Here is a 217,464-nt window from a genome sequence, read left to right on the forward strand (position 1 = left end):
GCTTCGCCGCCGGAGCCCTCGCGCTCGCAGGCACGGTCCTTGCCGGCCTCCCGGCCTCGAGCCAGCAGAGGCCGGGCTACGACCAGAACCGGTCGTTCTCCCAGAATGAACTCGTCAATTCCGGCCATTCCTTCTTCGGCAATGTCTCGCGCGGGCTTGCGCTGACGATCGAGGAAGCGGTTCGCCGCTGGGGCGAGCCCAATGGATATGTCCTCGGGCAGGAGGCCGCGGGCGCCTTCGTCGGCGGTCTTCGCTACGGAGAGGGGACGCTGTTCACCCGCAATGCCGGAGACCGCAAGGTGTTCTGGCAGGGACCCTCGGTAGGCTTCGATTTCGGCGGCGAAGGCGCCCGCACGATGATGCTGATCTACAACCTGCCTTCGGTCGATTCGCTGTACCAGCGCTTCGTCGGCGTCGATGGCTCCGTCTACTTCATCGGTGGCTTCGGCTTCACCGCGATGGCTGCCGAGAACATGATGGTGGTGCCGATCCGCACCGGCGTCGGCTGGCGGCTCGGCGTCAATCTCGGCTACCTCAAATTCACGCCGCAGGCGACCTGGAACCCCTTCTGAGCGCTTGAAACCGGCCAAGGGCAGGGACATCTGCGTGTCTCTGGCCATGGCGTGGGTGGCGTGGCAAGCTTAGCGCGGTATCGACCCCGGATGCGGAGCCGCCTGTCTTGATCGAAGCCGTCATGCTCGTGATGCTCGGCTTCCTGTGCGCGACGCTGCTGGCGTTGGCGGCAGTGCCCGCCCTCGCGCGCCGGGCCGAGCGGCTGGCTCGCAAGCGCGCCGAAGCCGCGTTCCCCCTGTCATTGGCCGAGATCGCCGCCGACCGCGATCATTTGCGCGCCGAACTCGCGCTGCGCGCACGGACCCTCGAACAGGAGGCCGAGCGCGGTTTCGCGGCGAAGGCCGCCGCGATGCAGGAACTCGGCCGCCGCGACATGACGATCGCGCAGCGCGAGCGCGACCTGAGCGCCCGCGACGCGCGCATTGCCGATCTCGACAGCGAACTTGCCACGACGAAGGCCGAACTGGGTACGACGCGCGCGACCCTTGCTGGCGAATTGGCCGCTCATGCCGAAACCTCCGCGACGCTGGACAAGCGTGTCGCGGATCTCGCGGCGCTGGAGCAGAACCTCGGCGAGACGCGTTCGGCGCTGACCGGTACGGGCGCGGATCTTTCTGCCCGCAACACCGAGCTTGCGGAAGAGCGAGCGACGCTTGGCCGCGTGCAGGCCCTGCTCGCCGAGCGCGAGGCAGAGCTGGCGAGCCAGCGCGCCGACAACGACGCGCTTCGCGTCGGGCATGTCGAGGCCCGCACGAAGATCATGGTGCTCGACGGCAAGAGCGAGGATCTCGGCATCCGACTCGGCGCGGCCGAGGCCAGCCTGGCGCAGGCTCGTGCCTCGCTGAAGGCCATGGCCACCGACCGCGACAGCGAGCGGCTGCGGGCCGACGCGCTCGACGCTCGCGCCGCTCAGGCCGAAGCGGGGCTTGCCGCAGCGGCCGCGGCCAGCGTAGAGGCGGCTGCGGAAGCGACGGCGCTCAGGCTGCAGCGCGAGCAGGATGCCGAGGCGCATGGCGTCGCGGTCCTGGCGCGCGAGGCAGCCGAGGCTTCTCTGGCCACGGCGCAGGCGCGTCTGCTGTCGGCGAGTGGCAAACGGGACGAGGAGATCGTGACGATGCGCGAAGACCTGCGCGAGCGCGAACAGCGCCTCGAGACGCTCCGTGCCGAGATCCAGACCCTGCAGGGCGCGCTGGCCCAGGCGCGCGCCGACAGGCTGCGGCTGAAGCGCGAACTCGCCCAGGCCGGGAAGGCCGCGTCCACGCAGAACGATCCCGGCAATGCGGCGCTGCGCCAGGAGATCGTGGAGATCGCCGAGCGCCTGATGCGCCTGCCGCCGAACCAGGAAGCGGCGGAGTAGGGGCGGGGGCGCTCTGGTTGAAGTGGGCGACCTGCGTGGGTGAGACCTGACGCTGATCAAGCCCTTCGCCGGCAAGCGCCAAGACCTATTCGGGGTAGGTCTCGACGCCTTCTTGCGTCGTCTTGTTGAACAGGATGAACAGCAAGGGATTACCGGGCTCGGACATTGCGTCGCTGCGCTGCCCCGATATCTCTCCAGCCACGCCGGCTGTGTACTCCGCCACCACTTCGCCGAAACTGTTACGCTGGATGGCCACCTTTTGCCCGGGTACGACCTTGTCGTTGAGTTTGACCAGATGCTCGACGATCCCCCCAGCGGTGGCCACTATCGGAAACCCGCTATTGCCGACAAAGACAGCCATCCCCGTGGCAGTGCGGCCCATCGGTCCTTCAACGATGCCATGATGCTTGAGGACGTTCACCGTGCCTTCCACGAACAGCGCGATCATCTCGTGATCCAGGACGCGCGCGGCGCCGATCTCGGGTGCAATCGCCGGGATTCCGGCGTCGACGAACGCATTGTGCAGGACGGTCGGATAAGCGGATTTCGGCATATTGAGGATCTGGCCGACGGGGTAGAGATCCAGCATCGCCTTGACCTCGGGTCTGTCGATCTCGCCGATGTTGAAGGCGGTGACCTTGAACCCGGTCGTTCCCGTATGGAAATCGATCGCCGCGTCAGCGTTGGGCCGCAGCAGCCGGTTGAAAAGCAGCCCGGCATGGCGGTTTGGCGCGGTCGGCCCGTTCTCGTTGCCGGGCCATTCCCGGTTCATGTCGATGAGATCACTGCCTCTGCCCTGGTTCGGCCACCGGCGTTGCATGCTCTCCAGCGCTGGACGGGATATGTCGGTGACCGCCATCACAGTGCCGGACATTTTCGCCGGATCGAGCTGGTTCATCACGGTCTGCACCGTATGGATGGAACTCATCTCGTCGCCGTGCACACCGCTCGTCAGAATGACGCGCTTGCCCGGTTTTGCCCCCCTGGCGACCGTTACGGACACATACCAAAACTGCCCGGTGGGCGCCTGCACGCCCTGGAAATACAAGCGATGCGTGTGCCCGGCCTCCAGTTCGTTCACATCGAGTGAACCGACGACCTTCTTTCCGTTGATGACATCGCCCGTATAGACGGTGCCCCGCCCTGCGCCGGCTGGCCCACTTGAGGGCGCCGTGGCCGTTTGTGCCTGCGCTGCTCCCGCTACCAGCGCGGTTGCGGCACCGGCTGCGGCTGCCGATGCGAGCATGAAGTTGCGACGATCCAGATCGTCACCGTTTTCATTTGCCATAGCCAGTGTTCCTTGCATGAAGCGCACGCAGATTGAGGCCATCGCGTCGGATCCGATCAAACCTGTTCCGACCAGTGCAGTATTTTACAGGATGTCTCATCGAGTACAGCCCAGCAGAAGAGAAATGGACACTCCGTCCAAAATTGGGATGTTGTGCATATTTGAGTCATTCAGGGCCGAACCCGGTGTTGGATGCTGGGCATTCACCGCGACGACACTGTTGCTTGCAGACCGCTCCAGACGACCTCTTGGACAATAGGTGGGGGGCGGAAGCAGAACCTCATTGCCGGCCCCTCCTACGCGCCGACGGGTTTCCCCTTTTCGCGCCATGCTCTAGGAAGGCCGATGCGCATGGATTGCGCTCCCGCCTTCCCAGATGGTGCGTTCAGCCCGTGACCAACCCGACCTTCGATATCCTCTGCATCGGCGAGCCGCTGGGCGAGTTCAATGCCACCCGTGGCGAAGCCGGCGCCTTCCAGTTCGGCCATGGCGGCGACACGTCGAATTGCGCCATCGCCGCTGCCCGCCAGGGTGCCAGGACAGCCTATGTCGGTGCGCTCGGTGACGACATGGCTGGGCGCTCGATCCGCGAGCTCTGGACGCGCGAGGGCGTCGACGACAGCCATGTGACCACGCATCCAAGCGCCGCGACCGGGCTTTATTTCGTCGATCACGGCCCCAGCGGCCATGTCTTCTCCTATCTGCGGGCGGGCTCGGCCGCGAGCCTGATGAGCCCGCGCGACCTGCCCCGCGAGGCGATCGCCTCGGCGCGCATCGTGCAGGCCTCGGGCATCAGCCAGGCGATCTCGGCCAGCGCGGCCGACGCCGTCTTCGAGGCCTTTGCCATCGCTCGCGAGGCGGGGGCGATGACCGCCTACGACACCAATCTGCGGCTCAAGCTGTGGCCGCTGACCCGGGCGCGCGCGATCATCCATGCCGCCTGCGAAATGGCCGACATCGTACTGCCGGGCTATGACGACGCGACCCAGCTCACGGGCCTGACCGACGCCGACGCCATCGCGGATTTCTACCTGCGTCTCGGCGCCAGGATCGTGGCGTTGACGCTCGGCCATGAGGGGTCGCTGGTGGCGACGCCGGAGCGGCGCGAACGGCTGGTGCCGATCAAGGTCGATGCCATCGACGCGACCGGCGCAGGCGATTGCTATGACGGCGCGTTCCTGTCGGAATACCTGCGGACCGGCGATGCCTTTGCCGCCGGCGCCTACGCGAACGTCGCCGCCGCGCTCTCGACGCAAGGGTTCAGCGCCGTGGCGCCCCTGCCACGCCGCGCCGAGGTCGAGGCCCGGCTGGTCCTGGAAGCACAGAAGGCAAATTGATGAGCGTCAAGATCCTGACCGAGGCGGGCAAGCTGCTCGCCCGCTACGATGTTGTCATCAGCGATGTCTGGGGCGTGGTGCATGACGGGGTGTGGGCGCTGGAGCCCGCCTGCGCGGCGCTGACGCGCTATCGTGAGGCGGGCGGCGCCGTGGTGCTGCTGTCGAACGCGCCGGGGCCATCCGAACAGGTCGCGCGCGTGATCGAGAAGAAGCGCGTTCCGCATTCGGCCTGGGACGCGCTTGTGACGTCGGGCGACGTCACCAAGGCGCTGATCGCCGAGAGCCATCATCGCAAGGTCTTCCACATTGGCTGGAAGGAAGACCGGTCGGTCTTCGACGGCACCGATATCGAGCTGGTCGGCGAGGATGAGGCCGATCTCGTGGTTGCCACCGAACTCAACGACTATCGCACCGAGACGCCGGAGCAGTATCGCCCGCTGCTGGAGCGCTTCGCGGCGCGGGGCGTGCCCTTCATCTGCGGCAATCCCGATCTGGTGGTGCATGTGGGCGAGGATCTTCTGCCCTGCGCCGGTGCGCTTGCCACGATCTACGAGCAGCTCGGCGGAGCGGTTGCCTGGGCCGGGAAACCCTATCGTCCAGCCTATGATCTCGCTCTCGAGGCGGCACGCAAGGCCCGTGGCGGCCATCCGGTCGACCCTGCCCGGGTTCTGGTGATCGGCGACGCCGTGCGCACCGATCTCGCCGGGGCGCGGCTGATGGGCTTCGACAGCCTGTTCATCGCCGGCGGCATCCATCGTGACGAGACGATGCGTGATGGCGAACTCGATCGCGCGGGGCTGGATGCCGTGCTGGCGGGGCTGCCGATCCTGCCCGTCGCGGCGATGGGAGCGCTGGTGTAACGGAGCGCAGCCTCTAAAATCCGCTCCAATTGCCGGGCGCTATCGTTACATTTCCAGTCTACTCTTCCTGCAAGGCCACGAATCATGGGCCGGCGGGGAGCGACGATCGTGAAAATTGTGAAGCCGTTGGTGCGGACCGCGTCGTCCGCGCTTTCGCCTGGGCGCAGGCTGCCTCTTGCCCTGCTGGCGGGTGTCCTGGCGGGGCCCGTCATGACGCCGGCGCGTGCCGATGCGCCGGATCGGGCGACAATCGATCGTCTCATTCCGCAACTGGAGCAGCAGGTCGAGGCCGGGATGAAGGCCTTTTCCGTGCCCGGCGTCGCGCTCGGTATCGTGTTCGACGACAAGCTGGTCTTCGCGAAGGGTTTTGGCACGCGGCGTACGGGAGACAGCGCGACCGTCACGCCGGAGACGATCTTCCAGATCGGCTCGACGACGAAGGCGTTCTTCGCGACGACGCTGGCCCAGGCGGTCGATGGTGGCCTGCTGAAATGGTCTGATCCGGTGATCGATCATAGGCCGGATTTCCAGATGGCCGACCCCTGGATCACGCGGGATGTCCGCGTGCTGGATCTGGCGGCGCAACGCAGCGGGCTGACGCCTTACGTCAATGATGGCCTGACCTTCCTCGGATACGACAAGCAGACGATGATCAAATCGATGCGGGTCGCGCCACAGATCGGACTGTACCGCTCCGATTTCCGCTACCTCAACATCCCGCATATTGTCGGCGGCGAGATCGTCGCGGCGGTCCGTGGCGAGGCGAGCTGGTTCGACGCCGCCCGCAAGAGCCTGCTCGAACCGCTCGGCATGACGCGGACCTCTGCGACACCCGAGGCGATCCTGGCTTCGGACAACCACGCGACCGGCCATCGCCTCGACGCCCGTCCGGTGCCGATCCCGTTCCATGCCTCGTTCCCCTATGCGATGGGGCCCGCCGGCGCGATGAACTCCAACGTCCCCGACATGGCGCAGTGGCTGCGCTTGCAGCTGGGGCGCGGGGAGATCGACGGCAAGGTTCTGGTGTCGGAGGAAAACCTCGACGCTACCTGGACCCCGCGCGTCTCGATGGGCGAGCGCCTCGGCTATGCCCTGGGCTGGGTCGTGACGTCGACGCCGCGCGGGCGGGCGATCTGGCATAATGGCGGCACGTCGGGCTTCGGCGCCCATGCCGGTTTCCTGCCCGATGCGCGGACCGGGATCGTGATCCTCACCAATATCGACAGCCCGGCGATGGCCGATTCCGTCGCGCACTGGTTCTACGACCGCGTGCTCGGCAACCCGGCCGTCGACAATGTCGGGCTCGCGGCGGCTGCGGCGACCAGCCAGAGGGAGCGCCAGCGCGCCCAGGCCGCCGAGTTCATCACAGGTCCCATGCCGGCCATCGCCGGGTCCTATGCCGGCCAGTACCACTCGCCGATCATGGGGACGGCGAGCGTCTCGCTGGCGGACGGCGTGCTGCAGGTCGTGCTCGAGAAGACCGATGCCCGCTTCCTGCTCGACGCCAATCGCGACGACTCCAGCCTGTTCTCCGCAAGGCTTGCCGCCGACGGCGCCTTTGCGCCGATCGTCGAGATCAACGGCCCGGTCCCTTTCTCGACCATCCGCTTCGAGCGCGAGGCAACGGGCGCCGTCTCCGGTTTCCGATTTATCGACCCGACGCTGCCTCACGCCTTCGCCCGCCAGGCGGCGCCATGATGAGCGACCATCCAGGCACAACAGGAGCCCATGCGATGACACTTCGGACTGGAGCGGCGATGGCGCTGGCCGTCGGCATCACGCTCGCTACCGGCTTGGCTGCGTCTGCGGGAGCCATGCCGGCGGGTGCCGTCATGGCTCCGCTCGACAGGGCCGGCGACGCGCCCCTGCATCAGGCGCGCTCGATCTTCCAGAAGATGTTCGACACGCTGGCCGACGACACCTATGTGCACGACGATCACTACGACTGGCAGGCCTATCGCGATACGACGTCCCGCAAGGAGAGGGTCAAGGACTTCTATCGCATGCAGACGGAGATGCAGCGGGATGCGATGCGTGGCCAGATCCAGGCGCAGAAGAAGATGATCAAGGCGCAGCGCGGCTGGTAGGATCGCGGGCCGCCGTCACGCGGCGCCCGATATCCTGCCAGAGGCCCTCATAGGGCCTGAAGACGAAGCGGACGATCGACCGCCCGGGCGGGACCTACACTGCCCGGAACAGCACATTGGCCCGCAGCAGGTCTGCCGGTTTTCCGTCGATCTCGACCTGCCACCAATGGTGCCAGACGTCGTTGAGCACGACATAGCCGCCCTGCGGCGCGTCGACCGCGAGCCTGACCTCGGTCGTGCCGTAGCGCTCGATGCGGACCTCGCCGGGCTGGCTCGGGCCGATCGGCAACTCCGGCGGATCGCGGTCGAGCAGCACCGTCTGGCGCGGGTCGAAGCCCTGCGGCCATTGACCGCTCGACAGGATGGCGTCGAAATCAACCTTGCGCGCCTGGGGCACGAGCAGCACGCGGGGAAGGGCGCGCGGGTTCTCGTAGACATACGCATCCCTGGTCCGGGCGATCTGGACGAGGTCGCCGGGCGCGAGGGTCTTGTCGATCTGCTCCGCGGGCACGCCGGTGGCGATGAAGCGCAGGCCGAGCATGTCGGCGAGCAGCGAGCGATAGCCCGGCATGAGCGGCGAGAATTTGCGCTGGTCGGGCAGGGCGACATGGTCCTCGGCGCCGGTCGCCTTGCTGTAGAGGCCCAGGCGCAGCGGGTTGTAGCCGAGCGTGTTGTCGAGTTCGTGGACAAGGCTGGCATTGGGCCAGTGGAAGTCGATGCCGGCAAGCTCGATGCGGTCGCGACGGTCCGGTGCGGCAGTGCGAGCCGTCTCGCGCTTGAGCAGGGCGATGGTCTCGTTGCGGCTGTCGGGGCGCAGGACGTCATAGGTCGAGGCTGGCAAGGCCGTGGATTCGCTGGGGCCATTATTGACCGAGAGGTCGACGGTCAGCGTCAGCGCGAGCACGACCGCGGCGGCAAGGCCCGAGCCGCGCAGGCTCAGGCCGCGCGCCGCCACGAGCGCGCCGATCGTCAGCGTGGTGCAAAGCAAAGTCGTGACCAGCGGGACGATCGCGACGGGCAGCCTGCCGACAGTCCAAGCGAGCCAGAGCGCCAACGCCAGCGCGCCGGTGAAGATCGCGACCTCGAGCGCCCATTGCCAGCGGCGGGCGCGCGGCGCGGCATCGGTCATGACGAGATGGGTGAGGTAGCCGCCGAGCAGCGCCAGCAGCGCGCCCAGAATGAAGAGCGCATCGGCCGGCCTGCGATAGAAGTCGATGCCGGGCAGTTTGAACAGGAGGCTGAAGCCCGGGGTATAACGCCCGAGCGCAAACACCATCACGAGCAGCGCCGCCACGCTGACCGCTACGATCTCGCGCCGCAGCAGCGCGCCGCGCACGATCCCGACCGTGATGATCAGCCCCATCGGCAGCAGGCCGAGATAGAGCTGGCTCATATTGCGGGCGAGAAAGAGATCTACGGGGCCGAAGCGCGCCTCCCAGGCCGGGCTCGGCGCGCCCCAGAAGTTGTCCAGCGGGCCCGCGGCGCCATACAGGTTCGCAAACAGGCCGGTGAGCAGTGCAGCGGGGTGCAGCGAGCCCTTGCCGGCGCCGATCAGGTCGATTGCGGGGCGGTTGGATTCCTCGGCGAGCATCGCGGTCAGCAGGATCGGCACCGTCGCGACCAGAAGGCCGCCGATGACGCCAGCCAGCAAAGGCAGCACGCTGGAGCGCAGCGCGCGCCAGGGTCGGTTCGCCATGGCGATGGCCGCTGCAACGAGGCCCGTCAGGACATAGACGCCCAGAAGCGCGACCTGGTCGCGACCCAGCACCATGAAGCCGGCCATGACGCCGGCGGCGAAGCCGTAGAGCAGCGAGCCGCGCTCCAGCGCACGCGCGATCAGGACCAGCGTGATGACGAAATAGCCCAGGCTGAGCACCTGGCCGACATGCTGGATGCGCCATGCTGCGGCGGCGCCAAAGGCGAAGGCCAGGGCTGCGACGACGGCGCCTGCCGGGTGCCAGTCGCGGTCGCGGAACAGCAGGACGATCGCAAGCGCGCCGGCCAAAAGCGTGCCGAGCACCGCGCCGTCGCTCCAACGGAAATCAGGCGAGGGGTTGAGCGTCGCAATCAGGGCGAAGGACGGCGAGAAGATCAGCGATTGCGGATCGGCCACCTGCGGCGAGCCGGAGAAGACATAAGGCGTCCAGAAGGGAGATAGACCCTTGTGCAGGCTGGCGGCGAGGAACTGGAGCTGTGGGTAGAAATGCGCCTTGGCATCCCAGGGGATCGTCACCGCGCCCGAGAGCCAAGGCCAGGACAGGCCGAACCAGCACAGGAATACGATGCAGAACACGCTGGCCAGCGGCCAGCGTGGGGTCGATATCCCGGATTGCTGCGACGGGGGATGCGACATCAGGCTGCCGTGCCCGAGGTCATCATGCCGGTCAATCCTTCAGCGGGTTTCAATCCTTGGGCGCGGCGCGCGCCATCAGCGCATCCATGTCGATGACATGGCCGGCGCGGTCGCGCTTGGAGGTGAGGTAGCGGACATTGTGGACATTGGGGCGGCCGAGGACGCGCTGGGTCGCCGCGACCTCGAGTCCGGCAGCCTCGATGGCGCCGACCTTGAGCGGGTTGTTGGTCAGAGCCGTAACGCGGCTCACGCCAAGCTGCTTCAGCATCGTCGCCGCGAAATCGAAATGGCGCTGGTCGAGATCGAAGCCCAGGACCTCGTCGGCGTCATAGGTGTCCCAGCCCTGGCTCTGGAGCTTGTAGGCGCGCATCTTGTTGGAGATGCCGTTTCCGCGGCCCTCCTGGTCGAGATAGAGCAGGATGCCGCCGTCATTCTCGGCCATCCACTGCACGGTCTCGCGCAATTGGTCGCCGCAGTCGCATTTCAGCGAGCCGAACAGGTCACCGGTCAGGCAGGCGGAATGCAGCCGCACAGGCACGGCCGAGGTCAGGTCCGGCGAGCCGACGATGATGGCGACCTGGTCGCGAAGGCCCTCGCCGCCGCGGAACACCACGAACTCGGTTTCAGGCGCGCCTTCAAGCGGCACCGGCGCACGCCCGACGATGGTCAGCGAGGCGGCCTGGGCGGCGCGATAGGCATTGATAGCCGCAATCGAGACCTCGATCAGCGGCTCGCCGGCGACAATCTCTGCCGTGACGGGAACGAGGACGGCTGCGGGCAGGACAAGCGCCAGGCGCGCGAGTTCCAGCGCCGCGTTGTCGAGCGCGGCGGCGGGAGCGATCGGCGCATCCATCTTGCCGTCCGTCTTGAGCGCAAGCGTCTCGACCCGGCCCATGTCGAGCGTCGGCATCGCAAAGATGCCGGTCTCGGTGCGGGCCCTGGCTCCGAGACGACGCAGACGCGGCGCGGTCAGCACGAGATGGGCGAGGCCCTTTGCAAGCTCGTCCAGACGCTGCACCAGCGCGGTTTCGGCGAGTTCTGCTGCCAGCGCCAGCGCGAGGGCGTCGCCGTCGCGCAGGAGCACCGGGCGGCCGGCCCTGAATTCGGAGATCGCGCGATCGACCGCAACCAAGTCAGTTTCCTGAGGTCGTCCGAACAGCGTACGCGACTTGAGCATGAGATGTCCGTCAGATTGTGCCGGCTAGAGTGGCAGAAGGAGTGTAACGTCTACGCCCGCGGTGCCCAGATGGATCACGCCGCTTGCTGCTGCCGTCAAACGTCCCGACAGCCCGGGAGTTCCTGAGCTCGCCCCACCATCCGCAATTTGCCGGGATCGTATAGGGTCGGAGCCTTGAACGCGAGATGAATGCAGTCACATCAGGTATTCGCGAGAGGAGGGTGCGCTTATGGTCGATGATGACGCCGCTGCGACAGCTCTCGATCCACCGGCACGATATAGTGCGGCCGCCCGACATTTCCATTGGCTGACCGCAGGAGCGGTTCTCGTGATGGTGCCCCTCGGTCTTGCCATGACCTATCGCGGCAACACGCTGGACATCTGGGACGACGTCACCGACGCGCTATACAGCACGCACAAGCTGATCGGATTCCTGCTGCTGTGGCTCGTCGCAGGCCGGTTGATCTACCGCCTATTGCACGGCGCCCCGCCAGATGAACCCAGCCTGCCGCGCTGGCAGCGGGTGGCGTCGCATCTCGTGCACTGGCTGCTCTACGGGCTCCTGCTGGTCGTGCCGATGCTCGGCTGGATCGGCGTCTCGCTCTATCCATCGCTGTCGGTGTTCAAGCTGTTCGACCTGCCGGCCCTGACATCGCCCAACGAGGACATGGCGAATGCCGTGCTGCGCGTCCACCGCAACCTTGCCATCGTCACCGCGGTATTGGCGACGGGCCATGTCGCGATGGCGCTGTATCATCACTTCATCCGCCGGGACGGGGTGTTGCGGCGGATGCTGTCCAGATAGCGCCTGCCCGCCAAGCGGTTTTCTCGTGAGGACCAGGCGGGAACGGTGTCCCCGCGCTCAGACCGGCCGGGCCCAGAGGTCGTTGTGGCCGACGAAGCCCGTGGCCGCGCTTGCCCGCGCTGCAAGCCAATCCTGCACGGTCGTGCCGTCGACATGGCCAGTCTCGCTGACTGCGTTCGCAATCCCCTGGAGCAGGGCCTGCGCGAGATCGTGACGCTCGGCGCCGATCTGCCAGGCGCTGTCGGCGGTCGAGACGGCAAAGCCGCTCTTCCGGAAGGCCTCGGCCATCAGTTCGATCGCGTCCGCCCCTGCTGCGGGGCCAAACCCCTTGTCGGTCTTCTGGTGATGGGCGAAAGCCGCCAGCATCCGGGGATCGGCCTCGTGAGGCGGATGCCATTTCTCGCGGCCGTCATAGGTCAGCACGGTGTAGAGCGGCAGGCGCTGGCTCGCCAGCGCGGCCACGAAGCGCTCGATCCAGCGCTTCGAGGTGAGGTCGAACAGCGCGGCTGCGGTAACGAGATCGGGCTGCCAGCCAAGCACCCATTCCAGGTCCTTGTTCAGGTCCGCCTGGCGGAAATCGATGGTGATCGCCTTCCCGTCCTTGGCGATGACGAGTTCCTCGCCCTGCTCGCGAGCCTCGTCGGCCCAGACACGCAGCGTCTCGCGCGCCGTGTCGAGCAGGCGCTGGTCGAAATCCACCAGGGTCCAGTGCTGCCGGCCGGGCAAGGCGGCAAAGCTGCCGCGCAGGTTTGAGCCGGCGCCGCAGCCGAGGTCGATGATGGTCAGCGAGGCTTTCGCCGCGAAATACGATCCGACTGCCGCCAGCACCTGGGGATTGCGGGCCGCGTGGTCGGCCGGCTCGCGCAGGGCCAGCCAATCGGGGGAAAAACCGCCCATCATACTACCTTCCGGCATAGTTCAGACACGATCGCTGCAGTCTCGCGCCAGCGCGGCAGCGTGTCGGCGGCAGTCCAGGCCGCATCCGCCATGCGCCGGCGGGCAGCGCGATCATCAATCAGCTTAGCCAGCGCCTTGGCAAGCGAAGAGGTGTCTCCGGGCGGCACTTTGAGCGCGGCCGCGTCGGGCGCGGTCTCTGCCGCGGCGCCGCCCGTGGTGCAGATGATCGGCAGCCCACGGGCGAGCGCCTCGGTCAGGACCATGCCGTAACCCTCGAACAGAGAGGGCATCACGAACAGGTCGGCGGCGTCATAGGCCTGCGCCAGCCCGCGTTCGTCGACCGCTCCGGCCAGGGTGATGCGGTCCTGCACACCGGTGGCCGTAATCTGCGCACGGAGCGCGCGCGTCGTCTCGGGAGAACGGTCCTGCGCTCCGATGATCGTCAGGTGCCAGTCGCTCCGCCGCAGGCCGGCCAACGCGGCGACGAGCACATCGTATCCCTTGCGCGGTACGAGCGAGCCAACGGCGAGCAGGCTCGTCAGGGCGTCATCGCGACCTCCCTTGGCCCGTGAGGCAGCGTCGACGCCGGGGACCGCGACCGTGACCTTGTTTTCGGGAACGGCGAAGTCCGCGACCAGCAGGCGCGCGGTCGTCGGGCTCGTCACCACGACCGCGCTGGCGTGGTGCAGGGCCGCGGTCTCGCTAGCCTCGAGGATGGCGGCCCGGTCGGGCGCGGTTCCGGTCTCGCAGGCGAGGGGGTGGTGGACCAGCGCGACGACGCGTCCCGCCAACTGCTCAGCGAGATCCTGCGGAAAGGCCCCATAAGCGAGCCCGTCGATCAACAGGACGTCGGCATTGGCCTGCGCGAGCAGCAGCTCTCGCGTCCGGGCGAGTTCGGCCTTGCCGGGGTTTGGAAAGCCCCCGGGCAGGGCGAGGTGGCGCGCTGTCACGCCTGCTTTGCGCCATTCCGCCAGCAGCCGGCGGTCATATCCGTAGCCGCCGGTGGGCAGGTCGATGTCGCCTGGGATGGCGAAGACGATCCCGCTCACGCGAGCGAGCCCTCATAGCTGGCGCGGGCAAGGTCCGTCTCGTGCAGGGTCACCCTGATCCTGGCCAGCCCCGCGCCATCCTCGCCGAGCGCTCCGGCTCTCGCGGCGGCGGCCATCGCGTCGAAGATGTGCTTGCAGAGGAATTCCGTGGTGGTGAGCACCCCGGTAAACTGCGGCAGGGTGTCGAGGTTCTGGTAGTTCAGCGGCTTCAGCGTGCTGTTCAGGACCGAAAGCGCCGCCCCGATATCGACCACGACATTCTGCCGCGTCAGGCTATCGCGGAAGAAGGCGACGTCGACCACGAAGGTGGCGCCGTGCATGTTCTGCGCCGGTCCGAAGAAGGGATCGGGCAGTGAATGGCCGATCATGATGCGGTCGCGGACTTCGACGGAATACATGCGGGGCTCCTGCTGGGGGACGGCGAAGGGGGATGCGCTCAGGCTTCGGCGAGAGCGCGCAGTCTTAAGGTCATGGCTGCGACCCATAGCCAATCACGGCGGTCAGGCCAGCCGCACCGGGCGCAAACAGGTTCGGCAGCCGGGCAGGCGCGTCGGCGAATGGAATGTCCTGCGTGATCAGCGCGTCGAGGCGGTCGTCGGCCAGCAGCGCCATGGCCGCGCGACTGCGGCGCGCGAAGTCGAAGCGCGGGCGGCGCGACGGCGCGATCTGGCCAACCTGCGAGGATATCAGTTGCAGGCGCCTGGCATGGAACGCGCCCCCCAGCGGGGCGTGGACCGTGCCCTCGCCATACCAGCTCAACTCAACGATCCGGGCCTCGAAGCCCGCCACATCGATCGCTGTCGCCAGCCCCTCGCCGCAGGCGCTGGCATGGAAGACGAGGTCGGCGTCGCGCGGCGCATCGGAGGGCAGGGCGAAGGCGAATCCGAGGGCCTTAGCGAGAATTGCCCGGCTGGCGTCGATATCGACGAGCGTCACCTCTGCACCCGGCAGCCTTGCCGCCAGCCACGCGACGAGCAGGCCCAGCACGCCGCCGCCGACGACCACGATCCTGTCGGCGGGGCCGGAGCCTGCGTCCCAATGGGCGTTCAGCGCGGTTTCCATATTGGCCGCCAGCACGGCGCGCCGCGCCGGTATTGCGTCCGGGACTATCGTCAGGCGATCGGCCGGCGCGACAAACCAGTCCTGATGCGGATGCAGGCAGAACACGCTCTTTCCGAGCATTTCGGCAGGGCCCGCCTCGACGCGGCCGACGGCGCAGTAGCCGTATTTGACCGGGAACGGGAAGGCGCCCTCCTGGAAGGGCGCGCACATGCGCTCATGCTCGGAGGCCGGAACGCGGCCGTCGAAGACGAGGCGCTCGGTGCCGCGGCTGATCGCGCTCCAGAGCGTGCGGACCAGGCAGTCTCGTGGCCCGAGCGCGGGCAGGGCGACCTCGTTCAGGGCGCATTCACCCTGGCGGACATACCAGAGCGCCTTCGCCTGCATGCTTGCGTTGGCAACTGTTGCCGGCTTTAGCTCCTGCGCCATCGCACGCCGATCCCCGTTCCTGAGCGAGCTTCTCGCAGATCTCATGACCGAGACCGCCATGAACCAGCGCCCCGCTCCGACCACGTTCCAGCCGGCGGCGCAAGAGCCCGGCTTGCCGACGGGCCTGACGCCGGCCAGCCTGCAATCGATCGGGATGCTGCGGGCGCGCCGCCTGCTGGTGCTGCTTTTGAACCTGACGACATTGGCGGGGCTGCTCTACGGGGTTTCGCTGGTGCTGGGGGCCGGCGGCTGGACTGTCGCCGATATCGTGATCTTCGTCGCGCTCGTATTCGGTGCGCCCTGGAGCGTACTCGGCTTCTGGAACGCGGTGATCGGCTTGTGGTTGCTGCATGGCGTCGATGACGGGCTCGAGCATGTCGCGCCGTTCGCCGGCGAGGGCGAGTTGCAAACCCCGCTGACGATCCGCAGCGCGATCCTGATGACCCTGCGCAATGAGGATCCGGACCGTGCCTTCGCGCGGCTGCGCGTCGTCAAGCACAGCCTCGACGCCACCGGCGAGGGGGCCTGGTTCGACTATTTCGTCTTGTCGGACAGCAATGACCCTGCCGTCGCCGCGGCAGAGGAGCGGCTGGCCGCGGACTGGTCGCGGGAACTCGGCGACGCGTCGCGCGTCATCTACCGCCGGCGCACCGACAATGCCGGTTTCAAGGCCGGCAACGTCCGCGATTTCTGCGAGCGTTGGGGCGACCGTTACGATGTGATGCTGCCGCTCGACGCCGACAGCGTGATGTCAGGCGAGGCGATCGTGAAACTGACCCGAATGATGCAGGCGCATCCCAAGCTCGGTATCCTGCAGAGCCTCGTCGTCGGCATGCCCTCGCGCTCGGCCTTCGCGCGCATATTCCAGTTCGGGATGCGCCATGGGATGCGCCCCTACACGATGGGTTCGGCCTGGTGGATCGGCGATTGCGGGCCGTTCTGGGGCCATAACGCCTGCGTCCGGATCGCGCCGTTTCGCGACAGCTGCCATCTGCCCGTGCTGCCGGGAGCGGGGCCCCTCGCCGGCGCTGTGATGAGCCATGACCAGGTCGAGGCGACGCTGATGCGCCGCGCCGGCTACGAGGTGCGGGTGCTCCCGGTCGAGACCGGTAGCTGGGAGGAGAACCCGCCGACCATGCTCGATTTCGCCAAGCGCGACCTGCGCTGGTGCATGGGGAACCTGCAATATCTCAAGCTGCTCGACCTGCCGGGGTTCGCGCCGATGAGCCGCTTCCAGTTGGTCTGGGCCGTGCTGATGTTTCTGGGCCTGCCGGCCTGGACGCTGATGATCGCGCTGTTGCCGCTCAAGGTCGTCGAAGATGCCGGCATCGCCGGATACCCGTCCGGGCTGGCCGCGACGCTCTACGTCCTGTTCCTTTGCATGTATCTTTCGCCCAAGCTCGCGGGGTTCGCCGATATCCTGCTGACGAAGGGCGGAACCGCACGCTATGGCGGCCGTGCGCGCTTTCTGGTGTCCTCGCTGATCGAGGTCGTCTTCGCCTTCCTGCAGGGCGCCGTCTCGACCTTCCGGACGACGCTGTTCATGGTCGGGCTGGCCTTCGGCAAGGCCAATATCGGCTGGAACGGCCAGTCGCGCGACGCATACGCCCTGTCCTTCGCCACGGCATTTTCTGGGTTGTGGCCGCATCTGCTGTTCGGCGTTTATCTTTTCACGGCGCTGGCGGTGCTCTCGCCGACCGTGCTGCTCTGGTCGCTCCCGCTGACGGCGGGGTACGTGCTGGCGATCCCGTTTGCGATGCTGACGGCTCTGCCGGGTCTGGGTGCATGGTTCGCGCGACGCGGCCTCTGCGGCATTCCGGAGGACTTCGATCCACCGGCCGAACTCGTCGCGATCGGGGTCGGGGTCGAGGCGCCCGGGCTGCTCTGATGAGACTGGCCAGCTATCCCAGGGGTACGGCCAAGGCGATCTCGCGCAGCCTGCGTGTCTACCATGGAGAACCTGCCCGCAAGGTCGCGATGGATGCGCTTTACGGCCAGTTCCTCGGGCCCGGCGATCTGGCTTTCGATATCGGCGCGCATGTCGGCGACCGTGTCTCATCGTTTCGCAGGCTCGGCGCGCGCGTCGTCGCGCTCGAGCCGCAGCCGGGGCCGGCGCGCGCGCTGCGCCTGATCCATGGTCGCGACCCCCAGGTGACGCTCGTCGCGGCAGCCTGTGGCGCGCATGAGGGCTCGCTCGGCTTCAGGATCAACAGCGCCAACCCCACGGTCTCGACCGCGTCGGACGCGTTCATCGGCGCAGCCGACGGGGCGGGTGGCTGGGAAGGCCAGGTCTGGGACCACGAGATCACCGTGCCCTGCACCACGCTCGATGCCCTGATCGCGCGCCACGGCGTCCCGGCCCTGGTCAAGATCGATGTCGAGGGTTTCGAGGCTCATGTGCTGGCCGGGCTGACCCGGACCGTGCCCGTGATCTCCTTCGAGTTCACCACGATCCAGCGCGACGTCGCCGAAGCCTGCCTGGCCTTGCTTGAAACGCTCGGGCCCTATCGCTTCAATGTCGCCCTCGGGGAAAGCCAGGCGCTGGAGCTGTCGCAGCCGGCGAGCGCCGAGGCGATGGGCGGTTTCCTGCGTGAATTGCCCCATTCCGCCAATTCCGGCGATGTCTATGCAATGCTGACGGAACGAGACCGATGATCACATTCGCCTCCCGCCTCCGCGCCTTGGTGATCCCGCTGGGCCTGGCCTGTTCGAGCATGCACGCCTTGGCAGCGGGCGATGTCGCCGTCGAGGTGAAGAACGAGTCCGAGCCGGTGCTCTGCGCCGAGAAGGACAATGTCACGATCAAGGCGATTTCGCCCGAGGTGCGACGCTTCCAGATTCAGGCGGCGCATCCGGCCTATGCGGCCGGTCTCGTGCGCGACAACTGGGACGCCGACTGGACGGCCTGCGACATGAAGGGCGATCCGTCCTTCGTGCCGCCTTCGCCGCCGCGCCGCGTCACCTTCTATGAGAGCATCGAGTACTGGCTTGTCGGCTACACCTTCCCGACATTCTGGCGCCCGGCCGATGCGACCTTCAGGGTCGGCGACCGCGTCGAGAAGGGCCTGCATCTCGTGCAGTTGTGGAAGCTTGGCAAGGACAAGTCCTACGAGGTGCTCGTGGTCTATCCGCAGGACGGTTACTGGCGGGCGCGGCCGATGCCGCCGCAGCAGCTCGGGTATTCCGCCTACGGGTCGTCCTTCCTGTTCGGGCCGATAGAGACCGAGGGGCGTCCGGTGGTGAACATCAAGGAGATCGAGTTCGATCCGAAGACGCTCTCGTTCAGGCTGAATTTCAAGGACGGCTCGGCGGGCACTCTCAAGCTCGACAGTGTCGACGAGAACCGGATGGTGCTCGACGCCGTGCTCGACAAGCCGGTGACGGGCGGCAAGGCCTTTCTGGCGCTGCGCTCGATGTATGTCACCGAGTTCAACAACGACGTCGCCCGCATCGCCGTGCGCGAGCCCGGCGCCAAGGGCTGGCGCGAGGAGGCGCTGATGCCGTTCACCGGCGCGAAGGCGACCGACATCTGGATGGGGCGCACCACGCATTCGCGCCACAACACCTCCTCGCCGGACATGGTCTTTCACAAGTTCTCGGCCGATCCCAACCCGCCGGCACCCGCCCAGAAGTAGAATGCTTTCGACATTGCGAGCGTAGCGAAGCAATCCAGATTCGCAGGCGCCTCCCGGGAATGCTCGGCTGTGCTCGCAATGAACGCCTGGAAACGGAACGCAATCCGCCCCTGACGCGTTGGCCGATGACGCCCCGCACGCTTCGCGCTAGCGTGCCTGTCCCGATCCAAGCCTAGAGGCCGACATGCCGCGCTTTGCCGCCAATCTCTCGATGATGTTCACCGAGTGGGAGTTTCTCGACCGCTTCAAGGCGGCGGGCGATGCCGGCTTCACGGCTGTGGAGTTCCTGTTCCCCTATGAGCACCCTGCCGAAAAGGTCGGCCTCGCTTTGGCCGGGGCCGAGCTGGAACAGGCGCTTTTCAACCTGCCGCCGGGCGATTTCGCCAATGGCGAGCGTGGCATCGCCTCGCTCGCAGGCCGCGAGGCGGAATTCCGCGCCGGCCTCGATACGGCGCTTCCCTATATCCACGAGACGGGCGTCAAGCGCATCCACATGATGGCAGGGCTCGCCGACCCCAAGGATCCGGCCGCCCAGGCGCGTTATCGCGATGCGATCGCCTTCGCGGCCGACCGGCTGGCCGAGCATGAGGTCGACCTGCTGCTGGAGCCGATCAACGGCAAGGACATGCCCGGCTATTTCCTCAACGATTTCGACCAGGCCGCGGCCTTCGTCACCGGCTCCGGCCGCGACAATGTGCGCTTGCAGTTCGACATGTATCACTGCGAGTTGATCCATGGCGACGTCTCGGCGCGGCTCAGGAAGCAGTTGCCCCTGATCGGCCATGTGCAGGTCGCCCGCGCCAACGGTCGCCACGAGCCCGATGCTTCGGGGCCGGACTATCCCAGCCTGTTCGCAGAGCTCGACGCCCTTGGCTATGACGGTTTCGTCGGCTGCGAATATCGTCCCCAAGCCGGCACGCTGGAAGGCCTGGGGTGGTTCTCGGAGTATCGCAAGCCGAGTGACTGGAAGCCCGATTTGCGGGACCCTGTCTGATGGTCGATTTCGCCTATCCGGTTCTGGTCGCCGATATCGGCGGCACGAACTGCCGTCTTTCGCTGGTGGCGGAGGCGGGCGCCCCGCATCGGCCTTTGGCAAAGATCAGCACCGGCCTGCATCCGACACCCGAGGCGGCTTTGGAAGAGGTGCTCAAGACGCTCACGCAGCGGCCGCGCTCGGCGATCCTGGCGGTCGCGGGGCCGCTGGAAGGGCGCAGCGCCCAGCTCACCAACGCCAACTGGCGTTTCGACGGGCCCGAGATCGCCCGCGCGCTCAATCTGGAGCAGGGCCTTCTGGTCAATGATTTCGAGGCTCTCTCCGGCTCGCTTGCTGTGTTGCAGGCCGCCGACCTGCATACCCTCGTTCCCGGCCAGCCGGAATCCGAGGGCTTGCGCCTCGTGCTCGGCCCCGGCACCGGCTTCGGCGCGGCAGCGCTCGTTCTGAACGGCGGGCACGGCGTGCTGGTGCCGACGGAAGCCGGCCACATCGGCATCGGCCCGGAAGACCCGACCGAGCACAAGATCTGGCCCGCACTCGCGGAGGGCCTGCCGCGCGTGACCGTCGAAAGCCTGCTCAGCGGCGATGGCCTGGTGCGGTTCCACCGCGCGATTGCCAGCGAGACCGGCATGCTGGAGGCCGATATCAGCGCCGCCGACGTGACGACGCTGGCACTCGATGGCGACCCGGCCGCCCTGATGGCGGTGGTCTGCTTCTGGAGGCTGCTGGCGCGCGTCGCAGGCGATCTCGCGCTCGCCTTCAAGGCGACTGGCGGGGTGTACATCGCAGGCGGCATCGTGCCGCGCCTCCTGCCGCTGGCGGATCTGCGGACGATCCAAGCCGTGTTTGCAGGCAAGCCGCCGATGGAGGATCTGGCGGCGCGCTTTGCCCTGCATGTCGTCACAGCCCATGATGCGGCGGAGCAGGGGCTTGCTGCGATCGCTGCGTCGCCCGCCCGCTTCGGGCTGGACGACCCCGCCCGGCTGTGGTTTGCCTGAGGCCCATTCGCGTCCTGTTTCGGAGACAGGAAAGCCGTCATCCTTCGAGACGCAGCCTGAAGGTTGCGCCTCAGGGTGAGGGCTGAGTGGCGTTTGCTCTTGTCGAAGGCGTCAGCTCAGCTTGCCCCAGCTCTACGGAATCCAGGCCCTGCGCGCGCTTGCGGCCTTCATGGTCGCGGTGCATCACGCGCAGCATGATGCCGTGGTTGTGGCGCAACGCGCGGGCTCCGTGTTCCCGCCGTCCACGCTGCTGCCCTGGATGGCGGGCGTCGACATCTTCTTCGTCGTCTCCGGCTTCATCATGGTCCATGCCTCGGCCGGGCTGTTCGGCAAGCCGGATGGTGCAAAGCTGTTCGTGGCGCGGCGGCTGGCGCGGATCGTGCCGCTCTACTGGGCGGCGACGACGCTGTTCCTGCTGGTCGGGCTCGCGGTCCCCGCCGCGCTGAATTCCGGCTCGCCTGACCTCGTCCAGATCGTCGGCTCCTACCTGTTCTGGCCTGTCGTCTCGACGCAAGGGCTGGCGCAGCCGGTCTATTCGCTGGGCTGGACGCTGAACTACGAGATGCTGTTCTACGCTCTGTTCGGCGCGGGGCTGCTGCTGCCGGCACGTTTTACGCTGCCCGTGGTGACGCTTGCGCTGTTCGCCCTCGTGGCCGTCGAAGCCCTGAGCGGACCGCTGGCGCTGCCCTTCGGCTTCTGGGGGCAGCCGATCATCCTCGAATTCGCGGCCGGCATGGGCATCGCCGTGCTGCGCCGGCGGGGCCTGCGGCTGGCCCTGCCGCTGCGCGCGGTCGTCGCACTACTGGGCGTGACCGTCCTGATGATCGCTGCGCGCTCGCCTGAAAGCGCGGGCGCCTGGTCGAGCTTCGCCTGGCATGGCGGCGCTGCCGCGTTGCTCGTGCTGGCTGCGGCCTGTGGCGAGCGGCGTACCGCGCCATCGATTCCGGTCCGTACACTGGCGCTGGTCGGTGACGCCTCCTATGCGCTCTACCTGATCCACCCCTTCGTGATCCGGGGCTTGCGCGAACTGGCCGTTCGGCTGGGCATGGGGGCTCCGCTCGCCTTCATCCTGTTGGCTCTGATCGGCTCCGTCGCGACGGCGCTGATCGTTCATCGCTGGTTCGAGAAACCAGCGACAGGGTGGCTGCGTCACATGTTCAGCCCGGACACCACGCCGTCATCCCGAGGCAAGCCGCAGACCTGAGCCAGGCTGGCGTCACTTCAGCCGCATGTCCTTGAGCGACCGCCCGACCACCCCGCCATCCCGGCGACGTTGCAGCCGCCTGAGCTTGATGGCCTCGACATCCTCTGGGCCAGGATAGCGGCCGCGCTCCAGCAGTTCGAGGGTGTATTCCTCATAGGTCAGGCCGAGTGCCTCCGCGGCTTCTTCCCGGCGCAAGGCAATGTCGGGGGGCTTGCGCCAGGCGCGGCGGAAGGCTGCGCGCCATTCGTAGTAGCGACCGATCTCGCCCGAGCCCCATTCCGGCTGATGCGGCGGTGGATCGTCGAGCGGTGGGCCGCCATTGTCGCCGAAGCTGGGCGGTGTCTTGCTGGTCTGACGTCTTGCTCTGCTCACGAAAGTCCCGTCCAAATCATCGCGGCGGCGGGCTGGATGGCACTCGCCTGCGCGTCAGTCTCGCCTTGCATGGCCGGCTTGCCCTAGCAAGAAGCGTGACAGCGGGGTCGCGCCAGTCTATCCCCCGGTCTTCCCCCGAAACGGATACCTCATGGCCCCCTTGCTCCATCTGCGCGACGTCGCGCTCACCTTTGGCGGACAGCCCCTGCTCGAGGCGGCCGAGATCGCCGTTTCCGCCGGCGAGCGCGTCTGCCTCGTCGGGCGCAACGGCTCTGGCAAGTCCACGCTGCTCAAGATCGCGGCCGGGCTGGTCGAGGCCGACAAGGCCGACCGCTTCGTGCAGCCGGGCTGCACCGTGCGCTATCTCCCGCAGGAACCGGATTTCTCCGGCTACAAGACTTCGCTGGCCTATGTCGAGGCGGGGCTTGGACCGGGCGACGACGCCTATCGCGCGCAGTACCTGATCGACGAGCTCGGCCTGACCGGCGAGGAGGACCCCGCCACCATGTCCGGCGGCGAGGCGCGCCGCTGCGCGCTGGCCCGCGTGCTGGCGCCCGAGCCCGATATCCTGCTGCTCGACGAGCCGACCAACCATCTCGACCTTCCCGTCATCGAGTGGCTGGAGCAGGAGCTGAAGTCGCTGCGCTCGGCCATGGTCCTGATCAGCCATGACAGGCGCTTCCTCACATCGCTGTCGCGCGCCACGATCTGGCTCGATCGCGGCCTGACCCGGCGCATGGACAAGGGCTTTGGCGAGTTCGAGGCCTGGCGCGACGAGGTTCTGGCGCAGGAAGAGATCGACCGTCACAAGCTCGACCGCAAGATCGCCCGCGAGGAAGACTGGCTGCGCTACGGCGTCAGCGCGCGGCGTACCCGCAACCAGCGCCGCCTGGGCGAGTTGCATGGCCTGCGCGAGCAGCGCCGCACCGCGCGCTTTTCCGTCGGAAACGTCAGCCTGCAGGCCAGCGAGGCCCAGACCTCCGGCAAGCTGGTGATCGAGGCTGTCGATGTCGCAAAGGCTTTTGGCGACAATCAGGTGGTCAAGTCGCTCTCGCTGCGCGTCGCGCGCGGCGACCGGATCGGCATTGTCGGCCCCAACGGCGCGGGCAAGACCACGCTGATCAACCTCCTGACCGGCGCGCTCGTGCCCGACTCAGGGAAGGTCAAGCTCGGCGTCTCGCTGGAGATGGTGACGCTCGACCAGCGTCGCGAGAGCCTGGATCCCGCGACGCCGCTCGGCGATGCGCTGACCGGCGGCGGCTCCGACCAGGTCATGGTCGGCGACACGCCGCGCCATGTCATTGCCTATATGAAGGACTTCCTGTTCCAGCCGTTGCAGCGGCGCACCCCGGTCGGCGCGCTGTCGGGCGGCGAGCGCGGCCGGCTGATGCTGGCTCGCGCGCTGGCAAAGCCCTCCAACCTGCTGGTGCTCGACGAGCCGACCAACGATCTCGACCTCGAGACTCTCGATCTCCTGCAGGAACTGCTGGCCGACTACCAGGGCACCGTGCTGCTGGTCAGCCATGATCGCGACTTCATCGACCGCGTCGTCTCGGCGACGCTGATCTCGGATGGCGATGGCGTCTGGACCGAGTTTGCAGGCGGCTACACCGACATGATCGCCCAGCGCGGACGCGGCGTCGGCGCCAAGCAGCGCGTCGTCGGAAAGGCGACCGCGAGCGAGCCCGCCTATGCAGCAGTGCCCGCAGCTCCGCTGGTCAACAAGCGAAAGCTCTCCTTCAACGAGAAGCACGCACTGGAGACGTTGCCCAAGCGCATCGACGTGCTGCAGGCGGAAGTCGCCAAGCTGAACGTCGCGCTCTCGGGCGATCTCTACAGCCGCGATCCAAAGCTCTTTGCCAAGGCAACCGCCCGTCTGGAAGAGGTGACGCGCGAGATCGGCCAGCTCGAAGAACGCTGGCTGGCACTCGAGATGCTCCAGGAAGAACTCGGGGCCTAAGCGCCCCGGCGCGCCCGTCGCAAAGTCGCATTGATTGCGGGCGGCAAAACCCCGCACTCTCCCGGGCGTCATCATCCGGGGAACTCATCATGCGGCTCAAGGGCAAGACGGCGCTGATCACCGGCGCGGCGCAAGGCTTCGGCTTCGGCATCGCCGAGACCTTCGTGCGGGAGGGCGCGCGCGTCGCCGTGCTCGACATCAATGGCGACAAGGCGAAGGAGGCGGCCAGGGCGATCGGTCGCAAGGCCTTTGCCGTCGCCTGCGACGTCGGCAAGGCCAGGAGCGTCGACAAGGCTGTCGAGCGCGTCATCGCGAAGTTCGGACGGCTCGATATCGTCGTCAACAATGCCGGCATCAGCCATCGCAACCAGCCGATGCTCGACGTCTCCGAGGATGAATTCGACCGCGTCTTCGCGGTGAATGTGAAGTCGATCTACCTGATGGCTCGGGCCACCATCCCCCATTTCCGCGAGCATGGCGGTGGTGTCGTGCTCAATATCGGCTCGACGGCCGGCATCAGGCCGCGCCCGGGCCTGACCTGGTACAATGCGTCGAAGGGGGCGGTGAACCTGCTCTCGAAATCGATGGCGGTGGAACTGGCGCCCGACCGCATCCGCGTCAATGCGATTGCGCCGGTGGCCGGCGAGACGCCGCTGCTGGCGACCTTCATGGGCGAGGATACGCCGGAGAAGCGCGCGCAGTTCAAGGCTAGCATTCCGTGGGGCCGGCTCTCGACCCCGCAGGACATGGCGAATGCGGCGCTGTTTCTATGCTCCGACGAGGCGGAGATGGTCACGGGCGCCGTGCTGACGGTGGATGGCGGGCGCTGCATTTGAGGCGCCGCGCTGACAACCCTCATTGCGAGCGCAGCGAAGCAATCCAGGGGGGACGTCGAGCTCTGCCTTTCCTGGATTGCTTCGTCGCTGCGCTCCTCGCAATGACGGAGCGGCTCAGCCTCCGCGCGTGAGCACGATTTCCTGGCGCAACATCACCGTGCCGTCGGGCTCGAAGCCGCGCTGCTCGACGCTTATGGTCGGAGCCGTAGCGTCGCCGCTGATCCTGAAGAGATGCCAGGTCGCCATCTCGCCATGTCCGAGCGGGCCGATCGAGGCCGAGGGCACGCCGACGATCGGCACGTCGCGGCCCTGCCCGGGCCGCCAGGCCAGCGAGAAGCTGTGGTTGTGGCCGTGGAGCACGAGATCCGCGCCGGTGCGGGCGAGCATCGCCTCGAAGGCCTCGGCATCGACCAGTTCGCGCGAGCGCCGGGCGCCGCCGGCATAAGGGGGGTGATGGATCAACACGACGCGGATCAGGCCAGCGGCCTTCGCACGCGCCAGCAGCACCTCGGTCTTCGCGATCTGCTCGCGACCGATACGACCAGTGGCCATCAGCGGAAGTGTCGGAATGCCGCTGTTGACGCCGATCAGGGCGACAGGGCCGCGCTGGCGATACCAGGGGTAGCCGGCGGCGCCGCCGTCGCTGGCGCACCAGGGACCTAGATGGCTGGCGAGCGGCTTGAGCGAGGAGCGCGAATAGGCGTCGTGATTGCCCGGTACGAAGGAGACCGTGTCGCGCGAGCCGAGCGTATCGAGAAAGGCGACGGCGGTCTTGAACTCGTCGGGCAGGCCGATATGGGCGACATCGCCGGTACAGGTGATATGATCGGGCGCCTGGGCGTGGATGTCCGCCACGATCAGGGCCAGGATCGCCATGTCATGGGCGTGCCGGCGCTTGCGACGCCAGTTGACGTAGCCGGTGGCGCGCTTGCCCAGAAGCTGATGAAGCGAAAAGCCCGCGAGCGGGCCCAGATGCGGGTCTGACAGATGCGCGAGCTTGAACACCACTCAGCGCTTGCCCCGCATGCCTGCCGCCGTCAAGCGCGCAGGCGCGGTCGGCGCATCAGTTGGCGGTTCCCGTCAACTCGGAAACGATACGCGAATCGGTCAGGGTGAGGGCGGGCTTCCAGACGTAAGCCGGCTTGGCCTTGAAGCGAGCGATGATGAAAGAGAGCAGCATGACAAAATTCCCCAGACGGTAGGGCTGTCTTCTCTGCCTGATTTGCGGCGCGTTTGTGACGTAACGGAACTGGAAACGGAGCTCTGATATGCGTTATTTGCATAGACAATTAAGACTCTCTTCGGAGATTGCCTGTCCCGGAGACGGGGCGCCCGGCCTTTGACGACAGAGCCGCGCCCCAGGCGGATGCAGCGCGCCCTGTTCTGGGGCGCGCATCTCTATTTCCGCCTGACGCGGGCGATGACGCTCGGCGTGCGCGCAGCGGTGCTCGACGGCGAGGGCCGGGTCTTTCTGGTGCGCCATACCTACACACCGGGCTGGCATCTGCCGGGCGGCGGCGTGGAAGTCGGCGAGAGCCTGGAGGAGGCGCTGGCGAAGGAGCTGCGCGAAGAGGCTTCGATCCGGATGACCGGTTCGCCCCGGCTGCATGGAATTTTCTTCAACCGGCCGCTGTCGCCGCGTGACCATGTCGCGATCTACGCGGTGCGCGAATTCGTGCTCGAGGGCGTCAAGCAGCCTGACCGCGAGATCGCAGAAGCTGGATTCTTCCCGCTCGACGCGCTGCCCGACGGCACCACGGCCGGCACGCGGCGTCGGCTCGAGGAGATCGCCCGGGGCTTGCAGCCGCCGAGCGACTGGTGAACGACGATGCGATAGACGGCCGCTTTGCGCTCTGCTACAGGCGGCCCTCATGACGAACGGGCACCGCCTTTCCAACCTGCGACGACCGGCGCGCTGAATGCGCTTTCCGGCATGCCGCCGCATGGGCGGTCATGTCCTCGCTATCCCGGTTCCAAGGCCAAAAGCCGTCCGCAGGTTACGCCCGCCATGACTTCGCTGCCCCTGACAATCCGCCACGAACTCCCCGTCGATTCCGCCGCCATCGAGCGCCTGCATGAGCGCGCCTTCGGGCCCGGTCGTTTTGCCCGCACCGCTTTTCGCCTGCGCGAAGGCGTGCCGCCCGATCCGGAATTGAGCTTTGCCGCGCATGTCGGCACCTTCCTCGTCGGCTCGATCAAGGTCACGCCGGTCACGGCCGGAAGTCAAAAGGCGCTGATGCTGGGGCCGTTGACGGTCGATCCCGCCTTTGAGGGGCGCGGTATCGGTGCCGCCCTGATGAACCGCTCGATCGAGGCCGCGCGTGCCAACGGACACGACCTGATCATGCTGGTGGGGGACGCGCCCTATTACGCCCGCTTTGGTTTCAGGGTCATCCCGCCGGGCCAACTCGTGCTGCCGGGCCCGGCCAATCCGGAGCGCTTCCTGGCGCTGGAGTTGGTCGAGGGCGTGCTGGCGCAGCGCAGCGGGCCGGTAATGCCCTTTCGCCAAACGCGGTAACCGTCATTGCGAGCGCAAGCGAAGCAATCCAGCCGCGGCAGCGCGCTACGTCCCTCTGGATTGCTTCGTCGCTGCGCTCCTCGCAATGACGGAGATCACGCCTGAGTGTCCGGACGCCGCTGGAACCTGCGCCCGCTCTCGCCCAGCCAGCCCGCGACCAGCGCGCCGAAGAGCAGGGCCAGCCCGATCAGCCCGATGAACAATGGCGAAATCTGCACGCCGCGCACGATGCCGGAATCGCTGATGCGCAGGCCGATCCAGTCCGAGCCCGCAAACTGGCTGCCGGAACGCACGGGCACGATGCGCGGCACCGTGACGCCCGCGCCGCTGTCCTGGCCGATGCGCCGCGAGGAGCCGCCGGTGGCCTGCGCCAGCGCCTGAAGCTGGCCGGGGTCGCTGACCACCTCCATCAGCTCGCGCGGGTTCTCTGGGCCGACGCTGGCGAAGGCGGTGAGGTTGTCGGCGGAGATCCGGTGCAGGCCGAATTCGCTGCTCGGGATGCGCGCGGTGAACAGGCCGGGACGACCGGGCTCCAGCGGCACGGAACGCGACTGGCCGTCGGGGCCGGTGATCGTGAGCGGGGAGGGCGTGTCGCCCAGCGTCTGGCGCTCGACCTCGATGACGCCGTTGCGGGAAGACGCCCGCAGCGCCTCCTCCTCGAGATCGGGCTCTTTCATCAGCCAGTGACCGAGCCGGCGCAGCAGGTCGAGATGGGGCCCGCCATCACGGAAGCCGCGGGCCCAGAGCCAGGCATGATCGGAGAGGAGGAGCGCGACGCGGCCCTTTTGCTCGCGCGCAAGCATCAGCAGCGGCCGCTCGCCCGGGCCGGTCATCACCGGCGAGCCGGTGCGGGCGCGGGCGCCGACCATGCGCAGCCATTCGCCCCAGCGCGGCGGCTCGACCTCGGAGCCCGGCAGGTCGCGGGTAACGGGGTGGCGCCGGCCGGGGTCGCTGACGCGGGCGCGATAGGCCTCGTCCACCACCGTGCCGTCCGGGAGCGCGGGCAGGATCTGGTTGAGCGGCGTGCGGGCGAGCGATTGCGCGCCGGCATATTCCGGCCCGGCCGCGATGAGCAGCGCGCCGCCGTCGCGGACATAGCGCACGATGTTGTCGAAATAGGCGAGCGGCAGGATCGACTGGTTAGCGTAGCGGTCGAAGATGATCAGGTCGAATTCCTTGATCTTGACCTGGAACAGCTCGCGCGTCGGGAAGGCGATCAGCGAGAGTTCGTTGATCGGCGTGCCGTCCTGCTTCTCCGGCGGACGCAAGATGGTGAAATGCACGAGGTCGATATTGGCGTCGGCCTTGAGCAGGTTGCGCCAGGTGCGCTCGCCCGGATGCGGCTCGCCCGAGACCAAGAGCACGCGCAGCTTGTCCCTGACGCCCTCGATGGTGATGACGGCGCGGTTGTTGGCGAGCGTCAGTTCGTTGTCGAGCGGCGCGGCCTCGATCTCGATGACGTTGGGCCCACCCCGGTCGATCCGGACCGGCACCTGCACGATCTGCCCGGCTGTGACCTCGCGGCGCGCGACGATCTCGCCATCGCGGCGGATGACGAGGCCGGCGCGGCCCGGGCCGCCCTTTTCGAGCACGCGCAGGCGGATTGTCTGGTCCTTGCCGACGATGCCGAAACGTGGCGAATCGACCAGCACGATGCGCCGGTCGATCTCGCGCTCGCGGCCGGTGGCCAGCACGTGCAGCGGCGCGCGCAGGCCGAGAGCCTCGGCATTGGGCGGCGCGTCATGGGCCAGCCCGTCGGTGATGACGATCGCGCCCGCGACGCGCTCGGAGGGCACGTCGGCGAGGCTTGCGGCAAGCGCCTCGAACAGGCGGGTGCCGTCACCGGAGCCCTGGGCATCGCGGACCTCGACGATCCGGGATTCGACGTTGGTCAGCCCACGCAACTGGCGTTCGACCTCGGCCTGGGCTGCGTCTGTCTGCGCCGTGCGGTCGGCGAGCCGGTTCGAGGCCGAGCGATCGACCACGACGGAGACCACGTCCTTGACCGGCTCGCGATCCTCGAAAACGAGCGAGGGATCGGCGAGCGCGACTGTGAGGACCGCCAGCGCGAGCGCGCGCAGGATGGCGCTCTTGCCAGCCAGCACGATCGCCGCGCCGGCAGCGAGCGCGGCAAGCACCGCCAGCCCGATCAGGACAGGCAGCGGCACCAGCGGGGCGAAGGAGAGGCTCCACATCAGCGTCGTATCCGGTTCATTGAGCTGCCGCTCGGCCGCCTGGCCCCGGGTTGGCCTCCACCGTCATGCTCGCCTCTGTGGCGAGTATCCGCGCCTCGCCCACCGCCTTCGGCGAATGAAGACGTGGATGGCCGGGACAAGCCCGACCATGACGGGTAGGGCGCGTCGATGCATATGAACCGCAGCCTCACTGCCCCAGCCTTTCGAGCAGCGCCGGGACGTGGACCTGGTCGGCCTTGTAGTTGCCGGTAAGGGCATACATCACGAGATTCACCCCGGCGCGCAGGGCCATCTCGCGCTGGCGCGGATCGGCGCCCGAGAGTGGCACCAGGCCCTGTCCGCGCCGGTCCACGGCCCAGGCCGATGCGAAATCATTGGAGGTGATGATGATCGGCGAGACGTTGTCGCCGGCGCGCGCCGGACGGCGGCCATCCTCTCCGGCCGGCGGCAGGATCTCGACCCAGGTCGTGCCGGTGTCATAGCGGCCGACGAGGCTGTCCAGGATGTAGAAGGTCTTTGTCAGGACGTGGTCGCGCGGCAGCGGCTCGAGCTCGGGAATGTCGAGCGTCTGCAGCATGCGGCGCAGCTGGTCGCCCTCAGGCGTGGTGCCGCCGCCGGGCCGGGCGCTCATGGCGTCGCGGGTGTCGAAGATCACGAGCCCGCCGCCCTTCATATAGGCCTCAAGCTTGCGCAGGGTTTCGGCCGCAGGGATTGGGCGGCCGGCCACGATCGGCCAGTACAGCACCGGGAAGAAGGCGAGTTCGTCCTTGTCCGCGTTGATGCCGACGGCATCGCCCGGCTCCAGCGCTGTGCGGGCGCCAAGCACGATGTTAAGGCCGGCAAGGCCGGCCTTCGACATGTCGTCGACGGCCTTGTCGCCGGTGACGACATAGGCAAGGCGCGTGACGGCGCCGTTGGCGAGGAGTTCGCGGGGGATCGGCGGGCGCTGGTCTGCGGGCGCGGCGGGCAGAGGCTGCGCGCGGGCATGATCGGGAGCGCCAGCCAGGCCAAACGCCAGCGCGATCAGGATCGCGGCCGGTATGGCGCGGCGGCTGCGACGGGCAAGATTGAGCCTGCCACCGAGCCAGAGCGTCGCCAGCGTGTCGGCGACCAGCAGCAGCAGCGCGAGCACGAGCAGCAGCGGTCGGACATCCTGCGCGACCGGCTTGTCGACGGGCAGGATCGGGGCCCCCAGTGAAGCGAGGTCCAGGGCCGCCAGCGTATCGGTCGGGTTCAGGGCATTGACCGCGAGCGAGCCGTCGGCCGGGCCGTAGATGCCGGGCGGATGCGCAAGCGTGGCGCGCGCCGTGAAGTTGCGGGCAACCGGCTGGGCGGTGGCGGGGGGAGAGCGGAAGGCGCCCTGGCCGTCGAGCACGCGGGTCGGCGACAGGGTTTCCACGCGCGCATCCTCTCCCTGGGCCTCCGCGGGCCCCGTTCCGGCAAGGCCCACGACCTTGCGCAGCATCTCGACGAACAGGCCAGACAGCGGCAGGTTCGACCAGGTGGTGTCGGCGGTGACATGCACCATCGCGATGACGCCGTCGCCACGACGCTCGCCGGTGACGACGGGCGTGCCGTCCTCCAGCGCCGCCCAGGTCTTCTTGGCGAGGTCGGCCTCAGGCTCGGCCAGGATCTGGCGGGAGACGCGGACATCGTCGGTGATCGCAGTCCCGAAGAACGGGCTTTCACGGGTGAAGGGCGCGAGCTTGCGCGGCGTCTCCCAGGACAGGCCGCCGCCGAGCGTGCGGCCGCCGCGACGCAAGCGTACGGGTGTGAGGTCGTCGGAGGCGGCGGCAAGGCGCGCGCCGGCGAAGCGCAGCAGCACGCCGCCGCGCGCGATGAAGGCGTCGATCTTGGCGGCGGTGTCTTGATCGAGCGCGCCGATATCGGCCAGCACCAGCACGGAGAGGTTTTGCGCCAGCAACTCGCCGACGGGATCCGTCGAGCCCGGGCGGGGCTCGCGGACCTCGGCAAAGGGCTGCAGGGCGCGCGAGACGTAATAGGTCGGCGAGAGCAGCGGCTGGGCGGTGTCGATCGTGGCCCCCGAGACGATGCCGACGCGGCGGCGCTTGGCGCGGTCGTCGAGCAGGGCGACGGCCCCGGCGCTGCGCTCGCCGACGATCTCGAGCCGCGAGACGGCATTGCGGACCTCGATCGGCAGTGTCAGCCGGGCCGAGCTCTGGAGGTTGGAGCCCTCGAAGATGAAGGGCGCGTCGCCGAGCGGGAGGCCCTTGAGATCGAGCGCGCGGACCTGACCGGTTGCGGCGGCAGCGGCGCTCGGGCGAAGAACCTTCACGGTCAGCGCGCCGGCGAGGTTTTCGGGGTTGGCCAAAGCGAGCTGGTCGACCGGGCCGGCATGGATCGAGAGGCGACGGGCATCGGCCACCTGCTTCAACCGGGCCAGGAAGGCGGTGTCGTCGCCGACCGCGAGACCGTCGGCGATCCAGACGATCTCGGCGTCAGGAGACTTGGCGAGGAAAGCCTCGATGCGCGCCAAATGCGCGGCACGGTCGGGCGCGTGGGGTTGCAGGCTGAAGGCGCGCAGGCGTTCGAGCGCAGCACGCGGCTCCGAGAGCGCGATCTCGACCGGGCTCTCGGCGAGGCCGACAAGCGCGACCGGGCGGCCTTCGCGGGTGGCGGCGGCGACGCGCGATTCGGCGACCGCGAGGCGTTCGGGCCAGTCGGTGGCAGCACCGAAACCATTGTCGATCAGAAGCAGCATCGGACCCCGGATCGGCCCGGCCTCGCGTTGCGGGTTCCAGACCGGGCCTGCGACCGCCAGGATCGCCAGCGCCGCGACCGCCATGCGCATGGCCAGCAGCCACCAGGGCGTATGGGCCGGCATCTCGCGCTTGGCGACAAGGTCGGCCATGATCTTCAGCGGCGGGAAATCGATGCGGCGCGGCCGGGGCGGCGTCACCCGCAGGATCAGCCACAGCGCCGGCAGCAGTGCGAGCGCAGCAAGTGCAAGCGGCGCGGAAAAGGCGAAGGGCAGGGCGCTCAGCATGGCTTTGCGGCCTTCCACGAACCCATCGAACACGTCAGCCCGGGTGAGCGAAGGGAGACCCGGAATCCATTCCCGAACCTCTTCGGATCAGCGCTCCGGAATGGATTCCGGGTCTGCAATTCGCTCCGCCCGGGATGACGCGCGATTGTCGGGACACGCACCATCACCGGCCACCCCCGCCGCTGCGCGATGCCGCGATCAGGCTTGCAACGCGCAGGACGCCTTCGCTGGCCGGGCGGTCCGTGCGGTGCAGGGTCAGGGTCCAGCCGGCCTTGCGGCAGGCCTCCTTGATCGCATCGCGATGCGCCTCAAGCCGCTGGCGGTATTCCTCGCCCCAGGCGCCGGCATCGCCGACGCGCAGCGTGAGGCCGTCCTCGAGATCGAACAGTTCCGCCTGCCCGGTGAAGGGAAAGGTCTCCTCGATCGGGTCTGCGACGAGCAGCACATGGCCGCGCGCGCCGCTCGATGACATCGTGGCGATGCGCCTGGCCAGCGCGGAGGCGGGCGTCAGGCCATCGGTAATGATGATCGCCTCGGCAAGGCGGGGAAGGGCGGCGTCGGGCGGCAGGTCGGCAGTCTCGCCCTTGCTGTCGACCAGGATCGCCTGCGCCAGCGTCTCGACGATGCGGCGCGAGGCCAGCGCCCTAGTCAGGCCGAGATGGCCGACACGCTCGCCGCCCTCGACCAGCGTCTCGGCCAGTGCGAACCCTGCGACCAGGGCGCGGTCTACCTTCGAGGCCAGCGCCAGCGAGGAGGCAAAGCCCATCGAGGCCGAGCGGTCGATCCAGAGCCAGATCGCGTGCGAGGCCTCCCATTCGCGTTCTCGCACGAAGAGATGGCCGTCGCGGGCCGAGCGGCGCCAGTCGATGCGCGAGGCGGATTCGCCGGTCACGAGCGGCCGGTACTGCCAGAATGTCTCGCCGGGGCCGGCGCGCCTGCGTCCATGGATGCCGTGCACGCTGGCCGACACGCGCCGCGCCTCGAGGATCAGCCGCGGCAGGCGCGCGGCGAGATCGAGCGAGGCTGTGAGGACCGGCCGGGCCGGCTGGCGTTCAGTCGGGCCGAGAACGCGCGTGCGCAGCATTGCGATGACGTTCTCCCTTATCCGAGGCGCTCGACGAGCTTGCCGATGACGCCCTCGACGGTCTCGCCATCGGCGCGCGCGGCGAAGGTCAGCGCGATGCGGTGCTTGAGGACAGGGATCGCGAGAGCGGCGACGTCGTCGACAGAGGGCGCGAGGCGCCCCTCGACCAGAGCGCGGGCGCGGCAGGCGAGCGTCAGCGACTGGCTGGCGCGCGGGCCGGGGCCCCATGACAGTTTGTCGGTGATCGCCGGATCGCCGTCGCCGGGACGCGCGGAGCGGACGAGATCGAGGATGGCGTCGACCACCGCTTCGCCGACGGGCAGGCGGCGGACCAGCCGCTGCGTCGACATCAGCGTTTCGGCCGTCATCGCCTGCACCGGCTTGTGCTCGGCCGAGCCCGTGGTCTCCATCAGGATGCGACGCTCTGCCTCGCGGTCGGGATAGCCGACGTCGATCTCGAGCAGGAAGCGGTCGAGCTGGGCCTCGGGCAGCGGATAGGTGCCCTCCTGCTCGATCGGGTTCTGGGTTGCCAGCACATGGAAGGGGGCCGGCAGGTCATAGCGCTCGCCGGCGATGGTGACGTGATGCTCCTGCATCGCCTGGAGCAGCGCCGACTGCGTGCGCGGCGAAGCGCGGTTGATTTCGTCGGCCATCAGCAACTGGGCGAAGACCGGACCCTTGATGAAGCGGAAATGGCGCTTGCCGTCGGCGCTCTCGTCGAGCACCTCGGAACCGAGGATGTCGGAGGGCATGAGGTCAGGCGTGAACTGGACGCGCCGGGCGCTGAGGCCGAGCACGGTGCCCATGGCCTCGACCAGCTTGGTCTTGGCGAGGCCGGGCACGCCGACCAGAAGGCCGTGGCCGCCGGCCAGAAGGGTGATCAGCGAGAGGTCAACGACCTTCTGCTGGCCGAAGATGACCAGGCCGATCTCGTTGCGTGCCGCCCCGATCGCGGCCAGCGCCGCTTCGGCGGCCTCGACGATGCCGGTGTCGAGATTGATCGGCTGCTCCGCCGCCCGGACTTGCGCCATGCTGTCGATCTCCTCCAACCTCTACCGAAGAACCGGCCCGATCGAGAGCCCGCTCAATTCAAGAACTGCTCGACCCACGAAAACCGCGCTTCGCGCGTTTCGCAGCATTGTCCGAACCCGCACCGGTCTCAGCGGTTGAATGTGGACGGGCCATCTTGCCGGCTCAAGCACCGAATGAACCGGTGCACATAAACTCCGCTTCACGATTATGTGGAGTTCAAGGCAAAGGACGCGATGCAACCAATATGCCGCAGTCGATGCAGACGGGACTTTCGATGAACCAGAGCGGAAATGCGATGGAGCGCCTCATGGCGGCGCTGGGCGAGACCAAGGGGCGCGGGCTGCCGCCCGTGGAGCGCTGGAACCCGCCTTTCTGCGGCGATCTCGACATGCGTATCGCGGCCGACGGCACCTGGTTCTATCTCGGTACGCCGATAGGCCGGCCCAAGATGGTCAAGCTGTTCTCCTCGGTGCTGCGTAAGGACGGCGACGCGTATTTCCTCGTCACGCCCGTCGAGAAGGTGGGCATCAAGGTCGAGGATGCGCCGTTCCAGGCGGTCGAAATGGCGGTGGACGGGCAGGGCGACACGCGCTCGCTCGCCTTCCGCACGCAGGTCGACGACATCGTGAGCGCCGGCAGCGAGCACGCGATTCGCTTCGAGCGGGCCCCCAAGGATGGGCTCAAGCCCTATGTCCATGTCCGCGCCGGGCTCTGGGCCCGCGTGACGCGTGCCGTCACCTACGACCTCCTGGCACTCGGCGAGGTCCGAGCGGTCGACGGCGTCGCGATGTTCGGGGTCGCGGCGGGGGGCGTGTTCCATCCGGCCGTGCCGGCAAGCGAGATCGGGGACGGTGCAGCGGCATGAGGACGGACCGGGCCCTGCGGCTGACCATCGACGATTTCACGAGGCTTGCAAGCGAGCGCCTCCGTCGCGAGCCGCCCGAGGCCGGCGACATCATCAGCCGGCCGCGCGGCGACCACGAGCTGCAGCCGCAACCCATGGCCGCGCCCGACGAGCATGCAGCCGTGCAGGCCGCGGTGCTGATCCCGGTCGTGTCGCGAGGCTCGGGGCCGACAGTGCTGCTGACGCAGAGGGCCGCTGCCTTGCGCAACCATTCGGCGCAGATCGCCTTTCCGGGCGGGCGCGTCGATGCGGTCGACGGATCGCCGGTGGTCACGGCCCTGCGCGAAACCGAGGAAGAGATCGGGCTGGCTCGCGAGCATGTTCGCGTGCTGGGCTATCTCGACGCCTATCTGACGGGCACCGGCTACCGGGTCACGCCCGTGGTCGGGCTCGTCGAGCCGCCCTTTGCGCTGACGATCAACCCCCATGAGGTCGACGAGGCCTTCGAGACACCGCTCTCGTTCCTGCTCGACCCCGCCAACCACCGGCGGGAAGGGCGCGAGTGGAAGGGGATGTATCGCACCTACTATGCGATGCCGTTCGGAGATCGCTATATCTGGGGCGCGACCGCCGGCATGATCCGCAATCTCTACGAGCGGCTGGTCGACTGAGAGTACGATGGTGCCGGAGGGACAGGTGGTCCCGAGGCGGCATTGCGTTACGGCTTTAGCGAGAACGGATATGCGTCGATGCTTCGGACATTGATCGAGGAGTTCCTGCTCTTCGTCCTGCCCTTCTGTCTGTTTGCCACGTATCTGATTGCACGGCGCCGTAATCCGTTCGACGTCGAGCATTGGAGCCCGCATCTGTTCAGGCTGTCGGTCGCGGGGCTTCTGATCGCGCTCGGCTTCTTTCTGGTCGCGGGCTGGCTGGCGCCACGCCATACCGGCGCCTATGAGCCGCCGCATATGGAAGACGGGAAGCTGGTGCCGGGCCGCTTCAAATGAACGCGCCGACCAAGGCGCGCGTCGCAGCCTTCCTGGAGCGCGCCGAGATTGCGGCGATCATGGCGGCGCTGAACCGCGACGGCATGCAGACCCGCATCATCGGCGGTGCGGTGCGCGATCTTTTGCTTGGCGTAGCGGTCGGCGACGTCGACCTCGCGACGACGGCTTCGCCGCAGGAAACCATCCGGCTGGGCCAGGCGGCGGGCTACAAGGCCGTTCCCACCGGCATCGCCCATGGCACCGTGACGCTGGTGCGCGACCGCATCGGCTTCGAGGTCACGACCTTGCGGCGCGATGTCGCGACCGACGGCCGCCACGCCATCGTCGCCTTCTGCACGGATTTCCGAGAGGATGCGCTGAGGCGCGACTTCACCATCAATGCGCTCGGTCTCGATTCTGCGGGGAAGGTGCATGATTACTGCGATGGCCTGACCGACCTCGCGGCGCGGCGCATCCGCTTCATCGGCGAGCCCGGGGCGCGCATCCACGAGGATTTCCTGCGCATCCTGCGCTTCTTCCGCTTCCATGCCCGCTACGGTCGCGGCGGTCTCGACCCGGCGGGGCTTGCTGCCTGCCTCGCCGGGCGGGCGGGGCTGGAGGGGCTATCGCGCGAGCGGGTGCGGGCCGAACTCCTGAAACTGCTGGCCGCGCCACTTGCTGCCGATACTCTCGAGGCGATGGCAGGAGCCGGCCTGCTGATGCCCGTGCTGGGCTGTGTCCCGCAACTCGCGCGGTTCCGTGCCATCGCGCAGGGCGGGGGAGGCGAGCGGGTCTGTCCCTCGTTCCGGCTCGCGGCGCTGGCCGTCAGTGTTCGCGAGGACGCGTGGAGGCTGCGCGAGCGGCTGCGCCTCTCCAATGACGAGGCCGACCGGATCGAGCGGCTCGCACTCGCCCTGGAGGGCGTTTCGGGGCGTGCGGCGCTGCCGGACATCGCAGCGCTGAGGACTTGGGGGCACCGTGTCGGCGCGGACGCCGTCGCCGGTGCGATGGTGTTGGCCAGCGCCTCGGCGGAGACGGCGGGGCAGCTTGCCGTCCAGGCACTGATCGCTGCGCTCGGTCGCACGCCGCGCTTCCTGCTCAGCGGCCGCGACGTGATGGCGCTCGGCGTGCCGAGCGGCCCGCGGATCGGGCGCGTGCTGGACGGCGCGCGGCGGAGCTGGATCGAGGCTGATTGCCCGGCCGACCGCGCCGAGCAATCCAGGCTCCTCGAGAGGGCGCTCGCGGCCTCACAAGCGTGATAGCGGTCGCCGCGGAGGCCGAGGCGGTCAGCGCCTGGCTGTGACGACGCTCGTCACGGCCATCTCACCGTTGGCGGCATTGAGGACAGAATCGAATCGACGTTGCCGCCGGTCTTGAGGCCGAAGATCGTGCCGCGGTCGTAGAGCAGGTTGAACTCGACATAGCGGCCGCGCCGGACCTGTTGTTCGTGGCGCTCGGCCTCGGTCCAGGGCTTCGACATGTTAGCGCGCAGGATCGGGGGATAGGCCTTGAGGAACGCCTCGCCGACAGCCTGGGTGAAGGCGAAATCGGCCTCCGGCTGACCCGACCAGACGTAGTCGTAGAAGATGCCGCCGATGCCGCGCGGCTCGTTGCGGTGCTTCAGGTGGAAGTACTCGTCACACCAGTTCTTGAAGCGCGGGTAGTCGGCCACCGGCGCAAAGCGCTCGCAGGGCTCCTGCATGGCTGCGTGGAAGGCGATCGCGTCGGGATCGTCCTGCGAGCGGCGCGCATCGAGCACGGGGGTGAGGTCCGCGCCGCCACCGAACCACGGCTTGGTGGTGACGACGAAGCGCGTGTTCATGTGCACGGTCGGCGCGTGCGGGTTCCAGGGATGGGCGATCAGCGAGATTCCCGTGGCATGGAATCGCGGATCCTCGGCCGCGCCCGGGATCTGGCCGGCGAAATCGGGATGGAAGGTGCCGTGCACGGTCGAGACATGCACGCCGACCTTCTCGAAGACCCGCCCCGACATCAGCGCCATGGTGCCGCCGCCGCCATCCGCGCCATCATGGTTGCGACGCCGCCAGGCCTTGCGGACGAAGCGGCCCGGAGCGTCGCTTTCGGGCGGAAAGGGGCCCGTGGCCTCGTCCTCGATTGCCTCGAACTCCGCGCAGATCCGGTCGCGCAGTTCCGTGAACCAGGCGGCGGCACGTGGCTTCATGGCTTCGGCCAGGCTGATCGATTCGGCCAGCGTCTCAGCTTCATACTCGGTCATGTCTTTGTCTCCGCCGGGGGCGCATCCGAATTCTCGAGCCGCGCGAACCCGTCAACCTGTCGCAGTGCCTCGCCCAATACCATCGCAGCTGCAACCGCGACATTGAGCGAGCGCAAACCCGTTCGCATCGGAATGCAGACGCTCGCATCGGCAGCGGCATAGACCTCCGGCAGCACGCCAGCGGATTCCCGCCCGACCATGACGATGTCGCCGGGCTGGAAGCGGAACGCGACATGAGGCGTCGCACCGTCGGTCTCGGCCAGGATCAGGCGGCGCCCGGCGGTACGGCGCCAGCCATCGAAAACGGCGAAGGAATCATGGCGCGTCAGCACGGCGCGCTCGAGATAATCCATGCCGGAGCGGCGGAAATGGCGATCCGAGACATCGAAAGCCGCGGGCTCGACGATGTCCACGGCCACGCCGAGGCAGGCCGCCATCCGGATCATCGTGCCGGCGTTCTGGGGAATGTCGGGCTGGTAGAGAGCAAGGCGCAGCATGGCTGCTGTCATGAGATGGCGGCATGCTATGCGTCAAGAAGGCTGGCCGTGTGTCGCGGCGCATCCCATATCCAAGGGCGTTGAAGACGATTTGAGAAACGAGCCCCCGTTCGGAGGGCCCGTGAGGCGGCCTCCCGGAGGGCGGGAGGCGCCGACGTCAAGGCTGCCTCCCGACGCCCAGATTTCGACGCCATGCCGGTCCAGGAGAGCGGCCATCATGTTCGCACCCCTGTTCCGCTATCTCGAAAGCCGCATCGACGTCTTCGCGCCGTTCGACGAGCGCATCACGCCGCCGCGCGGCGTCTGGCCCTTCATGTGGCACCACATCAAGGGCGTGAAGGGCTGGATGGCCCTGATCATGCTCACCGGGCTCGGCTTCAGTGGCATCGAGGCGGCGATGTATCTGATGGTCGGCTGGTTCGTCGACCTCCTCAGCCATCAGTCGCCGGAGACAATCTTTCGCGATCATGGCTGGCTGCTGGCCGGAGCGGCGTTCCTGCTCGTGGTGGTGCGGCCGCTGATCTATTTCGCCAACCACGCCATCGTCGACCAGGTGGTGGTGCCGCAGATCACCAACCAGATCCGCTGGCGCAACCACGTCTATACGCTCGGCCACGCGCTCTCCTATTTCCAGAACGACTTTGCCGGCCGCCTCTCGGCACGCGTGATCCAGGCCGGGCAGTCGATCCGCGGCGCGACGATCGAGATCATCGACGACCTCTGGTACGCGCTGATCTTCGTCTCGGTGGCGCTGGGCTTCTTCAGCACCACGAGCATCTGGCTCGTGCTGCCGGTCCTCGCCTGGCTTGCCGCCTATATCGGGCTGCTGACTTATTTCGTGCCGCGCGCGAAGCTCCGTTCGGAAGCGAACTCGCTCGGACGCTCCTCGACGACGGGGCGCATCGTCGATTCCTACACCAATATCCTGACCGTGAAGCTGTTCGCGCGCTCCGATGCAGAGCGCTCAGCCGTGCGCGACTCGCTGACGCGCTGGAACGCGTCGTTCCTTCACCTGTCGCGGCTGATCACAGGGGTCAGCGTCATCCTGCAGGCCATGAACAGCCTGCTCGTCGTGGTGACGGCCTGGCTGTGCCTGTGGCTGTGGAGCGGCGGCGTCATGACGCCCGGCGCGGTCGCGGCCTCGATCGGGCTCGTGCTGCGGCTGGTGCAGATGTCGACCTGGCTGATCCACCTGGTACGCGGGGTGTTCGAGAACATCGGCTCCGTCCAGGAGAGCATGGAGACAATCGCCAAGCCCCATGACCTGACGGATGCAATCGATGCAACGCCCCTCCTGGTCGAAAGGGGCGGCATCCGCTTCGAGAAGCTGCGCTTCAACTACGGCAAGGGAACAGGCCTCTTCGACGGGCTCGATCTCGACATCAGGCCGGGCGAGAAGATCGGCCTCGTGGGCCCCTCGGGCGCGGGGAAGTCGACGCTGGTGAACCTGCTGCTGCGGCTCTATCCGCTGGAGAGTGGGCGCATCCTGATCGACGGCCAGGACATCGCTCATGTCACGCAGGACAGCCTGCGCGCGCAGATCGGCATGGTGACGCAGGACAATTCGCTGCTGCACCGCTCGATCGGCGACAACATCGCCTATGGCCGCGTCGGCGCGACCGAGAGCCAGATCCTGGCGGCGGCTCGGCAGGCCTCGGCGGATGAGTTCGTGCTGGGGCTCTCGGACCAGGACGGCCGCAGCGGCTTCGAATCGCGCGTCGGCGAGCGCGGCGTGAAGCTGTCGGGTGGCCAGCGCCAGCGCATCGCGATTGCGCGCGTCCTGTTGAAAGATGCGCCGATCCTGATTCTCGACGAGGCGACCTCTGCGCTCGATTCTGAGGTCGAGGCGACGATCCAGGAACAGCTGACCTCCCTGATGGAGGGCAAGACCGTGATCGCGATCGCGCATCGGCTGTCGACGATCGCCGCGCTCGACCGGCTGATCGTGCTCGATCAGGGCCGGATCGTCGATTCCGGCAGCCATGCGGAGCTGATCGCGCGCGGTGGGCTCTATGCGCGGCTCTGGTCGCGCCAGTCGGGCGGGTTCCTCGCGGCGGCCGATCCGGAAAACGTTCTGCCCTGAACCGGGCTGGCGTCGTTCTCGCCATGCGTGCGGCGCGGCGCAGCAACAGTAGACTTCATCAAAACTGCGTGCCAAAGAGCCGCCAGTGACGTGCCGCCGCATTGCGGCTGCACAGAGGCGCCCGTAAGACGGGCGCTGGACTAGAATTCGTAGCCTTCCAAGGCTTGCTGAAGCGCAGAGGTTTAGATCGTGGCCCACGCGACCGAGACGACACCGACTGAAACCACCCGCCGCGACTTTCTCATGCTGGCTACCGGGGCCGCTGGCGTCGTTGGCCTCGGCGCGGTCGTCGTGCCGCTCGTGAGCCAGCTCGCGCCCGACGCACAGACCGTCGCCGCCGGCGCCCCGATCGACGTCGATCTGGCGCCGATCGCCGAAGGACAGGCCATCAAGCTGTTCTGGCGCGGCAAGCTCATCTTCGTGCGCCATCGCACCAAGAAGGAAATCGACGAGGCGCTCGCGGTCGATATCGCGACGCTGCGCGACCCGCAGACGGACCCGCAGCGCACCAAGGCAGGGCACGAGCCTTTCCTGGTCGTCTATGGTAACTGTACCCATCTGGGCTGCGTCCCGCTCGGCAATGCTCCCGGCGAGCCGAAGGGTGATTTCGATGGCTGGTTCTGCCCCTGCCACGGCTCGCACTACGATTCGTCCGGCCGCATCCGCAAGGGCCCCGCACCGCTCAACCTGCCGGTGCCTCCCTATGCTTTCACCGCTGACACCAAGATCAAGATCGGCTGAACCGTGACCGATTTCGCGTATCTCAGCTCGACTTTCTCCCGCGACGGCCAGACAGCCCTGAGGCATTCTTCATGAGTGGTCACAGTTCTTACGTTCCGAAGACCGGTATCGAGCGCTGGCTCGATGCGCGCCTGCCCATCGTCCGGCTCGCCCATGACTCGGCGGTGTCCTATCCGGTGCCGCGCAACCTGAACTATTTCTGGACCTTCGGCGCGATCCTGATGTTCATGCTGGTCGCGCAGATCGTGACCGGCGTCATCCTGGCGATGCACTACACGCCGCAGTCGCTGCTGGCCTTCAATTCGGTCGAGCACATCATGCGCGACGTGAACTATGGCTGGCTGCTGCGCTACCTGCATGCCAACGGCGCCTCGATGTTCTTCGTGGCCGTCTATATCCACATCTTCCGCGGCCTCTATTACGGCTCGTACAAGGCGCCTCGCGAGGTCCTCTGGATCCTCGGCGTGGTCATCTTCCTGCTGATGATGGCAACCGCGTTCATGGGCTATGTGCTGCCCTGGGGCCAGATGTCGTTCTGGGGCGCCACGGTCATCACGAACCTGTTCTCGGCCCTGCCGGTGATCGGCGAGACCATCGTGACCTTCCTGTGGGGTGGCTACTCGGTCGACAACCCGACCCTGAACCGCTTCTTCTCGCTGCACTTCCTGCTGCCCTTCATGATCTTCGGCGTCGTCGTGCTGCATATCTGGGCCCTTCACCATGTCGGTCAGAACAACCCGACCGGCGTCGAGGTGAAGAACGTCCAGAAGGATACCGTGCCGTTCACGCCCTATGCGACGATCAAGGACATCTTCGGTATGGTGTGCTTCATCTTCGTGTTCTGCTACTTCGTCTTCTATCAGCCCAACTTCATGGGCCATGCGGACAACTACATCCCCGCGAACCCGGCTGCCACGCCCTCGCACATCGTCCCCGAGTGGTACTTCCTGCCCTTCTACGCGATCCTGCGCGCCATTCCCGACAAGCTCGGCGGCGTCATGGCCATGGGCGCGGCCATCGTCGTCCTGGCGTTCCTGCCCTGGATCGACACCTCGAAGGTCAAGTCGATGAGCTATCGTCCGATCGCTCGCCAGCTGTTCTGGGCCTTCCTCGTGGTCTGCGTCGGCCTGGGCTATCTCGGCGCCATGCCTGCAGAAGGCGGCTACGTCGTCGCGTCGCAGATCTTCACGGTGCTGTATTTCGGCTTCTTCGCCGCGCTGTTTGTCGTCGGCCTCTTCGAAAAGCCGAAGCAGTTGCCGACCTCGATCGCCGACTCGGTGCTCGCGTCCTCCAAGGGCAGCTCGACCGTGGCTGCCGCAGCGAACGTCAGGGGCTGACTGACAATGAATTCGATGTCGTTCCGCCTCGCCCTCACCGGGCTCACTACCGGCCTTGCCTTCTCGCTTGCCGCCGCGACCTCCGCGTCGGCCGCCGAGGGCAGCGTCAAGCCGCCGCAGATGCAGTGGTCGTTCTCGGGTCCGGTCGGCAAGTTCGACCGCGCCCAGCTCCAGCGCGGCTTCAAGGTCTACAAGGAAGTCTGCGCCTCCTGCCACGCAGCCAGCTTCGTCGCCTTCCGCAACCTGGCGGAGCCGGGCGGGCCTGAGTTCACCAAGGGCCAGGTCAATGGCCTCGCCGCGACCTACCAGGTCAAGGACGGGCCCAACGATCAGGGCGAGATGTTCGATCGCCCGGGCCGTGCCGCCGATCGCTTTCCGGCGCCGTTCCCCAATGAGCAGGCCGCGCGCGCGGCCAATGGCGGGGCCTATCCCCCGGACCTGTCGATGCTGGCCAAGGCCCGCACTTATGTGCGCGGTTTCCCGACCTTCATCTTCGACATCTTCACCCAGTACCAGGAGCAGGGGCCGGATTACATCCACGCGCTCCTGACCGGCTACCAGGACAAGCCCCCGGAAGGCGTCACCCTGATGCCGGGCCAGTACTACAACACCTATATGCCCGGGCACCTGATCGCGATGCCCAAGCCCATCTCCGACGGCCAGGTCGAATATCCCAAGGGCGCTGACGGCAAGTCGCCGGTTCCCGAGACCGTCGACCAGTATGCCCGCGACGTGTCCGCCTTCATGGTCTGGATGGCCGAGCCGCATCTCGAGGCGCGCAAGCGCACCGGCCTGCAGGTGATGATCTTCCTGCTGATCTTGGGCTCGCTGCTGTACTACACCAAGAAGAAGGTCTGGGCCCGCATGCCCGACGGTTCGGCGACGCACTGAACGCTCTGGAATTCTGGCAAAAGGGCCCCGGTAACGGGGCCCTTTTCGTTTGGCGACGGCAGGCCGGCGATCACCCCCCGTTGTTGTGACCGTCACAAAACCATGGTCTTACGTCGGCTGAACAAAAGGAATCCCGCATGAGCGAAGCCGTACTTGGAATCATCGGCGGTTCCGGCATCTACGACCTGCCGGGCCTGACGGAGCTGCGCGAGGAGCGCATCTCGAGCCCCTGGGGCGAGCCCTCGGACGCCTTGCGCATCGGCCGCATGGGCAAGACCAAGATCGTCTTCCTGCCCCGCCATGGCCGCGGCCATGCGATCCCGCCCTCCGAGATCAACTACCGCGCCAACATCGACGTGATGAAGCGGGCAGGGGTCACAGACCTCGTCTCGCTCTCGGCTTGCGGCTCCTACAAGTCCGAGCTCTATCCCGGTCTGTTCGTGCTGGTGGACCAGTTCGTCGACCGCACCACGCGCCGTGACAGCTCGTTCTTCGGCACCGGCTGCGTCGCCCATGTCTCCTTCGCGCATCCCGTCGGCCCGGCCCTCCAGGCTCGCCTGGCCGAGGCGGCGACGGCGGAAGACCTCGCCTTCGTGCGTGGCGGCACGCTGGTGACGATGGAGGGGCCGCAATTCTCCACCTACGCGGAATCGCTGACCTATAAGTCGCTCGGCTACGACCTGATCGGCATGACGGCGATGCCGGAGGCCAAGCTTGCCCGGGAGGCGGAGATCACCTACGCGACCGTCGCGATGGTGACCGATTTCGACTGCTGGCATCCCGAGCACTCGGTCGTCGACGTGGCGGCTGTGGTGGCGGTGCTGCATGGCAACGCCGACAAGGCGCGCCGGCTCGTCGCGCGCTTGGCGGCGGATTTCCCGGCTGAGCGCCAGCCCTGCCCGGTGGGCTCGCAGAACGCCCTGGACAACGCCATCATCACCGCGCCGGACTATCGCGACCCCGCGCTTCTGGCCAAGCTCGACGCGGTGGCGGGGCGTGTGCTGAAGGCGGCGTGATGTGGCTAGGCTCTTGACGAAGCCCGAGCGAGGCCCGACCAAGGCTTCGCCGTTGTCCCCGTCCCAGATGGCCCTCATGAACCTTGCCGACACGATCCGTGCGATCCCGGACTATCCCAAGCCGGGCATCATCTTCCGTGACATCACCACGCTGCTCGGCGATGCGCGCGCCTTCCGCCGCGCCGTCGATGAACTGGTGCAGCCCTTTGCCGGGCTGAAGATTGCCAAGATCGCCGGCATCGAGGCGCGCGGCTTCATCCTGGGCGGCGCTGTCGCGCACCAGCTCTCGGCCGGCTTCATCCCGGTGCGCAAGAAGGGCAAGCTGCCGCATGAGACGGTCAGCATGTCCTATGCGCTGGAGTACGGCTCCGACGAGATCGAGGTCCACAGGGACGCCGTGACACGTGGCGAGCGCGTGCTGCTGGTCGACGACCTCGTCGCCACTGGCGGGACGGCCGAGGCTGCCGTCAACCTGCTCGCCGGGCTCGGCGCAGAGGTGGTGGCCGCCTGCTTCATCGTGGACCTGCCCGACCTCGGCGGCGCCGAGAAAGTCAGGCGGCTTGGCATACCGGTGCGCACGCTGGTGTCCTTCGCAGGGCATTGAGATGGCCGACGAACCGTCGTCGAAACGTGGCGTAACCCCGGGCGACCACAGGGATACCCGGTATCCATGCCGGAGCCTCGCCGGCCAGCGCTCCGGAATGACCGCAAGCATTGTGTTCGAGAGCGAGCCGTTGAAAATAGGACGCTCATGATCGGCCGGGTTCTCAGGATGCGGGCTGGGTCAGCATTGTTGCTTGCAAGGCGCGTGTCGCGATGAAGATCAACGGCCAGCCCTGCCGGACGATCTGGCTCGCGCAGGATGGCTGGCGCGTCAGCGTCATAGACCAGACCAAGCTGCCCTTCCGGTTCGAGACCGTGACGCTCGGATCCGTCGAGCAGGCCGCCGATGCCATCCGCACGATGATCGTGCGCGGGGCGCCGCTGATCGGCGCAACGGCAGCCTATGGCGTGGCGCTGGCGATGCGCGTCGATGCATCGGATGCCGGGCTTGCGGCGGCCATACTTCTGCTCGGCGCGACGCGGCCGACCGCCGTCAACCTGCATTGGGCGCTGGAGCGGATGCACCGGCGCCTCGACGCAACGGCGCCCGAGGCGCGCATCGAGGCGGCCTATGCCGAGGCGGCCGTCCTGTGCGACGAGGACGTGGCGCTGTGCCGGGCGATCGGCGAGCACGGCCTGCCTGTCATCCGCGAACTCGCCGGGCGCAAGCCTGAGGGCGAGCCCGTCAATATCCTGACCCATTGCAATGCCGGCTGGCTGGCCACAGTCGACTGGGGTACGGCGCTGGCGCCGATCTACCTGGCGCATGACGCCGGCATCCCGGTTCATGTCTTCGTCGACGAGACCAGGCCGCGCAACCAGGGCGCGGCGCTGACTGCCTTTGAGCTCGGCGCCCATGGCGTGCCCCATACCGTGATCACCGACAATGCCGGCGGTCACCTGATGCAGCGCGGGCAGGTCGACATGGTGATCGTCGGCACCGACCGGACCACGGCCAATGGCGATGTCGCCAACAAGATCGGCACCTATCTGAAGGCGCTGGCTGCTCACGACAGCGGCGTCCCGTTCTATGTCGCGCTGCCGTCCCCGACGATCGACTGGACCATGACCGACGGGATGGCCATTCCTATCGAGGAGCGCTCCGGGCGCGAGGTCACGCATCTGATGGGGCTGGCCGAGGATGGCGGGGTCCAGACATTCCGCGTGGTCGCGCCCGGCAGCGCCGCCGCGAACCCGGCCTTCGACGTCACGCCGGCGCGCCTGGTGACCGGCCTGATCACAGAGCGCGGCATCGCGCCTGCGAGCGCCGAGGGGCTTGCCGACCTTTTTCCTGACCTTGCCTATGGAGCCACAACATGACCGAGGCCAAGCTTCGCACCGAGATCGTCTCGGTCGCGCAGGCGATCGACCGGGCAGGGTTCTGCCCCTCGAAATCCGGCAATGTCTCGGCCCGCTTCGGCGAAGGCATGCTGATTACGCCCTCGGGCCTGCCTTACGCCCAGACGACGCCCGACGATCTGATCCATCTCTCACTTGACGGAACAGTCCTCAGCGGCGCTCGCAAGCCTTCCTCGGAATGGCCCTTCCATGTCGCGATCTACCGGGCGCGGCCCGACGCACAGGCGATCGTGCACACGCATTCGCCGCGCGCCACCGCGCTGTCCTCGACACGGCGTGGCATCCCGGCCTTCCACTACATGATCGCGCTCTGCGGCGGGGCCGATGTACGCTGCGCCGACTACGCCACCTTCGGCTCGCCCGAGCTTGCGGAGAACGCCGTGCGGGCGCTGGAGGGCCGCAAGGCCGTGCTGCTGGCCAACCACGGCGTCATCGCCCTTGGCGGCTCGCTCGCGGGGGCGCACCAGATCGTGGCGGAAGTCGAGAATCTCGCCGGACAATATCTCGACATCCTCGCTGCGGGGCTCGAGCCGGTCATCCTGGATGAGGCAGAGATGGCGCGCGTCAGCGCCAAGTTTACCGGCTACGGCAAGGTCGGTTGACTTAGGGATTTCTCATACAGGTTGTTAAGGCCTTTATCCGAATGTTGAAGCATGAAGCTATCGCGCTATCTGCTCGACTCGCTCGACATGCTTGGGATCGGCGCCTGCGAATATGACGCGGGCATGAAGGCTGTTGGCTGGAACAGGACGTTCCTGCTGTTCTTTCCGGAAGACGAGGGGCTGATCTATGTCGGCGAGCCCTATCGCGACAACCTTGCCCGCTTCTACTGCGGGCGATTGTCGTCGGAGGAGATGCCCGAGATCGAGCGTTATATTGCGGAAGGCGTCGCCCGCCACGTCAACCAGACCCAGCCCTTCGAATTCAGGCATAACAGCCGGCATCTGCGTGCCTCCTCGCTGCGGGCCCCCGATGGCGGGCGCGTGCGGATGTGGCAGTGCCTCGAGGACAGGAGCCTGGCCGACAGGCCGCCGGCCTTCGCCCTGCCGATCATCGATGCGCTGCCGTTCATCCCGGACGGGGCGACGATCCTCGACGCATCGGACCGGATCATCGCCGCCAATGCAGCCTTCAGCCAGCTCTACGACCTCCCCCACGGCCATGCGGTCGTCGGCCGCACGCTCGACGACATCATCGCCTGGTGCTGGCGCGACGGCTCTCCTGCAGGCGCCTGGCGGGCGGCGATCCGCAACGGCCTGCGCTATGACGGCGCTCCCTTCGAGATCGAGCTGCCGGGCCAGCGTTGGCTCAGGGTGATCGCTCGCCACAGCGCCGACGGGGTCGGCTTCTTCACGCATGCCGACATCACTTCTGCCAAGCGCCAGCAGATGGAACTGCTCGACGCCCAGGAGGCCTTGCGCCAGGCCAACGCGGCTCTGGCGGAACTGGCCGAGACGGATGTGCTGACTGGCCTGGCCAACCGCCGCCGCTTCGTGGCGGGTCTGGCCAAGGCGGTGGCACAAGCGGCGCCGGTCGCGCTGATGATGATCGATGTCGACCACTTCAAGACGATCAACGACCGCTTTGGCCATCTCGCGGGGGATGCCTGCCTCAAGTTGATCGCAGAGGTCGTGGCCCGGCAGATCCCGGTGGCCTCTTCGCTGGCCGCACGGATCGGTGGCGAGGAGTTCGGCGTCCTGCTCGGTGGCATGACGCAGGACGCGGCCCATGAGATCGCGCTCGCCATCCGCCACGCGCTGACGCAGGTGGCATGGCAGGCGCTGCACCCGGCGCTCACCGGCGTGACTGTGTCGATCGGCCTCTGTGCCGGAGAGGGGCCGCTCGACGGCACGCGCCTGCATGGCTGCGCGGACGAAGCGCTCTATGCCGCCAAGCGCAATGGACGTGACCGTGTCGAGATCGTGGACCTGTCGCCGATGCCGCTGCAGATCGCCGGCTGATCAGGGGCTGCGCTCGACGAAGGCGCAGCCGTCGAAGCTGAAGACCTCCTCGCCGCGCTGGTTCACGCCCGTGTTGTGGTGAAAGAACAGGCCCCATTGCGGACGCGAGGCGCTGGCGCGCTTGTCGGTCAGCGTCGAGTGATAGGTGATGCGGTCTCCGGCAAGTACCGGTTTTGACCAACGCAGGTTTTTGAAGCCGGGCGAGGAGCCGATGCGCGGGGGCTGGGCGACGCCGGCTGCGCGTGAGGCCGCTTCCTGCCGGCGCCGGCTCTGGACCATCGACGCCATCCAGACCGAGCCGGTATGCCAGCCGGACGCCGCCAGCGCCCCGAAGGCGCTCGCCCTGGCGGCCGCCTCATCCATGTGGAAGGGCTGCGGATCGAAGGAGCGGGCGAAGGCGACGATCTCGGCGGGTGTGAATACGAAGCTGCCGAGCTTCTGGCTCCTGCCGATCTCGAGTTCCTCGAAATAGCGTACGGGCTCGGGCTCGCCGGCTGGCGGCTCCAGAGGGCTGAGTACGGCTGGCGGTACGTAGCGCGGCGGATGGCTGAGCCAGTCGCCCATGGGTTGGGCTGCGCCGCTGTCGCGCCGGCCAAACATGATCCAGTTGGTCTGCTCCAGCACAGGCTCGTCGCGCTGGTTGAGTAGCGCGAAGCGGAAGCGCACCAGCCCCATCTCGGGGCGCGAGCGCGAGGCCTTGGTCTCCAGAACAGTGCGGCTGGCGCTCAAGCTGTCGCCAGGCAGCACAGGGCGAAGCCATTTGATCTCGTCGATCCCCGGCGCACCCATGCCGGTGGAACCGAGCAGGAAATCGCCTGCGATCAGCCGCATCAACAGGCCGCAGCTGTGCCAGCCCGACGCGATCAGCGTGCCAACGAAGGTCGCCTTGGCGGCCTCCGGGTCAGTGTGGAAGTCTTGCGCGTCGTAGCGCGAGGCATAGGCGATGATGTCGTCCTGGCTGACCGCGATGCGGCCTGCCAGGCTGGTTTCGCCGGGGACGAAATCCTCGAAGACCATCATCGCAAGCGCTCAGTTGGCGAAGCGGAAATGGAGCACGTCGCCATCGGCGACGACGTATTCCTTGCCTTCCAGCCGGAACTTGCCGGCCTCGCGCGCGCCGGCCTCGCCCTTGTTGGCGATGTAGTCGGGATAGGCGATCGTCTCGGCGCGGATATAGCCCTTCTCGAAGTCGCTATGGATCACGCCGGCGGCTGCGGGACCCTTGGTACCCTTCTCGATGGTCCAGGCGCGGGCTTCCTTGGGGCCGACCGTGAAATAGGTGACGAGGTCGAGCAGGGTGTAGCCGACGCGGATGACGCGGTTGAGGCCGGGCTCCTCGAGGCCGACGGCCTCCAGATAGTCCTTCTGGTCGGCGGCCGGCAGCACGGCGATCTCGCTCTCGATCTTGGCCGAGACGACGACGGCGACCGCGCCTTCTTCTGCCGCACGAGCCTTAACCGCCTCCGAAAAGGCATTGCCCTTGTCGGCGCTGGCTTCCTCGACATTGCAGACATAGAGCACGGGCTTGGACGAGAGCAGGCCCAGCGTCTCGAAGCTGCGACGCTCATCGGCCGCGACCTGGACGAGGCGGGCGGGTTTTCCCTCGCGCAGCAGCACGAGGCAGCGGTTCATCAGGTCGGCCAGTTCCTTGGCTTCCTTGTCGCCGGTCTTGGCCTTCTTCTCGAGCGGCAGCACGCGCTTCTCGAGGCTGTCGAGATCGGCCAGCATCAGCTCGGTCTCGATGATCTCGATGTCGTTGATCGGGGCGACCTTGCCCTCGACATGGGTGACGTCGCCATCCTCGAAGCAGCGCACGACATGGGCGATGGCGTCGCATTCGCGGATATTGGCCAGGAACTGGTTGCCGAGGCCCTCGCCCTTGGAGGCGCCGCGCACGAGGCCGGCGATGTCGACGAAGGTCAGGCGCGTCGGGATGATCTCCTTGGAGCCGGCGATGGCAGCGAGCTGCTCGAGACGGTCGTCAGGCACGGCGACGTCGCCGACATTCGGCTCGATCGTGCAGAACGGGTAGTTGGCGGCCTGAGCGGCAGCCGTCTGCGTCAGCGCGTTGAACAGGGTCGACTTGCCGACGTTCGGCAGGCCAACAATTCCACATTTGAAGCCCATGAGATCGATCCGTTGCGATGCCGCCGGAGGCGTGGCGTCGACAGGTTGAACAGTTGCCGTCTTATTGACGGTGCGAGGCCAGAAACACAAGACAGGCGGCCGAATGCCCGCCCTGCGACTTCACGGGAACGTGCGTGGCGCAGGCGCGAGGGCGGGCGCACCACTGCGTCCAAGACCCCTCAACCGAGCATGGATCCGACCGATGCGTTCACTCTCCGCCGCTGTCCTCGTCATAGGTCTCGCCGTGCCGGGGCTCGCTTTGGCGCAGTCGCCGCAGACGCGCATCCGGGGCCAGGTCGAGGCCGTCGATGGCAACAGCCTGACCGTGAAGACGATTGAGGGTCGGGAGGCGAAGGTTGCGCTGGCCGCGGGCTATTCGGTCGGCGGCGTCGTCAAGGCGACGGCAGCCGACATCAAGAAGGGCGGCTTCGTCGGCGTCGGCGCGCGGCCACAGGCCGATGGCACGCTCATGGCGGTGCAGGTCTTCATCTTCCCCGAGGCGATGCGCGGCACGGGCGAGGGGCATCGCCCCTGGGCGGTGCTGCCGGATTCGACCATGACCAATGCGACGGTCGCCGAGACCGTCTCGCGCGTCGACGGCGCCAACATCGTCCTGACCTATCCCGGTGGCGAGCAGAAGGTCACGATCACACCCGAGGCCAACATCATCATGGCGGCGCCTGCGCAGGCCGCCGAACTCGTTCCGGGCGCGCAGGTCGCGCTGAGCGCTGTGAAGCAGGCCGATGGCAGCCTGAGCGCAAGCCGCATAACGATCGCCAAGCCGGGGGCGGAGCTGCCGCTGTAGGGTGGTGGCGTGAAATTGGATGCGCAGCAAACCCACGATCAGGCGATTTCTAGGAAACCGCGCCGTCATTGCGAGAAGCGCAGCGACGAAGCAATCCAGGTTGACGTAGAGCGCTACGAGGCTGGATTGCTTCGCTGCGCTCGCAATGACGGGGAGGCTGGCTGCGAGATCGACCGGGCTGTTAGTCCGCCGCCTTCTCGCCCAGCCGCTTCACGGCGGCGTGGCCGCGCGCGTCCATGAACAGATGCACCTTGTTCTGGAAGCCGGCGTCGTCATGGGCGGCGAGCAGGGCGGCGTTGTCGGCGCAGGCCGTGCAGAGATCCTCGACCCAGGGGAATTCGGCCTTGCCGAAATCGCTCAGCACATAGGCGTGGACGAGTTCCTTCAGGCCGGGATGGCCGATGCCCAGGCGCACGCGGCGGTATTCGTTGCCGATCGCAGCGGTTGTCGAGCGCAGGCCGTTATGGCCGGCGTTGCCTCCGCCGAGCTTCATGCGCAGCTTGGCCGGGGCGAGGTCGAGCTCGTCATGGAAGACAATCACGTCCTCGGGTGCGATCTTGAAGAAGCGCGCGGCCTCGCCGATCGAGCGGCCGGATTCGTTCATGTAGGTCTGGGGCTTGAGCAGGATGACCTTCTCGGAGCCGATGGTGGCCTCGCAGGATTGCGCCTGGAAGCGCGAACGCCAGGGCGAGGCGCGATGGGCGCGGGCGATCGCATCGAGCGCCATGAACCCGATATTGTGGCGGTTTTGGGCATAGCGCGAGCCCGGATTGCCGAGGCCGGCAAAGATCAGCATGGCAGGTCGCTCCCGGCCTATAAAAAGACGGCCGGGAAACCCGGCCGTCCATGTCTTAGGATCGCGGATGAAACCGGATCAGGCCTTCGGCTTGGCTTCCGCCGCGGGAGCCGCAGCAACAGCCTCGACAACCGGCTCGGCCTCTTCGGCCATCGGCGGAACGATGGTGACGATGGTGGCGTCGGCGCCGACGGTCAGCTTGGCGCCCTTGGGCAGCTTGATCGCGCTGGCTTCGAGCGAGCCGCCGATCTCAAGACCGGCAACCGAGACCTCGAAGAACTCCGGGATGAACTCGGGCTCGACGGTGATCTCGAGCGCATGCTCGACGATCTGGACAGCGCCGCCGTTCTTGACGCCGGGGGAGGCGTCCTGGCCGACAACGTGCACCGGGATCTCGACCGTGACGGTCTGGCCGGCTGCAACGCGCAGGAAATCGACGTGGATCGGGAAATCCTTGACCGGATCGAGCTGATAGTCGCGCGGAATGACGCGCGTCTTCTTGCCGTCGACGCTGATTTCAAACAGCGTGGTCAGGAAATGGCCGCCATAGATCAGGAGGCGGGTCTTGTTGGAGTCCAGCGCGATGGCTTCGGGAGCAGCGCCCCCGCCATAGATCACGGCAGGTGTAAGGCCTTGACGACGAACTGCACGGGCGGCCCCCTTGCCGACCTGTGCGCGCGCCGAAGCCTCGATTTGCTTCACGGCGGTCATGGTTTTAGTCCTTGCTTCAAATGACAAGGCCGCCAGTCGGCGGCCTCCTTGGTTCGCGCCCGTGCCTCCAAGGGTGTCAGTCGGGCGCTGGCAGGCTCATAGGCCAAATTGCCTGCCATCTCAAGTCCGCATGCGCAGGACGCGCGATCAGGCCGCGCTGGCAGTGAGCGTGTCGGGACGCCTGATCGGCACGGCGCGCCGGTGCCCGAAGCGCCTGAGCAGTTCCGCCACCGCGTCGGCCGCGACGGCACGGGAATAGAGGTAGCCCTGGCCGAAGCGGCAGTTCATTGCCCGCAGGCGCTCCGCCTGGCCCATGGTCTCGATCCCCTCTGCGACAAGGTTGATGTCGAGACGGCCGGCGATTGCGACCAGCGCCTCGACGATGACGCTGCTCCTCGCCCCGCTCTCGATCCCATCGACGAAAGCACGGTCGATCTTGATGATATCGACCGGGAAATCCAGCAAATGCGTGAGCGAGGCGTAGCCTGTGCCGAAGTCATCGAGCGCGACCCGGATGCCGCGCTCGCGCAGGGAACCCATGGTGCGGGCGATGCCGTCCTTGCGCCCGCCCATGAAGACCTGCTCGGTGATCTCGACAATGATGTGCTCTGGGCCGATCTGCACGCGATCGAGCATCCTGGTGATGCGCTGGACGAGGTCGCCCTTCTGGAAGTCCGCCGCGGTCACGTTCAGGGCGATATAGGGCACCTCGATGCCCGACTGTCGCCAGGTCGTCATGTCGGCGGCGATCGTGTGGAGCATCTGGCTGGTCGTGCGGTAGGCCACCTTGGGGTCGCGCAGAGCCTCATGGAATTCGCCGGCGGTGACGATGGCTCCGTTGTCCAGTCGCATCCGCGCCAGGGCCTCGAGGCCGACGATCTGGCCGGTGTCGATGCGGATGATCGGCTGGTAATGGGGCACGATGCGCCCCTCCGTGAGGGCGTCGTCGACCCTGCGGACAGTCTGGATGCGGCGCGTCATCGAGGTGCGCAGCCCGCCCTTGAACCGGACATAGCCCCCGCGCCGGGTTTCCTTCGCGTGGTACAGGGCGAAGTCGGCGTTCTGGCGCAGGGCTACGCTGTCGGTGCCGTCCTCGCCAGCGACGACTCCACCGATCGTCACGCTTGGGATGATGGTGTGGCCGTCATGGTCGAAGGGCGGCTGCATGATCGCGAGGATCGCGTTGGCGACGGCGCGCAACTGCGCCGAGCGCCCGCAGCCGGGAACGAGCATGGCGAACTCGTCGCCGCCGATGCGGCAAGCCAGCCCGTTGCCCGCGATCTGGGCGAGGCGCGTGCCGACCGTCGCGATCAGGGCGTCGCCGACGGCGTGGCCCATGCTGTCGTTGATCGACTTGAGACAATCGATGTCGATCAGCATCAGGCCGAACTCCGGCTCTGATGCTGCCGTCATGCGGGCGAGGGCATCGTTGAAATTGACACGGTTGGGCAGGCCCGTGAGCGTGTCGTAGTAGGCGAGCCGGTAGTTGCGCGCCTGAACCTCCTCGTGCTCGATCGCGATCGTGCAGAGATGAAGGCAGGTCGCGACGATCTGGCGCTCGAGTTCATCGGGCTCGCGGGTCTCGCCGTAATAGAAGGCGAAGCTGCCGACGACACGGCCGTCGCGCGCCTTGATCGGGCTCGACCAGCAGGCGAGCAGGCCGAGCGGCACGGCCAGGGCCGCGTAGTCCTGCCAAAGCGGGTCGTTAGCGATGTCGGTGACCACGACCTCCTGCCCGAGATGGATCGCCGTGCCGCAGGAGCCCACGCTGGGCCCCACGGGAACGCCGACGAGGGCAGCCGAATAATGCGCAGGCAAGGACGGCGCCGCGAGCGGTTGCAGCCGGCGCTCGTCGTCGACCGTCAGGACGGAGCAGATCGCGCCCGGCGCGATCATCTCGACGCGCAGGCAGAGCGAGCGCATGATCGCCGATAGCGGCTCTCCGCGCGCAACCGCCTCTAGCGTCTGGTTCTGGAGGGATTGCAGGCGTTCGGACGAACCCGGGACTGGCATTGCGACGCTCACCTCGACGGAGCGGCGCTTCTATCAGTGTCCCGTGAAATCGGGGTTTCGCAACTGCGTAAAATTGTTCGCAGCGTGCCGGCGCGCTCAGGCGGGGGCGAGGCCCAGCCGCTCGTCGCGGCGGCGCAGCAGATGCATCAGCGGCAGCGCGAGCAGGACCATCCAGGCCTTGCCGACGATCTGGCCGACGAGGAAATCCAGGCTTCCGAAGGCGAGCTGCAGGAACACGATGCTGTCCACGACGAGGCCGAGCACGCTCGAGGCCGCGACCGCCAGGACGAAGTGCCGGCGCTGCAAAGGCGTATAGACCGCGAAATCGGCAAGCTCGGAGAGGAGGAACGCCGCGGTCGAGGCGAGAATGATGGCCGGCGGCGCCAGGAAGGCCGAGATCGCAGCGCCGACGAAAATCGCCAGCAGGCCGACCTTCGGGCCAAGGCGGCGCTGCACGATGTCGCGCAGCACAAGCCCGAGCCCGACCATCAGCACGCCGCTGGGGGCGGAGATGCCCGGCGCGACCGGCACGAGGCAGGGGCCGTTGGGCACGCAGACGGTGCCGACATTGCCGATCAGCCAGTTCGCGGCTGGGATCGTCAGGGCGAAGAGGGCAAGCGCGATGAGCCCTTCAGTGCGGCGTTTCTGGTCGAGGCTCACGAGATGTGTCCACTGTCGTCGGGAGAGATCAGATAGGCGGCGTATCCATTGGCTCGCAACTCGCAGGCCGGGCAATGGCCGCAGCCATAACCCCACGCTTGACGCGTCGTGCGGTCGCCGAGATAGCAGCTATGGCTGTCCTCGACCACCAGATCGAGCAAGGGCTGGCCGCCGAGCGCTGCAGCCAGCGCGAAAGTCTGCGCCTTGTCGCGCCACATCAGCGGGGTGTGCAGCACGAGCCGCCGCTCGAGGCCCAGGCCCAGCGCCACCTGCATCGCCTTGATGGTGTCGTCGCGGCAGTCGGGATAGCCGGAGTAGTCGGTCTCGCAGACGCCGAGCACGATGTGCTTGCAGTCGCGGCGATAGGCGAGTGCTGCGGCAAAGGACAGGAAGATCAGGTTGCGGCCGGGCACGAATGTCGTGGGCAGCCCGCTCTCGGCGAAGGCGATCTCGGTGTCGCGGGTCAACGCCGTGTCGGAGATGGCGCCGAGCGTCTTCAGGTCGAGCAGGTGATCGGCGCCGAGGCGCTGGGCATAGCTCGGTGACAGGGCAGGGAGCTTGTCGCGGATCGTCAGGCGGCAGTCGAGTTCGACGCGGTGGCGCTGGCCATAGTCGAAGCCGACAGTCTCGACAGTGTCGAACCGCTCCAGCGCCCAGGCGAGGGCGACGGTTGAATCCTGGCCGCCGGAAAAGAGGACGAGGGCGCGGCTGTCACTCATGGTCGCCTCGCCGCCATCATTGCGAGCGTCGCGAAGCAATCCAGGAGGACGTAGCGTCCTGCGATGCTGGATCGCTTCGTTGCGTCTGCGATGACGGTTGAGTGCCGCATCGCAGCCGTCAGTCGAACAGGCTGGAGACGCTCGATTCGCTGGCCGTGCGCTCGATGGCCTCGCCCATCAGGTTGGCGATCGAGATGACACGGATGTTGCGCGCCACCTTCACTGCCTCGGTCGGCAGGATCGAGTCGGTGATCACCAGTTCCTTGAGCTTGGAATTGGCGACGCGCGCCACGGCCCCGCCGGAGAGCACGCCATGGGTGATGTAGGCGTAAACCTCGCGCGCGCCCTGGGCGAGCAGCGCCTCGGCCGCGTTGCACAGCGTACCGCCGGAATCGACGATGTCGTCGAGCAGGATGCAGGAACGGCCCTCGACCGAGCCGATGATGTTCATGACCTCGGACTGGCCGGGCTGGTCACGACGCTTGTCGACGATGGCAAGCGGCGCATCGATGCGCTTGGCGAGCGCACGGGCGCGCACCACGCCGCCGACGTCGGGCGAAACGACCATGGCGTTCTTGTAGTCCAGCCGTTCCTTGATATCGCGCGCCATCAGCGGCGCGCCGAACAGGTTGTCGGTGGGGATGTCGAAGAAGCCCTGGATCTGGCCGGCATGCAGGTCGAGCGTCAGAACGCGGTCGACGCCGGCATGGGTGATCAGGTTGGAGACCAGCTTGGCCGAGATCGGAGTACGGCCGGAGGCGCGACGATCCTGACGGGCATAGCCGAAATAGGGGATCACCGCCGTGATGCGCCGGGCCGAGGACCGGCGCAGAGCATCGGTGATGATCAGCAGTTCCATCAGGTGGTCATTGGTCGGAAACGAGGTCGACTGGATGATGAAGACATCCTGTCCGCGCACATTCTCCTGGATCTCGACGAAGACCTCCATGTCGGCGAAACGCCGGACCGAGGCCTTTGCGAGGGGAATTCCGAGATGGGCGCAGATCGCTTCCGCGAGGGGCCGGTTGGAATTTCCGGCGACGACTTTGATCGAAGAACGCATGCCGGGGACGCACCGTTTCAGCTGGGCAGGGCGGGCGCAGCACGACGCTGGCTCATTGGAGCGGCTCTTAACAGTGCGATGACAACGAGTCGACTGCTGCACTGCAAAAAGCAGCACTCAAGTGCCAGGTTTTATCGAGCGAGCCACGTGACCTAGGGGGAGTTTGGGCTCTTTCCAGCCCGAACGCCCCAGGTCGCCCCCCGGGACGCCGCCGACTCAGAGTCGCTTGGCCGCTGCCGTCGTAGCTGCGGCCTTGGCCTCCGCCTTCTTGTCCTTCGGATTTAGGTTCTCGACCGCCGGGGCTGTTACCAGGAAACCGGCAATGGCATCCATCGACTCGGAGGCGGCCTTGGCAACGATCGTCTGGTCGAGACCGCTCCAGGGGTCGCCGCCGCCGCCACGCCTGCCCAGGCTTTCGCCCTGGACACGCTGAGCGCGCTTCTTGGTGGCGTCGTAGACGTCCCAGACGAAGGCGAGCGCCGTCTGGCCGTCCTCTGTCGGCTGCGCCGTGAGGTAGCCGCGGACCCTGAAGCGGGCCGGCTTGTCGCCGGGGACGATTTCCATGCTGCGCTCGGCCGCGGCCTCGCCCAGCAGGCTTGCGAACTGCGTCGTCACCGAATCAGGCGCGCCGGTGATGCTCTGCACGGAGACCGGCACGCCGGGCGCGTCGACGCGCTGGCGGGAGGCCGTGGCGGTGGTTTCCTGGCAACCTGCGAGCGCAAGAGCCATTATCGGCCCCAGAATGAGGCCGTTCGAACGGTTGATCATGACGCGGCCCGCCTTGTTTTTTGGTACGGGTTAGACTGGTTGGTGTTCCCTGCGGAAGCCGTTCTAATCTTAACGGATGGCAAGGTCCAGATCGGGCAGATTGAGGGCCTCGGCGCGACTCTCGCCCACGAGATAGGTCCGCCCCAGGCACATCGCGGTTTCGCTTGCCGAATCCATCAGGATCATATGCGCGAACATCACCATGCCGGGCGCGAGCGGCCAGTCATTGGCCTCGTAGAACATCGGCCAGTCCATCCATGACGGCGTGAATTTCGCCCCGAGCGAGTAGCCGCAGGCGTTGAGCCGATGCTGGGACAATCCGTGTTCGTCGAAGATCCGGGCATGGGCGGCGAAAACGTCGCCGGCGCTGCGGCCGGGCCTGAGTTCGGCTTCGCAGGCGAGCAACGTGGCCTTTGCGGCGGCGTGGTAGCGCAGATGCAGGGGCCGGGGCTCGCCAACCACGACCGTGCGCATGATGGCGGCATGGTAGTGGCGCTCGACGCCGGCGAATTCGAGGGTGAGCTGGTCCTGAGCGTCGAGCCTGCGCCGGCCCGACTTGTAGCGGCAGAGCAGTGCGTCCCGCCCGGAGCCGATGATGAACTCGTTGGCGGGATAGTCGCCACCCCCGGCGAAGATCGCGTTGTGCTGCGCCGCGAGTATCTCGCCCTCGTCGGCGCCAGCGGAGATCGCGGCGAGCCCGGCGGCGTCGGCGGCGTCCGAAAGCGCGGCGGCGCGCCGGACATAGACGATCTCCTCGGCCGATTTCACGGCGCGCAGACGCGTGACGATGGTCGAGGTGTCGACGAGGTCGCTCACCCCGGCGAAGGCGGCCTCGAGCTTGCGGCCATTGGCGGCGACGAGGCCGTAGGATTCGAATTCGACGCCGATACGCTTGCCGCGCAGCCCAAGATCGCCCGCCAGAGCGAGCAGGTCGAGCGCCGGGTTGGCATCGCGGCCATCCTTCCAGATCCTGATGTCGGCGAGGGTCGAGGTATGCTGCGCCTGCCGGTAATCGGCGGAGCGGGTCTGCAGGGCCATGGTCCCGTCGGACTTCACCACGAGGCACTGGAAGAAGCAGAAGCCGAAGGTGTCGTAGCCGGTGAGCCAGAACATCGATTCCTGCTGGAACAGGAAGAGGCCATCGAGGCCTTCGCGCTGCATCGCCGCCAGGAGGGCGTCGCGGCGGCGGTCAAATTCGGCGGGTGTGAAATGCAAGGCCATCTCGCTCGGCTCCCGGACTGAGGTTCCAGGCATTACGTCATCGTGAGCGCGGCGACGCAAATCAGTGAAACAGAGCGCGATGTCGCGCGATTGCTTCGCTGCGCTCGCATTGGCGGGGAAGCGGGACTATGCGTCCTGCGATTGCGTGCGCGGCGCTCCTCCCCCATATCAGGCGCGCCGCATGCCGCCGCTCATTGGAGAACCCCCATGGTCGCAACCAGCAACCGCTTCCTCGACGACATCGCGCGTCTGGCCACCGATGCCGCCGGTGCGGCCCAAGGCGTGCGCCGCGAGGTCGAGACTGTCGTGAAGACGCAGATCGAGCGCCTGCTGCGCGACATGGACGTCGTCACCCGCGAGGAATTCGAGGCCGTGCGCGAGATGGCGCTGCTGGCCCGCGAGGAAAACGACAAGCTGGCGGCGCGCCTGGCAGTGCTCGAGGCGGCGCAGGCCAAGGGCTGATCGACAACGACCCTCATCATCGAGGCAGAGGTGGTCCCGGGCGTAGCGAAGCACAGGCTCCGGACGGATGCCGAAACGCTTGCCTGAGAGGCCGGGAACAGATCCCGGACCTCCATTCTGTCGCCGCATGACCGCGCGCTCAGGCGGGCGACGCAGCGAGCAGAATTTATGTCCACAGCCATGTGCTGTGGACAGAGCCCTGCGGGGATTGAGCACGGGCCCCGAATCCGGGGAGGCTCCAGTTGTGTTGGGAGCGTCACAGCGCCTGCGCTATCGTCGGAGAGAGAGTTGATTCGTCTATCGGATTCCGTTTCGGCGGGAAGGTGACGGAGATGGAGCGTGAGTATCGCGCGCCAAAAGGGTCTGGTTGCGTCCCGTCTGCTTTTTCTGTCGCCGTGTTCCCGTTCTCGAATGCACCGGACCCGTCTGCCGACGGACCCGGCGCAGGATACCTAGGGCATGATGGACCTCGATCTGGACGCCGAACTCGATCGGCCGTGCAATCCTCTCGACCTCGTCGAACGCCTGGCCGTGCACAATGACTGGAGCTTCGATCGTGACAGCGATGACGAGCTCTCCGTCGCCGTAACCGGCGGCTGGTCGGACTATCATGTCGCGATAACCTGGCTGGCCGAGGTCGAGGCGTTGCATATCGCCTGCGCCTTCGACCTGAAGGTGCCGGACCGGCGCCGTCCCGAGGTGCTGCAACTCGTCAGCCTCGTCAACGAACAGCTCTGGCTCGGGCACTTCGACCTGTGGAGCAGCGAGAATGTGGTGATGTACCGCCATGCCTTGCTGCTGTCGGGCGGGGCGGAGCCGACCGACGAGCAGGCCGCGGCTTTGATCAAGGCGGCGATCGACGCCTGCGAGCGCTATTATCAGGCCTTCCAGTTCGTTGTCTGGGCCGGCAAGAGTGCCAAGGAAGGGCTCGAAGGCGCGATGCTGGAGACCGTCGGCGAGGCCTGAGCGGCCACGCGCGTCAGGTCGGGCTTGACCCGACCATCTCCGGCAAGTGACTTATCGGGCCAGAGATTCCCGGGGCATGCCCGGGAGTGAGACCTTGCGAGAAACCGCCATGTCCAATCCCCTGCCGAAAACGCTCGTCCTCATCGGCGCGGGCAAGATGGGTGGCGCGATGCTCGAGGGCTGGCTGCGGATCGGCATGAATCCGGGCGGGATTTCGCTGATCGATCCGAACCCGTCCGACGAGATGGTTGCTCTCGCGTCCGAAAAGGGCATGGCGCTCAACCCGTCCGCCGACGCAATCGCGCCCACCGAGGTGCTCGTGCTGGCGACCAAGCCGCAGATGCTCGATACCGCCGCGCCGTCGGTGCAGGCGTTCATCCATCCCAAGACGCTGGTCATCTCTATCCTCGCCGGCAAGACGCTGGGCGATCTGTCGGCGCGTCTGCCCAACGCCAATGCCGTGATCCGCGCGATGCCGAACCTGCCGGCCTCCGTGCAGCGCGGCGCGACCGGCGCGGCCGCCGGACCCGGCGTCAGTTCGGCGCAGCGGGCGATGGCCGACGCCTTGCTCCGGAGCATCGGCGTGGTCGAGTGGCTGGAGAGCGAGACGCTGATCGATGCCGTGACGGCCTTGTCCGGCTCGGGCCCGGCCTATGTCTTCCATCTCGTCGAGTGCATGGCTGCCGCCGGCGTGGCCGCAGGCCTGCCGGCCGATATCGCCGAGCGGCTGGCTCGGGCCACTGTAGAGGGAGCAGGTGAGCTGCTGCACCAGTCGTCGCTTTCACCTGCGACCTTGCGCCAGAATGTCACTTCTCCGGCCGGCACCACCGCCGCCGCGCTGGCCGTGCTGATGGCCGATGACGGGCTGAAGCCGCTGATGAACCAGGCCGTGGCTGCCGCCAAACGTCGCGCCGAGGAGCTTTCGGGCTGAAGGGCCTTTCGCAGGTCACGATCGGCCCCTAGATTCTCCTCATCGCGTCGCAAGAGGAGAATTCCAATGGCCCGCAAGCCCGTTTCCCCGATCGCCGAAACTGCCGCCGCGCCGGCCGTCGACCCGCGCAAGCGCGCGGTGGACGCCTTGATGCAGCTGGCGGCGAGCCGGCCCTGGAGCGAAATCGAACTCGGTGACATCGCCACCGAAGCCGGGTTGTCGCTGACCACGCTGCGCGGGCTGTTTCCGTCCAAGCTCGCCATGCTCGGCGGGCTGACGCGCATCGTCGACGAGGCTGTGCTGGAAGGCACATCCGACGACCTCGCCGGCGAGCCCGTCCGCGAGCGGTTGTTCGACCTGGTCATGCGCCGGCTCGATGCGCTGGCTCCCTACAAGACGGCCCTGCGTCGGATCATGCCGGCGCTGCGGCGCGACCCGCTGACGCTGGCGACGCTCAACCGTGGCGCAGTCAATTCCTGGCGCTACATGCTGGCTTCGGCCGGGATTCCCACGGAGGATTCGCTGGGCTCGCTGCGAGTCCAGGGAGCCGTGCTGCTGATGGCACGTGTCGGCGATGTCTGGCTCGACGACGACGAGCCAGAGATGTCGCGCACCATGGCGCGGCTCGATCGCGAATTGAAGAATGCCGGGCGCGTCATGGCGCGCATCGAGGACGTGCATCGCCTGACGGCGCCGCTGCGCGGCCTGGCGCGGGCGCTGTGCTCGGGCCGGCGGCCGCATGTGCGCCGGCGCGAGCGGGCCGAGGACCGCGGGCCCGAGCCCGAGGACTACGTACCGGCGATCTGACGGCCGCGCATGGCATTGTCGAAAAAACGCGGCTTCCTGCACGGTCGCAAATCCCGTCATATCGTGGCGCGCATGCACGGCGTGCGCGCCATCGTGACAGGGATCGGGAATAGTCTTGAGCGCATCGTCTGAGCCAACCGCCGCAATCGTCTTCGACGATTTCCTCAAGGTCGACATCCGCGTCGGCACGATCGTCGAGGCCGAGCCCTATCCGGAAGCCCGCAAGCCGGCCTTCAAGCTGGTGATCGATTTCGGCGGCACGATCGGGCGCAAGAAATCCTCGGCTCAGATCACGAAGCACTACACCTGCGAGGCGCTGGTAGGGCGGCAGGTGATGGCGGTGGTCAATTTCCCGCCGCGCCAGATCGGCAAGTTCATGTCCGAGGTGCTGACGCTTGGCGTGCCCGATGCCGATGGTGAGGTCGTGCTGCTGGCGCCTAGCCTCGCCGTTCCCGATGGCGGGCGGCTGTTCTGAACCAGCACAGCTCGCGTTTGCCTGCGAGCGCCGGCGCGCTCAGGCCCTGAGTGCCGCAGGGTTGACCACGTTTATGGGCTGCCCGGCGGCATAGGCCGTGATCTGGTCGAAGATATCCGTGAACTGGAGCTCGTATTCCTCCTTGGTGACGTAGCCGATATGCGGCGTGCAGACCGCATTGGGCAGCGTCAGCAAGGGGTAATGGGGATCACGCAGCGGCTCGTTATCGTAGACATCGACGGCAACGCGGCCGGGTCGTCCCCGGCTCGCCGCCTCGAACAGCGCACCGGGTTCGATCAGCCCGGCGCGGCTGGTGTTCACCAGCAAGGCGCTCGGCTTCATCAACGCGAGGTCGGCGAGCGTCACGATCCCGCGCGTAGCCTCGACAAGGCGCATGTGCAGCGTCAGCACGTCGCTGCGGGCGAAGAAATCGGCTTTGCTGCTGGCAACCTCCAGCCCGTCGGCAACGGCCTGCTCCAAGGAGGCCGGGCGAGCCCAGACAAGGATCTTCATCCCGAAGGCCTGGCCATAGCCAGCGACCGCCTTGCCGATGCGGCCATAGCCGAAAATGCCGAGGGTCTTGCCGCGAAGCGTGGTCCCGACACCGATCTGCCAGCGCCCCTGCTTCAGCGCCGCGACCTGCTGCGGGATCTGGCGGGCCGCTGCGAGGATCAGCGCCCATGTCAGTTCCGCCGTCGCATAGGACGGCGTGCCGGGATGCTGGTTCGACGAGACGATAACGCCATGCTCCGTGCAGGCATCGATGTCGATATGGGGGTAGACGCTGCGCTGGCTGATCAGGCGCAGGGCGGGCAGCCGCTCCAGCAGCGAGCGTGTGATCTTGGTCCGTTCGCGGATCAGAACCAGGACCTCGACATCGCGCAGGCGATCGGCCAGGACCTGCTCGTCCTGGACATGGTCCGTCCAGATCCTGGGCTCGTAGCGGGCGATCTCGGCGAAGCAATCGAGCGTGCGCAGCGTGTCGAAATAATCGTCGAGGATCGCCAGCTTCATGGCGTGACATCCCCTCTGATATCAGCGTCGCCATCGAGACGGGCGCGCCCCGCCGGGGTCAGAACCACGTTGGTCGTTCCGCCCTGATGCTGGCGCGCGACGAGGCCGCGGTCGATCGCGTCCTCCCAGACCGTCAGCCGGGGGCAGGATGTGCGCCATGTCTCCATGACATCCGCGTAGGACCGCGGCTCCCTGTCGAGCCACGCAAGGAAGTCGGTGATCAACGAGGCAAGCGTGTCTGACATGCGGACGCCCTCTCATTGCGCGGAAAGGTTGCCAGTTTTCGCCGAAGCCGTCCAATGCCGGGTCTCGCGAGTCCGGCCGGGGCACCCTTGAACGCTAGCTGCGGTGATCGGTCCGGCGCAGTGCAATCTGGACCTCACGCAGGAACTGCGCCAGCGACACGCCAAACAGGCTGACGGACAGGATGAAGAGGACCGCGACGCCACGCTCATGGGCCGATCCTACGAACGCAAACATGAACGCAAGGATCACCAGCATTATCGTCGAGACGCCGCTACAGATGGCATAGCGGATGCTGCTGTTGATCAGGCGGGCGCGTTTTTCCAGACGCGGAAGGTCGGCCTTGAGATCGAGGGCGAGGGTACCGTTGGCGTTGAGCCATCGCGAACGGTCGAGAATGCGTTCGAGCCGATTGATCAGCACCGAGATCAGGCCGACGATCGCGCCGAGCAGAAATGCGGGTGCCGTCGCCTGGGTGATCACCACCGACAGCTGGTTCACGGATGGCAAGTCGTGTAGCATGGCGCCTCCGTTACAGCGTGCGTGCAGGCGATCGCCAGATCAGACCGGCAGCCGCACCGTAGCTCTCAAACCGCCGAGCGGCGAGTCACCCAGAATGATGTCCCCGCCATGCGCGCGGGCGATGTCGCGAGCAATGGCGAGGCCAAGCCCTGTGCCGCCAGAATCGACATTGCGGGCCTCGTCGAGCCGGAAGAACGGGCGGAACACGTCCTCGCGCTGCTCGGGAGCGATGCCGGGGCCGTCATCGTCGACCATCACGATCAGATAGCGCGCATCATGCGTGGCACGGATCGAGATGCGGTCGCCGTACCGGGCAGCGTTCGAGACGAGGTTCGTCATCAGACGGCGGAAGGCATCGGGTCGGATCACCACGAGCGGGTCGCCGACGACTTCGAGCCCGGTCTGATGGCCCTGGCGCTCGGCGTCGAATTTAAGCTCCTCGAGAAGCGCCCGGATATCGGTCTCGACCGCAGCCTCGCCGGCATCGCCGCGGGCGAAGGCGAGATAGTCCTCGAGCATGCGGCTCATCTCGTCGACGTCCTTTTCAAGCGCGTCGATTTCCGAGGAGCGTTCCACCAGTGCCAGCGAGAGCTTGAAGCGGGTCAGGATGGTGCGCAGGTCGTGGCTGACGCCGTTGAGCATCGTGGTGCGCTCGCCGATGGCACGCTCGACTCGGCGCTTCATCTCGATGAAGGCGTTGCCGGCGCGACGGACCTCGCGGGCACCGCGCGGCCGGAAATCGGCGTCGCGTCCCTTGCCGAAAGCTTCGGCTGCGTCGGCCAGGCGCAGGATCGGGCGGATCTGGTTGCGCAGGAACAGCACGGCGATGGTGAGCAGGATCAGGGAGGTGCCGATCATCCAGAGCAGGAAGATGTGGCTGTTGGAGGCATAGGCCGCGTTGCGCCGGGTCAGGATGCGCATCACGTCCTTGCCGAGCTTGATCCGGATCTCGATCAGGCTGGAGCGGCCGACAGTGTCGAGCCAGAACGGCCGCGCGACCTGCTGGCTGAGCTCGGTAGAAAGCGCGCTGTCGAGCAGCGAGAAGAAGGGGCGGGGGCCTGGCGCCGGCAGGTCGGAATCGGGGATGATGTCGACATCCATGCTGAGCCGCTCGCCGGCGATGCGCGAGAGCACGCTGGCGTCGGCATCCTGGGGATAGCTCTCATAGACGTCGATCAGCGTGGCGATGTCGGCCGACACCGCCGAGGACAGGCGCTGCGTCACCGTCTGCCAGTGTCGCTCCATGAACACATAGGCGATGACCGACTGCAGCAGCACGACCGGCACGATCACGATCAGCAAGGCGCGCGGATAGAGCCCCTTGGGCATGTAGCGGGCGATGCCATGCAGCGGGCGGCCGATGAATTTGAGGGCGAACTTCAGCCAGCTGCCCAGCGCGACCTGCCAGCGGCGCAGCGCGGCTCCGGCCTGCCTGAGACCGGAGCCTGTGGCGCGCACCATCCGCCGGCGGCGCTGCGCTGGCTGGACGGGCGTCACGCGCGATCCGTCACGAGGCGGTAGCCGACACCGCGCACGGTCTGGAGGTAGAGCGGGTCGGCCGGATCGCGCTCGACCTTGCGGCGCAGGCGGTTCATCTGGACATCGACGGTGCGGTCATTGGCGGCCGTGCCCTGCGCCGCCAGCTCCTCGCGGGGCACGACCTCGCTCTGGCGCTCGGCGAGCGCCGTGAGGATCTCGCGTTCGCGCTCGGTCAGGCGGATGGTGTCCTCGCCCTTGCGCAACTCGCCGCGCGCCAACCCGTAGATGAAGGGTCCGAAGCGCACGAAATCCGGCCTGGTGCCGGATTGTGCGGTGTCGACCACCACCGTGCGCTTCAGGATATTGCCCAGGCGCAGCAGCAGTTCGCGCGGCTCGAAGGGTTTTGCAAGGTAGTCGTCGACGCCGAGTTCGAGCCCGTTGATGCGGTCCTTGCTGTCGGCGCGCGCGGTCAGCATCAGGATCGGGATCGCGGAGCCGACGCGGAAGCGCTTGGCAAAATCAAAGCCGTTCTCGCCGGGCATCATGATGTCGAGCACGATCGCATCGAAGACGAGCTGGCCCAGCCGGGTATCGGCCTCGGCCGCATTGGCGGCCGTGGTGACGCGATATCCGTTGTCTCCGAGGAAGCGCCCGAGCAGATCGCGCAGGCGACGGTCGTCGTCGACGACAAGGATATGGGGAGCCTCGTCGGGCAGGGGCTTGCGCAGCGGGCGTGCGGTCATGTCGTCTTCCGCTCTGTCGCGTCCCGGGGCGTCCCGGCGCGGTTTGGTGTGCGCCGTCCTAGCATAACCGCGATCGATGCGGGGGTCAGGCCGGGTCTTTCGCGGCAGTGCCGAGAACGCCCTGTACCTTGTGGCGTTCGGAGGGATCGATCAACCCCGCGAGATACCGCGCAATCGTATCGGCATGCTCCGCACCGACCTCCGACAGCGCGGCATTGATGCGCCTGGCCTGCAGGGCATCGAGCCGCAGCGACAGGGTCTGGCCGGTCTCGGTGGCGTGGAGATGGCGCTGGCGCTTGTCCTGACGGCCGGTGCGCTGCTCGATATAGCCGGTCTCGACGAGCTCCTTCAGCACGCGGTTCAGGCTCTGCTTGGTGATCTGCAGGATGTCCAGGAGTTCGGCGATGGTCAGCCCCGGGCGACGCTGGACGAAATGCAGGACCCTGTGATGCGCGCGGCCGAAGCCATAGTCGCTGAGGATGCGGTCGGGGTCGCCGACGAAGTCGCGATAGGCGAAGAAGAACAGCTCAATGAGGTCATAGGGCGTGCGCGGCGACGGCTGGTCCGCGTGCTGGCCAGGCTCGCTTGCTATGCTCGATGCCGTCGATTTCTGCGCCACGTCGGTCAACCCGAAAATTTATGTCAGTGTTATTGACATATCTCAGACGTAAGATTACCGGTCAAGGGCGCTGGACGACGGAATATGTCGCAACCAGCAGCCGCCACGCATCATTCATTCGGGCCTTGAAGGACGCCGGGCGATATGCCGATGTCGGGCGAAACAAGATGCAGGAAGAGGAACAGTTCCATGTCAGTCATTCCCTTCGACCAGCGCGACGGCGTCATCTGGTTCGACGGCAAGCTCGTGCCCTGGAAGGACGCCAAGGTGCACGTACTGACCCATGGGCTGCATTACGGCTCCTGCGTGTTCGAGGGCGAGCGCTGCTATGACGGCGTCATCTACAAGGGCACCGAGCACTCCCAGCGCTTCCACAAGTCGGCCGAGATCATGGATTTCACGATCCCGTATTCGGTCGCCGAACTCGATGCCGCCAAGGCGCTTTGCCTCAAGGAGAACGGCCTCAAGGACGCCTATATCCGCCCGGTCGCATGGCGCGGCTCGGAGATGATGGCAGTTTCGGGCATCAACAACACGATTCATACCGCGATTGCGGTCTGGGAATGGCCGAGCATGTTCGACATGGCGCAGAAGCTCAAGGGCGTGCGCCTGGATGTCGCTCAGTATCGCCGGCCCGACCCGGCGTGCGCGCCGGTCCATGCGAAGGCTGCGGGCCTCTACATGATCTGCTCGCTGTCCAAGCATAAGGCCGAGCGCGCCGGCTATGCCGACGCCATGATGCTCGACTGGGAAGGCAATGTCGCCGAATGCACCGGCGCCAACATCTTCTTCATCAAGGACGGCGTGATCCACACCCCGCAGGCCGACCGCTTCCTGAACGGCATCACCCGCCAGTCGGTGATCGAGCAGTGCAAGAAGCGCGGCTTCGAGGTGATCGAGCGGCGCATCCGCCCCGAGGAACTCGAGAGCTTCAACGAGTGCTTCATCACCGGCTCGGCTGCCGAGGTGACGCTGGTGTCCGAGATCGGGCCCTACAGCTTCATCACCGGCAACATGGGCAAGGTGATCATGGAAGACTATTCCAACGCCGTGCGCGGCAAGGCTGCGTAGGCGCTCGACACCAGACCATCAACAGCATGCCCGCCCTCGTGGCGGGCATGTTCATTTGGGGCAGGGAGGCGAGGTCTCCGGGCCTTACTTCACCGACTTCACATCGCTGCGGAACAGCGTAATCCAGTCGTCGGGCATGATCCCGCGGCACTCGCCCATCTCAGAGAATTCGGTCAGCACGAAGCCTGAGCCTGTCCAGGCATAGCTCCCGTTCGCGCCGCAGTCGCCGATCCCACGCGCCTTTGCGAAATAGCTCAGCCGGCCGTCCTGCGGGCTGAACTCGGCGTTGACCAGCATGTTGTCGCTGCCGCCGTCGAGTTGCGGAAAGACGGCCTTGCGCGCGGTGGCGACTTCGCCGCCGGAAACCAGCCAGAACCCCGACGTCAGATTATAGGCCCCCGCCGAACAGAGCAGGCCCACCAGCCGCAGCGCTCCGCCGAGCGGCCAGACCCTGTCACCTTCGGCGAAGCCCTCCGGGCGGTCGTCGCAGGCGTCAGGCTCCGTCCGCTTCAGCTGCTGGCGCAGAGAGGCGGCGAGCGTCTGGGCGGTCTTTTCGGGACTGGCTGGGGCCGTAGGTACCTTCGCCGTGATCGCGGGGAGGGTAGGCGCAGCCGGGACGCTGGTACCCCCGCCCTTGCGGATCAGGGCGGAGGTGGTGTTGAGCCGCCCCTGCTGCTCATCCATCCAGAGCAAGGCCGCCACGGAACCGCTGAGCGAAACCTCGAACCTGCGATCGGCGATCGTGACGACGACCTTGCTCGCCTTGCGCGCCAGACCTATCAGCGCCTCGGCTTCGGCGGTGGAGAGCTCGATGCGGGCCGTCTCCTCGTCGGCGCCGCTCGCCGCCCAGCGCTTGCCGGAATTGGGAAATGCCACGCCGTCGACCGTCATTGCGACGCTGAGCGGTGCCTTCAGCTTTTCGGCACGAATCTTGACCTCGGCCGCCAGGGCGCCCTCCGGCCCGGCGGGACGCGTCAGCCTGAGCATGGCGGTCTGCTCTGCCATCTCCGCCGGCAGCGACATCGCGGTGCAGGCCCTGAGGTTGTCACAGCCGACGACCCAGTCACGGAAGGTCTTGCTGGCCGGGGCGGCTTGCGCGGTGGCTGCGCCAGACACGAGCGCTGCGAGCGCGAGGATTGGTGCGGCGGTGGCCATCTTCATCGCCTCACTCCCAGCGCTGGGCTGCAGCGTCGTCCGTATCCTTCGCCTCGACCCAGCCGCCGGTGGTGCCGTCTACCAGATGCTCGCGCTTCCAGAACGGTGCGCGGGTCTTGAGGAAATCCATCATGAAATCGGCGGCCTCGAAAGCCGGCTGGCGATGCGAGGATGTGGCAATGACCAGCACGATCTGCTCGCCCGGCTTCACCAGCCCGTAGCGATGGATCGCGGTCAGCCCAAGTAGCGGCCAGCGGGTTACCGCCTGTTGGGCCACGCGGAAGATCTCCGCCTCGGCCATTCCGGGATAATGTTCGAGTTCGAGCGCGGCGAGCCTGCCGCCCTCGTCGCGGCACAGCCCCGAGAAGCTGACGACCGCCCCGATATCGCTGCGGCCCTCGGTCAATGCGTGGATTTCGGCGTCGAGGTCGAAGTCCTCGCGCTGGATGCGGACGGTCGGCGTCATGGGCGGCCTCAGCCGCCGGTCATCGGCGGGAAAAAGGCGATCTCGCCGGCGCCGGCAATGCTCGCATGGGGCTTCACATGCATATGGTCGATGGCGGCACGCACGACGTCCTCGTTCTCGAAAGCCGCCTCGTAGCCTTCATCGCGCGTCTTCAGCCAGCGTACGAGATCGGCGATCGTCTCGACGGTCTGAGGCAGGGAAACGGTCTCCTCGGCCAGGCCGATGCGTTCGCGGACCCAGGCGAAGTAGACCAGTTTCAGCGTGCGGCTGCGGGTGAGGGCGTCGCTCATGATCCGCGCTCATCCTCCTCGACAAGATGCTGGATGCCGGCATTGAAATAATCCCAGCCGGTATAGATTGTCAGAGCTGCGGCGATCCACAGCATCACGATACCGATCTGGGTGTTGTAGGGCAGCACCGTGTCGCCGGCCGGCCCCGCGATCAGGAAGCCCAGCGCAAGCAATTGCGCGGTGGTCTTCCATTTCGCGACCCGGCTGACCGGGACGCTGACCTTGAGCTCCGCCAGGAATTCGCGAAGGCCCGAAACCAGGATCTCGCGGCACAGGATCACGATCGCGGCCCAGATCGCCCAGCCCTTGATCGTCTCCGTGTGGACCAGCATCAGCAGCAAGGCGCAGACGAGCAGCTTGTCCGCGATGGGGTCGAGCATGCGGCCGATGGCCGATTGCTGGCTCCAGGCGCGGGCGAGCCAGCCGTCGAGGTAATCCGTGACGGCGGCGACCACATAGATCGCGAGCGCGATCCAGCGAACCCAGTCGTCGCGGGGCCAGAACAGCAGGCCGACCAGCGCCGGGATCGCGACGATCCGGCCGTAGGTGAGGAGGTTCGGCAGCGACCAGGGGCCGCGTCGCCGGATGGCGTCTGGGAGTATCGTCACGGAAAGCACCAAAGCAGCCGGTATATGACAGCGTCAACACGCAATGCTGCGAGGCGGCAAATACTCTCACGCATCATGGAAATGATCATGCACCGCCTTGGCTGTTGCGGCGTTGACGCCAGGGGTCCGCATGAGGTCGTCGAGCTTGGCCCTTTTTATGGCTTTGACCGTGCCGAAATGCAGCAGCAGCGCTCTTTTCCGTGAGGGGCCGATGCCGGGAATCTCGTCGAGCGGGTTGGTCATCGTGTCGCGCTTGCGCTTGGCGCGGTGGGTGCCGATAGCGAAGCGATGCGCCTCGTCGCGCAGGCGCTGTATGAAATAGAGCGCGGGATCGCGCGGCGGCAGCTTGAAGGGCTCGCGGCCGACCATGTGGAAGGTTTCGCGCATGGCGTTGCGGTCCTCGCCCTTCGCGATCGCGACCAGCGGGACATCGCCGCCGCCGAGTTCGGCCATGATTTTGCGCGCGGCCTCGAACTGGCCCTTGCCACCGTCGACGATGACGAGGTCGGGCCGCGAGGGGAAGCCGGCCTCGTCGGGCTTCTCGGCGCCGGCCTCGGCCTCCTTCGCCAGCCGCGCGAAGCGGCGCTGCAGGACCTCGCGCATCATGCCGAAATCGTCGCCGGCAATGGTGTCGGTCGAGATGTTGAAGGTGCGATAATGGCTTTTCATGAAGCCGTCCTTGCCGGCGACGATCATGCCGCCGACCGCATTCGTGCCCATGATGTGGGAGTTGTCGTAGACCTCGACGCGGCGTGGCGCCTTCTCCAGCGCGAAGGCCGCGCCCAGCGCCGCCAGCAGCGATTGCTGGCCGGCATTGTCCGCGAGCTTTCGCGAAAGCGCCTCGCGAGCGTTCTTGCGGGCGTGCTCGACGAGATCGGCGCGCTCGCCACGCTTGGGATGGGCGACCTCGACCTTGCGGCCGGCACGCGCCGAGAGCGCTTGAGCGATCAGTTCGATCTCCTCAAGCGGATGGGAGAGCAAGACGAGGCGCGGCGGCGGCTTGTCGTCGTAGAACTGCGCCACCACCGAGGCCAGCACCTCTGCCGGCGTGAGGCTCTTGTCGGCGCGCGGAAACAGGGCGCGGTTGCCCCAGTTCTGGTGGTTGCGGAAGAAGAAGATCTCGACGCAGAACTGGCCGGCCTGCTCGTCGATTGCGAAGACATCGGCCTCCTCGACGCCCTGCGTATTGATATCCTGCCCCGCCTGCACGGCCGACAGCGCCGCCAGCCGGTCGCGATAGCGCGCCGCCTTCTCGAATTCGAGTTCGGCCGAGGCCTCCTGCATCCGGGCCGACAGGGTCTGCTTTACTGCGGAGGAACGCCCCGAGAGGAAGTCGCGGGCCTGGTCGGCGAGGCCCTGATAGTCGGGTATCGAGATCTCACCGGTGCAGGGGCCGGCGCAGCGCTTGATCTGGAAGAGCAGGCAGGGCCGGGTGCGGTTCTCGTAGAAGGAATCCGTACAGGAGCGCAGCAGGAAGGCCTTTTGCAGCGCGTCGATGGTCCGGGTCACGGCCCAGACCGATGCGAAGGGGCCGTAGTAGTCGCCCTTGCGCTGGCGCGAGCCGCGATGCTTGGCGATCTGGGGCGCCTCATGGTCGCCGCTGAGCAGGATGTAGGGAAAGCTCTTGTCGTCGCGCAGCAGCACGTTGTAACGCGGCCGCAACTGCTTGATCAGGTTGGACTCGAGCAGCAGCGCCTCAGTCTCGGTGCCGGTGGTGACGAACTCCATGTTCGCCGTCTCGGCGACCATCCGCGCGACCGCGTTGGTGTGGGCCATGCCGCGGGCATAGGCCGTGACCCGGTTCTTCAGGCTCTTGGCCTTGCCGACATAGAGCACCTCGCCGGCACGGTCGAACATCCGGTATACGCCGGGCTTGTTGGGCAGGTGCTTGGCGAAGCCGGCGATTACATCGATGCCGTGCTTCAGGGCGCCCGGCGCGGTTTCGCCGAGGTCGAGCACCGGCGTCGGGAGGGGGAGTGTATCCTCCTCCTCTTCGATCTCGGGCTCAGGCAGGTCCGGCTGACCCGCGGTCTCTTCGTGTCCGGTATCTGGGCGTTCGCGACTCATGGCACGCATGTAGGATGCGCGAAGCGTTTCGTCATGTCAGGAGCGCACCCCGACACCATCGAAAATAGGCCTGCAGCGTCGCGCCGATCGGCATAGCCTGCTCGCAACCCGCCTGGTGAATTCTCCGGCCGCATCGAATCAAGGAATGAACACCATGCCCGAAGCGACCAATCTCAAGATCGTCCTCGCATCGCGCCCCACGGGACGACCGTCTCCCGACAATTTCCGCATCGAGCGGGCCGCGGTGCCCACACCGGGGGAGGGGGAGGTTCTGCTGAAGATCCTCTATCTCTCGCTCGACCCCTATATGCGCGGGCGGATGAGCGCCGCGAAATCCTATTCCGCCCCGGTCGAGGTCGGGCAGGTGATGGAGGGCGGCACGGTTGCCGAGGTCCTCGAGAGCCGCCATGCCGACTTCAAGCCCAGCGATATCGTGCTCTCGTTCTCAGGCTGGCAGTCCCACGCGCTGGCCAATGGCAAGCAACTGCGGAAACTCGATCCAGACGCCGCACCGGTGACCACGGCGCTGGGCGTGCTCGGCATGCCGGGCTTCACCGCCTATTCCGGACTGCTGACGATCGGCCAGCCCAAGCCCGGGGAGACGGTCGTGGTCGCGGCGGCGAGCGGGCCCGTCGGCTCCGCTGTCGGGCAGATCGCACGCATCAAGGGTGCGCGGGCTGTCGGCATCGCCGGCGGGCCCGAGAAATGCGCCTTCGTGAAGGATAAATTTGGCTTCGACGCCGTGATCGACCATCGCGCACCGGATATGGCCGAGCAACTTGCGGCGGCCTGCCCGAACGGGATCGACGTCTATTTCGAGAATGTCGGCGGCAAGGTCTGGGATGCCGTGTTCCCGCTGCTCAATACGTTTGCCCGCATTCCGGTCTGCGGCCTGGTCGCGCAGTACAACAGCGAGGGTGGCTTCGAGGGACCCGATCGCTTCCCGGTGGTGATGCGGCAGGTCCTGTCCAAGAGCCTTCTGATCCGCGGCTTCATCCAGCGCGAATTCGTGGACCAGCGACCGGCCTTCGAGCAGGAGATGCCAGGCTGGATCGCGACAGGCGCACTGAAATACAAGGAAGACATCGTCGAGGGGCTGGAACAGGCGCCGGAGGCCTTCATCGGCCTGCTCGACGGCAAGAATTTCGGCAAGCTGGTCATCAAGATCTGAGCGTGACTGGCCGGTTCACGGCCTTTTTGCTTGACCGGGCTGCCCTGGATTGACCAAGTCCACGCGATCTCAATCCTCCCACGCCGTCATCCCGGGCGCCCGAAGGGAGACCCGCGGCGCCGTTTTGCGGCTTCCGGGGTGACGGCATGGATAAGCGCGTGCCCTAGCCGACCCCACCGACATCGGACAGCCCACCATGCCCAGCTTTGCCATCGCCTTCCCGATGATCGACCCGGTCGCACTTCAGATCGGGCCACTTTCGGTCAAATGGTATGGCCTCGCCTATGTCGTGGGCCTGCTCGGCGGCTGGTGGCTCGCCCGCCGGCTCGTCGCCAGCGACGCGCTCTGGGGCAACCGCGCGCGGCCCAAGCCGGCCGAACTCGACGACATGCTGCTGTTCATCGCGCTCGGCATCGTTCTCGGCGGGCGGCTGGGCTTCGTGCTGTTTTACGACCTCGCCCGCTATCTCCAGCGGCCGCAGGATATCTTTGCGATCTGGCAGGGCGGCATGTCCTTTCATGGCGGGCTGACGGGCGCTGCGCTGGGGCTGTGGCTCTTCGCCAGGCGGCGCGGCTATCCGGCGCTCGCGCTGTTCGACCTGAACGCGGTCGTCGCGCCGATCGGCCTCTGCCTCGGGCGGATCGCCAATTTCATCAATGCCGAGCTCTGGGGCCGGCCCGCAACCGATGTGCCGTGGGCGATGGTGTTTCCCAATGCCGGCCCGCTGCCGCGCCATCCGAGCCAGCTCTACGAGGCCTTCGCCGAAGGGCTGCTGCTCTTCGTCCTGATGCTGATCGTGGTGCGGCTGGGCGGGCTCAAGCGGCCCGGCCTCGTCGCCGGTATCTTCGGCATGGGCTATGCCATCGCGCGCACCGCCTGCGAGTTCTTCCGCGAGCCCGACGCGCAACTCGGCTTCCTGTTCGGACGCAATGTCGATGCGCTCAGCGGCGGCATCACCATGGGCATGCTGCTCTCGCTGCCGGTGTTCCTGCTCGGGCTGGTGCTGGTGCTGCGCGCCAGGCGGACGCCCGCGTGAGCGCGCTCAAGGCCGAACTCGTTCACCTGATCCGCGAGGAGGGCCCGCTCTCGATCTCGCGCTATATGGCGCTCTGCCTGGGGCATCCCCGGCATGGCTACTACATGACGCGCGATCCCTTCGGCGTGGCGGGTGACTTCACCACCGCGCCCGAGATCAGCCAGATGTTCGGCGAACTGGTCGGGCTCTGGGCCGCGAGCGTCTGGCAGGGGATGGGCTCGCCGCCATCGATCCGGCTGGTGGAACTCGGCCCCGGCCGTGGCACGCTGATGGCCGATATGCTGCGCGTCGCGAAGGGCTTGCCGGCGTTTCGCGAGGCGCTTTCGGTCCATCTGGTCGAGACCAGCCCGGTGCTGCGTGCGGCGCAGGCGGCGACGTTGTCTGCCGCAACCCAGCCGGTCTGGCACGATTCGATCGCGACCGCGCTCGACGGCCCCGTCATCGTCATCGCGAATGAATTCCTCGACGCCCTGCCGCTCGACCAGTTCGTGATGACCGGGGATGGCTGGCGCGAGCGCATGGTCGGGCTCGGTGCTTCGAGCGATCTCGGTTTCGGGCTCTCCGGCATCGATGCCGGGCTCACGCTCGCCGCTCCGGTCGGAGCCGTCTTGGAGCAGCCGACGATCGCGCTCGACATCGTTGCAGACCTCTCGCGGCATATCGCGCAGGCTGGTGGAGCGGCGCTGTTCGTCGACTATGGCTCAAGCCAGTCGGGGTTTGGCGACACGCTGCAGGCGATGCAGCGCCACGCCTTCGTCGACGCGTTGGCCGAGCCGGGCGATGCCGATCTCACCGTCCATGTCGATTTCCAGCGCATGGGCGAAGCAGCCCGGCGCGCCGGGGCGGCAACCCATGGTCCCGCCACGCAGGCCGATTTCCTGCTGGCACTGGGGCTGGCGCAGCGGGCGCAGGCACTGTCGCGCAACGCGACGCCGCTACAGGCCAGCGAGATCGCCGGGGCTTTCGACCGCCTGACCGATCGCGCGGCGATGGGCATGGGCGAATTGTTCAAGGTTCTGGCGTTATCCCAGCCCGATCTGCCGCTGCTGCCCGGATTTGACCTTCATCGGCTGCCAGAGCTGCGCTGACACCAGGATACGGACCAGACGATGTTCATCACAGCCCCCGAGCTCGCCGGCGAAACCGGCATCCGCCACGCCTTCTTCACGCGCGAGGGCGGGGTGTCCAAGTGCATCTACACCTCGCTCAATGGCGGGCCGGGCTCAGCCGACGACCCGGCTGCGATCGTCGAGAACCGGGCACGGATGGCTGCACATATGCAGGTGGCCGCCGAGAACCTGATCAGCGTCCATCAGGTGCATTCGCCCGATGTCGAGGTGGTCACGGGTCCCTGGCCTGGCCCGAAGCCGAAGGTCGATGCGATGGTCAGCGTCGCGCATGGCGTCGCACTCGGCGTCTCCAGCGCCGATTGCGGGCCGATCCTGTTCGCCGATTCCGAGGCGGGCGTGATCGGCGCGGCGCATTCCGGCTGGAAGGGCGCCTTTGGCGGCGTCGTTGGCTCGACCGTGACCGCCATGGAAAAGCTTGGCGCGCGGCGCGAGCGCATCATCGCCGTGCTGGGCCCCACCATTTCGGCCAAGGCCTACGAGGTCGGTCCAGAATTCGTCGAGCGCTTCAAGGCCGAGAACCAGACCTATGCGCGGTTCTTCACGGCCTCGGAGCGGCCGGCCCACGCGATGTTCGATCTGCCGGCCTTCATCGCGCTGCGCGCGCAGGAGGCGGGCATCGGCCGGTTCGTCGACATGGCGCTGTGCACCTATGGCGACGAGCAGCGATTCTTCAGCTTCCGCCGCACGACCCATCGCAACGAGCCCGATTACGGCCGGCTGATCTCGGCGATCGCCCTGGCCTGATCGCGGGCGGGGCTGGCCTAGTCCGCCTTTGCGGTTGCCCTCCCCGGCGCGGAGAGTCATCGTCGCCTCGCCAAACACCTTGGCTGAGGGGGCTATCATGGAACAGATCCTGATGAATCTCATTGCCGGCGCCATCGGCGGCAATGCGGCGGGCAAGGCGACGCCCACCTTCGATCTCGGCACCATCGGCAACACCATCTCCGGTCTGGTCGGCGGCGGCGTTTTGGGACAGTTGATCCCACTGCTGCTGCCCGCCATCAGCGCAGCCGCCCAGGGCGGCAATCTCAGCGTGGGCGGCATCCTGACGAACCTGATCGGTGGCGGCGCCGGCGGTGCGATCCTCACGGCCATCATCGGCGCGGTGAAGAACAAGGCTGCCTGACACCTGGCACATCATCGCTGCGGCATTCCGAGACGGGACCCTTCGAGGTCCTGTCTTCGGCGCGCCGCGGCATCGCCCGTTCCGTTGCAACCGAGACCCCTGATCCGCCATGGCCCGCTCGATCGACTACTACTTCACGCTGCTCTCTCCCTGGACCTATCTCGGCCACGCCGCCTTCGTGGATCTCGCGCGGCGCCACGGCTGCAGCATCGTCTATCGCCCGACGCCGCTGCGCATGGTCTTCGACGAGACCGGCGGATTGCCGCTGCCGAAGCGGCATCCGGTGCGCCAGCGCTACCGCATTCTCGAACTCCAGCGCTGGCGCGCGAAACGCGACCTGCCGCTGGTGATTTATCCCAAGCATTTCCCTTTCGATGTCTCACTGGCCGACAGGGTCGTGATCGCGATTGCCCAGGCTGGTGGCGACCCGTCCGGCTTCGTCGGGCAGGTTCTGGCGGGCGTCTGGGCGCGCGACGAGGATCTGTCGAATCCCGAGCTGATTGCGGGGATCGCCGACTCTGCCGGCTTCAATGGGGCGGCGCTCATCGAAGCAGCCAATAGCGAGGCCGTGCTGCAGCTCTACGCGGCGACGATCAATACGGCGGTTGCGGCCGGTGTGTTCGGCGCGCCGAGCTATGTGCTCGCCGGCGAGGTGTTCTGGGGGCAGGACAGGCTCGATCTGCTCGCCGACGCGCTGGCCAGCGGGCGTGGTCCCTATCGCGACGACGCGACGGTGTAGTTTTCCGGCATTGCCACTGCCGTCATTGCGAGCGCAGCGAAGCAATCCAGATTCGCAGAGCGCCAAGACCCCCTGGATTGCTTCGCAGCGCTCGCAATGACGGGGAAATGATCAGCCCACGATGTCGGGCGTGCGCCAGCCGAGATGCTGCCCGGCATCGACCGCGATCATCTGCCCGGTGACCGAGCGTGCCCGGGCGAGATAGAGCACCGCCTCCGCGATCTCGGCGGCATCGACCTTGCGTTCGAGCAGCGTTCCGGCGACCTCGACGGCCATCATCGCTTCGCCGTCATGGGGGTTCGGGAATGTCGGGCCGGGGCCGACCGCATTGACGCGGATGCGCGGCGCCAGCGCCTGCGCCATGGTCTGAGTCGCTGTCAGCAGGGCGGCCTTTGTCAGGGTGTAGGAGTAGTATTGCGGCGTCAGCTTCCAGACACGCTGGTCGATGATGTTCACGATGGCGCCGTCGATGCTCGGGGGCAGGCGGTTGGCCATCGCGCCGGCGAGTACGGACGGCGCGCGCAGGTTGATCGAGAACTGCCGGTTCCAGGTCGCGACGTCGATCGACCGGATATCGTCGAGCAGGAAGCTCGAGGCGTTGTTGACCAGCAACGTGACCGGGCCGAGCGCGGCCTCCGCCACCGGCACGATCGTCTCGACGTCGGCGGGATCGGCGAGATCGGCCGGCACCACGCAGGCGCGGGCGCCTTGTGCGACCAGCGTGGCGGCGAGGGCATCTGCCTCCTCGCGCCCGCTGCCGCAATGGATCGCGACGCTGTATCCGGCGCCGGCGAGACGCTCGACGATAGCGCGGCCGATCCGCTTCGAGCCACCGGTAACCAGCGCGACCTCAGCCATTCCTGCCGTCCGGGGATTTTGCAGATGAGCGCCGCTGCAGCCGGCGTTCCCAGTGCTTGGCTACGCGCAGATAGCGATAGAAGGCGTAGTTCATCGCCGTCATGAAGCCATAGACGCCGCGCAGCGCGTGCCGGCGCCCGATATAGGCCTTGATGAAATTGGCCGGAAACTCCGCAACGAGCCGGAAGACGGAGAGCGTCGCGCCGCGTGCGTCGAGATCGTCGGCCTGCGCGTCGCTGTAGCCGTTGAGCTTATCCATCTGCTCGCCGAGCGAGCGCACGGAATAGTGATGCACCGTCCCGTTCAGGCGGCTGACCCTGGCATCGGGCGCCAGATCGACCCGGTCATGAACCGGCGAGGGCGAATAGCGGCCCTTGGATTTCCGATAGAGGCGCACGGGCGCCAGGGCATAGGCGAAGCGATGCGGCGCGCCTTCGCCGGGGAAAATCTCGGCAATCCGCAGCTTGTAGGCATCCGCGGGCGGCGCGCCCTTGGCGAAGAGGTCCGCGATTTCCGCAACGAGATCGGGCGGCAACACCTCGTCGGCGTCAAGGTTGAGGAGCCAATCATGGCGGCATTGCTCCTCGGCGAAGCGCTTCTGCGGGCCATAACCCGGCCAGTCATTGATTATGACGCGCGCGCCGAGCGCGGCTGCGATCTCCTGCGTGCCGTCGGTCGAGCCGGAATCGACCAATATGATGTCATCGCTCAGGGAGCGGATCGCCTCGATCGTCCGTGCGATGCGATCAGCCTCGTCGCGCGCGATGATGAATATCGAGAGAGGCGGCACGTGCTTGTTTTTCCGTCATTTGCTGCGGTCTATCGCCTTAAGCACGCGGCGAGCAGCCTCGCAAGCGGACGGAGACGGCCTGCCACAATCATGGCGGAACCTTGCGCAATCTGCGGCGTTTTGCGTGCGGGAGGAGTGAGGATGAGTTCACTCTATTAGTATTCAATTTACCATACAGCGTCCTTTAACAATGATTAATCTGGCTTTACACTTTAGCCTTAGTCATCCCAATTCGTGCCGCATTTCTGCCTTGGTCTGACAGGGAGATGTGCTTCCGACGCAACAGACAAAGGCCGTCCGTGGTCTTATACCTACATCATCGAAATCACCCGCCGAGCCCAAGCCCGGCACTAGCGACGACTAAGGAGTACATCATGAAGAACTATCTGCTTTCGGGCGTCGCGGCTCTCGGCCTGATCGTTGCCGGCGCTGCCTCTGCTGCTGACCTGCCGTCCCGCAAGGGCCCGGTGATGGCGCCGGTTTATGCTCCCGTGTTCACCTGGACCGGCTTCTACGTCGGCGCCAACGCCGGCTACGGCTGGGGCAACGTGAACGCTGGCACGACCTTCGCTAACCGCACCGTCACCATCGGTGACACCGACGGTTTCGTTGGCGGTGGCCAGGTTGGCTACAACTACCAGATGGGCCAGTTCGTCCTCGGCCTCGAGGCTGACATCCAGGGCGCCGACCTGAAGACCGGCACCAACGTGTTCGGCGACAGCGTCAGCACCGACTTCTACGGCACGGTCCGCGCTCGCGCCGGCCTCGCCTTCGACCGTATCCTGCCTTACGTCACTGCTGGTTGGGCTTACGGCAACGTGAAGACCACGATCGGCGGCGTCGGCTCGACCGACAAGACCCACACCGGTGGCTACGCTCTCGGCGCTGGTCTTGAGTACGCCTTCACGAACAACCTGGTTGGCGGCGTCGAGTACATGTACGTCGACCTCGGCGAGAAGAACGTGTTCAACTCGGGCGTCAAGGTTGGCCACGACTTCTCGGTCGTCCGCGCTCGCCTGAGCTACAAGTTCTGATCCAGTCTCTCTGAGACGATCAGGGAACCCGGTGGCTTCGGTCACCGGGTTTCTTTTTGTCTGCGTGCCGCATGCGGCGTGGACCCGGTATAAGAAAAGCCGCCAATCCGTCCCGCATGAGCGGGGGGACTGGCGGCTTTCTGATTCTCAGCCGTGCCGGCGGGCTGTGTCAGCCCTTGAAGCGGGTCGCCTCGAAGGCGGGGACAGCCTCGGCGAAGGCATCGAGCCAGGCGACGAGCTGCGGATACTCGGCGCGCCACTTGCCCTCGAAGCGCAGGTCGAGATAGCCGAGCGCGCAGGCAAGCGCGATTTCGCCGATACCGGGCTGGCTCGTCGGATCCGCCGGCGGCAGGGCGTCGAGCGCGGTCAGGGTGCGCGCGACCTTGCCAGCCTGATTGGCGACCCAGGCTTCGTTGCGCATGCCTTCGGGCCGGAAACGGGTCTCGTAGACCTGCAGCAGCGCGGCATCGGCCAGTCCATCGGCCAGCGCCTGCAGGCGCAACTGCGCGAAACGGGCCTCGCCGTTCGGGAAGATTCGTCCGCCGCCGGCAAGATGGTCGAGATATTCCGCGATGACGCGCGAATCGAACAGGGTCGTGCCGTCGTCGAGGACGAGCGTCGGGATCTTGCCGAGCGGGTTCTGCTGACGCAGCGGCTCGGCCGGGTCGGTCGTGTCGGCGGCGACGATCTCGATCTGGTCCATTAGCCCAAGCACGATGGCCGCGATCTTGACCTTGCGGCCAAACGGGGAGGCAGGGGAGGAGCGCAAGGTTAGCATCGGCGGACCTTATCTGATGGCAAGGGGCAAGTTGGTGACGGGCGTTCAGCCGTCGGGGCGGATGGACTCACAGAGGTAGCGCGGGCTTGGCCCCTGCGCGAGGCGCTCTGTCAGGGCCGGCAGCAGAATCTGCGCCTCCTCGGCCAGCTTCCAGGGCGGGTTGACGATCAGCATGCCGGTGGCACTCAGGCCACCGGCCGCCTCGGGACGATCGACATCGATCTCCAGCCGCAGCAGCCGGCCGATTCCCGCTGCCGTGATCCCGCTCATGAGATTGGCGACCGCGAGCCGGTCCTTGACCGGATACCAGAGCGCATAGATGCCGCTCGGCCATTTGCGATGGGCCGCGATGAACTCGGTCTCCAGCGTGGCGAACTCGTCCTTCTCCTCGAAGGGCGGGTCGATCAGCACGAGCCCGCGGCGTTCCTTCGGCGGGACATTGCCGCGCAGCGCGTTCCAGCCATCGATCGGCAGCGCCTTGCAGCGCGAATCGCGGCCGAGCACGGCGGCAAGCTTCTTGTGCGTGTGCTCGTGGAGTTCGGCCGCGATCAGGCGGTCGTCTGCGCGCATGGCGTGGCGGCAGAGCCAGGGCGAGCCGGGATAGGCGTCGGCGCCGAACAGCGCGCGAGCGCCGGAAAGGGCATCCCGCCAGGGTTTCAGCAGCGCCTCGACGGGAGCGGCCAGCGCCGAGCGGTCTATGCGCGCGACGCCGTCCTTCCATTCATAGGTGCGCAGGGCCTCGTCGGAGCCGAGGTCATAGCGGCCGGAGCCGGCATGCGTGTCGACGACGCGATAGGGAGCATCCTTGGCGCCGAGATGCAGCAGGATGCGGGTGAGCATGACGTGCTTCAGGACGTCGGCGAAATTTCCGGCGTGGAAGCCGTGACGGTAATTCATCGGGCGGTCTTACGCGGCTTTTTCGCCGCTGTCAGGACTGCTGGGGATGAGGGCCGTGGAACGTTGGCCATGGCCCGGTGTCAGCGCGGTGCGCTGACCGTGATATCGCGCGTGCGGCAGCCGGAGCGATCGACCTGCTGGCAGGTCTTGAAATTGCGGAGGTCCTTCGTGAAGCAGATCCGGACTTCCTGCAGGACGCCGCGCTTGCAGGCCACGGACATCATGTCGGTGCGCAGGCCGGGATTGGCATCGACGAAGGCGCGTTCGAGGTCGATGGCCGTCCAGCTCTGCTCGCGCTCGGCCTTGGCAAGTTGCGGCGGGATCGTGACCTTGTCGCGCGCACGCCGCACATCGGCGAAGTAGTCCGACGGGCTCGAGCCCGAGCAGGTGCCGTGCTTGCGCCATTCGTAGCGGGCGAGGCTCTCGGTCGGGAACAGGCCCTCGGCCTTCTCGAGCGCGATGCGCGAGGGCGTCCGGCCGGCGGGGCCGCAATCGCTGGGGTAGCCACGCTCAAACTGCGGCCAGAGGCCATGGACCACGAAGCGCAGATTGGCGCCTTCGCCGCACTGCTCGCGGTTGCGCCCACGCCCGCCATCGAGCTCGCAGAAGCCCGGCGACCAGGACAGCGCAAGGACGTAGAAATCGAAATCACCGGGCGCGTCTCCGCCGCGGTTGCTGCGCCACTGGGCCTGGGCATCGCCGGCGAAAACGCTGGCGAGAGCGAGCATCGCAAGCCCTGCACGCAAGAACCTCACAGCGAGATGGCTCGCGCGCTCAGGGGCGGGCCATCTTGCAGTCGGGCGCATAGGAGCGATGGCGGTCGAGCCCGCTGACGCACCAGTTGACGTTCCAGGTGTAGCCGAAGAGGCCGAGATTCTCGCGGACCGAATAGTCGACGCGACGCAGCGAGCCGTCGTTCAGCGCGACGCGACCGGTGCAGAAGCGGCGCGGAATCAGGTCGTCGCCCATCGGGCGGAAGCCGATCGGCTGGATACGGTCGAAGGCGACCGCCTGGAGTGGGCCCCAGAACTTGGCCTCGCGCGAGTTGAACCAGCTGGTGATCTCGCCGAGGACGGCCGGATCCTCGCAAGCGGGCAGGTTGCCGTACATCGGGACGATGCGGTTTTCGGCAATGTCGGGCGGTGCAACGTAGCGGCGGCTCGAGGCGTCGGCCGAAACGGCGGCGCTCGCGAAGGCGAGGGAGATCAGGGCGGTTCGCAGCAAAGCGCGGCGCATGGGAGCTAGCCTCGTGCAGGGACAGGCGACGGAATCTTGCGGCACGATGGCTGTCGCGCGCGTGAGGGTCAAGCGTTCGCCGCTGCGTTCGGTAAACCGGCGGCGGCCTGTGGTATTTCGATCCTCACGGGCGGGCCGCCTATCGACGCTCTTGTCTTGCTGCCGCGATCTGCTTTGACTGTCGCCATTACGCGATATGCGACGCCCGGCCGGAGGTTGAGAATGACTGTGTCACATGATGATCCGGCTGCCCGGATCACCGATCCCGACGAGATGCGGGCCCATTTCGGCGCTGTCAGCCCGATCGTCGATCGCAAGGTGCTCAACCGGCTCGACCAGTTCTGCCGCGACTTCATCGCGCTGTCGCCATTCCTGGTGCTGGCGACGGCGGATTCCGAGGGGCGTGCAGACGCCAGCCCGCGCGGCGACGGCCCCGGTTTCGTACGCGTGCTCGACGACACGACGCTGGTCATCCCCGACCGTCGCGGCAACAACCGGATCGACAGCTTTCGGAATGTCCTGTCGGCCCCGGGCGTCGGCCTCGTCTTCATGGTGCCGGGCATCAACGAGACGCTCCGCGTCAATGGCAAGGCGCGGGCGACCCGCGATCCCGATTTGCTCGCGCCCTCCACGGTGCAGGAGCGGCCGCCGTTGACGGGCCTCGTTGTCGAAGTCGAGGAAGCCTATTTCCACTGCGGCAAGGCGCTGATGCGCTCAAAGCTGTGGGACCCCGCCGCGCAGGTCGAACGCAGCCGCTTTCCGACACTGGGCCGCATCGTCGCCGAGCAGACCAGGGCGATCGGCGTTGCCGAAGCTGAGGCCAATCTCGAGGAGGCCTATCGGCTGCGCTTGTATTGAAGCGGCTGATGCAGGCGGCCTGAACCGGGCGAAGCGAAGGCCTCGTCCCGGAAACGTGTCCCGAGCACAAGCCCGGCCTACGGCGGATTCCGGAACCGTTTCGCGAATTGGCGTGTCCGGGACCTGGCGCCGGTCTTGTCTAAATCGTTCTAGCCGAACGACTCTTCCAGCATGATCGCGAAATCCGCTGCTGTCGCCTGTCGCGGGTTGGTCGCGCTGGAGTGGTCCTTCACGGCGGCCTCCGCAATGGCGGGGATCACCGCGTGAGGCAGGCCCATATGGGAAAGCGTCGCTGGCAGGCCGAGGCGCGAGACGAGCCCGGCGATCCAGACCGAGAGGTCCGTATCGGGGGCGAGCCCGAGCACGCGCCGGATCTCCGCATATTTGGCCTTCGCCTCAGGCTCGTTGAAGCGGAGTACCGCCGGCAGCAGCACGGCGTTCAGTGTGCCGTGATGCAGCGAGACCTCCTTGAGGCCGCCGAGCGGATGCGACAGCGAATGCACGGCGCCGAGCCCCTTCTGGAAGGTCATGCCGCCCTGCAGCGCGGCCATCATCATTTCCTTGCGGGCCTCACGATCCGAGCCATCCTTGACCGCGCGCTCGATGAAGGCGACGGCGCGCTTGAGCCCGTCGAGCGCGATCGCCTCGGCCGGCGGGTTTTCGCGCGGGCTGAGATAGGTCTCGATGCAGTGGGTGACGGCGTCCATGCCGGTGGCGGCGGTGAGCCAGGCCGGCAGGCCCATGGTCAGCTCGGGGTCGCAGATCGCGATGCGCGGGATCAGGTGCGGCGAGATGAAGCCGAGCTTGCGGCCGTCCTTCAACGTGATCAGCGCAGCACGGCCGACCTCGCTGCCGGTGCCCGATGTGGTCGGGACGGCGATGACGGGCGCGACCGCCGATGTCACGCGCGGAATGCCGCCGAGGATCGCGGCATAGGTTTCGAGCGGGCCCGGATGGGTCGCCAGCAGCGCGACGCCCTTGGCGAGGTCTATCGGCGAGCCGCCGCCGATTGCGACGAGGCCGTCGCAGCCATACTGGCGGTAGAGGACGAGGGCGGCCTCGACGGCGTCCTCCGTGGGGTTGGTTGGGGTCGCGTCGAAGACGGGGGCTGCCTGCAGCGTCGCCGACTGGTTCTGGACGGTCGCGACTAGCCCGGCGGCGACGATGCCCTTGTCGGCGATGATCAGCGGCTTCTTCACACCGAGCCCTGCAAGATCGGCCTCGATGCCGGCGATCTCGCCGAAACCGAACTTGATGGTGGTCAGGTAGGTGATCAAAGCCATGTCGGGTTCTCGCAGCAGACGGGAGCGAAGCTTGGCGCAGACAGCTAGGGCAGATCAAGCGCCGCTGCGACCGGCTCGCTCTTGCGCTCGAGCACCAGCAGGGCAAAACCCGCAGCAACGATCAGCCCGGCGCCCAGCAGCATCGCCGGCGTCGGCCAGTCGCCGAAAACGAGCCAGCCGAACAGCAGCGCCCACAGGATCAGCGTGTACTGGTAGGGCACCACGACCGAGGCCTCGGCGAGCTTGAGCGAACGCGTCACGCACAGATGAGCGATCATCGCGACGATGCCGAGCAGGCCGAGCAGGGCGGTGTCGAGCAGGCTCGGCATGACCCAGCCGAGCGGCAGGAGCGCCACGCCCATCAGCATGGTGAAAAGCGTCTGCCAGGCGACCAGGGTGACATCGGGGGTGCCGCGCAACTTGCGGCCGGCGATCATCAGGGCCGCGAACAGAAGGCTGCCGAGCAAGGCGATCAGGCTCGGCGTCGAGAGGCTTGCCCCGCTCGGCGCCATCGTGATGGCGACGCCCAGAAAGCCGACCAGCGCGGCCATCCAGCGCCCGAGGCTGACACGCTCGCCAAGCACGAGTGCAGCCAGGACGACGACCCAGACGGAGCCCGCCATCCAGATCGTCATGGTGTCGGCTAGCGGGAGATAGGACACAGCCCAATAAAACGTGGTGGCCTCGCAGGCGCTCAGGGCAGCGCGCAGGACCTGGAGGCCTGGGCGTTCGGGCCGCAGCGTACGGGACAGGCCCTGCTTGACGACGAATGGCGCCAGCACGGCCAAGGCCGCCGCGCTGCGGATGAGCAGCAACTGCCCCACCGTATAGGTCGCCATCAGCCATTTGCCGAGCACGTCGTTGACCGAGAACAGCAGGATGCCGAGCAGCATCATGCCGATGCCGGCTAGGGTGGTGTTGCGTGAGGGCATGGGTTCTTGGACAGACGAGGGCGGCAGGAGGCCTGCTTTGCCGCAGCGCTGCCCACGACACAAGCGCGTGCCAGGCAGAGCTGCCTGCGCCTTGTGCAGGTTCTCAATATTTCGGCGTTGACTTAATTAAGTGGATGGCAAATTATAGGCCCATGGATCAGTTCACTGCCCTTGCCGAGCCGACACGCCGCAGCATCATCGAGATGCTGGGGCAGGGCTCCTTGTCGGCCGGCGAGATCAGGGCGCATTTCGATGTCAGCGCGCCGGCGATATCGCAGCACCTCAAGGTTCTGCGCGAGGCCGGGCTGGTCCAGGTCGAGGTCCGTGGCCAGCACCGGATCTATCGACTCGACCCCGCCGGGCTCGATGCATTCGATGCCTGGGTCCGCAAGGTCCGCGGCTTCTGGGGCACGCATCTCGATCGTCTCGAACATGAGCTGGCGAAACCCGAGTCCAGTGAGGGAGAAGGCTGATGTCGGACTATGGCGTGGTTCTGGAGAGCGGGGCGGTGCGTTTCGAGCGCCTGCTGCCTGGCCCCATCGAGCGGGTCTGGGCTTATCTGACCGAAAGCGACAAGCGCGCGACCTGGTTTGCCGGCGGCGATTTCGAGCTGCGGGAGGGCGGGGCGGCGAAGCTGTTGTTCAAGCACTCCATGATCACCGACGAGGCGCCGCCCGAGCGCTACCGCGAGATGAACGATACCGGCATCTGGAGCACGGAGCGGATCCTCCGCTGCGAGCCGCCGCATGCGCTGGCGATCAGTTGGGGCAGCCCGGACGAACCGGATTCCGAGGTCACCTTCGAGCTTGCCGAGCAGGGCGACAAGGTCAGGCTGGTGCTGACGCATCGCCAGATCGCAAGCGCGGCCTCCATGCGCAGCTTCTCCGGCGGCTGGCATATCCATCTCGGCATTCTCGACGACATTCTTGCCAGCCGGCCCAAGCGCGGCTTCTGGTCTGCCTTCGAGGCAGTCGAGGCAGAGTATGCCGAGCGGCAAAAGGGAGCGGCGGTTTAGGCCGGCACGCAACGTGATCGCCATGGGGCCCGGTGCAAGCGCCGGGCCCGATTTTGAGGTGTCCTGCTTCGACCCGTTGCGGACATGTCCATCGCAAGCGCCGAACCGATCTTCCAGCTTTTGCCCTGGCCAATGGTCTGCAGGCTATCTCCACTCGATGCGACCGGTCGCTATTGGGCCAACCTGTAGCGGGCGGCGGCTTGTCCATCGAACATCGACTGCATGAGCGTGCCTGCCGATGCGACGTGGTCGACCAGAATAGGCGCGTCGTGGAGCGAAGGCGCGGTTATCCGTTCCCCCTGATCCAGGCCGGACAAGGCGGCGTCGACGCAATCCTCGGCTGACATGACGATGTTTGCAGGCAAGGCTTCCAACGCGCTGCCGCCGCCGGCGACCTCCCATCCTTCCGAGGTCACGGCGCCAGGGAGAACCAGCTGGACGCGCACGGACGTCCCCTCGACCTCGTTTTGAAGGCTCTGCGTGAACAGGGAGACATAGGCCTTGGTGGAGCCGTAGACGGGAATGTTCGGATAAGGTGCGAACCCCGCACCGGATCCGATGTTGATGAGCGCCCCGCCACCCTTGGCCTTGAACGCGACGAGTGCCGCCTTGGACAGCAGTGTCAGCGCCGTCACGTTCAGGGCAATCATCGTGGAAATGACCGCGTCGGGCGTCTCCGTCAGCGGCCTCATCGTCGAAAACCCGGCATTGTTCACCAGGACCGAAATCGACGGATCGTCCTGAATCCCGGAGACCACCGACGCGACGCCGGAGGGTTGGGAGAGGTCGGCGACCAGGACTTCGGCCTTGATCTGGAAACGCTGCTGCAGATCGTCCGCGATCTGGCGCAACCGGTCTTCGCGCCGGGCGACGAGCACGAGATCATGGCCGCGTGCGGCAAGCCGCTCGGCATAGACCTTGCCGATGCCGGACGATGCACCGGTGACGATGGCGGTGCCGGGCTTGCCAGGATGGGATTGAGGCAAAACGATCTCCTACGGGATAATCAGGGGGGGCGACGGATGTCCCGCATACGGTATAATCGATATACTAGGTGTCAATTACGCACCGCTCATACACTAGGTATCGTTGAGGAGACCGGATGGCTTACACAGAGCAGCAAGTAATCGAAACATTGCCCGCAGTTCGTACGGTTCTCGAACAGGTCGCGCATAAATGGTCGATCTTAATCCTCACCTTCCTGTGTGAGGAGCCGAGACGCTTCAACGCTCTGAAGCGCCGGCTGGACGGCATTACCCAAAAGGCGCTGACCGAATCCCTGCGCCGCCTGGAGCGGAACGGATTGGTGCATCGTCGCGTCACGGTGACCTCGCCGATTGCCGTTGTGTATTCGATCACGCCTTTGGGCCGCACCCTGCAGGACCCGTTTCTGGCGTTGTATAACTGGGCGGTCGACCATCAGGCGGACCTGTCGAGCGCTCAGCAACATTTCGATCTGGAAGGCCGGTAAGGTTCGACCGCCCGCTGGTGGCGGAAAACCAGACGCTCCCAACTTATCCCCGCCACCCACGGCCGGCCTCATAGTCGCCTCGCTCCGCCCGACCAAGGGGGCTGTCGCGAGGCGTCGTGCGGCCGGGCGGGGTTGCGGTGTTCATGGTGGCGGCCGTCGCGGGCTTGTCGCCATGGAGGCGCCGTCCGCCGGCCGCGCCGAACAGGCAGGCACGGGTCCATAGCCGGACTCTGAACCGACGGACGGGCCCCCAGAGAACCGCGTGCGGGACGGTCGAGGCGGCCCTTGGCGCTGCTCGACTTCGTATCGACATCGACATCGGCTCGCAGCCGTCGACTGCGACGCCCCGGCCGTCCCGCGCATCCCCTGCGGAACACCCTCGCGGCGCAAGCCGGCGGGGTTTTCCGCGCGCGGCATTGCGTCCTCCAAGCCCTCATCCTGAGGAGCGCCGCAGGCGCGTCTTGAAGGATGGTTCAGGAGGTCCGGGAGCCCAGGCGAGCATCCTTCGAGACGCCGGGTTCCGCGGCTCCTCAGGATGAGGGCTCGCGGGTAGGCTGGGGAGCGGGTTTCAGAGGCTCGCCGCAGCGCGCGCGGCCTGGTCGTACTGGCCCGAGAGCGAGCGCATGGTGGCTGCGATCTCGGAGAGGCGTGCCGGCTCCATGCCTGTGGCGAGGACCGACTTCACCAGCAGTTGCTCGCGGATCTGGGCGTAGCGCTGGCAGGCTTCCTCGCCGGCCGGCGTCACCGCTACGGTCTTCTCCTTGCCCTTGCGGCCGCCTTTCAGCAGTTTCAGGCGCTCCAGCTTCTTCAGCGAGTAATTCACGACATGAGTGTCCTCGATGTTGAGGACGAGGCAGATGTCGGCGAGGCGCTTGGGTTTTGCGCGGTGGTTGACGTTGTGCAGCACCAGCACGTCGAGCGGCGACAGGTCGGGAACACCCGCCGCCGCCATGCAGCGCACCATCCAGCGATGGAAGGCGTGGACGGTCATGCTGAGGGCGAACTCGAATTCGGAGGCTGCCGGCATCGCGCCGGAAGCGAGATGGCCGGAGGATACGATCGGTCCGAGGGGGTCAATCGAGATTGAGGGCGGTGACACGACATTTGTCCGAGGCGCGGGGAACCCTCTCCCGCAGGGAGAGGGTGGGGTGAGGAGTAGGCCGCTGGGCGTCACGGTCGGGCGTGACCGACCATAGCTGCCACCGGCTGCTTCCTTCACTGGGGTCTCGGGCGGCCTGCGCTTTTGCGCGGCCCGAGACAGGCGAGGCCGTCCTGTGTCACATCTTCTTGTAGGCGTCGACGATTGCCTGGCCGTCAGCGCCGGCCTTCTTCAGCCAGTCGGCCGTCAGGGTCTCGCCGGCCTTCTTGAACCCGGCCGAGAGCGCGGGCGAGGGGTCCTGCACCTTCATACCCTTGGCCTTGAGCTGGTCGAGATACCAGCCGGCCTTGTCCTGCCATGCCTTCCAGCCACGTGTTTCGGCGATCGCGGCCGCCTTCAGCAAGGCTTCCTGAGTCGGCTTGTCGAGCGCATCGAAGGCGGCCTTGTTCACGAAGGTCGCGTCCTTGGGGATCCAGGCCTTGACGTCATAGAAATGCGTCAGCGATTCCCAGACCTTACTGTCATAGCCGGTGCCGCCCGACGACATGAAGGAGTTGACCACGCCGGTGGCGAGCGCCTGCGGCAGTTCGGCGGCCTGGATGGTCACAGACTGCATGCCGAGCAGTTCGCCAAGCCGCGCCGTGCCGACATTGTAGGAGCGCCATTTCAGCCCCTTCATGTCCTCGATGACGTTGATGTCCTTCTTGGCATAGACGCCCTGGGGCGCCCACGGGATCATGAACAGCAGCTTGAGGCCCTGTGCGTCGAGCTTCTTCTCCACGGCAGGCTTGGACGCCTTGTAGAGGTTCATCGCCTCGGGAAAACTCGCCGCGAGGAAGGGCACGACGTCGATGCCGAAGACCGGGTCCTCATTCTCGTGGATCGAGAGCAGCACCTCGCCCATTTGCGCCTGGCCGGTCTGGACGGCGCGCTTGATCTCGGGAGCCTTGAACAGCGAGGCGTTGGCATGGACCGTGATGGTCAGCTTGCCACCCGTTGCGGCCTCGACATCCCGAGCGAAGGCCACGAGGTTTTCGCTGTGCGGGTTATCGGCGGGATAGGCGGCCGGCAGGTTCCACTTGACCTGCGCGACGGCGGCGGGGGCAGCCAGCGCCAGGGTGCCAGTGGCGACGCCGATTGCGAGCAGGCCCTTGAGGAAGACGTTGCGGTTCATGAAGTATCTCCGTTCCCTTGTTATTGATGAGGCATCATTTCGGAAAGGCGAGTTCGGGTAAATACATGACGATCTGCGGGAATATCGTGATGATCGCGACCGCAGCCACCAGCAGGAAGAAGAATGGCAGCGCTGCCAGCGCAACCGTGTTGGAATCCTTGCCCGACATGGTCTGGAGCACGAAGAGGTTGAAGCCGACCGGCGGCGAGACCTCCGCCATCTCGACGATCAGCACGAGGAAGATGCCGAACCAGACGAGGTCGAAGCCGGCCGTCTTGATCATCGGGATCACGATGGCCGTCGTCAGCACGATCATCGAGATGCCGTCGAGCGCGGTGCCGAGCACGATGTACATCACCGTCAGGGCGGCGATCAGCGCATAGGGCGAGAGGTGCAGGCTATCGACCCATTCGGCGAGTGCCAGCGGGATGCCGGTATAGGCCATCGAGGTCGACATGAAGGAGGCGCCGGCCAGGATCAGCATAATCATGCAGGTGATCCGGGTGGTGCCCATCACGCTCTGCCAGAACGCGTCCTTGGTCAGCCCGCCCGACCACCAGGCGATGCCGAAGGAGCCCAGAACGCCCCAGGCCGCGCATTCGGTCGCGGTCGCCCAGCCCAGCAGCAGCGACAGGAAGACCAGCGCGATCAGGAGCATGCATGGGATCAACTGCGCCGATTCCCGCAGCTTCTGGCGGAACGGCATCGACGGCTCGGGCGGCGGCGACTTGTCGGGGTTAAGCAGGTGCCAGACCACGATGTATCCGGAGTACAGTGCCATCACGAGCACTCCCGGCAGGAAGCCGGCGAGGAAGACCTGGATGATCGAGACATTTGCCGCCACCGCGTAGACCACCATGGTGATCGAGGGCGGGATCAGGATGCCGAGCGTGCCGGCGCCTGCGAGCGAACCCAGCGCGACCTTCTCGTCATAGCCGCGCCTCTTGAGTTCGGGCAGCGCGATCTTTGCGACGGTGGCGCAGGTCGCGGCCGACGAGCCCGAGACCGAGCCGAAGATGCCGCAAGCGAGCACGTTCACATGCATCAGCCGGCCGGGCAGCCAGTTGAGCCAGGGGGCCAGGCCCCGGAACATCTCTTCCGAGAGCTTTGTCCGGTAGAGGATCTCGCCCATCCAGATGAAAAGCGGCAACGCGGCCAGTGTCCAGGAGGCGCTGTTGCCCCAGATCGTGGTGGCGAGCACGGCCCCGGCGGGGATGCCGCCGCCGACGAACTGCATGGCGACCCAGCCGCAGGCCATCAGCGAGATCGCGATCCAGACGCCGCCGGCCAGGAAGACGACCAGCAGGAGCAGGAGCAGGGCGGAAATCTCGATCATCGGCATGGCGTCAGACTCCGCTCGCCATGGCGCGCTCGACGATTTCCTCGTCGGACTGGGCAGGGGGCTTCTCGTAGCGGGGCGGCTGGCCGCGCAGCACGACATGGATGAACTCGTCGACGAAGGCGATGAACAGGATCACCAGCCCGCCGGAGTAGCCGAGTTGCGGGATCCACATCGGCATCGCCACGACGCCGCCCGCGACATCGTTGAAGGCATGGGATTGCCAGGTCATGACGACGGCGTGCCAGGCGAAAAAGCCGACGAAGCCGACACCCAGCACCAGAGAGAACAGCTCGAAGAACCAGCGCGTGCGCCCCTTGAACCGGTCGATAAGCAGCCCAACCCGGATCATGTCGCCGGATTTGAAGGTGTGGGCGAGGCCGAGAAAGGCCATAGCCGCCATGCACCAGGAGGTGAAATCATCGCCGGCGGGAATGTTGAAGCCAACCTCGCGGCCGATCGACAGGGCCATCATCAGCACGAAGATCAGGACGAGGAAGCAGCCGGCCGCATAGCCGGCCCAGAGGTAGAGGCCATCCAATGCGCGACGGATCATGCGCGCACTCCGCAACGAACGGGCAAAGCAGCGGCAGCGGTCCGGCAAGACCCTGTACGCCAGGCGCGAGCGTTCGGCTCAGGGGCGGGGAAGTCGTTGCGGCATGAAGATTTCGGCCGCAAGCTAGCGTTTGCCAGCAAAGCTTGCATCGTCACATCCTCCCCTTCGGCAGGTCTGGCCCCTCAGCCATGTCCCTGCATATTACCCATCGTAATCGCCGTCGATATCTTGTCAACAAGTCATCGACGAATTATCGATGAAGTATGTTTGAGGCGGCTCCGACGCTCGGGGCAGGGAGGGTTACGCTATGACCGATCGTCGCTGGGACTTCTGGATCGATCGCGGCGGCACCTTCACCGATGTGATCGGTCGCGAACCCACAGGCAAACTTCACGCCAGGAAGCTGCTTTCGGAGAATCCGGGCGCCTATAGCGATGCCGCCGTCCAGGGCATCCGCGATCATCTCGGCCTGAAGGCGGGGGAGCCTATTCCCGAGAACCTCGTCGGCGAGGTCCGCATGGGCACGACGGTCGCCACCAACGCGCTGCTCGAGCGCAAGGGCGACCGCACCCTGCTGGTCACCACCAAGGGCTTTCGAGATGCGCTGCGCATCGGCTACCAGGCGCGGCCTGACATCTTTGCCAAGGAAATCATCAAGCCCGAGCAACTGTACGACGATGTCGTCGAGGTCGCCGAGCGCGTGCTGGCCGATGGCTCGATCGAGCAGGCGCCAGATCCCGCCGCGATCCGGGCCGATCTGCAGGCGCAGTACGATGCCGGCTTCCGCGCTGTCGCGATCGTCTTCATGCACGCCTATCGCTACCCCGCCCATGAGCAGGGCGCGGCAAAAATCGCCCGCGAGATCGGCTTTCCGCAGGTCTCGGTCAGCCATGAGGTTTCGCCCCTGATCAAGCTGGTCGGGCGCGGCGACACCGCCGTTGTCGACGCCTATCTCTCGCCGATCCTGGGCCGCTATGTCGCGCAGGTCTCGGAAGAACTCGACATCGCCCGTACCGGCGCGCGGCTGATGTTCATGATGTCTTCGGGCGGGCTGACCGCTGCCGAGCTCTTCCAGGGCAAGGACGCGATCCTGTCGGGCCCGGCAGGCGGCGTCGTCGGGCTCGCCGAGACCGGGCGCTCGGCCGGCTTCGACAAGGTCATTGGCTTCGACATGGGCGGCACCTCCACCGACGTCGCCCATTTCGACGGCGAGTATGAGCGTGCCTTCGAGACCGAGGTCGCCGGGGTGCGGATGCGCGCCCCGATGATGCTGATCCATACGGTCGCGGCCGGCGGTGGCTCGATCCTGCACTATGACGGCGCGCGCTTCCGCGTCGGCCCGGATTCGGCCGGCGCCAATCCCGGCCCGGCGGCCTATCGCCGTGGCGGGCCGCTGGCCGTGACCGACGCCAACGTCATGGTCGGCAAGCTGATCCCTGACTATTTTCCCCCGATCTTCGGCGAACGCCAGGACCAACCGCTCGATGTCGAGACGGTGCGCGCGAAGTTCGCCGCTTTGGCCGCCGAGGTCGGTGATGGCCGCAGCGCGGAGGAGGTCGCGGACGGCTTCATCCAGATCGCGGTCGCCAACATGGCCGAGGCAATCAAGAAGATCTCGGTCCAGCGCGGCTACGACATCACCCGCTATGCGCTGAACTCGTTTGGCGGCGCGGGCGGTCAGCATGCCTGCCTTGTAGCCGACGCGCTCGGGATCAAGACCGTGCTGCTGCACCCGTTCTCAGGACTGCTCTCGGCCTATGGCATGGGGCTCGCCGAAATCCGCTCGACCCGCACCGCCGCCCATGAAGTGCCGCTCGACGCGCAGGCGCCGGACGCCATCGCAAGCGTGGCCGACAGGCTCAGCCGCGAGACCCGCGCCGAGTTGACCGGGCAGGGCGTGCCCGACGATGTCATCGCGATCCATGTCCGCGCCCATATCCGCTATGCCGGCACCGACACCGCGATTGCGGTCGCGGCCGGCACGCGCGCGCAGATGCAGGAGACTTTCCAGGCCGCCCACAAGGCGCGCTTCGGCTTCATCGACGAGACCAAGGCGCTGGTGATCGAGGCGGTCGAGGTCGAGGCCGTCGGTGGCGGCGCCAAATTCGAGGAAGCCTCGGCGGCCGAACAGGCCGGCGAGCCCGAGGTCGCCGAGCGTACGAAACTGTTCTCGCGCGGGCAGTGGCACGATGCGGCAATCGTGCGGCGCGAGGCGATGGCGCCCGGCCAGAGCGTGGCGGGCCCCGCCATCATCATCGAGCCCAACCAGACGGTCGTGGTCGAGCATGGCTGGAGCGCAAAGCTCACCGCCAAGGATCACCTCGTTCTGGTGCGCGCCAAGGCGTTGGTGCAGGCCTCCGCAATCGGCACGAAGGCCGATCCGGTGATGCTCGAGATCTTCAACAACCTGTTCATGTCGATCGCCGAGCAGATGGGCGTGACGCTGCAGAACACGGCCTATTCCGTGAACATCAAGGAGCGCTTGGACTTCTCCTGCGCGGTCTTCGACACCACCGCCTCGCTCGTCGCCAATGCCCCGCACATGCCGGTGCATCTGGGCTCGATGGACAAGTCGGTCGAGACGGTCATCAAGAACAACCCGGTGATCAAGCCCGGCGACGTCTACTGCCTCAACGCGCCTTATAATGGCGGCACGCATCTGCCCGACATCACCGTCTGCACGCCTGTTTTCGACGACGCCGACGAGGAGATCCTGTTCTGGGTCGCCAGCCGCGGCCACCATGCCGATGTCGGCGGCACGGCGCCGGGCTCGATGTCGCCGCTGGCGACGAATATCGAGGAAGAAGGCGTCTACATCGACAACTTCAAGATCGTCGACCGGGGCCGCTTCTGCGAGCAGGAACTGGTCGGGATCCTGACCGGGGCGCGCTATCCCGTCCGCAACGTCGTCCAGAACGTCAACGACCTGAAGGCCCAGATCGCGGCCAATGAGAAGGGCGTGGCGGAGCTGCGCAAGATGATCCGCTCCTTCGGGCTCGATGTCGTGCAGGCCTATATGGGTCATGTCCAGGACAACGCGGCCGAGAGCGTGGCGCGGCTCTTGACCAAGCTGCACGATGCCGAGTTCACCTATCCGATGGACCAGGGCTGCGCGATCAAGGTCAAGATCACCATCGACCGCGAGAAGCGCGAGGCGACGGTCGACTTCACCGGAACCTCGCCGCAGCGCGAGGACAACTTTAACGCGCCGGCCCCGGTGACGCGGGCAGCCGTGCTCTATGTCTTCCGCGTCATGGTCGACGACGCGATCCCGATGAACGCCGGCTGTCTCCGGCCGATCAGGATCATCGTGCCCGAGGGCTCGATGTTGTCGCCGCGCTATCCGGCCGCTGTGGTGGCAGGCAATGTCGAGGTCTCCCAGGCGGTGACTAACACGCTCTTCGGGGCGCTCGAGGCGATGTCGTCCTCGCAGGGCACGATGAACAACCTCACCTTCGGCAATGACGAGTACCAGTATTACGAGACGATCTGCTCGGGCTCGCCGGCGGGGCCGGGCTTCAACGGCACCTCGGGCGTGCATGTCCACATGACGAATTCGCGCCTGACCGATCCCGAGATCCTCGAGACGCGCTTCCCCGTCGTGCTGGAGGATTTCCACATCCGGCCGGGCTCGGGCGGCAAGGGGCAGTGGAGCGCCGGCGACGGCACCAGCCGCACCATCCGTTTCCGCAAGGCGATGGATTGCGCGATCCTGGCCTCGCATCGCCGGGTGCGGCCGTTCGGCGTCAAGGGCGGCGAGCCCGGACAACTCGGTCGGACGCTGGTGCGAAGGCTCTCGGGCGCGGTCGAGGAGCTGAAGCCGAGCGACCAGACCTTCCTCGAGGTCGGCGAGGCCGTGACCGTGATCACGCCGACAGCCGGCGGGTATGGAAAGGCGCGTTGATCGCGCCTATCTCGGCAGGCAACCCTTCGTAGCCCTCATCCCGAGGAGCGACCGCAGGGCGTGTCTCGAAGGATGATCCAGGAGGCTTCGGCATGGTCTGGGGCATCCTTCGCGACGCCGCCTGCGCGGCTCCTCAGGGTGAGGGCTGCGCTGAACCCTTGGAGACACTCATGCCCCAGACCTGGATGATCACCGGTGCCAATCGCGGCATCGGCCTGGCCCTGACGATGGAACTGGTGCGCAGAGGTGACCATGTCGTCGCAGCCGCGCGCAACCCCTGGGGTGGGGCGCTGGCGGAACTCGCGGCGGACCATGGCTCGGCCGTCACGCTCGTCGAACTCGACGTCACCTCAGACGCGAGCGTCGCTGCAGCCAAGGACATGCTTGCGGGCAAGCCGATCGACGTTCTCCTGAACAATGCCGGCGTCTACGGGCCGCGCGACAGGCAGTCGGCGCTCGATGTCGATTTCGACGCCTGGCGCGAGGTTTTCGAAGTCAACGTCTATGCGCCGCTGCGGGTGGCGCAGGCCTTTCTGCCGAATGTCGAGGCAGGCACCGGTCGCAAGATCGCGACCATCACGAGCCGCATGGGCTCGATCGGCAGCAACCCGTCGGGCAATCTGATCTACCGTTCGTCGAAAGCAGCCGTGAACATGGCGATGGTGGTCTTCGGCAATGGCATCAAGGCGCGCGATGTCAGCGTCCTGCTGTTCCATCCCGGCTGGGTCCAGACCGACATGGGCGGCGGTGGCGCCGACATAACCCCTGCCGACAGCGCAGCGGGCCTGATCCGCACCATCGACGCCTCCGGGATGGCTGAGACCAACAGCTTCCGCGACTACACCGGCGAAGCGATCACCTGGTAGCGCCTCCGCGCCGCCATTCCGGGTCGAGGCCCAAGGGCCACCCGGAATGACAGGTCCGGCCTGCGGACTTCGCACTGGACCGATCCTCCCCTGATGTCGCAGTCTGGAAGCAACGTTGCCCCGAGAGTGGCGACGACCCAGGGGGCAACGATGACTGATCTCGCCGGAACGCTCGATCTCGATGACCTGAAGAGCCGGCTTTATTCCGCCGTGCTGTCGGATGTGCTCGACCAGTTGGGCCATCCCAACCAGGCCGTGAAGCCGTTCGTGCGTCCGCTCGACGACACCTCGATCCTGTGCGGTTTTGCCCGCACCGGCCTTTACATGAAGCGCTACCATTTGCCGGAGGGGCATAACCCCTACGCGCTGGAGATGGACCTGATCGACAGCCTCAAGCCCGGCCAGATCGCCGTGCTCGGCTGCGACGGACCCACCGATCGGATCGCGCCCTGGGGCGAACTCCTGACCACGGCGTCGATGGCGCGAGGCGCCGCCGGTTGCCTGACCGACGGCTTGGTGCGCGACGTCCGCCGTATCCGCGAGCTCAAGTTTCCGCTGTTCCATGGCGGTATCGGCCCGCTCGACACCAAGGGCCGCGCCGAGATGATGGCGATGGACGAGCCCATCGAGATCGGTGGTGCGCGCGTCGAGCCCGGCGACTTCATCTTCGGCGACGTCGATGGCGTCGTCATCGTCCCGGCGCGCCTGGCGAAGGAGGCGATCGCGTTGGCGCTCGAGAAGATCGAAGCCGAGGATTCGACCCGCGACGAACTCTTGGCCGGAGCGACTTTGCGTTCCGTTTTCGAGCGGCACGGCGTGCTGTAGCGCGCGGCCAGTCCAGCGCTCCATTCGCTAGGGATATTTTCACAGCTGTCGCGTAGTGCTGGGGGATGCGTTGCTCGTCCCGCCTCATTCTCTGCCTTTGCGGCTTCTCACTGTTGCTGCCGCTCGGCGGCTGTGCGGCCGTCAGCGTCGCCTCGACCGCGACCTCGCTGGTCTGGGGCGCGGCGACCACGACGGTGTCTGTCGCCTCGACCACGGCGTCGGTCGGAATTTCGACAGTCTCGACCGCCGGGTCGCTTGCGGCCAGCGGGACAGGCGCGATAGTGCGTGCCGCAACGCCTTCGCCATCGACACCGCAGGCGACGGAACTGGCCTCCCAGGACTAAAAGGACTGCCCCATGATACGCATCACGCTCGCCGGCTGCACCGGCTGGGTCGGCAAGGCGCTTGTCGCGGCGATCACGGCTGCGCCCGATCTCGAACTGGTCGCGGGCATCTCCCGCAAGGCTGCTGGGCAGGATCTGGGTGAGGCCGCCGGACACCCGGCCAACGGCCTGCCGGTATTCTCGACCATGGCCGAAGCGTTGGTCGTGCCGTCCGATGTCGTGATCGACTACACCAAGCCTGATAGCGTGAAGGCCAACGTCCTGACTGCCATTGCAGGAGGCCGCCATGTCGTGGTCGGCGCGTCCGGCATGACGGCTGCCGACTACGCGGAGATCGCAGATGCCGCGACAGCGGCCGGTGTCGGCGTGCTGGCGGCAGGCAATTTCTCGATCACCGCGACGCTGCTGCGCAAGTTCGCGCGCGAGGCGGTGAAGTACGTGCCCGATGTCGAGATCATCGACTACGCCTCGCCCTCCAAGCCCGACACACCGTCGGGCACCGGGCAGGAACTCGCCGAGACGCTTGCCGCCGAGCGCATGGCCGCGACCTCAAAACCCGTCGCCGAGCTCGGCGGCGTCCGCGAGACGCGCGGCGGTTCGATCGGAACACCCAACCCGGTGCAGGTGCATTCGGTGCGCATGCCTGGCTACGTCCTGTCCTGCGAGGCGGTATTCGGCCTGGCAGACGAGCGCCTGGTCATCCGCCACGATGCCGGCACGTCGGCTGCGCCTTATGTCGGGGGCACCTTGCTCGCCGCGCGGCGCGTGTCCGAGACGGCGGGGCTCCGGCGCGGCCTCGACAGCCTGATGAGCTGAGGCGGGCCTCAGAGGCGCCTGCGCGACAGTGCGCCTCTTGCCATTGGCCCGCGACTCGGCCCCATGCTGCGCCATGCAATCCGCTTCGAGCCCCCCCGCATGAACTGGTCCCCGCAACAGGACGCCGCCCTGTCGGAGGTCGCACGCTGGCTGCAGTCCGGTGAGCCGCAGGTTTTTCGCATGTTCGGCTATGCCGGCACGGGCAAGACCACGCTTGCGCGCCATATCGCCGAGGCGGTCGATGGCGATGTCGTCTTCGCCGCGTTCACCGGCAAGGCGGCGCTGGTGCTGCGCAACAAGGGTTGCGAGGGCGCGCAGACCATCCATTCGCTGATCTATCGCTCGCGCGGGGTCGAGGAAGAGAGCCCGACCTTCGTCATCAACCGCGAGAGCAACGCCACCAAGGCCAAGCTGATCATCATCGACGAGTGCTCGATGGTCGACGAGGATCTCGGCCGCGATCTGCTCTCCTTCGGCACGCCGGTGCTGGTGCTGGGCGATCCGGCCCAGTTGCCGCCGGTCAAGGGCGGTGGCTACTTCACCGAGGCCGAGCCCGATGTGATGCTGACCGAGGTCCACCGCCAGGCGGCCGACAACCCGATCGTGCGGATGTCGATGATCATCCGCGAAGGCGGGCAGCTGGAGGTCGGCGACTACGGGCCAAGCCGTGTGATCCGGCGCTCGGACGTCAATCCGGAGCTGGTGATGGGCTGCGACCAGGTTCTGGTCGGCATGAACAAGACGCGGCGCAACTACAATGCCCGCATCCGCCAGCTGATGGGCCGCACCGAGACAGTCCCGGTCGCGGGCGAGAAGCTCGTCTGCCTGCGCAACGACAAGAGCAAGGGGCTGCTCAATGGCGGCTCCTGGATCGTGCAGGAGCTGAAGACCTCGAAGAAGGGGCTCGTCACCATGCGCGTGACGCCCGAGGACGATACCTCAGCCAAGCCGGTCAAGGTCTCGGTGCTGCCGAACTTCTTTGACGGCACCGAGGACGAGATCGCCTGGGAATTGCGCCGGCACACCGACGAATTCACTTTCGGCTACGCCCTGACGGTGCACAAGGCGCAGGGCTCGCAATGGGACGACATCGTCCTGTTCGACGAAAGCTTCGCCTTTCGCGAGCACCGGGCGCGCTGGCTCTATACCGGGCTGACCCGCGCCGCAGAGACGATCACCGTCGTGGTGTGACGCCGTCATTCCGGGGCGGGGCGAAAGCCCCGAGCCCGGAACCCATGAACTCGACGATCGGCCATAGGTCTCGGTGCGCGACAGCTCGCCCTCGCGCATTATCGTCATTGCGAGCGTCAGCGAAGCAATCCAGGGGCGGCAGCGCACTACGCCCTCCTGGATTGCTTCGTCGCTATGCTCCTCGCAATGACGGTGGTGCCGTCAGCGCGAGTTGAAGCCGAGCAGCGCGGCTAGGCCGGTGAGATCAGGCAGGGTTGGTACTGAAGCGGGGAAGGGCGAGGCTTGTCCCGGCGCGACGATGGCGACGAAGGGCATGCCGAGTTCGCAGGCCGCATCGTATTCCGTGGTGGAATCGCCGACAGCGACCGCCATCTCCGGGGCATGGCCGGCGGCGTTGCATAGCGCGGCGAAGGCGGCCTTCTTTGGCGTGGGCGCGCCGATGACCTCGCCGAAATAGCCGCTCAACCCGCGCGCCGCGACGATGGTCCGCAACTCGTCGTGTGGCGTGCCGGAAATCAGGTGCAGAGGTACCTGCGCTGCGGCATCCTCGAGAAAGCCGAGCGCGCCCTCGATGAAGGCGCAGGCCATGACGTTCTCGAACACGACCGATCTGTAGCGATCCGCGAGAAGCTCGATCGATTCGGTCGTCGGCTCCCGGCCAAACAACGTCTGTTCGAAATGACGGAATTTTTCGCGACGGCCGATGCCGCCATGGGCGTGCTGGTAGGCCTCGATCGCCGCCCGCTGCTCGGGGCTGGCCTCGGGATAGCTATACTGGAAGCCGCGGCCCTTGATGGCGACGGAATCGACGATGACACCGTCGAAGTCGAGCAAGATGCTCCGGGGCGAAGTCGGTACGATCATGGGCTGCGCAATCCTGTTCGGCTCCTCTCTAAGGGAGCACGCCCGCTGTCGCCAAGGTGATTTCGGGGAGCCCGGGGACCGCGCTTGCGAACCGCATCGCTCGGACGGGCCTGCGTCGGATGGTCAGGCCGATGCTCTTACAGCGCCTGCGAGGTTGTGCCCTTGGCCACGATCGGGCCGGTCGGACGGCCCGTGGGCGAGCCGGTGGCGTTCTCGATCGTGATCTCGAAGAGCTGGTCCTTGCCCAACGGCAAGCGGTCCAGCCGGAGCGACGTCGTGCGGGCGCGGTCGATCAGGCCGACCGATCTGGGTCCCAAGGCGCGGTCCCAGAGCGTCCAGATTTCGAGCGCCTTGCCCTCGGGTACCGCAATGTTCTGCAGCGGCACCATTTCGACGCGGCCGTCGGCGAAGGTGTTGACGACGGCCGCTGCGACACTCGCATCGGTCAAGAGCACCGCGACCATCACGGGCTGGCGCCGGGCGCGATCGAGCGCGCCGTTGAGGCCGATGGCAAGCAGCAGCGCCGCAAGCGCCCCGGCAAGCGCCGCGCCGCGCCAGACCAACAGGCTGTTCCACCAGTCGCCCAGGCTGCTTCCGGCCTTGAGCGCCCTGTCGCGACCACGCTCCGCGGCGGGGAGGATGTTGGCGATGCCCGCCTCGATCCGTTGCCACAGCACGGGCGAGGGCGGGATCGGCTTCGCGGTAGCGTCGATCGCGGCGAAACGGGCGCGCCAGCGTTCGACCGAGGCCGCCAGTGCACTGTCGCGCTCCAGCTGGAGCTCGAACGCCGCGAGGTCCGCGCCTTCGAGCAGGCCCAGCGCATATTCGCCGGCGCGGGCGTCGCGCTCGTCCTCTGGCTGCATGATGCCGGGGGGAGAGTTCATCCGAGGCACTCCCTGAGCGAGAGCAGCGAGCGCCTGATCCAGGATTTTACGGTGCCGATCGGCAGGCTCAAGCGGCCCGCGATCTCGCCATGGGTGAGGCCCTGGACGAAGGCCAGCAGCACGATTCCGCGCCGCTGCGGAGGCAGGGTCTCCAGGCAGCCTCGCAAGGCCTTTGCGTCCGACAGCTTCGACATCACGGTTTCCGGATCGTCCTCTTCGCTCGCCGCTTCCTCTGCGACGGGCGTATCGCTGGTCTCGGTGCGCTTCTCGTCCCGCAGGATCGAGAGCGACCGGTTGCGCAGGATCGCGTAGATCCAGGTCAGGCCGCCGCCGCGCTGCGGATCGAACCGCGCGGCATGGCGCCAGACCAGCACGAACGCATCCTGCACGGCCTCCTCGGCCAAGGCGCGACGCTTCAGCAGACGCTGGGCAACACCGAGCATACGCGGCGACTCCGCATCGTAGATGCGCTTCAGCGCCAATTTATCTCCGGCGGCACAGGCAAGCAGCGCGGCCTCGATCATTGCGGCCTTGTCTGGTTGCATCGCGTCGACCGCCATCCTTGTCTCCTTGCCCGCAAGAGGTGCGCCGTACCGATCCCGGCCAGAGACTACACGTCGCTTCACCTGCTGGATGCAGCGATTTTCTTTATTTTTCAGCGCGCATCCGCAGCGCGCCGCCCGGCTTACCCGGTTGGAGTGCCGAGTTCCCCAAGGGGCCACGGCGCCGCGACGACACCAACCGGAGGATGACGACATGACCAAGACAACGCGCCTCGCGCTGATCGCCTCGACAATGCTGGGCGCCTCGCTCGCCCTGCCGCTGGCGGCCCAGGCCGGAATGCTGGCGGCGCTGACCGGCGACGACACGCTGACCATGATCGACACCGCGACCCAGAAGGCGGGCAAGTCGATGAAGGTCACAGGGATCAGCGGCAAGATCGCCGGCATCGATGTCCGGCCGGCGGACGGCATGCTCTACGCGCTGACCGTGGACGGCACGATCTACACCGTCGACAAGGACGGCAAGGCGACGATGAAGTCGAAGATGGACACGGTGCTGTCTGCGAGCGCCATGGCCACGGTCGATTTCAACCCGGTGGCCGACCGGATGCGCGTGATCGGTTCGGACGGGACGAACCTGCGGGTCAATGTCGACGACGGCAAGACCACGGTCGATGGAAAGCTGAAATTCGCCGAGACCGATATGCACAAGGGCGAGGGCCCGATGATCGTGGCTGGCGCCTATGTGAACGCCATGAAAGGCGCCAAGGAGACGGTACTCTACGATATCGACGCCAAGATCGGCGGATTGATCAAGCAGGCACCGCCCAATGACGGCGTGCTCGGCGCGGTGGGCAAGCTTGGCGTGATGCCCAAGGCGATCGCCTTCGACATCGAGACCGCCGCGGATGGCTCGAATACGGGTTGGCTGCTGGCGGACGGGGCCCTGCACAAGGTCGACCTCGCCACCGGCAAGGCCTCGATGGTCGGGAAGGTCACCGGGCTCAGTGCGCCGGTGCGTGATGTCGCGTCGCTGCCGGCGATGTAAGGCTCGCGTGACCTGAACGACCATCCGAGAGGGCCGTCGCTTCGCCGGGAAGCGGCGGCCTTTCACATTTCAGGCTGATCTCAGGCCCATTCGCGCTGGGCGAGCTTGGCCTCATAGGCGTCGATCCGCGGCTTCTTCTCCATGGTCAGGCCGATATCGTCGAGGCCGTTGAGCAGGCAGTGCTTGCGGAACGGGTCCAGTTCGAACTTGAGCGTGCCACCGTCGGGGCCCTTGATCTCCTGGTTCGCGAGATCGACCGTGAGCGTAGCGTTCGAGCCGCGATCGGCATCGTCGAACAGCTTCTCGAGGTCCTCGGGCGAGACGACGATCGGCAGGATGCCGTTCTTGAAGCAGTTATTGTAGAAAATGTCGGCGAACGAGGTCGAGATCACGCAGCGGATGCCGAAGTCGAGCAGCGCCCAGGGGGCGTGCTCGCGCGAGGAGCCGCAGCCGAAATTGTCGCCGGCGATCAGGATCTCGGACTTGCGATAGGCCGGCTGGTTCAGCACGAAATCGGGGTTCTCCGAGCCGTCCTCCTTGTAGCGCATCTCGGAAAACAGCGCGGTGCCGAGGCCGGTGCGCTTGATCGTCTTCAGGTACTGCTTAGGGATGATCATGTCGGTGTCGACATTGATCACCTTCATCGGGGCCGGCGTCGAGGTCAGGGTGGTGAAGGGCTGCATGGCGGGAACTCCGATGGTCTTTGTGGCAGTGAACTGGTGAGATCTAGAGCTGCGAAGTCAGCAGCTTGAAGCTGGCGAAGCTGAAGAAGGCGGCGAGACAGGCCTCGGCCTTGCGGCGGACGCGGCGATATCCGGAGATCATCGAGGCGGTCGAGAACAGGACAGCCCAGAACTGGTTGATGCCCAGCGAGATCGCCATGCAGCCGAGGATGATGGCGTAGAGCACGACGGGCGGCGTGTCGGGACGCAGGCCGAGCGCGATGATCGCCGTCCAGCTCAGGATCGCCTTGGGGTTGGTCAGGTGCATCAGGTAGCCGCGCAGGAAATTGCGGTGGCCCGAGACCGAGGGGCGGGCCGCGGGCATCTCGACCCGCATGGCCGAACGCGCCGAACGCCAGGCCAGGAACAGTAGATAGACGCCGCCGACGATCTTGATCGCGTAGAGAGCGCCGGGATGGGCGACGACAATGCCGGTGACGCCGATGGCGGCCAATATGCCCCAGGTCAGGGAGCCTGCGGTGACGCCGAGCGCCAGCGTCGCGCCAGCACTGCGGCCGCGCTCCATCGAGGTCGCCATGATCGCGAGATTGCTCGGGCCCGGGCTGGCGACGACGAGGAAGAACGCCGCATAGACCAGTGCGAGGTCAGGCAGGTGTCTCATCAGGTCGGCCAGCATCACTCGCGCTCCGCTGCGGCTTCGATGGCTTCCATGTCCTCGTCGGAGAAGCCGAAATGGTGGCCGATCTCGTGGACGAGGACGTGGCTGACGATGCCGCCCAGCGTCTCGTCATGCTCGGCCCAGTAATCCAGGATCGGGCGGCGGTAGAGATGGATCGTATTGGGCATCTGGCCGGTCTGCGGGGCGTAGCCCTGCTGCGGCAGTCCGATGCCGGAGAACAGGCCAAGGATGTCGAAGGGGCTTTCGGCCTCGAGTTCCTTGCAGACGTCGTCGTCGGGGAACTCGGTGACGTTGAAGATCACGTCGCTGCAGAGTGCGCGGAACTCCTCCGGCAACCGGTCGAACGCCTCCTGCGCCATCACTTCGAATTCGGCGATGGAGGGCGCCTTGGCGTCTTCCCAGGTGATCGCAGAGCCGCTCTCGGCCTGCGCGCTGGCGCTTGCCGATGCGGAGGCGGTCGCTGAAATCGTCGGTACGCTGCCCATCACCAGATCTTCAATTGATGGCCGAGCCACCAGGCCAGCACGATGCACAGGACCAGAGAGAGGGAACGCCCGATGCGGCGTCCCCAGAGTTCGATCCGGTCGCCCTCGGGCGCGTCGCCGCCGGAAAAATGTTCGGCGGCACGCCCCATCGAGGAGCCCAGAAAGCTCTCGTCGTCGCGCTTGACGCGCGCCAGCGCGTCCTTGGCTTCAGCTGCCCGTGCGGCTTCGCGGGGATCGCTCGACATGTCGCTCTCTCCCCGCTGTCGCGGCTCAGGCGCCCAAGGTCCGGACGTCGACGAAGTGGCCGGCCAGCGCTGCTGCTGCGGCCATCTGCGGCGAGACCAGATGCGTGCGGCCGCGATAGCCCTGGCGGCCCTCGAAGTTGCGGTTCGAGGTCGAGGCGGCGCGCTGTCCGGGCTTGAGCTGGTCGGGGTTCATGCCCAGGCACATCGAGCAGCCGGGCTCGCGCCATTCGAAGCCGGCGGCGAGGAAGATCTTGTCGAGCCCCTCGGCCTCGGCCTGCTGCTTCACCAGGCCGGAGCCGGGCACGATCATGGCGTAGTCGAGATTGCCATGGATCTTCTTGCCTTCGACGATCTTGGCGACGGCGCGCAGATCCTCGATGCGGCCATTGGTGCAGGAGCCGATCCAGATCACGTCGAGCGGGATGTCGATCATCTTCGTGCCGGCGGTCAGGCCCATGTAATCGAGCGCGCGCTGCTTGGAACTGCGCTTGGTCTCGTCCGCGATCAGCGCGGGGTCGGGCACTACGCCGGCGACCGAGATCACGTCCTCCGGGCTGGTGCCCCAGGAGACGATCGGCGGCAGGTTGTTGGCGTCGAGGCGCACGATGCGGTCGTAATGCGCGCCTTCATCGGTGCGCAGTGTGTCCCAGTAGCGCAGGGCCGCTTCCCAGGCCGCGCCCTTGGGCGCGCGCGGGCGGTCCTTCAGATAGGCATAGGCCTTCTCGTCGGGGGCGACCATGCCCGCGCGGGCGCCGCCTTCGATCGACATGTTGCAGACGGTCATGCGGCCTTCCATCGAGAGCGCGCGGATCGCCTCTCCGGCATATTCGATGACCGAGCCGGTGCCGCCGGCCGTGCCGGTCTCGCCGATGACCGCGAGCGTGATGTCCTTGGCAGTGACGCCCGAGGCCAGCGTGCCGTCCACCTGGACGAGCATGTTCTTGGCCTTCTTCTGGATCAGCGTCTGGGTGGCGAGCACGTGCTCGACCTCGGAGGTGCCGATGCCATGCGCCAGCGCGCCGAAGGCGCCATGGGTCGAGGTGTGGCTGTCGCCGCAGACAATCGTCGTGCCGGGCAGGGTGAAGCCCTGCTCGGGGCCGACGATGTGGACGATGCCCTGGCGGATATCGAGCTCATTGAAATACTCGACGCCAAAGTCCTTGGCATTCTTGGCGAGCGCCTCGACCTGGATGCGGCTTTCTTCTTCCGCGATGCCCTTGGAGCGGTCGGTCGTCGGGATGTTGTGGTCGACGACGGCCAGCGTCTTGTGCGGGGCATGGACCTTGCGGCCGGTCATGCGCAGCCCCTCGAAGGCCTGCGGGCTGGTGACCTCATGCACGAGGTGGCGGTCGATATAGAGCAGGCAGGTGCCGTCATCCTGACGGTCGACGATGTGGTCGTCGAAAATCTTGTCGTAGAGCGTGCGCGGAGCGGCTGAAGACGTCATGGCAAAAGGCCTCGAATGACAGGAACGTGGAAAATCAGAAAAATCAGGGCGTCACGCGCGGGAAGCGGGTGAGCGCCGGCAGCTGGCCCGGAGCCAGGCTCAGGCGCTGCGAAGGCCTGCGGCAATCGACGACGAAAAGCGGCCGAAGAAGCGCCATGGCAAGCGAGCGTGGTCATCGAGCGCGACAAAGTCCTGCGTCGTCGGCAGGGCGGGCAGGTGGCCCTCTTCCTGGACGGAACGCAAACCCGGTGACTGGTCGGCTGGTCGAGACATTCCCTACTATTTAGCAGTTCCAATGAGCCCATACAATCATTCCTAGGCCGCTTCGGCCCTGACGAATTTGCATGAGCCGCTGCAGGCGCGCGGAATGCCGGTGCAGTGCGGGCCGCGTCTGGCGCATGATTAAATTCGCTATTTTTTCACCTCCTAGTGTTCACTATGCGTCATCGTCGGGTGGATAGACATGACATTGCCGGAAAATATTATTGATAGGTCTAGTCGCGATTCCGTTCTTTCTCAGAAACTAGTCCGCTTGAGCTATATCTTGTTGCGTATAGAGCCGTCGGCTGCCTCTCTAGAGCAGGACGTGCGTACATCCCAGGCTGCGGCTGTCATGTCGGTGCTGCCGCCACTTCTCGTCGCGAGCATGTTGTCAGCGGCGGTGGTGGGTGTGTCACTGGTGTTTCTCGGCTGGCTCATCTTTCCGCTGCTGTGGGTCGGCATCGTGTGCACCATCAGCAGCCTTGCGCTTTACCAGCTCAAGGCGTTGCGCAAGCGGCTCACGACCAAGGCTCCGTCGCAGCGGCTGATCGGCCGGATGATACGCGATTCCATGTTCATGGCACTGCCCTGGGCGGTGATGCCGATCATCGTCAACCCGGTGGTCGCGCCGGAGCTGCAGAACCTGATCAGCATCTCGATCACCGCGCAGGTCTGCGCCGGCCTGTTTGCCATGGCGAGCGTGCCCGCCGCTGCGATCCTGTTCTCCGGTACTGTGATCCTCGGCCGCATCGTGCACATCGTCATGCTGCCGAGCTCGATGGCATTCTCCGAGCTGGTCTTCATGATGATCTATGCCGCCGTGCTGCTCGCCACGCTGCGCTGCAGTTTCCTGATGTTCCTCTCGGGGATCCGGTCGCGACGCGACGTCGTGGAACTCGGTCGGCAGGCCGAGGAGAGGGCGCTGGAGCAGGCGGCGCGGCGCGGCGATGCCGAGGCGCATGTCGGGTTATTTCAGGGGCGCATGCACGGGATCATCGGGCCGTTCGGCCAGGCCGTACAGACACTGCAATCGACCTCGATGCAGCTCCTCGAGATCGCGGCTGCATCCGAGACCGCGACTGGCGAGGTTCTGCAGCGGCTCGAGACGATCAAGCTCGAGGTGGGCGAGAACGACCTGCATTCGCGGGCCCTGCAAAGCGCGATCGAGATGATCCGGGAAGAGGCCGGGAATACCAACGCGCTGGTGCAGGCCAGTTCCGCCGAGATCGAGTTGTCGCAGGCGACCAATGCGGAACTGATGCGCGCCGTCGTTTCGATCGGGCGCGTCTCCGACATGATCCGGGCCATCGCCTCGCAGACCAATCTCCTGGCGCTGAACGCAACGATCGAGGCCGCTCGCGCGGGCACTGCCGGCCGCGGTTTTGCCGTCGTCGCCAGCGAGGTGAAGCAGCTGGCGACACGGACCGAGGCCGCGACCCGCGAGATCGCCGCTGAGATCGCGCAGGTACGCGAGGCCTCCGAACGCTCGGCTGCGACCAGCGGCAGGATCAAGGGCTCGGCCGAGGCCATTGTCGGCGCGACCGAGGGCATTCTGCGCGCCGTCGACGAGCAGACGCTGGTGGTCGCCAACATCCGGTCTGCCCTCTCGATGACCGTGGACAGCTTCGGTGCAGTCTCGCACATGGTCAACGCGTTCGCGGTCCAGGCTGGCAAGACGATCGGCAAGGGGCGCAATGTCGCCAAGGCTGCGGATGCATTCCAGGCCTCGGCACGCGAACTGGAGGATACGGCTGCAACCTTCTCGACCCTGATCGTCGGGGATCGCGCGCAGGCTTGAGCGCGCTCCCCTCGGGCAATTCACGCACAAAAAAACGCGGCCCCGAAGGACCGCGTTTGAAACTTCAGCCGATGTAAGCCGGGGCTTACTTGGCGGCGGGCTTGGCGCCCTTGGCCGGACGGGCCTCGACGCGCTCGGCGATACGGGCCGACTTGCCGCGACGGTCACGCAGGTAATACAGCTTGGCGCGACGCACCTTGCCCTTGCGGATCACTTTGATCGAATCGATGTTCGGCGAATACAGCGGGAAAACGCGCTCGACGCCTTCGCCATACGAGATCTTGCGAACCGTGAAGGCCTGGTTCAGGCCGCCGCCGTTACGGGCGATGCAGACGCCTTCGTAAGCCTGGACACGGCTGCGCTCGCCTTCCTTGACCTTGACGTTGACCTGGACGGTGTCGCCGGGCTGGAAGTGCGGGATCTCGCGACCTTCGCTGAGCTTGGCGATCTGCTCTTTGTCGAGCTGTTCGATGATGTTCATGGGTATCTCCATTCGCCGTTGTCGCGTGTGTGCACGCGGGCGTTCGGCACGCTGTTTTCAGTTGAGTGACGGGGCCATACAGGAGGCCGGGGGCTTTGTCGAGCCGGCTTGCGTCCGCCAAATCGATTTGGCCTGAGGGCTGGCGCCGTGCATACCGTCGCAGCAGACCTACCGTAAACGCTACAGGGTTTGGAAGCCATGTCCGATACAGCTGTCAAAGTCGCCCTCGTGACCGGAGCCGCGCGCGGCATCGGGCTGGCAACCGTGAAGCGGTTCCTGGCGGATAGCTGGCAGGTCGCGCTGCTCGACATCGATGCCGTCGGGCTGTCGCAGGCCATGGCGGAGCTCGATGCACCCCGCGCCACGCTGTCGATCACCTGCGATGTCTCCGATCCCGCCGCCGTCGAGTCTGCGTTCGAGGCGGTTGCGCAGCGTTTCGGGCGGCTCGACGCGCTGGTCAACAACGCCGGGACGGCGGTGTTCAAGCCGCTGCTCGAGACCAGCTTCGACGAATGGAACCGCGTGCTGGCGGTGAACCTCACCGGACCCTTCCTGACGACGCAGTTCGCGGCTCCGATGATGGCCGACGCCGGCGGCGGCGCCATCGTCAACATCACCTCGATCTCGGGCCTGCGTGCCTCGACGCTGCGCGTTGCCTACGGGACCTCGAAGGCAGCGCTCGCGCACCTCACCAAGCAGCAGGCGGCGGAACTGGCGGGCCTGGGCATCAGGGTCAATGCCGTCGCGCCCGGCCCGGTCGAGACCGCCATGGCCAAGGCGGTGCATTCGCCGGAGATCCGGGCCGACTACCGCGATGCCATCCCGCTGGCGCGCTACGGGCTGGAGGAGGAGTTGGCGGAGGCCATCTTCTTCCTGTGCGGTGACAAGGCGAGCTACATCACGGGCCAGACCCTGGCCGTCGATGGCGGCTTCGATGCCGCCGGCATCGGCCTGGCGACGCTTCGCGGCGAGCGGCGCAACCGGTAGGGCGGGGCGTCCGCGCGCTGCAGAGCGTGTGGTCGGAGAGGGATCGGCGCACTTCGAGCATTCCGCCGAGCGTGCCGATCTATTGAGCGGCAACTTCATCCGTGTGACCTCGCCGCCGGCGCGGAGCGCAATGGATTTTTGTCTTGCGCCCCACAACCAACGGCGCGAACCTGCCCTGACGTATTCCTCTCCGACGGCCGCCCGACCTTGTCGGGCCGGAGCGACCGCCGCCCGACCGGCGTGGGCGCTCCAGTCCCGAGCCGGCCTTCCGCCGCAAGGAGATTCCGGAGGTCTCGATCTCCGTTCCTTCGCGGTCAACCCCGAAGGAGGACGTGATGGCTTCCACGACAGCTCGTAGCGCAGGGTCCGCGACCGGCGTCAGAGGCGAGGGGCCGCGATGCATCGCGATCGTCGGCCCCTTCCAGAGCGGCAAGACGACGCTGCTCGAAAGCATTCTGGAGCGCTGCGACGGGCTATCTCGTGCCGGCTCCGTTAAAACCGGAAACAGTGTCGGCGATGCCGCGCCAGAGGCGCGCGCGCACCAGATGAGCACCGAACTCAACGTCGCATCGGCTGATTTTCTGGGCCAGCGCTTCCAGTTCATCGATTGTCCAGGCTCGGTAGAGTTCCTGCACGAGATGCGCCATGTTCTGCCCGCGGTCGATGCCGCCGTGGTGGTCTGCGAGGCGGATGATCGCAAAGCGCCCGCGCTCGAACTCGTGCTGCGCGAACTCGAGGAAGCCGACATCCCGCGCTTCCTGTTCCTGAACAAGATCGACACAGCCTCGCGCCGTGTGCGCGAAACCCTCGCCATTCTACAGCGCTCCTCGCGCACGCCGCTGCTGCTGCGCCAGATCCCGATCTGGCAGAACGGCATCGCCATCGGGTTCATCGACCTCGCGCTCGAACGCGCCTTCATCTATCGCGAGCACGCCGCCAGCGAGGTCGTGCCGCTCGCCGCCGACGAGAGCGTACGCGAGAAGGAAGCGCGCTTCTCCATGCTGGAGACGCTCGCCGACTACGACGACGCACTTATGGAGGACCTGCTCGGCGACATGGAGCCGCCGCGCGACCGGATCTTCGATGATCTCGCGCGGGAGTTGCAGCATCGCCACGTCGTGCCGGTCCTGATCGGCGCGGCCGAGCGAGGCCATGGCGTGACGCGGCTGCTGAAGGCCCTGCGGCACGAGGCGCCGTCGCTGGCGGAAACACGCGGGCGTATCGGCGTGGTAGCCGAGGGCGTGCCGCTCGCGCAGGTGATGAAGACCTGGCATTCCAGCCATGGTGGCAAGCTCTCCTTTGCCCGCGTGCTGCGCGGAGAACTGGCGGAAGGCGACACGGTGACCTCGTCGGGCGGGGCGGAGACGCGGATCGCCGGGGTGCTCGCCCTGAAGGGGGCCGAACAGACCCGCCAGCCTTCCGCGCGCGAGGGCGAGGTCGTCGCCTTTGCGCGGCTCGAAGGCGTGCTTACCGGCGATGCTCTGGCCCTTGGCAAACAGAGGGCGGGCGTTGTGAATTCGATCTCACCCCCCGAGGCTGTGCATGCGCTGGCGATCGCGGTCCGGGATCGCAAGGACGATGTGCGGCTCAATGCGGCGCTCGGCCGGCTGGTCGAGGAGGATACGGCGCTCTCGATGGCGCATCTGGCGGAACTCGGCGAACTCAGGCTTTCGGGCCAGGGCGAGATGCATCTGCGTGTCGCCCTGGAGCGACTGTCTGGCCGTTATGGCGTCGCGGTCGAGTGCCGGCCCCCGCAGGTCGGGTATCGCGAGACGATCAGGGGCAAGGCCGGCGCGCGCGGCCGGCACCGCAAGCAGAGCGGCGGGCATGGCCAGTATGGTGACGTCGTGCTGGAGGTCGCGCCGCTACCGCGCGGCGACGGCATCCGCTTCGTGGACCGGATCGTCGGCGGGGCGGTGCCGCGCCAGTACATCACCTCGGTAGAGGCCGGCATCCGCGACTTCTGCCAGAACGGCCCGCTTGGCTTCCCGCTCGTCGATATCGAGGTGACGCTGACGGACGGCTCCTACCACAGCGTCGATTCCTCCGACATGGCGTTCCGGCAGGCGGCGCGGATTGCCATGGCCGAGGCCGTGCCACAGGCAAAACCGGTTCTGCTGGAACCGATCCTGGCCGTCGAGATCGTCGTGCCGTCTGACGCCATGGCGCGCGCCTCTGCGATCATCTCGGGGCGACGCGGGCAGATCCTCGGCTATGACACGCGCCCCGGCTGGCGTGGCTGGGACCAACTCAACGCGCTGATGCCGGAGGCGGAGATGGCGGGGCTGATCGTGGAGCTGCGCTCGGTGACGGCTGGCGTCGGCAGCTTCAGCGCGCGATTCGACCATCTCGCGGAACTCGCCGGAAAGCCCGCGGATTCGATCGTCTCAGCCCATGCCCAACTCGTGGCGGCGGCCCAGGGGCGCTGAAGGGAGTGTTGCGGCGAAGGTTCTTATATAAACCTTTTTAGGCGAATTGTCGGGCGGGCGCTTGCGTCCGCCCGCGTGGTTTCGCAGTGTATGGTCATGAAAATGCGTTGCCGCTCCCGTTTACGCGGGCGAAGGCCGGCGCAAGGGGAGGGACGATCATGACCGCGATGAACGCCGCGACGGCGAAGCCGGATCCGCGCCCCTGGCTGAAGCACTATCCCGCTGCCGTGCCGCCGGCGCTCGATCCCGACCAGGTCGGCACGCTTGCGGACCTGATCCGCGAAGTTTGCGTCAAGTATGCAGACCGCGACGCCTTCGAGAGTTTCGGCAAGTCGATCAGCTTTGCCGAGACGGGCAAGGCGGCGCAGGCCTTCGCCGGCTGGCTCCAGGCGCAGGGGCTGAAGAAGGGCGATCGCGTCGCCCTGATGATGCCCAATATCCTGGCCTATCCGGTGGCGATCTTCGGCGCGCTGCTCGGCGGCTACACCGTGGTCAACGTCAACCCACTCTATACGGCGCGGGAGTTGACGCATCAGGTCAATGATTCCGGCGCACGCATTCTCGTCGTCATCGAGAACTTCGCGCATGTCGTAGAGGACGCGAAGCCCAACCTGAAGGTCGAGACCATCGTCATCACGACGCCCGGCGACCTGATGGGGTTCAAGGGTACGATCGTCAATTTCGTCGCGCGCAAGGTCAAGAAGGTCGTCAAGCCCTTCAACCTTCCCGGCTCGATCACGATGAAGGCGATCCTGGCGAAGCCGAGGGTGATGACGCCGGTCCAGGTGCTGCCCGAGGATATCGCCTTCCTGCAATATACCGGGGGGACGACGGGCGTCGCAAAGGGCGCGATGCTGACGCATCGCAATGTCGCGTCGAATGTCGAGCAATGCGTGCTCTGGCTCGGCTGGGCACTGGAGCCGCCGCTCGGCCGCACCGACTACCAGCACGTCATGGTCACGGCGCTGCCGCTCTATCATATCTTCGCGCTGACCTGCTGCTGCATCTTCATGCTGCGCATCGGCGCCAAGGGCCTGCTGATCGCCAATCCGCGTGATATCCCGGGTTTCGTCAAGACGCTGAAATCGAGCCGGATCACGCTCTTCTCTGGCGTGAACACGCTCTACAACGCGCTCGCCAGCCATCCCGAGATGAAGGATGTCGACTTCTCCGAACTGCGCTTTGCAGTGGCGGGAGGCATGGCCACCCAGGGCGCGGTCGCCAAGCGCTGGAAAGATGTCACCGGCCGGCCGATCGTCGAGGGCTACGGCCTGTCGGAGACCTCGCCGGTGGCCTCGATCAACCGGCCCGACATCACCGAGTTCTCGGGAACGATCGGGTTCCCGCTGCCTTCCACCGACTTCGCCATTCGCGATGCCGAGGGCCATGATATGCCACTTGGCGAGCCCGGCGAACTCTGCATCCGCGGACCTCAGGTCATGCCGGGCTACTGGAATCGTCCTGACGAGACCGCGAAGGTGATGACTGCCGACGGCTTTTTCCGCTCGGGAGATGTCGCCGTGCAGCTGCCGGACGGCCAGTTCAAGATCGTCGACCGGATGAAGGACATGATCCTGGTCTCCGGCTTCAACGTCTATCCCAACGAGGTCGAGGACGTACTCGCGCAGAACCCCGGCGTGCTTGAGGCCGCCGTCATCGGGCTGCCGGACGAGCATTCCGGCGAGGCCGTGACTGCCTTCGTCGTGAAACGCGACCAGGCGATCACCGAGGCGGATCTGCGCACCTACTGCAAGACCAGCCTCACGGGCTACAAGGTCCCCAAGCAGATCATCTTCCGCGAGAGCCTGCCAAAGACCAATGTCGGCAAGGTGTTGCGCCGTGCCTTGCGCGAAGAGATCGCCGCCCAGCGCTCATAGGGAACGAGCTATCCGCGAAGTGGCTTGGCAAGAGATTATTCTGCTCTAATCTGCCCCGCGAACGACCGAGTCCCGCTTTGGGCGGAGTCGCCGGGCTATTGACCGGGCGCAATCAAGACGCGCCTCGTGCCTTGCGACGACGGTCTCTGACAACCCGGGAAGGGTGGCTGTTGCCTCGTCGCTTGATCGAATTGCCTTTGCTGCGCCGTCTGAAACCAGGACTTTATGTCCATGATGAGGAAGCGCTGAACGCCGAGCCGGCCGTTGAGTTGCTGACAGAGCCTCTCACGCCGATCGATGCGTTTTTCATCCGCAACAACGGAACGCTGCCGGAAACCGGCCCCGCCGAGGACTGGACGCTGACCATCGACGGCGAAGTCGAGCGGCCGACGCAATGGTCGCTCGCTGGCCTGCGCGAACACTTCGAGGTCGTGACCCTGACCGCGGTGCTGGAATGCGCCGGCAATGGCCGGTCGCTGTTCTCGCCGGCTACGGACGGTTTGCCCTGGCGGCTCGGCGCTGTCGGTTGTGCGCGCTGGACGGGCGTCCGGCTGAAGGATGTGCTCGCACACGCGGGCGTCAAGCCGAGCGCGATCTATACCGGGCACTATGCGCCCGACCGCAGCTTTTCCAACGCTGAAAAGCCGGCGCTGTCGCGCGGCCTGCCGATCGCCAAGGCGCTGAGCCCGGATACGCTGATCGCCTTCGAGATGAATGGCGAGCCGTTGCCAGCCCTCCATGGCGGGCCGCTGCGCATCGTCGCACCGGGCTTTCCAGGCTCGGCCTGGCAGAAATGGCTCGACCGGATCTCGCTGCGCGATTGCGTGCATGACGGCGAAAAGATGGGCGGAACCGACTACCGCATGCCACGTGAGGCCGTTCGGCCGGGCGAGGCACTGGACCCGCAACTGTTCGACGTCATCACCGACATGCCGGTGAAGTCGCTGATCGCGCGGCCGGCGCCCGGCTTCACCGTGGCTGTCGGAGACACCCTCAAGGTGGAGGGCTTCGCCTGGAGCGGCGCGATCCCGGTGGCCGGGCTGCAGGTCTCCTGCGACGGCGGCGCGACCTGGCGCGAGGTTGCGCTGGAAGAAGGCGAGGGCGCCTTCGGCTGGCGTCGGTTCGGGGTGGAGTTCGCGATCACGCAGGCCGGGCCGGTGATGGTGATGGCGCAGGCTTTCGACATCGAGGGCAACATCCAGCCGCTCGACCCCGTCTGGAATCCGCGCGGCTACTGCAACAACCAGGTGCAGCGGGTCAGCGGCGCAGCAGCCTGAGCCTTACGCAGCGATCAGCGCCCGTTCATCGGCTGCGTCGGCTGCAACCGCGACGATCTCGCCCGGGGCCGTCTCGCTGCGGAAGCGCACAAGCGTGAAATCCTCGGCACGGCCGGTATTGCCGCGCTCGGTGAGCACCGACAGGGGCTGGCCGATGCGGGCCTGAAGATGGCTCGCATGCGCCTGCTGGGCCGCGACGCGCAAGCGGCCTGCGCGTTCCGAGACGAGATTCCCCGGCAATTGCGGCATGCGGGCAGCCGGCGTTCCCGGACGCGGCGAATAGGGGAAGACGTGCACGAAGCTGAGGCCGCATTCGGCGACGAGATCGAGCGAGCGCGCAAACATGGCCTCGTCCTCGGTGGGGAAGCCGGCGATCAGGTCCGCGCCGAAGACGATATCCGGGCGCAGCTCGCGCATCTCGGTGCAGAAGCCGATGGCGTCGCTGCGGCTGTGGCGGCGCTTCATCCGCTTCAGGATGAGATCGTCACCGGCCTGCAGCGAGAGATGCAGATGCGGCATCAGCCGCGCTTCGGTGGCGATGAGATCGCGCAGGATGTCATCGACCTCGACGGCGTCGATCGAGGACAGGCGCAGGCGTGGCAATTCCGGCAGTTCGCGCAGGATCTCGCGCACCAGCGCGCCCAGCGTCGGGGCGTCGGGCAGGTCATGGCCGTAGCTCGTCAGGTCGACGCCGGTCAGCACGATTTCGCGGGCGCCACCTTCGAGCAGACGCCGGCATTGCGCGACGGCTTCAGCCGGAGCGAGCGAGCGCGAATTGCCGCGTCCGAAAGGAATGACGCAGAAGGTGCAGCGGTGGTCGCAGCCGTTCTGGACCTGGACGAAGCCGCGCGTATGGGTGGCCGAACGCCCCGTCCTCGCTGACTGCAGGGCCGACTGCCCCATGATGTCGGACACGGTGATCTTGTCCTCCGGAGCGAGCGCCTCGCCACCCTGGAGGCTGTTGGAGCCGGCCAGCGCCGTCCAGCTTCCAGCCTGCATCTTCTCGGCATTTCCGATGACGCGGGCGATCTCGGGCATCGCAGCGAAGGCGGCGGGGTCGATCTGGGCCGCGCAGCCTGTCACCACGACGGGGCGGTCGGGCTGCTCGCGCTTGAGCCTGCGGATGGCCTGCCTGGCCTGCCGCATCGCCTCGGATGTCACCGCGCAGCTATTGACGACGGCGACGTCGCGCAGGCCAGCAGCCTCGGCATTGTGCCGGATCGCCTCGCTTTCGACGATGTTGAGGCGGCAGCCGAAGGTGACGACCTCCAGCGCCATCAGGCTGCGCTCTCGAACAGGGTGGGGGCGAGCACGCCGTCCCATTCGAATTCGACCGGGCCGGTCATCAGAACATGGTCGTCGCGCTCTCGCCATTCGATGATGAGGTCGCCGCCGGGCAGGCTGACGCGGGCCTTGCGGGCGGACAACTCGCGCCGGACCGCAGCCACCAGCGCCGCGCAGGCGCCGGAGCCGCAGGCCTGGGTGATGCCCGCGCCGCGTTCCCAGACGCGCAGCACGATATGGTCGGGTGCGACAACCGCGGCCAGCTCGATATTGGCGCGATCGGGGAAGACCGGGTGGTTTTCCAGCAGCGGGCCGATCTGCTCGAGATTGAAGCGATAGGGATCGTCGACGAAGAACACCGCATGGGGGTTGCCCATGTTGACCGCGCAGGGGGTGTGCAAAATGGGCTCGTCGATCGGGCCGATCTGCAGCTCGAAGCGGGCGGTGTCGTGGAACGGCTCGGCCAGCGGGATCTCGTCCCAGGCCAGCCGAGGCTTGCCCATGTCGACGGTGAAGACGAGACCGCTCTCGCGCACGGCGTTGAGCAGTCCGCCCTTGGTCTGGAGGGTCAGCGTGGTCCGGCCGGGGTTGCCCATCGCGGGATCCGCCATCATCGCCCAGGCGACGCAGCGCGTGCCGTTGCCGCAGGCGCCGGCTTCCGAGCCATCGGTATTGTAGATGCGGATAAAGGCGTCGGTTCCGGGCGTCACCGCATCATGCAGCACCATCAACTGGTCGAAATGGGCGCGGGGCTCGGCGGCGATGGCGCGGGCCTCCGTTTCGGAGACGCGCAGGCGGGTTCCGCGCAGGTCCAGCACGGTGATCTGGTTGCCCAGGCCGTTCATCTTCAGGAACCGTCGCTGCGCCAGAGCGTTCATTTGGTCACACTTCCCTTAGTTGCGGGCTCTATGACGGAAACGACGCGAAAAAGCCACTCACATGCCGTTCCTGCGTGAAGGTGGACATCCTATGCTCCGCGGCAAGGGCGCGAATCGTTCCTTTTGGTCAGGGCCATGACAATGCGGCAATCCCGTTTCGGCATTCTGGCAGTGGCAGCGCTGCTCGGTTCTCTTCCTGTTGCGATAGCGCAGACGCGGGTTGCACCGCCGAGCGCGGTCGAATCCGCGCCCCTGGCGCCGCCACCCGGCGCCACCGTTCCGGTGCAGGCTCCGCCTGCCGCCGTGCCGGAGCCGGTGCCGTCGCCGCAGCCGGCACAACCGGCGCCCGCCCTGCCGGGGCCGGTGACGCCGGAGCCGGTGCAGCCCGCCCCGACGCCGCAGGTTCCGCTGGAGCCGCAACCGGTGCAACCGCCGCCGACTTTGCCGGCCCCGGGCCAGACATTGCCCGTGCCGCCGGTCACGCCGCAGCAGCAGACCGGGGTGCCCAATCCCAATGCCACCCTGGCCGGCAAGCCCGGTGATTCCAGCGAGGTCGATCCGGTTCAGCTGGTCGCCAAGCCGGTGCTAATGCTGTCGGGCCGTTCGAGCTGGGACCAGGGCTTCCAGACGCTGATCGAGACATTCCGTATCCTGCGGGCCGAGGCCGGCAAGGCAGGGCTGCCGATCGCGGGCCGCCCGCTCGCGCTCTTTATCGAGACCGACGACAACGGTTTCCGCTTCGAGGCGATGCTGCCGGTGGCCCAGGCGCCGGAAGGCTCGCGTTCGTCGGAATTCGGGCAGGGCGTGAAGCCTGGCCTGTCACCGGCCGGCAGCGCGCTGCGCTTCACCCATGTCGCGCCCTATGACGACATCGATTCCACCTACGAGACGATCACGGCTTATCTCGAAGCCAAGAGCATCACCGTGAAGGATGCCTTCCTCGAGGAGTATGTCAGCGAGCTCAAGGATCCCTCGGACCCCAATCTCGAGATCAACGTCTACGTGCAGCCGAAATAGTCCGCCGATTCCGTCATTGCGAGCGAAGCGAAGCAATCCACAGGGCGTAGAGCTCCATGCTGCTGGATTGCTTCGCTTCGCTCGCAATGATGACGGCGCCGGGCCGTCCGGCTCAGGCCGTCCAGTTCAGGCCCGGCCGCATCGGCTGGAAGCGATCCTCGGGTAGCCCGGCCTGCGCCAGCGCGGCCTTTAGCGCCTCGGGAGGGCGCTCGACCCCCTCGTCGGTGAGCTGGAACGTGCCCCAATGGTGGCCGATCGCGGCCTTGGCCTTCAGCGACAGCATGACCTTGACGGCTTCCTCGGGATTCATGTGGTTGTCCGACATGAACCAGCGTGGCTCATAGGCGCCGATCGGCAGCACGGCGAGTTCGAACGGCCCGTATTGCTCGCCCAGCACCTCGTAAAGCGAACCGTCATGGTAGCCGGTGTCGCCGACATGGAAGATCCGCGTCCGGCCGGCCTCGATGATGAACGAGCACCAGAGCGCCATGCGCCGGTCGAAGGCGCCGCGCGCCGACCAGTGGTAGGTTGGGACCAGCGTCACCGACAGGCTGTCCGAGAGCGCGACGCGATCCTTCCAATCATGTGCCTCGGTGCGGGCGTCGGGTATCCTCGCCTTGACGATCACGTCGTTGCCGAGCGGGACGATCATGCGCGGCCGGTCCCGGCCATGGATTCGAACCAGAGTCTCGACGTCGAGGTGGTCGTAGTGATTATGCGTGACCAGCACGGCATCGATCTTCGGCAGGTCGCCGAAGGCGACGCCCGGCGCGTTCACGCGCCTGGGACCGAGGAACGAGAAGGGGCTGGCGCGCTCGGAATAGACGGGGTCGACCAGAAGGTTCAGCCCGGCGACCTGGTAAAGGAACGAGGCGTGGCCGAGATGGACGATGCGGCAACCATCGACGCTGGCTGGCGGCTTGTCCTGCGGCGGCGTGGCGTAGAGTTCCGGAAAAGCCTCGCGCTCGCGCTTGCCGGTCTGCCATCTCCAGACGTCGAGCAGGCCTTTGGTCACCGGGCGGCCATCACTGAAGATCAGGCCATTGAAGTGATCGCTGACCGGCCCCTGGTAATAGGGGTTTCGCGAGCGGGCGATGGAGGCCCAGGCAAGGCCTGTCGAGGCGAGCAGCGCGGGAATGCCAAGGGCGGTCAGGAGTTTGCGGCGGTTCATGATCGGAGAGGTGGTTCCGGGCCGGCGATGCGTCAAGGGCGCGGTCAGTGTCCCGAGCGCATCGCGACCGTGGCGATGCCCGCGCCGACAAGCAATGTCCCGCCGGTCTTGTTGAACGCGGCAATCGCGCGCGGATTGCCCACCACGGAGCGGGCGCGGGAGGCGATCAGCGCGTAGCCCATGGCATTGGCGAAGGCGAGCGTGATGAACGTCGCCTCGAAGATCAGCATCTGCGTCCAGAAATGCCCTTTGGCATCGAGGAACTGCGGGAGGAACGCCACGAAGAAGGTGATGCTCTTGGGGTTCAGGGCCGTCACCAGCCAGGCATGGGCGAGCATCTTCCAGGATGAGACGGCATCCTCGCGCGGCTTGGCGTCGAGCGAGCCGCCGGCGCGGAACAGTTTGATGCCGAGATAGATCAGATAGGCCGCGCCGACCCATTTCAGGGCGGTGAAGATCGTTGCGGAAGCAGCCAGCAGCGCGCCGACTCCGAGCATGGACAGCGTCATGGCCGTGAAGTCGCCAAGCGCGACACCGACTGCCATGGGAAACGCGGTGCGCCAGCCCTGGCCCAGCGCATAGGACATCACCAGCAGGATGGTGGGGCCGGGGATCACGAGCAGGACGGCGGTGGCAGCAGCGAAGGCAGCCCAGGCTTCGAAGGTCATGGCATGGTCGCTCCAAGGGACGGTACGGAGCCATCCCCAGCCGACAGAGATTGTAAAGTGATATCCGAGGCGTTAGCGCGGCACCGCAGCGTTAGAGCCGAAATACCCCACCGGCCCCGCAGATATCTCGCGTCTTCGCTCGGGCTCGGCTGCGATCACCAACGCCCAGTACGCGCGGTAGGTCGTGCTCGGGTCCTTGGCCAGCGCGATGCCGAAGCGGGTCGCCTCCTTCATGAGGAGGTTGGCGTCGTGGCCTGGCGATTTGCGCCAGTCCTCGAAGACTTCCTGCGTGGAATAGGCGCCCCCGCCGAGGTTTTCCGCGACGCGCGCCGAATCGAGCCCGGCTGCGTGCACGCGTGAGGTGAAGCTGCCGCCGACGGTATGGGAGAGCGCGTTCCCCGCGATCATCGCGTCGGCCTGGGTCTGGGCCATCGCCGTCAGGCCGGGGTCGAGGCGCACTGGCCCGAGGCCGCGGCTGGCGCGATATCCGTTCAGGATGCGGCCGGCCTCGGCCGGGTCGACGCGCACGGAGGCCAGGCGCTCGGCGCTGCGGGCGTCCAGCGGCGTGCTGCGACGGGTTTCGCTGGCGCAGGATGCGAGGGCCAGCGCCATGGCGAGCGCGGCGATTCGGGGCAGGGTCTTGCTTGTCATGGAACGGCATGTCCTCCAGCCGTGAGGCTTGGCGGTCAATCTGGGCCGTTCTGCGATGGCCTGCCCGCCGGCGTCAGCGACGGGCGCCGCCGATGATGCGGCAGAGGGCGTCCCGGACATAGGCCTCGGGCGCGATCTGGCCGGCCTGTACGACGAATTCGGCATCGACGCGTGTCCCGCCGCCGAGCTTGCGCGCCGTGACCCGCAGCGTCTGCGGGCGACCGGAGCCGGACGTTTCCTGGATCGCCGCTACGGAACTCGTGGCGCTGTCGACGCGGATGCCTACGAATCCCTCGGCCGCGACGGCCGCAGCAAGGTCCTTCAGCACCGGCGCCGCCTGGCGGTTGCCGATCAGGTCCCAGGTCCGGTAGGTGATCCCGGTGACCATCGGCACGCCGTCCGCCTTGAAGTTCCGGGGGCAGGCCTGCTGCGCCTGTGCTTGGGACAGGCCAAGAAACAGTCCTGCCAGCAGGGCCAGGCTGGACTTTGCGGTGATTGCGGGCATGGCGGCTTCCTGATGAGGGTGACCATGCGTAGCAGAGGGGGGCGGCTGATCAAGCAGCCCGAAAGGCCTGTCCGGCATCGCAAAAGCCGCCAAACTTGACTTTCGCCACAATCCTGGGCTTTAACCCGCGCATTCGTTTCGCCGACATCGTCGAGACCACATCCGCCGACCGGGCCGCGCCTAGCGCCATGTGAGCCCGGAGGTCAACGCCCGACAGCGCGTCTGCGCCCTCGGGCGCGAAACCGCTTGGCGATTGGGTCTTGCCGCTGCCGGTCCCCGAGGCAACCACGCAAGGTCCGCATGTTCGGCACGCTGAGTGACAGACTGTCCGGCATCCTCTCGGGTCTTACCCGCAGGGGTTCGCTGACCGAGGACGACGTCAATGCCGCGCTGCGCGAGGTGCGCAAGGCGCTGCTCGAGGCCGACGTCGCGCTCGAGGTCGTGCGGTCCTTCACCGACAAGGTGCGCGAGCGCGCCGTCGGGGCGGAAGTCCTCAAGTCGATCACGCCCGGCCAACAGGTCATCAAGATCGTCAACGACGCGCTGATCGACATGCTCGGCGGCGAGGGCGAGGGCATCACGCTCGATGCCGTGCCGCCGGTGCCGATCCTGATGGTCGGCCTGCAGGGCTCGGGCAAGACGACCTCCACTGCCAAGATCGCCAAGCGCCTGACCGACCGCAACAAGAAGCGCGTCCTGATGGCCTCGCTCGACACGCGCCGTCCGGCCGCGATGGAGCAGCTTGCCATCCTCGGCAAGCAGGTCGGCGTCGACAGCCTGCCGATCGTCGCCGGTCAGTCGGCCGTGCAGATCGCGCGCCGCGCCATCGAGGCTGCCAGGCTCGGCGGCTACGACGTCGTCATGCTCGACACCGCGGGCCGCGTGACGCTCGACGACACGCTGATGGCCGAGGTTGCCGAGGTCAAGGCGGCGACCAACCCGCATGAAGTCCTGCTCGTCGCCGATGCGCTGACCGGCCAGGACGCGGTCAACACCGCGCGCGCCTTCGACGCTCGCGTCGGTCTGACCGGCATCGTACTGACCCGCATGGATGGCGACGGCCGTGGCGGCGCCGCGCTCTCGATGCGCGCCGTCACCGGCAAGCCGATCAAGCTCGTCGGCACTGGCGAAAAGACCGATGCGCTCGAGGATTTCCATCCTTCGCGCGTCGCCAACCGCATTCTCGGCATGGGCGACATCGTCGGCCTGGTCGAGCGTGCGGCCGAGACGGTCGATGCCGACAAGGCGCAGGCGCTGGCGCAGCGCCTGGCCAAGGGCAGTTTCGACCTGTCCGACATGCGGATGCAGCTCCAGCAGATGGAGAAGATGGGCGGCCTCGGCGGCGTGATGGGCATGCTGCCCGGCATGAAGCAGATGCAGGGCCAGCTCGCCAATTCCGGCGTCAACGACAAGATGATCAAGCGCCAGATCGCGATCATCGATTCGATGACGGCGGCCGAGCGCAAGAACCCCGACCTGCTCAAGAACAGCCGCAAGAAGCGCATCGCGGCCGGCTCCGGCACGTCGTCCGAAGCCATCAACAAGCTGCTCAAGATGCATCGCGGCATGGCCGACATGATGAAGCAGATGCAGAAGCAGAAGGGCGGCATGCTCGGCAAGCTCGGCCAGATGTTCGGCATCGGCGGCGGCGGCATGGGCGGCCTGCCGGCGGGCCTCGACCCCTCGAAGATGGACCCGGCCCAGCTCGCCGAGCTCCAGAAGCAGATGAGCGCCGGCGGCGGCATGCCTGGCCTGCCGCCCGGCGGGTTTCCCGGACTGCCCAAGGGCGTGACGCCGCCCGCCGGGATGATGCCGAAGCTGCCCGGTCTCGGCAGCGGGCTTCCAGGCAGGTCTTTGCCAGGGCTGGGGGGATCCAACCCTTTCGGAGGCAAGAAGAAGTGACCAAGCCCACCGAAATGCGCGTCGGCATGTTCGACGTGTTCAAGCAGGTCAAGGCGCGTCTCGACGACGCCAACCTGTCCTATGAAACCTCATCCTACCGGGACGACGCTTTTTCCTTCTTCGTGCATGCGCCCGGGGAATACTGGGAGATCGACGTTCTCGAGGACGGCTCCATCGATCTCGAAGTCTTCACGTCAACCGGCATGAAGGACGATCCCTGGGCCATGATCGACCAGCTGGTCGACGACAACAAGGCTTGAGAAGAATCATGAGTTTCAGCGCTGCAGAGATGTTGGCCAAGATCTGGTCGATCCAGCAGGCCTTGGAAGATGCGGGCATCGATCATTCGCCCACGATCTATCGGGACGACGCGATTTCGATCGTGGCGAATCCTCCCGGAGAGAAGTGGGAGATCGACGTCTGTGAAGACGGAAGCGTGGACTTCGAAGTGTTCAAGTCGACGCCGATGCAAGGAGAGGCGGAGCTGGAAGCAGCGATCGCCAAATTGAAAACCGAAAACGACCTCTAAGAAGGAAGACGAGAATGTCCCTTAAGATCCGCCTGACCCGTGGCGGCGCCAAGAAGCGCCCTTACTACCGTATCGTCATTGCCGATGCCCGCTCGCCGCGCGATGGCCGCTTCATCGAGAAGATCGGCTCCTATGACCCGATGAAGGCCAAGGATTCGCCGGAGCGCGTCGTGCTCGACATCGAGAAGGCCAAGGATTGGCTCGCCAAGGGCGCCCAGCCGACCGACCGCGTGCTGCGTTTCCTCGACGCCGCCGGCCTCGTCAAGCGTCCTGCCCGTAACAACCCCAACAAGGCTGTTCCCGGCGAGAAGGCCAAGGAGCGCGCCGAGAAGAACGCTGCCAAGAGCGCTGCCCCGGCCGAAGCCGCCGAGTGAGCCCCTTGACCCGTCGCCTTCCACGTTTCGGTCGGGCTTGTCCCGGCCATCCACCTCTTCGCTTGTCGAGGGCGGTGGTCGCGGCGTGGATGCTCGCCATCAGTGCGGGCGTGACGGGAGAGGCCGCGGCCATGCGGAATTGCTGCCATGGCCGCTGACAACAACCTCGTCCTGCTCGGTGTCATCGGCGCTGCCCATGGCATCAAGGGCGAGGTCCGCATCAAGGCGTTCACCGGCGATCCGCTGGCGATCGCCGGGTACGGCCCGCTCGTCGACGAGAAGGGTCGGCGTTTCGAGATCACCGATGCGCGCGCCGCCAAGGAGGTCGTGGTCGCACGGCTGAAGGGCGTCGCCACCCGCGAGGCGGCCGAGGCGCTGAACGGTGTCCAGCTGTTCGTGACGCGCGACAAGCTGCCCGCCAGCGAGGACGAGGACGAGTTCCTGCAGGCCGATCTCATCGGCTGCAGCGTCGTCGGCCCCGACGGGACCGTCCTGGGGTCCGTCACCTCCGTCGACAATTATGGCGCGGGCGACCTGCTCGACATCGCCACCCCCGATGGCCGCTCCATCCTGATGCCGTTCACCAAGGCATTTGCGCCGCGCATCGACATCGCCGCGCGCCGCATCGAAGCCGAGCCGCCGGAGGGATTGTTCGATGCCGAAGACGACGCCTGAGGCGCCTGCCGCCGCTCTGATCTTCGACATGGACGGCACCATCGTCGACAATATGCGCTATCATGAGGATGCGTGGGAACGCCTTCACACCGCCCACGGTTTGCCTTTCGATCGCGCAAGCTTCTTCGCCCATACGGCCGGCATGGCATCGGCCGAGATTCTGCGGCCCGTCTTCCCCGAGGCGAGCGCCGAGGAGATCGCGGCGCTGGGCCGTGACAAGGAAGTGTTCTACCGCGACGCCTATCGCGACCATATCGTGGCGCTGCCCGGCCTGCTCGAGCTGATGGCGCGTGCCGATGCCGCCGGCATTCCCATGGCGCTGGCCTCCGCCGCGCCTCCCGGAAATATCGACATCGTCGTCGACACGCTCGGCCTGCGCTCGCGGTTTGCGACGATCATCGCGCCCTCCCAGGGCTTTCGCGGCAAGCCGCATCCCGACCTGTTCCTTGGCGCAGCCGAGCGCATGCGGGTCGCGCCGGAACGCTGCATCGTCTTCGAGGATGCCCCAAACGGCTTCGAGGCGGCCCGCCGTGCCAACATGCGCGCGATCGCGCTGTTGACCATGCTGACCGAGAGCGATGTCGCTGGCTTCGACAACGTCATCGCCAGCGCAAAGGACTTTGTGGCGCTGCGCGACTTGCCTGCCTTGCGCTTCTGACAAGAGGCCGGCCCCTTCCGTCATTGCGAGCACAAGCGAAGCAATCCAGTTTCCGGAGCACTCCACGTCCCCTGGATTGCTTGGCTTACGCTCGCTACGACGTTTGACTGCCAGGATCCCAGAGAGCCTCTCGATGCCCTTTCGCGCCTCCGTCCTCACGCTCTATCCCGAGATGTTCCCAGGACCGCTCGGCGCCTCGCTGGCGGGCGAGGCCCTGCGGAAGGGCCTGTGGTCGCTGGAGACGCATCAGATCCGCGACCACGGCATCGGCCGGCACCGCAATGTCGACGACAACCCGGCCGGCGGTGGCGCCGGCATGGTGTTGCGCTGCGACGTGCTGGGCGCGGCCATCGATGCTGCGGTGCCGGCGGAAGACACCCGTCCGCGCCTGCTGATGTCGCCACGCGGGCGTCGGCTCGACCAGGCGCAGGTCCGCGAATGGGTATCGGGCGAGGGCGTGGTCATTGTCTGCGGGCGTTTCGAGGGCGTCGACGAGCGCGTCATCGAGGGGCGGGGCCTGACCGAGGTCTCGATCGGCGACTACATCCTCTCCGGCGGCGAGATGGCCGCCTTCATCCTGCTCGACGCCTGCGTGCGCCTGATTCCCGGCGTCATGGGCAAGGAAGCTTCGGGCGAAGACGAAAGCTTCGAGAACGGCCTGCTGGAATATCCCCACTACACCCGCCCGCGCGAATGGGAGGGCAGGGGTCTGCCCGAGGCGCTGCTGTCGGGGGACCATGCCCGCATCGCCCGCTGGCGCCGCGAGCAGGCCGAAGCGATCACGCGCGAGCGCCGGCCCGACCTGTGGGCTGGGCGGGAGGTTGAGGCTCGGCCGTCATCGCGAGCAAAGCGACGCGATCCAGACGCGTAGAGCCCGTCCTCCGAGGTTGCTTCGCTGCGCCCGCAATGGCGGTCAGCGCGCCGGGCGCACGCGCAGCACCTTGCCGTTGGCATCATCGACCAGCAGGTAGATAAATCCGTCGGGGCCCTGGCGGACGTCGCGGATACGGTCGCCGAGGCCCTCCAGCAGTCGTTCCTCGCCGGTGACTGTCTCGCCCGACGTCGTCAGCCGCACCAGGATCTGCCCGGCCAGCGCGCCGACGAACAACGAGTTCTTCCAGGCAGGCCAGACGCTGCCGGTGTAGAAGGCCGCGCCGGAGGGAGCGATGGATGGGTCCCAGTAGAACAGCGGCTGCTCCATGCCGGCCTTGGCGGTGCCTTCGCCGATCTTCGCCCCGGAGTAGTCGACGCCGTAGGTGATGACCGGCCAGCCATAATTGAGCCCGGCCTTGGGGGTGTTGACCTCGTCGCCGCCGCGCGCGGCGTGCTCTACAGTCCAAAGCTGCCCGGTATCGGGGTGCAATGCCGCTCCCTGCACGTTGCGATGGCCGATCGACCAGATTTCCGGCTGCCAGCCATCCTTTTTGGGGTTGCCGGACGCCACTCCGCCCTCGGGCCGGATGCGCATCACCTTGCCGATATGGTTGGCGGGGTTCTGTGCCTGGGCGCGCTGGCTGTTGCGATCGCCAACCGTGACGAAGATCGCGCCCGTCCGGTCGAAGACCAGCCGCGAGCCGAAATGCATGCTGCTCTCGATTGCCGGCATCTGCCGGAAGGTCACGCTCATGCCCTCCAGCGCCGTGGCGCGCTCGTTCAGGCGGGCCCGGGCGACGCTGGTGCCGTTGCCGCCCTGGCGAGCCTCGGCGAAGGATAGATAGATCGTACGGTTCTGGGCGAAGGCGGGGTCCAGTATGACATCCAGGAGCCCCCCCTGGCCACGCGCGACGACGCTGGGGACGCCGGAGATCGCGGGCGAAACCTTGCCATCGATACCCACGAGCCGCAGCCGGCCAGGGCGCTCGGTCACGAGCATGCGGCCATCGGGCAGGAAGGCGAGGCCCCACGGGTTCGCCAGCCCGCTCGCAACCGTCTCGACGACGAGGTCTCCAGCGCTCGACGGAAACCGCTGCTGGGCTGCTGCGGGCCATGCGCAGGCGATCGTGGCGCTGGCGACGACGCTCGCGGCGAATCTCGAGATCGGGCTGGGCATCGGCATGCTGGCTCCTGGTGCGCGTGGTCGCTCAGTTAAGCCCGGGCGCGCTGCAAACCAATCCGCCTACCAGCCGAAGCTGCTCTCCCGGCCTTCAAACGTCAGTGATCCGTGACGAGAGCGCCGGGGGCCGGCGTGGCGGTCATCGCCCGGTCTGCGATCGGGTTCGCCAAAAACCGGTACGATGCCAGGTAGCTCAGCGCGGCGATCACCAGGCCGGCGATGACGTCGACAAAGTAATGGCCGCCATCGACAGGGGTCGCGACGATCATGGCGAGATTCACCAGGAAGGTCGGCCAGCGCAGCCAGACATGATGCCAGCCGCCGATCAGCAGGAGCAGGCCGAGTGCGGCATGGTATGAGGGGAATGTTATGATGCCATGGGCCTGCCGGAGATCGACATGCAAGGCCTCTCCGCCATGCAGCGCCATCAGGTCCCGCAAATGGATGAAGGCGGCGGCCGGACGCAGGTTTGGATAATCAGCCGGCGACAAATTCAGGAAGGCGAAGGTTGAGCGAGCCGGCAGCAAGCCGGAAATAGCGATGATCACGACGGCGGCGATCATCATCGACAGGATCATCGTTCGCGCCGCAAGGCCGCGCCCGGAGAAGGACAGGACGGCGATCACGATGATCACCTGGAACAGGAAACTCTGGTAGCTCAGCGAGAGCCAGGGGGAGAGCCAGGCGTGGTGGTCGAGCCAGCGCAGATAAGCCAGCCAGTCGAGGCCGAGGGCCATGTCTAGCGCATGGAACAGGGCATCCTGCATCGGAAAGCCCGGTGTCACGACCAGATAGGAAAAGAGAGCGCCGGCCGCCGAAAAGGTGACGATCTGGCTGATGCAGTCGAGTGCGTCAGCGAATTTCGGCTCGTTGCGCAGCCGCTCGTAATAGCGGGCGACGCCGAACAGGGCAGCACCCGCGCCGAGCGGCAGCGCCAGCGAGAAGGGCACGATCGTCACCTGCGTGAACGGAAGCCAGGCAAGATCCAGCGCCAGCAGGCTCAGGATGAGGACCCAGGCGAATCGCATGGAGCGCGCCGTGCCCGGTGTCGTGGTGTCGCCCGCCATGTCGCCGCCCCGCACGAGTATGCCGAGGTGATGACATGGCCGGCTTAAATCCGGGTCAACGCGATTGGTTAAAAAACGCGCTGTCCCGGAAGTCGTAGACGGCGATTACTCCGCCTTTACGCCGGCATCGGCGATGATCTGCTTCCAGGTTGCGATCTCCTGGAGGTGATACGGCTTGAACGCCTCGGGATCGCGCACCTTCAGCGTGAAGCCGAGCTTGAGGATCGCCTCGGTGACAGCCGGCTTGTTGAGCGAGGCGATGATCGCCTTGGAGAGCTGGTCGACGACCGGCGCCGGTGTGCCGATGGGCGCGAAGAAGGCCGCCCAGGAATCGGCGTCGGCATTGGCGACGCCCTGCTCGCGCAGCGTCGGGATGTCTTTCGCGCGCGGGTTGCGCTCGGGGCTGGCTATGGCGAGCGCCCGGAGCAGGCCGCCATTAATCTGTTCCAGCACGCTCGGCAGCGTCGAGTTCGCGATGTCGATGCGCCCGCCGATGATCTCCTGCACCAGAGGGGCGGCGCCGCGGAACGGCACATGGGTCATCTTGATGCCGGTGCGCTGCATGAACAGCTCCATCGCCAGATGCGAGCCGGAGCCGACGCCGGTGGAGCCATAGTTCAGCTTGTCGGGGTCGGCCTTGGCGAGTGCGATCAGTTCGGAGATGTTCTTCGCCGGCAGGTCGTTGCGCACCACGAAGGCATGTTCGAAGGCACCGACGCCGGCCAGCGGGGCAAAGTCCTTGACCGCGTCGTAGCCGGGCTCCTTGAGCAGGAACATGTTGTTGCCATGCGTCTGGTTGTTGCCGAAGATGATGGTGTAGCCGTCTGCCGCGCCATGGGCGACGGCGCGGGTGCCAACCGCGCCCGAGGCACCGGCGCGGTTGTCGACCAGCACGTTCTGGCCGATCGTGGCCGCGAGGTCCTGCGCCACGAAACGGGCGATCGCATCGGTGGGGCCACCGGCCGGATAGGGCACGACGACGGTGATCGGCTTGGCCGGGAAGCTTTGTGCACGCACCACGGAAGGCGCGAAAACGGCACCGGCCATCAGGCCGAGCGTGGAGCGGCGGGTCAACGACATGAATTTCCTCCCGGATGCCCGCTTGAGCGACGGGCTTGGCGCAGGAGAATTAGGGGCAAAGCCGCCATGCGTCCAGAGCTAGGTGAGCGGCGATCCGAAGGTATAGCCTGCAAGCAAGATCATGACTTTACGGGAGGCTGGCATGTCCATTCGGATCGAGCGCGACGGTCGGGTAGCGACTGTGATCCACAGCCGCATCGAGGCACGCAACGCGATGGATCCCGACAGCGCCGAGCAGCTGACGGAGGCGTTCCTGACCCTCGATGCCGATCCCGAGGTTTCGGCGATCGTGTTCTGGGGCGAGGGCGGGGCGTTCTGTGCCGGCTGGGACCTGAAATACGCGCAGGCCTTTACCGATGCCGAGCGCTTCGACCGCGAGATCGTCGAGGGGCTGGTGTTCCCCGCTGATGGCAGCGCGCCGCCGCGCGGGCCGATGGGGCCGTCGCGTCTGGAGATGAGCAAGCCGCTGATCGCGGCGGTCGAGGGCCCGGCGGTTGCCGGTGGCATGGAGCTCGCGCTCTGGTGCGATGTCCGTGTGCTGGGAGCGAGCGCCTATTTCGGCGTCTACTGCCGGCGCTGGGGCATCCCGCTGATCGATGGCGGCACGGTGCGGCTGCCGCGACTGGTCGGGCAGGGGCGGGCGCTCGAGATCATCATGACCGGCCGCAAGGTCGAGGCGCAGGAGGCGCTGCGGATCGGGCTGTGCGAGCGGGTCGTGCCGGACGGGCAGGCTCGGGCGGAGGCAGAGGCGATGGCGCAGGAGATCGCACGCTTTCCGCAGGGCGCAATGCTGGCGGACCGCCGCAGCGCGATTGCCGGCCACGGCCTGCCGGTGCGCGCGGCGCTGGCGCGCGAATGGGCCGGCGGCGTCGAGACGATTGCGAGCGAAGGCGCGGCAGGTGCGGGGCGCTTCGCGGCGGGCAAGGGCAGGGGCGGGACTTTCTCCGACTTGTGACGCTGCTGGTCGGCGCAGCCGTCATTGCGAGCGAAGCGAAGCAATCCAGGAGCCGCCGAGCACTACTGCCCCCCCGGATTGCTTCGCTTCGCTCGCAATGACGATTACCCGCCGAACCCCGCGCGTTTCAGCCGCTGGATCGCGAGGTCCAGCGCCTGAAGGAAGGCCGAGCGGTCGCGGGGCGAAAACGGCTTCGGGCCGCCGCTGGCGGTGCCCATGGCGCGCAGGTCCTCCATCATGTCGCGCGTCGCCAGCGCCATGCCGATCGAGGCCTCGGTGAAGGGTTTTCCTGTCGAGCCGATGACGTCGGCGCCCGCCTTGATGCAGCGGTCGGCCAGCGGGATGTCGGAGGTGATCACAATGTCGCCGCGCGCAACCCGCTCGGCGATCCAGTTATCGGCGGCGTCAAACCCGTCGGAGACGATGACGCGCTCGATCCAGGGTTCGCGCGGCACGGCCATGAAGCTGTTGGCGACGACGAAGACCTTCAGGCGATGCCGCTCGGCCACCTTGTAGATCTCCGGCTTCACCGGGCAGGCGTCGGCATCGATATAGATCGCGATAGGGCGGGGGCTTTCCGTCATGCGGCAGCTATATCAGCGATGTCACTGTGGTGAAGTCTTATTGCACTGCAGCGCGGTCGATGGCATCGCAGGCGCAGCCATCTGATTCCGGATCGTCCATGTCGATTTCCTCGATCGAACTCCTCGGCTTCGCGGCCGCGACGCTGACGACCCTGTGCTGGGTGCCGCAGGCCGTGCATACGATCAGGACGCGCGACACACGGGCGATCTCGCTGCTCACGCAGGGGATGTTCGCGCTCGGGGTGCTGCTCTGGCTCTGCTACGGGCTCTACCTTGTGTCCTGGCCGCTGATCTCGGCTAATGGCATCACGCTCTGCCTCGTCCTCGTCATCCTCGCGATGAAGCTGCGTTACGGCTAGAGCAACAGCACCTGCCGCACCGGACCCCGCCAATGCCCGCGATTACCAGCGCCCATATCCTGCCGATCATCATGCTGATCGGCTCCAACGTCTTCATGACCTTCGCCTGGTACGGGCATCTCAGCTACAAGAGCACGGCGATCTGGCTGGCGATCCTGGCGAGCTGGATGATCGCGCTGCCTGAATACATGCTGGCCGTGCCGGCCAACCGTATCGGCTCCGCTGTCTATTCCGCAGCCGAACTCAAGACGATGCAGGAGGTGATCACCCTCACCGTCTTTGCCGGCTTCTCGGTGTTCTGGCTGAAGGAATCGCTGACGTGGAACCATGCCATCGGCTTCGCGCTGATCGCGGCGGGGGCGTTCTTCATCTTCCAGGCAAAGGGCTGAACGGCGGCCGGCCGGCGACAGGGTCTCAGGGCTCGACCGGCAGCTTTTCCGCGAGCCAGCCGTCAGGGCCAAGCACGCCGCCGCGCACGGCCGCGAGATCGCGCCAGCCGCGGCCGGCGAGCTTTTGCTGAACGGAGGCCGCAAGGCCGCCGGTGCGGTCGATCAGGGCGATGCGCTTGCCGGGATTGTCGAGCCTGATGCCGGCGAGGCGGACCTCGAAGCCGGCGCCCTCTGCATCGAGCCTGATCGCACCTTGTGGCACGCCCGTATCGGCCCATTCGCCGGGGCTGCGGATATCGATCAGGACCAGAGAACCGCCTTTACGTCCGTCGCTGGCTTGCCGGGCGGTCAGTGCAGAAAGCGGGCTTTGGCCCAGCGCATCCCCCCGGAACAGAAAAACCGCCGCGCCTGTCAGCAGGGCGCGGCGGTTCAACATGGCGGTCACGGTGTCATTGCGAGAGGATTTCGCCCGCAATGACAGGGTGCCTCAGCGCAGTTCGGCGCAGAAGCGCTGGATGCGGCGGCAGGCCTCTTCCAGCTTCTCGTCCGAGGTGGCGTAGGAGATGCGGAAGTTGGGGCCCAGGCCGAAGGACGAGCCGTGCACTGCGGCAACCGATTCCGTCTCCAGGATGCCCATGACGAGATCCTCGTCGGTCTCGATCGTCTTGCCGTTCGGCATGGTCTTGCCGATCAGGGCCGAGCAGTCGGGATAGACGTAGAAGGCGCCTTCCGGCTTCGGGCAAACCAGGCCGCGGGTCTGGTTCAGCATGGAGACCACGAGGTCGCGGCGGCGCTCGAAGGCCGCGCGGAACACGGGGATGTGCTCCTGGGTGCCGTCGAGAGCCTCGACTGCGGCCCATTGCGAGATCGCCGAGGTGCCGGAGGTCTGCTGGCCCTGGACCAGGTCCATGGCGTTCATCAGGACCTGAGGGCCTGCCGCGTAGCCGATGCGCCAGCCGGTCATGGCGTAAGACTTCGAGACGCCGTTCATGGTCAGCGTGCGCTCGTAGAGGCCGGGCTCGACCTGCGCCGGGGTGACGAACTGGAAGTCGCCATAGACCAGGTGCTCATACATGTCGTCGGTCAGCACCCAGACATGGGGATGGCGCATCAGCACATCGGTGAGCTTCTTCATCTCGTCGAAGCTGTAGGCGGCGCCCGAGGGGTTCGACGGCGAGTTCAGGATGACCCACTTGGTCTTCGGTGTGATCGCGCGCTCCAGCTCTTCCGGCTGCAGCTTGAACTCGTTCTCGATCTTGGTCTGCGCGAAGGTCGGGGTGCCGCCGCAGAGCGCCACCATCTCGGGATAGCTGACCCAGTAGGGCGAGACACAGATGACTTCGTCGCCCGGGTTCAGGGTGGCGAGCAGGGCGTTGTAGATGACATGCTTGCCGCCGGTCGAGACGATGGTCTGCGACGGCTTGTAGTCGAGGCCGTTCTCGCGCTTCAGCTTGCGGGTGATCGCCTCGCGCAGCTGCGGAATGCCGGACACCGGCGTGTACTTCGTCTCGCCGCGGCGGATCGCGGCGATGGCCGCTTCCTTGATATTGTCGGGCGTATCGAAATCGGGCTCGCCGACGGAGAGCGAGATCACGTCCTTGCCGGCGGCTTTGAGGTCGCGGGCTTTCTGCGTGATGGTGATGGTCGCAGATGGCTTCACGCGCTTCAGGGCGTCGGCAAGAAAGGCCATGGGTTTGATCTCCGGGGAAGCGGACTAAGGACTGCGCCAGTACCGGCGCGCGCGTGGTTTAGGACCCATGCGCCGGCACCGCAAGACAGAGTGCTTGATCATTGCCAGAAGGGAAGCGAATTCATTGCCGCGAGCGCACGCGCCAGATTGGCCGGAAACGTGCATGATGAAATCATCGGGCCAAGCAGCCCCTCTCTGACAGCGCGCCTTGCGCGCGGAAGGCCTCGCGTGAAACTCAGGATCGGCTACGAGCTCGACTACGAATTTCCGCAACCCACCCCGGTCATCCTCATGCTGAACGTGCATTTCAGCCGTGTTTCGGATCTGGCCGGCCCCGACTACATGCGCATCACCCCGTCGGTTCCGGTCAGCGCCTATCGCGACGGTTTCGGGAACTGGTGCAGCCGATTGCTGGCGCCGCAGGGCGCGATGCGCATCACGGCGGACGCGATCATCAACGACAGCGGCCTGCCCGAACACTTCAACCGTAGCGCGGGACAGGTCCCGGTCGAGAACCTTCCGGAGGAATGCCTCGTCTTCCTGCTCGCGAGCCGCTTCTGCGACAGCGACCGGCTGCTCAACCTCGCCTGGGAGCTGTTTTGCCAGACACAGCCCGGCGCGCCGCGCGTCCAGGCGATCTGCGACTTCGTGCACCAGCGCATCGCCTTCAACTACAACGATGCCAGCGTGACGCGCACGGCGTCCGACGCCTATCGCGAGGGGCGGGGCGTCTGCCGTGACTATGCCCATCTCGCGATTGCCTTTTGCCGGGCGATGAACATCCCGGCACGCTACTGCACCTGCTATCTCGGCGATGTCGGCACGCCGCCTCCCTATCCGCCGGGCGACTTCGCAGCTTCTTTCGAAGCCTATCTCGACGGCGGCTGGCAGATGTTCGATCCACGCAACAACGTGCCGCGCATCGGGCGCGTGCTGATCGCGCAGGGTCGGGACGCAGCCGATGTCGCCATCGCCACGACCTTCGGGCCCAATACGCTGACGGGCTTCAGGGTCTGGACCGACGAGGTGGTGGAGGCCTAGAGCAGGCCCTGGCTCCAGCCCGCGCCTTCAGGGCGGAGCGAACCGAAACGAAACGCCGGAACCGAGAGCACATGCCGAAACTCTGCAAATTCACCTCGCCGGTCGACGGCAAGCCGGTCTTCGTCAATCCAGACCAGGTCAGCGTCGTCTATACGTTCAAAGGCGAGCCGCCCGACACGATCATCGCGTTCCGCAAGGATTTCCTTCTGGGGGTGAAGGAAAGCCTGGAGGAGACCGTCGCCATGCTCGACAAGGCGACGGCCGAGAAGACAGCCGGGAGCTAGTCCCGGAACAGCCCACTCGCCGCGGGCTTTTTGGCCCGCAGCGGGGTCTTGCGGGAGAGGCCCTTCGATTTGGCTTCCGCCTCCGTCGCCTCGGCTTCCGCCTCCGGCGCCTCGGCCGGCACGGCGGCGACAGGAGCCTTCACCGAGGGCTTGGCAGCGTGCTTTTCCGCCTCGGCCGGATCGATCGTCCTGAAGCGGATCATTTCTTCTTCGGTCCGCCGGCTGCCTTGGCGACGACGGCTGCGAAGGTCGAGGGCGCTGCCGCGGAGACCTTCGGCTTTTCCTTCTTGGGCTTCTTGGCTTCGCGATTGCTGCGTTGTTCTTTTGACATGGTCGGGTTCCTCGGCAGCGGGATCGCGGGATGCGAACCTCGGGATGGTCATGGACGCGCATCGGGCACAGGCCGTCTCGGCCTGTCCCCGCTTCTATCGGCTGAAATCACTGGGTCGTTTCGTCATGGGCGGCTTTCGCCTGCCGCGGCCGGGCCCGGCTGAGCCCGGGCCTCGTCATGTCGAAGCAGGCCGCCAGAGTAGGACATGCCGCGCAAGCGCGCACGCGCTTTGTTGGCGGCGCGCTATGGTTAACCTCCGTTAACGCCTGCGCCCTAGTTTCGCTGCAACCTTGCGATTCGGTGGAGACCCATGCGCGCACTCACATTGGCCCTGCCACTCGTCCTGCTTGCCTCTGCCGCTTCGGCGCAGGCTGGCTTCCAGTCCTGTCTTGCCGGTCTGCGCCAGGACGCTGCCGCCAAGGGCGTCTCCGGCGCCACCTTCGATCGTGTCATGGCGGGCGTCGAGCCCGACATGAAGGTGATCGAGGCGATGAACAACCAGCCGGAGTTCAAGACTCCGATCTGGGACTATCTCGGCACGCTTGTCGACGACGAGAAGGTCGCCGAGGGCCGCGCCATGCTGCGCCAGCACGGCGCAACGCTGGCGGCGGCCGAACAGCGGTTCGGAGTCGATCGCCACACCATCCTGGCAGTCTGGGGCGTCGAAAGCGATTTCGGCAAGGCGCGCGGAAAGATGTCTTTGGTCCAGGCGCTCTCGACCGGTGCCTGCCTTGCGCCGCGCCGCAACGCCTTCTTCAAGGGCGAACTGATCGCGACCCTGCAGATCATCCAGCGCGGCGATGTCCGTGCCGACCGGATGTTCGGCTCCTGGGCCGGCGCCTTCGGCCACACCCAGTTCATTCCTTCCACCTATATGCGGCTTGCCGTCGACGGCGACGGTGACGGCCGGCGCGACCTCGTCGATTCCATCCCCGATGCGCTGCACTCGACGGCGAATTTCATGGACAAGGCAGGCTGGGTCACCGGTGCCAGCTGGGGCTATGAGGTGCGCGTGCCGGGCGGATATTCTGGACCGACCGGGCGCAATCCCAAGCAACCTGTCTCGTCCTGGGCATCGCGTGGCATCGTCAAGTTCGACGGCTCGGCGCTGTCGGGTTCGGGCAATGCCGGCCTGCTGATGCCGGCGGGGCGCAATGGCCCGGCCTTCCTCGTCTTCAAGAACTACGATGCGGCCTACAGCTACAATGGCGCCGATTCCTATGCGCTCGCGATCTCGTTGCTCTCGGACCGGATTCGCGGCCGGCCCGGCGTGCAGGGCGACTGGCCGACGGACGACCTGCCGCTCTCGCGCGAGCAGCGCCGCGAATTGCAGCGCCTTTTGACCGCGCGCGGCTTCGATGTCGGCGAGCCCGATGGCGCGGTCGGGGCGCTGACGCGCGCTGCAATCAAGCAGATCGAGGCCAAGATCGGGATGCCGCAGACCGGGCGCCCCGGCGAGAAGGTGTTGCGCGCCCTGAAGAGCGGGCGGGTCTAGCCTCGCGTCAGCACCGGTTGACCCACGGATCTTTTTCCAGGGATTCTCGGGCCCACGCTTCGCCTCGCCAGAGAATGACGGAAACGCCATGACCCGCCGCCTGATCTCCACCGGCTCGCCTTTCGAGACCGCCTTCGGCTATTCCCGCGCCGTGATCGATGGCGACCTCGTCTTCGTCTCGGGCACGACCGGATACGACTATGTGACGATGACGCTGCCGGAGGATGCCGCCCAGCAGGCGCGCAACATCTTCCGCACGCTCGACGCCGTGCTGACCGAGGCCGGCTCGTCGCTGGCGAGGGTGGTACGGGCGCAGTATTTCGTGACCGACCGCAGCTATTGCGAGCCGGTGCTGGCCGTCTGCGGCGAGGTCTTTGGCGAGATCCGTCCGGCTGCCGGGATCTACGTCGTCTCGGGCCTTCTGAAGCCCGAGATGAAGGTCGAGATCGAGGTCACGGCCCGGCTGGCACCTGCCTGACCGCGCAGCCGCAGCATCCTGTTTACATGCCCGGCCGTCGCGGTCATCCTGCCTGCAACGAACAGAAAACGATGCAGGGAGGCGACTATGTGCCGGATATTCTCCGCCCAGACGTCTGAGCGCTACGCGCACCAGACCCGCTCGATCAGGCTCAGCGGCCATGCCACCTCGATCAGGCTCGAAGCCGCGTTCTGGGAAATCCTCGAGGAGATCGCGCGGCTGCAGGGCGTGACGCTCGGGCGGTTCCTGACCAAGCTCCATGACGAGGTCCTGGAATTCAACGAGGAGAGCGTGAACTTCACCGCGCTGCTGCGTTGCGCCTGCCTGACCTATCTAACCGATGTGCGGGACCAGGAGGACGAGGGCGACCGGCTGCGCCGCGAGGCCGCGATCGCTTTCCAGCAGGCGGCGGAATGACATCCTCCCAAAGTTTCGATTTGTAGTAATCCGATACTACCCGCAGCCTGAAGCTTGGACCTACCTTTCCTCGACCCGCTTTCGAGAGGTCGAGCGCATTGCCTTCGCATTCCCCGGTGGTTTCCCGTCGACGCGCCGCTTTCCGCCGCAGCGGCTCGATATGCATCGTTGTTTCGCTCGGTCTGGCCTGCTGTGCCCTGAAGGCGGTCGCCGCCCAGGATTTCGACCTCGCCAAGGCGAAACAGCAGTTCCTATCCAGTTGCGGTGTCTGCCATACGGCGGAGAAGGGCGGGCCTAACCGCCAGGGTCCCAATCTCCACGACATCGTCGGCAAGGCTGCCGCCGCCACGCCGAATTTCAAATTTTCGGAGCCGCTCAAGTCCTCGGGCCTGACCTGGGACGAAGCCACGCTCGACCGCTGGATCGAGGATGCCCAGGCGATGCGCCCGGGCACGATCATGGCCTATCGCCAGCGCGATCCCGACCGGCGCCAGCTCATCATCGCCTACCTCAAATCGCTGTCCGAGCCGAAATAGGAGCCTGCGAACCATGGCAAAAGCCGTGCACACGATGATCCGCGTCCTCGACGAAGCGCGCTCGGTCGCCTTCTACGAGGCAGCCTTCGGGCTGGAGATCGCGGAGCGCCTCGGCTTCGATGGCTTCACGCTGCTCTATCTGCGCAATCCCGAAGCCGATTTCGAGGTCGAGCTAACGGTCAATCACGACCGGACGCAAGCCTATCAGCTCGGCGACGGTTACGGCCATCTCGCGGTGGTCGTCGAAGACCTCGAGGCCGAGCATGCCCGCCATCTCGCTGCGGGCCTGAATCCCAATCCGATCAAGGAGTTCCACCGCGAGGGCACGCTTCTGGCGAAGTTCTTCTTCATCCAGGATCCCGATGGCTACAAGATCGAGGTCCTCCAGAAACACGGCCGATACCGCTGAGCCGGAAGACGACCCGAGCAGCAAAAATGCGCCGGGAACCATCAGGAGGAAACCATGACCAGATCTCACGGGGCCGAGCCGCGGCCCGAACTCGACCGGCGCCGGTTCCTGGCCGGCACCGGGGCAGCCGCCATCGCCATCTCGGGCGGTGCCCTGATCAATGCGGGTGAGGCCTGGGGGCTCGAGGTCAAGGCGCTGAAGCCGACCACGATGGTCACCCTGATCAAGATGGCGCGCGACATCTATCCGCATGACCGGCTCGCCGACCGCTTCTACGCCGTGGCGATGAAGTCCTACGACGAGAAGGCGGGCAAGGACGCCGCGTTCCGGGCCGATGTCGAGAAGAACGTAGCCGAGCTCGATGGCCTCGCGATGAAGCAGCACAAGCTCGCCTATGCCGCCGTCGGCTGGGAGAGCCAGCGCGTAAACCTGCTGCGCGCGATCCAGAAGGGCAAGTTCTTCCAGGGCGTGCGGTCCGGCCTCGTGGTCTCGCTCTACAACCAGCCGGAGGTCTGGCCGATGTTCGGATACGAGGGCGAGAGCGCCTCGAAGGGCGGCTACATCGAGCGTGGCTTCGGCGACATCGCCTGGCTCTGACCGACACAAAATCAGGAGGAACAGTCATGGCTGGCAAATTCGATTTGAACGATGACAGCGTCGTCGTGGTGGTCGGCTCGGGGGCGGGCGGCGGCACGCTGGCGACCGAACTGGCGCTCAAGGGCATCAAGGTGGTCTGCCTCGAGGCGGGCAAGCGGCATGAGATCGAGGATTTTCTCAACGACGAATGGGGGTCTTTCAGCCAGCTCGCCTGGACCGACATGCGCACGACCTCGGGCTCGTGGCGGGTGGCGAAGGATTTTGCCAATCTCCCGGCCTGGATCGTCAAGGCTGTGGGCGGCTCGACGACGCACTGGGCGGGCGCTTCGCTGCGGTTGCAGAAGCACGAGTTCAAGGCCCGTACGAGCTATGGCGCGGTGAAGGGGGCCAACCTGCTCGACTGGCCGATCGACCTTGCCGAGATGGAGCCGTGGTACGCCAAGGCCGAGGACCGGATGGGCGTGACGCGCACGAACGGCATCCCGGGGCTGCCCGGCAACAACAACTACAAGGTCTTCGAGAAGGGCGCGAAGGCGATCGGCTACAAGCAAGTCTCGACTGGCCGGATGGCGATCAATTCCGAGCCGCGCGACGGCCGTGGCGCCTGCCAGCAGATCGGTTTCTGCTTCCAGGGCTGCAAGTCGGGCGCGAAATGGTCGACGCTCTATGCCGAGATCCCGAAGGGGGAGGCGACTGGCAAGCTCGAGGTGCGGCCGGAATCCTTCGTGCAGATGATCGAGCACGACGCGTCCGGCCAGGTGACGGGGGTGGTCTATCTCGACGCCAAGGGTGTGCAGCAGCGCCAGAAGGCCCGTATCGTGGCCGTCGCCGGCAATTCGATCGAGAGCCCGCGTTTGCTGCTCAATTCGGCTGGCGGGAAGTTCAAGGACGGGCTCGCGAACTCGTCGGGCCAGGTCGGGCGCAACTACATGCGCCACATGACCGGATCGGTCTACGCGACCTTCGACAAGCCGGTGAAGATGTGGCGCGGTACCACGATGGCCGGGATCGTCCAGGACGAGGCGCATCACGACCCCAAGCGCGGTTTCGTCGGCGGCTACGAGATGGAGACGCTGTCGATCGGCCTGCCGTTCATGGCGGCGTTCCTCGACCCGGGATCATGGGGCCGCGAATTCGCCTCGGCGCTGGATTCCTACGAGACCATGGCGGGGCTGTGGATCGTGGGCGAGGACATGCCTCAGGAGAGCAACCGCATCACCCTGTCCGACAAGAAGGACAAGGGCGGAATGGCCGTGGCGAATGTGCATTTCGACGACCACCCCAACGATCTCGCCATGCGCGCCCATGCCTATGGCCGGGGCGCGGCGATGTACGAGGCGGTGGGCTCGACGCGCACCTTCCCGACGACGCCCTATCCCTCCACGCATAATCTCGGGACAAACCGCATGTCCGAGAAGGCGCGGGACGGCGTCGTCAACAAATGGGGACAGGCGCACGACATCAAGAACCTGTTCGTCTCCGACGGCAGCCAGTTCACCAGTGGCGGGGCGGAGAATCCGACGCTGACGATCGTGGCGCTGGCCTTAAGACAGGCCGACTACATCGAGAGGCAGATGGCCCAGAAGGCCGTCTGACGCGCGATCCTCACCAAGCAGCTTCCTGCGTCCCCGTTCGCGGCTGGGCGCGGGGAGGCGACGCCCGGCCCTCCCTCCCGGCCGGGCGTTGTCCTGTCTGGGGGGGGCGGGCAAAGCGCGCCGCTGGCTCGCCGCCTGCATCGGCATAGTCGGAAAACGCATTCCACTTTTCCGGCCGATGCTCTAATCAGCCGCCAGTCATCACGATGCATCACGCGAGGCGATAACCATGGCGACCCATAAGCTCCTGCTCCTGCCCGGCGACGGCATCGGCCCCGAAGTCATGGGCCAGGTCGAGACCGTGGTCTCGTGGTTCGAGAAGCAGGGTCTTGCCTCCTTCGCCATCGAGAAGGGCCTTGTCGGCGGCGTCGCCTTCGACGCGCACAAGCAGGCGATCTCCGAGGGCGACATGAAGCTCGCCCAGGATGCCGATGCCGTGCTGTTCGGCGCAGTCGGTGGCCCGAAATGGGCCGACGTGCCCTATCAGCACCGCCCCGAGGCCGGCCTGCTGCGCCTGCGCAAGGATCTGGGCCTGTTCGCCAACCTGCGCCCCGCGATCTGCTACCCGGCGCTGGCCTCGGCCTCCTCGCTGAAGCCCGAGGTCGTCGAGGGCCTCGATATCCTGATCGTGCGCGAGCTGACCGGCGGCGTTTATTTCGGCGAGCCCAAGGAAATCGTCACGCTGGAGGACGGCTCGAAGCGCGGCGTCGACACGCAGATCTACACGACGCCCGAGATCGACCGGATCTGCCGCGTCGCCTTCGAGCTGGCGCGCACCCGCCGCAACAAGGTCTCCTCGGCCGAGAAGCACAATGTCATGAAGACGGGCGTGCTCTGGAAGCAGACCGTCACCGCGCTGCATGCCAAGGACTATTCGGACGTCGAGCTCGAGCATGTTCTGGCCGACAACTGCGCCATGCAGCTGGTGCGCTGGCCCAAGCAGTATGACGTCATCGTCACCGACAACCTGTTCGGCGACATCCTGTCCGACGTGGCGGCGATGCTGACCGGCTCGCTGGGCATGCTGCCCTCCGCCTCGCTCGGCGCCGAAGACCCCGTCAGCGGCAAGCGCAAGGCGCTCTACGAGCCCGTCCACGGCTCGGCGCCCGACATCGCCGGCAAGGGCCTGGCCAACCCGATCGCGATGATCGGCTCGTTTGCCATGGCGCTGCGCTACTCCTTCGGCGCGATCGAGGCCGCCGACCGGCTCGAAGGCGCGATCGCCGACGTGCTGGGCTCCGGCACCCGGACCAAGGATATCGCGGCGCCCGGCGCCAACGCCGTCTCGACTTCCGAGATGGGCGCAGCCATCGTCAAGGCGCTAGAAGCCCGCGGCTGAGACGCTCTAGACTGAATACGAGAAAGGCGACCGGTTGCGTGCCGGTCGCCTTTTTTGTTTGGGCTGATAGGTGCCCAGCCGCGCATCACCGGGAGCAGTCAGGCCGGGGCGGGCGCTGGACCTGCCCCGGCCCCACAGGCCTCACTCGGCCGATACGATCTTTCCGCCGTCCCATTTGAACATCGAGAAGCTCGGCGAACTCAGGTCGCCGGTCTTGCCGTAGGATAGCTTGCCGATGGCGGTGGCGATCGGCTCGCCGGATTTCAGCGCCTTGGCAACGGTTTCGGCGTTGTCGGCCTTCTTGGCGCGCTCGATGCCGGCCTTGATGACCTCGACCGCGGCATAGGCGTTCAGTGTGAAGGCCTCGGGCGGGATGCCCTTCGCCTTCAGGGCCGCGACCGCTGCGGCGGAATCGGGGTTTTTCAGCGCGTCGGTGGCGTTGGTGAACAAGGTGCCGGCGCCGGTCTGGTCGGCGATCGCCCAGTACTCGGTATTGGACAGGCCCTCGCCGCCGATGATCGTGGCTTTCACGCTGGCGTCAGCGAGTTGCCTCGCCAGCAGGCCACCCTCCGGGTGATAGCCGCCGAAATAGATCAGGTCGGGATTGCTGGACTTCAGCCGCGAGACGATGGCCGACAGGTCCTTCTCGCCCGGGTTCAGCGAGAGGTAGGTGACCTCCGTCATGCCGCCGGCATTGATGCCCTTCTTGAAGGCGTCGGCGAGGCCTTTGCCATAGGTGCCCTTGTCGTGGACGATGGCGATCTTCTTGTCCCTGAACGCCTTCAGGACATAGGCGGCGGCGATGTCGGCCTGCTGGTCGTCGCGGCCGCAGGTGCGCAGCACATTGGTCAGGCCGCGGTTCGTCAGCGCGGGCGCCGTCGCGGTCGGCGTCACCATCAGGACGCCGCTCTCGGCAAAGACATCCGACACCGCCATCGCGACGCCCGACGTCACCGGGCCGACGACGAACTTGACCTTCTCGCCGACGAGCAGATTGGCCGAGGAGACACCCTGCTTGGGATCGCCGGCATCGTCAGCGACCTTGAGCACGATCTTCTCGCCGAGAATGCCGCCGGCCTTGTTCAATGTTTCGACAGCGGCCTCGGCGCCGTTGCGGACCTGGTCGCCGTAGGCTGCGACAGGGCCGGTCAGCGGCGCCACGAGCCCGATGACAATGTCGGCCCTCGCGGCGGAGGCCGAGACGAGCAGCGTGGCAGCAAAGGCCGTGCTGGCAAAGAATTTGAATGTATTCATCGTGATCCTCCCGAGACGGGTCTGCAGCTACGATTTCGAGCTGCCTGGAGAGCATCAGAAAGGCGGATGAAAGCTGCCCAGGCGTCTTGTCGTGACCTTGCGTGGGCTGCGGCGCGGCTCTGATTGCTTGCAGAGGAATATAACATCGGCACCGGCTTTGCGACCGCCTATCCGGCCTAGCGGCCGCGCATCAGGCGCGCTCTCCCGCTCGTGAATTGCGCGTGACGCCGTGGCGTGCGCTAGAGTTGCCGCATCTGAAACGGAGCATGTCCGTCCGATGCTGATCAAGACTCGTCCTGGCTGGGAAATGCCCGAGAGCCAGGCCACCCCGGAATCGGTGTTCCTCGACCGCCGCGCCCTGCTTGGCGCCGGCCTTGGCCTCGCAGCTGGAACGGCATGGCCGGAGATCGCAGCCGCGCAAGGCGCAGACCCCACGCTCGACCTGTATCCGGCCAAGCGCAACGCAGCCTATACGCTCGACCGGCCGGTGACAGAGGCGGATCTCGCTGCGAACTACAACAACTTCTACGAGTTCGGCACCTCGAAGGACGTCGCGTCCGCCGCCAAGAAACTGGTGACGCGGCCCTGGAGCATCACCGTCGACGGCATGGTCGAAAAGCCCTTCGAGATCGGCATCGACGATCTCGTGCGGAAGCTGCCGCTGGAAGAGCGGCTCTATCGCTTCCGTTGCGTCGAGGCCTGGTCGATGGCCGTGCCGTGGACCGGCATCCCGCTCAAGGCCTTCGTCGACTTCGCGAAGCCGCTGGCTTCGGCCAAATACATCCGCTTCGAGACCTTCATGAACCCGCGCATGGCGCCGGGCCAGACGCAGCGCTGGTATCCCTGGCCCTATACCGAGGGGCTCACCATGGCCGAGGCCGCCAATGAGCTGCCGATGCTGGTGACGGGCATCTACGGCAAGCCGACGCCCAACCAGCACGGCGCCCCGATTCGCCTGATCACGCCGTGGAAATACGGCTTCAAATCGGTGAAATCGATCACCAAGATCAGCTTCGTCGCCGAACGTCCCAAGACGTTCTGGGAGGGGCTGCAGTCCTCCGAATACGGGTTCTGGGCCAATGTGAACCCGGAGGTCCCGCATCCGCGCTGGAGCCAGGCGAGCGAGCAGGTGCTGGGCTCGCGCGACCGCAAGCCGACGCTGCTGTTCAACGGCTATGCCGAGCAGGTGGCGGGCCTGTACAAGGGGCTGGAGGGCGAGAAGCTCTATATGTGAGTGGCCGCAATCGTCCGCGTCATTGCGAGCGTAGCCAAGCAATCCAGCGTTGCGGAGCTCTGCAGTTCTGGATTGCTTCGTCGCTTTCGCTCTTCGCAATGACGGGGTGTTGGTACAGGATAGCTCTGTCATGCAGCAGTTCTGCCTTTTCGAGACTGCAATCGGCTCCTGTGCGCTGGTCTGGGATGGCGAGTATATCGTCGGCTCGCAATTGCCGGAGCGGGACGAGGAGACTGCGCGGCGCCGGCTGGCCAAGCGCTTTCCCGAGGCAGTCGAGGCGCCGGCTGCCGCCTTCGTCGAGGCGGCGCAGGCCGATATCGTCGCGCTGCTGAACGGTGAGCCGCGCGATCTCTCGCATCTTCCGATCGCCCTCGATCTGACCTCCGCGTTCAATCGCAAGGTCTATGATGTCGCGCTGAGCATTCCGCCCGGCGAGACGCTGACTTATGGCGAGGTCGCGGCTCGCATAGGCGAGCCCGGCGCCGCGCGTGCGGTGGGGGTAGCACTGGGACAAAACCCGTTTGCGCCGATCGTCCCCTGCCATCGGATCCTGGCGGCAGGAGGAAAGACCGGCGGCTTCTCGGCCGATGGCGGGGTCGAGACCAAGCTGCGCATGCTGACGATCGAGAAGGCGCGCACCAGCGCCGAGCCCAGCCTGTTCGACGCACTTCCGCTGGAGGCGCGGCGGCGCTGACGAGCGCCTGGCCCGGACGGAGACCCTCCACCTTGGATTCTCGCAATGGCGCCATTGCGTGCCATGCGTCTTGCGCCTTCGCGCCGGCCGCCCCTTATTGAGGGCCCAGTCACCTTTCCAATCCGGGATATGTTTATGGCTAAGCTCAAGCTCGCTGTCGTCGTCGGTAGCAATCGGCGCGATTCGATCAACCGCAAGCTCGCCCAGGCGATCGCCAAGCTTGGCGAAGGTGCGTTCGAGCCCGCTTTCGTGGCGATCGACGACCTCCCGATGTATAATCAGGACCTCGAGGCGAACTGGCCGGAGACAGCTGCGCGGCTGAAGCGCGAGATCGAGGCGGCCGACGCCATTCTCGTGGTGACGCCCGAGCACAACCGCTCGATTCCCGCCGTGCTCAAGAACGCCATCGACTGGGCCTCGCGGCCCTATGGCAAGAACTCGTGGCGCGGCAAGGCCGTCGCCGTGACCGGTACCAGCGCCGGCGGTGTCGGCACAGCCGTCGCCCAGCAGCAGCTGCGCACCATCCTCACCAACCTCGCTGGCGTGGTGGCCGGTGGCCAGGTCTTCATCACCTACAAGGATGGCCTGATCGACGACGCCCATGAGGTCACCAACGAGGGCACGCGCGCGTTCCTCCAGGATTTCATCGACCAGTTTGCCGGGGTCGCCGGCAAGCTTGCGGCCTGAGCACAGCGCATAATCATTGGGCACTGCCTGACGCCGGGTCGCAGCCATGCTGCGGCCCGGCTTTTTGCTGGGCAGTCGGCGCCGCATGGCTTCGCCGGAGCGATCTGCATCGGCAGGAATCTGGCCCGCCGGGCGCGGTGCTTCTGACGAAAAACGGCAAAAAAAGAGCCGGCGTCCCCTAGGGGAGCCGGCTTTTAAGGTATGAAACATCCGGTGCAAGCACCAAACATCTCAGAGGGGAACGGCTGAAACGAACTCAACGCCGGGAGGAGGTAGCGGAGCCCGTTCCGAACAACCGTGTTTGCTATATCGGGCAGCAGCTGCCTTTTTGCAATGCAGCATTGCTTGGGTCTGACATGCGCTGTATGCATGCCGTAGCGTCATATTCGTCAAATTATCGGTAAATCGGTCTAGACCATGCGCGCAGCGCGTTCCTGCCGCCCTGCGCCAAGGCAGGGCGGGTGCGTGCGGCGTTCATTCAATAGGTCCAGCGCTGGGCCTTCTGGATAAGGAAGTCGCGGAAGACCTGGACGCGTGCGACCGATTTCATCTCTTCCGGGTAGACCAGGTAGCTCTCGAGCTGCGGCATCTCAGTCTCGCGCAGGAGCTGCATGAGCGGAGAGCCGGTCTCGATCAGGTAGTCAGGCAGGATCGCGATGCCGGCGCCGGAATCGACGGCGCGCTTCATCGCGGTGATGTTGTTGACGGTGAGGTGGATCGGGCGCGGGTTGCGCTGGTCGCGCCCCAGCGTGCCGAGCCAGTGCACAGCCGTCAGATAGGATGGAGAGGTGCCGCCGAAGGTCAGGATCCGGTGGCTGTCGAGATCGTCATAGCTCTTGGGTTCGCCGAAACGCTTCACATACGCCGGTGAGCCGTAGACGTGAAAATGCACGGTGAAGAGCTTGCGCTGGATCAGGTCGGGCTGTTGCGGCTGGCGCAGGCGGATGGCGATATCGGCCTCGCGCATCGAAAGGTCCAGCTCCTCGTCCGTGAGGATGAGGTCGACCTTGATGTCGGGGTAGAGATCCAGGAATTCCGCCAGGCGCGGCGTCAGCCAGTGGCCGCCAAGCCCGCGCGTCGCGGTGACCTTGAGTTCGCCCGAGGGGTGCTCGCGGGTCTCCGAGAGCTGCGAGCGCGTGCGCTCGAGCCGCTGCGTCATCTCCCGCGCGGCGCGCCAGAGCAGTTCGCCCTGCTCTGTGAGAATGAGCCCACGGGTATGCCGATGGAACAAGGGTGCGCGTAGTTCGCGCTCAAGGGCGCCGATCTGCCGGCTAACCGCCGACTGACTCAGGCCCAGTACATCTCCCGCCTTTGTAAAGCTGCCAGATTCAGCGACGGTATAAAATATTCTGATGCGGTCCCAATCCACCGCGTTCCCCCTGTTATGCGTTGGACGCATGTTGGGGTGTAAAATCCTTGAACGTCAATGTCTGCGTTGCAGTCTTATAGCTTTTTCACACTGAATCTGGTGACGGGTTCCATCACAAGCAGTGATATATCGTGCCGGCAAACGGAGAGCGCTCCGCTGCCCGATAACCGGCAAGCGGAGCAATAGCGGGCCTGCGGCCCTGCTTTCCGTAGCGAACCCTGCGGAAATGCCGAGTCAGCAGATCCCGTCGGGACGCTTCATTCGGCGGCCTGACGCTCCTCCAGCTCATTGGCCTGGAGCCAGCGCTCGGCATCGAGCGCCGCCATGCAGCCGAGCCCCGCAGCCGTCACGGCCTGGCGGTAATGCTCGTCGGTGACGTCGCCCGCGGCGAAGACGCCGGGGATATTGGTCTGAGTCGTGCCGGGGGTGACGTCGAGATAGCCCGAGCTGTTCATGGCGAGCTGGCCGATGAACAGCTCCGTCGCGGGCTTGTGCCCGATCGCGATGAAGACACCGTCGGTCTTCAGTTCGCTCTCTGCTCCGGTCTTGAGGTCGCGCAGCCTGAGATGGGTGACGTTGGGGGGCTGGGTGCCGCCGCAGATCTCGGCGATTTCCGCGTTCCAGACCACCTCGATCTTGGGATGCCTGAACAGGCGATCCTGCATCACGCGCTCGGCGCGCAGGGTATCGCGGCGATGGACCAGGGTGACCTTGGCCGCGAGGTTGGCGAGATAGAGCGCCTCCTCGACCGCGGTATTGCCGCCGCCGACGACCACAACCTCCTTGTTGCGGAAGAAGAAGCCGTCGCAGGTGGCGCAGGCCGACACGCCGAAACCCTGGAAAGCCTGCTCGGAGGGCAGGCCTAGCCATTTCGCCTGCGCACCGGTCGCAACGATCAGCGCGTCGCAGGAATAGGTCTCGCCGCCATCGCCCCAGAGGCGGAAGGGGCGCTGCGAGAGATCGACCCGGGCGATATGGTCGGAGACCATCCGGGTGCCCATGTGCTCGGCCTGGCCGCGCATCTGCTCCATCAGCCAGGGGCCCTGGATGACGTCGGCGAAGCCCGGGTAGTTCTCGACATCGGTGGTGATCATGAGCTGGCCGCCGGCCTGCAGTCCGGAGATCAGCACGGGCTCCATCATGGCGCGGGCGGCATAGATCGCGGCGGTATAGCCGGCGGGGCCGGAGCCGATGATCATGACGCGGGCATGGGTGTGGGCCATGGTCTCAATTCCTGTTTGCGCGGCCGATGCCGCATCTTCGTTGCGTTAGATAAGCTCTCGACGGCCGTCGGCCAATGTTCCCGACGCAACCCTCGGCGTCATCCCGGCGGTAGACCCGGGTTCGCGCGGGAGGCCGGCGCGTCAGAGCATTGGCTTCTCAGTCCAGACCCAGCTCGGCCCGATAGCGCAGCCACCCGGCGCGCACCGCATCCGCAATGATCCGCGTCGAGTCTATCGGGTCGTAACGGGTGCCAGCAAGGCGCCCGTCGAAGTGATGCACAGCGCCCTCGCGTCGCAACGCCTCGGTCAAGGCCCTGAACTTGCGGTGGCCACCCTGGGGCTCGAACAGCAGGATCGGGGCGCCAGTGGCGGTCGCCTCGCCGACCATGTTGGTGGAATCGGCGGTGATGACGACGGCATCGGCATTGGCGAGCAGGGCGATGTAGGGATTGTCGCCAGTGCCATCCCACCACCAGCCGCCATACCGGGCGAAGACCTCGGCAACCGCCTGCTTCAGGAGGGGCTGGGTCCGGCGCGAGGGCGTGCCCATCAGCGCGACGCCCGATGCCGCCAGCGCGTCCAGCTGGGCCGTCAGGCGGGCAATGTCGTCGGTCGTGAAGCGGTGGTGGCGGCTGTCGCCGCCGACAAGCACCGCCACGCGCGGGGAGGGCAGGGCTGCGATCGCGGCCGGGGGGTGTTCGTGCGCCTGCCCAAGCCGCTCGGGAGACAGGCGGTGCGGCGAGGTGGTGGTGACCAGGACGTTCTCACCGCGCAGCCGGTCATGGCCGGCGACCCAGATCAGGTCGGCGGCGCCTGTGCCGATGCGCGGGTCCTTCAGGAAAACCGTGAAGGCGGCGCCATTCGAAGCCTTCTTGACCGCTCGCAGGTAAGGCACGGCGCGCCGCCCGGAGGCGATGACGATGTCGGGATAGGGCGCGCGGATCGGGCTGCCGGAGCGGTCGGGCGCATCGCGTGGGTCGATCGGCCCACGCGGCATCAGCCAGGCGAAGGGCGCGCGGGGCGTGACACGTCGGATCTCCGGCGTCACGCCCAGGCGTTCGGCGACGCCGATGCACTGCAATTCGTCGCCGGCCTTGCCGTCGCTGAGCACCCAGATCGTCGGCAGAGGGTCGGCGGGCAAGTCAGGGCTCCTCTCGGGCAACGCATCCTCGACTCTCGTGCCGACGAGCAAGGCAGCGCCTTGGTCGACAAGGATGCTCGGGAGGTTTTCTTGGCCTCCTGAAGCATCTGCCGAGACGCCGTTGGCGCGGCTCCCCGGGACGAGGCTTGAAACGAATGGCCGGACCGATGGAAACGGCACGCGCCTTGTATCGCCCGCTGCTCGCGTCTACACCAGCGCGACTTCTTCCGGGGCTGTTCTTTGCGATCAAAACTCGACGATATCGACCTGCGCATCCTGCGTGAATTGCAGGCAGACGGGCGCATGACCAATGTCGAGCTGGCAAGCCGTGTCGGCATTTCGCCGCCGCCCTGCCTGCGGCGCGTGCGCGCGCTCGAGGATGCCGGGGTGATCACCGGCTATCGCGGGCTTATCGACGAGAGCAAGCTCGGGATCGAGGTGGTCTGCTTCGCCTTCGTGCACCTCGCCAGCCAGGCCGAGGCCGATCTCGCGCAGTTCCAGGCTCGAATCCGCGACTGGGACGCCGTGCGCGAGTGCTGGAAGCTCTCGGGCGACATCGACTTCATGATGAAATGCGTGGCGCCTGACCTGAAGGCCTTCCAGGATTTCGTCGGCAACCTGACCGCGCTGCCCAATGTCCGGAACGTTCGGACCGCGCTGGCGCTCGACCGGGTCAAGGACGAGCCGATCGTACCTCTGGCCTGAACGAGCGCATTTCGTGGCAGCCGTGATCCGACGAGCCGTCGCTGCCGATCTCCCGGATATCCTGGCCCTCTATGCCGAGTTGAACGCGACCGACCTGCTGCCCACTCCGGCACAGGCGGCGCCGACCTGGGCAAGGATGCTGTCGAGCGAAATGGTCGGCGTGCATGTCGCCGAACTCGATGGATTCGTGGTGTCGACCTGCGTCCTGGTGATTGCACCGAACCTGACTCGCGGCATGCGATCCTTCGGCGTCATCGAGAACGTCGTGACACTGAAGCGCGTGCAGGGACAGGGGCTTGGACGGCGCGTCATGCAGGCGGCGTTCGACGAGGCCTGGGCGGCCGACTGCTACAAGATCATGCTGCTGACCGGCCGCATGGACCCCGCCGTCCATCACTTCTACGAATCATGCGGCTTTGCGCGCGGCAAGACCGCCTATGAGATCAGGCGCCCTTAAGCCGGCAATGCGAAGCGTCAACCGGCGACGTAACGCCTGATCCAGCCGGCATTGGTGTGGGCGAGGCTGTCGAGACGCCTGGCGTCGATGTCGGGCGCATACCAGGGGCCAGCCATGCTGGCCGAGGACTGCGACTGCACGGGATAGCTTGCGATCACGCGTCCGTCGCGGCCGACAAGCGTTGCCGTGCTGTCGAGCCCGTCGAGTGCGCTCCCTCCGCCGATCCCGCTGCCGCCGCCGGAATAGCTCGGCATGCTCATGCTGTGCACCGTCACCACGAGCGAGGTGCCGTTGCTGCTGAGGCTGGGGCCGAGTGTCGCGGAAAGCTCCTGTTCCAGCGCCATCTTGATATGCGCGGCATTCGCGCCAGCGCCGCGGCTGACGAGTTGGGAGACATCGACCCGGACCGCGGACGCAGCAGCGGCGGGCGACAGGTTGCCCGCGAGCGTCAAGGCGGTGCCGGTCAAGGCGAGGCTGAGCAGAGTGCGGCGGTTGAGCATGACGATCTCCTGATCCCTCGGCTCGGGCGCGGCCGAGGCGGCGCGACCGAGCGGGTGTTCAGGTCGATCTAGGTGCGGTCGGCGGCCCCGACCATGGCTGCGGGCCGCTGGTCGCAGGGTCGTGATCGCGTCAGCCGAGCACGTAGCGCTTGATCCAGCCCGCGTTGTGGCGAATCAGCCCGTCCATGCGGCGCTGATCGATGTCGGGCAGATACCAGGGGCCGGCAGAACTGGCCGGCACGGTCGAAAGCACCGGCCAGGTCGAAATGATGCGGTTGCCGCGCGCAACCAAAGTCGCCTCGCTGTCGAAGGAATCCGAGGTCGAGCCGCCGCTCCAGCGCCCGCCATCATTGCCGGCGTAGCTGTTGAGGAAGACGCCTCGCACGGCGACATTCAGCGTCGGGCCGGCACCCGGGCGGATATGGCCCGCCAGTTCCGACGCCAGCGCCTGTTCGAGGCCGAGCTTGATCGCCAGAGCATTGCTGCCCCAGCCCTGCGCCTGCAAGCGCGAGACGTCGACACGGATTGCGCCGATCGAGATCGCCTGCGCCCGCGCGGGACCCGAGCCGAACGGTGCGACGGCCAGCACGGGGCCCGCGATGCCAACGCCCAGAATGCCGCGACGGGTGATCATCTGCCGGTCTCCTGCTTCCTGACCCTCAGCGGAACTCGACGCTGACGACCTCGTAGGACTTGCCGCCGCCCGGCGTATTCACCTGGACGGAATCGCCGACCTTCTTGCCGATCAGCGCACGTGCGATCGGCGAGCCGATCGAGACCTTGCCGGACTTCACGTCCGATTCCGGTTCGCCGACGATCTGGTAGACCTTCTTCTCCTCGGTGTCGTCGTCGATCAACTGCACGGTGGCGCCGAACTTGATCGTGTCGCCGCCGGCGAGCTTGGCGACGTCGATGATGTCGGCCCGGCCGATCAGCGACTCCAGCTCCTGGACGCGGCCTTCGTTCAGGGCCTGCGCTTCCTTGGCGGCATGATACTCGGCGTTCTCCGAGAGATCGCCATGGGCGCGTGCTTCCGAAATCGCCTGGATGATGCGCTGGCGCTGCACCTGCTGGCGGTCCTTCAATTCCACCTCGAGAGCGGCAAAGCCACCCGCGGTCATTGGAACCTTTTCCATCATCTCAATCCCGAATTGCTAAAGCGAATATCCGCCGGGGGCGTGACCGCCCGCCTGCGTGCTTCGCTCCCGACAGTGTTTATAATCAGCCCCATCCTATTCCGGCGAGACGCCGTTCAGGCGGCCTGCGTGAAATAGGACTGCAGTGAACGCACTTCGAGATCGCCGCTGCAATAAGCTTTGATGCCTTCCGCAGCTGCGATCGCTCCCGCCAAGGTGGTATAATAGGGAACCTTGTGCAAGAGGGCCGTTCGGCGGAGTGAGCGGGAGTCCGCCAGGGCCTGCGGACCTTCGGTCGTGTTGAAGATCAGCTGGATCTCGCCGTTCTTGATAGCGTCGACCACGTGCGGCCGGCCTTCCAGAACCTTGTTGATCTTGGCGGCCGAAATGCCTTCCTCTTGGAGCAGGCGCAGCGTGCCGCCGGTGGCGACGACGCGGAAGCCGAGCTCGGCCAGGATGCGAATCGAGGGCACGATGCGCGGCTTGTCCTCGTCCTTCACCGAGACGAAGACCGTGCCCTTGACCGGCACCTTGGAACCAGCACCGAGCTGGCTCTTGGCGAAGGCGATGTCGAAGGAGCGGTCGAGCCCGATGACTTCGCCCGTCGAGCGCATTTCCGGCCCGAGCAGGACGTCGACGCCGGGGAAGCGGGCGAAGGGGAAGACCGCTTCCTTGACGCCGACATGATCGAGCTTCTGGGCCTTGAGGCCGAAGCTCGCCAGGCTCTCGCCGGCCATGATCCGGGCGGCGATCTTGGCGATCGGCTGCCCGATCACCTTGGCGACGAAGGGCACGGTGCGCGAGGCGCGCGGGTTCACTTCGAGCACGTAGATCACGCCGTTCTGGATGGCGTACTGCACGTTCATGAGCCCGCCGACGTCGAGAGCCAGCGCCATTGCCTTGGTCTGGCGCTCCAACTCGGCGATGGTCTCGGGCGAGAGCGAACGCGGCGGCAGCGAGCAGGCGGAATCACCGGAGTGGATGCCGGCCTCCTCGATGTGCTCCATGATGCCGGCGATGAAGGCGTCCTTGCCGTCGCTGAGGCAGTCGACATCGACCTCGATCGCATCCGACAGGTAGCGGTCGAACAGCAGCGGGTTCTTGCCCAGGACCGTGTTGATCTGGCCGGTCTTGTCGTTGGGGTACTTGGCCTTGACCTCGGACGGGATCAGCGAGGGCAGGGTGCCGAGCAGGTAGTCCTCGAACATCACCTCGTCGCGGATGATCGCCATGGCGCGGCCGCCGAGCACATAGGACGGGCGCACGACGAAGGGCAGGCCGAGTTCGCCCGCGATCATGCGGGCCTGCTCGACCGAATAGGCGATGCCGTTCTTCGGCTGCTTGAGCTGGAGCTTGTCGAGCAGGCGCTTGAAGCGGTCGCGGTCCTCGGCGAGGTCGATCATGTCGGGCGAGGTGCCCAGGATCGGGATGCCGGCCTCTTCGAGCGCATTGGCGAGCTTCAGCGGGGTCTGGCCGCCGAACTGGACGATCACGCCGTGCAGCGTGCCGGCCTGCTTCTCGGTCTCGAGGATTTCGAGAACGTCCTCGGCGGTCAGCGGCTCGAAATAGAGCCGGTCAGAGGTGTCGTAGTCGGTCGAGACGGTCTCGGGGTTGCAGTTGACCATGATCGTCTCGTAGCCGGCGTCATGCAGCGCGTAGCAGGCATGGCAGCAGCAATAGTCGAACTCGATGCCCTGGCCGATGCGGTTGGGACCGCCGCCGAGAATCACGACCTTCTTCTTGTCCGACGGCATGGCCTCATCGGCGGCCTTGCCTGCGAAGGGCATGGCATAGGTCGAGTACATGTAGGCGGTCGGCGAGGCGAATTCGGCCGCGCAGGTGTCGATGCGCTTGTAGACCGGGCGCACGGAGAGCGAGCGGCGCAGCGCGCGCACCTCTTCCTCGGTCTTGCCGGCCACCGCTGCCAGGCGCTTGTCGGAGAAGCCCATCGCCTTGACCTGGCGGAAGGCGCCCGGGGTCTGCGGCAAGCCGTGAATGCGGACCTTCTCCTCGGTGTCGACGATCTCGCGCATTTGCTCGAGGAACCAGGGGTCGATCTTGCAGCTCTCGTGGATCTGCTCGTCGGAGAAGCCGAAGCGCATCGCCTGCGCGACATGCAGGATGCGGTCCGGCGTCGGGGTCGACAGCGCGGCCTTGATGGCGTTGCGGTCGTCGCCCTGGCCCATGCCGTCGACCTCGATCTCGTCGAGCCCGTCAAGGCCGGTCTCAAGCGAGCGCAGGGCCTTCTGCAGAGATTCCTGGAAGGTACGGCCGATCGCCATGGCTTCGCCGACCGACTTCATCGCGGTGGTCAGGGTCGGCTCGGCGCCGGGGAACTTCTCGAAGGCGAAGCGCGGAATTTTGGTGACGACATAGTCGATCGATGGCTCGAAGGAGGCCGGGGTCGCGCCGCCGGTGATCTCGTTCTCGATCTCGTCGAGCGTGTAGCCGACGGCCAGACGCGCCGCGACCTTGGCGATCGGGAAGCCGGTCGCCTTCGAGGCCAGCGCCGAGGAGCGCGAGACGCGCGGGTTCATCTCGATGACGATCATGCGCCCGGTGGCCGGATCCACGGCAAACTGAACATTGCTGCCGCCGGTCTCGACGCCGATCTCGCGCAGCACCGCCAGCGAGGCGTCGCGCATGATCTGGTATTCCTTGTCGGTCAGCGTCAGCGCCGGAGCGACGGTGATCGAATCACCGGTGTGGACGCCCATCGGATCGATGTTCTCGATCGAGCAGACGATGATGCAGTTGTCGTTCTTATCGCGAACGACCTCCATCTCGTACTCTTTCCAGCCGAGGACGCTTTCCTCGATCAGAATCTCGCTGGTCGGCGATGCATCGAATCCACGCTCGCAGATCTCGATGAACTCGCCCTTGTTGTAGGCTATGCCGCCGCCGGTGCCGCCCATGGTGAAGGACGGGCGGATGATGGCGGGCAGGCCGATATCGTCCAGCGCGGTCAGGGCCTGGCCGAGATTCTTGACATGGTGGGAGCGCGGCGTGTCGAGGCCGATCTTGGTCATGGCCTCGCGGAAGCGCTCGCGGTCCTCGGCCTTGTCGATCGCGTCGGCGGTGGCGCCGATCATCTCGACGCCGAACTTCTCCAGCACGCTGATCTTGTTGCCGTTCTCGTCGATCAGTGTCTTCTGGTTGAGCGAGAGCGCGCAGTTCAGCGCGGTCTGGCCGCCCATGGTCGGGAGCAGGGCGTCTGGGCGCTCCTTCTCGATGATCTTGGCGACGATCTCGGGCGTGATCGGCTCGACATAGGTGGCGTCGGCGAGTTCCGGATCGGTCATGATCGTGGCCGGGTTCGAATTGACCAGCACGATGCGATAGCCCTCAGCCTTGAGGGTCTTGCAGGCCTGGGTGCCGGAATAGTCGAACTCGCAGGCCTGGCCGATGATGATGGGGCCGGCGCCGATGATCAGGATGGACTTGATGTCTGTGCGCTTCGGCATGATCTCGACCAGTGTTCGCGGGCGTGCACGGGCCAAAGTCCGATCGTACGAGCGGAGACCAGCTGAGCGCCTGAATGAATGCTAGGCGCTCGCTATAGAGGCAGGCGCTCTCCGGGGGAAGCGGAAAGCGCTGTCCCAGCGTCTTAGCGCACAGGCTCCGGGCGCACATCGACCCGCGCGATCTCAAGAGCGCGCCGCGCCGGGGTGCGTCGGCGCAGGGCGATCATCAACACGCCAAGCGCCGCGATCTCGCAGGCGGCGCCCACGAATCCCAGCGGCAGCGTGCCGAAATGGCGCAATGTCTGCTGGCCCAGCGCCGAGCCCGCCGCGATCCCGAAATACAGCGCCGAGGCATTCAGCGAGAGCGCGACGACGGCAGTGTCGGGCGCCATCGCGGCCAGCCGCGACATCTGCGAGGGATGCCCGGCCCAGCCGGCACCGCTCCAGACCAGCATCACTACGGGGATGACGAAGACCGCGATTGCCGGCGGCAGCAGCATGGCGACGAGCGAGGCTGCCAGCAGCGATGCGGCAAGCACGCTGAGTACGACAGTCAGGGTGCGCTCGGGGCCGTAGCGGTCACTGGCTATGCCGCCGAGCTGGTTGCCGAGCGCCGCGCCGACACCGGAGACGACCAGCACGGCGCTGAGCCAGGGGCCCGCTATCCCGGCATGGGCGGCCAGGAACGGCGCGATGTAGGTGTAGAGCGTGAAAGCGCCGGTGGTCCAAAGCATGGTGGTGGCCAGCGCCAGCAGAACGTCGGGACGGCGGGCGACGTCGAGCCGCTCCCGCAGCGAGGCCGCACCGCGCGGCAGGCCCGGGGGCAGCTTTACGACAAGGCCGATGAGGGCAAGCGCGCTGAACAGCGTGACGAGCAGGAAGGCGAGGTGCCATCCGCCCAGTCCAACCACGGCCGTACCGAGCGGCACGCCCAGGATCAGCGAGACCGTCATGCCGCCGGTGACCATGGCAATGGCCCGGGCGCGCCGCTCGGGCGGCACGAGAGCGACCGCGACGGCATTGGCGGCGGGCATGTAGACGCCGGCGGCAAAGGCCATCACGACCCGCGCCGCCATTGCGCCCTGAAAGCCGGTGGCCAGCGCGGCGCCGAGATTGGCCAGGCCGAACACCACCATGGCGCCGATCAGCACACGCTTCCGGTCGACCGAGCCGAGCATGGTGGAGAAGACGGGCGAGCCGACCGCATAGGCGATCGCGAAGGCCGAGATCAGCAACCCCGCGCTGTCCACTGAGACGCGGAAGCCGGTTGCGAGGTCGGGAAGGATGCCGGTGATGATGAGGCTGCCGGTGCCGATGGCAAAGGCGCCTCCGGCGAGCCAGAGGAGTCGGGAATCCATGGGATTGTTCCTTGGCGTTTGAAGCGGGGCCCGCATCGGGCTCGGGGGCTTCAATAATTCAATGATCATTGAATTAAGGTCGGTGTCCCTGCTTCGTCAAGGCTAACTTCAACAAATGTTGAATCTTGTCAGGAGCGGGCCGATCGCCTATCTCAACGGCATCATGAAGCCGATCTTTCACCCCGATATCGACGATGTCGCCGTGGCCGACGTGTTTGCGGCGCTCGCCGATCCGATCCGCCTGGGGATTCTCGTCGCTCTGGCCGAGACCCCGGAACTCGACCGGACGCGTTGCAGCACCTTCACGGAATTCGCCTCGCCATCGCTGTTGTCCTACCATTTCGCCAAGCTGCGCGAGGCGGGCATCACGAACTTCCGGGTCGAGGGAACCTCGCGCTATCTGTCGATCCGCCGCGAGGATCTGGAGCGACGCTTCCCCGGCCTGCTCGACAGCGTGCTCGACACCGCGCGTCGTGACCCCAACCTGCCGAGGCTCTCTGCCGGGTCGTGCACCGCTGGCTGAACATGCGCTGCACGCGCTCGCGCGCGTCGCGCCCCAATAGCCATTTCGCTCCATTGACTGGGCCTGCCCGGGGTATAGCGTCGCCACTTCCGCGGTGGCGTCGAGCCGGCTCGCGCATGCTCCGGCCCCGCCCGTTCAGAGGAGCATGGCCATGCGTGATGCCGACCCTCAGAAACTCGATGCACTCGTTGGGCGCCTGGTCGGGGACGTCGGAGCCTGTACCACAGGCGCGCTGATCGTGCTCGGCGACCAACTCGGCCTCTACAAGGCGATGGCGGACGGCAAGCCGTTGAACGCGCAGGAGCTCGCCGACCGGACCGGCCTCAAGGAACGCTATGTCCGCGAATGGCTCAGCGCCCAGGCGGCCGCGGAGTATGTCGACTACGACGCCGGCAGCGACTGCTTCAGCCTCTCGCCCGAACAGGCGATGGCGTTTGCCGAGGAGGGCAGCCCGGCCTTCTTCGCTGGCGCGTTCGAGGTCGTCCAGGCGATGTGGATGGACGAGCACAAGATCGCCGATGCCTTCCGGACCGGTGCAGGTGTCGGCTGGCACGAGCACAGCAAATGCCTGTTCCGCGGGACAGAGCGCTTCTTCCGGCCGGGCTACAACGCCAACCTGAAGACCTCATGGATTCCGGCGCTGGAGGGCATGGAGGACAAGCTCGCCGATGGCGCCGTGGTCGCCGATGTCGGCTGCGGGCATGGCGCCTCGACCATCCTGATGGCGCAGGCCTATCCAAAGGCGCGGTTCTTCGGCTTCGACTACCATGGGCCGTCGATCGAGAAGGCGCGCGAACAGGCCGAGAAGGCCGGTGTCGCAGACCGCGTTGCCTTCCAGCAGGCCTCGGCTAAGGATTTTCCGGCGCAGAAATATGTTCTCGTCGCGATGTTCGATTGCCTGCACGACATGGGAGATCCCGTCGGCGCCGGGCGCCACGTCAAGGAGACGCTGGCCGAAGGCGGGACCTGGATGATCGTCGAACCCTTCGCGCATGACCAGCTGAAGGACAACCTGAATCCTGTCGGCCGGATCTTCTACGGGGCCTCGACGATGATCTGCACGCCGGCCTCGCTGTCGCAGGAGGTCGGGCTCGGACTCGGCGCGCAGGCCGGCGAGATGCGTCTGCGCAAGGTCGCGATGGACGCAGGGTTCACGCGCTTCCGCCGCGCGACCGAGACGCCGTTCAACATGGTCTTCGAGGTCCGGGCCTGAGCGGAGGCGGCGCGCCTGTGGCTCCGCACTGATTTCGCGCGGCAGATGCAGAAGGAGGGTTGCGGTTTCCTGATCGTGAAGTAACGTTATAAAGTTACATATCAAAGCATGCGCACGGGCTGCCGGCAGGTGCCTTTCGCGCTCAGGAGACCTCAGCCGATGCACAGACATTCCCTCGCCGCGGGCCTCGCGCTCGCTTGCCTTGCCATGCCCGGGCCCGTGTCGGCCCACGACCACGCGGCTCTGCGGGGGCGGCTCGTCTTCGCCGATCACGAGAAACCCGTGGTGCGCGTGCTCGATCTCGATACTGGCGAGGTCACGCACAGCGTCCCCGTACCGAAGCCCAATCCTGGGTTCGCCGGGGTCGAGGGCGGCCGCTATGTCGTCATCAAGACCGGGGATGAGGCCGGCACCGTCCGCATCCTCGACACCGGACTGATAGTCGAATCTCATGGCGATCATGTCGATCTCGAGAAGAGCGACGTGAAGCTGCTCGACCTCGTGGTGACGGGGGACAAGCCGGCCCATGTCATCTCGGCCAAGGGCAGGTTGGCGCTGTTCTATGACGGGCACCGGCCCTGGGAGCGCAAGAGCGAGCCCAAGGCCGTTCTGATACCGCTCGACAGCCTCGGTGCGCCGTCGCCCACGCTGATGGTCTGGAAAAGTCCTGCGCCGCAGCACGGTATCGCGGTGCCGCTGGGCGGGCGGCAATGGCTGATGTCGGTCCCCAATGCGCTCTATGCCAAGGGCGAGGATCGCAGCGCCTCCTCGCGGCCGAACGGGTTCGAGATCCTCGAACAGGACCGCGGCGGCGCACAGGGCTGGAAGCGCGTGGCGGAGTTCAATGACGCCGCGCGTGCCGATGCCTCGTGCCGCCTGTTCCACGGCTATGCCTCGGCCAAGGGCCGCCACGTCTTCGGCTGTGCGGAGGGTGTCGATGGCGGCGTGCTGGTGCTGTCGCGCGGGGGGAAGGGGCGGTGGAGTGGCCGCCGGCTCGGCTATCCCGACGAGCGCCGCGTCAGCGCGATCAAGGCGCGGGAGGGCGCCTCGCATATGGTCGCGAGTTACGGGTTGAAGGCGCCCTATGACGCGCTGCTGCGGATCGACCCGTCCGCGAAGGCGATGGCATCTGCAGACATCCTGCCCGTGCCGGGCGGGCAGGCGGCGTGCCAGTTCGAACTCAGCGGCAAGGGCGACCGGCTCGCCAATCTCACCGCCGACGGAAAGTTGCGCATCTACGAGGTCGCGAGCTGGCGTGAACTCGCGAGCTTTGAGGCAGTGGCCGGCTTCGATTGCCAGTATGGTGCCAAGACGCCGACCCCGAGCCTCGCGGTCATCGGCGGCAGCGCCTTTGTCAGCGATCCCGGCAATGGGCGCATCCGCGAATATCATCTCGAGACGCTGAAGCAGGGGCTCGACCTGCCGGTCGGCGGCATGCCTGCCAATCTCGCCGGCAGCGACGCCGGCTGAGCCCAGGCGACTGCAAGCAATCCTTCGGCATCCGGGCTATAGACTGCCCGGATGCCGTTTCGCCGATTCCCGCGCCAATATCGCCAGCTCCTGGCCTATGTCTTCGCCGGCGGCGTCACGGCGGTGGCGCATTACGCGCTGCTGATCGGGCTCGTCGAATTCGCGGGCGTGACACCGGTGCCGGCGACGCTGGCCGGGTTCGTGCTGGGCGCGATCGTCTCGTACAGTCTCAACCGCTGGCTCACCTTCGACGCCACTCACAGCCATCGCCAGGCGACCTGGCGCTTCGCGCTGATCGCGGCCGGTGGCTTCGTCCTCACCGGTATCCTGATGCATCTGTTCGTGGCGCGCGCCGGCCTGCCCTACCTGCCGATGCAACTCGTGACCACGGGTATCGTGATGGTGTTCTCGTTCCTGGGGCACAAGTTCTTCAGCTTCGCCGATCGGGACAGCCGCATCTCCTGACCCGGCCAACGAGGGCTAGCGTGCGTACCAGTCCTGCGGATGAATGCTCATGACATTCGCCCCGGCGGTCACCGCTACGGCGATCGGCTCATGGGACGGGCAGGAGGCGTCGAGCCCACAAGTGACGAAGCGTGAGTAGTAGGCGCGCTGGCCCGGCGAGTCCGCCGTCTGGGCGAAGACGTGATACTCGCCGGGCGGCACCACGAGCGTGTAGCGCGTGGCCTTCCGGCTCCTGACCTTCTTCGCATTGCAGTGCAGCGCCTTGGAGCGGATATCCTCGGCGCAGATCTTCATATCCGCCGGAATGTAGTCGCTCGGATAGGAGAGTTCGCCTGTCAGCGTGCCGCGCTCGGAGGGCGCTGTCGCGACGGCGGGCGCCGCGGCCGGCGCCCCCAGCGCGACGCTGGAGAGATCTCCTTGCGGGGCCGCGTCAAGGAGCTTGCGGATGCCGGGGGCAGGGCTGCCGAAGTAGCGGCGCCCTGTCGGGAAGGCCGTCACCTGCAGGGCCCAGAGCCGCTTCTCGGCGCGGTCGACGACCAGGAAGAGCTTGTTGTCGCTGCAATTATGCGGCTGGCAGAGCTCGGCGAGCAGCCATTCCCTGCCACTGGCGTCGCGGCGGGTGACCGGCGGCGAGCCGACGCCGTCGAGCGGCGCGATCCAGCGGTCGGAGCGCTGGAATCTTTCGCCCTTCAGGGCGGCGCTCCAGGCGCTCGCGATCCAGGGCTCCGCGAGCAGTTGTTGCGGATGCTCCTGCGCACCCGCGACGCCGAGCGCGCAGCCGAGCAGGCCCGCCGTGATCAGAAGGCGCAGTTTCATGGGCTCCCTCCAGCCGTGTCCGCGTAGGATACGGAGACGGCCGGCACCCGAACAAGAAATCAGGCGAGGTAGCCCGCCTTGAAGGTCATCCGGTGCGGATTGTGCCCGAAATTCTCCTGCCGCTGCACGTCGTCGAAGCCGGCCTCGCGGATCAGGGAGACGATGTCGGCCTCGGTATAGGTCGAGAGCCCGTATTGAGCCCTGAGCTTCCGGTAGTCGGAGAAGACCGTGCGCACGAGGCCACCCAGAGCCGCGCGCAGAAAACCGCCGCGCCAAGCGAAACCCAGCAGCTGCGAGGCGTCGGTCAGCGGGCTGACGTCGGGAGGAATCACGTCGGCGACCACAAGGCTGCCGCCCGGCTTGAGCTTGTTGCGCCAGAGTGTGAGCAGCGCCGTGAGCTCGTCGCGGCTGAGATACTGGATCAGGGAATTGGCGACCACGAGGTCGAGCGTCGCCTCGGGCAGCGCCTCTACCTCCTCCGGCGAGACCACCGCGACATTGGCGCGTGCGCCCAGCATCGCCCGCAGCTTTTCGCGGACGGTGGGGGCGGCCTCGCAGAGATAGAGCCTGCCGCAGGCGCCCGCGACGCGGCCGGCGTCGAGCGCCTCGCCGCAGCCATGGTCGAGCACGACGGCATCGGGCGTGGGAATGTGGGCGATCAGATCGCTCGCGATCTGCCGGTAGTGCAGCTGCTTGTGCCGGGGCGAGACGTAGATCGCGTGCTCGCCGTTCCAGAAGTCGCGCCAGGACATGCTCGTGCCGTCTCGCTCACCAAGGCAGCCTGTCGCCGCCGTTCCGCCCCACGACTACGCCGAGCGCGGCCTGTTTCGCAACGGCAGCGATGAAACTGCTGCGCTTGCCAAGCGCGGTGAGCGCCCTAAGCTCACGGTGAAACCGAGGGCGACCATGTTTCTGCTGCCGAGACTTCTGAAGCGCTTCGTCAAGCACGGCCGCCTGACGGTCATCACCCCCGACAACACACGCCACGTCTTCGGCTCCGGCCCGGCCGAGATCCGGTTCGCGGGCGTGGTGAAGACCGCGCCCTCCGTGACCGTGCGCTTCCATGACAACCGGATCGAGCGCGAGATCTTCCTCAACCCGGAGATGGCGCTGGCCGAGGGCTACATGGATGGCCGGATCGACTTCGAGGAGGGCTCGATCCACGATCTGCTGAGCCTGTTCTGGATGCAACGCAAGGAGCTGCGCAAGCACCCGATCCAGAAGGTGATCCGCAATGTCCGCTTCCGGATCCGGCGTTTCCGCATGCACAACCCGCTCGGCGCGGCGGGCAAGAAGGTCAAGCACCACTACGATATCCCGACCGAGTTCTACAAACTCTGGCTCGACGAAACGATGACCTATTCCTGCGCCTACTGGCATTCGCCCGATGTCGGGCTGGAGGCCGCGCAGAAGGCCAAGCTCAGGCATCTCGCTGCCAAGCTGAAGATCGAGCCGGGCATGACCGTGCTCGATATCGGCTCGGGCTGGGGGGAGCTTGCGATCTACCTGGCAAAGGCCTGCGGCGCGAAGGTCACGGGCCTGAATGTCTCGCCCGACCAGATGGCGGCCGCCCAGAAGCGTGCGGAGGCCGCGGGTGTCGGCGACGCCGTGAGTTTCATCAACAAGGACTATCGCGAGCTCAAGGGCACGTTCGACCGCGTCGTCTCCGTCGGCATGATGGAACATGTCGGCGTCGCGCATTACCTCGAATATTTCGAGGGGATCCGCGACCTGCTGACGCCGGACGGGATCGCGCTCGTGCACTGCATCGGCCGCGTCGGGCCGCCCGGCTTCACCGGGCCGTTCTTCGACAAGTACATCTTCCCGGGCGGGTACGCGCCGGCGATGTCGGAGGTTTTCGCGGCAGTCGAGCAGACCGGCCTGTGGTCGTCGGATTGTGAGTTCTGGCGGCGCCATTACCACTGGACGCTGGCGGCCTGGCGCGAGCGCTTCGTGGCCCATCGCACAGAGGTCGTCGCCATGATGGGTGAGCGTTTCGCCAGGATGTGGGAGTTCTATCTCTCGGCCTGCGAAATCTCCTTCGACATCGGCGGCGACATGGTCTTCCAGCTGCTGCTGGGGCCGCACAAGAGCGCCGTGCCCGTGATCCGCGACTACATCACGCAAGCGGAGACAGAACTGGAGGCGCGGGGGTTCTGACCCCGGCGCGTACACCTATGGCGCGTCGCCTGGACAAGAGCTGGCCGGTGTTCGACAGCATCGAGGACGATGCGCACGAGCGCTGCGTCGACCTGTTCTCGCGGCCTGATGGCACATTCGGGTTCGAGGAGTTCCGGCGCGACTTCGAGGATTCCGGCGTCTGGACGCCGGTGCACTACTACTCCGGGATCTCCTTTCCCGATCGGAACGCTGCCCTCGATGCAGCGTCGCGGACTGTCGGTTGGCTTGCTGAGGCGATGGCTGCCCGCAGAGGGAGCCAGGTGCCCGGGCGCTAGGCAAGCCTTTCAGCTTCGGAGTTGAGGCGCGCGCCGCGAAACAAATGCGCCGCGCGACGCGTTTGATGAGGGCAATCCAGCACCGCAGGAAAGAGCGCACCGCCATGAACGACAATCGCGTCAAGGAACATATGGAAGTGATCGGGGCCGACGGTGTCCATGTCGGCACCGTCGACCGTGTCGAGAACGGCAGGATCAAGTTGACCAGGGCCGATAGCGGCGACGGCGCCCACAAGGGGCATCACCATTACATCGAACTCGGCTTCGTCGCAGGCGTCGAAGGCCAGAAGGTGCGCCTGTCGGCGAATAGCGATGTCGCAGTGACGCTCGAGGAAGAGCAGTCCGGCAAGCCCGTCTGACGCGCCGGGGCTCATCCCGTCATTGCGAGGAGCGAGAGCGACGAAGCAATCCAGAAGGGCGTAGGGCTCTCGATTCTGGATCGCTTCGCTACGCTCGCAATGACGGCAAACTGGCTTCCGCAGCGAGATTGAGAGCGAGCAGCGCTTCGTCGTGGAACACGCCATCGACAGCACGCTGCAGCGCTTCAAGGCGCAGGCGCCGAAAGGCCGAGGCGTCGCCTTGCGCCAACGGCCTGACGAGGATCGTGTCGTCGCGTGTCATCGGCGCAGCCAACACGGCGTCGGCGGCGCCTGCAACAGCGCCCTTTGGCTTATGACCGCTTCAGGTTGACGATCACCACGCCGCCGAGCGCCATGGCGCCACCCAGGATGCCGAGCAGGCTCGGGATTTCGCCGAGCCAGAGATAGCTGAGGACGGTTGCGACCGGCGGGGCGGCGTAGAGCAGGTTCGAGGCGCGCGCCGCCGGCAAGCGCGAGAGTAGCGTCGTCCAGGTCGCGTAGGTGATCAGGCTTGGCACGATCGCGAGATAGAGCATTGCATAGAGGCTCGATTGCGAGGCGTTTGGTCCCTGCGCGATCGCGCCCGGCAGGAAGGGCGTCAGCAGCAGCCCGCCCACGACCATGTTCCAGGCGGTGACCGTCAGTGGCTTGTGGCTGGCGAATAGCGGCTTCTGGACGATGGTCGTCAGCGAGTTGCACAGCGCAGCGCCCAGCACGAGCAAGACGCCGACGCCGAGATCCAGCGCCGCGCCGTTCTGCCCGAAGGCGATGAGCCCGACGCCCGAGAGCGAGATTGCGCTGCCGAGCCACTGGCTGCCGCTGAAGCGTTCGCCCAGCACCAGCATGGCGAGTGCCGCCGTGATGATCGGGTTGATGTTGATGATGAAGCTCGCGGCGCCCGCCGACACGGTCTGCTGGCCCAGATTGAGCAGCACCGTATAGCCCGCCACGAAGACCAGCCCGCCGAAGCCGAAGCGCCAGGCCTCGCGCCATTCCGGCAGTTTCGGCCTTGTTATCGCGAGGAACACCGCGGCCGGAACCGCCGCGATGGCGAAGCGCGCGGCGCCGAGCTCAAGCGGGCCGAACCCGTCGAGCGCCGCGCGGATCGCCGGAAAGGCGGAGGCCCAGGCGATGATCGTGAAGATCGCCAGCCCCAGCGTGGTCGGGTCCATGCTGCCGGAGGAGGAGGGCGTGGTCTTGAGGGGGAGGGTCGCGGACGGGCTCGACATGGGGCGCCTCGATCGAAGAAAGATATCGAGCCTGTAGACACCCGTGCGAGCTGCTTGACTAACGAGGAATTGGAGTATGAGCTGTGAGCATGGATCACAGCTTGACGCTTCCGCCGCTGGATACCTTGCGCGCCTTCGAGGCGGCCGCGCGGACTGGCAGCTTTTCCGCCGCGGCCGAGACGCTCAACCTGACCCATGGCGCGGTCAGCCGGCAGGTCGCCAAGCTCGAGCATTGGCTGGGGCTGCGCGTCTTCGAGCGTCAGGCGCGGGGCGTCGGGCTGACGCCGGAGGGCCAGCGCCTGCTCCAGCGCACGCAGGAAGCCTTTGCGCTGATCGCCGATACATCCGACCGCTGGGCCGAGGTGCGTGGCGCCGCCGTCGTGCGCTTCAGCGCGACGCCGTCGGTTTGCTCGCTCTGGCTGATGCCGCGGTTGCGGCAACTGGAAGGCGGAGATCCCGCCTTGCGCATCGTGCTGCAGGTCGACCATCGCCGCGTCGACCTCGAGGACGAGGGCATCGACCTCGCCATACGCTGCGGACGCGGTGGAGCGCCGGGGCGGGTGTCCGTGCAGCTTTTCGAGGAATGGTGCTTCCCTGTCGCCTCGCCGGATCTGGCGCGGGCGATCGGGGAGGGCAGGCCTGAACGCCTTCTGGCGCAGCCGTTGATCCATGATTCGGATGCCGCCGGCTGGCGCGCCTGGTTCGCTTCTCACGGGCTGGACTATCGACCGAGGCCGCAGGATCGGCGCTTCGAGGACTACAATCTCGTGCTCGACGCCGCCGCCTGCGGGCTTGGCGTTGCGCTCGCGCGTCCCCCTCTGGCGCAGGGGCAGGTCGAATCGGGCCGGCTGGCGAGCGTCGACAGCCGCGTCGCGCTCAATCCGGTGTCGTACTGGCTCGACCGCCCGCTCGGCCAGCCGCGCCCGGCTGCCGCGGCGCTGGCGAGCCGAATTGCGGGCGAGGCAGGGCTTTCTGCCAGCAAGCTGGCAGGTTTTCTGCGCAGCGAGGCCAAGGCGACCTGAACCTCGCCATTCAGCGGGCAGGCCCTATTGCCAAGGCGCGACATAGCCGACGCAGCGGAATTCGCCGCGGCGCGGGTTCACGACTTCAAAGGCCGGCATGGGGCATCTGTTGCCCGTCGCCTGATGCCTGTCGAGGTCCTGGATGCCCCCGAACTCGGGATTGATCCAGCGTGTCGTCTCGGTCCAGCCATTGCCATCGTACCGCTTGATCGTCTGCCAGCCCTGCGCCGAGGCCTTTTGGGCTGACAGGGGAAGCGATAGTGCGAAGGCGCAGGTTCCGCCTGCGAGCGCAAAGGAGATGCGTCGCAAAATCGGACGGGCGTAAGCAGCAAAGGCATCGGCGTTCGGTTTCGGAGCGTTGTGTGTCATCGGGGGACATCCCAAGTTGCGCTGTCCCTGTCACTGCAAGCTTGCGTCCACCTTTTGTTAACCTTTGGCGCAGGGTGCAACGCTCAGGCGACATGCCTCACAGATTCGCCAGGACCTGCGTCATTCGCCCGGTCCAATTCTTCGGTGAGCTCGCGAGCATAGGCGAAGAAGCGCTCGCGCACCGCGTGCGCATGCGGATTAGCGCGCTCGATGGCGTGGAATACGCCGGGCGCATCGTGGCGCACCATCTCCGTCGCCTGCATCAGCAGTTCGAAGCTCCGGGTCGTCAGGCGGCTCGGCACCGGCTCCATGCGCACGAGGATCTTGGCCACCAGATGCGTAAGCCCCTGAACCAGCGCCATGTCGCGGTCGTGCGCATCGGGCGTCGTCACGATGACGTCGAGCGCCAGGACGTGGCGCAGGAAGGCGGCGATCCGCCGCCAGCTTTCGCCGCGCACCGGGCAGAGTGCGATCTTGAGGTCCCGAATGCCGCCGCGCGCGCTTTGTGGGCCAAACAGCGGATGGGTGCACAGGATCTCGACCGTGTCGGGCAGTCCGGCGAGAAGCAACCGCGCCGGCTCGATCTTCACCGAGCCGACATCGAGCACGAGGGTTCCGGCGCGCAGATGAGGACGAAGACTTGCTACAGCCTCCGCCAGGCGGTCGACCGGCATGGCGAGGATGACGATGTCGCAGGCGGCGATCTCGGCGATGCCGCCTGGAGCCATGCCCTTGCCTGTGTCATCGGCAGGAACGGCCTGGGCGGGGTCATGCACGACAAGCCGCAGATGCGGCTGCAGATGGCGCGCGGTCAGTCGCCCGAAGGCGCCAAAGCCCATCAGGCCGACGGTGGAGAAGGATTTCGTCTGGGTGGGCATCGTGTCTCGGTCCTGGTGAGGGCCGCGATGCCGGGGGATTTTTTGAGTTCAACCGCCATCGCGGCGGGTTGAACATGACAATGCTCCCGCCTTTATGAGGACGGGGCGTAATAGTTCCGGGCGAGGGTGATCGCGTTGGTCATGGCGTCGGTAAACGCCCTCGCGGCCATGCTGTCAAGCGTTTCGCACCGGCTGCAGAGTTGGCGAATAGTCCGTCAGGACCATGATCCGGTCCTCGATGGCGCCGACGAGATCGCCATGCTCGGCGCGGGTCACGCGCTTGATCTCGGACCATTCGGCATCCGCCATCATCGCAGCCCAGCCCATGGCGCGCGCCTCGTTGTCTGGCCAGGCGAGGATATAGGCGAACTCGGTGCGTCCGGCGCTGGCCGTCTCCCACATCGCCACGATCTGGAAGCCGTGCCGGGCCATGATGCGCGCCGCGTGGTCGCTGAAGCGGGCGTGGAAGGCCGCCTTGTTGCGCTCGAATATCTCGTAGATGCGCAGTTGATGGATCATCGCCCGTTTCCTCTACGGTGGCGCCTGTAGACGACCTCGACGCTGGCCGACGGCCGGGCCGCTATCGCGGACAGTTGCGCTGGCGCTCCTGCGCTTGAATCTGCGCGATATCGGAGCGATTGCGGGCCGTCAGCGGCACATCTGCGATGTCATCATATTTGCAATCGACGTTGTTGCCGAACGCCTTGATGCCGCGCGCTGTCTTGAAGCAGTAGCCGGCATCGAAATAAATCGCGTTGCGCTCGCCCCAAAGCTCGTCGCAGAGCGACTGCGCCAGGGCCGGCGCCGTCAGGAGCCAGAGCGCGATGCAGGAGAGTGACAGGCGAAGCATGGCGGCGTGTTCCAGTGCGGGTTTCGCGACAACGCCGGCAGGCTCATGCGCATCTGGCCCGAGTCGCGAGCCAGCCTAGCCACATGAGCATACCCCGTCATCCCAAGCGGAAGCGAAGCTTCCTCCAGGGATGACGCTATTTTCAACCGACCAATCGGCCGGCCTCAGGACGTGAGCTTGGCCTTGTGCGCGTCCATCATCTCGACGAAGCGATTGAAGAGATAGTGGCTGTCCTGCGGGCCGGGCGAGGCTTCCGGATGGTGCTGGACGCTGAAGGCCGGGCGGTCGGTCAGAGCAAAGCCGCTGTTCGAGCCGTCGAAGAGCGAGACATGGGTCTCGACCGCATGAGCCGGCAGCGAGGCGGGATCGACCGCGAAGCCGTGGTTCATCGAGACGATCTCGACCTTGCCGGTGGTCTTGTCCTGCACGGGATGATTGGCGCCGTGATGGCCCTGCTTCATCTTCATGGTCTGGCCGCCGACGGCGAGCGCCATCATCTGGTGGCCAAGGCAGATGCCGAAGGTCGGGATCTTCTTCTCGAGCAGTTCCTTGATCACCGGCACGGCGTATTCGCCGGTCGCGGCCGGGTCGCCCGGGCCGTTGGAGAGGAAGATACCATCGGGAGCGAGCGACAGGATGTCGTCGGCGGTGGCCGTCGAGGGCACCACGGTGACGTCGCAACCGGCCTTGGCGAGCAGGCGCAGGATGTTGCGCTTCACGCCGTAGTCGATCGCGACGACCCTGTGCTTGACGGTCTCGCGCTGGCCGTAGCCGGCCGGCCACTGCCAGGGCGTCTCGCTCCAGTCGTAGCGCTGCGCTGCGGTGACGAGCGGCACGAGGTCGAGCCCGGCCATGCTGGGCAGTTCGGCGGCCATCTTCTTCAGGCGCGGCAAATCGAAGTTGCCATCGGGGCTGTGGGCGATGATCGCGTTGGGCATGCCGTTGTCGCGGATCAGAGCCGTCAGGGCGCGGGTGTCGACGCCGGAGATGCCGATGATGTCGCGCGCCTTGAGCCAGGCGTCGAAATGCTTGTTGGCACGCCAGTTCGAGGGCTGCGTGACGGCGGCGTGCAGCACGATGCCGCGCACGCCCGATGAGGCGGCTGCGTTGATGGTCTCGGTGTCTTCCTCGTTCACGCCGACATTGCCGACATGGGGGAAGGTGAATGTGATGATCTGGCCGGCATAGGACGGGTCGGTCAGGATTTCCTGATAGCCCGTCATCGCCGTGTTGAAGCAGACTTCGCCGGGCGCCTCGCCGATTGCGCCGAGGCCGAAGCCTTCCAGCACCGTGCCATCGGCCAGGACCAGGAGAGCGGTCGAGCGCGGTTCGGTCCAGCCGCCTGTCGCGGGGTTTCCTTCGGATGCGGTCATGTCTATGTCTCGGTCCAGGCCGCAAGCTTGCGGCAATGTTTCAGGGCGGGCAGCGGCTTGACGCTCCGCCGGGTCTGGAGCGCGAGCCTTAAAGACGCGCCTCCCGGCCGTCAATCGAAGCGGGCCAGAGTCTTCTGGAAACTGCCTGTGGTTTCAAAAAAGGAATAGTGACGATGAGCAGCCTGCGTGAGCGCTTCACGGCCGATCTCAAGGACGCGATGAAGGCCGGCGAAAAGGGCAAGGTCTCGACGATCCGCCTGATCACATCGGCGCTGAAGGACAAGGACATCGAAGCGCGCGGTCTCGGCAAGCCCGAAACCACGCCCGACGAGATCCTCGCTTTGCTCCAGAAGATGGTGAAGCAGCGTCAGGAATCGATCGCGATCTACGACGCCAATGGTCGTCCCGAACTCGCCGAGGGCGAGCGCGCCGAGATCACGGTGATCAACGACTACCTGCCCAAGCAGATGGAGGAGGCCGAGGTGAAGGCCGCGATTGAGGAGGTCATCGCCGAGATCGGAGCGTCGAGCGTCAAGGACATGGGCAAGGTCATCGCGGCCCTGCGCGGCGCCTATGCCGGCCAGATGGACTTCGCCAAGGTCAGTCCGCTGGTCAAGGGTTTGCTCGGCGGCTGAAATCAGCCTGAGCGGCGCGATTTTGCCATATCCATTGGGGAGCGTGGCGGCAGAAGGAGGATCTTCAATGTCGCCACGCATCTACGCCTCTGGACTCGCGCTTCTTTTCACCGTCTCCGCGGCGCAAGCCCAGGAGTTCGGCTGGGGCAGCGGCTACCAGATGGGCACGTCCTACACCGGGGTCTTCGATGGCCATAAGGCGCGCCTGACGTTCTACTGCGGCGACGCCGGCGCGGCGCGAGCCAACCCCGCGATCACGGCCGGGCCCTATCTCACAGTTGTCCTGCCGAAGGTGACCGGGCTCGAATCCGCGACGACAATCGAGGTCGTCGTCGACGGGAAGACAACGAAGGTGCCGGTCGCTGCCCGACCGGATATCGAGACGGTCGACCTGACATGGCGGCCCGGGCAGGTTTTCGGCGGCGCAGAGATGAAGCGCCTCGTCGCCGCCCTGCGAATGGCCAAGGCCATCCAGGTCAAGGCGGCTGGGGTCACGGCTTCCTTGCCGGTAGAGGGCGCCGCCAAAGCGCTCGCAGGCGACCCTCTGAGTTGCTCCTGAGCCGGTAAACATTTGCGCTTATCTGGTCGCCGATCGCCTCTCGGCTGTGGATTATGACGACAAGCACGATCGAGCGCGTATCGACGGTTGGCTTCCGGCCCGCTTGAGCCCAGATAGAAGCGCATGAAGTTCCCGCCCTCCATTCTCGAAGAGATCAAGGCCCGACTGCCGGTTTCGGCTGTGGTGGGCAAACGCGTCCGGCTGGCCAAGTCCGGCCGCGAGTGGAAGGGACTTTCGCCCTTCAACGCCGAGAAGACGCCGTCCTTCTTCGTCAACGACCAGAAGGGCTCCTTCTTCGATTTCTCGTCAGGCAAGAACGGCGACATTTTCAAATTCGTGATGGAGACCGAGGGGCTGTCCTTCCCCGAGGCCGTCGAAAAGCTTGCCTCCGAGGCCGGCGTCATGCTGCCGAAGGTCTCGGTCGAAGCGCAGGTCCAGGAGGAGCGCCGCAAGGGGTTGCACGAGGTCGTCGAGCTTGCCGCCCGCTTCTTCGAGGCCGAGCTTGCAGGGGATCGCGGGGCAGGGGCGCGGCGTTATCTGTCGGGGCGCGGGCTCGAGGGTGAGGCGCGCAAGGTCTTTCGCATCGGTTATGGGCCGCCCGATCGCTATGCGTTGCGCGATCACCTGGCATCCAAGGGCGTCGATGCCGCGCTGATGATGGAAGCCGGCCTGCTGGTTCATGGCGATGACATTGCCGTGCCCTATGACCGCTTTCGCGATCGCATCATGTTCCCGATCCACGATGTGCGAGGGCGCATCGTGGCGTTTGGCGGCCGCGCGATGAGCGCCGAGGTTGCGGCCAAATACCTGAACTCGCCGGAGACCCCGCTTTTCCACAAGGGCTCGCTGCTGTTTAACCACCACAATGCCCGCAAGGGCGCGCACGACACGGGGCAGGTGATCGTGGTGGAGGGCTATGTCGACGTCATCGCGATGAGCCTCGCCGGCTTCCCGCAGACGGTGGCACCGCTGGGTACGGCGCTGACCGAGGACCAGCTTGGACTGCTGTGGCGAATGGCTGACGAGCCCGTCATCTGCCTCGACGGCGACAAGGCTGGTCGCAAGGCCGCCAGCCGAGCGATCGATCTGGCGCTGCCGCATCTGGAACCCGGCAAATCGCTGGCCTTCGCGCTGCTGCCAGACGGCCAGGATCCCGACGACCTCGCGCGCTCGGGCGGCCGGGTGGCGGTGGCGGAGGTGCTGCAGGCGGCGCGGCCGCTGGTCGACATGCTCTGGACGCGCGAGCTCGAGGCGGGCCCGCTCGACACGCCGGAACGCCGCGCCGCATTCGAGCGCCGACTGAAGGAACCGCTCGGCCTGATCAAGGACGAGACGACCCGCAAGCATTACCGCCGTGAGATGGACGAGCGGCTCGAGCAGCTGTTCGCCAGTTCAGCTCCGGCGCGGGCCGAGCGCGGGCAGGGCGGCTACCAGCGTGGCGGTGGCGGTCAGCGTCGAGGGGGGAGCGGTGGTGGTGGCCGCAATGGCTGGCAGCAGCAATCGCCCTGGGCCGGCCCGCTGAAGGCGTCGAGCCAGCTGGCCCGTTCGAAGATCATGGTGCAGGGGCGCGGCGAGGATGTGCGCGAAGCCTTCATCCTGCTAGCACTGGCGAGCCATCCGAGCCTGATCCTGCGTTGCGCCGACGAAATCGCCGAGCTTTCGCTCGATGGCCCCGCCGCGGAGCGCTTCCGGCAGGCGCTGCTCGATGCCGCGATGGATGACAGCCTCGACGAAAACGCGCTGAGCGAACGTCTGGCGCAGCCGCGCGTCCAGGATGCGCAAGGCCAGCTGATGGCGGTCACCGGCCATGCCGAGCGGCTCAAGCTGGCGCAAGCGGCTGATCCTGAATCGGTTTTTGACTCAATTCGACAAGCTATCGTCTTGCATCATCGCGCGCGGACGCTACATAGCGAGTTGAAGTTGGCCGAGCGCGCATTGGCTGACGAAGCGACCGAAGCCAATTTCGCCTGGATCAAGGACGTCAAGGCTCGCCTCGAGGATATCGAGGGGACCGAGGCCATGTCTGGTGATTGACGGGCCAGGCTTCGGGTTTTCGTCAGATTTTGCGCAAGGCGAACCGGATGGTTCACGATTCATTAGCGATGATCGGGTCCATCTGGGAGAATGTGATTTGGGTGGGGTGAGCGCGCCGGACCAGCGGCCGCGCCGCCCTTTTATGCGTCTGCATGAGGCTTCTTCCGAGCCTCAGCGGCGCACGACTGCGGAGCGCTGATTAGATGGCGACAAAAGCGAGCGAACGGGAAAAGACCGACCAGGTCGCGCCGGAAGCCCCTCCGACGTCCGATGGACCGTTGCTCGATCTGACGGATCAGGCCGTAAGGCGGATGATCAAGCTCGCCAAAAAGCGAGGCTATGTCACTTACGATGAACTGAACGAGGTTCTGCCGTCCGAGGAGTTCTCCTCGGAGCAGATCGAGGACGTGCTCGGCCAGTTGAGCGAGCAGGGCATCAACGTCGTCGACAACGAGGATCCCGAGGCCTCCGGCGAGGAGCGTGCAGCCGCGCGCACCGGCACCAATGGTGACGAGGAAGAGCCCGAAGGCGGCGAGCTTGCCGAGACCCAGCGCTCTGCGTTGCCCGTCGAGGTCAAGCGCAACCTCGAGCCGACCGAGCGTACCGACGATCCGGTCCGCATGTATCTGCGCGAGATGGGCTCGGTCGAGCTGCTCTCCCGCGAGGGCGAAATCGCCATCGCCAAGCGCATCGAGGCCGGCCGCGAGGCGATGATCGCCGGGCTCTGCGAGAGCCCGCTGACCTTCCAGGCCATCATCATCTGGCGCGACGAACTCGTCGAAGGCAAGGTGCTGCTGCGCGACATCATCGATCTCGAAGCGACCTATGCCGGCCCCGACGCCAAGAATCCGGTCGAGGAAGCCGCCGAAGGCGAAGCCGCGCCCGGAGAGCCCGGCGCCAACGGGGCGACCCCCGAAGGCGAGCTGCCGTCCGACATGGACGACGACGATATCGAGAACAACGTCTCGCTCTCGGCGATGGAAGCCGAACTCAAGCCGCGCGTGCTCGAGACCTTCGATTCGATCGCCTCGAACTACACCAAGCTGCGCCGCCTGCAGGACCAGGACATCGCCAACCGGCTGGAGAACACCAAGCTCTCGCCGGCGCAGGACCGCAAGTACAAGAAGCTCAAGGACGACATCATCACTGCGGTGAAGTCGCTCTCGCTCAACAACAACCGCATCGAGGCGCTGGTTGAGCAGCTCTACGACATCAACAAGCGGTTGATCTCGCATGAGACCCGCCTGCTGCGCCTGGCCGAGAGCTATGGCGTCGGCCGCGAGGACTTCCTCAAGCAGCATGTCGGCGGCGAGCTCGATCCGAAATGGGTGCTGCGCGTCTCGAAGCTGGGTTCGCGCGGCTGGCGCGAGTTCGTCGGCGCCGAGCTCGATCGGATCAAGAGCCTGCGCGAGGAGATCCACACGCTGGCCTCCGAGACCGGTCTCGAGATCCAGGAATTCCGCAAGATCGTTCTGATGGTCCAGAAGGGCGAGCGCGAAGCCCGGCAGGCCAAGAAGGAGATGATCGAGGCCAATCTGCGCCTCGTGATCTCGATCGCCAAGAAGTACACCAACCGCGGCCTGCAGTTTCTGGACCTGATCCAGGAGGGCAATATCGGCCTGATGAAGGCGGTCGACAAGTTCGAGTACCGCCGCGGCTACAAGTTCTCGACCTACGCGACCTGGTGGATTCGCCAGGCGATCACCCGCTCGATCGCCGACCAGGCCCGCACCATCCGCATCCCGGTGCACATGATCGAGACGATCAACAAGATCGTCCGGACCTCGCGCCAGATGCTGCACGAGATCGGCCGCGAGCCGACCCCGGAAGAGCTGGCCGAGAAGCTGGCGATGCCGCTCGAGAAGGTGCGCAAGGTCCTGAAGATCGCCAAGGAGCCGATCTCCCTCGAAACGCCGATCGGCGACGAGGAGGATTCGCATCTCGGCGACTTCATCGAGGACAAGAACGCGATCCTGCCGATCGACGCCGCGATCCAGAGCAATCTTCGCGAGACAACGACGCGCGTGCTCGCTTCGTTGACCCCGCGCGAGGAGCGCGTGCTGCGCATGCGCTTCGGTATCGGCATGAACACCGACCACACTCTCGAAGAGGTCGGCCAGCAGTTCTCGGTGACGCGCGAGCGCATCCGGCAGATCGAAGCCAAGGCGCTCAGGAAACTGAAGCACCCGTCGCGGAGCCGGAAGCTCAGGAGCTTCCTCGACAACTGAGGATATCGAGAAAGGCGGGCCGTGAGGCCCGCCTTTCTCGCTTGTGCTGCAGGAACAGATGACCAACGCAGGTTTGCCTGGCCGCTGTCGGGCGACCTGAGCAAGCGGATCGGCGTCGCGCATGCGCTCCCAACGAATCCACACCATTCAGACGCGCGGGCAGGGGCTCTACGAGTTCACCGACGAGGTCGCTGCCTTCGTGCGCACGGCTGGCGTGACGGACGGGCTGCTGACGCTGTTCGTGCGGCACACCTCCTGCTCGCTGTTGATCCAGGAAAATGCCGACCCCGATGTCCGGCGTGATCTCCTGGCCTATTTCCGGCGACTGGTTCCGCCTGCCGATGATGCCGACATGACCTATCTCAGGCATCGCGCGGAGGGGCCCGACGACATGCCCGCGCACATCAAGGCTGCATTGTTGCCGGTCTCGCTGTCGGTTCCCGTGATGGCGGGGCGCTTGATGCTGGGGACATGGCAGGGCATCTATCTGTTCGAGCATCGCGACCAGCCGCATGCCCGCGAGGTCGTGCTTCATCTCGCATCGTGAAGTTCGGCTTGGCAGCACGCGCCTGTGGCCTTACCTCTCGCCGATAGCGCGTGACCTGCTTGCCCGGAGACCCGACGATGTCGTTCCTGAAATCCCTGTTCGGCCGCAAGGATGCCAAGCCAGAGCAACCGGCGGGTCCACTCAAGTCCATCGAGCATAACGGTTTCACCATTCATGCCACGCCCTATCAGGAGGGCGGCCAGTACCAACTGTGCGGCGTGATCGAGAAGCTGGTCGATGGCGAGATGCGGACACATCGATTCGTCCGCGCCGACCGCTTTCCCGGGGCACAGGAGGCGGCCGATTTTTCGATCGTGAAAGGCCAGCAGCTTGTCGACCAGCAGGGCGACACCATATTCCGTTGAGTTCGTAGCTCTGTTTTAGCCTGCCGGCGCTGACGTGACCTTGCGCGGGTGCGGTTCGTGCCTGTAATGAACTATGCTTTGGTAGAACGACATCAGCATATCGTCTGTGGTGTCGGCATGGTTTCGATATTCCTTCCCCTGCAGAGTTAAATGTTCGGTAAGTTGGCGTTTACTTGTAGATTGCCCTATTTTTAAGATTTTATTGTAGTTTTATGCCTTCTATCGAACTCCTGCGCTATCTAGGTCACCGAGCGGATGTCCCGAATGCCCAAGGCTGTCACCAGCCCTGAAGCGGATGCCTTCAGCCTATATCCAGCTGACGTTCGCGTGGCGCAGAGTCTTGCCGCTCTCGCCGAGGGCGGCGTCGACGTCGCGGCGCTCCCGGGCGCTGCCGAGGCCGACGGCCAGCCCCTGCCGGGCGCTGACTGGTTCGTCCGGGCGCTCGATCAGCTGCCGGCCTGCGTCTACATGACCGATGCCGAGGGCGTCGTGACTTACGCCAATCGCCATTCAGCAAGGGTCGTCGGGCGCGATCCCGTGCCGGGCGGCGACCGCTACACGATCACGCATCGCCTTTTCACCATGGACGGACTGCCGGTCGCCGACGACGCGTCGCCGATGGCCATCGCGCTGCGCGACGGTTTGCCGATCCGCGGCGTCGAGATGATGATCGAACGTCCCGATGGTGAGCGGGTGCCGATCATGCCCCTGCCGACTCCGCTCTTTGACGCCAGCGGCGCGTTGTGCGGCGGCTTCAACCTCGTCATCGATATCAGCGCACGCAAGCAGGCCGAGCAATTGCTCGCCGAATCCTATCGTCGCGACGGGATGACGGGCCTGCCCAACCGGCCGGCGCTCAGCGCCCATCTCGAGGACTGCATCGAGCGCTCGCAGCGCAGTGGCGAGAGCTTCCTGGCGATGCGGCTCGACCTCGATGCGTTCAAGGCTCTCAACGACGACTACGGCCACAGCGTCGGCGATGCCGTCCTGATCGAGGCCGCGCACCGGCTGCGCGGGGCGTTGGGCGATGTGTTCCTGGCGCGCATGGCCGGCGACGAGTTCATGGTCGTCTCGCCTGCCACGTCGACGGGCAGCGAGGTGCATCTCCTGGCAAGGCAGGTGCGCTCGGCCTTCGATGCGAAGTTCATCTGCGGCGGGCAGTCGTTTTCGATCAGCGTGAGCACCGGCTGCGCGCGCTACCCGCAGGACGGCGATGACGAGATCCGCCTGGTTGCCGCTGCGAATGCCGCGCTGAAGCTCGCCAAGTCCGAAGGCCCCGGCACGATGCGGATGTTCGACATCGTCGAACAGGCGCGCGAGCAGGAGCGCCAGAGCTTCCGCAAGGACCTGCGCGGGGCGATCGAGGCCAAGGCGATCACGCCGCATTACCAGCCGCTGTTCCGGGCCGATGGCAGCATCGCGGGGTTCGAGGCTCTTGCGCGCTGGGACGACAAGGTGCGCGGCCTGGTCGCGCCATCGGCCTTCATCGCTGCGGCGGAGGAGGAGGGCGAGCTGATCGCCGCGCTCGACTCCTACATCCTGCGCAGCGCCTGCATCGAGGCGGCGCGTTGGACGCAGCCCTTGCGGATTTCAGTCAACGTCTCGGCGCTGGAGTTCCAGTCCGGCGACCTGCCCGCCCGCGTTGAGGCGGTGCTGACCGAGACCGGGCTCGACCCCGAACGCCTCGAACTCGAGATCACGGAAGGCGTGATGGTGACCGATGCCGACAGCGCCATGGCGACGTTTGCGCAGCTGCGCGCGCTCGGCGTGCGCATCGCGCTGGATGATTTCGGCACGGGCTATTCCTCGCTGTCATATCTGCACCGCTTCCCACTGACGACGTTGAAGATCGACCGCAGCTTCATCGCAAAGCTCGGGGTGACGCTGGAATCTGTGGCCATCACCCGCGCCGTGATCCAACTCGGCCACGCGCTCGGCATCGAGGTCGTGGCCGAGGGGGTGGAGACGCCCGAGCAGCTCGACTTCCTGATCCAAGAAGGCTGCGACCTGACGCAAGGCTTCCTGCTCGGGCGGCCGCTCCCGGCGAGCGCCTATGCCCAGGTGACGGGCGCCCAGGTGACGAGCGCCTAGGGCGGAACGCATCGCGCCCTCGCTGGTTTTCCAGTCGGACACCTCTTCAGATCAGGAGACCGACATGGGCCAGCTTTCGGGCAAGACCATCCTCATCCTCGCGACGAACGGATTCGAGCAATCGGAGCTCGACGTGCCTCATGCCGAGTTGCAGGAGGCCGGCGCCAAGGTGGATATCGCATCGCCCGAGAGCGGCGAGATCACCGGCTGGGACCAGAAGGACTGGGGCAAGCCGGTCAAGGTCGACATGGCGCTCGATCAGGTCGAGGTCGCCGATTACGACGCGATCGTGCTACCCGGCGGGCAGATGAATCCCGATACGCTGCGGGGCGAGCCGAGAGCTCTGGCCCTGATCAAGGCCTTTTTCGAGCAAGGGAAGGTCGTCGCGGCGGTGTGCCACGCGCCATGGCTTCTGATCGATACCGGCATCGCCAGGGGGCGCAGGCTCACCTCCTACAAGACGATCAGGCAGGACATGGTCAATGCAGGCGCACTCTGGGAGGACAGCGAGGTCGTCACCGACAAGGGCGTCGTGACCTCGCGAAATCCGGGTGACCTGCCGGCCTTCGTCGCCAAGATCATCGAGGAAGTGAAGGAAGGCCGCCACGAGCGCAGCCGGGCCGCCTGAGGCGCCGCGCTGCCAAAGGGGCATGACCAATGCTGCGGCCTCCCCACGTATTCGGAGCGACGATCATGCGCGGGGAACGCCGTCCGGCCCTGCGATGGCTGCGCTTGCCGCCCTGAGCCCCGCCGCCTAATCCTCGATGCAGAAAAAGTCGTCGGCGAACGACACTGCGAGGAAACATGGTTCCCCAGGATGAGCGCTACGCGCCTGATTCCTCCTACGCCTGGATGCGGCTGGGCATGGCCCTGCTGCTCGGCACGATCGCCTGCGTCGGGTCCTGGTCCGTCGTAGTCGTGCTGCCCTCGGTTCAGGCCGAGTTCGGCACGCTGAGATCGGGAGCCTCGCTGCCCTATACCTGCGCGATGATCGGCTTTGGCTTTGGCAATATCGCGATGGGCCGGATTGCCGACCGCTACGGCATCGTGGTGCCGATCGTCATCGGCGCGGTTCTTCTGGGGACGGGCTACATGCTGGCCGGGCTGGCCCAGTCGCTCTGGCAGTTCGCGCTGGTGCATCTGTTCCTGATCGGCCTCGGCAGCGGCGCCGGCTTCACGCCGCTGATTGCCGACCTCTCGCATTGGTTTCGCAGGCACCGCGGGCTCGCGGTGGTGTTCGGCGCTTCGGGCAGCTATCTCGCCGGCGTGGTCTGGCCGCAGCTGATCACCTGGGGTCTGCAGCACCATGGCTGGCGCGCGACCCATATCGCCATCGGCGTCACCATGTTCGCCGTGATGCTGCCGCTGTCGCTGTTCTTCCGGCGCCGGCCGTCCGCCGTGCATATGATCGCCGACGACGCCGCGAGCGCGGGGGCGCGCGGCGACCTCGGCCTGAGCGCCAACCAGTTGCAATGGCTGCTGGCGGGCGCTGGATTCTGCTGCTGCGTCGCCATGGCCATGCCCCAGGTCCATATCGTCGCCTATTGCGGCGATCTCGGATACGGCGTGGCGCGTGGCGCCGAGATGCTCTCGCTGATGATGCTGCTCGGCATCGTCAGCCGGATCGGCTCCGGCTTCGTGGCGGACCGCATCGGCGGCGTCGCGACGCTCGCCTTGGGCTCCGTGGCACAGGGCACCGCCCTGTTTCTCTATCTGTGGTTCGACGGGTTGTCCTCGCTCTACATCGTCAGCGGAATTTTCGGCCTGTTCCAGGGCGGAATCGTGCCGATGTACGCGGTCATCATCCGCGAATACATGCCGGCCAAGGAGGCAGGCGTGCGCATCGGGATCGTGATGTCGGCGACCGTGCTGGGCATGGCCTTCGGCGGCTACGTGTCGGGCGCGATCTTCGACTTCTTCGCCTCCTATCGCGTCGCTTTCCTGAACGGCCTGGCGTGGAACCTCGTCAACCTGACGGTGGTGTGCTGGCTGCTGAGCAGGGCACGGCGGCCGAAGCTGGTCGCCGCCTGAGCAGATCGGGAGCAAGCCGTTCAGCGCGCTTTGCGCTTGACGAAACTCGGTGCTGAGTCCGATGTCGTTGCAACCCGACGCTCCCAAGGACACATCATGCTCCTGACCACGATTGCCGGCAGCCTGCCGAAGCCGACCTGGCTCGCCGAGCCCGAAAAACTCTGGGCCCCTTGGAAGCTGCAGGGCGAGGCGCTCGAAGCGGGCAAGCGCGATGCGACGATCCTCTCGGTGAAGCTGCAGGAGGATGCAGGCCTCGATATCGTCGGAGACGGAGAGCAGGCGCGGGTGCATTTCGTGCACGGCTTCCTGGCCAATCTCGACGGCATCGACTTCGCCAAGAAGACGGTGATGGGCATCCGCAACGATCGCTACAAGGCAGAGGTTCCGACGGTGACCGGCCCGATCCGGCGCAAGGGGGCCGTGCACCGCATGGAAGCCATGGCTGCCCGTGCTCACACCAAGCGCAAGCTGAAATTCACGCTGCCGGGCCCGATGACCATCGTCGATACCATTGCCGACGAGCATTACGGCCGGCGCGAGGACCTCGCCATGGCGTTCGCCGCGGCGCTGAATGAGGAGGCGCACGAGCTCCAGGCGATCGGCGTCGACGTCATCCAGTTCGATGAGCCCGCCTTCAACGTCTACATGAAGGAGGTCTCTGATTGGGGGATCGCCTGCCTGGAGCGTGCGGCGCAGGGCCTCACCGCCACGACCGCCGTCCACATCTGCTACGGCTACGGCATCAAGGCCAACATCGACTGGAAGGCGACGCTCGGCCAGGAATGGCGGCATTACGAGGAGACCTTCCCGGCCATTGCGAAGAGCTCGATCAAGCAGGTTTCGCTGGAGTGCCGGAACTCGAAGGTGCCGCTTGAGCTGATCAAGCTGCTCGACGGCAAGGATGTGCTGGCGGGCGCGATCGACGTCGCCTCCAACGCGATCGAGAGCCCTGAAGAGGTCGCTGCCACGATCCGCGCCGCGCTGAAATTCGTCGCGCCCGAAAAGCTGTTTCCGTGCACCAATTGCGGGCTCGCGCCGATGTCGTTCGAGGTCGCCTACGGCAAGCTCGCGGCGCTGTCGGCCGGAGCGGCACTGGTCAGGGCGGAACTCGGACGCGGCTGATGGCGATCGTTCGCCGGAGCGCCATCAGTGCTGTCGAAGCGCGCAGGCGCTTTGCCCGCAATCTCGGTCGGGCGATCGGGCTGTGGGCGGGGCTGGCGCTGGTGGGGATGGCCATCGGCATGGTCGGCTACATGGCGACCGAGGGTATGGGCGCCGTCGACGCCTATGTGAACGCGGCCATGATCCTGTCGGGCATGGGGCCGGTCGGCGAGCTCAAGACCACCGCCGGCAAGATCTTCGCCGGCAGCTATGCACTGTTCTCCGGGCTTTTCGTCGTGATTGCGACCGGCTTCGTGCTGGCGCCGGTGCTGCACCATGTGCTTCATCATTTCCATGTCGAGCAGGGAAAGGACGGCAATGACTGAACCCGGCGTGAGCCCCGAGGAAGAGCCGCTGGGCGAATTGACTGTCCGCACCATCGCCATGCCGGCCGACACCAACGCCAATGGCGACATCTTCGGCGGCTGGGTGATGTCGCGCATGGACCAGGCCGGCGGCATCGCCGGGGTCGATCGGGCACAGGGCCGCGTGGTCACTGTGGCCGTCGAGGCGATGACCTTCATCCGTCCGGTCAAGATCGGCGACGTGCTCAGCGTCTATACGCAGGTGGAATCCGTCGGCCGGACGTCGATGAAGATCCATGTCGAGGCCTGGGCTCGACGTTTCCGCACCCAGCTGCACGAGAAGGTCACCGACGCCACTTTCACCTTTGTCGCGATCGACGAAGAGGGAAGGCCGCGCCCGGTGCCGAAGCCGCCGCAGGGCTAGGACAGGTGAAGGTCTCCGGCGCCCGGATTTGGCCCGCTGCCCGCCTCAGCCGTTAACGGATTGTGAAGTGTGATCCGAAGCGAGTGATTCAGAAGAATCCGCTGATTTAAACGTTCCTTAAGGGCATCCCCTCAATCTTCACATCCGATCGGCCTAGGCAGATCAGATAAGAAACCTGAGGGAATGCGTATGCGCGTTTGTGGCGAAAACCTGGCTGGCCAGGCTTCTCGCGCTGCGCCGCCGCGTCGTTCTGTCGTGCCTCTGCTGCACCCGGTGTTTCTGTCATCGGGCCTCCGGGCCACCTGAATCCGCCCCGGTCCCCGACCGACCTACAGAACCAAGACGCCGCGCTGCATTTCGGAGAGTTCGTATGACGAAGCCTAACAAGCCGCCAAGGTCGGGCACGCCGCTGCGGATCGGGATCGCAGCGCGCATCTATGCGGCTCTCGGCGTGCTGACCGTGCTCACCATTGCGGCCTCGCTGGTGGCCTGGTTTTCGTACGACCGGATCGATTCGACCGTGAAGGAACTGGTGCAGAGCAAGATGCCGACCGTCGAGCTCGCGCTCGAGGTGCGGCAGCAGGCGACGCAGTCGAGTGCACTTGCGGCTGGCTTCAGCCAGGTCGAGACGGCCGCGCAGCGTACCGCGCTGAGCGCCGAGCTCGCCACGGTCGAGGCCAAGCAGGCGGACCTGCTGCGCCAGATCGGCCTGCAGGGCAACGTCGACAAGAGCAATACCGAAATCACGATCGCCGACCTCGCCAGCGAGATCAGCACGATCAATGACCTGACCGTCGACCGCCTGCGCCATGCCGCCGATCTTGGCCGTGCGCTCGAGCGTCTCGCCAAGGCACGCGAGGGCTTCACCTCGCTGGCCGATTTCGAGACCGGCGACGCCCAGTTCAACGTCAAGATGAACATTGCCAGCGCCACGCAACTGACCGGCAAGGAGGTCGAGGACGCACTGGCGAAGATCATCGACAAGGATCTCGCCGCGTTGCAGACCGCGCAGGCCCTGCAGTTGCAGGTCAGCGAACTCGTCGGCCTGCTCCGTGAGATCTCCCAGGCCGAGAGCCTGCCGGCGCTCGACGGTGGCAAGGCGCGCTTCCGCGCCATCCTGACCCAGGTGCGCGGCCTCCTCGCCGAGTCCGACAAGCTCCAGCCTAACCCGGTGCGCGCCGAGGCCGTCGCCGCCGTGATCGCACTGGGCGAGGAGCCCGATGGCATCATCACGATCCGCCAGCGCGACCTGAAGACCCGCACAGGCATCCAGGCCGGACTTACGAAGACCGACGCCGCTGTCGGCGCTGTTCGCAACGAGGTCGGAAGCCTGGTCGCCTCGACCCGCCGCGATGCGGAGGCTGCCGCTGCCGCGACCAGCAGCCTGATCGAGCAGAGCAAGATCTGGCTCGGCACTGTCGGCATCGGCTCGCTGCTCGTCGCGCTGGCGCTCTCGCTGTTCTATGTCCGCCCGAACATCGTGGGTCGCCTGAACCGTCTCTGGACTGCGACCCGCGCCATTGCCGACGGCAAGCTCGACACCGTCGTCGACGCCAAGGGCAATGACGAGATCGCCGACATCTCCAAGAGCGTGCTGCTGTTCCGCGACAACGCGGTGGCGCTGCGGGCTGCCGAGGCCGCCAAGGTCGAGGACGAGGCCCGGGCTCTCGAACAGCGTCGTGCGATGATGGCCGAGCTGGGAGCAGCCTTCGGCGAGGTGGTCACGGCGGCCGCTGCCGGCGACTTCAGCCAGCGCGTGGCGGCGACTTTCGCCGACGCCGAGCTCAACGCATTGGCGGGCTCGATCAACGCACTGCTCGAAACCGTCCAGACAGGACTGTCCGAGACCTGCGATGTGCTGGCGGAGCTGTCCGCCGGTCATCTGTCGACCCGCGTCGAGGGAGTCTACCAGGGCGCCTTCGCCGAGCTGAAGAACGGCACCAACGGGCTGGCAGGCGAATTCGAGAGCACGCTGGCGCGCCTGTCTGACACGGTTGCGGCCGTGCGCAGCGCCACCAGCGAAATCCTGGACGGCGTCACCGATCTCGCCGAGCGCACCAGCGAGGAGAGCAACGCGGTCTCGATGGCGACCAACCAGCTCAACGCCTTCGCCGGCACGGTCAAGAAGACTGCGGCCGAAGCTGCCCAGGCTACCGGCATGGCCGTTGGCGCCGAGCAGCGCGCCCAGCAGGGCGAGAAGGTCGTCGCCTCCGCGCTCGAAGCGATGCACCGCATTCGGGCCTCGTCGAACAAGATCTCGGAGGTCATCCAGATGATCGACGAGATCGCCTTCCAGACCAACCTGCTGGCGCTGAACGCGGCCGTCGAGGCGGCACGCGCCGGCGACAGCGGACGTGGCTTCGCGGTGGTGGCGACCGAGGTCCGCAGCCTCGCCAAGCGCTCGGCCGACGCCTCCAACGACGTCAAGAAGCTGGTCGAGGCCGCCCATGGCGACGTCAAGGTCGGTGTCGGTCTCGTCGAGGAGACTTCGGCGATGTTCGAGGCCATCGTCGCCTCGGTCAACGACCTGACCGGGCTGATGAACGGCATCTCGCAGACGGCCCGCAGCCAGGCCACCGACGTCTCGGCGATCAACACCGAGATCGACGGCATCGGCACAATGGCACACCAGAACGCAGCCCTGGTCGAGGAGACCAATGCAGCCCTGGCGTTGACCGACGAACAGACCCGTGCCCTGACCGAGCATATCGGCCGCTTCCAGTTCCGGCAGGGCCATGTCGCCGAAGAGCGGCCGCAATACGGCATCGCCGAAGCCGCCTGAGCCGTCCGGCCTGCATCTGAGTCCGAGAGGCCCCTGCCGTTCCAAGACGGCAGGGGCCTCTCTCGTTTCAGCGCTCTGCATGCGCTTGCGCGCATCAACATGAAATCTGCGCGAAGCCAGTCGAACCCGCCGGAAGAGTGTGATATCCACCCGGCGCTCGGGGGTGTAGCTCAATGGTTAGAGCCGACCGCTCATAACGGTCTGGTTGCAGGTTCGAGTCCTGCCACCCCCACCAGCACTGCCATCGCCACCGCGCGGCCCGCCTCCATATCGCGCTCGGCAGTTGCCGGGCCACGGCTCGTTGGTCGCGGCAAGCCCTCGCACAGACCCCCAGATCGATCGACATGCACTCTCGTCGTCCTGCTTTGGCACAGCGAACGCGGGGGACGTGGTCGACTTTCTTTTGAATTATTATAAAGAAGAAATGACTTAGGCAGCGCGTGCGTCCTTGATCGCATGGGGGTGCACTGCCGCCACCACTATGCGGCCCGTTCGCCAGCGCGTCGGGCCGTTGCTACCCGGAGAACACCCATGGCCCTTTCAATGGCGCTCACCGTGAATGGCAAGAAGGAGTCGATCACGATCGACGATCCCGACATGCCGCTGCTCTACGCCCTGCGCGACAATCTCGCTCTGCACGGCCCGCGCTTCGGCTGCGGCATGGCCCAGTGCGGCTGCTGCACGGTGCATATCGATGGCGAAGCCGTCCGCTCCTGCGTGACGCCGCTGTCGTCGATTTCCGAAGGCCAGAAGATAGTGACGCTGGAAGGCCTCGGCACGCCCGAGAAGCCGCACCCGGTGCAGGCCGCCTTCATCGAGGAGCAGGCCGCGCAGTGCGGCTATTGCATCAACGGCATGGTGATGCAGTCGGCCGCGTTCCTGGCGAAGAACAAGAACCCGACCGAGGCTCAGATCAAGGAAGAGCTGAAGGACAATCTCTGCCGCTGCGGGACGCATACCCGCATCGTGAAGGCCGTCATGCGCGCGGCGAGCAAGGGCTAAGGGGAGCGACCATGAACATGCAATTCTCCCGTCGCAACCTGCTGAAGGGCTCCGGCGCCCTCGTCGTTGCGTTCTCGCTGTCGGGCCGCGTCGCCGAGGCGCAGGCCCCCGCACAGGGCGCAGTCTTCCCGCCGGCCAAGCCGCTCGCGACCACCGAGCTGGACGCCTATCTCTCGATCGACGCCAAGGGCGTCGTCACCGTCTTCTCCGGCAAGGTCGACATCGGCACCGGTGTCTCGACGGCGCTGCCGCAGATGGTCGCCGAGGAACTCGACGTCGATGTCACCGGCATCAAGTTCGTCCAGGGGGACACCTGGCTCACTCCCGACCAGGGTGTGTCCTCGGGCAGCCTCGCGATCCAGAACGGCGGCATCCAGCTGCGCCAGGCGGCTGCTGCCGCCCGTCATGCGCTGGTCGAAGCCGCGGCCGCCAATCTCGGCGTGCCGAAGGAAGAACTCTCCGTCCGCAACGGCGTCGTCACGGCGAAGTCGGGCAAGTCCGTCAGCTATGGCGACCTGATCGGCGGCAAGAGCTTCAACATCAAGCTCGACCCCAAGAAGCCAGTCCCGACCAAGGCGCCGAAGGATTTTACCGTCGTCGGCAAGTCGGTCGTCCGCTCGGACATCCCCGGCAAGATCCTGGGCACCTTCACCTACATGCAGGACGTGCGCGTTCCCGGCATGGTGCATGCTCGCGTCGTGCGCCCGCCGGCCTATGGCGCGACGCTTGAATCGGTCGACGAGACATCGATCGCCGACATTCCTGGCGCCTCGGTCTTCCGCCAGAAGGACTTCCTGGCTGTCGTCGCCACGAGCGAGTGGAACGCGATCCGCGCCGCCCAGCAGCTCAAGGCGAGCTGGTCCAAGTCCGAGCGCCTGCCCGAGCAGGCCAAGATCTGGGACCACATCCGCAACACCAAGGTCGTCAAGGACGACGTCACCAGCAATGTCGGCGACGTCACTGCGGCGATGGGCAAGGATGGCAAGGTCCTGAAGGCGACCTATGACTACGCCATCAACCTGCACGGTTCGATGGGCCCGTCCTGCGGCATCGCCGAGTTCAAGGACGGCAAGCTGACCGCCTGGTCGGCCTCGCAGGCGACGCACAACCTCCGCATCCAGCTGGCCGAGATGTTCGGCATGGCAAAGGACGACGTCCGCTGCATCTATTTCGACGGCGCGGGCTGCTATGGCCGCAACGGCCACGAGGATGCCACTGCCGACGCTGCAATCATCGCCAAGGGCATCGGCAAGCCGGTGCGCGTGCAGTGGTCGCGCGCCGACGAGCACGCCTGGGAGCCGATGGGTCCGCCGACCCTGATGGACCTGCGCGCGACCGTCTCCGACAAGGGCGAGATCACCGCCTGGGATTCGGAGTTCTTCGTGCCGCAGGCGATGCCGGGCAACTGCCCGGTGGTGGCCCAGGAACTCGCAGGCCTGCCGGTTCCCAACGTGATGGCGCCCGGCAACGTGATTCGCAATTCGGAGATCCCCTACGGGCTCGCCAATATGCGCACGGTCTGCCACCGGCTAGAGTCGACGCCGTTCCGCCCGTCCTGGATCCGCGCCCCAGGCCGGATGCAGAACACCTTTGCCAATGAGTGCTTCCTGGACGAGCTGGCTGCCGAGGCCAAGGTCGATCCGCTGGCGATGCGCCTGAAGTATCTCGGCGACAAGCGCGGCATCGAGGTGCTGGAGAAGCTCCGGACGCTCGCGAAGTGGGAGCCGCGCCCGTCGCCGCAGGCCAAGGCGACGACCGCTTCGGCCGGCGTGCTCAAGGGCCGTGGCATCAGCTACACCCGCTACGAGATGAGCCGGACCTATGTCGGCATCGTCTGCGACGTCGAGGTCGAGCCCTCGACCGGCATCGTGAAGGTCAAGAGCTTCCATGTCGTCCATGACTGCGGCCAGATCATCAATCCAGATGGGGTGGTCAGCCAGATCGAGGGCAATATCCACCAGACCGTCAGCCGGACGATGAAGGAGGAGGTCAATTACGACCGCTCCATGTCGACCAGCCTCGACTGGGTGAGCTACCCGATCCTGACCTTCCCGGAGATGGCGCAGATCCATGTCGAGCTGATCGACCGTCCGGATCAGCCGCCCTGGGGTGCCGGCGAGCCCACTGCCGCGGTCATCCCCTCGGCGATATCGAACGCGATCTTCGACGCGACCGGCGCGCGCCTGCGCTCGGCTCCGTTCACGCCCGAGAAGGTCAAGGCCGCGCTCAAGGCCTGAGCCCCGCGCCAGCCCAAACAAACTTCGCGGCCGCGACGGTACACTGTCGCGGCCATTTTCATTGGTGGCTCAGGAGAACATGTCGGCGATGATGGCGGGGTACCAGGCCATGTTCTCGGCCTGGGTCTCGCGGCGCACAGCCGCGCTTTCGCTGGGCGCCGAGACGAAGCTTTCCGTCGCGGTGATCTTGCCGTCGCGGGGTTCGTAGCGACCGCCGACCTTGATCGCGTCGTCGGTGTCGACCAGGCTCCAGCAGGTGTTGAAATAGCGTGCCGGGAAGGTGCGCGAGCCCGTCAGCTCGCCGCGGATCACCATGGCCGCGACCTTCGCCTGGTTGTTGGCGGAGAAGGCGGATTTCGGCATGTCGCCGGCGATGCAGGCGTCCCCGAGCACGAACACGTTGGCATCCACCACCGACTTCATGCTGGCGGCGTCGATGGTGCAATAACCGCCCTCGGGCGCGAGCCCGGCATCGCGGGCGATCGCTCCCGCCATCTGCGCGGGAATGACGTTGACGAAATCGCAGTTCTCATAGGTCTCGAAGCCGGTGACGACGGTGCCGGTCTTCGGATCGACCGAGGTAACGCCGTCATGCACCTTGGGGCCGAGCCATTCGATCATGCCCCGGTAGCGGCGCTCCCAATCCGCCATGAAGGCGGCCTGCTTCGAGAAGGCCTCCTTGGGATCGAGGATGATGATCTTCGCCTTGCTCTTGCCCGCCGCCTTCAGGGCGTGGGCGAACATCGAGGCGCGCTCATAGGGCCCGGGCGGGCAGCGGAACGGGTTGGGCGGTGCGATCATCACGATGGTGCCGCCATCGGGCACCGCGTCGAGGCGCTGGCGGATCAGCCGGGTCTGCGCGCCGGGCTTCCAGCCATGCGGCATCAGTTCCTCGGCCTCGCGTGACCAGCCGGGCACGGAATCATATTTCAGGTCGATGCCGGGCGCGACCACGAGCCGATCATAGGGCAGGCGGTCTCCGGTCGAGAGCAGAACCTCCTTGCGGTCCCTGTCGATCTGCGTGGCGTGGGCACGGACCAGCGTGATGCCATGGGCAGAGGCGAGCGCGTCGTAGCGGTGCACGAGATCGTCATATGCCTTGAAGCCGCCGATATAGAGGTTGGAATGGAAGCAGCTCTGGTAGCTCTCATGCTCCTCGACCAGCGTCACGGCGATCGCGCCCTGGCTGTCGCGGGCGATGTATTTTGCAGCCGTCGCGCCGCCCGCGCCGCCTCCGATGACCACCACGCGCGGCTTCGCCTGGCCCAGCAGCGCAGGGGCGCCCAGCGCCAGCGTGCTCGCAAGGCCAAGGCCGGCGCGGACGAGGTGACGGCGGTGGATCTGCATCCTGCACTCCCGATCTGGTTGCGCGCCGGGCGCGACTAGGGCTTTGGCTCGAGGCTGCGGTAATAGGCGGCGAGTGCCGAAATCTCGTCCGGGCCGAGGCGTGAGGCGATGGCCCGCATCACAGGGTTCTCGCGCTGCTTCGACCGATAGGCTTCCATCACGGCGACGAACTGCTCCTCGGGCCAACCCGCGATCATAGGGATGCCCGATTGCGGCGGGCCGGCGACGATATGGCAGCCGCTGCATTCGGCCGAGAGATACGCGCCCAACTCCTTGTCGCCGGCGGCCTCGGCGGCGCGGGGAGTGGCGAACCCGGCCAGCACGAGCAGCGGCAGGATGATCGCCATTTGCACCCTCCGGTACCGCATCTCTGGGCGCCCCTGCTGCGCGGCCCCATGGCGGGGCTGAACTGTCGAGGGCTGGTTCTACCCGAGAACAACTGGGCCGCGGTGTTCACGATCGCGTTGGAGAGGTGAGCGCCAGCGTGAAAACGCCCGGCCTGAGCCGGGCGATGTGGTTGGCCGCGAGATGGTCGCGGGTCGAGGAAGCCACCGGGGCTCAGATCGCCAGCGTGCCGGCCTTTGCGGCGGCATAGCGCTCGTTGATCTTGGTCCAGTTGACCACGTTCCACCAGTTCTTGAGGTAGTCGGCGCGCCGGTTCTGGTACTTCAGGTAATAGGCGTGCTCCCAGACGTCGTTGCCGAGCAGGACCATGTGCTTGTCCATGATCGGGCTGTCCTGGTTGGGCTTGGCGAGGATCGCGAGCTTGCCGGCCTTGTCGACCGTGACGAAGACCCAGCCTGAGCCGAAGACGCGCAGCCCCGCCGTTTCGAAATCCGTCTTGAACTTGTCGAAGCCGCCGAAATCCTTCGTGATCGCGGCCGCCACGTCGCCTGTCGGGCTGCCACCGGCGCCGTGACCCATGATCTCCCAGAACATGCTGTGGTTGGCATGTCCGCCGCCGGCATTGCGGATCGCGACCCGAAGCTTCTCCGGCACCTGGTTGATGTTGGCGAGGAGCTCGTTGATCGGCTTGCCCGCGACCACGCTGCTTTCCTTGGCGGCAGCGTTGAGCCCCGCGACATAGGCGGCGTGGTGGCGGCTGTAGTGGATGTCCATGGTGGTGGCATCGATATGCGGCTCCAGCGCATTCGCCTCATAGGCGCGCTTGGGCAGCGAGAAGGGCCCCGCCGCCGGGGCTGGCGTCGCGGCCTGCGCCCAGACTTTCGGTGCGGCGGCGATGGCGAGCGCAGCGGCACCGAAGCCGATCAGACCGCGGCGGGAGAGGGCATTCGTCTCGTTCATGAGATCCTCCATCGGCTGTCGCCTTGGCGGCGCGGCCTGTCGTTAGGTTATGCGCCGGAATGCTGAAGCGATGCAGCCCGGCCCGGCATTATTTTTCAAGGGGATGTTCGGGTAGGGCCTCCAGATGAGCGCTGCATTCATGGCGGCCCGGTGACGCAACTTCGCATATCGGAGATGGCGGCCGGTCTGCCATGGTCGCGCCATGCCACAGCCCAACGCACGCACGCTGCTTCTCGTTCCGCTTCTGGGCGTCCTATGGGGCCTGAACTGGCCTGCCGTCCGGATCGCCCTGATGGAGATCGCGCCCTGGACCTTGCGCACGGGCGGCATGGGGGTGGGCGGGCTGATGCTGATCGCTGTCGCGCTCCTGAGTGGCCAGCGCCTCAAGGTCGCGCGCAGCGAGTGGCCGCGGCTGCTGTTTGCGGGATTTCTCTCGATCGGCGCGTTCAACGTGCTGCTCGCCTTCGCGCAATTGATGGCGCCGACCTCCCGCGCTGCGATCCTGACCTTCACGATGCCGATCTGGGCGGTGCTGCTCGCGAGGCTCTGGCTCGGCGAGCCTCTCGACCGACGCAGGCTGCTCGGATTGACGCTCGGCGCCTGCGGGCTCGCGACGCTCGGCCTGCCGTTGCTGCGGGATGGCGGGGTCACCTGGGGGCTGGGGCTCGCGCTGCTGGCCAGCGTCATCTGGGCGGGCGGCACGGTCTTCACCAAACGCTGGCCGGTATCGGCACCGCCGGTCACCGTGGCGGGCTGGCAATTGCTGGTGGGCGGGGCAACCGCCGGGATTGGGATGCTCGTCTTCGAGGGGCTGCCGGTACCCAAGCCGCTGGAACCTCGCACCATCGCCGCGCTGACCTTTCACGTCCTCGGCGCGCAGGCTCTTGCCTACTTCCTCTGGTTCAACGTCATCGTGCGCCTGCCGGCCGGGATCGCCAGCATCGGCACGCTGATGGTGCCGGCGGTCGGAGCGCTCGGTTCGGTGGTGCTGCTCGGCGAACAGCCGAGCGTGACAGACTGGGTCGGGCTCGCGCTGGTGATGGCAGCGTCGGGCACCATCCTGCTGCCGGCACGCCGCAGGCGAGAGGTGGCGCCTGGCTGAGCCGAGGGCCAAGCCGCCGAATACGGCATTAACCGCGGGTTTACTGCGTTTTCGTTAGGGTATGACGTCGTTCTCCGACCATGGACCGGTCTCGTCATGCACGCACAGGCTCTGAGGCTACAACCGCCGGCCAATGAGGATGTGCGCCACGAGGATGGCGCAGCCCGCGCCGTGCGCGATATCGCCGAGCGCTTCGGCAAGCTCGGCGCCGAGATCACCGATATTTCCGGCCGCATCGGCGATGTCACGGTGCAGCTCGAGGGCCAGGCCGAGGGGCTGCACGGCCTCGTCAACGCGGTCGAGCAGGTCTCGCGTGCCAATCGCGCCATCCAGCAGGCGGCCGAGGGCGCGCAGGAGACGGCCTCCGTCGTGCGCAAGGGGCTCGAGCGCGTCACGGGCGCGGTCCGCATCGGATTAAATTCGGCCCAGGCCGACATTGAATCGCTGTCGCAAGGCGCGCAATCGATCTCGCAGGGCCTCGCGGGAGCCGTAGCGGACGCCCATCAGGTCCGGACATCGAGCGACGCGATCCAGACAATCACCCGCGAGATTCAGCTCCTGTCTATCAATGCCGGAGTCGAGGCCGCTCGCAGCGGCGCGGCCGGCCGCGGCTTTGCCGTGATCGCTGCGGCCGTCAAGCATCTGGCCGAACAGACGCGCGAGGCGACCGCCCTCAGCGCCAAGCAACTCGAGACGCTGGTCAAGACGATCGACCTGCTCGCGCGCCGTAGCGAAACCAATGCGGAAACTGCCCGGCGCGCCAGCGAGGGCAGCCTCGGCATCGCCGAGCATGTCGGTGAACTCGATAGCTTTGGCCGATCTGTCGTCGGGTTGATCGGCGACATCGACGCAATCACCACGCCGACGCGCGAGAACGCGACGGCCTGCGTCAAGGTCGGAGAGGACCTGAAAGGCCTGGTCGCGGGCGTCGACCAATCCACCGAATACCTCGAGCGCGCGGCGCAGCGGACAGCCTCGCTGGTTGCGATCTCGGAGGCGATCCTGGGTTCGATCGCAGCATCCGGCGTTCGAACCGCGCAGTCAGAGTTGATCGCGACCGCGATGGAGACGGCCGACGAGATCGGCAAGCTGTTCGAGCAGGCACTGGCGCGCGGCGAAGTCAGCATGGCCGATCTGTTCGACGATGCCTACCGGCCGATCGCCGGCTCCGACCCGGTGCAGCACATGACCCGCTTCGTCGCGCTGACCGACCGCATCCTGCCGCCGATCCAGGAGAAGCTGCTCGCCGGAAACCGCCGCATCGTGTTTTGTGCAGCGGTCGACCGCAATGGCTTCCTGCCGACGCATAACCGGAAATACGCACAGCCGCAGGGCCACGACCCGGTCTGGAACAATGCCAATTGCCGCAACCGGCGCATCTTCGACGATCGCACGGGGCTGGCCGCGGCACGCAACCAGAAGCCGTTCCTGCTGCAGACCTACCGGCGCGACATGGGCGGCGGGCAGTTCCTGGTGATGGAAGATCTCTCGGCGCCGATCAGGATCAAGGGCCGCCATTGGGGCGGGTTCCGGTTCGGGCTGAGCGTCTGACCGAGTCAGGGCTCCACTTCGAAACGCGGCCTGGCGGCTGCTGCTCGCGATGAGGGTCATGTCTGGATGTTTGCGCGGGTGTGTGTCGTGCCTCGCGCGTTGTGTTGAGTGAGTGATCGAGCAGCGTCATGCATATCGCGCCGTCTTTCCCGAACCTTTCGGTGCTGCTGATCGATTCCAGCCCGCACTATCGGCGCATCATCCGCACGATGCTCTATCAGGCGCAGCTGAACCGCATCTTCGAGGCATCTGACCTGTCCTCGGCTGCGACGATGTTCATCCAGAAGCAGCCCAACATCGTGATCCTGGACTGGGACATGCCGGATTCCGGCAGCACGAAATGCCTGGCTTCGATCCGCTCCTTCAATACCTCGCCCTTCGCCAAGGCCCCGGTCCTGGTAATGATGGAACGCCCTGACCGCCGCTCCGTCGTGCAGGCGGCCAAGCTCGGCGCGCACGAGATCATCACCAAGCCGCTCTCGCCCAACAACCTTTGGGTCCATCTTTCGGGGATCATCAACATCCCGCGGAAATATCGCGACCAGGGGGGCAGCATCTCCCTGGTGCCCCGCGCGATCAGCAACAACATGTTCTGAGGACTACGTCCTGTGGTTGTGGTGCGTCGATGCCACAACCGCCTTGCAAATGCCCGAAAGGTTGACGGCCGAGGTCGGGCTTAGCGAAATTTTTACCAATGCGACGCGATGCTTGAGGGCACATTCATAGGTCGCGCCGCCGTGGTCATCACCGTATCCCTTCCGCCCTTCCTCGGGCGTTCCGAGGCTGCCGCCTTCCGCAACCAGCTGCTCGTAGCGCTGGAGCAGAAGGAGAGCATCAGCGTCGAATGTGCGGCCGCCGGTCCTCTGCCGAGCCTGTGGGTGCAATTGCTGCACTCCGCGGCCACCAGCGCCAAGGCGCTAGGGCTCACCGTCACGCTCAAGGCGGCTTCCGAGGAATGCCGCAAATCCCTGCAGGCGATCGGGTTTGATCCCGCTCAAACCGCGCTCGTTCTGGAGTGATACGGATGAAGATCCTGGCTATCGACGATACCAAGACTCTGCTCAGCCTGCTGTGCCTGACACTGCGCAATGCCGGGCATGAAGTCGCCGCCGCAGAGAACGGCGAGGAGGGCCTGACCACCTTCGACCAGTTCAAGCCGGACCTGGTGATCACCGACCTCAACATGCCGCTGATGGACGGGATCGAGTTCACGCGCGCCTGCCGGGCCCGGCCTGCCGGACAGAATACTCCCATCATCGTGCTGACCACCGAGAACGGCGCCGAGATCAAGGCCGAGGGGCGACGTGCCGGCGCCAGTGCCTGGATGGTCAAGCCGTTCGAGCCCAATACCCTGCTCGGCCTCGTCGCACGCTACCAGAACTGAGGCGTCTCGATGGATCCGCTGGCCGAACTCAAGCAGACATTCTTCCAGGAGTGCGAGGAACTCCTCGGCGCTCTCGAGCAGAAGCTCCAGGCGCTCGACGAGGGCTCGACGGATCCGGAGGACGTCAACGCCGCCTTCCGCGCGATCCATTCGATCAAGGGCGGCGCAGGTGCGTTCGGCTGCACCGAGCTCGTCGCCTTCGCGCATGTCTTCGAAGCCTCGCTCGACCATCTGCGCTCGGGCCGCGTCGGGATCGAGGACGCGCCGTTCGCGCTCTTCCTGCGGTGCTCGGATGCGGTCGCCGATCTCGTCTCCGCCGCGCGCAATGACGAGCCGGCCCGTCCGCGCCCGGATCTGCTGGAAGCGCTGGAGCAGGTCGGCCAGGCGCCGAAGCCTGCGGCAGCTCCCCCGGCCCAGCTTGTCGTGCCTGTCGCGGCGGCTCCTGCTGCACCTGTCCCTGCCGACGATGCGCCGCTGGGAATCGCCGCGCTCGGCAACCTGCTCGCCATGGTCGATGCCAAGATGGCGCCGCCTGCCGCGTCGGTCAGCATGGATACGAGCTGGGACGAAGAGCCTGCGGTCGGCGCAGCCGCCGACAAGCCCGGCCGGAACCTGTGCCTGCGAATCCATCCGGAAAGCGATCTCTTCCGCCGGGTCATCGAACCGCGCGTCGTGTTCGCCTCGCTGCCGGCCGAGGACATCGTCTCCATCGCCTGCGACCTCAGCCATGTGCCGTCACTGGAGACGCTCGACGTCACCGACTGCCATATGCGCTTCGTGGTCAACCTGCACACCGAACTGACGGTCGAGGAAATCTGCAGCCGGTTCGATTTCACGCTCGCGACCGAGGAATTCGAGATCGAGGCCGTCGCCGAGGCCGCTCCCGCGGCCAATGACGATGCGGCGCCGGCACCTGCTCCGGTTGCGGCGACTGCGCCCGAGCCGGAGGTGTCTGCCGGTGTCGCCGCGGATCTCTCCGCCATCCTGGCCAAGCTCGGTCCCGCTCCCGTCGCCGCGAACCAGCCCGCTATCCAGATGGCTGCGGTTGCGGTCGCGACGCCCATACGAGCGCTTACCGAAGCAGCCCCTGCCGCCAGGGCCGCCGCGCGCGCGCCCGCAACCGATGCCGCCGCCGCGCGCCAGCGCCAGGCCGTCAGCGTGCGTGTCGATCTCGACCGCATCGACAAGCTGATGAACCTCGTCGGCGAGATCGTCATCACCCAGTCGATGCTGGTCGAATGCGTGCGCTCGCTGCCCTATGACGTCTATGCGAAGACGGCAGAGGGCATCCTGACGCTGTCGCGCCAGACGCGCGAACTGCAGGACCACGTCATGGCCGTGCGGGCCCAGCCGGTGAAGGCCGTGTTCCAGCGCATGCCGCGCCTGGTTCGCGAGCTCGCGCAGACGCTCGGCAAGGAAGTACGGCTGGTTCTGGAAGGCGAGAACACCGAGGTCGACAAGACCATCATCGAGGAACTCGCGGATCCGCTGACCCACATGATCCGCAATTCGATGGATCACGGGCTGGAGACGCCCGAGGAGCGCATCGCAGCGGGCAAGCCGCCGGAAGGCACCATCAAGCTCGTCGCTGAGCACCGCGCCGGACGCATCGTGATCTCGGTCACCGATGATGGCCGGGGCATCGGCCGCGACAAGCTGCTCGCCAAGGCCCGCTCGCGCGGCCTCGTCGGCGCTGATGAGCGGCTGGCACCGGAAGAAATCGACCAGTTGATCTTTGCCGCAGGCCTGTCGACTGCCGAGGTTATCAGCGACGTGTCGGGACGCGGCGTCGGCATGGATGTCGTCCGCCGGAACGTCGAATCCCTGGGCGGCCGCATCAGCGTCGATTCCGAGCCGGGCCGGGGCTGCAAGTTCACGCTCGCCCTGCCGCTGACGCTCGCCGTGCTCGAGGGCATGGTGATCCGCTGCGGCGACGACCGCTATGTCATCCCGATCGCCAGCGTGATCGAGACGCAGCATCTCGCCTCGACGCCGATCGAGCACCTGACCTTCGGCCAGGAAGTGCTGCGCTGGCGCGGCGAAGTCACGCCGATGTACCGCCTCGGTGCAGTCATGGGGTCGTCGGGAACGCCCTGCGAGAACATCATCATCATCGCCGAGACCGAACGGGGCGACAATGTCGGCATCGCGGTCGACGAGATCGTCGGCCAGCAACAGGTCGTGGTGAAGAGCCTCGAAGGCAATTACGGCACCGTTCATGGTGCCTCGGCTGCAACCATTCTCGGCGACGGCCTGGTGGCTCTCATCCTCGACGTCGATTCCATGCTCCGCTTGGCCGCCACCGGCGTCCACACACCCGTTCCCGCACTGAAAATGGCTGGATAATCATGACCCTTCAACTCGGCGAAAAGCATTTCTCGTCGGCACAGCCGGAGTCGGCCGTCCGCCGGATCGTCACCTTCAAGGTCGGCGACCGCACCTTCGGCATCGATGTCGGCATGGTCCGCGAGATCAAGGGCTGGCAGGCGACGACGCCGCTGCCGCATGCGGCTCCCCATGTGCGCGGCGTGCTCAACCTGCGCGGCGTGATCCTGGCGGTGTACGACCTGCGCACCTCGATCGGCCTCGGCCACACCGATGCGACCGCGACCCATGTGATCGTGGTGGTCGACATCGAGGACAAGGTCGCTGGCCTCCTGGTCGATTCGGTCTCCGACATCGTCGACGTACCGGTCAGCGCGGTTCGCCCGGCGCCTGATCTGGAGCGCGACGAGCATGGCCTGATCGAAGGCCTCGTGCTGCTCGACACCGATATCGTGGCCCTGCTCGACCTCGCCGCCGTGATCCGCGACGGCGGTACCGAGAACGCCATGGCGAGGACTGCCCGCGCCAACTGAGTTCAAGCCTAAACGTCCGGAGGGTTGCGTTTCCACGTCAGGAAGAGCCGTACGCCAAGAAAGAAACGACAAGAAAATGGGCAGCCCCTTCGGTTCCCTTTCACGGCTCTCAATCAAGCTGCCGATCATGGTTGGGATGGCGTTCGCCGCTGGCGGCGCCGTGCAGCATCTGCCCTGGAGCAAGCTGGGCGAGACCCAGGCCTGGGCGCTCGGGGGCACCGCCGTGTTTGGCGCGGCACTTGCGGCATGGCTCGCCGGCCGCGCCGTCTCCCGGCCTGTCGCCGCCTTGCGCGATGCCGCTAGCGTCATCGCCGAGGGCGAGCACGCAGCGGTGCCGGGAACGCAGCGCCATGACGAGATCGGCGATCTCGCCCGCTCCCTGAAGACCATCCACGAAGCCGGCGTCGAGGCCATGCGCATCCGCACGGCGCTCGATGGCTGCCGCACGGCTGTCATGGTCTGCGATGCCGAGGACCGCGTGGTCTACGTCAACGCCTCGCTGCTGAAGTTCTTCACGGAGGCGCAGGAGGATTTCCGCGCGGCCTTTCCCGGCTGCTCGGCCAAGGACATGCTCGGCAAGGTGATGCTGTCGGTCCAGCGCGAGCCGGGACGCATCGGCGCAGCGGCGGGGGGCCGCAATGGCCTGCGTTTCGCGCTCGGCCGCCGCACCGTCGCCCTCTCGCTGACGCCCGTCCTGCACCAGGACGGAAGCAGCCTGGGCACGGCAGTCGAATGGCGCGAATTGACCAATGCACTCGCTGCCAGCGCCGAAGTCGCCGAGATGGCGGCTGCTGCGATCGAGGGCGACTTCTCGCGCCGCGTGCCGCTTGCGGGCAAGCCGGAGGCGCTCGTCGACATTGCCGAGGGCATGAACAGCATCAACGCCCTGGTCGAGCAGGCTGTGGGCGAGTTCGCCCAGGTGCTGGGCGGGCTGGCGCAGGGCGACCTGACCCAGCGGATGCAGGGCGACTATCACGGCCGCTTTGCCGAGCTCAAGCACAGCCTCAACGGCACCCTGGAGCATCTGGCGGCGACGGTTGCGACGATCCAGTCTACGGCCGGCAATGTCGCGCGCGCCGCGCACGAGATCAATTCGGGCGCCGGTGACCTTGCCACCCGTACCGAGCAGACGGCCGTGAACCTCGAGGAGACAGCTGCGACCACCGAGGAACTCGCGGCCTCCGTCAAGCAGAGCGCCGCCCGCTCGCGCCAGGCGATGGACCTCGCCGGCGAGGCGATGACGGTCGCCAATCAGGGCAAGAGCGTGGTCGCGCAGACCGTCGGCGCGATCGAACGCATCGAAGGCTCGTCCTCGCGGATTTCGGACATTGTCGGCGTCATCGACGAAATCGCCTTCCAGACCAACCTGCTGGCGCTGAATGCCGCGGTCGAGGCCGCCCGCGCCGGCGATGCCGGCAAGGGGTTTGCCGTCGTCGCATCCGAGGTGCGTTCGCTGGCGCAGCGTTCGAGCCAGGCCGCCAAGGATATCAAGGGCTTGATCGCGTCCTCAAACCAGCAGGTCGGCGAGGGCGTACGGTTCGTGCGCAACACTGGCGAGGCGCTGGATCGCATCGTCCAGGCGGCGGAAAAAGTCTCTGCGACCGTCGTCGAGATCTCCTCTGCTGCGGCCGAGCAGGCGCATGGCATCGCGGAGATGAGCCAGACGGTTGCCCATATGGACGAGACCACGCAGGCGAACTCGGCGCTGGCCGAGCAGAGCGCGACCTCGGCCGCAGAGCTCATGGACGAAATCGCGACGCTCAGGGAGCTGGTCGCCTTCTTCCGCACAGAAGCCGCGCCGACGCGGTTCGGCTCGGAACCGATGCGCCTGCAGGCCCTGGCCGCAGCCGGCCTGAGCGAACAGAAGCGCCCGGCGCCTTCGCGCCGGGTGGAGCCTCGCCGGCAGGAGCCGGTCGTCGCTGCGAGACCCGAACCGCGCCGGCGTGCTTCCGGCGGCGGACGTGCAGACGAATGGGCGGAGTTCTAGTGTCTATGAACAGGTTTACCGCCATCCCCGCCTCGCAAGCGCTCGCCGATGCAACCCTGTCGCGCGACGACATGGGTTTCATCGCCAAGCTCGTCTACGAGCACGCCGGCATCGTCATCCGCGAGCACAAGGAAGCGATGACGCGCGGCCGGCTGGCCCGCCGCGTGAAGGCGCTGGGCCTGGGCTCGGTCGCCGATTACTGCGCCTTCCTGCGTACGCCAGGCGCGGTCGACGAGCTGCCCGAGCTGATCAACGCGGTCACCACCAACCACACCGCCTTCTTTCGCGAGCGCCACCATTTCGACCATCTGCGCAAGGACGTCCTGCCGAGACTGCTGCAAGAGCGAGCCGGGCGGCGCGGGCGCATCCGGATCTGGTCGTCGGCCTGTTCGTCCGGCGAGGAGCCCTACAGCATCGCGGCGACGTCGCGCGATGTGCTGGGCTCGCGCAGCGATGTCGATTTCCGCATCCTCGCGACCGACATCGACACCGACATCCTTGACCGTGCGGAGGCCGGGCTCTATCCGGCCGAGCAGTTCGAGCGTCTCCCGGGCGATCTCAAGCCGCTGTTGCGGCTGGATACCGGGACGGCCCGCGGCGAGGCGCGCATCGCCGACGAACTGCGCAGGCTGATTGCATTCAAGCGCCTGAACCTGATCGAGAAATGGCCGATGAAGGGGCCGTTCGACGTCATCTTCTGCCGCAACGTCTTCATCTATTTCGACACGCAGACCAAGGCCTCGATCCTCGACCGCTTCGTCGGCATGCTGGCGCCGGGCGGATTCCTCTATCTCGGCCATTCGGAATCGCTGCCGCAGCCGCACCCCCAACTGCGGCTGATCGGCCGCACCATCTACGAGAGAACCGCATGAGCGTCGCCCGTTCCTCTCGTCGCTATTTCGACCCCCGCTTCGACGCCACGATCATTACCGTCGCGCCCGGTGAACATGAGATCACTGCTGCCAAGGACGAGATCGTGGCGACGGTGCTGGGGTCCTGCATCTCCGTCTGCATGCGCGACCCGCAGGTCGGCGTCGGCGGCATGAACCATTTCCTGCTGCCGAAGAACAATGGTGGCGATGCCAATGCCGGCGAACGCTATGGCGACACTGCCATGGAAGTCCTCATCAATGGCCTGCTGAAGCGCGGTGCGCGGCGCAACCATCTCGAGGCCAAGGTGTTCGGCGGTGCGCGCGTGCTCTCGGGTGCGACGATGCTGGCGATCGGCGAGGGAAACATCAAATTCGTCAACGAGTTCCTGAGAGTCGAAGGCATTCCCGTGGTGTCGAAGGATGTGGCTGGAACGCGCTCTCGCCGCATTCACTACCAGCCATCGACCGGCCGAGCCTGGGTGCAGCATGTGCAGCCGAGCACGCGCGACAGCGGGCACGAGCAGGAAATCGCCTATCTCAACCGGCTCAAGACCCAGCCGGTGGCCGGTGAAGTGGAGGTTTGGTAATGAGCTGGCCGACGTCCCCTGCGAGCCCGGTCAAGGTTCTCGTCGTCGACGATTCCATCCTGATGCAGAAGCTGATGACGCAGATCATCGACGGTGCGCCGGGCTTCAAGGTGATCGGCGTCGCCGGCAGCGCAGAAGAGGGCTGGGACGCCATCCAGGAACTGCGTCCCGACGTCGTGACACTGGATCTCGAACTGCCGGGGCGCCATGGCCTGAAGCTACTGGCGCGCGTGCTCAAGCAGGACCCGCTGCCGGTGCTGATCGTCTCGGCCTTCGGCGGTCCCGGTGCCGACAACACGATCCAGGCGCTCGAACTCGGCGCGATCGACTTCATCGAGAAGCCCGACGGCACCACGCATACGCTCGAGGGCTTCATGAAGCACCTCGTCGCGGCGCTGTCGCGGGCCTCGGCGAGCCGGCGCATGTTCGCCGCGCGCAGCGAGGCGCCGGTGGTGCGCCAGAGCATCGCCCGCGAGCCCTCGACGGCCGGTCGCACCTCGCTGATCGCGATCGGCGCCTCGACCGGCGGCGTGCCGGCGGTGCAGGTGGTGATGCGCGATCTCGCGCATCTGCGGATCCCGATTGCGGTGGTGCAGCACATGCCGCCGGGCTACACGGCGAAATTCGCAGCCAGACTCGCCTCGGCAACGGGGCTCGACGTAAAGGAGGCTGCCGATGGCGACCGGTTGCGGCCGGGCATGGCGGTGGTCGCGCCGGGCGGGCCCCGCCATCTCGAGATCGAGGACAGGCGCGGCGAACTCGTCTGCGTGCTGAAGGAGGGGCCGCTGGTCTGCGGCCACAGCCCTTCCGTCGACGTGATGTTTCACTCGGTCGCGCGCAGTCTCGGGGCGAATTCGGTTGGCATCCTGCTCACAGGAATGGGCCGCGACGGCGCAGACGGTTTGTTAGCTATGCGTAAAGCTCGTGCAGAGACGTTAATCCAAAGTGGGGAGACCTGCGTGGTAAACGGGATGCCGAAAGCGGCCTTCGAGCTCGGTGCCGCCGACAGGGTGGTGCCGCTCGACCAGATTGGCGCCGCAGTCGGCAACCTGCTCGGTGAGCGGCCACAGATGCGCAGCGCGTGAGGAGAATTCTATGAAAGCGCGAAGCGAATACCGGATCCTGGTCGTCGACGACCAGAAGAGCATGCGCGGGCTTGCGACCTACTTCCTGAAGCAGATCGAGTTTCAGGATATCGACGAGGCCGAGAATGCGCGCGAGGCCCTGATGAAGATGCAGGGCAAGCGCTACGACCTGCTGCTGCTCGACTGGAACATGGACGGCATGAGCGGCATCGACCTGCTCCGCGCCATCCGCTCCGTCCCCGAGCTCAACCAGATCAAGATCATCATGGCGACCTCCGAGCGCTCGGTCGACAAGATGGACGAGGCCACCACCAATGGCGCCGACCATTACGTCGTGAAACCCTATGAGCTGCGCGACCTCGAAGTGCGCGTGAAGAAGGTTCTCGCCTGCTGATCAGCAGTCGGGCGTAAGCCCCCGTCATCGTGAGCAAGACCAAGCGATCCAGGGTGGCGTCCAGCTGGCCTGGATCGTTTGCGTTGGGACGCTGGCTGCGTCGCCCGGGGGCGAGTTGGCCTACTTCCTGGGCCGAAACGCCACGATCACGTCTGGGTCGGTTTCGAGATACGGACCCTCGATCAGGTCGATGCAATAGGGGATCGCCGGCATCACGGCATCTAGGCACTCGGCGATGGCGCGCGGGCGGCCGGGCAGGTTGACGATCAGCGCCTTGCCGCGGATCCCGGCTGTCTGGCGCGACAGGATCGCGGTCGGGACCTTTGTCAGGCTGACCTGTCGCATCAGTTCGCCGAAGCCGGGCATCGGCTTCTCGATCACGTCCTCGGTCGCCTCGGGGGTGACGTCGCGTGGGGCGGGGCCGGTTCCGCCCGTGGTCACGATCAGGCAACAGCCCTCCTCATCGGCGAGCGCGATCAACGTGTCGGCGATCAGCTTGCGGTCGTCGGGGATGACGCGGGCAACAGCTGTCCAGGGCGAGGCGAGGGCCTTGTTGAAATAGGCCGAGATCGCCGGCCCGCCCTCATCGGCGTAGATGCCGGCCGACGCGCGGTCCGACACCGTGACGATCCCGATCTTGATAGGCTGGCTCATCTGACATTCCCGCTCACGGTCGCAGCGCAGATGTGGACGATGGGGCCGCGGCTGGCCAGAGCAAAAGCGCTGGGAGCCGGCAGAGATTGGTCGGGTCGACCAGCCCCTATTCGTGGAGCACGGCGATCATGGACTGAGCAAAGTTGGCCGTTTGAGCTTGGATGCCGAAGCGTACCGTGGCGGCGCGCTTCTGTGTTCAGTTACGGCGATCCCGCAGACGGCGCAGCGCCTGGCGTGCAGCGGCCGTGGCGTTTGCCATGCTTGGCTCGGCGCTGCCGAGGCCGACGATCGTGTTGCCCATCAGGCGGCGTTCGCCCCACGCGTAGGTACCGGCATCGACTCCGTCGCCGGCTCCGCTGTCGAATATCTCCGCCGGCGTGCCCGCAAAATCGGCCTGGATCATCGCGATCGTCAGCGTGCGGCCGGGCGAGAGACGGCTCTGGCTCTCGTCATAGGCGATCTTGAGGAAATGCCGCGTCCCTGCGCTCTCGACCAGCACGCCCATCGCGATCGGCTTGTCGTCGAGCAGCAAGGCGTCGAGCTGAAGTGCATCGGCGTCGGCAAAACCGGCGACGAGCTTGCGGAAATAGGCGGTGTCCACCGTGCGTGAGAGGATCGCCGTGCGTGCCTTGCCCTTCCAGCCGGCCGCCTCCAGCGTCAGGAAATCCTCAAAGCCGTCGCGCGCGCCCGCGCCGCGCCTGCGCTGGAAGGCGAGGCCGCCGGCCTTGGCCGCCGCCCGGAACTGCTGCATGCGCTTCTTGTAGGACGGGCCCAGCGAGCGGCGCAGATAGCGCTCGGCATCGTCGTCAGGCTGCGGCAGCAGCATCGGCCGCTGCCAGGTTTCATAGGTCGAGAAGCGGCTGCCAGAGGCTCGGCAGCTCTCGCGGATCGCGTCGGCGGTCGCGCCCTCCAGCGGAAGCAGCGGGAGGGCCAGCGTCTTGGGGAGGTCGGAGGCCGCGTTGATATGGCGCAGCATCGCCTGCACGACATCCTCGACATGGTCGCGGTCGATGACGGGCGCCGAGGACACCTCGTAGAGCGGCAGTAGGGGCGAGACGAGGTTGGCGGAAAAGCCGCTGCGCCAGTCGCGACGGCGGGCGAAGGCCCAGACACCGAGCAAGCGTTCGGAGCCCAGCGCCTCGCTTTGCCAGGCAGCGAGGATGATGATCGCATCGCCCGGCATCAGCAGGCCCGCGGCTTCGATCGCAGCTGGCGCCATATGCGGATTGGGCGTGAGGGCGCGCCGGCTCAACTCACTGAAGGCAGCATTCATTGCGCCGAAATCGGCGGGGCGAATGCGCCGTACGACGATATTTGCGCTCAAGGCCGGCGGTCACTTACTCGGGCGCGGCCCATCTCGCCCCGGAGCGACAGCACGAAGGCGATGACCTGCGCCGTGGCCCGGTACAGCTCCTCGGGAATCTGCTCGTCCAGTTCGACTGTCGACAGCGCCTGCGCCAGGACTGCGTTCTGCTCGATCGCGACGCCATGCTCGCGGCCGGTCTCGAGAATACGTTCGGCGAGTTCGCCGCGGCCCTTGGCGGTGACGCGGGGAGCGCCCTGGCCGTCATATTCGAGCGCGACTGCGATCTGGCGCGGGGAGGGGGAGGAGGTCATGACAGGCGGTCCAGGAACTGGCCGGCGGTAGCCTGCATCACGCGAGGCTGGCCGGTATGGATATCAATCGCGCTATTTTCGAACTGGGCGTCGATCAGCGCCGCCTCGAGCCCCGGCGCCGCTCCGCGCAACAGGCGGCTGGTGTCCTCGCGCTCGGCCCAGAGCGAGACCCCGACGCTGCGGCCCTGCAGCGTAACGACGCCCTGCAGTGGGCCCATCGGCTCGACATCGAGCGCGAAGCGGACGCGCCAGAGCGGACCTTCGCCGGCGTCTGCAGCGTGGCGCCTTGGCGGCTCGCGCTCGACCTGGAGCGGCAGGATCGCGGTGCCGGCCTGGAAGGCGAGCGGAATCTCGGTGAGCCAGCGTTGGGCCGGGCTGGCGTCGGCGCGGGCGGGCTCGAGCGGCAGCGAGGCGTACTGCGACAGCGTGATCCGGTCGAGTGCGGCCTCCGTCTGGCGCAGCAGGGTCTCCGTGATGCCCAGTGGCTTGTCGGCTGCCATCAGAGTTGGTTCGGCGATCGGCTGGGGGGACAGGGCTCCATCCCTGTGGGGCGGCGCCGGCCGTGCCGGCTCGCCGGGCTGGGGACCGGTGTTTTCGATGCGACCCTTGTCGAGAGGCAAGGCGCCGAGCCTGGCGAGCATGGGGGCGAGCGTATCGCGCAGGGCCACAAGCCCCGCCTTCAGGTCGGGCTGGGACGATGGCGGCTGTCCGGAAGCCTGGTGCGCCTCCATGAACAGGCCGGAGCGCTGGACTGCCTGCTTCAGGGCCTCAGGCGTCACGGCCCTGCGCTCGACGGGCAATGCCTGCGCCAGGATCTGGTCGGCCAGCTTCAGCACGGGGGCGGGTACCGAAAGGCCAACCGCGCTGCCGGCAATGGCACGGAGATTTGCTAGCAGCGGTGCGAGCCCGTCCTGGTTGGCCAGGGCGGCGCCCAGAAGCGGGCCGGCCGAGGCGCGCAGATTGGCAGTGGCGAGCGCGTCGGGTCGCTGTGGAACGGCTTGCTGGCTGGTGCTGGCAGCCGCACCCGTCGCCTGCATCGAGGCGCGCGATGGTGTGGCGATGGCAGAGGCGCCGCCGCGGGCTGGTGTCTGGACGGCGCCCAGCGCGGTCGGATTGGCAGCGGCTACGTGCGGGCCCGGCGAACCGGCGAGCGTGATCTGGACGCTCGCGGGTGTGAGTGTCGTGGGCGAAGGAAGCGGAGCCGCCATCTGGGCCGCGACAGACGGGGGCGCTGTCGTCTGCATCGCTGCCGGCGCGGCATTAGCAGTCGCGGGCGCCACGTTGCTCGACGCGGGGGCGGCTGTAGCCGTCGCAGGGCGCACCTCCATAAGCGTCGCGCGTAGCGCAGCGCCTGGCTGTTCCGGCGGCACCAGCTTCAGCAGCAGGGTCGCGCCCGACGTGAGCGCAGCCTGCCGCGCCTCCGGCCCGGCCAGCACGAGCGAGATTTTCGTGTCGCCGATCTCAGCCGTCGCGGTGCCGTCGCCCGCGATCGCAAGCAGGCGCGCCTCTACCGTCCCGCCGGCTGCGAGCCCGGTCGCGGGGGTGAGTGCCTGCAGGAGCGTGGCGAGGGTCTGGCTCTGGACGAGCGTGGCGAGGTTCATCGGATTGTGCCGATCATGTGACGAGATGATGGTGACAGGAAAGGTTAAGCATTTCCTTGCAGATGAGGCGTGCGTGGCAGGCGCTGGCGCGGCGTTGCCGGCTCGGGCAGGGTGACGCTACGCGAGAAGGAGCGAACTCATGGACTATCGTCAGCTCGGTCATTCCGGCCTCAGGGTCTCGCCGCTTTGCCTGGGCACCATGATGTTCGGTGGGGCGACGTCAGAGGTCGATTCTCGCGGGATCATCGACCATGCGCGCGAGGCGGGTATCAATTTCATCGACACCGCCGATGTCTACAACGAGGGGCGCTCGGAAGAGGTCACCGGGCGGGCGATCGCAGAGCACCGCCATGACTGGGTGCTCGCCACCAAGGTCGCCAATGCCTTCGGGACTGGCCCCAATCAGCGCGGCCTCTCGCGCAAATGGGTGATGCAGGCCTGCGACGACAGCCTGCGCCGGCTCGGGACCGACTTCATCGACATCTACTATCTCCACAAGGAAGATCTCTCGACTCCGTTGTCCGAGACCGTGCGTGGACTCGGCGACCTCGTCCGCCAGGGGAAGATCCGGCATTTCGGCGTTTCGAACTATCGCTCCTGGCGGCTGGCCGAGATCTGCCGGCTCTGCGACGATCTCGGCATCGACAGGCCCGTCGTCAGCCAACCCTATTACAACGCGATGAACCGCATGCCGGAGGTCGAGCATCTGCCGGCCTGCGACCATTTCGGGCTCGGCGTGGCCTCCTACTCGCCGCTGGCTCGCGGCGTCCTCACGGGCAAATACGCGCCCGGCGAGGCGCCGCAGCAGGGTACGCGCGCCGCACGTGGCGACAAGCGCATCATGCAGACGGAATGGCGCGAGGAGAGCCTTTTGATCGCGCAGGAGATCAAGGCTCATGCCGCCGCGCGCGGACTGACCCCGATCCAGTTCGCCGTACGCTGGGTGCTGAACAACCGCTTCCTCACCGCTGCGATCGCTGGCCCGCGTACGCTGGAGCAATGGCAAGCCTATCTCGCAGCCCTCGACGCCGACTTCACGGCCGAGGACGAGGCGCTGATCGACCGGCTGGTGCCGGCGGGGCATCCGTCCACGCCGGGTTACAACGATCCGGCCTATCCGCTCGAGGGCCGGCCCAGCCGCGTCGGCTGAGGCAACGGTCGCAAGGGCGCGGCAAGCTATTTGCGTCCGCGGCCGGGCGTACCTAACTGACGTGCGGCGCTCGGCCGGGCGAATTGATCGAGGATGGGAGAAGGCGGGCGCATGGCGGTCGAGGGTGTTACCGGGGATCTGATCAAGGTCGTGAGCCTGTTGGGCGCGGGCGTGATGGCCGTGCCGCTGTTCCGACGCCTCGGTCTCGGCTCTGTGCTGGGCTATTTTTGCGCCGGTCTTGTGATCGGCCCGTACGGGCTCGGCCTCTTCGCCAATCCCGAATCGGTCCTGCACGTCGCCGAATTCGGCGTGGTGATGTTCCTCTTCATCATCGGGCTGGAGATGCAGCCTTCCAGGCTGTGGAACCTCAGAGGCGAGATCTTCGGCCTGGGCGTGGCGCAGGTCACGCTGTGCGGGGCGCTTCTGACAGGCGTCGGCATCGCCTATGGCCTGAGCCCCGCTGCGGCCTTCATTGCCGGCATGGGCTTCGTGCTCTCGTCGACCGCTGTCGTGATGCAAATGCTGAACGAGCGTGGCGAAAGCTCGACCCCACAGGGCCAGCAAGCTGTCTCGATCCTGCTGCTGGAGGATCTCGCGATCGTGCCTCTATTGGCGATCGTGGCGGTGCTGGCCCCACTGAAGACAGGCAGCTCCAATGGCTGGCTGTCCTTCGGGACCGGCCTGGCCTGTCTCGCCGGGCTCGTCATCGCGGGGCGCTGGCTGCTCAACCCGATGTTCCGCATCCTGGCGCTGGCGCAAGCGCGCGAGGTCATGACCGCCGCGGCCCTGCTTGTCGTGCTCGGTTCGGCTCTCGTGATGCAGCTCGGCGGGCTCTCGATGGCGATGGGCGCTTTCCTGGCGGGCGTCCTGCTCTCTGAATCGAGCTTCCGGCATCAGCTCGAGGCCGATATCGAGCCGTTCCGCGGCATCCTGCTCGGCCTGTTCTTCCTGGCGGTGGGCATGTCGCTCGATGTCGGCGTGATTTCACGGCAATGGGTCCTGATCGCGCTGTCCGTGCTCGCTTTCATGTCCGTAAAGGCGCTCGGCATCTTCGTGGTGGCGAAACTGACGAAATCGACCACCCGCGAGGCGATCACGCGCGTCGCCCTGTTCTCGCAAGGCGGTGAGTTCGCCTTCGTGCTGTATTCCGCAGCCTATGCCGCCGGCATCTTCGATGCGCGGGTCAATGCAGTTGTGAGCGCCACCGTTATCCTGTCGATGGCGGTGACGCCGCTGCTGGTGATCGCGCTCGACCGCTTCCTGCCGCCTGAGGAGACGTCGCTGGACGGTGTCGATATCGCCGATGGGCTGACCGGGCGCACGCTGATCATCGGCTTTGGCCGCTTCGGACAGGTTGCCAGCCAGTCGCTGCTGGCGCGCGGCTTCAGCGTCTCGATCATCGAGATCGATGTCGAGCTGATCAAGGCCGCCTCGGAATTCGGCTTCAAGGTGCATTATGGCGACGGCACGCGCCCCGAGATCCTGCATGCGTCGGGAGCCGACCGGGCCGAGGCGATCCTGATCTGCGTCGAGAACCGCGCCACCGCCGACAAGATCGTCCAGCTCGCCAAGGAGCAGTTCCCGCACGCAAAGCTGTTCGTGCGCGCCTTCGATCGTGGCCACGCGCTGGACCTGATCCGCGCCGGCGTCGACTTCCAGATCCGCGAAACCTTTGAATCGGCTCTGGCCTTCGGCACCGCAGCGCTACTGCAGATGGGCGTTCCCGAGGAGGAGGCGAACGAGATCGCCGAGGACGTGCGGCGCCGTGACGAGGAGCGGCTCGACATCCAGGTCGCCAGTGACATCAACGCCGGCAATGACCTGATCCGGGGCAATGCGCCGACGCCTGCGCCGCTGACCAAGCCCAAGACGCCGGGCAAGATCCACGGCAACGTACCCGACGACATCAGCGTCTGAGGTCGCCCGGCGCGATGCTCGAGCGCGACGGATTTTTTTCTGTGGCTCAGTTGACCATGCAGAAGCCGCCGACGACGACCTCGCTACGGCACCAGACCGGTTTGTCGTCGCTGCCTGTCAGGCGCAGCGGGACAGGCGAAGGCTCCCGCGGCTGGGCGGTCGCAGGCGGAAACGGCACACGGCGCGCTTCGGCTGGTTCCGCGGCCCTGGCGCGCGCGCCCGCCGTTGCGGGCACGATAACTGTGCTTCTGCCTGTCGAGGATGAAGTCGCGCTCTGGGCGGCACTGCCGCTGAAGCGGCGCTTGGCCTCGGCGCTGGCGGGCAGCAGCACGGTGGCGGCGAGGAGGCAGGCTGCGATCGCGAAGGCGCGGTTCATGGCGGCGTTCTCCAACTGACCCGAGCATGCCGGAGTTTTCACGCCCGGCAAGGCAAGCTTCGGATCAGCCTCAGCGCGCGGTTAACGAGACGGCCGCAACGAAGGCGCTGGCAATCACTGCCCCGGCAGCACGATGATGCTCGGCCTGGCGGGCAGGGCGGATTTGGCGACGGTGATGACGGGTTCGCTGCGGCGCTCGACCGGCCAGAGATCCTGCGAGCGCGACAGGAAGCGATTCAGCGTCGAACCCCCGAAGAAGTGCATCGGGATCATGACCTTTGCTTGGATCGATTTCAGCACCTCGATCATGCCGTCCTGGTCCAGGGTGTAGCTGCCATCGACAGGAAAGAGCACGACATCGACGCGCCCGAGGGCGCGCAGATGGCCGGCCTCCAGCGGGTGATGCAGGTGTCCGAGATGGGCGATGCAGAGATCGCCGACCTCGAAGACGAAGATCGAGTTGCCGTCGAAATCGGTCGAGCCGGAATAGGAGCGGATATTGGTGGGCACGTTGCGCACGCGCATGTCGCCAAGCGTGACGTCGTGTTTTGCCGCGCCGGCGCCTGTCGGGTCCCAGCCCGGCAGGAGCTGCTTGATCGAAGGATCGGGATTGCGCGAGTTATGCGTCGAGTGCGCCTAGTTCATCGTGGCGATGTCGGGGGCTTCGCGCGGGCGGACATAGTCGTTGTAGTCGGTCGCCGCCTTGATGCCGCCCGGCGTCTCGATGAGGAAGGTGGCGTGGCCGATGAAGTTCAGGCGCACCTCGTCCTTGGCCAGGTTGACGCGCTGGACGCGGGGAGCCAGCGAGGCCATTTCGGGCCGGCAGCCCGGCTCGTCCGCCTGGACGCGGGCTGGCGCGGCGAGGAGCAGAGCGGCGCCAGACAGCGCAAGGCCACTCCGTAAAAGGGTGTTCAACACGCGCATCGGCGGCTCCTGCGTCACCTTGCAGATGAAGCTGAGGCAAAAGCCACGCCGCGGGAAGTCCCTGACGGCGCTCTGGCGGTTTCGTGAAGCGAAGAGGCGGGGCGCGGCCTGGCAGGCTTCAGTGCACGGGGTCCAGAAACGGAGTATCCCGGCTGCTCACATAGAAGATCACCACCTTGGTCAACTCGCTGCTGCTGCGATTGAAGCCCGTCATCGCGATCCCCGGCGGTTCGACAAACGCCTCGCCGGCCTTGATGGTGATTGGCTCCTTTCCGTTCAGTTCCAGGGTGAAGGCGCCTTCCAGGATATAGACCGTCACGGGGAAGCGGTGACTGTGGTGCACCGTCCTGTCGCCGGGCTTCAGCGTCGCGGTCAGGACGCGGACGTCCTGTGCGGCATCGCGCGGCATGGCCTCGACCAGTTGTTGCAGAACGAGGTTCGGCTTGGCGAGAGCAGCGTCCTGCGCCTGGGCACTCATGTCCGGAAAGAGGAGCGTGGCAAGGGTCGCGGCTGCGCAAGGTATCATACGCATGGTGCTATCCTCCGGCTGCAGCCTGGCGGGGTGTCAGGCCCGCAGCGACGCTAGGCCGCCGGGGCGGATTATGGCAGCGTCAATTCAGGGGCAGGGACCGCATCGCGCAGACGGGATGCAGCCGATGATGCCCGCGCGTCTCGGAACAGGCGGTGTCTGCCGGCGCCGCAATTGGCCGCACGGGGCATCGCGCCGGTTGCGGCTTGGCCTGCGCCTCGCTACATACGCGCCAGATTTCCCCCACGCCCGACCACCAGTCCGCCAGCGGAGCCCGCACGCCCCATGTCCCGTCAGTTCATCTACCATATGCGCGGCCTGTCGAAGACCTATCCGGGCGGCAAGCAGATCCTGAAGGACATCCATCTGTCCTTCTACCCCGATGCAAAGATCGGCGTGCTCGGCGTCAACGGCGCCGGTAAGTCGACGCTGCTCAAGATCATGGCGGGCTTCGACAAGGAGTGGACCGGCGAGGCCTGGGTCGCCGAGGGGGCGCGCGTCGGCTACCTGCCGCAGGAGCCGAAGCTCGACGAGACGCTGAACGTGCGCGACAACGTCATGCTCGGCGTCGCCCCGCAGAAGGCGATCATGGACCGCTACAACGAGCTGGCCATGAACTACTCGGACGAGACCGCCGACGAGATGACCAAGCTGCAGGACGAGATCGAGGCCAAGGGTCTGTGGGATCTCGACTCCAAGGTCGACCAGGCGATGGACGCGCTGCGCTGCCCGCCGGACGACTGGGAGGTTTCGAAGCTTTCGGGCGGCGAGCGCCGCCGCGTCGCGCTCTGCAAGCTGCTGCTGGAACAGCCGGAATTGCTGCTGCTCGACGAACCGACCAACCATCTCGACGCCGAGACCACCGCCTGGCTCGAAGGCCATCTGCGGACCTATCCGGGCGCGATCCTGATTGTCACCCACGATCGCTACTTCCTCGACAACGTCACCAGCTGGATCCTTGAGCTCGATCGCGGCCAGGGCATCCCCTACGAGGGCAACTACTCGGCCTGGTCGGTGCAGAAGCAGAAGCGCCTCGCCCAGGAAGGCCGCGAGGATGTCGCGCGCCAGAAGACGCTGGAGCGCGAGCAGGAATGGGTGCTGGCCTCGCCAAAGGCGCGCCAGGCCAAGAGCAAGGCGCGTATCCAGCGCTATGATGAGCTCGTCCAGAAGGCCAACAACAAGGGCCCCGACGGCGCGCAGATCATCATCCCGATCGCGGAGAGGCTGGGCAACAACGTCGTCGATTTCGAGGATCTCTCGAAGGGCTTCCAGGACAAGCTGCTGATCGACGGCCTGTCATTCAAACTGCCGCCGGGCGGCATCGTCGGCGTGATCGGCCCCAACGGCGCCGGCAAGACCACGCTGTTCCGCATGATCACCGGTCAGGACAAGCCTGATTCCGGCACGATCAAGATCGGCGAGAGCGTCACGCTCGGCTATGTCGACCAGAGCCGCGACTCGCTCGACGACAAGAAGAACGTCTGGGAGGAGATCTCGGGCGGCAACGACATCCTTTATCTCGGCAAGCGCGAGATCAATTCGCGCGCCTATTGCTCGACCTTCAACTTCAAGGGCGGCGACCAGCAGAAGAAGGTCGGTTCGCTGTCGGGCGGCGAGCGCAACCGCGTCCACCTAGCCAAGATGCTGAAGGCCGGATCGAACGTCCTGCTGCTCGACGAGCCGACCAACG

At 66.4% G+C, this 217,464-nt stretch carries 225 protein-coding genes, 1 tRNA gene and 1 pseudogene (2 of these 227 only partly in view); 126 read left to right on the forward strand and 101 right to left on the reverse strand.

From position 1 onward, the window contains the following. Together AC1D2L_RS05460 and AC1D2L_RS05465 are read left to right on the forward strand one after the other, a co-directional pair. On the forward strand, positions 1-572 hold the 3' portion of the coding sequence (locus tag AC1D2L_RS05460) for a DUF1134 domain-containing protein (RefSeq protein WP_476844821.1). 19 nt of this gene lie to the left of the window's left edge; the window shows 572 of its 591 coding nt (coding positions 20-591); the start codon falls outside the window, past its left edge; the stop codon is at positions 570-572. 107 nt (positions 573-679) lie between these two features. Then, positions 680-1,930: a coiled-coil domain-containing protein gene (locus AC1D2L_RS05465; RefSeq protein ID WP_476844822.1), complete on the forward strand. Its 1,251-nt coding sequence runs from the start codon at positions 680-682 to the stop codon at positions 1,928-1,930. Positions 1,931-2,015: 85 nt separating this feature from the next. Here the strand turns inward: AC1D2L_RS05465 and AC1D2L_RS05470 are convergent, their stop codons facing one another. Continuing rightward, positions 2,016-3,218: a succinylglutamate desuccinylase/aspartoacylase family protein gene (locus AC1D2L_RS05470; protein WP_476845215.1), complete on the reverse strand. Its 1,203-nt coding sequence runs from the start codon at positions 3,216-3,218 to the stop codon at positions 2,016-2,018. Positions 3,219-3,610: 392 nt separating this feature from the next. On the opposite strand from AC1D2L_RS05470, the gene AC1D2L_RS05475 reads away from it, so the two are divergent. The 4 genes from AC1D2L_RS05475 (at position 3,611) to AC1D2L_RS05490 (ending at position 7,502) form a co-directional block, all read left to right on the forward strand. Further along, positions 3,611-4,555, forward strand: coding sequence for a sugar kinase (locus AC1D2L_RS05475; RefSeq protein ID WP_476844823.1), 945 nt, complete (start codon positions 3,611-3,613; stop codon positions 4,553-4,555). Continuing rightward, positions 4,555-5,415 (forward strand): TIGR01459 family HAD-type hydrolase, encoded by an 861-nt coding sequence (locus tag AC1D2L_RS05480; protein ID WP_476844824.1) that lies wholly within the window; start codon positions 4,555-4,557, stop codon positions 5,413-5,415. The genes AC1D2L_RS05475 and AC1D2L_RS05480 overlap by 1 nt, the downstream gene beginning before the upstream one ends. A 108-nt stretch (positions 5,416-5,523) precedes the next feature. Then, on the forward strand, positions 5,524-7,113 hold the full coding sequence (locus AC1D2L_RS05485) for a serine hydrolase domain-containing protein (protein WP_476844825.1): 1,590 nt from the start codon (positions 5,524-5,526) through the stop codon (positions 7,111-7,113). Between the two features lie 35 nt (positions 7,114-7,148). Further along, the gene (locus AC1D2L_RS05490; RefSeq protein WP_476844826.1) at positions 7,149-7,502 is read left to right on the forward strand and encodes a hypothetical protein; all 354 of its coding nucleotides are present in this window, start codon (positions 7,149-7,151) and stop codon (positions 7,500-7,502) included. 94 nt (positions 7,503-7,596) lie between these two features. On the opposite strand, the gene AC1D2L_RS05495 is transcribed toward AC1D2L_RS05490, so the two are convergent. Both AC1D2L_RS05495 and ribA read right to left on the reverse strand, forming a co-directional pair. After that, positions 7,597-9,855, reverse strand: a complete 2,259-nt coding sequence (locus AC1D2L_RS05495; protein ID WP_476844827.1) for a glycosyltransferase family protein — start codon at positions 9,853-9,855, stop codon at positions 7,597-7,599. A gap of 49 nt (positions 9,856-9,904) precedes the next feature. Beyond that, positions 9,905-10,987 carry a GTP cyclohydrolase II RibA gene (gene ribA / locus AC1D2L_RS05500; RefSeq protein WP_476844828.1) on the reverse strand — a complete coding sequence of 361 codons (1,083 nt, stop codon included), beginning with the start codon at positions 10,985-10,987 and terminating at the stop codon, positions 9,905-9,907. 274 nt (positions 10,988-11,261) lie between these two features. On the opposite strand from ribA, the gene AC1D2L_RS05505 reads away from it, so the two are divergent. Beyond that, a complete protein-coding gene (locus AC1D2L_RS05505) occupies positions 11,262-11,837 on the forward strand; it encodes a cytochrome b (RefSeq protein WP_476844829.1) in 576 nt (191 codons plus the stop codon). Positions 11,838-11,894: 57 nt separating this feature from the next. Here AC1D2L_RS05505 and AC1D2L_RS05510 read toward each other — a convergent pair whose 3' ends face one another. From AC1D2L_RS05510 to AC1D2L_RS05525, 4 genes are all read right to left on the reverse strand, one after another. Then, the gene (locus AC1D2L_RS05510; protein WP_476844830.1) at positions 11,895-12,734 is read right to left on the reverse strand and encodes an SAM-dependent methyltransferase; all 840 of its coding nucleotides are present in this window, start codon (positions 12,732-12,734) and stop codon (positions 11,895-11,897) included. Next, entirely contained in the window at positions 12,734-13,783 is a 1,050-nt protein-coding gene (locus AC1D2L_RS05515) for a glycosyltransferase family 4 protein (protein ID WP_476844831.1), read from the reverse strand. The genes AC1D2L_RS05510 and AC1D2L_RS05515 overlap by 1 nt, the downstream gene beginning before the upstream one ends. After that, positions 13,780-14,181 (reverse strand): 6-pyruvoyl trahydropterin synthase family protein, encoded by a 402-nt coding sequence (locus AC1D2L_RS05520; RefSeq protein ID WP_476844832.1) that lies wholly within the window; start codon positions 14,179-14,181, stop codon positions 13,780-13,782. Before AC1D2L_RS05520 ends, AC1D2L_RS05515 begins: the two co-directional genes overlap by 4 nt. Positions 14,182-14,251: 70 nt before the next feature. Continuing rightward, positions 14,252-15,271: a zinc-dependent alcohol dehydrogenase gene (locus tag AC1D2L_RS05525; RefSeq protein ID WP_476844833.1), complete on the reverse strand. Its 1,020-nt coding sequence runs from the start codon at positions 15,269-15,271 to the stop codon at positions 14,252-14,254. 43 nt (positions 15,272-15,314) lie between these two features. On the opposite strand from AC1D2L_RS05525, the gene mdoH reads away from it, so the two are divergent. The 6 genes from mdoH to AC1D2L_RS05555 all read left to right on the forward strand — a co-directional run bounded on the left by mdoH (position 15,315) and on the right by AC1D2L_RS05555 (position 22,102). Continuing rightward, positions 15,315-17,159: a glucans biosynthesis glucosyltransferase MdoH gene (mdoH, locus tag AC1D2L_RS05530; protein WP_476844834.1), complete on the forward strand. Its 1,845-nt coding sequence runs from the start codon at positions 15,315-15,317 to the stop codon at positions 17,157-17,159. Then, complete coding sequence (locus tag AC1D2L_RS05535; RefSeq protein WP_476844835.1) at positions 17,159-17,926, forward strand: FkbM family methyltransferase; 768 nt, start codon at positions 17,159-17,161, stop codon at positions 17,924-17,926. Before mdoH ends, AC1D2L_RS05535 begins: the two co-directional genes overlap by 1 nt. Beyond that, positions 17,923-18,906 carry a hypothetical protein gene (locus tag AC1D2L_RS05540; protein WP_476844836.1) on the forward strand — a complete coding sequence of 328 codons (984 nt, stop codon included), beginning with the start codon at positions 17,923-17,925 and terminating at the stop codon, positions 18,904-18,906. The genes AC1D2L_RS05535 and AC1D2L_RS05540 overlap by 4 nt, the downstream gene beginning before the upstream one ends. A 184-nt stretch (positions 18,907-19,090) precedes the next feature. Next, a complete protein-coding gene (gene otnI, locus AC1D2L_RS05545) occupies positions 19,091-19,900 on the forward strand; it encodes a 2-oxo-tetronate isomerase (RefSeq protein WP_476844837.1) in 810 nt (269 codons plus the stop codon). Next, positions 19,900-20,898, forward strand: coding sequence for a glucokinase (locus AC1D2L_RS05550; RefSeq protein WP_476844838.1), 999 nt, complete (start codon positions 19,900-19,902; stop codon positions 20,896-20,898). Before otnI ends, AC1D2L_RS05550 begins: the two co-directional genes overlap by 1 nt. 121 nt (positions 20,899-21,019) lie before the next feature. After that, on the forward strand, positions 21,020-22,102 hold the full coding sequence (locus AC1D2L_RS05555; protein ID WP_476844839.1) for an acyltransferase family protein: 1,083 nt from the start codon (positions 21,020-21,022) through the stop codon (positions 22,100-22,102). A gap of 12 nt (positions 22,103-22,114) precedes the next feature. Here AC1D2L_RS05555 and AC1D2L_RS05560 read toward each other — a convergent pair whose 3' ends face one another. After that, positions 22,115-22,474, reverse strand: a complete 360-nt coding sequence (locus AC1D2L_RS05560; protein WP_476844840.1) for a hypothetical protein — start codon at positions 22,472-22,474, stop codon at positions 22,115-22,117. A 151-nt stretch (positions 22,475-22,625) separates the two neighbouring features. On the opposite strand from AC1D2L_RS05560, the gene AC1D2L_RS05565 reads away from it, so the two are divergent. Next, positions 22,626-24,434: an ABC-F family ATP-binding cassette domain-containing protein gene (locus tag AC1D2L_RS05565; RefSeq protein WP_476844841.1), complete on the forward strand. Its 1,809-nt coding sequence runs from the start codon at positions 22,626-22,628 to the stop codon at positions 24,432-24,434. An 89-nt stretch (positions 24,435-24,523) separates the two neighbouring features. Then, entirely contained in the window at positions 24,524-25,270 is a 747-nt protein-coding gene (locus AC1D2L_RS05570) for an SDR family oxidoreductase (protein ID WP_476844842.1), read from the forward strand. 114 nt (positions 25,271-25,384) lie between these two features. Here AC1D2L_RS05570 and AC1D2L_RS05575 read toward each other — a convergent pair whose 3' ends face one another. After that, positions 25,385-26,278: a metallophosphoesterase family protein gene (locus AC1D2L_RS05575; protein ID WP_476844843.1), complete on the reverse strand. Its 894-nt coding sequence runs from the start codon at positions 26,276-26,278 to the stop codon at positions 25,385-25,387. Between the two features lie 331 nt (positions 26,279-26,609). On the opposite strand from AC1D2L_RS05575, the gene AC1D2L_RS05580 reads away from it, so the two are divergent. Beyond that, complete coding sequence (locus AC1D2L_RS05580; protein WP_476844844.1) at positions 26,610-27,092, forward strand: NUDIX domain-containing protein; 483 nt, start codon at positions 26,610-26,612, stop codon at positions 27,090-27,092. A 186-nt stretch (positions 27,093-27,278) separates the two neighbouring features. Beyond that, positions 27,279-27,788 (forward strand): GNAT family N-acetyltransferase, encoded by a 510-nt coding sequence (locus tag AC1D2L_RS05585; RefSeq protein ID WP_476844845.1) that lies wholly within the window; start codon positions 27,279-27,281, stop codon positions 27,786-27,788. Between the two features lie 95 nt (positions 27,789-27,883). Here AC1D2L_RS05585 and AC1D2L_RS05590 read toward each other — a convergent pair whose 3' ends face one another. The 4 genes from AC1D2L_RS05590 to AC1D2L_RS05605 all read right to left on the reverse strand — a co-directional run bounded on the left by AC1D2L_RS05590 (position 27,884) and on the right by AC1D2L_RS05605 (position 35,105). After that, positions 27,884-29,983, reverse strand: a complete 2,100-nt coding sequence (locus AC1D2L_RS05590; protein WP_476844846.1) for a hypothetical protein — start codon at positions 29,981-29,983, stop codon at positions 27,884-27,886. A gap of 187 nt (positions 29,984-30,170) precedes the next feature. Next, positions 30,171-32,987 (reverse strand): DUF4159 domain-containing protein, encoded by a 2,817-nt coding sequence (locus tag AC1D2L_RS05595; protein ID WP_476845216.1) that lies wholly within the window; start codon positions 32,985-32,987, stop codon positions 30,171-30,173. 166 nt (positions 32,988-33,153) lie between these two features. Next, positions 33,154-34,074 carry a DUF58 domain-containing protein gene (locus AC1D2L_RS05600; protein ID WP_476844847.1) on the reverse strand — a complete coding sequence of 307 codons (921 nt, stop codon included), beginning with the start codon at positions 34,072-34,074 and terminating at the stop codon, positions 33,154-33,156. 17 nt (positions 34,075-34,091) lie between these two features. Further along, positions 34,092-35,105, reverse strand: a complete 1,014-nt coding sequence (locus AC1D2L_RS05605) for an AAA family ATPase (protein WP_476844848.1) — start codon at positions 35,103-35,105, stop codon at positions 34,092-34,094. Positions 35,106-35,380: 275 nt separating this feature from the next. Here AC1D2L_RS05605 and AC1D2L_RS05610 point away from each other — a divergent pair, with 275 nt between their 5' ends. From AC1D2L_RS05610 to AC1D2L_RS05625, 4 genes are all read left to right on the forward strand, one after another. Continuing rightward, positions 35,381-35,971, forward strand: coding sequence for a DUF1285 domain-containing protein (locus tag AC1D2L_RS05610; RefSeq protein ID WP_476844849.1), 591 nt, complete (start codon positions 35,381-35,383; stop codon positions 35,969-35,971). Next, complete coding sequence (locus AC1D2L_RS05615; protein WP_476844850.1) at positions 35,968-36,621, forward strand: CoA pyrophosphatase; 654 nt, start codon at positions 35,968-35,970, stop codon at positions 36,619-36,621. The genes AC1D2L_RS05610 and AC1D2L_RS05615 overlap by 4 nt, the downstream gene beginning before the upstream one ends. Before the next feature lie 78 nt (positions 36,622-36,699). Then, positions 36,700-36,957 (forward strand): DUF6111 family protein, encoded by a 258-nt coding sequence (locus AC1D2L_RS05620; RefSeq protein ID WP_476844851.1) that lies wholly within the window; start codon positions 36,700-36,702, stop codon positions 36,955-36,957. Continuing rightward, positions 36,954-38,195 (forward strand): CCA tRNA nucleotidyltransferase, encoded by a 1,242-nt coding sequence (locus tag AC1D2L_RS05625; protein ID WP_476844852.1) that lies wholly within the window; start codon positions 36,954-36,956, stop codon positions 38,193-38,195. The genes AC1D2L_RS05620 and AC1D2L_RS05625 overlap by 4 nt, the downstream gene beginning before the upstream one ends. A 53-nt stretch (positions 38,196-38,248) precedes the next feature. Here the strand turns inward: AC1D2L_RS05625 and hemF are convergent, their stop codons facing one another. Beyond that, positions 38,249-39,118 carry an oxygen-dependent coproporphyrinogen oxidase gene (gene hemF / locus AC1D2L_RS05630; protein ID WP_476845217.1) on the reverse strand — a complete coding sequence of 290 codons (870 nt, stop codon included), beginning with the start codon at positions 39,116-39,118 and terminating at the stop codon, positions 38,249-38,251. A gap of 50 nt (positions 39,119-39,168) precedes the next feature. Next, positions 39,169-39,669: a tRNA (cytidine(34)-2'-O)-methyltransferase gene (locus AC1D2L_RS05635; protein ID WP_476844853.1), complete on the reverse strand. Its 501-nt coding sequence runs from the start codon at positions 39,667-39,669 to the stop codon at positions 39,169-39,171. A 217-nt stretch (positions 39,670-39,886) separates the two neighbouring features. Here AC1D2L_RS05635 and AC1D2L_RS05640 point away from each other — a divergent pair, with 217 nt between their 5' ends. From AC1D2L_RS05640 to AC1D2L_RS05680, 9 genes are all read left to right on the forward strand, one after another. Further along, entirely contained in the window at positions 39,887-41,752 is a 1,866-nt protein-coding gene (locus AC1D2L_RS05640; RefSeq protein WP_476844854.1) for an ABC transporter ATP-binding protein, read from the forward strand. Between the two features lie 189 nt (positions 41,753-41,941). Continuing rightward, a complete protein-coding gene (petA, locus tag AC1D2L_RS05645) occupies positions 41,942-42,493 on the forward strand; it encodes a ubiquinol-cytochrome c reductase iron-sulfur subunit (RefSeq protein WP_476844855.1) in 552 nt (183 codons plus the stop codon). Positions 42,494-42,564: 71 nt separating this feature from the next. Continuing rightward, positions 42,565-43,830: a cytochrome b gene (locus AC1D2L_RS05650; protein WP_476844856.1), complete on the forward strand. Its 1,266-nt coding sequence runs from the start codon at positions 42,565-42,567 to the stop codon at positions 43,828-43,830. Positions 43,831-43,845: 15 nt separating this feature from the next. Beyond that, positions 43,846-44,721, forward strand: coding sequence for a cytochrome c1 (locus AC1D2L_RS05655; protein ID WP_476844857.1), 876 nt, complete (start codon positions 43,846-43,848; stop codon positions 44,719-44,721). Positions 44,722-44,858: 137 nt separating this feature from the next. Further along, the gene (locus tag AC1D2L_RS05660) at positions 44,859-45,737 is read left to right on the forward strand and encodes an S-methyl-5'-thioadenosine phosphorylase (RefSeq protein WP_476844858.1); all 879 of its coding nucleotides are present in this window, start codon (positions 44,859-44,861) and stop codon (positions 45,735-45,737) included. Between the two features lie 67 nt (positions 45,738-45,804). Continuing rightward, positions 45,805-46,341 carry an adenine phosphoribosyltransferase gene (locus AC1D2L_RS05665; protein ID WP_476845218.1) on the forward strand — a complete coding sequence of 179 codons (537 nt, stop codon included), beginning with the start codon at positions 45,805-45,807 and terminating at the stop codon, positions 46,339-46,341. Positions 46,342-46,553: 212 nt separating this feature from the next. Continuing rightward, positions 46,554-47,660 (forward strand): S-methyl-5-thioribose-1-phosphate isomerase, encoded by a 1,107-nt coding sequence (gene mtnA, locus AC1D2L_RS05670; RefSeq protein ID WP_476844859.1) that lies wholly within the window; start codon positions 46,554-46,556, stop codon positions 47,658-47,660. Beyond that, on the forward strand, positions 47,657-48,301 hold the full coding sequence (locus tag AC1D2L_RS05675; RefSeq protein ID WP_476844860.1) for a class II aldolase/adducin family protein: 645 nt from the start codon (positions 47,657-47,659) through the stop codon (positions 48,299-48,301). Before mtnA ends, AC1D2L_RS05675 begins: the two co-directional genes overlap by 4 nt. A gap of 51 nt (positions 48,302-48,352) precedes the next feature. Continuing rightward, positions 48,353-49,660, forward strand: a complete 1,308-nt coding sequence (locus AC1D2L_RS05680; protein WP_476844861.1) for a GGDEF domain-containing protein — start codon at positions 48,353-48,355, stop codon at positions 49,658-49,660. On the opposite strand, the gene AC1D2L_RS05685 is transcribed toward AC1D2L_RS05680, so the two are convergent. Together AC1D2L_RS05685 and ychF are read right to left on the reverse strand one after the other, a co-directional pair. After that, positions 49,661-50,680 (reverse strand): MaoC/PaaZ C-terminal domain-containing protein, encoded by a 1,020-nt coding sequence (locus tag AC1D2L_RS05685; RefSeq protein WP_476844862.1) that lies wholly within the window; start codon positions 50,678-50,680, stop codon positions 49,661-49,663. 9 nt (positions 50,681-50,689) lie between these two features. Beyond that, positions 50,690-51,787 carry a redox-regulated ATPase YchF gene (gene ychF, locus AC1D2L_RS05690; protein WP_476844863.1) on the reverse strand — a complete coding sequence of 366 codons (1,098 nt, stop codon included), beginning with the start codon at positions 51,785-51,787 and terminating at the stop codon, positions 50,690-50,692. Between the two features lie 202 nt (positions 51,788-51,989). Here ychF and AC1D2L_RS05695 point away from each other — a divergent pair, with 202 nt between their 5' ends. Beyond that, positions 51,990-52,592 carry a DUF5666 domain-containing protein gene (locus tag AC1D2L_RS05695; RefSeq protein WP_476844864.1) on the forward strand — a complete coding sequence of 201 codons (603 nt, stop codon included), beginning with the start codon at positions 51,990-51,992 and terminating at the stop codon, positions 52,590-52,592. Positions 52,593-52,773: 181 nt separating this feature from the next. Here AC1D2L_RS05695 and pth read toward each other — a convergent pair whose 3' ends face one another. From pth to AC1D2L_RS05735, 8 genes are all read right to left on the reverse strand, one after another. Further along, positions 52,774-53,388, reverse strand: a complete 615-nt coding sequence (gene pth / locus AC1D2L_RS05700; protein ID WP_476844865.1) for an aminoacyl-tRNA hydrolase — start codon at positions 53,386-53,388, stop codon at positions 52,774-52,776. Positions 53,389-53,466: 78 nt separating this feature from the next. Beyond that, positions 53,467-54,099, reverse strand: coding sequence for a 50S ribosomal protein L25/general stress protein Ctc (locus AC1D2L_RS05705; RefSeq protein WP_476844866.1), 633 nt, complete (start codon positions 54,097-54,099; stop codon positions 53,467-53,469). Between the two features lie 147 nt (positions 54,100-54,246). Continuing rightward, positions 54,247-56,112 carry a putative bifunctional diguanylate cyclase/phosphodiesterase gene (locus AC1D2L_RS05710; protein WP_476844867.1) on the reverse strand — a complete coding sequence of 622 codons (1,866 nt, stop codon included), beginning with the start codon at positions 56,110-56,112 and terminating at the stop codon, positions 54,247-54,249. A gap of 96 nt (positions 56,113-56,208) precedes the next feature. After that, a complete protein-coding gene (locus AC1D2L_RS05715) occupies positions 56,209-56,772 on the reverse strand; it encodes a VUT family protein (protein WP_476844868.1) in 564 nt (187 codons plus the stop codon). Continuing rightward, on the reverse strand, positions 56,769-57,491 hold the full coding sequence (gene queC / locus AC1D2L_RS05720; protein WP_476844869.1) for a 7-cyano-7-deazaguanine synthase QueC: 723 nt from the start codon (positions 57,489-57,491) through the stop codon (positions 56,769-56,771). Before queC ends, AC1D2L_RS05715 begins: the two co-directional genes overlap by 4 nt. A 118-nt stretch (positions 57,492-57,609) precedes the next feature. Then, positions 57,610-58,554 carry a ribose-phosphate pyrophosphokinase gene (locus AC1D2L_RS05725; RefSeq protein WP_476844870.1) on the reverse strand — a complete coding sequence of 315 codons (945 nt, stop codon included), beginning with the start codon at positions 58,552-58,554 and terminating at the stop codon, positions 57,610-57,612. A 216-nt stretch (positions 58,555-58,770) separates the two neighbouring features. Beyond that, a complete protein-coding gene (locus AC1D2L_RS05730; protein ID WP_476844871.1) occupies positions 58,771-59,322 on the reverse strand; it encodes a hypothetical protein in 552 nt (183 codons plus the stop codon). 69 nt (positions 59,323-59,391) lie between these two features. Continuing rightward, the gene (locus AC1D2L_RS05735) at positions 59,392-60,543 is read right to left on the reverse strand and encodes a M24 family metallopeptidase (protein ID WP_476844872.1); all 1,152 of its coding nucleotides are present in this window, start codon (positions 60,541-60,543) and stop codon (positions 59,392-59,394) included. A gap of 207 nt (positions 60,544-60,750) precedes the next feature. Between AC1D2L_RS05735 and AC1D2L_RS05740 the strand changes: the two genes are divergently transcribed. From AC1D2L_RS05740 to AC1D2L_RS05765, 6 genes are all read left to right on the forward strand, one after another. After that, positions 60,751-61,005, forward strand: a complete 255-nt coding sequence (locus tag AC1D2L_RS05740) for an accessory factor UbiK family protein (protein ID WP_476844873.1) — start codon at positions 60,751-60,753, stop codon at positions 61,003-61,005. A gap of 459 nt (positions 61,006-61,464) precedes the next feature. Continuing rightward, entirely contained in the window at positions 61,465-61,971 is a 507-nt protein-coding gene (locus AC1D2L_RS05745) for a type III secretion system chaperone family protein (protein ID WP_476844874.1), read from the forward strand. A 109-nt stretch (positions 61,972-62,080) separates the two neighbouring features. Then, entirely contained in the window at positions 62,081-62,902 is an 822-nt protein-coding gene (proC, locus tag AC1D2L_RS05750) for a pyrroline-5-carboxylate reductase (RefSeq protein WP_476844875.1), read from the forward strand. 66 nt (positions 62,903-62,968) lie between these two features. Continuing rightward, a complete protein-coding gene (locus AC1D2L_RS05755; protein ID WP_476844876.1) occupies positions 62,969-63,709 on the forward strand; it encodes a TetR/AcrR family transcriptional regulator in 741 nt (246 codons plus the stop codon). Between the two features lie 9 nt (positions 63,710-63,718). Beyond that, entirely contained in the window at positions 63,719-63,841 is a 123-nt protein-coding gene (locus tag AC1D2L_RS05760; RefSeq protein ID WP_476844877.1) for a hypothetical protein, read from the forward strand. Then, positions 63,825-64,184 carry a tRNA-binding protein gene (locus tag AC1D2L_RS05765; RefSeq protein WP_476844878.1) on the forward strand — a complete coding sequence of 120 codons (360 nt, stop codon included), beginning with the start codon at positions 63,825-63,827 and terminating at the stop codon, positions 64,182-64,184. The genes AC1D2L_RS05760 and AC1D2L_RS05765 overlap by 17 nt, the downstream gene beginning before the upstream one ends. 39 nt (positions 64,185-64,223) lie before the next feature. Here AC1D2L_RS05765 and AC1D2L_RS05770 read toward each other — a convergent pair whose 3' ends face one another. From AC1D2L_RS05770 to AC1D2L_RS05795, 6 genes are all read right to left on the reverse strand, one after another. Then, a complete protein-coding gene (locus AC1D2L_RS05770; protein WP_476844879.1) occupies positions 64,224-65,198 on the reverse strand; it encodes a D-2-hydroxyacid dehydrogenase family protein in 975 nt (324 codons plus the stop codon). Continuing rightward, entirely contained in the window at positions 65,195-65,443 is a 249-nt protein-coding gene (locus AC1D2L_RS05775; protein WP_476844880.1) for a hypothetical protein, read from the reverse strand. The genes AC1D2L_RS05770 and AC1D2L_RS05775 overlap by 4 nt, the downstream gene beginning before the upstream one ends. A gap of 94 nt (positions 65,444-65,537) precedes the next feature. After that, positions 65,538-65,963, reverse strand: coding sequence for a DUF2721 domain-containing protein (locus AC1D2L_RS05780; RefSeq protein ID WP_476844881.1), 426 nt, complete (start codon positions 65,961-65,963; stop codon positions 65,538-65,540). A 39-nt stretch (positions 65,964-66,002) separates the two neighbouring features. Next, positions 66,003-67,424, reverse strand: a complete 1,422-nt coding sequence (locus AC1D2L_RS05785; RefSeq protein WP_476845219.1) for an ATP-binding protein — start codon at positions 67,422-67,424, stop codon at positions 66,003-66,005. A gap of 32 nt (positions 67,425-67,456) precedes the next feature. Beyond that, positions 67,457-68,185 (reverse strand): response regulator, encoded by a 729-nt coding sequence (locus AC1D2L_RS05790; RefSeq protein ID WP_476844882.1) that lies wholly within the window; start codon positions 68,183-68,185, stop codon positions 67,457-67,459. A gap of 85 nt (positions 68,186-68,270) precedes the next feature. Further along, positions 68,271-68,804 carry a MarR family winged helix-turn-helix transcriptional regulator gene (locus AC1D2L_RS05795; RefSeq protein WP_476844883.1) on the reverse strand — a complete coding sequence of 178 codons (534 nt, stop codon included), beginning with the start codon at positions 68,802-68,804 and terminating at the stop codon, positions 68,271-68,273. A gap of 189 nt (positions 68,805-68,993) precedes the next feature. Between AC1D2L_RS05795 and AC1D2L_RS05800 the strand changes: the two genes are divergently transcribed. Beyond that, positions 68,994-69,875: a branched-chain amino acid aminotransferase gene (locus AC1D2L_RS05800; RefSeq protein WP_476844884.1), complete on the forward strand. Its 882-nt coding sequence runs from the start codon at positions 68,994-68,996 to the stop codon at positions 69,873-69,875. 84 nt (positions 69,876-69,959) lie between these two features. Here the strand turns inward: AC1D2L_RS05800 and AC1D2L_RS05805 are convergent, their stop codons facing one another. The 5 genes from AC1D2L_RS05805 to uvrC all read right to left on the reverse strand — a co-directional run bounded on the left by AC1D2L_RS05805 (position 69,960) and on the right by uvrC (position 74,461). Beyond that, the gene (locus AC1D2L_RS05805) at positions 69,960-71,036 is read right to left on the reverse strand and encodes a DUF1176 domain-containing protein (RefSeq protein WP_476844885.1); all 1,077 of its coding nucleotides are present in this window, start codon (positions 71,034-71,036) and stop codon (positions 69,960-69,962) included. A 4-nt stretch (positions 71,037-71,040) separates the two neighbouring features. After that, complete coding sequence (locus AC1D2L_RS05810) at positions 71,041-71,496, reverse strand: molybdenum cofactor biosynthesis protein MoaE (RefSeq protein ID WP_476844886.1); 456 nt, start codon at positions 71,494-71,496, stop codon at positions 71,041-71,043. An 8-nt stretch (positions 71,497-71,504) separates the two neighbouring features. After that, positions 71,505-71,756, reverse strand: coding sequence for a molybdopterin converting factor subunit 1 (gene moaD, locus AC1D2L_RS05815; RefSeq protein WP_476845220.1), 252 nt, complete (start codon positions 71,754-71,756; stop codon positions 71,505-71,507). Between the two features lie 26 nt (positions 71,757-71,782). Next, positions 71,783-72,394: a CDP-diacylglycerol--glycerol-3-phosphate 3-phosphatidyltransferase gene (gene pgsA / locus AC1D2L_RS05820; protein ID WP_476844887.1), complete on the reverse strand. Its 612-nt coding sequence runs from the start codon at positions 72,392-72,394 to the stop codon at positions 71,783-71,785. Between the two features lie 66 nt (positions 72,395-72,460). Continuing rightward, positions 72,461-74,461 (reverse strand): excinuclease ABC subunit UvrC, encoded by a 2,001-nt coding sequence (gene uvrC / locus AC1D2L_RS05825; protein WP_476844888.1) that lies wholly within the window; start codon positions 74,459-74,461, stop codon positions 72,461-72,463. Positions 74,462-74,615: 154 nt separating this feature from the next. On the opposite strand from uvrC, the gene AC1D2L_RS05830 reads away from it, so the two are divergent. The 6 genes from AC1D2L_RS05830 to AC1D2L_RS05855 all read left to right on the forward strand — a co-directional run bounded on the left by AC1D2L_RS05830 (position 74,616) and on the right by AC1D2L_RS05855 (position 79,663). Further along, positions 74,616-75,632, forward strand: coding sequence for an NADP-dependent oxidoreductase (locus tag AC1D2L_RS05830; RefSeq protein ID WP_476844889.1), 1,017 nt, complete (start codon positions 74,616-74,618; stop codon positions 75,630-75,632). Positions 75,633-75,828: 196 nt separating this feature from the next. Then, positions 75,829-76,668 (forward strand): prolipoprotein diacylglyceryl transferase, encoded by an 840-nt coding sequence (gene lgt / locus AC1D2L_RS05835; RefSeq protein ID WP_476844890.1) that lies wholly within the window; start codon positions 75,829-75,831, stop codon positions 76,666-76,668. Continuing rightward, on the forward strand, positions 76,665-77,756 hold the full coding sequence (locus AC1D2L_RS05840; RefSeq protein ID WP_476844891.1) for a class I SAM-dependent methyltransferase: 1,092 nt from the start codon (positions 76,665-76,667) through the stop codon (positions 77,754-77,756). Before lgt ends, AC1D2L_RS05840 begins: the two co-directional genes overlap by 4 nt. Positions 77,757-77,777: 21 nt before the next feature. Beyond that, positions 77,778-78,542 (forward strand): peptidoglycan editing factor PgeF, encoded by a 765-nt coding sequence (gene pgeF / locus AC1D2L_RS05845; RefSeq protein ID WP_476844892.1) that lies wholly within the window; start codon positions 77,778-77,780, stop codon positions 78,540-78,542. A 97-nt stretch (positions 78,543-78,639) separates the two neighbouring features. Beyond that, positions 78,640-78,924: a hypothetical protein gene (locus AC1D2L_RS05850; RefSeq protein ID WP_476844893.1), complete on the forward strand. Its 285-nt coding sequence runs from the start codon at positions 78,640-78,642 to the stop codon at positions 78,922-78,924. A gap of 109 nt (positions 78,925-79,033) precedes the next feature. Further along, positions 79,034-79,663, forward strand: a complete 630-nt coding sequence (locus tag AC1D2L_RS05855; RefSeq protein WP_476844894.1) for a DsbA family protein — start codon at positions 79,034-79,036, stop codon at positions 79,661-79,663. Between the two features lie 111 nt (positions 79,664-79,774). Here AC1D2L_RS05855 and AC1D2L_RS05860 read toward each other — a convergent pair whose 3' ends face one another. Both AC1D2L_RS05860 and AC1D2L_RS05865 read right to left on the reverse strand, forming a co-directional pair. Beyond that, complete coding sequence (locus AC1D2L_RS05860; RefSeq protein ID WP_476844895.1) at positions 79,775-80,521, reverse strand: SDR family oxidoreductase; 747 nt, start codon at positions 80,519-80,521, stop codon at positions 79,775-79,777. After that, positions 80,514-81,311: a glycosyltransferase family 2 protein gene (locus tag AC1D2L_RS05865; protein ID WP_476844896.1), complete on the reverse strand. Its 798-nt coding sequence runs from the start codon at positions 81,309-81,311 to the stop codon at positions 80,514-80,516. The genes AC1D2L_RS05860 and AC1D2L_RS05865 overlap by 8 nt, the downstream gene beginning before the upstream one ends. Positions 81,312-81,685: 374 nt before the next feature. Here AC1D2L_RS05865 and AC1D2L_RS05870 point away from each other — a divergent pair, with 374 nt between their 5' ends. Further along, complete coding sequence (locus tag AC1D2L_RS05870; RefSeq protein ID WP_476844897.1) at positions 81,686-82,345, forward strand: outer membrane protein; 660 nt, start codon at positions 81,686-81,688, stop codon at positions 82,343-82,345. Positions 82,346-82,514: 169 nt separating this feature from the next. Here the strand turns inward: AC1D2L_RS05870 and AC1D2L_RS05875 are convergent, their stop codons facing one another. The 4 genes from AC1D2L_RS05875 to AC1D2L_RS05890 all read right to left on the reverse strand — a co-directional run bounded on the left by AC1D2L_RS05875 (position 82,515) and on the right by AC1D2L_RS05890 (position 85,256). Next, entirely contained in the window at positions 82,515-83,123 is a 609-nt protein-coding gene (locus AC1D2L_RS05875; protein ID WP_476844898.1) for a glutathione S-transferase family protein, read from the reverse strand. Between the two features lie 45 nt (positions 83,124-83,168). Continuing rightward, on the reverse strand, positions 83,169-84,020 hold the full coding sequence (locus AC1D2L_RS05880) for a 23S rRNA (adenine(2030)-N(6))-methyltransferase RlmJ (RefSeq protein WP_476844899.1): 852 nt from the start codon (positions 84,018-84,020) through the stop codon (positions 83,169-83,171). Positions 84,021-84,100: 80 nt separating this feature from the next. Beyond that, the gene (locus AC1D2L_RS05885; RefSeq protein ID WP_476844900.1) at positions 84,101-84,748 is read right to left on the reverse strand and encodes a ribonuclease T2 family protein; all 648 of its coding nucleotides are present in this window, start codon (positions 84,746-84,748) and stop codon (positions 84,101-84,103) included. Between the two features lie 46 nt (positions 84,749-84,794). Beyond that, a complete protein-coding gene (locus AC1D2L_RS05890) occupies positions 84,795-85,256 on the reverse strand; it encodes a hypothetical protein (protein WP_476844901.1) in 462 nt (153 codons plus the stop codon). 222 nt (positions 85,257-85,478) lie between these two features. Between AC1D2L_RS05890 and AC1D2L_RS05895 the strand changes: the two genes are divergently transcribed. Next, positions 85,479-86,114, forward strand: a complete 636-nt coding sequence (locus AC1D2L_RS05895) for a pyridoxamine 5'-phosphate oxidase family protein (protein WP_476844902.1) — start codon at positions 85,479-85,481, stop codon at positions 86,112-86,114. Positions 86,115-86,263: 149 nt separating this feature from the next. Here the strand turns inward: AC1D2L_RS05895 and AC1D2L_RS05900 are convergent, their stop codons facing one another. Then, the gene (locus tag AC1D2L_RS05900; protein WP_476844903.1) at positions 86,264-87,397 is read right to left on the reverse strand and encodes an iron-containing alcohol dehydrogenase; all 1,134 of its coding nucleotides are present in this window, start codon (positions 87,395-87,397) and stop codon (positions 86,264-86,266) included. Positions 87,398-87,441: 44 nt separating this feature from the next. Continuing rightward, a complete protein-coding gene (locus tag AC1D2L_RS05905; RefSeq protein WP_476844904.1) occupies positions 87,442-88,329 on the reverse strand; it encodes a DMT family transporter in 888 nt (295 codons plus the stop codon). 152 nt (positions 88,330-88,481) lie between these two features. Here AC1D2L_RS05905 and AC1D2L_RS05910 point away from each other — a divergent pair, with 152 nt between their 5' ends. Together AC1D2L_RS05910 and AC1D2L_RS05915 are read left to right on the forward strand one after the other, a co-directional pair. Then, a complete protein-coding gene (locus tag AC1D2L_RS05910; protein WP_476844905.1) occupies positions 88,482-88,802 on the forward strand; it encodes a metalloregulator ArsR/SmtB family transcription factor in 321 nt (106 codons plus the stop codon). Next, on the forward strand, positions 88,802-89,344 hold the full coding sequence (locus AC1D2L_RS05915; protein ID WP_476844906.1) for an SRPBCC family protein: 543 nt from the start codon (positions 88,802-88,804) through the stop codon (positions 89,342-89,344). The genes AC1D2L_RS05910 and AC1D2L_RS05915 overlap by 1 nt, the downstream gene beginning before the upstream one ends. A 170-nt stretch (positions 89,345-89,514) precedes the next feature. Here AC1D2L_RS05915 and AC1D2L_RS05920 read toward each other — a convergent pair whose 3' ends face one another. Beyond that, the gene (locus tag AC1D2L_RS05920) at positions 89,515-90,330 is read right to left on the reverse strand and encodes an SDR family NAD(P)-dependent oxidoreductase (RefSeq protein ID WP_476844907.1); all 816 of its coding nucleotides are present in this window, start codon (positions 90,328-90,330) and stop codon (positions 89,515-89,517) included. A gap of 116 nt (positions 90,331-90,446) precedes the next feature. Between AC1D2L_RS05920 and AC1D2L_RS05925 the strand changes: the two genes are divergently transcribed. Next, entirely contained in the window at positions 90,447-90,815 is a 369-nt protein-coding gene (locus tag AC1D2L_RS05925) for a winged helix-turn-helix transcriptional regulator (RefSeq protein ID WP_476844908.1), read from the forward strand. 568 nt (positions 90,816-91,383) lie between these two features. On the opposite strand, the gene AC1D2L_RS05930 is transcribed toward AC1D2L_RS05925, so the two are convergent. The 4 genes from AC1D2L_RS05930 to AC1D2L_RS05945 form a co-directional block, all read right to left on the reverse strand. Then, entirely contained in the window at positions 91,384-91,914 is a 531-nt protein-coding gene (locus tag AC1D2L_RS05930; RefSeq protein ID WP_476844909.1) for a winged helix DNA-binding protein, read from the reverse strand. A 178-nt stretch (positions 91,915-92,092) separates the two neighbouring features. Next, complete coding sequence (locus AC1D2L_RS05935; RefSeq protein WP_476844910.1) at positions 92,093-93,088, reverse strand: TRAP transporter substrate-binding protein; 996 nt, start codon at positions 93,086-93,088, stop codon at positions 92,093-92,095. Between the two features lie 34 nt (positions 93,089-93,122). After that, complete coding sequence (locus AC1D2L_RS05940; protein ID WP_476844911.1) at positions 93,123-94,430, reverse strand: TRAP transporter large permease; 1,308 nt, start codon at positions 94,428-94,430, stop codon at positions 93,123-93,125. Between the two features lie 4 nt (positions 94,431-94,434). Beyond that, on the reverse strand, positions 94,435-94,983 hold the full coding sequence (locus tag AC1D2L_RS05945; protein ID WP_476844912.1) for a TRAP transporter small permease: 549 nt from the start codon (positions 94,981-94,983) through the stop codon (positions 94,435-94,437). Positions 94,984-95,290: 307 nt separating this feature from the next. On the opposite strand from AC1D2L_RS05945, the gene AC1D2L_RS05950 reads away from it, so the two are divergent. The 6 genes from AC1D2L_RS05950 (at position 95,291) to AC1D2L_RS05975 (ending at position 102,929) form a co-directional block, all read left to right on the forward strand. After that, positions 95,291-98,887, forward strand: a complete 3,597-nt coding sequence (locus AC1D2L_RS05950) for a hydantoinase B/oxoprolinase family protein (RefSeq protein WP_476844913.1) — start codon at positions 95,291-95,293, stop codon at positions 98,885-98,887. A 170-nt stretch (positions 98,888-99,057) separates the two neighbouring features. Next, on the forward strand, positions 99,058-99,753 hold the full coding sequence (locus AC1D2L_RS05955) for an SDR family oxidoreductase (RefSeq protein WP_476844914.1): 696 nt from the start codon (positions 99,058-99,060) through the stop codon (positions 99,751-99,753). Between the two features lie 150 nt (positions 99,754-99,903). Continuing rightward, complete coding sequence (locus tag AC1D2L_RS05960) at positions 99,904-100,578, forward strand: RraA family protein (RefSeq protein WP_476844915.1); 675 nt, start codon at positions 99,904-99,906, stop codon at positions 100,576-100,578. 65 nt (positions 100,579-100,643) lie between these two features. Then, positions 100,644-100,922, forward strand: a complete 279-nt coding sequence (locus AC1D2L_RS05965; protein WP_476844916.1) for a hypothetical protein — start codon at positions 100,644-100,646, stop codon at positions 100,920-100,922. Between the two features lie 12 nt (positions 100,923-100,934). Next, positions 100,935-101,738 carry a 4-hydroxy-tetrahydrodipicolinate reductase gene (gene dapB, locus AC1D2L_RS05970; protein WP_476844917.1) on the forward strand — a complete coding sequence of 268 codons (804 nt, stop codon included), beginning with the start codon at positions 100,935-100,937 and terminating at the stop codon, positions 101,736-101,738. A gap of 99 nt (positions 101,739-101,837) precedes the next feature. Beyond that, entirely contained in the window at positions 101,838-102,929 is a 1,092-nt protein-coding gene (locus tag AC1D2L_RS05975) for an ATP-dependent DNA helicase (protein WP_476844918.1), read from the forward strand. Between the two features lie 201 nt (positions 102,930-103,130). Here AC1D2L_RS05975 and AC1D2L_RS05980 read toward each other — a convergent pair whose 3' ends face one another. The 3 genes from AC1D2L_RS05980 to AC1D2L_RS05990 form a co-directional block, all read right to left on the reverse strand. Then, positions 103,131-103,793, reverse strand: a complete 663-nt coding sequence (locus tag AC1D2L_RS05980; protein ID WP_476844919.1) for an HAD family hydrolase — start codon at positions 103,791-103,793, stop codon at positions 103,131-103,133. A 137-nt stretch (positions 103,794-103,930) separates the two neighbouring features. Then, the gene (locus AC1D2L_RS05985) at positions 103,931-104,677 is read right to left on the reverse strand and encodes an anti-sigma factor (protein WP_476844920.1); all 747 of its coding nucleotides are present in this window, start codon (positions 104,675-104,677) and stop codon (positions 103,931-103,933) included. Then, a complete protein-coding gene (locus AC1D2L_RS05990) occupies positions 104,674-105,237 on the reverse strand; it encodes a sigma-70 family RNA polymerase sigma factor (protein ID WP_476844921.1) in 564 nt (187 codons plus the stop codon). The genes AC1D2L_RS05985 and AC1D2L_RS05990 overlap by 4 nt, the downstream gene beginning before the upstream one ends. Before the next feature lie 196 nt (positions 105,238-105,433). On the opposite strand from AC1D2L_RS05990, the gene AC1D2L_RS05995 reads away from it, so the two are divergent. Further along, on the forward strand, positions 105,434-106,228 hold the full coding sequence (locus AC1D2L_RS05995) for a DUF4394 domain-containing protein (protein WP_476844922.1): 795 nt from the start codon (positions 105,434-105,436) through the stop codon (positions 106,226-106,228). An 80-nt stretch (positions 106,229-106,308) separates the two neighbouring features. Here AC1D2L_RS05995 and leuD read toward each other — a convergent pair whose 3' ends face one another. The 5 genes from leuD to leuC all read right to left on the reverse strand — a co-directional run bounded on the left by leuD (position 106,309) and on the right by leuC (position 109,767). Continuing rightward, a complete protein-coding gene (gene leuD, locus AC1D2L_RS06000; RefSeq protein WP_476844923.1) occupies positions 106,309-106,911 on the reverse strand; it encodes a 3-isopropylmalate dehydratase small subunit in 603 nt (200 codons plus the stop codon). Positions 106,912-106,954: 43 nt separating this feature from the next. After that, entirely contained in the window at positions 106,955-107,572 is a 618-nt protein-coding gene (locus tag AC1D2L_RS06005) for a LysE family translocator (RefSeq protein WP_476844924.1), read from the reverse strand. Between the two features lie 14 nt (positions 107,573-107,586). Beyond that, entirely contained in the window at positions 107,587-107,949 is a 363-nt protein-coding gene (locus AC1D2L_RS06010) for a metallopeptidase family protein (protein ID WP_476845221.1), read from the reverse strand. 125 nt (positions 107,950-108,074) lie between these two features. After that, positions 108,075-108,320 (reverse strand): hypothetical protein, encoded by a 246-nt coding sequence (locus tag AC1D2L_RS06015; RefSeq protein WP_476844925.1) that lies wholly within the window; start codon positions 108,318-108,320, stop codon positions 108,075-108,077. Positions 108,321-108,345: 25 nt separating this feature from the next. After that, a complete protein-coding gene (leuC, locus tag AC1D2L_RS06020) occupies positions 108,346-109,767 on the reverse strand; it encodes a 3-isopropylmalate dehydratase large subunit (protein ID WP_476844926.1) in 1,422 nt (473 codons plus the stop codon). 586 nt (positions 109,768-110,353) lie between these two features. On the opposite strand from leuC, the gene AC1D2L_RS06025 reads away from it, so the two are divergent. Continuing rightward, positions 110,354-111,826, forward strand: coding sequence for a methyl-accepting chemotaxis protein (locus AC1D2L_RS06025; RefSeq protein ID WP_476844927.1), 1,473 nt, complete (start codon positions 110,354-110,356; stop codon positions 111,824-111,826). Between the two features lie 85 nt (positions 111,827-111,911). On the opposite strand, the gene rplS is transcribed toward AC1D2L_RS06025, so the two are convergent. Next, positions 111,912-112,307 (reverse strand): 50S ribosomal protein L19, encoded by a 396-nt coding sequence (gene rplS / locus AC1D2L_RS06030; RefSeq protein WP_476844928.1) that lies wholly within the window; start codon positions 112,305-112,307, stop codon positions 111,912-111,914. A gap of 198 nt (positions 112,308-112,505) precedes the next feature. On the opposite strand from rplS, the gene AC1D2L_RS06035 reads away from it, so the two are divergent. From AC1D2L_RS06035 to AC1D2L_RS06050, 4 genes are all read left to right on the forward strand, one after another. Further along, positions 112,506-113,294 carry an SDR family NAD(P)-dependent oxidoreductase gene (locus AC1D2L_RS06035; RefSeq protein WP_476844929.1) on the forward strand — a complete coding sequence of 263 codons (789 nt, stop codon included), beginning with the start codon at positions 112,506-112,508 and terminating at the stop codon, positions 113,292-113,294. Between the two features lie 335 nt (positions 113,295-113,629). After that, positions 113,630-115,723 carry an elongation factor G gene (locus AC1D2L_RS06040; RefSeq protein ID WP_476844930.1) on the forward strand — a complete coding sequence of 698 codons (2,094 nt, stop codon included), beginning with the start codon at positions 113,630-113,632 and terminating at the stop codon, positions 115,721-115,723. 167 nt (positions 115,724-115,890) lie between these two features. Further along, positions 115,891-117,600, forward strand: coding sequence for an AMP-binding protein (locus AC1D2L_RS06045; protein ID WP_476845222.1), 1,710 nt, complete (start codon positions 115,891-115,893; stop codon positions 117,598-117,600). Positions 117,601-117,770: 170 nt separating this feature from the next. Then, a complete protein-coding gene (locus AC1D2L_RS06050) occupies positions 117,771-118,877 on the forward strand; it encodes a sulfite oxidase (protein ID WP_476844931.1) in 1,107 nt (368 codons plus the stop codon). Positions 118,878-118,880: 3 nt separating this feature from the next. Here the strand turns inward: AC1D2L_RS06050 and mtaB are convergent, their stop codons facing one another. Further along, a complete protein-coding gene (gene mtaB / locus AC1D2L_RS06055) occupies positions 118,881-120,155 on the reverse strand; it encodes a tRNA (N(6)-L-threonylcarbamoyladenosine(37)-C(2))-methylthiotransferase MtaB (RefSeq protein WP_476844932.1) in 1,275 nt (424 codons plus the stop codon). Beyond that, positions 120,155-121,039, reverse strand: a complete 885-nt coding sequence (gene dapF / locus AC1D2L_RS06060; protein ID WP_476844933.1) for a diaminopimelate epimerase — start codon at positions 121,037-121,039, stop codon at positions 120,155-120,157. Before dapF ends, mtaB begins: the two co-directional genes overlap by 1 nt. A 141-nt stretch (positions 121,040-121,180) precedes the next feature. Between dapF and AC1D2L_RS06065 the strand changes: the two genes are divergently transcribed. Next, the gene (locus AC1D2L_RS06065) at positions 121,181-122,056 is read left to right on the forward strand and encodes a GyrI-like domain-containing protein (RefSeq protein WP_476844934.1); all 876 of its coding nucleotides are present in this window, start codon (positions 121,181-121,183) and stop codon (positions 122,054-122,056) included. Positions 122,057-122,168: 112 nt separating this feature from the next. Here AC1D2L_RS06065 and AC1D2L_RS06070 read toward each other — a convergent pair whose 3' ends face one another. The 4 genes from AC1D2L_RS06070 to AC1D2L_RS06085 form a co-directional block, all read right to left on the reverse strand. Then, entirely contained in the window at positions 122,169-123,227 is a 1,059-nt protein-coding gene (locus AC1D2L_RS06070; protein WP_476844935.1) for an MBL fold metallo-hydrolase, read from the reverse strand. A 44-nt stretch (positions 123,228-123,271) separates the two neighbouring features. Continuing rightward, the gene (locus tag AC1D2L_RS06075) at positions 123,272-123,895 is read right to left on the reverse strand and encodes a LysE family translocator (protein WP_476844936.1); all 624 of its coding nucleotides are present in this window, start codon (positions 123,893-123,895) and stop codon (positions 123,272-123,274) included. Between the two features lie 72 nt (positions 123,896-123,967). After that, positions 123,968-124,546 carry a CAP domain-containing protein gene (locus AC1D2L_RS06080; RefSeq protein WP_476844937.1) on the reverse strand — a complete coding sequence of 193 codons (579 nt, stop codon included), beginning with the start codon at positions 124,544-124,546 and terminating at the stop codon, positions 123,968-123,970. A gap of 73 nt (positions 124,547-124,619) precedes the next feature. Further along, positions 124,620-125,051: a hypothetical protein gene (locus AC1D2L_RS06085; protein ID WP_476844938.1), complete on the reverse strand. Its 432-nt coding sequence runs from the start codon at positions 125,049-125,051 to the stop codon at positions 124,620-124,622. 300 nt (positions 125,052-125,351) lie between these two features. On the opposite strand from AC1D2L_RS06085, the gene ffh reads away from it, so the two are divergent. From ffh to trmD, 7 genes are all read left to right on the forward strand, one after another. Then, complete coding sequence (gene ffh, locus AC1D2L_RS06090; protein ID WP_476844939.1) at positions 125,352-126,953, forward strand: signal recognition particle protein; 1,602 nt, start codon at positions 125,352-125,354, stop codon at positions 126,951-126,953. Next, positions 126,950-127,213: a hypothetical protein gene (locus AC1D2L_RS06095; protein WP_066613406.1), complete on the forward strand. Its 264-nt coding sequence runs from the start codon at positions 126,950-126,952 to the stop codon at positions 127,211-127,213. The genes ffh and AC1D2L_RS06095 overlap by 4 nt, the downstream gene beginning before the upstream one ends. An 8-nt stretch (positions 127,214-127,221) precedes the next feature. After that, positions 127,222-127,482 carry a hypothetical protein gene (locus AC1D2L_RS06100; protein ID WP_476844940.1) on the forward strand — a complete coding sequence of 87 codons (261 nt, stop codon included), beginning with the start codon at positions 127,222-127,224 and terminating at the stop codon, positions 127,480-127,482. A gap of 14 nt (positions 127,483-127,496) precedes the next feature. Then, positions 127,497-127,856: a 30S ribosomal protein S16 gene (gene rpsP / locus AC1D2L_RS06105; RefSeq protein WP_476844941.1), complete on the forward strand. Its 360-nt coding sequence runs from the start codon at positions 127,497-127,499 to the stop codon at positions 127,854-127,856. Positions 127,857-128,003: 147 nt separating this feature from the next. After that, positions 128,004-128,531 (forward strand): ribosome maturation factor RimM, encoded by a 528-nt coding sequence (gene rimM, locus AC1D2L_RS06110; RefSeq protein ID WP_476844942.1) that lies wholly within the window; start codon positions 128,004-128,006, stop codon positions 128,529-128,531. Next, positions 128,512-129,189, forward strand: a complete 678-nt coding sequence (locus AC1D2L_RS06115; RefSeq protein WP_476844943.1) for an HAD family hydrolase — start codon at positions 128,512-128,514, stop codon at positions 129,187-129,189. Before rimM ends, AC1D2L_RS06115 begins: the two co-directional genes overlap by 20 nt. 133 nt (positions 129,190-129,322) lie before the next feature. Beyond that, complete coding sequence (gene trmD / locus AC1D2L_RS06120; protein ID WP_476844944.1) at positions 129,323-130,060, forward strand: tRNA (guanosine(37)-N1)-methyltransferase TrmD; 738 nt, start codon at positions 129,323-129,325, stop codon at positions 130,058-130,060. Between the two features lie 42 nt (positions 130,061-130,102). Here trmD and AC1D2L_RS06125 read toward each other — a convergent pair whose 3' ends face one another. The 3 genes from AC1D2L_RS06125 to AC1D2L_RS06135 all read right to left on the reverse strand — a co-directional run bounded on the left by AC1D2L_RS06125 (position 130,103) and on the right by AC1D2L_RS06135 (position 133,389). Further along, positions 130,103-131,239 carry a PQQ-dependent sugar dehydrogenase gene (locus AC1D2L_RS06125; RefSeq protein ID WP_476845223.1) on the reverse strand — a complete coding sequence of 379 codons (1,137 nt, stop codon included), beginning with the start codon at positions 131,237-131,239 and terminating at the stop codon, positions 130,103-130,105. A 101-nt stretch (positions 131,240-131,340) separates the two neighbouring features. Continuing rightward, positions 131,341-132,309 (reverse strand): phosphatase PAP2 family protein, encoded by a 969-nt coding sequence (locus AC1D2L_RS06130; protein WP_476844945.1) that lies wholly within the window; start codon positions 132,307-132,309, stop codon positions 131,341-131,343. 105 nt (positions 132,310-132,414) lie between these two features. Further along, positions 132,415-133,389 (reverse strand): Bug family tripartite tricarboxylate transporter substrate binding protein, encoded by a 975-nt coding sequence (locus AC1D2L_RS06135; RefSeq protein WP_476844946.1) that lies wholly within the window; start codon positions 133,387-133,389, stop codon positions 132,415-132,417. A 142-nt stretch (positions 133,390-133,531) separates the two neighbouring features. Here AC1D2L_RS06135 and AC1D2L_RS06140 point away from each other — a divergent pair, with 142 nt between their 5' ends. Further along, positions 133,532-134,344, forward strand: a complete 813-nt coding sequence (locus tag AC1D2L_RS06140) for a crotonase/enoyl-CoA hydratase family protein (RefSeq protein WP_476844947.1) — start codon at positions 133,532-133,534, stop codon at positions 134,342-134,344. Positions 134,345-134,448: 104 nt separating this feature from the next. Here the strand turns inward: AC1D2L_RS06140 and AC1D2L_RS06145 are convergent, their stop codons facing one another. After that, complete coding sequence (locus tag AC1D2L_RS06145; protein WP_476844948.1) at positions 134,449-134,928, reverse strand: YaiI/YqxD family protein; 480 nt, start codon at positions 134,926-134,928, stop codon at positions 134,449-134,451. Positions 134,929-135,026: 98 nt separating this feature from the next. On the opposite strand from AC1D2L_RS06145, the gene AC1D2L_RS06150 reads away from it, so the two are divergent. Further along, positions 135,027-135,287, forward strand: coding sequence for a SemiSWEET transporter (locus AC1D2L_RS06150; RefSeq protein WP_476844949.1), 261 nt, complete (start codon positions 135,027-135,029; stop codon positions 135,285-135,287). 32 nt (positions 135,288-135,319) lie between these two features. Then, positions 135,320-135,676 (forward strand): DMT family protein, encoded by a 357-nt coding sequence (locus tag AC1D2L_RS06155; protein ID WP_476844950.1) that lies wholly within the window; start codon positions 135,320-135,322, stop codon positions 135,674-135,676. Between the two features lie 25 nt (positions 135,677-135,701). Here the strand turns inward: AC1D2L_RS06155 and AC1D2L_RS06160 are convergent, their stop codons facing one another. Further along, a complete protein-coding gene (locus AC1D2L_RS06160) occupies positions 135,702-136,112 on the reverse strand; it encodes a rhodanese-like domain-containing protein (RefSeq protein ID WP_476844951.1) in 411 nt (136 codons plus the stop codon). A 51-nt stretch (positions 136,113-136,163) separates the two neighbouring features. Beyond that, complete coding sequence (locus tag AC1D2L_RS06165) at positions 136,164-137,366, reverse strand: pyridoxal phosphate-dependent aminotransferase (RefSeq protein ID WP_476844952.1); 1,203 nt, start codon at positions 137,364-137,366, stop codon at positions 136,164-136,166. 228 nt (positions 137,367-137,594) lie between these two features. Between AC1D2L_RS06165 and AC1D2L_RS06170 the strand changes: the two genes are divergently transcribed. Together AC1D2L_RS06170 and AC1D2L_RS06175 are read left to right on the forward strand one after the other, a co-directional pair. Beyond that, positions 137,595-138,407, forward strand: coding sequence for a transglutaminase-like domain-containing protein (locus tag AC1D2L_RS06170; RefSeq protein ID WP_476844953.1), 813 nt, complete (start codon positions 137,595-137,597; stop codon positions 138,405-138,407). A 71-nt stretch (positions 138,408-138,478) separates the two neighbouring features. Further along, positions 138,479-138,691, forward strand: coding sequence for a hypothetical protein (locus AC1D2L_RS06175; RefSeq protein ID WP_476844954.1), 213 nt, complete (start codon positions 138,479-138,481; stop codon positions 138,689-138,691). Here AC1D2L_RS06175 and AC1D2L_RS06180 read toward each other — a convergent pair. Both AC1D2L_RS06180 and AC1D2L_RS06185 read right to left on the reverse strand, forming a co-directional pair. After that, a complete protein-coding gene (locus AC1D2L_RS06180; RefSeq protein ID WP_476844955.1) occupies positions 138,688-138,894 on the reverse strand; it encodes a hypothetical protein in 207 nt (68 codons plus the stop codon). The two genes, AC1D2L_RS06175 and AC1D2L_RS06180, sit on opposite strands and share 4 nt — an antisense overlap. Continuing rightward, entirely contained in the window at positions 138,891-139,022 is a 132-nt protein-coding gene (locus AC1D2L_RS06185; RefSeq protein WP_476844956.1) for a hypothetical protein, read from the reverse strand. The genes AC1D2L_RS06180 and AC1D2L_RS06185 overlap by 4 nt, the downstream gene beginning before the upstream one ends. A gap of 310 nt (positions 139,023-139,332) precedes the next feature. Between AC1D2L_RS06185 and AC1D2L_RS06190 the strand changes: the two genes are divergently transcribed. The 8 genes from AC1D2L_RS06190 (at position 139,333) to leuB (ending at position 145,888) form a co-directional block, all read left to right on the forward strand. Then, the gene (locus AC1D2L_RS06190) at positions 139,333-140,517 is read left to right on the forward strand and encodes a lytic murein transglycosylase (protein ID WP_476844957.1); all 1,185 of its coding nucleotides are present in this window, start codon (positions 139,333-139,335) and stop codon (positions 140,515-140,517) included. A gap of 88 nt (positions 140,518-140,605) precedes the next feature. Then, the gene (locus AC1D2L_RS06195) at positions 140,606-140,995 is read left to right on the forward strand and encodes a RidA family protein (protein WP_476844958.1); all 390 of its coding nucleotides are present in this window, start codon (positions 140,606-140,608) and stop codon (positions 140,993-140,995) included. Between the two features lie 87 nt (positions 140,996-141,082). Next, positions 141,083-141,412, forward strand: coding sequence for a ribbon-helix-helix domain-containing protein (locus AC1D2L_RS06200; protein WP_476844959.1), 330 nt, complete (start codon positions 141,083-141,085; stop codon positions 141,410-141,412). Between the two features lie 116 nt (positions 141,413-141,528). Beyond that, a complete protein-coding gene (locus AC1D2L_RS06205) occupies positions 141,529-141,948 on the forward strand; it encodes a c-type cytochrome (protein ID WP_476844960.1) in 420 nt (139 codons plus the stop codon). Between the two features lie 13 nt (positions 141,949-141,961). Further along, the gene (locus AC1D2L_RS06210; protein WP_476844961.1) at positions 141,962-142,357 is read left to right on the forward strand and encodes a VOC family protein; all 396 of its coding nucleotides are present in this window, start codon (positions 141,962-141,964) and stop codon (positions 142,355-142,357) included. A 54-nt stretch (positions 142,358-142,411) separates the two neighbouring features. After that, positions 142,412-142,954: a Twin-arginine translocation pathway signal gene (locus AC1D2L_RS06215; RefSeq protein WP_476844962.1), complete on the forward strand. Its 543-nt coding sequence runs from the start codon at positions 142,412-142,414 to the stop codon at positions 142,952-142,954. Positions 142,955-142,980: 26 nt separating this feature from the next. Then, positions 142,981-144,549, forward strand: coding sequence for a GMC family oxidoreductase (locus AC1D2L_RS06220; RefSeq protein ID WP_476844963.1), 1,569 nt, complete (start codon positions 142,981-142,983; stop codon positions 144,547-144,549). 229 nt (positions 144,550-144,778) lie between these two features. Further along, positions 144,779-145,888, forward strand: coding sequence for a 3-isopropylmalate dehydrogenase (gene leuB / locus AC1D2L_RS06225; RefSeq protein WP_476844964.1), 1,110 nt, complete (start codon positions 144,779-144,781; stop codon positions 145,886-145,888). Positions 145,889-146,029: 141 nt separating this feature from the next. Here leuB and AC1D2L_RS06230 read toward each other — a convergent pair whose 3' ends face one another. Beyond that, positions 146,030-147,142 carry a branched-chain amino acid ABC transporter substrate-binding protein gene (locus AC1D2L_RS06230; RefSeq protein WP_476844965.1) on the reverse strand — a complete coding sequence of 371 codons (1,113 nt, stop codon included), beginning with the start codon at positions 147,140-147,142 and terminating at the stop codon, positions 146,030-146,032. Positions 147,143-147,419: 277 nt separating this feature from the next. Between AC1D2L_RS06230 and msrP the strand changes: the two genes are divergently transcribed. From msrP to AC1D2L_RS06245, 3 genes are all read left to right on the forward strand, one after another. Then, a complete protein-coding gene (msrP, locus tag AC1D2L_RS06235; protein WP_476844966.1) occupies positions 147,420-148,376 on the forward strand; it encodes a protein-methionine-sulfoxide reductase catalytic subunit MsrP in 957 nt (318 codons plus the stop codon). A gap of 130 nt (positions 148,377-148,506) precedes the next feature. After that, a complete protein-coding gene (locus AC1D2L_RS06240; protein WP_476844967.1) occupies positions 148,507-149,070 on the forward strand; it encodes a methylated-DNA--[protein]-cysteine S-methyltransferase in 564 nt (187 codons plus the stop codon). A gap of 135 nt (positions 149,071-149,205) precedes the next feature. Next, positions 149,206-149,757 carry an NADPH-dependent FMN reductase gene (locus tag AC1D2L_RS06245; protein ID WP_476844968.1) on the forward strand — a complete coding sequence of 184 codons (552 nt, stop codon included), beginning with the start codon at positions 149,206-149,208 and terminating at the stop codon, positions 149,755-149,757. A 478-nt stretch (positions 149,758-150,235) separates the two neighbouring features. Here the strand turns inward: AC1D2L_RS06245 and AC1D2L_RS06250 are convergent, their stop codons facing one another. The 3 genes from AC1D2L_RS06250 to AC1D2L_RS06260 form a co-directional block, all read right to left on the reverse strand. Continuing rightward, positions 150,236-151,126, reverse strand: coding sequence for a LysR family transcriptional regulator (locus AC1D2L_RS06250; RefSeq protein ID WP_476844969.1), 891 nt, complete (start codon positions 151,124-151,126; stop codon positions 150,236-150,238). 257 nt (positions 151,127-151,383) lie between these two features. Continuing rightward, positions 151,384-152,349, reverse strand: a complete 966-nt coding sequence (trxB, locus tag AC1D2L_RS06255; RefSeq protein WP_476844970.1) for a thioredoxin-disulfide reductase — start codon at positions 152,347-152,349, stop codon at positions 151,384-151,386. Between the two features lie 157 nt (positions 152,350-152,506). Continuing rightward, a complete protein-coding gene (locus AC1D2L_RS06260; RefSeq protein WP_476844971.1) occupies positions 152,507-153,490 on the reverse strand; it encodes a mitochondrial fission ELM1 family protein in 984 nt (327 codons plus the stop codon). Between the two features lie 240 nt (positions 153,491-153,730). On the opposite strand from AC1D2L_RS06260, the gene AC1D2L_RS06265 reads away from it, so the two are divergent. After that, positions 153,731-154,195: an Lrp/AsnC family transcriptional regulator gene (locus AC1D2L_RS06265; RefSeq protein ID WP_476844972.1), complete on the forward strand. Its 465-nt coding sequence runs from the start codon at positions 153,731-153,733 to the stop codon at positions 154,193-154,195. A 13-nt stretch (positions 154,196-154,208) separates the two neighbouring features. After that, positions 154,209-154,652 carry a GNAT family N-acetyltransferase gene (locus tag AC1D2L_RS06270; protein ID WP_476844973.1) on the forward strand — a complete coding sequence of 148 codons (444 nt, stop codon included), beginning with the start codon at positions 154,209-154,211 and terminating at the stop codon, positions 154,650-154,652. A gap of 17 nt (positions 154,653-154,669) precedes the next feature. On the opposite strand, the gene AC1D2L_RS06275 is transcribed toward AC1D2L_RS06270, so the two are convergent. The 5 genes from AC1D2L_RS06275 to AC1D2L_RS06295 all read right to left on the reverse strand — a co-directional run bounded on the left by AC1D2L_RS06275 (position 154,670) and on the right by AC1D2L_RS06295 (position 161,110). Continuing rightward, positions 154,670-155,152, reverse strand: coding sequence for a hypothetical protein (locus tag AC1D2L_RS06275; protein ID WP_476844974.1), 483 nt, complete (start codon positions 155,150-155,152; stop codon positions 154,670-154,672). A gap of 130 nt (positions 155,153-155,282) precedes the next feature. After that, the gene (locus AC1D2L_RS06280; RefSeq protein ID WP_476844975.1) at positions 155,283-155,786 is read right to left on the reverse strand and encodes a hypothetical protein; all 504 of its coding nucleotides are present in this window, start codon (positions 155,784-155,786) and stop codon (positions 155,283-155,285) included. Between the two features lie 25 nt (positions 155,787-155,811). Next, positions 155,812-156,288, reverse strand: a complete 477-nt coding sequence (greA, locus tag AC1D2L_RS06285; RefSeq protein ID WP_476844976.1) for a transcription elongation factor GreA — start codon at positions 156,286-156,288, stop codon at positions 155,812-155,814. Between the two features lie 116 nt (positions 156,289-156,404). Then, positions 156,405-159,752 carry a carbamoyl-phosphate synthase large subunit gene (gene carB / locus AC1D2L_RS06290; protein WP_476844977.1) on the reverse strand — a complete coding sequence of 1,116 codons (3,348 nt, stop codon included), beginning with the start codon at positions 159,750-159,752 and terminating at the stop codon, positions 156,405-156,407. A gap of 143 nt (positions 159,753-159,895) precedes the next feature. Then, the gene (locus AC1D2L_RS06295) at positions 159,896-161,110 is read right to left on the reverse strand and encodes an MFS transporter (protein ID WP_476844978.1); all 1,215 of its coding nucleotides are present in this window, start codon (positions 161,108-161,110) and stop codon (positions 159,896-159,898) included. Between the two features lie 115 nt (positions 161,111-161,225). Between AC1D2L_RS06295 and AC1D2L_RS06300 the strand changes: the two genes are divergently transcribed. The 4 genes from AC1D2L_RS06300 to AC1D2L_RS06315 all read left to right on the forward strand — a co-directional run bounded on the left by AC1D2L_RS06300 (position 161,226) and on the right by AC1D2L_RS06315 (position 164,781). After that, complete coding sequence (locus tag AC1D2L_RS06300; RefSeq protein WP_476844979.1) at positions 161,226-161,633, forward strand: ArsR/SmtB family transcription factor; 408 nt, start codon at positions 161,226-161,228, stop codon at positions 161,631-161,633. A gap of 151 nt (positions 161,634-161,784) precedes the next feature. Further along, complete coding sequence (locus tag AC1D2L_RS06305) at positions 161,785-162,846, forward strand: class I SAM-dependent methyltransferase (protein WP_476844980.1); 1,062 nt, start codon at positions 161,785-161,787, stop codon at positions 162,844-162,846. A gap of 159 nt (positions 162,847-163,005) precedes the next feature. Then, on the forward strand, positions 163,006-164,316 hold the full coding sequence (locus tag AC1D2L_RS06310) for a hypothetical protein (RefSeq protein ID WP_476844981.1): 1,311 nt from the start codon (positions 163,006-163,008) through the stop codon (positions 164,314-164,316). Between the two features lie 51 nt (positions 164,317-164,367). Further along, on the forward strand, positions 164,368-164,781 hold the full coding sequence (locus tag AC1D2L_RS06315) for a GtrA family protein (protein ID WP_476844982.1): 414 nt from the start codon (positions 164,368-164,370) through the stop codon (positions 164,779-164,781). A 15-nt stretch (positions 164,782-164,796) separates the two neighbouring features. Here the strand turns inward: AC1D2L_RS06315 and AC1D2L_RS06320 are convergent, their stop codons facing one another. Both AC1D2L_RS06320 and AC1D2L_RS06325 read right to left on the reverse strand, forming a co-directional pair. Next, a complete protein-coding gene (locus AC1D2L_RS06320; protein ID WP_476844983.1) occupies positions 164,797-165,597 on the reverse strand; it encodes an Ivy family c-type lysozyme inhibitor in 801 nt (266 codons plus the stop codon). Between the two features lie 59 nt (positions 165,598-165,656). Continuing rightward, on the reverse strand, positions 165,657-166,349 hold the full coding sequence (locus tag AC1D2L_RS06325; protein ID WP_476844984.1) for a class I SAM-dependent methyltransferase: 693 nt from the start codon (positions 166,347-166,349) through the stop codon (positions 165,657-165,659). Positions 166,350-166,353: 4 nt separating this feature from the next. Here AC1D2L_RS06325 and AC1D2L_RS06330 point away from each other — a divergent pair, with 4 nt between their 5' ends. The 3 genes from AC1D2L_RS06330 (at position 166,354) to AC1D2L_RS06340 (ending at position 168,412) form a co-directional block, all read left to right on the forward strand. Continuing rightward, positions 166,354-167,757, forward strand: a complete 1,404-nt coding sequence (locus AC1D2L_RS06330) for a class I SAM-dependent methyltransferase (RefSeq protein ID WP_476844985.1) — start codon at positions 166,354-166,356, stop codon at positions 167,755-167,757. Positions 167,758-167,774: 17 nt separating this feature from the next. Continuing rightward, positions 167,775-168,053 (forward strand): hypothetical protein, encoded by a 279-nt coding sequence (locus AC1D2L_RS06335; RefSeq protein WP_476844986.1) that lies wholly within the window; start codon positions 167,775-167,777, stop codon positions 168,051-168,053. Positions 168,054-168,157: 104 nt separating this feature from the next. Further along, positions 168,158-168,412, forward strand: coding sequence for a DUF2171 domain-containing protein (locus AC1D2L_RS06340; RefSeq protein WP_476844987.1), 255 nt, complete (start codon positions 168,158-168,160; stop codon positions 168,410-168,412). A gap of 88 nt (positions 168,413-168,500) precedes the next feature. Here the strand turns inward: AC1D2L_RS06340 and AC1D2L_RS06345 are convergent, their stop codons facing one another. Beyond that, positions 168,501-168,674 (reverse strand): hypothetical protein, encoded by a 174-nt coding sequence (locus tag AC1D2L_RS06345; protein ID WP_476844988.1) that lies wholly within the window; start codon positions 168,672-168,674, stop codon positions 168,501-168,503. Positions 168,675-168,723: 49 nt separating this feature from the next. Beyond that, positions 168,724-169,641, reverse strand: a complete 918-nt coding sequence (locus AC1D2L_RS06350; RefSeq protein ID WP_476844989.1) for a DMT family transporter — start codon at positions 169,639-169,641, stop codon at positions 168,724-168,726. A gap of 89 nt (positions 169,642-169,730) precedes the next feature. On the opposite strand from AC1D2L_RS06350, the gene AC1D2L_RS06355 reads away from it, so the two are divergent. Beyond that, positions 169,731-170,663 (forward strand): LysR substrate-binding domain-containing protein, encoded by a 933-nt coding sequence (locus AC1D2L_RS06355; protein WP_476844990.1) that lies wholly within the window; start codon positions 169,731-169,733, stop codon positions 170,661-170,663. 24 nt (positions 170,664-170,687) lie between these two features. Here AC1D2L_RS06355 and AC1D2L_RS06360 read toward each other — a convergent pair whose 3' ends face one another. The 5 genes from AC1D2L_RS06360 to carA form a co-directional block, all read right to left on the reverse strand. After that, positions 170,688-171,032, reverse strand: coding sequence for a hypothetical protein (locus AC1D2L_RS06360; RefSeq protein WP_476844991.1), 345 nt, complete (start codon positions 171,030-171,032; stop codon positions 170,688-170,690). Positions 171,033-171,115: 83 nt separating this feature from the next. Further along, positions 171,116-171,910, reverse strand: coding sequence for a prephenate dehydrogenase/arogenate dehydrogenase family protein (locus AC1D2L_RS06365; RefSeq protein ID WP_476844992.1), 795 nt, complete (start codon positions 171,908-171,910; stop codon positions 171,116-171,118). Positions 171,911-172,084: 174 nt separating this feature from the next. Further along, positions 172,085-172,429 carry an NIPSNAP family protein gene (locus AC1D2L_RS06370; protein WP_476844993.1) on the reverse strand — a complete coding sequence of 115 codons (345 nt, stop codon included), beginning with the start codon at positions 172,427-172,429 and terminating at the stop codon, positions 172,085-172,087. Positions 172,430-172,490: 61 nt separating this feature from the next. After that, complete coding sequence (locus AC1D2L_RS06375; protein ID WP_476844994.1) at positions 172,491-172,760, reverse strand: YARHG domain-containing protein; 270 nt, start codon at positions 172,758-172,760, stop codon at positions 172,491-172,493. A gap of 164 nt (positions 172,761-172,924) precedes the next feature. After that, positions 172,925-174,133, reverse strand: a complete 1,209-nt coding sequence (gene carA / locus AC1D2L_RS06380; RefSeq protein WP_476844995.1) for a glutamine-hydrolyzing carbamoyl-phosphate synthase small subunit — start codon at positions 174,131-174,133, stop codon at positions 172,925-172,927. Positions 174,134-174,306: 173 nt separating this feature from the next. On the opposite strand from carA, the gene AC1D2L_RS06385 reads away from it, so the two are divergent. The 16 genes from AC1D2L_RS06385 to AC1D2L_RS06460 all read left to right on the forward strand — a co-directional run bounded on the left by AC1D2L_RS06385 (position 174,307) and on the right by AC1D2L_RS06460 (position 192,534). After that, positions 174,307-174,768 (forward strand): GatB/YqeY domain-containing protein, encoded by a 462-nt coding sequence (locus AC1D2L_RS06385; RefSeq protein WP_476844996.1) that lies wholly within the window; start codon positions 174,307-174,309, stop codon positions 174,766-174,768. Positions 174,769-174,835: 67 nt separating this feature from the next. Continuing rightward, entirely contained in the window at positions 174,836-175,327 is a 492-nt protein-coding gene (locus AC1D2L_RS06390) for a hypothetical protein (protein WP_476844997.1), read from the forward strand. A 123-nt stretch (positions 175,328-175,450) separates the two neighbouring features. Then, a complete protein-coding gene (dnaG, locus tag AC1D2L_RS06395) occupies positions 175,451-177,361 on the forward strand; it encodes a DNA primase (RefSeq protein WP_476844998.1) in 1,911 nt (636 codons plus the stop codon). A 203-nt stretch (positions 177,362-177,564) separates the two neighbouring features. Beyond that, complete coding sequence (gene rpoD, locus AC1D2L_RS06400; protein WP_476844999.1) at positions 177,565-179,589, forward strand: RNA polymerase sigma factor RpoD; 2,025 nt, start codon at positions 177,565-177,567, stop codon at positions 179,587-179,589. Positions 179,590-179,710: 121 nt separating this feature from the next. Continuing rightward, positions 179,711-180,136 (forward strand): secondary thiamine-phosphate synthase enzyme YjbQ, encoded by a 426-nt coding sequence (locus tag AC1D2L_RS06405; protein WP_476845000.1) that lies wholly within the window; start codon positions 179,711-179,713, stop codon positions 180,134-180,136. Positions 180,137-180,213: 77 nt separating this feature from the next. Then, positions 180,214-180,501, forward strand: a complete 288-nt coding sequence (locus AC1D2L_RS06410) for an HlyU family transcriptional regulator (RefSeq protein ID WP_476845001.1) — start codon at positions 180,214-180,216, stop codon at positions 180,499-180,501. 264 nt (positions 180,502-180,765) lie between these two features. Beyond that, complete coding sequence (locus tag AC1D2L_RS06415) at positions 180,766-182,592, forward strand: putative bifunctional diguanylate cyclase/phosphodiesterase (protein WP_476845002.1); 1,827 nt, start codon at positions 180,766-180,768, stop codon at positions 182,590-182,592. Positions 182,593-182,656: 64 nt separating this feature from the next. Continuing rightward, on the forward strand, positions 182,657-183,220 hold the full coding sequence (locus AC1D2L_RS06420) for a type 1 glutamine amidotransferase domain-containing protein (RefSeq protein WP_476845003.1): 564 nt from the start codon (positions 182,657-182,659) through the stop codon (positions 183,218-183,220). A gap of 176 nt (positions 183,221-183,396) precedes the next feature. Then, positions 183,397-184,623: an MFS transporter gene (locus tag AC1D2L_RS06425; protein ID WP_476845004.1), complete on the forward strand. Its 1,227-nt coding sequence runs from the start codon at positions 183,397-183,399 to the stop codon at positions 184,621-184,623. 93 nt (positions 184,624-184,716) lie between these two features. Further along, positions 184,717-185,745 carry a methionine synthase gene (locus AC1D2L_RS06430; protein WP_476845224.1) on the forward strand — a complete coding sequence of 343 codons (1,029 nt, stop codon included), beginning with the start codon at positions 184,717-184,719 and terminating at the stop codon, positions 185,743-185,745. Further along, a complete protein-coding gene (locus tag AC1D2L_RS06435) occupies positions 185,745-186,110 on the forward strand; it encodes a hypothetical protein (RefSeq protein WP_476845005.1) in 366 nt (121 codons plus the stop codon). Before AC1D2L_RS06430 ends, AC1D2L_RS06435 begins: the two co-directional genes overlap by 1 nt. After that, positions 186,103-186,513: an acyl-CoA thioesterase gene (locus tag AC1D2L_RS06440; protein WP_476845006.1), complete on the forward strand. Its 411-nt coding sequence runs from the start codon at positions 186,103-186,105 to the stop codon at positions 186,511-186,513. The genes AC1D2L_RS06435 and AC1D2L_RS06440 overlap by 8 nt, the downstream gene beginning before the upstream one ends. Before the next feature lie 370 nt (positions 186,514-186,883). Further along, positions 186,884-189,295, forward strand: a complete 2,412-nt coding sequence (locus tag AC1D2L_RS06445) for a methyl-accepting chemotaxis protein (protein WP_476845007.1) — start codon at positions 186,884-186,886, stop codon at positions 189,293-189,295. 159 nt (positions 189,296-189,454) lie between these two features. Continuing rightward, positions 189,455-189,530: transfer RNA gene (locus AC1D2L_RS06450), tRNA-Ile, on the forward strand. A 296-nt stretch (positions 189,531-189,826) separates the two neighbouring features. Continuing rightward, positions 189,827-190,297 (forward strand): (2Fe-2S)-binding protein, encoded by a 471-nt coding sequence (locus AC1D2L_RS06455; protein ID WP_476845008.1) that lies wholly within the window; start codon positions 189,827-189,829, stop codon positions 190,295-190,297. A gap of 11 nt (positions 190,298-190,308) precedes the next feature. Then, entirely contained in the window at positions 190,309-192,534 is a 2,226-nt protein-coding gene (locus AC1D2L_RS06460) for a xanthine dehydrogenase family protein molybdopterin-binding subunit (protein ID WP_476845009.1), read from the forward strand. Positions 192,535-192,603: 69 nt separating this feature from the next. Here AC1D2L_RS06460 and AC1D2L_RS06465 read toward each other — a convergent pair whose 3' ends face one another. From AC1D2L_RS06465 to AC1D2L_RS06475, 3 genes are all read right to left on the reverse strand, one after another. Further along, positions 192,604-193,881 carry an NAD(P)/FAD-dependent oxidoreductase gene (locus AC1D2L_RS06465; RefSeq protein WP_476845010.1) on the reverse strand — a complete coding sequence of 426 codons (1,278 nt, stop codon included), beginning with the start codon at positions 193,879-193,881 and terminating at the stop codon, positions 192,604-192,606. A gap of 35 nt (positions 193,882-193,916) precedes the next feature. After that, positions 193,917-194,228 (reverse strand): c-type cytochrome, encoded by a 312-nt coding sequence (locus AC1D2L_RS06470; protein ID WP_476845011.1) that lies wholly within the window; start codon positions 194,226-194,228, stop codon positions 193,917-193,919. A gap of 211 nt (positions 194,229-194,439) precedes the next feature. Further along, a complete protein-coding gene (locus AC1D2L_RS06475) occupies positions 194,440-195,186 on the reverse strand; it encodes a superoxide dismutase (protein ID WP_476845012.1) in 747 nt (248 codons plus the stop codon). A 202-nt stretch (positions 195,187-195,388) separates the two neighbouring features. On the opposite strand from AC1D2L_RS06475, the gene AC1D2L_RS06480 reads away from it, so the two are divergent. From AC1D2L_RS06480 to AC1D2L_RS06535, 12 genes are all read left to right on the forward strand, one after another. Continuing rightward, positions 195,389-196,288 carry a DMT family transporter gene (locus tag AC1D2L_RS06480; protein ID WP_476845013.1) on the forward strand — a complete coding sequence of 300 codons (900 nt, stop codon included), beginning with the start codon at positions 195,389-195,391 and terminating at the stop codon, positions 196,286-196,288. Between the two features lie 96 nt (positions 196,289-196,384). Beyond that, positions 196,385-197,839 carry a methyl-accepting chemotaxis protein gene (locus AC1D2L_RS06485; RefSeq protein ID WP_476845014.1) on the forward strand — a complete coding sequence of 485 codons (1,455 nt, stop codon included), beginning with the start codon at positions 196,385-196,387 and terminating at the stop codon, positions 197,837-197,839. Between the two features lie 128 nt (positions 197,840-197,967). Then, a complete protein-coding gene (locus tag AC1D2L_RS06490) occupies positions 197,968-198,435 on the forward strand; it encodes a response regulator (protein WP_476845015.1) in 468 nt (155 codons plus the stop codon). Between the two features lie 108 nt (positions 198,436-198,543). Continuing rightward, entirely contained in the window at positions 198,544-198,858 is a 315-nt protein-coding gene (locus AC1D2L_RS06495; RefSeq protein WP_476845016.1) for an STAS domain-containing protein, read from the forward strand. Positions 198,859-198,863: 5 nt separating this feature from the next. Beyond that, the gene (locus tag AC1D2L_RS06500) at positions 198,864-199,223 is read left to right on the forward strand and encodes a response regulator (RefSeq protein ID WP_103871932.1); all 360 of its coding nucleotides are present in this window, start codon (positions 198,864-198,866) and stop codon (positions 199,221-199,223) included. Positions 199,224-199,232: 9 nt separating this feature from the next. Further along, positions 199,233-201,569 carry a chemotaxis protein CheA gene (locus AC1D2L_RS06505; RefSeq protein WP_476845017.1) on the forward strand — a complete coding sequence of 779 codons (2,337 nt, stop codon included), beginning with the start codon at positions 199,233-199,235 and terminating at the stop codon, positions 201,567-201,569. A gap of 2 nt (positions 201,570-201,571) precedes the next feature. After that, complete coding sequence (locus AC1D2L_RS06510) at positions 201,572-202,081, forward strand: chemotaxis protein CheW (RefSeq protein WP_476845018.1); 510 nt, start codon at positions 201,572-201,574, stop codon at positions 202,079-202,081. A 136-nt stretch (positions 202,082-202,217) separates the two neighbouring features. Continuing rightward, a complete protein-coding gene (locus tag AC1D2L_RS06515; protein ID WP_476845019.1) occupies positions 202,218-204,068 on the forward strand; it encodes a methyl-accepting chemotaxis protein in 1,851 nt (616 codons plus the stop codon). 5 nt (positions 204,069-204,073) lie between these two features. Next, positions 204,074-204,940: a CheR family methyltransferase gene (locus AC1D2L_RS06520; protein WP_476845020.1), complete on the forward strand. Its 867-nt coding sequence runs from the start codon at positions 204,074-204,076 to the stop codon at positions 204,938-204,940. Continuing rightward, positions 204,937-205,527, forward strand: a complete 591-nt coding sequence (locus AC1D2L_RS06525; RefSeq protein ID WP_476845021.1) for a chemoreceptor glutamine deamidase CheD — start codon at positions 204,937-204,939, stop codon at positions 205,525-205,527. Before AC1D2L_RS06520 ends, AC1D2L_RS06525 begins: the two co-directional genes overlap by 4 nt. Further along, the gene (cheB, locus tag AC1D2L_RS06530) at positions 205,527-206,612 is read left to right on the forward strand and encodes a chemotaxis-specific protein-glutamate methyltransferase CheB (RefSeq protein WP_476845022.1); all 1,086 of its coding nucleotides are present in this window, start codon (positions 205,527-205,529) and stop codon (positions 206,610-206,612) included. Before AC1D2L_RS06525 ends, cheB begins: the two co-directional genes overlap by 1 nt. A 10-nt stretch (positions 206,613-206,622) precedes the next feature. Further along, positions 206,623-207,006: a response regulator gene (locus AC1D2L_RS06535; protein ID WP_476845023.1), complete on the forward strand. Its 384-nt coding sequence runs from the start codon at positions 206,623-206,625 to the stop codon at positions 207,004-207,006. 120 nt (positions 207,007-207,126) lie between these two features. Here the strand turns inward: AC1D2L_RS06535 and mog are convergent, their stop codons facing one another. From mog to fliK, 4 genes are all read right to left on the reverse strand, one after another. Next, the gene (gene mog / locus AC1D2L_RS06540; protein WP_476845024.1) at positions 207,127-207,660 is read right to left on the reverse strand and encodes a molybdopterin adenylyltransferase; all 534 of its coding nucleotides are present in this window, start codon (positions 207,658-207,660) and stop codon (positions 207,127-207,129) included. A gap of 196 nt (positions 207,661-207,856) precedes the next feature. After that, complete coding sequence (locus AC1D2L_RS06545) at positions 207,857-208,984, reverse strand: GNAT family N-acetyltransferase (RefSeq protein WP_476845025.1); 1,128 nt, start codon at positions 208,982-208,984, stop codon at positions 207,857-207,859. Then, positions 208,981-209,277 carry an EscU/YscU/HrcU family type III secretion system export apparatus switch protein gene (locus AC1D2L_RS06550; RefSeq protein WP_476845026.1) on the reverse strand — a complete coding sequence of 99 codons (297 nt, stop codon included), beginning with the start codon at positions 209,275-209,277 and terminating at the stop codon, positions 208,981-208,983. The genes AC1D2L_RS06545 and AC1D2L_RS06550 overlap by 4 nt, the downstream gene beginning before the upstream one ends. Then, positions 209,274-210,878, reverse strand: a complete 1,605-nt coding sequence (gene fliK, locus AC1D2L_RS06555) for a flagellar hook-length control protein FliK (protein ID WP_476845027.1) — start codon at positions 210,876-210,878, stop codon at positions 209,274-209,276. The genes AC1D2L_RS06550 and fliK overlap by 4 nt, the downstream gene beginning before the upstream one ends. A gap of 139 nt (positions 210,879-211,017) precedes the next feature. Here fliK and AC1D2L_RS06560 point away from each other — a divergent pair, with 139 nt between their 5' ends. Both AC1D2L_RS06560 and AC1D2L_RS06565 read left to right on the forward strand, forming a co-directional pair. Further along, a complete protein-coding gene (locus AC1D2L_RS06560; RefSeq protein ID WP_476845028.1) occupies positions 211,018-212,028 on the forward strand; it encodes an aldo/keto reductase in 1,011 nt (336 codons plus the stop codon). 111 nt (positions 212,029-212,139) lie between these two features. Continuing rightward, positions 212,140-213,945 carry a monovalent cation:proton antiporter-2 (CPA2) family protein gene (locus AC1D2L_RS06565; protein WP_476845029.1) on the forward strand — a complete coding sequence of 602 codons (1,806 nt, stop codon included), beginning with the start codon at positions 212,140-212,142 and terminating at the stop codon, positions 213,943-213,945. Between the two features lie 46 nt (positions 213,946-213,991). Here AC1D2L_RS06565 and AC1D2L_RS06570 read toward each other — a convergent pair whose 3' ends face one another. The 4 genes and pseudogenes from AC1D2L_RS06570 to AC1D2L_RS06585 form a co-directional block, all read right to left on the reverse strand. Beyond that, positions 213,992-214,321: a hypothetical protein gene (locus AC1D2L_RS06570; RefSeq protein WP_476845030.1), complete on the reverse strand. Its 330-nt coding sequence runs from the start codon at positions 214,319-214,321 to the stop codon at positions 213,992-213,994. A gap of 114 nt (positions 214,322-214,435) precedes the next feature. Further along, a pseudogene (locus AC1D2L_RS06575) lies at positions 214,436-214,945 on the reverse strand (MBL fold metallo-hydrolase); the annotation flags it as partial. A 12-nt stretch (positions 214,946-214,957) separates the two neighbouring features. After that, positions 214,958-215,245 (reverse strand): MBL fold metallo-hydrolase, encoded by a 288-nt coding sequence (locus AC1D2L_RS06580; RefSeq protein WP_476845031.1) that lies wholly within the window; start codon positions 215,243-215,245, stop codon positions 214,958-214,960. A 118-nt stretch (positions 215,246-215,363) separates the two neighbouring features. Next, positions 215,364-215,777: a cupin domain-containing protein gene (locus tag AC1D2L_RS06585; RefSeq protein ID WP_476845032.1), complete on the reverse strand. Its 414-nt coding sequence runs from the start codon at positions 215,775-215,777 to the stop codon at positions 215,364-215,366. Between the two features lie 282 nt (positions 215,778-216,059). On the opposite strand from AC1D2L_RS06585, the gene ettA reads away from it, so the two are divergent. Then, positions 216,060-217,464, forward strand: partial view of an energy-dependent translational throttle protein EttA gene (ettA, locus tag AC1D2L_RS06590; protein ID WP_476845033.1) — the 5' portion only. 248 nt of this gene lie beyond the right edge of the window; the window shows 1,405 of its 1,653 coding nt (coding positions 1-1,405); the start codon lies at positions 216,060-216,062; the stop codon falls past the right edge of the window.

The organism is Allobosea sp. P1_B10 (genome assembly GCF_056406735.1).

What these genes read in the sequence shown, in the direction of transcription:
- AC1D2L_RS05470 (WP_476845215.1), bottom strand. Translation starts at nt 3,218, where the DNA reads ATGGCAAATGAAAACGGTGACGATCTGGATCGTCGCAACTTCATGCTC.
- AC1D2L_RS05480 (WP_476844824.1), top strand. Translation starts at nt 4,555, where the DNA reads ATGAGCGTCAAGATCCTGACCGAGGCGGGCAAGCTGCTCGCCCGCTAC.
- AC1D2L_RS05490 (WP_476844826.1), top strand. Translation starts at nt 7,149, where the DNA reads ATGACACTTCGGACTGGAGCGGCGATGGCGCTGGCCGTCGGCATCACG.
- AC1D2L_RS05495 (WP_476844827.1), bottom strand. Translation starts at nt 9,855, where the DNA reads ATGTCGCATCCCCCGTCGCAGCAATCCGGGATATCGACCCCACGCTGG.
- AC1D2L_RS05505 (WP_476844829.1), top strand. Translation starts at nt 11,262, where the DNA reads ATGGTCGATGATGACGCCGCTGCGACAGCTCTCGATCCACCGGCACGA.
- AC1D2L_RS05510 (WP_476844830.1), bottom strand. Translation starts at nt 12,734, where the DNA reads ATGGGCGGTTTTTCCCCCGATTGGCTGGCCCTGCGCGAGCCGGCCGAC.
- AC1D2L_RS05520 (WP_476844832.1), bottom strand. Translation starts at nt 14,181, where the DNA reads ATGTATTCCGTCGAAGTCCGCGACCGCATCATGATCGGCCATTCACTG.
- AC1D2L_RS05525 (WP_476844833.1), bottom strand. Translation starts at nt 15,271, where the DNA reads ATGGCGCAGGAGCTAAAGCCGGCAACAGTTGCCAACGCAAGCATGCAG.
- mdoH (WP_476844834.1), top strand. Translation starts at nt 15,315, where the DNA reads ATGACCGAGACCGCCATGAACCAGCGCCCCGCTCCGACCACGTTCCAG.
- AC1D2L_RS05535 (WP_476844835.1), top strand. Translation starts at nt 17,159, where the DNA reads ATGAGACTGGCCAGCTATCCCAGGGGTACGGCCAAGGCGATCTCGCGC.
- AC1D2L_RS05540 (WP_476844836.1), top strand. Translation starts at nt 17,923, where the DNA reads ATGATCACATTCGCCTCCCGCCTCCGCGCCTTGGTGATCCCGCTGGGC.
- otnI (WP_476844837.1), top strand. Translation starts at nt 19,091, where the DNA reads ATGCCGCGCTTTGCCGCCAATCTCTCGATGATGTTCACCGAGTGGGAG.
- AC1D2L_RS05550 (WP_476844838.1), top strand. Translation starts at nt 19,900, where the DNA reads ATGGTCGATTTCGCCTATCCGGTTCTGGTCGCCGATATCGGCGGCACG.
- AC1D2L_RS05565 (WP_476844841.1), top strand. Translation starts at nt 22,626, where the DNA reads ATGGCCCCCTTGCTCCATCTGCGCGACGTCGCGCTCACCTTTGGCGGA.
- AC1D2L_RS05570 (WP_476844842.1), top strand. Translation starts at nt 24,524, where the DNA reads ATGCGGCTCAAGGGCAAGACGGCGCTGATCACCGGCGCGGCGCAAGGC.
- AC1D2L_RS05585 (WP_476844845.1), top strand. Translation starts at nt 27,279, where the DNA reads ATGACTTCGCTGCCCCTGACAATCCGCCACGAACTCCCCGTCGATTCC.
- AC1D2L_RS05590 (WP_476844846.1), bottom strand. Translation starts at nt 29,983, where the DNA reads ATGTGGAGCCTCTCCTTCGCCCCGCTGGTGCCGCTGCCTGTCCTGATC.
- AC1D2L_RS05600 (WP_476844847.1), bottom strand. Translation starts at nt 34,074, where the DNA reads ATGCTGCGCACGCGCGTTCTCGGCCCGACTGAACGCCAGCCGGCCCGG.
- AC1D2L_RS05605 (WP_476844848.1), bottom strand. Translation starts at nt 35,105, where the DNA reads ATGGCGCAAGTCCGGGCGGCGGAGCAGCCGATCAATCTCGACACCGGC.
- AC1D2L_RS05610 (WP_476844849.1), top strand. Translation starts at nt 35,381, where the DNA reads ATGAACCAGAGCGGAAATGCGATGGAGCGCCTCATGGCGGCGCTGGGC.
- AC1D2L_RS05615 (WP_476844850.1), top strand. Translation starts at nt 35,968, where the DNA reads ATGAGGACGGACCGGGCCCTGCGGCTGACCATCGACGATTTCACGAGG.
- AC1D2L_RS05620 (WP_476844851.1), top strand. Translation starts at nt 36,700, where the DNA reads ATGCTTCGGACATTGATCGAGGAGTTCCTGCTCTTCGTCCTGCCCTTC.
- AC1D2L_RS05625 (WP_476844852.1), top strand. Translation starts at nt 36,954, where the DNA reads ATGAACGCGCCGACCAAGGCGCGCGTCGCAGCCTTCCTGGAGCGCGCC.
- hemF (WP_476845217.1), bottom strand. Translation starts at nt 39,118, where the DNA reads ATGAAGCCACGTGCCGCCGCCTGGTTCACGGAACTGCGCGACCGGATC.
- AC1D2L_RS05635 (WP_476844853.1), bottom strand. Translation starts at nt 39,669, where the DNA reads ATGCTGCGCCTTGCTCTCTACCAGCCCGACATTCCCCAGAACGCCGGC.
- AC1D2L_RS05640 (WP_476844854.1), top strand. Translation starts at nt 39,887, where the DNA reads ATGTTCGCACCCCTGTTCCGCTATCTCGAAAGCCGCATCGACGTCTTC.
- AC1D2L_RS05650 (WP_476844856.1), top strand. Translation starts at nt 42,565, where the DNA reads ATGAGTGGTCACAGTTCTTACGTTCCGAAGACCGGTATCGAGCGCTGG.
- AC1D2L_RS05655 (WP_476844857.1), top strand. Translation starts at nt 43,846, where the DNA reads ATGTCGTTCCGCCTCGCCCTCACCGGGCTCACTACCGGCCTTGCCTTC.
- AC1D2L_RS05660 (WP_476844858.1), top strand. Translation starts at nt 44,859, where the DNA reads ATGAGCGAAGCCGTACTTGGAATCATCGGCGGTTCCGGCATCTACGAC.
- AC1D2L_RS05665 (WP_476845218.1), top strand. Translation starts at nt 45,805, where the DNA reads ATGGCCCTCATGAACCTTGCCGACACGATCCGTGCGATCCCGGACTAT.
- mtnA (WP_476844859.1), top strand. Translation starts at nt 46,554, where the DNA reads ATGAAGATCAACGGCCAGCCCTGCCGGACGATCTGGCTCGCGCAGGAT.
- AC1D2L_RS05675 (WP_476844860.1), top strand. Translation starts at nt 47,657, where the DNA reads ATGACCGAGGCCAAGCTTCGCACCGAGATCGTCTCGGTCGCGCAGGCG.
- AC1D2L_RS05680 (WP_476844861.1), top strand. Translation starts at nt 48,353, where the DNA reads ATGAAGCTATCGCGCTATCTGCTCGACTCGCTCGACATGCTTGGGATC.
- AC1D2L_RS05685 (WP_476844862.1), bottom strand. Translation starts at nt 50,680, where the DNA reads ATGATGGTCTTCGAGGATTTCGTCCCCGGCGAAACCAGCCTGGCAGGC.
- ychF (WP_476844863.1), bottom strand. Translation starts at nt 51,787, where the DNA reads ATGGGCTTCAAATGTGGAATTGTTGGCCTGCCGAACGTCGGCAAGTCG.
- AC1D2L_RS05695 (WP_476844864.1), top strand. Translation starts at nt 51,990, where the DNA reads ATGCGTTCACTCTCCGCCGCTGTCCTCGTCATAGGTCTCGCCGTGCCG.
- pth (WP_476844865.1), bottom strand. Translation starts at nt 53,388, where the DNA reads ATGCTGATCTTTGCCGGCCTCGGCAATCCGGGCTCGCGCTATGCCCAA.
- AC1D2L_RS05705 (WP_476844866.1), bottom strand. Translation starts at nt 54,099, where the DNA reads ATGACCGCCGTGAAGCAAATCGAGGCTTCGGCGCGCGCACAGGTCGGC.
- AC1D2L_RS05710 (WP_476844867.1), bottom strand. Translation starts at nt 56,112, where the DNA reads ATGCCAGTCCCGGGTTCGTCCGAACGCCTGCAATCCCTCCAGAACCAG.
- queC (WP_476844869.1), bottom strand. Translation starts at nt 57,491, where the DNA reads ATGAGTGACAGCCGCGCCCTCGTCCTCTTTTCCGGCGGCCAGGATTCA.
- AC1D2L_RS05725 (WP_476844870.1), bottom strand. Translation starts at nt 58,554, where the DNA reads ATGCGTTCTTCGATCAAAGTCGTCGCCGGAAATTCCAACCGGCCCCTC.
- AC1D2L_RS05730 (WP_476844871.1), bottom strand. Translation starts at nt 59,322, where the DNA reads ATGATCAACCGTTCGAACGGCCTCATTCTGGGGCCGATAATGGCTCTT.
- AC1D2L_RS05735 (WP_476844872.1), bottom strand. Translation starts at nt 60,543, where the DNA reads ATGGCCTTGCATTTCACACCCGCCGAATTTGACCGCCGCCGCGACGCC.
- AC1D2L_RS05740 (WP_476844873.1), top strand. Translation starts at nt 60,751, where the DNA reads ATGGTCGCAACCAGCAACCGCTTCCTCGACGACATCGCGCGTCTGGCC.
- AC1D2L_RS05745 (WP_476844874.1), top strand. Translation starts at nt 61,465, where the DNA reads ATGATGGACCTCGATCTGGACGCCGAACTCGATCGGCCGTGCAATCCT.
- proC (WP_476844875.1), top strand. Translation starts at nt 62,081, where the DNA reads ATGTCCAATCCCCTGCCGAAAACGCTCGTCCTCATCGGCGCGGGCAAG.
- AC1D2L_RS05755 (WP_476844876.1), top strand. Translation starts at nt 62,969, where the DNA reads ATGGCCCGCAAGCCCGTTTCCCCGATCGCCGAAACTGCCGCCGCGCCG.
- AC1D2L_RS05760 (WP_476844877.1), top strand. Translation starts at nt 63,719, where the DNA reads ATGGCATTGTCGAAAAAACGCGGCTTCCTGCACGGTCGCAAATCCCGT.
- AC1D2L_RS05770 (WP_476844879.1), bottom strand. Translation starts at nt 65,198, where the DNA reads ATGAAGCTGGCGATCCTCGACGATTATTTCGACACGCTGCGCACGCTC.
- AC1D2L_RS05775 (WP_476844880.1), bottom strand. Translation starts at nt 65,443, where the DNA reads ATGTCAGACACGCTTGCCTCGTTGATCACCGACTTCCTTGCGTGGCTC.
- AC1D2L_RS05780 (WP_476844881.1), bottom strand. Translation starts at nt 65,963, where the DNA reads ATGCTACACGACTTGCCATCCGTGAACCAGCTGTCGGTGGTGATCACC.
- AC1D2L_RS05785 (WP_476845219.1), bottom strand. Translation starts at nt 67,424, where the DNA reads ATGGTGCGCGCCACAGGCTCCGGTCTCAGGCAGGCCGGAGCCGCGCTG.
- AC1D2L_RS05790 (WP_476844882.1), bottom strand. Translation starts at nt 68,185, where the DNA reads ATGACCGCACGCCCGCTGCGCAAGCCCCTGCCCGACGAGGCTCCCCAT.
- AC1D2L_RS05800 (WP_476844884.1), top strand. Translation starts at nt 68,994, where the DNA reads ATGTCAGTCATTCCCTTCGACCAGCGCGACGGCGTCATCTGGTTCGAC.
- AC1D2L_RS05805 (WP_476844885.1), bottom strand. Translation starts at nt 71,036, where the DNA reads ATGAAGATGGCCACCGCCGCACCAATCCTCGCGCTCGCAGCGCTCGTG.
- AC1D2L_RS05810 (WP_476844886.1), bottom strand. Translation starts at nt 71,496, where the DNA reads ATGACGCCGACCGTCCGCATCCAGCGCGAGGACTTCGACCTCGACGCC.
- uvrC (WP_476844888.1), bottom strand. Translation starts at nt 74,461, where the DNA reads ATGAGTCGCGAACGCCCAGATACCGGACACGAAGAGACCGCGGGTCAG.
- AC1D2L_RS05830 (WP_476844889.1), top strand. Translation starts at nt 74,616, where the DNA reads ATGCCCGAAGCGACCAATCTCAAGATCGTCCTCGCATCGCGCCCCACG.
- lgt (WP_476844890.1), top strand. Translation starts at nt 75,829, where the DNA reads ATGCCCAGCTTTGCCATCGCCTTCCCGATGATCGACCCGGTCGCACTT.
- pgeF (WP_476844892.1), top strand. Translation starts at nt 77,778, where the DNA reads ATGTTCATCACAGCCCCCGAGCTCGCCGGCGAAACCGGCATCCGCCAC.
- AC1D2L_RS05850 (WP_476844893.1), top strand. Translation starts at nt 78,640, where the DNA reads ATGGAACAGATCCTGATGAATCTCATTGCCGGCGCCATCGGCGGCAAT.
- AC1D2L_RS05855 (WP_476844894.1), top strand. Translation starts at nt 79,034, where the DNA reads ATGGCCCGCTCGATCGACTACTACTTCACGCTGCTCTCTCCCTGGACC.
- AC1D2L_RS05860 (WP_476844895.1), bottom strand. Translation starts at nt 80,521, where the DNA reads ATGGCTGAGGTCGCGCTGGTTACCGGTGGCTCGAAGCGGATCGGCCGC.
- AC1D2L_RS05870 (WP_476844897.1), top strand. Translation starts at nt 81,686, where the DNA reads ATGAAGAACTATCTGCTTTCGGGCGTCGCGGCTCTCGGCCTGATCGTT.
- AC1D2L_RS05875 (WP_476844898.1), bottom strand. Translation starts at nt 83,123, where the DNA reads ATGCTAACCTTGCGCTCCTCCCCTGCCTCCCCGTTTGGCCGCAAGGTC.
- AC1D2L_RS05880 (WP_476844899.1), bottom strand. Translation starts at nt 84,020, where the DNA reads ATGAATTACCGTCACGGCTTCCACGCCGGAAATTTCGCCGACGTCCTG.
- AC1D2L_RS05885 (WP_476844900.1), bottom strand. Translation starts at nt 84,748, where the DNA reads ATGCTCGCTCTCGCCAGCGTTTTCGCCGGCGATGCCCAGGCCCAGTGG.
- AC1D2L_RS05890 (WP_476844901.1), bottom strand. Translation starts at nt 85,256, where the DNA reads ATGCGCCGCGCTTTGCTGCGAACCGCCCTGATCTCCCTCGCCTTCGCG.
- AC1D2L_RS05895 (WP_476844902.1), top strand. Translation starts at nt 85,479, where the DNA reads ATGACTGTGTCACATGATGATCCGGCTGCCCGGATCACCGATCCCGAC.
- AC1D2L_RS05900 (WP_476844903.1), bottom strand. Translation starts at nt 87,397, where the DNA reads ATGGCTTTGATCACCTACCTGACCACCATCAAGTTCGGTTTCGGCGAG.
- AC1D2L_RS05905 (WP_476844904.1), bottom strand. Translation starts at nt 88,329, where the DNA reads ATGCCCTCACGCAACACCACCCTAGCCGGCATCGGCATGATGCTGCTC.
- AC1D2L_RS05910 (WP_476844905.1), top strand. Translation starts at nt 88,482, where the DNA reads ATGGATCAGTTCACTGCCCTTGCCGAGCCGACACGCCGCAGCATCATC.
- AC1D2L_RS05915 (WP_476844906.1), top strand. Translation starts at nt 88,802, where the DNA reads ATGTCGGACTATGGCGTGGTTCTGGAGAGCGGGGCGGTGCGTTTCGAG.
- AC1D2L_RS05925 (WP_476844908.1), top strand. Translation starts at nt 90,447, where the DNA reads ATGGCTTACACAGAGCAGCAAGTAATCGAAACATTGCCCGCAGTTCGT.
- AC1D2L_RS05935 (WP_476844910.1), bottom strand. Translation starts at nt 93,088, where the DNA reads ATGAACCGCAACGTCTTCCTCAAGGGCCTGCTCGCAATCGGCGTCGCC.
- AC1D2L_RS05940 (WP_476844911.1), bottom strand. Translation starts at nt 94,430, where the DNA reads ATGCCGATGATCGAGATTTCCGCCCTGCTCCTGCTCCTGCTGGTCGTC.
- AC1D2L_RS05945 (WP_476844912.1), bottom strand. Translation starts at nt 94,983, where the DNA reads ATGATCCGTCGCGCATTGGATGGCCTCTACCTCTGGGCCGGCTATGCG.
- AC1D2L_RS05950 (WP_476844913.1), top strand. Translation starts at nt 95,291, where the DNA reads ATGACCGATCGTCGCTGGGACTTCTGGATCGATCGCGGCGGCACCTTC.
- AC1D2L_RS05955 (WP_476844914.1), top strand. Translation starts at nt 99,058, where the DNA reads ATGCCCCAGACCTGGATGATCACCGGTGCCAATCGCGGCATCGGCCTG.
- AC1D2L_RS05960 (WP_476844915.1), top strand. Translation starts at nt 99,904, where the DNA reads ATGACTGATCTCGCCGGAACGCTCGATCTCGATGACCTGAAGAGCCGG.
- AC1D2L_RS05965 (WP_476844916.1), top strand. Translation starts at nt 100,644, where the DNA reads ATGCGTTGCTCGTCCCGCCTCATTCTCTGCCTTTGCGGCTTCTCACTG.
- dapB (WP_476844917.1), top strand. Translation starts at nt 100,935, where the DNA reads ATGATACGCATCACGCTCGCCGGCTGCACCGGCTGGGTCGGCAAGGCG.
- AC1D2L_RS05975 (WP_476844918.1), top strand. Translation starts at nt 101,838, where the DNA reads ATGAACTGGTCCCCGCAACAGGACGCCGCCCTGTCGGAGGTCGCACGC.
- AC1D2L_RS05980 (WP_476844919.1), bottom strand. Translation starts at nt 103,793, where the DNA reads ATGATCGTACCGACTTCGCCCCGGAGCATCTTGCTCGACTTCGACGGT.
- AC1D2L_RS05985 (WP_476844920.1), bottom strand. Translation starts at nt 104,677, where the DNA reads ATGAACTCTCCCCCCGGCATCATGCAGCCAGAGGACGAGCGCGACGCC.
- AC1D2L_RS05990 (WP_476844921.1), bottom strand. Translation starts at nt 105,237, where the DNA reads ATGGCGGTCGACGCGATGCAACCAGACAAGGCCGCAATGATCGAGGCC.
- AC1D2L_RS05995 (WP_476844922.1), top strand. Translation starts at nt 105,434, where the DNA reads ATGACCAAGACAACGCGCCTCGCGCTGATCGCCTCGACAATGCTGGGC.
- leuD (WP_476844923.1), bottom strand. Translation starts at nt 106,911, where the DNA reads ATGCAGCCCTTCACCACCCTGACCTCGACGCCGGCCCCGATGAAGGTG.
- AC1D2L_RS06005 (WP_476844924.1), bottom strand. Translation starts at nt 107,572, where the DNA reads ATGAGACACCTGCCTGACCTCGCACTGGTCTATGCGGCGTTCTTCCTC.
- AC1D2L_RS06010 (WP_476845221.1), bottom strand. Translation starts at nt 107,949, where the DNA reads ATGGCGCAGGAGGCGTTCGACCGGTTGCCGGAGGAGTTCCGCGCACTC.
- AC1D2L_RS06015 (WP_476844925.1), bottom strand. Translation starts at nt 108,320, where the DNA reads ATGTCGAGCGATCCCCGCGAAGCCGCACGGGCAGCTGAAGCCAAGGAC.
- leuC (WP_476844926.1), bottom strand. Translation starts at nt 109,767, where the DNA reads ATGACGTCTTCAGCCGCTCCGCGCACGCTCTACGACAAGATTTTCGAC.
- rplS (WP_476844928.1), bottom strand. Translation starts at nt 112,307, where the DNA reads ATGAACATCATCGAACAGCTCGACAAAGAGCAGATCGCCAAGCTCAGC.
- AC1D2L_RS06035 (WP_476844929.1), top strand. Translation starts at nt 112,506, where the DNA reads ATGTCCGATACAGCTGTCAAAGTCGCCCTCGTGACCGGAGCCGCGCGC.
- AC1D2L_RS06040 (WP_476844930.1), top strand. Translation starts at nt 113,630, where the DNA reads ATGGCTTCCACGACAGCTCGTAGCGCAGGGTCCGCGACCGGCGTCAGA.
- AC1D2L_RS06045 (WP_476845222.1), top strand. Translation starts at nt 115,891, where the DNA reads ATGAACGCCGCGACGGCGAAGCCGGATCCGCGCCCCTGGCTGAAGCAC.
- mtaB (WP_476844932.1), bottom strand. Translation starts at nt 120,155, where the DNA reads ATGGCGCTGGAGGTCGTCACCTTCGGCTGCCGCCTCAACATCGTCGAA.
- dapF (WP_476844933.1), bottom strand. Translation starts at nt 121,039, where the DNA reads ATGAACGCTCTGGCGCAGCGACGGTTCCTGAAGATGAACGGCCTGGGC.
- AC1D2L_RS06065 (WP_476844934.1), top strand. Translation starts at nt 121,181, where the DNA reads ATGCGGCAATCCCGTTTCGGCATTCTGGCAGTGGCAGCGCTGCTCGGT.
- AC1D2L_RS06070 (WP_476844935.1), bottom strand. Translation starts at nt 123,227, where the DNA reads ATGAACCGCCGCAAACTCCTGACCGCCCTTGGCATTCCCGCGCTGCTC.
- AC1D2L_RS06075 (WP_476844936.1), bottom strand. Translation starts at nt 123,895, where the DNA reads ATGACCTTCGAAGCCTGGGCTGCCTTCGCTGCTGCCACCGCCGTCCTG.
- AC1D2L_RS06080 (WP_476844937.1), bottom strand. Translation starts at nt 124,546, where the DNA reads ATGACAAGCAAGACCCTGCCCCGAATCGCCGCGCTCGCCATGGCGCTG.
- AC1D2L_RS06085 (WP_476844938.1), bottom strand. Translation starts at nt 125,051, where the DNA reads ATGCCCGCAATCACCGCAAAGTCCAGCCTGGCCCTGCTGGCAGGACTG.
- ffh (WP_476844939.1), top strand. Translation starts at nt 125,352, where the DNA reads ATGTTCGGCACGCTGAGTGACAGACTGTCCGGCATCCTCTCGGGTCTT.
- AC1D2L_RS06100 (WP_476844940.1), top strand. Translation starts at nt 127,222, where the DNA reads ATGAGTTTCAGCGCTGCAGAGATGTTGGCCAAGATCTGGTCGATCCAG.
- rpsP (WP_476844941.1), top strand. Translation starts at nt 127,497, where the DNA reads ATGTCCCTTAAGATCCGCCTGACCCGTGGCGGCGCCAAGAAGCGCCCT.
- rimM (WP_476844942.1), top strand. Translation starts at nt 128,004, where the DNA reads ATGGCCGCTGACAACAACCTCGTCCTGCTCGGTGTCATCGGCGCTGCC.
- AC1D2L_RS06115 (WP_476844943.1), top strand. Translation starts at nt 128,512, where the DNA reads ATGCCGAAGACGACGCCTGAGGCGCCTGCCGCCGCTCTGATCTTCGAC.
- trmD (WP_476844944.1), top strand. Translation starts at nt 129,323, where the DNA reads ATGCCCTTTCGCGCCTCCGTCCTCACGCTCTATCCCGAGATGTTCCCA.
- AC1D2L_RS06125 (WP_476845223.1), bottom strand. Translation starts at nt 131,239, where the DNA reads ATGCCCAGCCCGATCTCGAGATTCGCCGCGAGCGTCGTCGCCAGCGCC.
- AC1D2L_RS06130 (WP_476844945.1), bottom strand. Translation starts at nt 132,309, where the DNA reads ATGGCGGGCGACACCACGACACCGGGCACGGCGCGCTCCATGCGATTC.
- AC1D2L_RS06135 (WP_476844946.1), bottom strand. Translation starts at nt 133,389, where the DNA reads ATGTCGTTGACCCGCCGCTCCACGCTCGGCCTGATGGCCGGTGCCGTT.
- AC1D2L_RS06140 (WP_476844947.1), top strand. Translation starts at nt 133,532, where the DNA reads ATGTCCATTCGGATCGAGCGCGACGGTCGGGTAGCGACTGTGATCCAC.
- AC1D2L_RS06145 (WP_476844948.1), bottom strand. Translation starts at nt 134,928, where the DNA reads ATGACGGAAAGCCCCCGCCCTATCGCGATCTATATCGATGCCGACGCC.
- AC1D2L_RS06150 (WP_476844949.1), top strand. Translation starts at nt 135,027, where the DNA reads ATGTCGATTTCCTCGATCGAACTCCTCGGCTTCGCGGCCGCGACGCTG.
- AC1D2L_RS06155 (WP_476844950.1), top strand. Translation starts at nt 135,320, where the DNA reads ATGCCCGCGATTACCAGCGCCCATATCCTGCCGATCATCATGCTGATC.
- AC1D2L_RS06160 (WP_476844951.1), bottom strand. Translation starts at nt 136,112, where the DNA reads ATGTTGAACCGCCGCGCCCTGCTGACAGGCGCGGCGGTTTTTCTGTTC.
- AC1D2L_RS06165 (WP_476844952.1), bottom strand. Translation starts at nt 137,366, where the DNA reads ATGGCCTTTCTTGCCGACGCCCTGAAGCGCGTGAAGCCATCTGCGACC.
- AC1D2L_RS06175 (WP_476844954.1), top strand. Translation starts at nt 138,479, where the DNA reads ATGCCGAAACTCTGCAAATTCACCTCGCCGGTCGACGGCAAGCCGGTC.
- AC1D2L_RS06180 (WP_476844955.1), bottom strand. Translation starts at nt 138,894, where the DNA reads ATGATCCGCTTCAGGACGATCGATCCGGCCGAGGCGGAAAAGCACGCT.
- AC1D2L_RS06185 (WP_476844956.1), bottom strand. Translation starts at nt 139,022, where the DNA reads ATGTCAAAAGAACAACGCAGCAATCGCGAAGCCAAGAAGCCCAAGAAG.
- AC1D2L_RS06190 (WP_476844957.1), top strand. Translation starts at nt 139,333, where the DNA reads ATGCGCGCACTCACATTGGCCCTGCCACTCGTCCTGCTTGCCTCTGCC.
- AC1D2L_RS06195 (WP_476844958.1), top strand. Translation starts at nt 140,606, where the DNA reads ATGACCCGCCGCCTGATCTCCACCGGCTCGCCTTTCGAGACCGCCTTC.
- AC1D2L_RS06200 (WP_476844959.1), top strand. Translation starts at nt 141,083, where the DNA reads ATGTGCCGGATATTCTCCGCCCAGACGTCTGAGCGCTACGCGCACCAG.
- AC1D2L_RS06210 (WP_476844961.1), top strand. Translation starts at nt 141,962, where the DNA reads ATGGCAAAAGCCGTGCACACGATGATCCGCGTCCTCGACGAAGCGCGC.
- AC1D2L_RS06215 (WP_476844962.1), top strand. Translation starts at nt 142,412, where the DNA reads ATGACCAGATCTCACGGGGCCGAGCCGCGGCCCGAACTCGACCGGCGC.
- AC1D2L_RS06220 (WP_476844963.1), top strand. Translation starts at nt 142,981, where the DNA reads ATGGCTGGCAAATTCGATTTGAACGATGACAGCGTCGTCGTGGTGGTC.
- leuB (WP_476844964.1), top strand. Translation starts at nt 144,779, where the DNA reads ATGGCGACCCATAAGCTCCTGCTCCTGCCCGGCGACGGCATCGGCCCC.
- AC1D2L_RS06230 (WP_476844965.1), bottom strand. Translation starts at nt 147,142, where the DNA reads ATGAATACATTCAAATTCTTTGCCAGCACGGCCTTTGCTGCCACGCTG.
- msrP (WP_476844966.1), top strand. Translation starts at nt 147,420, where the DNA reads ATGCTGATCAAGACTCGTCCTGGCTGGGAAATGCCCGAGAGCCAGGCC.
- AC1D2L_RS06240 (WP_476844967.1), top strand. Translation starts at nt 148,507, where the DNA reads ATGCAGCAGTTCTGCCTTTTCGAGACTGCAATCGGCTCCTGTGCGCTG.
- AC1D2L_RS06245 (WP_476844968.1), top strand. Translation starts at nt 149,206, where the DNA reads ATGGCTAAGCTCAAGCTCGCTGTCGTCGTCGGTAGCAATCGGCGCGAT.
- trxB (WP_476844970.1), bottom strand. Translation starts at nt 152,349, where the DNA reads ATGGCCCACACCCATGCCCGCGTCATGATCATCGGCTCCGGCCCCGCC.
- AC1D2L_RS06275 (WP_476844974.1), bottom strand. Translation starts at nt 155,152, where the DNA reads ATGCTCAACCGCCGCACTCTGCTCAGCCTCGCCTTGACCGGCACCGCC.
- AC1D2L_RS06280 (WP_476844975.1), bottom strand. Translation starts at nt 155,786, where the DNA reads ATGATCACCCGTCGCGGCATTCTGGGCGTTGGCATCGCGGGCCCCGTG.
- greA (WP_476844976.1), bottom strand. Translation starts at nt 156,288, where the DNA reads ATGGAAAAGGTTCCAATGACCGCGGGTGGCTTTGCCGCTCTCGAGGTG.
- carB (WP_476844977.1), bottom strand. Translation starts at nt 159,752, where the DNA reads ATGCCGAAGCGCACAGACATCAAGTCCATCCTGATCATCGGCGCCGGC.
- AC1D2L_RS06295 (WP_476844978.1), bottom strand. Translation starts at nt 161,110, where the DNA reads ATGGATTCCCGACTCCTCTGGCTCGCCGGAGGCGCCTTTGCCATCGGC.
- AC1D2L_RS06300 (WP_476844979.1), top strand. Translation starts at nt 161,226, where the DNA reads ATGTTGAATCTTGTCAGGAGCGGGCCGATCGCCTATCTCAACGGCATC.
- AC1D2L_RS06305 (WP_476844980.1), top strand. Translation starts at nt 161,785, where the DNA reads ATGCGTGATGCCGACCCTCAGAAACTCGATGCACTCGTTGGGCGCCTG.
- AC1D2L_RS06310 (WP_476844981.1), top strand. Translation starts at nt 163,006, where the DNA reads ATGCACAGACATTCCCTCGCCGCGGGCCTCGCGCTCGCTTGCCTTGCC.
- AC1D2L_RS06315 (WP_476844982.1), top strand. Translation starts at nt 164,368, where the DNA reads ATGCCGTTTCGCCGATTCCCGCGCCAATATCGCCAGCTCCTGGCCTAT.
- AC1D2L_RS06320 (WP_476844983.1), bottom strand. Translation starts at nt 165,597, where the DNA reads ATGAAACTGCGCCTTCTGATCACGGCGGGCCTGCTCGGCTGCGCGCTC.
- AC1D2L_RS06325 (WP_476844984.1), bottom strand. Translation starts at nt 166,349, where the DNA reads ATGTCCTGGCGCGACTTCTGGAACGGCGAGCACGCGATCTACGTCTCG.
- AC1D2L_RS06335 (WP_476844986.1), top strand. Translation starts at nt 167,775, where the DNA reads ATGGCGCGTCGCCTGGACAAGAGCTGGCCGGTGTTCGACAGCATCGAG.
- AC1D2L_RS06340 (WP_476844987.1), top strand. Translation starts at nt 168,158, where the DNA reads ATGAACGACAATCGCGTCAAGGAACATATGGAAGTGATCGGGGCCGAC.
- AC1D2L_RS06345 (WP_476844988.1), bottom strand. Translation starts at nt 168,674, where the DNA reads ATGACACGCGACGACACGATCCTCGTCAGGCCGTTGGCGCAAGGCGAC.
- AC1D2L_RS06350 (WP_476844989.1), bottom strand. Translation starts at nt 169,641, where the DNA reads ATGTCGAGCCCGTCCGCGACCCTCCCCCTCAAGACCACGCCCTCCTCC.
- AC1D2L_RS06355 (WP_476844990.1), top strand. Translation starts at nt 169,731, where the DNA reads ATGGATCACAGCTTGACGCTTCCGCCGCTGGATACCTTGCGCGCCTTC.
- AC1D2L_RS06360 (WP_476844991.1), bottom strand. Translation starts at nt 171,032, where the DNA reads ATGACACACAACGCTCCGAAACCGAACGCCGATGCCTTTGCTGCTTAC.
- AC1D2L_RS06365 (WP_476844992.1), bottom strand. Translation starts at nt 171,910, where the DNA reads ATGCCCACCCAGACGAAATCCTTCTCCACCGTCGGCCTGATGGGCTTT.
- AC1D2L_RS06370 (WP_476844993.1), bottom strand. Translation starts at nt 172,429, where the DNA reads ATGATCCATCAACTGCGCATCTACGAGATATTCGAGCGCAACAAGGCG.
- AC1D2L_RS06375 (WP_476844994.1), bottom strand. Translation starts at nt 172,760, where the DNA reads ATGCTTCGCCTGTCACTCTCCTGCATCGCGCTCTGGCTCCTGACGGCG.
- carA (WP_476844995.1), bottom strand. Translation starts at nt 174,133, where the DNA reads ATGACCGCATCCGAAGGAAACCCCGCGACAGGCGGCTGGACCGAACCG.
- AC1D2L_RS06385 (WP_476844996.1), top strand. Translation starts at nt 174,307, where the DNA reads ATGAGCAGCCTGCGTGAGCGCTTCACGGCCGATCTCAAGGACGCGATG.
- AC1D2L_RS06390 (WP_476844997.1), top strand. Translation starts at nt 174,836, where the DNA reads ATGTCGCCACGCATCTACGCCTCTGGACTCGCGCTTCTTTTCACCGTC.
- dnaG (WP_476844998.1), top strand. Translation starts at nt 175,451, where the DNA reads ATGAAGTTCCCGCCCTCCATTCTCGAAGAGATCAAGGCCCGACTGCCG.
- rpoD (WP_476844999.1), top strand. Translation starts at nt 177,565, where the DNA reads ATGGCGACAAAAGCGAGCGAACGGGAAAAGACCGACCAGGTCGCGCCG.
- AC1D2L_RS06405 (WP_476845000.1), top strand. Translation starts at nt 179,711, where the DNA reads ATGCGCTCCCAACGAATCCACACCATTCAGACGCGCGGGCAGGGGCTC.
- AC1D2L_RS06410 (WP_476845001.1), top strand. Translation starts at nt 180,214, where the DNA reads ATGTCGTTCCTGAAATCCCTGTTCGGCCGCAAGGATGCCAAGCCAGAG.
- AC1D2L_RS06415 (WP_476845002.1), top strand. Translation starts at nt 180,766, where the DNA reads ATGCCCAAGGCTGTCACCAGCCCTGAAGCGGATGCCTTCAGCCTATAT.
- AC1D2L_RS06420 (WP_476845003.1), top strand. Translation starts at nt 182,657, where the DNA reads ATGGGCCAGCTTTCGGGCAAGACCATCCTCATCCTCGCGACGAACGGA.
- AC1D2L_RS06425 (WP_476845004.1), top strand. Translation starts at nt 183,397, where the DNA reads ATGGTTCCCCAGGATGAGCGCTACGCGCCTGATTCCTCCTACGCCTGG.
- AC1D2L_RS06435 (WP_476845005.1), top strand. Translation starts at nt 185,745, where the DNA reads ATGGCGATCGTTCGCCGGAGCGCCATCAGTGCTGTCGAAGCGCGCAGG.
- AC1D2L_RS06440 (WP_476845006.1), top strand. Translation starts at nt 186,103, where the DNA reads ATGACTGAACCCGGCGTGAGCCCCGAGGAAGAGCCGCTGGGCGAATTG.
- AC1D2L_RS06445 (WP_476845007.1), top strand. Translation starts at nt 186,884, where the DNA reads ATGACGAAGCCTAACAAGCCGCCAAGGTCGGGCACGCCGCTGCGGATC.
- AC1D2L_RS06455 (WP_476845008.1), top strand. Translation starts at nt 189,827, where the DNA reads ATGGCCCTTTCAATGGCGCTCACCGTGAATGGCAAGAAGGAGTCGATC.
- AC1D2L_RS06460 (WP_476845009.1), top strand. Translation starts at nt 190,309, where the DNA reads ATGAACATGCAATTCTCCCGTCGCAACCTGCTGAAGGGCTCCGGCGCC.
- AC1D2L_RS06465 (WP_476845010.1), bottom strand. Translation starts at nt 193,881, where the DNA reads ATGCAGATCCACCGCCGTCACCTCGTCCGCGCCGGCCTTGGCCTTGCG.
- AC1D2L_RS06470 (WP_476845011.1), bottom strand. Translation starts at nt 194,228, where the DNA reads ATGGCGATCATCCTGCCGCTGCTCGTGCTGGCCGGGTTCGCCACTCCC.
- AC1D2L_RS06475 (WP_476845012.1), bottom strand. Translation starts at nt 195,186, where the DNA reads ATGAACGAGACGAATGCCCTCTCCCGCCGCGGTCTGATCGGCTTCGGT.
- AC1D2L_RS06480 (WP_476845013.1), top strand. Translation starts at nt 195,389, where the DNA reads ATGCCACAGCCCAACGCACGCACGCTGCTTCTCGTTCCGCTTCTGGGC.
- AC1D2L_RS06485 (WP_476845014.1), top strand. Translation starts at nt 196,385, where the DNA reads ATGCACGCACAGGCTCTGAGGCTACAACCGCCGGCCAATGAGGATGTG.
- AC1D2L_RS06490 (WP_476845015.1), top strand. Translation starts at nt 197,968, where the DNA reads ATGCATATCGCGCCGTCTTTCCCGAACCTTTCGGTGCTGCTGATCGAT.
- AC1D2L_RS06495 (WP_476845016.1), top strand. Translation starts at nt 198,544, where the DNA reads ATGCTTGAGGGCACATTCATAGGTCGCGCCGCCGTGGTCATCACCGTA.
- AC1D2L_RS06500 (WP_103871932.1), top strand. Translation starts at nt 198,864, where the DNA reads ATGAAGATCCTGGCTATCGACGATACCAAGACTCTGCTCAGCCTGCTG.
- AC1D2L_RS06505 (WP_476845017.1), top strand. Translation starts at nt 199,233, where the DNA reads ATGGATCCGCTGGCCGAACTCAAGCAGACATTCTTCCAGGAGTGCGAG.
- AC1D2L_RS06510 (WP_476845018.1), top strand. Translation starts at nt 201,572, where the DNA reads ATGACCCTTCAACTCGGCGAAAAGCATTTCTCGTCGGCACAGCCGGAG.
- AC1D2L_RS06515 (WP_476845019.1), top strand. Translation starts at nt 202,218, where the DNA reads ATGGCGTTCGCCGCTGGCGGCGCCGTGCAGCATCTGCCCTGGAGCAAG.
- AC1D2L_RS06520 (WP_476845020.1), top strand. Translation starts at nt 204,074, where the DNA reads ATGAACAGGTTTACCGCCATCCCCGCCTCGCAAGCGCTCGCCGATGCA.
- AC1D2L_RS06525 (WP_476845021.1), top strand. Translation starts at nt 204,937, where the DNA reads ATGAGCGTCGCCCGTTCCTCTCGTCGCTATTTCGACCCCCGCTTCGAC.
- cheB (WP_476845022.1), top strand. Translation starts at nt 205,527, where the DNA reads ATGAGCTGGCCGACGTCCCCTGCGAGCCCGGTCAAGGTTCTCGTCGTC.
- AC1D2L_RS06535 (WP_476845023.1), top strand. Translation starts at nt 206,623, where the DNA reads ATGAAAGCGCGAAGCGAATACCGGATCCTGGTCGTCGACGACCAGAAG.
- mog (WP_476845024.1), bottom strand. Translation starts at nt 207,660, where the DNA reads ATGAGCCAGCCTATCAAGATCGGGATCGTCACGGTGTCGGACCGCGCG.
- AC1D2L_RS06550 (WP_476845026.1), bottom strand. Translation starts at nt 209,277, where the DNA reads ATGACCTCCTCCCCCTCCCCGCGCCAGATCGCAGTCGCGCTCGAATAT.
- fliK (WP_476845027.1), bottom strand. Translation starts at nt 210,878, where the DNA reads ATGAACCTCGCCACGCTCGTCCAGAGCCAGACCCTCGCCACGCTCCTG.
- AC1D2L_RS06560 (WP_476845028.1), top strand. Translation starts at nt 211,018, where the DNA reads ATGGACTATCGTCAGCTCGGTCATTCCGGCCTCAGGGTCTCGCCGCTT.
- AC1D2L_RS06565 (WP_476845029.1), top strand. Translation starts at nt 212,140, where the DNA reads ATGGCGGTCGAGGGTGTTACCGGGGATCTGATCAAGGTCGTGAGCCTG.
- AC1D2L_RS06570 (WP_476845030.1), bottom strand. Translation starts at nt 214,321, where the DNA reads ATGAACCGCGCCTTCGCGATCGCAGCCTGCCTCCTCGCCGCCACCGTG.
- AC1D2L_RS06580 (WP_476845031.1), bottom strand. Translation starts at nt 215,245, where the DNA reads ATGCGCGTGTTGAACACCCTTTTACGGAGTGGCCTTGCGCTGTCTGGC.
- AC1D2L_RS06585 (WP_476845032.1), bottom strand. Translation starts at nt 215,777, where the DNA reads ATGCGTATGATACCTTGCGCAGCCGCGACCCTTGCCACGCTCCTCTTT.